This is a genomic window from Photobacterium sp. AWH4_225 (genome assembly GCF_056158405.1).
In genome coordinates, this window is sequence record NZ_JBSWTF010000004.1 from 865,071 (window position 1) to 1,095,756 (window position 230,686).

Consider the following 230,686-nt stretch of genomic DNA (forward strand, 5'->3'; position numbering starts at 1 on the left):
CTCCAGTTCATCAAGATCGCGGTTGAATTTCTCGACTTTGGCATCATCATCGATAAGCTCAGCGCGCAGCCTCAAGCGAGTGATAGGTGTTTTCAAATCGTGAGAAATCGATGAAAACAGATGCTCGCGATCATCAATATAGCGCTGTACCCGCGACTGCATCCGGTTAAATGCCCGGGTCGCCGTCACCAGCTCGCTGGCCCCCTCTTCTTTGAGCGGAGGCTGGTAAATATCAAAGCTCATGGCATTGGCAGCATACGCCAGCCGCTTCAATGGCTTGGTCTGACGACGGATCATCAAGAAAGTGAACACCAACAGCAACGCTGTCATGAACACCATAAACACCAGTTGCTGACCCGTAATGATCTCATCTTCCAAAGTGACATAAGGCGCCGGCAACAAGGCCGCGATATACAACCACTCGTTTTCAGCCAGCTCCAATTGCACAACCAAGATCGGTGGGTTGAACGGTTCAAGGCTCAGGGTATAGTGCGCCCATGAACGAGGCAGATCGCTGAGCAAGATATCATTTTTCAGCACATGTAAGGTTTCAGGACGGGAGAATTCAACCCGGATCACATCAAGCCGCGGCAGCTTTTCGCCTAGTACCTCTTCAAAGGCTCCAACAGCGGTTCTCTTCATCAAAGAGTCAGGGATCGGATCAATAAGAATCTCTTCTTGGTTGAAAGAGACAAAGAAACGGGTTCCCCCCATATTGCGCAGCTGATCAAGCACAATATGACGGTATTCCAACGGCAGAGATTGGAAGAAGGTCACAGTGGAAGCAAACATATTGGCCATGCTGGCCGAAGCTGATTCCAAACCTTCCAAATCACGCTGCTTCGATTGCCCATACCAAATACTGGTCGCAATAACTTGGGCAAGAAATACCGCCAGCAGGGTAAACCATAGCGTGCGGGCCAACAGGGACTTTGGCCACCACTTTCGAATATTCATAGACAGTACCACAAACTGGGCGAGGCGGATTACTCCTCGTAGGTAACCTCGGCATTAAACGAGTAACCGTTACCACGGATTGTCTTGATCAAACGTTGCTGGGTTCCTTTATCTCCCAAACGCTGGCGCAAGCGGCTTAATTGCACATCAATACTACGGGCCGACGGGGTTGCCTCGCGACCACGAGTCGCGAAAGAGATAGTATCGCGATCAAGCACTTCATTCGGGCGGGTCAGGAACAGCATCAACAAAGCAAAATCACTGCCGCTGAGCTCGTAATCTTTTTCTTTGTCTAAATCGTACAGACGCTGGGCCGCTGTATCCAAACGCCAGTTTGCAAACCGTATCGCCTTGGGAGCAGACGGCATCTGCTGGGCTTCGGTGGGTTTGACGCGACGCAATAAGGCTTTGATGCGCGCCATTAACTGGCGAGGACTAAACGGTTTGGCGATGTAATCGTCGGCCCCTAGCTCCAGACCAATGATCTGATCCATTTCATCAGACACCGCGGTCAACATGATAATTGGCACATCAGAAGTTTTTCGGATGTATTGGCACAAGGTAAAACCATCATCCCCAGGCATCATCACATCCAGCAAGATCAAATCAGGTGTGCCCATAGCCAGACGGCGTTTCATCTCCTCCCCTTCGGCAGCGGTAATGACCGTAAATCCCGCTTTGGTGAGGAATTCGTCCAGCAACTCACGAATTTCCTGATCATCATCAACAACAAGAACCTTCTTGCTTGTGCTCATTATCTCTTCCTTCTGCCCTAGCAAGGGGTTACCCAAGCTTGACTACACATTCTTCAGGGCAACATCATGCCAAAAAGCAATATATTAGCGCCAATTACATACCAGTGCGCTAACATATCAAACTGAATCAAAAAAGGCGCGTACCGCGCCTTATAATCATGATCTGAATAGATAAAAATGACAAATCTAGCAAACGCTTGCTATTAGCCCTTCTGGGACTAACGCTTACGCAACGCCCATTTTGATCTTGTACTTCGACACCGCTTGCTCAAAGAACTCACGTTCGTCATCATCACCAATATTGTTGGCTACTTCAGCAAATACCTCGTAACCTTTCTTACCGTTCTTTACCTGCCAAACGGAATAGGCCGCTTGTTTATCCAGTTCTACTCGGTTCTTTTCTGCTTCAGAAAGCAGCGTCAAATTATGCATGGTGTTCATCCTACCCCGATCATTTTGATGGCGATTTTATCCCAATCCCCTGCTATTCCCAAGGTACTCTTAAGGCGTTAGCCATGAAAAAGCCCGCGTTTCCCACAACTTTGGCTAGGGAAAATACGGGCTTGGTCAAACAAACAGCATTAATTGTTAAAAGCCGAGCAACCACTTAAAGGTTATGAAGAACCCGGCGACAACTGCCATCGTTAACGCCACACTGGCTAATGGACTTAATGTAGCGGCACAAGGGTTGCTGATCGCATCGGCCAACGTCGGCTCGTCAAAATCAACCTTCTTCTGGGACTGAATTAGCTCATTAACGTAGTGATCTATCGTATCTATCGACTCTTCAACAGAGTCAATCACCTGAGCCCCCAGCCAACGTTCTTGCTCAATTAACTGACCCGACTCGACATGGCGTAATCCAGAAAAGCGCCCTGTACGTCGATCCACAACGGATACAGCCATATAGCCTTGATCTTCACTCCAGACCCAACAAGGCAGGAAGTTTCCTTCAATATTTACTTGGCTCGGGTAAGGAAACCGGACATTACTGACAATGTCTAACAGCTTATCTTTGACATCACACAGTGCGTGCAGCTGCTGAATACAAGTTTCCAACCAGTACGGGAAATTGTTGCGAAAAGCACTTTGGCGAAGCGGAGCAAGGCGGGCTGCTCCCCTTACCACAAATTCAGTGATCTGCTGACTGACATCACTTTGATTGGGCCAGCACTGCTGTGCAGATGAAGTCGGTAAGGTAAGGCGTTGGCAAATAGTGCCTTTGGGTGAAACAAGCTTAAGTGCCTGTTGGCTGTTTTCCATTGAAGGAAGATATTCTATGTGCCAGGGTTTAGCGACTTTCCGCATGATGGCCCGGTATACCTGTTCAACTGTGGATTGGTAATGCTCATAGTTGCTCATCGGGCACCTCCGGGGGTGGTTTCTGGACTGACCTCATTGTACAAAAAAACGGCCTTCATTATGGTGATCAGAATCTTGTTTTGTAAAAGAGGTGAAATGCACCGCAATGCGGTAAAATCAAACAACTTTTGTTATGTGATTTATCAGTTATGCCAAAATTGCAATTTAAACGCATCCCCGCCGATCTGGCACCAATGGATTTGTTACTGGAAGCCGATCCCAGTACAGAGCAAATTCAGACTTACCTCAAAGGTAGTGATATCTATACGGCTTTGTCCGATGGCAAAACCGTTGGCGTATGCGTATTGACGCCCCGTTCTGAAACCACATTGGAATTGATGAACATCGCTGTTGATCCAACCCAACAAGCCACAGGTATTGGCCGTCGGTTACTGCAATTTGTGATTTCTGAGTCGCGTAAAAAACAGGCCAAAGAGCTGATATTGGGGACAGGAACATTTGGCTACCAGCTGGCGTTTTATCAGCGAGAGGGATTTCGGGTCATCGGCATCGACAGGGATTTCTTCCTCGATAACTACGATGAACCTATTTTCGAGCACGGCATCCAACATAAAGATATGCTGAGGCTACGGCTGATTCTTTAGCGGCCAATTACATAACACCACACTGACCTATCAGGCATGGCCAGTGTGGTAAGTTAAATACCCAGAGAATGAGGTTCTAGCTCGCGATTAAAGGCCTGCGCTAATTCCGAACAAAATGGAATTATTCGTCACATCACCCATATCACGGTATTCATAGTTCAACGAAAGATCGATAAATGGCAGCATGGTAAAGACTACTCCGGCACCTCCGGCAAATCCCCAGCCATCATCACTTTCTGTCGGCACACCCGAGCGGTCGATATCATAGTCGTAATAATTGGTACCGAGCTTGCCGTAAACACTCCCGATCACCAAGGGTAAATCCGCCCGTAGAGTTAATGGAAACGTGGTATAGTCAATGTCGTTCTTTGCATTGCCTCCCCTCGCATCGACATCAGCACTGCCCTGTACCACTCCGGCATTCACGCTGAAAATATCATTAATATGGTATGAGCCATTGATCCCATATTCGACACCGTAATCATCGTTTCCCTGATACTCAACCCTCGCGCCACCTACTGTCGCCCCAACGGAAAACCCCAGCAAATCCGCCGAAGCCGGTGCTGCGCAAAGTAACAATGTTGCCGCTAACCCTATTCTTTTCATCCATCCAGTCCTTAGCAAATAAACCAACCACATCCTTATTATGGGTAGTGCGAAATGCAGCAAATTACCAATTCCATTGTTGTTTTCCGTGCTGCGGTTCAACCCTGCCTATACTCAAAAAACTGGTTTTGTATTTGCCTATCGCCGGAGGGTTACCTCAACTATGCCCATCAGCCTCAAATCTGCTCTCAAGTATTTCCTCATTAATGCTGTCGTTATCATGCTGGCGGCTTGCGACAGTGCCGACGATACACCGGATGCCGATGCTATCTACTTCAATGGCAATATTCTTACCTTATCGGCACATACTGAGAAGGTAACGGCCATTTCCTTTAAAAATGGCCGCGTACAAGCTATAGGAACCCGTATAGGAGTTAAGCGCCACCAAGGCGATCTCACCAAAATGATAGATTTAGACGGCAAAACCATGATCCCGGGCTTTTTTGCCGGAAATAGCCAGTTCTCACAGCGACTCGAACAAACAGGCGACATTGAACAAACACAAAATACTTTTGCCAGCCAAGGAATAACAACTCTGGTGGATATCGGCATCAATAATGAAGCGCTATCTACCTTACAGAGCCATGCCAACGCCAATAAGCTGGTGTTAGATATTATTGCGATCCCTAACGTCACTGAGATGGAAGCCTTGGTTGAAGGTGATGAAGTTAGCTTTGGCCAATACAATAACCGACTCAAAATACCTGGCTTCTATCTTGCCCTCGATGGCACAGCTAGCGAGTATTCTGCCTGGATGGCCTACCCCTACCAAGAAAACCCTACATTACCCGAGCCAAACTGGCGCAGCGAACCGCTGATGCCATTCAGTGCTTTTCAAAACACCTTTCAGCTTGTGGTCGAAAATGAACTCCAGCTGTTTGTCCATGCGATGGGTGATGCCGCTATCGATGCCATCATCCAAGCCGGTTATGATCTCAAGCTAAATGCAGGACAAGACCAACGCCATGTAGTCGTCATGTCCCGATTCATGCGCAATAACCAGCTACAGCAATATGCCAAGCTGGGGTTAATCGGCTGCTTTGATACCAGCAACATGTATCTGGAGGGCGAAGATGATATTGAAAAGCTCGGCCTCAGTCGGGCAAATGGACAAAGCCCTATCAAGCAAGCGTTAGAGGATGATTTACCTGCTAGTAATATTTGTTTCCCCGGCCCGACGCCTCCCGATACCATTTTCACGCTCTGGTCTTCAGTCAACCGGGTTACCAAAGATGAAGAGATCATGGGCAGCGGATTAAGGCTGTCACCACTGCAAGCGTTGGTCGCCATGAGCGAACAAGCCGCATTCCAGTTTTTCGAAGAGAGCAACAAGGGTGAGTTAGTTCCCGGCAAGCAAGCTGACGCGGTCATCCTCTCAGATAACCCTATGTCCATCGCCCCAGGGTTAATAAGGGATATCGAAATTATCGAGACTATCAAAGAGGGCAAGACTATCTATCGCCGCCCGTCTGCTTCGGCCTCGGAGGACGCATCCCCTTAAGCCCAAAAGAGCGGAAAACGCGAAAAATAATCACCCTACGCTTTTCAATTCACCCGACATAAATGGGCGTTATTGAGCCCATTTATGTTTTTTGCTGCAATGAAATCCATTACAACATCACATTTTTACTCACACTGTTTCAGTCTATTTCCATTCGAACTAGCCAAGGGTAAACAACCAACATAATCATTATATTTCATCGCCTTATTTTATTTTACTATCTATTTTTTATGTCTTTTACCTTTCATTTACGCAAACGATACCCCTCTCCCTTTCAACATATTTGGTAATCAAGGAGTTATTTTTGATGAACAGCTCAATAAAATGTGATCAGGATCGCGAGATCCAAAGACACGCTTGCTTACACTTTATCCATCAAAACGACAACGCATATTAAGGCGCCAAACAGAGCTGCCATCCAACGTCGTAATACACAATGAATATAGAGGGTAAACACATGAGTGAGATTCTGCTTGCGACTTTTGCAGGATTAATTGTTGGTCTATTTTTCTCGGCCATTAAACTTCCACTGCCTGCGCCACCAGTACTACCAGGCATTATGGGAATCGTTGGTGTTTACCTTGGCGGCGTTGCCTACCAAAGCATCGTTGAACGTTTTTTCTCTTAAACGCACATTTTCTTAAAACGATACAGCGACAACATAACGTACAAACAACATACCTGGAGTGAATTATGGCTACCCCACATATCAATGCTGAACTTGGTGATTTTGCAGAAACAGTCCTGATGCCAGGCGACCCGCTTCGTGCGAAATTCATTGCTGAAAATTACCTTGAAGACGTTCAACTTGTTTGTGACGTTCGTAATATGTTCGGTTACACCGGCACTTACAAAGGCCAGCGTGTCTCTGTAATGGGCCACGGTATGGGTATTCCATCATGCTCTATCTACGTTCACGAGCTGATCAAAGAGTTCGGTGTGAAGAACATCATCCGCGTAGGTAGCTGTGGTGCGGTACATGACGACGTTAAACTGATGGATGTCATCATCGGTATGGGCGCGTCAACAGATTCGAAAGTTAACCGTATTCGCTTCAACAACCACGACTTCGCCGCTATCGCTGACTTTGGCCTACTAGAGACGGCAGTAAACGAAGCGCGTGCTCAGAATGTACCTGTACGTGTTGGTAATGTTTTCTCTGCTGATCTGTTCTACAGCCCAGAAGCTGATCTGTTCGACAAGATGGAAAAGCTAGGCATGCTAGGCGTAGACATGGAAGCAGCCGGTATCTACGGTGTTGCTGCTGAGTTGGGTGCAAAAGCACTGACCATCCTGACTGTTTCTGACCACATCAAGCGTGGTGAAAAACTAAGCTCAGAAGATCGTCAGAAGTCATTCGCTCAGATGATGAATGTTGCTCTCGAAACAGCTATCAAGCTGTAACGAACCTACCTGTGGCCGGTGTACCCCCGATTCATCGGCCACGCCTTCATGCTCTACCTTGGTATACCATTCATACCAATACCATTTCCTGAGATGGTATCGGTATGACAGACAGCGAGAATTATTAGTCTCTACAGCACAGTTTTGCCTTGCTATCACGCAGCTCAAAATTTTGTAATATGTGGCGTCTTACACAATTTGAATGGTCCTCTATATAGAAGGCCGGCGCAGATATTAAGTCAAAACCCGTTGTAGACACTAATGGTACAGAGCAGGGAAACCTGCTCTGTACCACCCCCTAATAGGGCTCTCCCCCTGCCAACAAATACACATAACGCGCTTGTTGCTTAAGCCCATGGATAAGGTTAGGCTGACATGATGAACACACGCCGCATCGACAATCACGCTTCGTTACTTCCGCAAGCCTGTAACGGTCACCAACTCAATCATTGTAAAACCGTCAGTTGCAGTAATTTCGGTTCAACAGACACCAATAACTATGTGCTTCAGCGGAATAATCCGAACAAACCGATGTTGGTTTGCAAAGAGTGTGGTGCTTTCCCACCTATCATCAATAACCATGATGTAGTAGAAGAAGCCCTGCGTTTAAAGCAACAGCAAAGTAGTGGGATGCCAGCATGCAGTAACCCTGAATGTGAAAACCTCGGACTGCCTGTACTGACCCACCGCCATCTATACCATGCCTTTGGCTTCAGCGGCGATCGCCAGCGCTATCGTTGCAAATGCTGCCAAACCACGTTTGTCGACCGCTGGTCAGGCTTCAACGGCAAGAACCAAATTCAGCAGAAGCTATTAGCCATGCTATTTACTGGCTACCCGGTCAGGGATATCTGTCGCCGACTCAATATGAATCCTAAATCGTTTTACGATCAGCTGTCTCATATTGCCAGCCGCTGCCGCCGACAACTTGCGATGTTCGATGCCCGCTTGGTCAAGCATTCACCCGAGCTTTCCTTGGCTTCTGATATCAGTGAATTACAGCCAAACAGCGAGAACGGTGTACTTTGGGTCGCCAGCTGTGAAGCTGAGTCTGGCTATGTACTGGCGCAGGATATCAATTACCAGCCAGAAGAGCATGAGGAGTCAAGCGAGTGGCACGATCCGTTTAATGACGGTGCCCGGTTTATGGCTGCCCCTCCCGCGCAATTAGTCGAGGCACCAACCTCCGTTCCGCAGGGTTTGCTTGCCCATATCGACGCGGTATATCGACAAATTATGGCTCGCCCTAATTTTGAAGATCCGCTATCAAGCAAGCCTAGATTGAATTATCCATCCAAGGGTTGTTTGATCCGGCCACAATACACGGTCTACGCCCACTATATGCACCTGCAGCAAATGCTGGAGCACAATCAAGAGCTGGCTATTTTTATGCCACAAGAGACTTTGCTGCGCTCTGCCTGCATCTCGATATTTTGCGATCGCATCAAACACAAAACCGTGCATCCCATTTATGTCGAAACCGATCCTCAATGGCAGCATGGCCAGCCTGCAGGTCGTATCGATATCGTATTAATGGGTTGGTGGCGCGACCGCTGGGCATTTACCCGCCATGATGATATCAGCAAAGGGATCTGTCACTTGGGTGGTGAAAAAGAAAATGAAGGCAAATGGCTAGAAACTGCAACGCATAAAGAGATCACCCACTACCAGCAGCGCTTCCAAGATCAGTTCAGCCAGTTCATTAATGAACCGCGCCGAAAGCTGCGTCCTGGAGGCCTATTGCCATTGTTGGATATTTACCGAGCATGGCATAACCTTTGCCATCAGGACAAAGAAGGAGTGACACCTGCCCAACGGATGGGGCTAGTCGCAACCCCGCTCACTCTGGAGCAGCTCCTTAGCTGATTTCTCACTGCTTACTGGCAGATTCACGCCTGCAAACCAAATAATGATGGGGAGATCCAATTTCTCCCCATCCCTTCACTATTGCAGTTGATCATTTCATGGAAGATATATCACACTCTTAACAAAGCGCTCATTAGGATAAGTAGGCCTGTCGAGCGATCAGCTGTAACGGAATGGATTTTCACGGATGATACCCAATAGAATTAAGCCGATTTTACTCGGAAGTATGCTCATTATCGGCATTGTACCGGCCTTTATCTATAACTGGCTCAGCAGCGACAAACTCACCACAGTTGCCACCGAGCAGATTGCCAAAGGGTTAGGCAGCCGTACCGAGCTCGCCGCACACAATCTTGATGATATTCTTGCCCAGCGTCTGTTGAGTGTCCGCAAGTTGGCCAGCTCTCCCGTATTTGAGTTACCCATACTGGAACACAATGAAGGCCACGATCCTCAACAACAAACCTTTATTAGCAACTACCTCAAAGAGTTGTCTGAGGTCGATCCCAGCTTTAGTCAAATTGACCTTATCGAATCACACCAACAAGGCTTAGCCATTGTCGCAAGCTCTACCGAAGCGGTACCGACAGATATCGCGGCTACACTAGAGCAAGCCGGGTTAAAGAATATCAACCAGCAACTGGCAACGCTGACAAGCGGTGAGGCCAACCTACTTATTTCACCGCCGCAATACCAACACGATATCGCTTATCTGTATATCATCAGCACTGTTACCCACCAGCATCATGCTGATGATACCCACGAAATCTATTTGGTGATTCGCTATCAGCTTGATGAACTCAATGCTCAACTGACCTTCCTTGGCGAAAGGATCAGCAACAGTGACTACATCATGCTGATCAACGACAAGGCTGACATCATTCTATCCGGTCGCCACCAAGGCCAAAGCCTGGCGATTTTTGATGATTTCCAAACCTATATCCGCCAGCAATTTAGATCCACGCATCAAGGTATAGAGGCCTATAACCCGAGCGATCTTCATGGTTTTACCAACCGCCAAAACCAAGCGATGGTCACCACACTGGCCCCGCTCGATTTCCAACTACCGGGTCGGCCAAACTGGTACCTCGCTTCAATCACGCCTGAACATACCGTGACAGCCACCATCGATTACCTCCAGCAATACTTCATGCTGGCACTGATGTTGACTGCCGGTATTGTTGTCGTGCTATCGCTAATGCTCACCCGACACATTACCGCCCCAATTGCAGCACTGACCCGTTTTGCCGCCCAATTCAAACTGGGTAACTATAGCCGTAGTGAGAAATTCAAGGGACCTTACGAATTCAAAGTACTGCACGATGCGTTGAATCAGGGGACAGATAAGATTGCCCACGATACCAAGCGGCTAAATCAAGCACTGCATAAAGCCGAGTCTGCAGACAGGGCAAAATCGGCTTTCCTCGCCAATCTGTCTCATGAAATTCGTACCCCGATGAACGGAATGTTGGGTCTGTCACAACTACTGCTAAAAACCGATCTGACCAAAGAGCAAGAACAACATCTGCGTACCTTGCTCGAATCGGGCAAACACATGATGGCCTTGCTGAACGATATTTTGGACTTCTCCAAGATTGAGCAAGGACAATTGAAGCTGGATCCTACCCACTTCTGCTTTACGGATCTTGTCGGGGCGATAGAAAGTACCTACCACTCTCTGGCCAAAGAGAAAGGCATCGAGTTTGATATATATTGTGACTTCGACCGTAGGCAGTGGTTCTATGCCGATAAGGCACGTATACGCCAGATCTTGTTTAACCTGATCAGTAATGCCATTAAATTCACCGAGAAAGGAAAGGTCTCGGTATCCCTATCGCTGACTCAGGGTGAATCGAGTGGCGAGCAATATCTACACATCTTGATATCAGATACTGGGATTGGTATCCCAGCCGATCGAATCGATCTGATCTTTGACCCATTCGCCCAAGCAGAAGCCTCTACCAGCCGTCGCTTTGGTGGAACTGGATTGGGACTGAGTATCGTCAAGCAGCTGGCGCAACTAATGCGAGGAAATATCTCGGTATCCAGCGAGCAAGGTGTTGGGTCTTCCTTTCAGGTCGATGTCGTATTGCAACCTGGCCAATACACTGCCGATGATAGCACTGACATTACATTCGACAGCCAAGCCTTTGCCAACCTCAAAGTATTGATTGTTGAAGATAACCACCTCAACGTGCTGATCATTGAAAGTTTCCTCAAGCAACGCGGCTTTGTCACTTCCATAGCCGAAAATGGCGCTGAAGCATTGAAGGTATTGGAGCACCAAGCGTTTGATCTGATTTTGATGGATAACCACATGCCCGTGATGGATGGCATCGAGGCTACCCAACGAATCCGCAAACTGCCACCGCCCGCTTGTGAAACGCCGATTTTTGCCTGTACTGCAGATGTGTTTGCCGAAACCCAGCGTAATATGCTTAAGGCGGGTGTCGAGTGCATGATCACCAAGCCGCTTGATGAGCGTAAACTGCTAGATGCGCTGCAACGCTTCAAGCACAAAATTACCCGTATGGCCTCCCTTCACAGCCACTACGCAATCGCTGAGGTAGAGAGCAAGGAAAGCAAAACTGAAGAACTCTCACCTACAATTGTTGGTATAGATGCTGACAACGACCAGTTGGGCTCAGTCTCTTCTAGCAATGAGGTAACGGACTCAGACATGGCTGATAACCAGCTAGACCCAGCAAAATTCCAGTTCATAGAGCTCATCCCACTACTGGACATGATGGACAATGATCACGCCATGGCATCTCAGTTTTTGCAGATGTTCGCCGCCGAACATGGCAATGATGTCGAAAAACTAAAACAAGCGATTGAAGACGAAGACTTTGACCAGGCCATCTTAGTCAGCCACTCCCTTAAAGGCGTAGCAGGCAGTGTCAGCGCTATCCAAGTACAGCAAACAGCAATGGCAGTAGAGAAACAGTTGAAGCAACATCATTGGCCAACTGCAGAGGAGATCGGAGCTTTATGCCAAACACTGTCAGCAACCATTGATGAGATACAGCAGCAACTCGGTGATGTCGAAGACATGGATGAATTTTTACTTTAGTTCAAATTTATAAAATCACAGCTACACTTTCTATCTGTCTACCTATCTATGGCCATTCTTATGAATGGCCTTTTTACATCAGAAGGGTAGTAATGCTGAGCAAAATCTCAGCTCAGGACAAATGCTCAATGATGTCGTCACCGATCTCGATTTAGCCGGTGATGTCCGCTACCGACCGCAACTAGGCAGAGATATGAGGATATTGAGCGACACAACACCACCCCGTATTACCATCCATTATCAAGTCATGGATGGTAAGACCCCAATAAAGCAAGGTGAAGAGAAAATAGGCGGTCTCGGCTATCTCAGTAGCGTACTAGGCCCAGCCCGTGATCGCCCACTTGCCTACGAGAAGAAGCTCATCGAGCAATGGGGAAAGAAGAACCTCTAGCCAGCATGGTTTTCCTGGTTATATCGGATAGAAATCTATGTCCCAAACGATGACAAATGATCACACCTCAGATCATATGCTCAATGCATTTGCACATGTAACCACCTGAACAATCCCCAATACGAATTAGAATATCCACTCGAATATACTCAACAGTGAAAAATTTGAGATCAACACACACTTTGCGCGGTTTTTTGATTGACAAAATATGCCAAAACGCTAATTATCGAAGCATCAATTGTTCTTAAGCGATCCATCCGCTCATCAACCATGTTTTTGACCTGATACGGAATGGTTAAGAAGAAGTAATTAATGCTTTGCCAGCAGGATTATTAGCTAGCATTGAAACAAGCCCAACGAGGATAAGGTCGGAAGATATGAGTACTAAACTGGAACAACTGCGCGCGCTAACTACTGTTGTTGCTGATACCGGTGATATTGAAGCTATCAGCAAGTACAAGCCGGAAGATGCGACCACTAACCCATCTCTGATCCTAAAAGCAGCTCAAATTGCCGAATACGCCCCTCTTATCGATCAAGCTATCGCTTACGCCAAAGCACAAAGTGACAACAAAGAACAACAAGTCCAAGACACTTGTGACATGCTGGCTGTAAACATCGGTAAAGAGATCCTGAACGTGGTTCCTGGTCGTATCTCAACTGAAGTTGACGCACGCCTTTCTTACGACACAGAGGGCAGCATTGCCAAAGCGCGTCAGCTGATCAAAATGTACAACAATGCAGGCATCACAAATGACCGTATCCTGATCAAACTGGCTTCTACTTGGGAAGGCATCCGCGCAGCAGAAGTGCTTGAGAAAGAAGGCATCAACTGTAACCTGACACTATTGTTCTCATTTGCTCAGGCGCGTGCTTGTGCCGAAGCGGGTGTTTACCTGATTTCTCCATTCGTTGGCCGCATCATGGACTGGTACAAAGCCAAAGAAGGCCGTGATTTTGAATCAGCAGAAGACCCAGGTGTTATCTCTGTAACTAGCATCTACAACTACTACAAAGAGCACGGCTACAACACAGTAGTGATGGGTGCGAGCTTCCGTAACACAGGTGAAATTCTTGAGCTAGCAGGTTGTGATCGCCTAACAATCAGCCCACAGCTACTTCAGGAGCTTGAAGAAGCACAAGGCGAAGTGGTTCAGAAACTGACTTCTGCAACTGACATCAAAGAGCGTCCAGCGGCGATGACTCACGCTGAATTCCTATGGGATCACAACCAAGATGCAATGGCAGTTGAGAAACTGGCCGAAGGCATCCGCAACTTCGCTATCGATCAGGGCAAACTAGAAGCCATGATTGCAGAGCGTCTGTAATCCTACAGATATAATTTTAGAAAGCGGCCATTTGCCGCTTTCTTCCTTTTTCGATTAAGACAAATTCATAGTGGATACAAATATGGAACGTAAAGTGTTGGCAAATGCAATCCGTGCCCTGAGCATGGACGGTGTACAGCAGGCAAACTCTGGTCACCCGGGTGCACCTATGGGTATGGCTGATATTGCCGAGGTACTGTGGCGCGACCACATGAACCACAACCCACAAAACCCTGAGTGGGCTGACCGCGACCGCTTCGTGCTGTCTAACGGCCACGGTTCAATGCTGATTTACTCGCTGCTTCACCTAACAGGTTACGAGCTATCAATTGACGACCTGAAAAACTTCCGTCAGCTGCACTCAAAAACACCGGGTCACCCTGAGTACGGTTACGCACCGGGCATCGAAACAACAACGGGTCCACTAGGCCAGGGCATCACCAATGCTGTAGGTATGGCAATGGCTGAAAAAGCGATGGCTGCCCAGTTCAACCGTGACGGCCACGACATCGTAGACCACTACACTTACGCTTTCATGGGCGACGGCTGTCTGATGGAAGGCATCTCTCACGAAGCGTGTTCGCTTGCCGGTACCCTAGGTCTAGGCAAACTGATCGCGTTCTGGGATGACAACGGCATCTCTATCGACGGTCACGTTGAAGGCTGGTTCTCAGATGATACGCCTAAGCGTTTCGAAGCTTACGGCTGGCACGTAATCCCAGCAGTAGACGGCCACGATGCAGACGCTATCAATGCTGCAATCGAAGCAGCTAAAGCAGATCCTCGCCCAACGCTTATCTGTACCAAGACGATCATCGGTTTTGGTTCGCCTAACAAGTCTGGCTCACACGACTGTCACGGTGCACCACTAGGCCACGACGAAATCGCAGCGGCACGTGAATTCCTAGGCTGGAACCACGGTCCATTCGAAATCCCTGCAGACGTAGCCGCTGAGTGGGATGCAAAAGAAGCAGGCGCAGCGAAAGAAGCAGCATGGAACGAAAAACTGGCCGCTTATGAAGCTGCCCACCCAGAGCTAGCGGCTGAGTTCAAACGCCGTGTTAACGGTGAGCTACCTGCACAGTGGGAAGAGAAAGCGAACGCTATCATCGCTGATCTGCAAGCTAACCCAGCGAATATCGCCTCTCGTAAGGCTTCTCAGAACGCACTAGAAGCATTCGGCCAGATGCTACCTGAGTTCATGGGCGGCTCTGCTGACCTAGCACCTTCTAACCTGACTATGTGGTCTGGTTCTAAGTCGCTAGAAGCCAACGACTTCTCTGGTAACTACATTCACTACGGTGTACGTGAGTTCGGCATGACAGCTATCATGAACGGTATCGCGCTACACGGTGGTTTCGTACCATACGGTGCAACTTTCCTAATGTTCATGGAATACGCACGTAACGCAATGCGTATGGCGGCACTGATGAAAGTGCAGAACATCCAGGTTTACACTCACGACTCTATCGGTCTGGGTGAAGATGGCCCGACTCACCAGCCGGTTGAGCAAATGGCATCTCTACGCCTGACGCCAAACATGAGCACATGGCGTCCATGTGACCAGGTTGAGTCTGCAGTAGCTTGGAAACTGGCTATCGAGCGCAAAGACGGTCCAACGTCTCTGATCTTCTCGCGCCAGAACCTAGCACAGCAGGATCGCAGCGAAGCGCAAGTTGCTGACATCGCTAAGGGTGCTTACATCCTGAAAGACTGCGAAGGCAAGCCAGAGCTTATCCTTATCGCAACGGGCTCTGAAGTAGAGCTAGCGGTAGAAGCGGCTGCACAGCTAACAGCAGAAGGCAAGAAAGTACGCGTTGTTTCAATGCCATCAACTGATGCATTCGACAAGCAAGATGCGGCTTACCGTGAAGCAGTTCTGCCATCAGATGTAACTGCACGTATCGCTGTTGAAGCAGGTATTGCTGACTTCTGGTACAAGTACGTGGGCTTCGACGGCCGTATCATCGGTATGACATCTTTCGGTGAATCTGCACCAGCAGGTGAGCTATTCAAGATGTTCGGCTTCACGGTTGAAAACGTAGTTGAAACAGCTAAAGAGCTACTTGGCTAAGTTAGCAACCAGAAAGTAAATAAGAGAAGGCGCTAAGTGAATCACTTAGCGCCTTTTTTATTACCCTAATCGTTCACCAATCAAACTGCCCCCAACTTGGCAGTCCCTTGCTGACAGCCATAGCTCTTCTTGTAACTTTCTTTTATCTGAATATTGCTCACCCCAGATATTTTACAGTACAATATACCAATAAAAACTATACTGAATCATTAAGCCATGAGCCCATTACACCTCCCTTGGACAACGCAGGAAACACCATGGCAAAAGTAACCCCAGAAGAAGCATTGAAGACCCGTCAGCGAATTTTGGATGCGGTCATTCTATGCCTGCTAGACCCACAGGTCGGCTACGAGAAAATGACGTATACCCGTCTGCAAACCATGACAGGCATTTCGCGTGGTGGCATTCTCAACCACTTCGGTAAGAAAGAAGCGTTTATCTCTGCGCTTGACGGTAAAATTTTCAATACCGTACTTAATGAGCTCGACTTGTCGAGCAGGGAAGCGTTCAATACCTCATTTGAAGTCGCGATGACCCGCCCCAATTTCCATGCCGTTCTGCAACTGTTGATCAGCAATGCCTCGCACCACGTTGCTATTGGGCACGCCAAGCAAGCATGGCTCGAATTGGAACAATTAATTGAGGAGAAACTTGGCGCAGAGGCTAAAAACGACGACCTACCCCGCTTGCTTGGGCGTAGCTTCTTTCTTTTAACTACTCGCAAGGCGGCTTAGCCAGGATCACTAATCGATTATCCAGCAACTCATCAAAGTAGCTGCAGCCTACCTGAATAACCACGCCCCCTTTTGGTTATTCAGGTTGCCGTTGCGAAAAGCCATGATTTCTACAAGTAAAGCCTCTGATCTTAATTAAATAATGACCTTTTCCCTCTGTCATATACGTCACTGGATAGCTTTTTAGCAACAATCATCCGCTAGCGCACATCAAGATGAACAAAAAAGGACCAATAAAGGCCATTTTTGCACCCAAAACACCCCAATTAGCTTTGATAGCTTTTGGCTATAACAACCTCATTTCTCAAATAGATTTAACCTATCAAATCAATTGGAACGTCCAATTTCACTAATTTCGGTGGTCATTGCATTATATCTCCATCGACGCGGGACAGCGTCAAAATTGAATAAATGAGAAAGAGAGTTAAAGCATGATCAATACAGAAATCAAACCATTCCAGGCGACTGCATTCAAAAACGGCGAGTTCGTAGAAATCACAGAACAGGACGTTAAAGGTAAGTGGGCAGTATTCTTCTTCTACCCAGCAGATTTCACGTTTGTATGTCCAACAGAACTTGTTGACCTTCAGGAAAAGTACGCAGAGCTTCAGTCTCGTGGCGTAGAAGTTTACTCAGTATCAACTGACACGCACTTCTCTCACAAAGCGTGGCACGACACTTCAGACAAGATCGGTACTATCGAGTACTTCATGGTAGGTGACCAGACAGGCACAATCACTAACAACTTCAACGTTATGCGTGAAGGTCAGGGTCTTGCAGACCGTGCAACTTTCCTAATCGACCCAGAAGGTGTTATCCAGGCGATGGAAATCACTGCTGAAGGTATTGGCCGTGACGCTGAAGACCTACTTCGCAAAGTAAAAGCTGCACAGTATGTAGCCGCTAACCCAGGTGAAGTTTGCCCAGCTAAATGGAAAGAAGGTGAAGAGACTCTAGCACCATCTCTAGACCTAGTTGGTAAAATCTAAGATCTACTGAATAGCGGACACTATTCAGTTTGACAGGCACGCTTTGGCTTTCCTCCTAAAGGGCTGAGGCGTGCCGCCCCCAAACAAGCTATCCGCATCCAAATAAACAATCCACCCCACAAAATGTTTGCCGACTTGCGCCCCCTTTTTATTTTCCTTTTAAGCAAGAAGGTATTGGTCGATACCAAAAACAGAATTTAAGAGTAGGCACGATTATGTTAGATCAAGCAATGAAGCAGCAGCTTAAAGCATACCTAGAAAACCTAAAAACAGATGTACAACTTATACTTAGCCTTGATGGCAGCGACACCGCTAACAAGCTTCAGGCTTTGGCAGATGATGTCGCGTCGCTAACCAATAAAATTAAAGTAACACGCGATGACAGTGCCAGCTCGCGCCAGCCAATCATGCAAGTGGTGAACCAAGAAAAAGGCACAGCAATTGGCTTTGCCGGCCTGCCAATGGGCCATGAATTTACCTCTCTGGTACTCGCCCTGCTACATAGCGGTGGTCATCCAATTAAACTTGATGCCGAAACCATTGAGCAAATCAAAGATCTCAGCCAGCCGCTTAACGTTGAAATCTTTATTTCACTATCGTGCCAGAACTGCCCAGAGGTAGTACAAGCCTTCAACATGATGTCAGCTATCAACCCGCTGATTAAAACAACCATGATTGACGGCGCAGCATTCCAGGACGAAGTAAAATCCCGCGACATCATGGCTGTGCCAAGCGTGTTCATCAACGGTGAACTCTTCGGCCAAGGCCGTATGTCACTAACAGAAATCCTGAACAAAGTGGACTCAGGCGCTGCTGAGAAGAAAGCGGCAAGCCTAAGCAAGCAAGAGCCCTTCGATGTTTTAGTTGTCGGTGGTGGCCCAGCGGGTTCTTCAGCAGCTATCTACGCAGCGCGTAAAGGGATTCGCACAGGTGTCGTAGCCGAGCGTTTCGGCGGCCAGGTTATGGATACCATGGCTATCGAAAACTTTATTTCGGTCAAAGCGACAACTGGTCCTAAGCTGGTCGCTAGCCTTGAAGAGCACGTGAAAGAATACGGCGTTGAAGTGATGACTGAGCAGCGAGCAGCCAACATCATCGACGCAGAAGAAACTGCCGATGGTTATATCCATGTTGAACTAGAAAGTGGGGCAGTTTTGAAAGCGCGCACTGTTATCACCAGCACAGGTGCACGCTGGCGTGAGATGAACGTACCGGGTGAACAAGAATACCGCAACAAGGGCGTTGCCTACTGCCCACACTGTGATGGCCCATTGTTCAAAGGCAAAAAGACAGCCGTGATCGGTGGCGGTAACTCAGGTATCGAAGCGGCTATCGACCTAGCAGGGATCGTTGAACATGTTACTGTTCTCGAATTCGCCGATACGCTACGAGCAGACCAAGTTCTGATTGATAAAGCGAACGCAACGCCGAACATCGAAATCATCAAGATGGCACAGACGACACAAGTGCTGGGTGATGGTAACCGTGTAACCGGCCTTGAGTACAAAGACCGTAACACTGATGAGCTGAAGCAAATTGAACTAGCGGGTATTTTCGTCCAAATCGGTCTAATGCCAAACAGCGAATGGTTGAAAGAAACGAAAGTTGCACTATCACCACGCGGTGAAATCGAAATTGACGCACACGGTGCAACATCGATGAAAGGTGTATTTGCAGCAGGTGATGTGACAACCGTACCTTACAAGCAAATCATTATCGCAATGGGCGAAGGTGCTAAAGCGAGCCTAGGGGCTTTCGACCACCTAATCCGCAACCCAGCACCAACTAAGGTTGCTGAGACAGCATAAGGCATTATCCTGCCTTGAATATTTTTAGTCCTTTGTTGTAATTACGACGCCACTTCTGAGAAATCAGAAGTGGCTTTTTTTGTTTTGGCTTCATTGTAGTGGCGGAGCGGACGGACTCGATGGTCCGGCACCCAGGCCCGCAGACAAAAGTGCGCAGCACTTTCGGGAGCATTACATACGAAAAAAGCCTGACGCTTTCGCATCAGGCTTAAATCAGTGGCGGAGGGCTGGGGTCGCACTCGACCGGGACTCATCAGTCCGCAGGACTGACGCCTAAGTTCAACAGATACAAAAAAGGCCCAGTCTTTAGACTGAGCCTTCTATGTAGTGGCGGAGCGGACGGGACTCGAACCCGCGACCCCCGGCGTGACAGGCCGGTATTCTAACCAACTGAACTACCGCTCCAATTCTTTGGAAAGCTCAACCTTGGTCAAACTTTTAGAATGTGGTGGAGACGCTCTGGCTATGGAGGATTTGAACCCTGCTTACCCAGAAGGTCAAATAACCAGTAATACTACTGACTATTGAAATGTGGCGGAGAGATAGGGATTTGAACCCTAGATACGCTATTAACGTATGCCGGTTTTCAAGACCGGTGCTTTCAACCACTCAGCCATCTCTCCGTAAGTGCGGTGAATATTATGGGATATTCTGGCCGCTGTAAACCCTTGGTAAAACCAATTGACCAACTAATCAGCAATCAACACATACCACCGACAAAGCCACCAATAAACAACCACTTGAGTGGTTAATTATCAAACTGCCAATAAGCATAAAATTGCTGAGTTAAAGGGGGAATATAGTCGATTAGAAAAAGTGATCTGACAACGTATTTTTTACTGGAGTGGAACCATCAACATTACCCCTGTTTGGGTGAGGAGAAAAGCAAGTTTTCATAGTTTTTGCACAATTTTGGGATGTGTCACAAACTGGATTTTAACGTCTTAACGTCAGCAAAATCGTTTGATAAAGATAAGTTGATTTCGACGCAGGGGTTCTTCAGGAGGTTAATGTGTCTATCAATTCTATCGATCACAATGAAATGTCTGATGTGTCTTCAAAGTGGGATTTCAAAGACGAAACCGCTTCACACATCTCCCAAAACAAACGCCAGCAGGCAGAAGCGCGCCGCCGTATTGAGATGCTTCGCGACATTCGTGCCAGTGGCTTATCTATCGAGGAAGCTAAGGAACTCGGGCTGATCCACTAAGCCTTTTACTCATTAATGAATAACGTACAACAATTATCGGCGTAAACATTGAGGTAAACTTAACCGATAGATTATTTCTATCAATACAATCTGTTAATCCTGCTTTGCATATACTTGGGTAGTCGTTAAATTAGTAAGAAACAAAACTTACTGGAACCCGATTATGACTACAATGACTACCCGCTGTCCTCACTGCAAGGCAATGAACCGTATTCCTACGGAGCGAGTGAACGACATCGCAAACTGCGGTGCCTGTAAAGATCGCCTGCTTGATGGTATGCCTGTCGAAGGTACGACTGATAACTTCCTTTCCCTTATTCAGGGCGATAACCCTGTCGTAGTAGACTTCTGGGCTCCTTGGTGTAACCCGTGTGTGGGTTTTGCCCCTATCTTTGAAGATGTCGCCAAAGAAAGAAATGGTGATGTTCGCTTTGTCAAAATTGATACCGAAGCCCAGCAAGCACTTGCCGCGCAGTACCGTATCCGCAGCATTCCAACCATTATGGTTTTCAAAAACGGCCAGATGGTCGATACCATCAACGGTGCTTTACCAAAAGGCCAGTTTGATCAATGGCTGAATCAGGCACTAACTAAATAATCTAATCGGATCTCTTCAGGCGGCAAGCAAAGCCGCCTGAGCGCTCAACTCCCATCCTGCTATGCGCTACCTAACTTGCATGTTTTGGATAACCTTCCTAATGCTTCACCTCAGCTGAGACCACAAACTCATCGGGAAAACGAACAATTTGCTCAACAAACTGCTCAGGAAAAAATCGGCTGTAAGGTCGATAAGCCGTTTCCACTACACGGCGATTTTCTTCTTGGGTATAGGGAGTCAGACTCAGGCTTTCTCCATCGCTTGGCAGAGCATGGAACTCGCAACTCATACGATCATGTAATGAGGTAAAATTAAACTCGTCCATCTTTATTTCAAAGCCCTTTTCACTGGCGTTTTGGTGAAACTTCATGGTCTTTTTAGCCGGTGAGAAAAGCACCTGCCAACAGGTTCTAAAACTACCGATATTTCGCAAGGCACTTAACTTCGAGTCAGATTCTAGCGCCTTCCCTGAGATAGCAACTTCATTAAGACCTTGTAAGATGAAAGGTTCTAGCTCCAGCCCTGACTGAAACGACGCACTGTAATCTTGCAACTGAAAAAACCGGGACAGCGAAGCATTTTCCGCAATCTTGATTTCGTCTCCCTGACTAAGCTGACACTTAGCCAAACTATGGTTGGTCAATACCAAACACTGGCCCCTATCATATCGGGTAACTTCAACATTTCCGCCGACAAACTCAATAATAGCGGCCTGTCCAACACTGTCGGCAACCACATAATGAAGAGAGATAAAGTGGGACTGCAGCTTCACATGCTCCAAGCTCGCTACCACGTCCTCGACACTTTGGCTCATATCCAATTGATATTGAATCCATTGCAACTCACTCAACACTTGCTCAGACTCGTCCAGGGGGGGATACACCGCGTCACGTTGTTCAAGCAGATGGATGCTCAGCCCCATCTCATTCATGCCGCCTGAGGGTAGCTCACAGCCAAACTGAACCAATGTCACCGAGCCATATAAGCTCTTCCAAAAAAGTCGTTCACCGAGCGGCAGCTTATCGCATTTATATAAATGGCGAGGATTGAACACCACCATGCCATGGTCAAACTGAAAGTCGTAATTGACCCCAAGCACCGTATTTTCAATATCCATTAGTCCCAGCGCAGAACACATATACAAACCCCTTCCTTGAGGATAACACCCCAAAAACGGTACCAGTTTTATGATGATGTATTCCAATGACGGGAGCTCTCATATGCTATTCATTGCAATTGATGGAATCTACTTCGTTATTTTTCGCAACACTCACAACGGATACCACTTTCAACTGTCTTATCAGTAAGTTGAAAACCCACAATGTGTCCTGATGAAATCCAAAGTTGCATCTTGATGCCCGACGGTAAGGGTAAAGATAAAGCCGATAAAAAAAGCTCCAGCCAGCAGGCTAGAGCTTTAACATTTGGATGTAGTGGGGAAAGGTAATTTACACTTTAAACTGCTTGAGCTGATCACCCAAAGTAGCAGCTGCTTCACTTAACGACTGACTTTCAGAAGCCAAATGCTGGGCGGCCTTGTTGATATCATCAGTAGCGGTATGAATAAGGTTAACCGTATTGTTAACCTCCTCGGTTACCGTTCCCTGCTGCTCAGCGGCCGTTGCCACCTGCATGATCATGTCATTCGCTTCGGTTACCAAGCCTGCAATACGGTTAAGTTCATTTTGAACCTGCTCGGTATGCTCAACGCTGTATTGTGTTTGCTCGGTGCTTTCTGCCATCGATTTAACGGTGTTAAGCGTACTTTCGGTCAGCTTATCAATGGTTTCTTGGATCTCTATGGTGGACTGCTGGGTGCGGCTGGCAAGGTTGCGCACCTCATCAGCAACCACGGCAAAACCACGGCCCTGCTCACCAGCACGGGCGGCTTCGATCGCTGCATTGAGTGCCAACAAGTTCGTTTGCTCTGACACCCCTTGGATAACCTGGGTGACATTACCAATCTCTTCCACGCCATGCTTAAGCTCGCCAACACGGTGATCAGAATTTGCAATACCCTCTGAAACAGAGTGGATTGCAGCCATTGCCTGCACCATTCGCTGATTGCTGGCATCAACCTGAGCATTAATTTCGGCAGTAGAGGTCGACACTGTTTCGGCGTTCTGGGCAACATCGGTAATAGTGGCGCTCATTTCTTCCATCGCAGTCGCCAACTGGGCAAGTTGCTGGTTCTGCTCTGTAATGGACTGGGCACACTGCTCACTGGCCGCTGCAATGGTACCCGCCATACTGACAGACTGCTCAGCATTTTGGCTAGCGGCTTGCAACGTCGTGCGCATCGCTGAAGAAGCCTGATGTAATGCATCGGCGATCTGGCCGATTTCATCCATGCGATCCATAGTGAAATTCTGGGTTAAATCCCCCTGCTCCAGTTTTCGAACCCGCTCTGTCAATTGCTGAAGCGGTTGGCTGATGTCATTGCTGATCCAAACCCCAAGCCCTACCAAGAGTGCGATGAAAGCCAAACTGACACCCAGTTGGAATACAATGCCGTCAAAGAAGCGCTCTTCGATATCCAATAAGTGGACACCAGTACCTACAACCCATCCCCACTTGGCAAAATTCTCGACATAGGAGATTTTCTCGGAAACCTCACCACTCGGTGCAATCCAGGCGTAATCCAAGAAGCCCGCTCCGGAGCGACGGGCGATCGTCGTCATTTCCAGCCAATGCTGTTTGCCAGAGGCATCTGTCACTGCCTGCATCGATTGGCCTTCCTGCTGCTGGCGAAGCGGATGCATAACAAGCGAGTTATCGGTAGCGATCACCCAAAAATAATTATCGCCATCAAAACGCATTGCTGATAGCGCCGACTTGGCTTCCTGCTGGGCCAAGTCCTGATCAAGTGGGTATTTATCCGAATAGTAATGCACCAAGGAAATTGCCGCTTTCACTTGTTCCTGCATCGATTCCTTACGATCTGCAATATCACTCTGATAACTTTGATTAGCCTGAAATACTGTATTGAAAAGCATTAAAATGGCTGCAATAGCGATCAGTGCCAATAATTTGGCTCTTACCCCATAATGCCGTAATAGGTTCATAGCTCCCTCTTTAGTTACATTTTAATTTTCCAGATATTATGAACGACCAAACAATCCCATTTCTTACAAATATTCATAAACTTCATAATCTTATGAGTTGATATTGTAAATAAGTATAAATTTGCAAAGCAGAAATCAGAGGCAGTAACAATTAAATGCTTAATTACTGTGAAACCATCAATAATGCGATGAATGAATTTTGCACCTTCGCAAAACACAATTTGGTAGAATGGCGTTATCTGCGCAAAGAATAACGACACAAGGATGATAACAGTGAACCAATCAGCCAAAAATCTGGCATTAAGCCAAATAAACATTTTCCCCGTTAAATCAATTGCAGGTATTAGCCAATCTCACGCTTGGGTTGAACAACAAGGATTAAGTTTCGACCGTCGTTTCATGGTCGCCCGTCCTGATGGCAGTATGATCACGGCGAGAAAACACCCGCAGCTGGTCAAAGTCTCAGCGGCACTATTATCCAATGGCTTGGTGCTTAGCTACCCGCAGCAGCCATCATTAAAACTGCAGTACAGCGACTTTGCGATGACCGAATCTGAAGCGACAGTCTGGAAAGACACCTTCAATGCTTACCTCACTACCAAAGCCGCCGACGACTGGTTCAGCCAGATCATAGGCGAGCCAGTGCAACTGTTATTTACCGGCGAACAGTCTCAACGCCTGAGAGCCAAGATCAGCCAAAATGTCAGCTTTGCCGATGGCTATCCGATGCTAATCATCAGTGAGGCATCACTGGAAGCTCTCAATGCCCGAAGCCCACAGCACCACACCATGGATCAGTTCCGTACCAATCTTGTTGTTTCAGGTACCGAGCCATTCGCCGAGGATGGTTGGAAGCGCATCCGCATTGGTAAAGTAGAATTCGAAGCCGTGAAGCCTTGCTCCCGCTGTATTCTGACAACGGTTGATCCTGCAACCGGCGAATTCAGTCAATTGAAAGAGCCGCTCAATACGCTGTCTTCATTCCGTTCAGACGGCAGTGGCGAGGTATACTTCGGCCAGAACTTAGTAGCCCTTAACGAAGGTTTGATTAGGACAGGTGACAAAGTTGAAGTGCTCGAGACCAAGCCTAAAGAGATCTACCCTGATAACGGGACTCAATCCCTTACTTTAACTTGTGTTGAGCGCGAAGAGATCGCCCGGGATTTCTGTACGTTCTGGCTGGAGCCAGCCAAACAACAGTCTTTGCCTACTTACCAGCCAGGGCAACACCTGCCGATACAGGTCGAAATCAATGGGGAGTACGTGGCCCGCCGCTATACCCTGTCCTCCAGCCCGTCTCGTCCTGGCCGTTTTGGCATTTCGGTAAAACGGGTTGATGATGGCAGGATATCAAACTGGCTCCATGATCATTTCCAGGTGGGGGACACCTTAGTGGCCGAGAAACCCGATGGTAGTTTTCACTTAGGCCATCACACCGACAAGCTGTTGCTGCTTTCGGCAGGCAGCGGCGTAACACCAATGATTTCGATGCTGCGCTACCTGGCCGACCATAACCAAGTGCGTGATGTCATTTTCTACCACCAATGCCGTAGCCAAGCAGATATTCCTTATCTTGAGGAGTTGGAGCAATTTCAGCAGCAATTCCCGCAGCTAAAGGTGATGATTTCTCTCAGCCGTCCTGATAAAGACTGGAAAGGGTTTTCTGGCCGTCTTGAAGCTAACCACTTAGCCCAAATTCAAGATCTAGCCGAGCGACAAGTGTTCGTTTGCGGCCCACACAACTTCATGGAAAGCGCCAAAGGCCTGTTGCTTAAAGCTGGCCTTGATGCTACCCACTATCACCAAGAAGCCTTTGGCCCAGTCACACGCGAGAGCAATAAAACCCAAGAAGTCACTATCAGTATCAACGGTAATATGTTCAGTGGCGATAACCAAAACACGTTGCTGGAACAGGCTGAAGCCGCTGGCCTCAATGTCTCCAACAGCTGCCGTGCCGGTTTCTGCGGAGCATGCAAAATGACGTTGGAGTCTGGTGAAGTGGATCAGCCCGATGTCCCAGCCTTGCTTCCGGGTGAGAAAGAATCTGGCAAAGTACTCGCCTGTTGCTGCGTGCCGAAATCAGATGTAGAGCTTGTTGATTAGGTTTGAAAAGATCTGGCATTTGCCAGATCTTTTTTCATTACTGGCATGAGTGAAATAATCATCCCATTTCAACCCATTTGTTATTCAGCTATATAGAGTGAATCATACGGTTGGCCAGGAGGGTTCTCTCTGTGGTACATGGTTTTAAGTACCCGCTCAGCATTGGAGTCCCATGCAGCGCCAGTACCAAACCCAGGGAAGTGGTTCCCCATACCAAGGGCATGGCCTAGCTCATGGTAAACAACCTCTTGCGAAGCAATGACGGTACAGCCTTCCTGCGCGTTATCAGGGTCACCATCTATATTTATCCAAGTAAACTGAAGCCCATCCTTATTAAAAATGTCTTTCGCATTCTTTATATAAGCTTGCCCAGAGTCCGCAAGATAAGAGTTTATATTAAATATGTATGGGCCTTGCGAAACGGTACCTGAACCGCAGTTACCCCAAGTCGTACCTTGACTCCAGATAAACCCCCAATCTGTTTCTAGTCCTGAGTAATCAATCGCGATAGGATTTGAAATATCGAGGTCAATAATTCCTTTACGATCGAATAGTTGATAGCCAATGAGATCTTCGACATAGTCCATGGCTTTTGTGAAGCGTACATCATCAGCCCCCAAGACATAGGTAGGGATCAGCCGCCCTTCTCTCCAGCGTAATAACCCAGGTACTTCAGGAGGCTCTGAGCCATCTTCAAAACAGACGATGTGATTACATGTTTCAATGTACGGGTCTAATGTCCCCCACGCCTCTAGCGTGACATTTTGGTCACAAGTGCCACCCAGCCTCAAGGTAGTACATTCAACGACGTCAGCGACTTTTTCATCCGTCCAAAGTGGAGGAGGCGGCGGCTCGGATGAACCTGAAGAACCACTATTACAACCGACTAAAGCTGCTACAGCAGCAAGGCTAAAAGTTATCTTTAATTTATGCATATTACTAAAAAGTCAGGAAAAAAAAGGAAAATTCAAATTAACTGACTAATTAGTAATCACGCTAAATAAACTGTAAAGCGATGTTAAATAAAGATTTTAATCTGATATTCACATCAGGTATTTTTAACCGAAACATCAATTCATAATAACAATAAATACTGTGTGTGTTTCAATACTCATTAGTTAATACATTTCTACAACATACCCGCAGACATCCCAACAAAATGACCATCGATACTTTTTGTTACATTTAGCTTGAATAACTGTTTCTGATTTTGACCATTTCAATAACTTTATACCTAAGCTACTTCATCAGCGATGAAATTAAAAAGGATCCAGCTAAAAGCTAGACCCTTTTCTATCATCAATTACTGATTAGCAGCTCATATTTCATGTTACTGCTTACGCAACACGTAATGGCTTGCTAAGTCACCTTCTACGCGATTACCTTCTTTATCCAAACGGAATAGCTGGTTCTCACCCTCGAAGTATTGGCCTGTTGCTGTGTTCCAATACCGAAAGGTTTCGTAACTGACGATGGCTTCCCTCCCTTTAGAAGGACTTCAACATCTCTTAAAAGCAAGCTTTAGCGAAAACTTGTATAGATAAACACCCTGCTGACTATAAGACATTGATTGCGGCCTCTTTGACCTTCTCCCTCAACCAGACAATCGATGGATCGAGGTTTCTGGGTTTTGACCAATATACACAAGCTTCAACTTTCTGTTTCAGAAACTCATTTTCCAAAATTTTCAAATTAAAAATTTCAGAATTTTCAACCGCCATTTTTCGAGTAAACAAAGCCAAGTTATTACTATCTCTAATGGAAGATAATAGCCCCCAATAGCTTGCTACTTGCCTTTTTATTTTTCTTTTTTTCAATAACTCTAAACTAGAAGGAGAAAAATTTTCAAATACATTGTAATTACTCGATAGACTTGAAACTGTAACGTGTTGATGCTTTAAGAACTCATGCCCAAGTATGGTACTTCCATTAAACTCTGGGTTGTTTCTACTACAAACGACAACCAATTCATCTTCATAAATTTTATGAGAATTGATAGAAGGTTCCGTATTAATGGCTCCTTCAATTGCGAGGTCTATAGTACCTTTCCTCAACATATCCTTCGTCTCTTTTGTACTCTTGTTATCAACTAAAATCGTTACATTAGGAGCTTCTTCCTCCGCTATCTTAAAAAGCTCCGGAATTAAAGAGTGCTCAAATAGACTTATGTTTGATATTTTAAATACACGTTTGCTCGCGCTAGGATCAAATCGAGTTCTTGTTGCTGATAGTGCATCTAATTTTAAAATTGCATCTGCAATATCAGGATATATTTCTAACGCAAATGCTGTAGGCCTAACACCTAATTTTTCCCTAATGAAAAGGGGATCATTATAGATCTCTCGCAGTTTAGAAATACTTTGACTAACTGACGGCTGGGTTATTCCTAACCTCTTCGCCACCCTCGTATATTGTCGCTCCTCTACCACCGCAGCAAAAATCGCCAACAGATGATATTCATTAAACTTCATACTTCCCGTTTAGATATAAAAAATTTTATATCTAATAGTAACATATTTAACTCTTAAGTAAGTAAACTTTTCCAGCCTAATTGATTTGTTACATCTATTTAAATCAAGAGCTAAAAAACGCATATACGAAGGACGTACGAATAATGAAAAAAATCAGCTTGCTAGCTGCGGCAATTTCGATGGCTTTAGTTGGGTGTGGGAGCGATGATTCAAGCTCTCCTAATACCCCATCAATACCAACACCAACACCAACATATATTACTGTCACAGCAATTGATGGTTATTTGCATAAAGCTAACGTTTTTGTTGGTGAAAACTGCAACAGCTATGTTAATCAAACCAATGAGGATGGTCAGCTTGAGCTTGAACTAACGAATGAAACTGTCAATCAGAAAGTCTGTATTGAAGCCGTAGCCGGTAAAACTATAGATATGACTCGTGGTGTCGTTGCTGATAGCTTTACCCTTGCAGCACCTGCTAGGCCAGAGACTGCGGATGAGCCCGTTGTAGTCAGTCCTATGACTAATCTAGTTGTTGAGCAAATGGATTTTGCGAAAACAAATGGAATAGAAATGACACAGGAAGAAGCAGAGCAGGCAGTTGTTGATTCTTTCAATACCCATGATGACGTTGTCTATACATCTGACGACATCTTTGGCGATTACATTGATGCAGCAGAAGGAGAGGGACAAGAGGCTGAAAAAGCAAAATCAATCAACATCATCGGTGAAACATTAGTTGATAACGATGAAGTACTTGAAGTTGAAGACCAACTAAAGGTAATTTCAGACATCTCGGAAGAAACATCTGAAATCATTGCTGATAATAATCAAGAGCTTAGCGATGATTATGCACCCAATGTTATTACAGGCGAAAATGGCTACGAACGTATTGAGCCCAACCATCGTCCAGTAGTCGCTGATGATGCCAATATTGAACCTGAAACCCTCGAGTTAGGTGAGTCAGTCAGTTATGAATTAATGAACCTTTTCGTTGATGCTGATGGTGACCAATTATTTTATACGGTTGACGCACAAGAAGCAGCTGGTGCTGATATTGTGAAAGGCAGCTCAACCTTAACGGTTAACCCCACTCAAGCAGGTGATTACGATGTATTAATCTATGCATCTGATGAAGTTTCTCGCTCCTACCCATTGGTACTGAAAGTCACAGCGAAGACACCAAATACTGCCCCAGTGTTGAATGAGCAAAATACCCTTCAAGCAGATCTTGATGCTCTAAATCTAACTGCAACAGTAAGCACAGATGAACGTGTATCGATTGACAGCCTATTTATCGATGCTGACAACGATCGACTAATTTATGATGTTACAGACGTTGCAGAAAATGGCTTGAGTATTAAAGCGGATAATGACACCGCTGAGCTACACATTATTGGTAAGCCAGAGCAGGAAGGTATCTTTGCATTTACTGTGACAGCTGACGATGGCGCTCACCCAGCAGTGAGCCAAACCTTCACGTTAAATGTTGCAGAAGCACCAAATGCTGCTCCAATCCCAAATCCAACTCAACAGCAGCGTGTAGCGGATGAGCTAACAGCACTTGAGTTACAAGTTGGTGTAGCCGTTCATGATGATATTAATCTTGAGCAGCTGTTTAGTGATGACGATGTGTTAACGCTAACAGTGCAAGATACCATTGCTGGCGTAGATACAACCATAAATGGTGAAACTCTTACCCTATCAGGTACACCAACGGCAGATGGTCATGCTTCTCTAGAAATTACAGCTGCTGATGGTACGAATGCTCCTGTTTTAGCAAAGTTTGACATTAATGTAGCTGAAGAAGAGGCCGTAGACCCTGTCGACCCTGTCGTGCCTGCTCCAACTCCACGTTTTGAAGATAAGCACTTTATTGGTGGCTACTGGCGCATGGGTGAGATTGGCGAAGATGAAGGCGATCTTGAAATGGGCTGGGCCTCACTGCTGAAAGAGCAAGACCAGCACTATTTTTGCTGGAAGAAAAGCATTGATATTGACACTCCAGAACAACTCGAAGAGCTAGAGTTACCAGACAACAAAAAGCTAGTGATAGGCTCAAACAGCGACGATTGTTGGCCAGTCGATATTCAATCTGATGGTACACTATTAGGTGAAGGTGAAGTGTATACACCAGTCTATACATCAGAGAATAATGGCGACTATCAGATTGTATTCAAAGTTGAAGGTGACTTGTTCTGGTTAGATTCTACAGAAAACTTGCCATTCACGGCGATGCTCCCTGTCCCTGAAATGGATCAGACGGTTTATCAGAGTATTGACTGGGAGAACGAATCTGATGTTAAAGTGATCTTACGCAGCGCAAACTTTACGGTAAACGAACAAAACATTTATGCTTCCGAGGTGACAAAGTCAGGAGCCTTTACTGCTCGTGAACTAGAAGGTTATGATGATGTATTACCAATGGTTTGGGCTGGTACTTGGGAAATTTCTAGCTCGGATGATGGCAAAGAACTATTGAGTTACAACTCGGCGACCTCTGCCGACTACGAACAGCGTTATATGCGCCAATTTAATGGTGGTGAGTTACATATTCTCGTAGCGCAGCATGGAGAAGAAATTGGTGAAAAAGTAGATATCGTATTAGAGTCGACCGATGTGGCTTTGTTACGCCGTATCAATGCTGTATGGGATCCACAATCAACGCAACCAAAACCAGCTCCCCTTGATCCTAACTTACTTGCCGGCAAGACGTTCTATTTAACCGAGTATGGTTCATCTGATGGTGAAATAGATTTAGACCATTCCGTTGTATGGTGTGATGCCGTTAAATTTGAAGATGGAAATTATTATTTCAATAAGCGTAACCCGTCGAATAATATCACTTGCCCAACAGATACAGATTTCGTTCAAGAAGGCACATACACCATCGATGAGGATAATTCACGCTTAGTCGTTAAGGCAGGTCTTGATTCAGCCGTCTTCACAGTAATGGGTGATGCGAGTGATGTTTCACAAGGAGCTCTATCGGTTGTCGCTTATGGTGAACGCTATACCTACTTTACGGATAAAAGAGCTGTTGAAGAGCGCTTAAATGCGAAGTCTAGTTCCAATGGTCAAACCGAAAATAGCTTTGGTTTCTACTTACCGACAGAGCAAGAAAGTGTCTCTCAACTAGGACAAATCAGTATCAGTTTGACAAAGTCTAATGCGAATATCGCCTTTTACAAAGCAACTGATGGTGATGATATCACTTGTGAGCTGGTTAATGATTACTTTGAAAACTTTTGGGTAAGTTATGGTGATAATGCTAGTTACTGGTGGGGAGTTAACCAGCACTGTGAAGTCGATGGTCAGGGCAATGCTTTCGTCGAAATCCCTCACAATTTTATAATGATGCCAAATACCGTATATAGCGTCATTGGCAGTTCAGACAATGCTTATCAAGAAGCGGTCAAATACAATATTCGTTGGGATGGTTCTTTAGCCAATTAATATAAGTATATTGTTTTAATAAGTACAAAGCCCTGCATTGCAGGGCTTTGTAGCACTTTTATTATCAGTTACTGCTTGCGCAACACGTAATGGCTTGCCAACTCACCCTCTACGCGATTGCCTTCTTTGTCGAGGCGGAATAATTGGTTTTCGCCAACAAAATACTGCACCGCATCATCACCAGCACCCGGCAAGGCAATGGTATTACCTGCGGTATTCCAGTTAAACGAGCCTTCGTATTCAAAGGTATTGTCTTCCTTGCCCAAGTACACCTCGGTCAGGATAAACGTGCCATCCTTTTTTACCACTAGCTCGGTTTTGATCCCTTCGCAATCAGCACAAGGCAGGATACCGGTATAAGTACCATTCCAGTCAAGTGCATTGCGTGCGCTGTGGGCCGAGTCGGCTACTGGCTGTGCCACTTCAGGCAACTGCGCTGGAACCGCTTCTGTTTGTTCAACCTCTGGCAAAGTCACCGGTGTCTCTGTTGTTGATGCGCCACCAGCTTGGGTTGGGTTTTCAACAACCACAGCAGCTTCAGTCTCTGTTTGAGATGGGGATTCCGGTGTGGCTTTTTGATCACATCCCGCCAGTACGAAGCCAGCCACAACCAGTGCAAGTAAGGTCTTTTTCATTTTGATATCCTTAATGAGCATTCTCATAAAACTTGGTCTTTATTTTAATGCTCGGATTGTGGGCGCAGCGTCATCGCTAGGTTAGAGATACGTCAAAACCACCGTAAGCCGATGGCTCACGGTGGTTATCTCACCGATATGGCGCTTTAATCACTGCAAATGTTAGTCCGACACCGGCTTCAGCTTGGCGGTAAAGTGGCGCAGAACCGGTGGCTCGTATTCGAACTCTAAGCCACGTATTTCACTTGCCCGTTGGTTTACTGCGATCAAGGCATCAGCCACATAGTCCATATGATCATTGGTATAAACCCGACGGGGGATGGTCAGCCTCATCAGTTCCAGCGCGGTATCTTTCTGCTTGCCGGTTTGCGGATCCCGCCCCATCAGCAACGAACCAATCTCCACTGCCCGCACGCCAGATTCCAAATAAAGCTCATTGCACAGGGCATGGGCCGGAAACTGGTGAGGAGGGATATGGGGCAGCATTTTCTTGGCATCGACAAACACGGCATGCCCGCCGGTAGGGTATTGGATCGGTACCCCGCCCTCGCGCAGTCGCTCACCCAAGTATTTCACCTGGCTAATACGGTAGTGCAGGAAGTCTTCATCCGCCGCTTCATAGAGCCCGCGAGCCAAGGCTTCCATATCCCGACCCGCCATACCGCCATAGGTGACAAAACCTTCCATCGGTACACAACGGGTTCTTACGGCTTGGAACAAGTCCTGATGATCTTTAATACAGCAAAGCCCCCCGATATTAACCATGGGGTCTTTTTTCGCCGACATCGTCAGGATATCGCCGTACTGGTACATTTCGCGGATGATCTCCAGAATCGATTTATCGGCATAACCCGCTTCGCGCTGCTTAATAAAGTACGCATTTTCACAATACCGGGCAGAATCAATCACCACTGGAATATCATTCTTCTGCGCCAGTTCATACACTGCCCGCATGTTTTCCATCGCGACCGGCTGCCCCCCCGAGCTATTGCAGGTCACTGTGGTAATGATGGCAGCAATGTTTGTCGAGCCGTATTTATCAATCGCCGCTTCGAGCTTCTCGAGGTCAAAGTTACCTTTCCAGTCATCGTAGGTAGAGGTATGGAAAGCACTTTCGGTCAGCAGGTTGATGGCCTTGCCACCGCTCATTTCAATATGGCCGGCGGTGGTATCAAAGTGGAAGTTGGAAAGGAATATCGCTTCATTCCCTCCCCTGACACTGCGCATCCGCTCTACCAAGCATGGAAACAGAATTTGCTCAGCTCCCCGCCCCTGATGGGCAGGCACAGTTAGCTTGTAGCGGAAGAAATGTTCAACTGCCTGGCAGAGATTGTAGTAGTTGCGGCTGCCTGCGTACGCCTCATCCCCCATCATCAAGCCAGCCCACTGGTTGTCACTCATCGCCCCGGTGCCCGAGTCAGTCAGCAGGTCGATATAGACATCTTCGCTGCGTAACATGAATGGGTTGTAGCCCGCTTCGATTAAGGCCTGGCGACGGTCTTCTTCATCCGTCATCCGAATACGCTCTACCATCTTGATACGGAATGGTTCTGGGATCCTTTTCATCTCTTAACTCCAATAGTGCCACTCACAGTCGTCTGCCAGCGGCGAAATACAAATAACTCAACGGTGTGAAAGCCACACTGATGTCATCGGTTAATATGGAATAAATGGCCCGGTAAGCCCGAGCAAAGAGACTACACAGGGAAGTCGTTAGAGAGGCGGAAGTCTTGGTTAAACCATGCCGACATCATTAAGGTGATGTCAGGCGTCACCACAGCAGATTGGCAGGTCATATTTGCTTTCCTTCACAAATAAACAGGGGTAAGTATTGCCTATAACTTCACTTGATTATAGACAATACTCAGCATACCCAAACTCCTGCTAGTGAAGCTGTGACAAGCGTAATAATTAAGGAGGAAATTACTGAAAAGCAAAACCTACCTATCAGTCAGCTATAACTTATCTGCCTCAATCAGTTTGATATTGGTCCAGTTGCTATCGGCACTGGCAATGTATCCTGCGGTATCTTCCAGCCAGCGTTTCTGCACCGATTTATCCAGATTGAGATACAGCTTGTTATCCACCACTTTCCAGGCTTCAGGGTCGGTATCAAACTTCTTGTTCATTGCCACACCGAAAGCACAATAGCCGCCATACTGAGGCACATACTCGGTAGGGTTAGCCTCGAAGCGCTCCTTGTTTTCTTTACTCGCAAAGTGATAAGTCGCCCCTTTGTAAGTGGCACTATAGGCACTAATGCCGAGTTTTGCTTGCTGGTCGGTAAAGTAAGCAACAGGATCGTAGCCTTTGATTGCCAGATCTTTCTCATCGGCATTGATATCAATATCGGCCGCCAACACCGTCATCGACAAACCAAGCAGTGAAACAGCGGATAGATTTCGTATTGTTGCAGTGAAAGTAGCCATGATGACTCTCCGTTTAACTTAATGACGTAGAGTAAATTTAGCCGGCTCCTGCGACCTATAGGGATACATCAGTCCTATACTTGATACCGATAGTACGAAATAGCACGAAGCAATATTGAATAGCACGAAACTGGTGAATGAGCTTAACGAAGCATAAGGAATACTATGGCCATGGATCAAGATCACCTCTCCCAGCTGATGCAGCACTTCTCGGTAAAAGCCGGGGTGTTCTACACCGGCACCCTCTGCGGTATTTCCCACTTTGATGATCCTGCTATCTCTTCTGGCCACCTCCACCTATTAAAACGTGGAGGGCTAACAGTAATCGACAACTGCAATACCCATCACCAGTTCGATAAACCCAGCCTGATCTTTATTCCTCGACCTTCTGCACACTCTCTTCATCCGCAGAATATTCCTGCTGTCTCCCAAGATGAAGTCAGTCCCGACATGGCTAGCAGCACTGAGCTCGTGTGTGCCACCGTAGATTACGGCGCAGGAACAGATAACCTCTTTACCACCGCCCTGCCACCATTAATGGCAGTCCCACTGGATCAAACCAGCCCCCTATCAGCGATTGTCGAACAGCTTTTTGCTGAAGCCTTTTCCCAGAACCCTGGTAAAAAGCTCATTATCGATAGGTTGTGTGAGATCTTGCTGGTATTGCTAATACGTCAAAGTATCGAGCAGCGCACCCTTGATGAAGGTATGCTCGCTGGCTTATCCCACCCCAAACTGGCCCGAGTGCTTGAAATGCTCCACAACGAGCCTGACAAGACATACTCAATGGAACAGCTTGCTAGTGAGGCTGCGATGTCACGTACAGTTTTCATGGAGTCCTTTAAGTCCGTAGTGGGCACCACGCCAGGGGACTACCAAATGCGATGGCGGATAGAATTGGCACAGAGCCTGCTCAAAAAAGGCAAAGCACTGGCCTATGTGGCTGATGCAGTGGGCTATAGTAACCGTTCAGGGTTTGCCCGCGCTTTTCGCAAGGTAACAGGCATGTCGCCTTCCCATTGGCTTGCCGAGCGTTAACACCTATCCCCCCTGGGTTTTAGAATTGATATCACTAACTTCAACACGGTCGCCTACACTGTTGAAAGTAAAAGATAACGCTCCCTTTCAGTTGTGACGATTTGTCATCTATTAACTTAGCGAGGATATATGGATATTGAAGGTATTCGGCTATTTGTCCTCGCGGCCGATATGCTCAATATCAGTGCTGCTGGTCGCCAGCTAGGATTAGCCCCGGCTGTCGCATCGGCAAAGTTAGCCAAACTCGAACATCAAATAGGAGCCGATCTGTTGCACCGCTCTACCCGCAAAGTCGCCCTTTCAGCAGAAGGGACGAAGTTTCTGCCTTTTGCTCGGGAAATCATCGCTCAGGAAGATGCTGCCCGAGCCATTTTGAGCAACAGCAGCAAGGAGATATCTGGTACATTGCGCTTTGCTGCCACCAGTACCTTCAGCCAACTCTATGTCGCCCCCATACTGCCCGAATTTTTAGCACGTTATCCCAAAATAAATCTCGAACTGAGAATGTCAGATACCAAGGTGAACCTAATCGAAGGAGGGTTCGATCTCGCCCTTCGCAACTACGCTATCGAAGACAGCAACCTCAAGGCTCGAAAGTTGGCTGACGACAGGCGGATACTGTGCGCTTCACCGGACTACCTCACCCAATTTGGCAACCCTCAGACTCCTGAAGAACTTGCGGATCATCAACTGCTGGTTTTCATGCGTGACAGTGCCAGAGAGCTAACCTTTCAGAAACCACCGACCATTACCGAGCAGCCTTCTTGTTCATTCCCCCCCAAACATGCCAAAAGCCGGGTGATATGCGATGACGGCTCGACCATGCGGGTCGCCACCATGGCTGGGGTGGGAATATCCATGAACGCTTACTGGAGTATTCACCAAGAATTGAAAAGCGGTGCCTTGGTCCATGTCTTGCCCGACTATGAAATTACTGACCAATCGGCTATTTGGTTGGTTTATCCAAAATCGAATGTGCTGCCTGCAAAAGTGCGGGTCTTTATTGACTATATTCTAGAAAAAATAGGCGATCCGCCTATTTGGGAAAGGTAGCTATGTTTTAGAGAGAGCTTAGTTTGATAAAGAGAACTAGGTTTTAGAAAGAGAACCTAGTTTTTAGGAAGAGAGCTAAGTCGGTTATATCGCCGTTTTTACACAATACTGACTGTCTATGATAGTGCAGCATTATTGTATTACATATCAATAAATTATATGCTTTTTAGCCATTCTGAGACATCTTCGACACTATTTTTCCCCGTCTCGAACTATGCTGGGATTATATCAAGCAGGAGGGCGTGGTGATGAAATACAAACATATTTTAGTTGCACTTGAACTATCAGAAGAAACCAATGTGCTAATTGATAGGGCTGTTTTTCTAGCCAAGCTACTCAATGCAGAGGTCTCTTTTGTCCATATTGACGGCACGCATGGGGAGATCTATCCCGAGCTGATTGATATAAAGCAATCCCCAAACGAAACGCCTTTGGGTGAACCTAAAATGGAACAACTCAGGGTCTTTGAAACTAATACCGATTATCCCATCAAGCACTTCTTGATTGGTACCGGTGACTTGAGCAGTAAGTTACAAGATATTATCCCGGAAAGTGGTGTGGATCTGATCATCTGCGGTCATCACCATGATTTTTGGAGTAAAATTATTTCCTACTCCAAGCACCTGATCAACAAATCGCCAGTTGATATCCTCGTTGTCCCTATCGAATAAATACAACGTAACTCGTCATCTTAAGAAAGGTGACCTATTGCCGGATTAGCACTCCCCTGCTGGTTCGGCTTTTTCATACCTTGACAGATTAAGGCTACCGTCTCTGACACGAGGTACAGCCTCGGCAGGCAGAGCGAGTGTGCGGATCCAACCGGCCACGCTGCACTTTGCAATAGGCATTTTTCAGTGCCCGGCGGGCAGAGAACCAATCATCCGGTTTGGAAATCAATACATAACCGTTAAAGCGCTTAACCAATTGGGTTCGGTATTCATTGATAAATTTACTGTCAAAGTCGATTTCGAAATACTCGAGCGCCTGCTCAATCGACGTAAAGCTGGCAATTTTTTGCAAGATATCGTTTTGGCTCATCAATTTTCAGGGTTAAGGCAATACAAAAATGAAAGAAGGGTAGTGTACGGTATGGCAGGCCGCCATTTATTGATGCGACACGGTATTTACCTTGCTTTTGCTCTGTTCAACCCTTAGCGATTATATGGAAAATCCATATTCTCTTTTCCATTATCTCTAATTTACCGACAGTCTCTCCTCTCCTAGTTTTTAAGGTGTGCAGAACACTTCTTCAACAAAATTGGCTGCACAATTCTGATATTCATTCAATTCATATACTTACTGCTTCAACAATGGATACAAAGATGAGGAGTAACAAGATGGAATATAAGAATTTCACGACGTTTACGGTAAAGGTCGAGGAAGGTATCGCTTGGGTGACCATTGACTATCCCCCAGTCAATGTACAGGGGCAAGAAATGCTCGCCGATCTCAACAGCTTGGCATTGCGGCTTGAGCGTGACCGCGAAGTTAAAGTCGTCGTGTTCCAATCTGCCCACCCGGAAATCTGGGTATGCCATTACGATACCAACCTGCTGCGCGATATGTCCAAAGACGCTGTCGCCCGTAACGAAGCCAAACTCCTCGATCTGCAAGCTGTTTTAGAACGCATCAGCAAACTGCCACAAGCAACCATCGCCAAACTTGAAGGCTACGCCCGTGGTGGCGGTCATGAGTTTGCTCTTGCCTGTGACATGCGCTTTGCAGCACGCGGAAAATACAACTTCATGCAGATGGAAGTGGCAATGGGGATCTTACCTTGCGGTGGCGGCGCTTCGCGTATGGCACGCCAGGCAGGATTAGGTCGAGCACTGGAGATCATCCTCAGTGCCCGAGATTTTGATGCCGATGAAGCCGAAGCCTATGGCACCATCAACAAGGCGCTTGAACCCGATGAAATCGGTGAGTATGTCGAAACACTCGCCAAACGCATCGCCAAGTTCCCAGCCGAATCCATCAACGCCTGCAAGCAGACAGTCTATGAGTCTATCGACAGGCCAATCGATGATGCTCTTAAAGCCGAAGCCTATTGGCTATACCAAGCCACCAGCAAAACCTCTGCAATTACCCGGTTTACATGGGCTGATGAACAAGGTGCTCAGTTCGATTTAGAAAACCAGAGAAACTGGGAACAGCTTGTCATCAATATTCAAGATATCAACGAGGATTAAGCCTCAATTCCCAAGTTACCTAAACTCAGATGGCTGCCAGCACTTGATTTAACGCTGCGTAGCCATCGGTTGATCTGAGCACTAGCCAGGCCTACAACAAGCAATACCCAAATATGAATTTCTCTTAACCATGGTGAATCAGCTTTATTTTCCATACACTCCTCCTTAAACAGCCAACACCCCAAATAACCTCAATGAAAAATAAAACCGCAATATGGGTTTAATATCTCAGGTTCATAATTTCGCCCCAATATTATTGGGGATAATGAAGGAGTATCGACATGGTCAAGTTGCATTTAATCTTTGAGTCTCTTTTCTGGGCCTTGCTTATTATTACCATTTTCCGAGTCGACCTAAGTAGCTACCTATTAAATTTCCTCATTTCTTTCTAGCCTTTCTCAACCCACACTATCAACGCCAACCTCAAAGCCAAACTCAATACCTGCAAGAACGGCAAGGACTGCCACCGCACATAAACACCCAACCACCTCAGTTATTAAACCACCACAGTTATTAAGCCAATACGAAAACCAACAACCCATTGTTTATAAAGAATTTACATATCAAAAGCATGCTCTGCCAAAAATGAATATCTCTTAAACGTAGTGTAATCACAGGCCACTCTTTACCATTAGCCCCATCAAAACAGTCGTATTTCAGACGCAACGGCTTAAAGCAAAAAACACACAATACAAATACAGTTTATTTCGGAGACAGCAGCAATGAAGTTAACACTTCCAACCTTGCCCAATTACAAATTATTGAAAGTCGCGATTAGCCTAACGCTATCCGTCGTCATTTTAACAGGTTGTAACGCAGAGCCAGAATCAGAAATAAAAGCTGTTGTTGTCCGTCCGGCTATGACGGAAATTGTCACCTTTTCCAATAACTCAGCATTGAGCCTAAGCGGTACTGTTCAAGCTGCACAGCGTGCCGATCTTTCTTTTCGCTCATCAGGCCGCTTGGTCGAGATATTGGTTAAGGAGGGCGATGAAGTGAAGAAAGGCGATCTGCTGGCTAAACTGGACCCCAAAGACGCTGAAACCAACCTAAACTCAGCTCGCGTTGAAATGCGTAACACCCAAACCGAATACCAGCGTGCCAAGTCCATCTTTGAATCTAGCCAAGCCATCTCAAAGAGCCAACTGGAAGAAATAGAAGTTCGTTTCCGTTTAGCCAACCACCGCTTGGATGAGGCCAAGCGCCGGTTGGAAGAAACCCGCCTGCTAGCACCGTTCGACGGCATGATCAGCCGCAAACACCGCAACACCCATGTGCTGGTTCAGGCCAATGAAGCGGTTTTGTCTCTCCATAACCTCTCCGATATGGAGGTAGTTATCGATGTCCCAGAAAGGCTGATGCTTAAAGAAGAGCAACAACAGCCAACAGTGATGGCACAAATTCCAGCCTTATCGGGCAAGCAGTTTGAACTGGCGTTGAGAACCTACTCAACCAAGCCTGATCCAGTTACCCAAACCTACGAGGTGACAATGGGTTTTGTTGACCTCAACAACACAACAGTTTTGCCGGGCATGACTGTTCGGGTTATCCCGGGTGAAGACAATCAAACCGTATCGTCTTCTATGTCGGTGCCATTGTCGGCAGTGATCCCCGATAACCAAGGCCAGCAATACTTATGGTTAGTAAACAGTAGTAACCAGCTAGAAAAGCGCTTCATTACAACAGGTACGCTGAAAGGAAGCCGAGTAGAAGTCACAGCCAACTTAGACGTTGGCGAGCAAATCGTAGTGGCAGGCACTGCAAATCTCTCTGAAAACATGACGGTAAGACCCACTCTGATGGAGGCTAAATAATGAATATCGCTCGCTACACATTAGCCAAACGCACCAGTGTTTGGGTCTTGATAGCCCTGACCTTGATCGGGGGCTACCTCAGCTACCTCAAGCTTGGCCGCTTTGAAGACCCAGAGTTTGTGATCCGCCAAGCCGTCATCGTGACGCCATATGCAGGTGCCACTGCACAAGAAGTCGCAGATGAGGTCACTGATGTTATCGAGGGAGCGGTACAGTCATTACAGGAATTGGATGAAGTCACATCGGTCTCAAAGCAAGGTATGTCCGAGGTCACTGTTGAGATTAAACGCAGCTTTTCTAACACCGATGCCGAGCTGCAGCAGGTTTGGGATAAACTGCGCAGGAAAATTAATGATGCCCAGCGTATGCTGCCGCCGGGAGCAGGACCATCCATCGTCAACGACGACTTTGCCGATGTTTTTGCCCAGTTCTATGCGGTAACCGGTGAAGGCTACACTGACAAGCAACTGCAGGACTATGTTGATGAGCTAAGGCGAGAACTGGTACTGGTACCAGGGGTTTCAAAGACCACCACCATGGCAGAAAAGCAGGAAGCAATTTTTGTCGAGATTGCCAGTGCTCGCCTGGAGCAGTTTGGCCTCTCTGCTGAGCAAGTCTACCAAGTACTGCAAAAACAAAATATGGTCACCGTGGCAGGTACACTGGAAACCGAGTCCATGCGTGTTGCCGTGGTGCCGACCTCAAGCGTGCGCACTTTTGATGACCTAAAAAACCTGCAGATCGGTATCGGTGAAAACAACACCATTATGCGCCTTGGTGATATCGCAACGGTTACCCGAGGCTACCAGGAGCCGACATCCGTACTGATGCGCTACAACGGTATGCGTGCGATTGGCCTTGGGATCTCGAATGTTGCTGGCGGTAATGTGGTCGAGATGGGTGATGCGGTCACTGCCCGTATTGCCGAGCTTGAAAGCCAGCGGCCTGTGGGTATTGAATTGCACGATGTGTCGATTCAGTCTGAATCGGTAAAAGCGTCAGTCGCTGATTTCATCAATAACTTGATTGCCGCGGTTGTCATTGTTTTTGTGGTCTTGCTGCTCTTTATGGGTGTGCGCACCGGTATCATCATCGGCTTCGTCCTAGTGTTAACTGTGGCTGGCACCTTGATAGTCATGCTTATAGATAACATTGCCATGCAGCGTATCTCGCTGGGTGCTCTGATCATTGCCTTGGGGATGTTGGTTGATAACGCCATCGTCGTGACTGACGGAATTCTGACCCGGTTACAGAAAAACCCGCAAGCGAATCGCGAAGAAATTTCTGCTGAAATCGTCGATGAGACCAAGTGGCCGCTGCTGGGTGGCACAATCGTCGGGATCTGTGCCTTCAGTGCTATCGGCTTGTCACCATCAAACATGGGAGAATATGCTGGCTCACTGTTCTGGGTGATCCTCTACTCGATGTTCTTGAGCTGGGTATTAGCGATTACCGTTACCCCGTTACTGTGCCATGACTTTATTAAAATCAATGCGAAAAAGGCTAATGCCAAGCCAGGGCGAGTCAGCAAGCTTTACCACAAGGTATTAGTTAAAGTACTCAACAACCAAAAAACCAGCATCATGGTGGTCATTGCAGTTTTCGTTATGGGTGTCAAAGCATTCGGCTATGTGCCTCCAGGCTTTATGCCAGAGTCACAGCGGGCACAATTTGCGATTGATGTGTTTCTGCCGCAAGGCTCAGATATCTCGCGCACTGAAAGCATCATGCTAGACATTGAAAAAGACGTAAGTGCCAAAGACGGTGTCACCAATACCATCAGCTTTATCGGCTCTGGCGGACTGCGCTTTATGCTAACGTACTCAGCCGAGCCTCAGAACCCGAGTTATGGCCAACTATTGGTTGATGTCGATGACCACAACATTATCGAAGCGCTGGTAGCCGAGCTACAGGTTGAACTGGGCGAGCGCTACCAAGATGCTTCGATCAATGTGTGGAAGTTCATGTTAGGGCCAGGTGGCGGTAAGAAAATTGAAGCGGCATTCAAAGGCCCAGACAGTGAGGTGCTTCGCCAGCTAGCAGAGCAGGCAAAAACCTTAATGAATGACAACCCGAACCTGATTGCTGTTCAAGATGACTGGCGACAGCAGGTGCCAGTGCTAAGCCCAGTATTTTCGGCAGAAAAAACGCAGCAGTTCGGCTTGACGACCCAAGAGCTAAACAGCGCAATCGAACAAACCTTGTCGGGCAGGCAGGTCGGTGTTTACCGCGAAGGCAACGACTTAGTACCCATTGTTGTACGTGCGCCACAGGATGAGCGTAACCATGAGCATGCGATTGAAAACACTCAGGTGTTTAGCTCAAAAGCGGGTAGCTTCATCCAATTAAACCAGCTGATCGAATCCAACGATTTGGTATGGCAAGATGCAATGCTAAGGCGCGTAGACCGTATTCCAACCATTATGGCGCAGGCTGATCCTGCCCCGGGAGTACTGACGTCAACAGCCTTCGAGTCAATCAAGGCGGAGATTGAAAACATGCCATTGCCTGTTGGCTACCAGCTTGAGTGGCACGGTGAATACAAAGATGCCAAAGAGGCAGATGAAGGCCTAATGCTATCAGCACCTTACGGTTTCACAGCGATGGTGTTGGCAGTGGTATTCATGTTCAATGGTATCCGCCAAGCGCTGGTTATCTGGTTGACAGTCCCACTTGCGGTTGTTGGTGTCGCCGTTGGCTTGATCATCTTCCAGACGCCGTTTGAATTCATGGCGACATTGGGCTTCCTGAGCTTGATCGGGATGATGGTGAAAAATGCGATAGTACTGGTTGATCAGGCAGACAACGAGGTACGATCGGGTAAAGCGCCATACTATGCCATCATTGATGCAGCGATGAGCCGAGCCAGGCCGGTGATCTTGGGTGCGACCACCACCATTCTTGGTGTTGCGCCATTGCTAATTGACCCGTTCTTCAAGAGTATGGCGGTGACCATCATGTTTGGCCTGCTATTTGCGACAGTGCTGACCTTGGTCGTTATTCCGTTGAACTATGCACTGTTCTTCAAGATTAAGCCAATGACAGCAGAATAAGCGCTCTGAAAAGGAACTAAATAATAAGCCTGGGCACTGCTCAGGCTTTTTTATTTATCGAAGGTAAACTTCAACTCGATAAATATAATCGTTATAAAGTGAATATCTGATAGTCATTCACTTAATTCACCCTCTCTATAAAATACTAAGCAAAGTAACCCCAAAAATATAAAACACCTTGAATCAGGGGTTAAAAAGGCAATGGATATGTCCCCACAAAATAAATAATGAGTGTTAATTCCAATTAGCACTCGGTTCACTTATACGAGTGCCAATAATGAAATATCACTATTTATTACCTCTTTTAGCCACCTCTATTGCCGTTAGCAATGCCGTTGCCGATACTTATCCTCACTCAGAAAAGGAAAGCTGGGGTGTCGGGATTGGCATGCGCAGCACGAACATCATTTTTGATACCAGCGACAATGTGGTGCACGATGTCATGCCGCTGCTATTTTACCAAGGCGACCACTTCTACCTCGATGGCGCCTCAGGTGGGTATCATTTTTACCAAAGCGATAATGTCTCTGTCGGTGCCCTCGGCAGGATCCGTTTTTTTGATATCCCAAAGCGCTACCAGAATGAAGTACAAGGCACCCAGTTTGATCTTGGAGGCAATCTCACCTGGCACTATTCGCCACAGCTTGATATCAGCGCAGAGTTACTTAGCGATAAAGATGGTCGGGTCTATTCTAACCTGACCGGTGAATACACCATTGACCACCCAGCTTGGCGTATCAGCCCTTATGTCACCGCAACGGGGAAATCCTCGAGGTTCAATAATACCTACTACGCCTTAAATACCGAGGAAATTGGTTACGGGTTTAGCTACAGCGCCGGTGTCAAAGGCCGCTACCAGCTCTATGAAAATCTCTATGCGGTCGGCCAAACCAGTGCCACCTTGCTCGATAACAAAACTTATCAAAGTGACATCGTTGACTCTAGGGCACAATGGGAGACCTACTTGGGCTTGGCATTATTCAATACCCCAGGGCAAAGGACGCACTCACAGCTCCCGACCAATTCATACCTGCGAATTGCCAGTGGTGTCGCGACGACCTCCGGCGTGTCTGACCTATTGATGCTCGACAATAATACCGACCCGTACCGGAATACTATGACCTCGGTGTTTTATGGTCACCCAATCGCTGACACTGTGTTTGGCTGGCCACTGTACTTCTACCTCACCCCGGGTTTTGTCCAACACCACAAGTCAGACGTACAAGGTAGTTTTGGCGAATATGTCATGGCCATAAAGGCTTACTATACCTTTAATTGGCCAACGACCTGGCGCTTCGGCTTTGCTGAGGGGATATCCTACAGTACCCAAATAAGCCATATCGAGAAGGAGCGGCTCGGGGAGAAAGGCTACAAGCCCAGCAAGCTGATGAACTACTTGGACTTTTCTTTTGATGTCAACATGGGGGACATGCTCAACAACAAATCGCTATCGAACATGTGGCTCGGCTACAGCTTGCATCACCGTTCGGGGATCTTTACCCAGACTTCGGCTTTCGGCAGGATCAAAGGGGGGAGTGATTACAATAGCCTCTATATTCAATGGGACTTTTAATGCCCACTAAGTTCGATCCAGCTTGATAAGGGCTCGATTTGCCAATTGTTCATCCATGGTGTTTAGTCTTAAAGGGGCTCGTTAAACTCAGTAGAAGGTTATCACCGATGAAGAATATAAAGATATTGTTCGTAACTAGTCTGCTTTTACTGACGGCTTTATGGATATTGGCCGATACATTTACCCCTTCACCTTTCACTTACTTTAGCTTTCGCTCTGTTTTCCTTCAGTATTCTGGCATTATTGGTATTGCAGCAATGAGTTTATCAATGTTGCTCGCAATCAGGGTGAAATGGTTAGAACGTCCACTGAATGGGCTAGATAAGGTGTATCGTCTCCATAAATGGTTAGGTATTACCGGGCTGGTATTTTCAATTCTTCACTGGTGGTGGGCTCAGGGCACCAAATGGATGGTTGGCTGGGGATGGTTAAACCGACCAGAAAAACAGGGACCAAACGCCGAAATAATGACAGCATTCCAGCAATGGTTACTCGACCAACGCAGTTTGGCTGAATCAATTGGTGAATGGGCATTTTATCTCGCGGTGATCTTGATTATTTTGGCACTGATAAAATCATTTCCTTACCACCTATTCATAAAAACCCATCAATGGCTGGCTATTGTCTATTTGCTTTTAGCATATCATTCGGTCGTATTGGTTAAGTATGATTATTGGTCTCAGCCCGTCGGTTGGCTGATGATGATATTGCTGCTAGCCGGATCAACATCTGCCTCGGTGGTACTAACAGGACAAATTGGCCGCAGCCGTAAGATCCAAGGGGAAATCGTTTCACTGACTTCCTACCCTGGCGTTCGAGTGATTGCCAGTACAATTAAGCTCGACTCGGGCTGGTCTGGACACCGACCCGGACAATTTGCCTTTGTCAGATCCAAAAAATCCGAAGGTGCTCACCCATATACAATCGCATCAGCTTGGAGTGAAGAGGAGTCCAAAGTCACCTTTGTGGTCAAAGAGCTTGGCGACTGGACAGGGCAACTGAGCCAATGGCTTAAAGTGGGTATGCCGGTTGCTGTTGAAGGACCTTACGGTTGTTTCGATTTTGAAGAAAAGAAAACACGACAAATCTGGATTGGGGCTGGCATTGGTGTGACACCTTTCATCGCAAAAATGCAGCACTTGTCGAATGAACGTGGCAACCGTGAAGTGGATTTCTTCCATGTCACAGCAGATTATGATAAAGCGGCCATTAATAAACTCAAAGAAACGGCTGATAAAGCCAAAATCAGATTACATATTACCGTTACTCCGAGAGATGGACGTTTAACACCAGAACAAATCCGCGGGGTTGTTCCGGACTGGCAAAGCGCCAGCTTTTGGTTTTGTGGTCCTTCAGAATTTGGTATCGCACTGCGCAAAGATTTAGTCGAGCATGGGCTGGCACCTTCTGACTATCACCAAGAACTGTTTTCCATGCGTTAAAGGTTAAACCACAATGCAATTAAACTAGGAGATGCTCTCGGTATCACCTGGTTTCTCTATTACATACTGGTTAATTCAACAAAGCCTTACAGCTCTTGCATCAACTGGATGTAGTTACCGCAAGTATCGTCTAGCACCGCTATCATGACAGGCCCCGCCTCTCTGGGAGCGATAGAGAATTGAACCCCTAGCTTTGTCAGCCGTTCGTATTCTTTATTAATGTCATCAACAGCGAATGATGTCCAAGGGATCCCGGCCTCTTTCAATGAGCTTTGGTATTGCCTCGCTGGCTCAAAGGCCATGGGCTCTAGCAATAACTCAACGCCCGACTGCTCTTGCGGATAGACAACGGTTAACCACTAGTGCTCGCCTAGAGAGACTTCTGCTTTCTTGATAAACCCTAAAATATTGATTAATAAATTCAATGCTTTATCTTGATCTTCAACCGGAACGCTGGTTAAGCCGATTCTACTTACTTATGTATACCTTTGCAGTTTTTGGAACTCCCTTGGAGAATACCCCATACACTTTTTTAATACAGAAGAGAACGTCGTTAAGCTTTCATAACCGACTTCAAAGCAAGTTTGGGTTATCGGCTCTCCTTGCCTAAGAAGCGCTTTGGCTTTTGAAATGCGCATATCCCGTAGATAGTTTCTCGGTGTAATCCCATACATCTGCTTGAAGATTCACACATAGTGAAAACGAGACATAAAAGCCACTTCAGCTAAATCGTTTAGCTCAATCCTATCATAAGCTTAGAAGCAAAAAGGGCAGCTTATTTAACCGCTGCCTTTAATAATGCTTAGATAGTATTTATTCTACAGTTACGGTGACAGGCTCAATAGACTGCAAGCCCGCAGCGATTGGGTAAACGATAGCGGTTCCTTTACCCACCGCAGTAATAGCCTGATTATCAGGTGTCGCACGAACAATACTCGAGTTATCAATCACCCAGCCATCAATTTCATTAATATCGACAAGACTACCTGAGTTGTGCATACCGCGAATTGAAGGGGTAAACTGAGAGCCGACGGCCATAGTGGTACGACTAGGGAAAGGCATTACCCACTCGAATTCAGACTGGCCTTCACTCACATCGATGCGGATTTCTTGTGAACGAACACCGTCAGCACGGGCAATAAGCAAACCGTAGCCTTCTTCATGAGCAGTCACTAACCCGTCTTCCGAAACAGTTAGCTCTTTTGAAGAAGTAACGACTTGCCACTGAACAGCGCTGGTGACATCTTGTTGCGAGCCGTCAGAGTACGTCGCTTGTGCCTGTGCTTGCTGTGATTCACCAACAGCCATATTTCGGTGAGGGAATTCTACCGTAATTTCATCGATAACAGCCTCCCCCACTTTAACGGTTGCAGGCTGACTCGAATTGACCCCTTTGTAAGTTGCAGAGATCAGCGTCAAACCACTCTTCACACCAAAAACAACGCCATTTTCTGAAATAGGGGATACTTCAGGGTTGCTGCTGTGCCAAGTCACCCCTTGTGGATACATCTCGTAGCCATCATTGTAAAGAACGCGCACTGTCATTGGCTTTGAAACACCTGAATCAATGGTTACATTGTAAGGTGAGACGAAAACCTCAAGCACCTCTCGCTCTTCTGCAATACCCGGGGTGCTCAATGCACCAAAAATGCTGACTAAGAAAAGATTCTTCAACTTCCACATGACGAATAAAACTCCACTGAAAAAAGCGGCTACCTCGACTAAAAACGGGTAGCACTAAAAATAATGAGTAAACGCTCAAACACAGCGTTGGTCATTTAAAACGACATGGAGAAGAAATAACTAATTTAAATAACCTTGAGTTAAATATGACTTAAGAAATTTAAATTTTTCATTTTTATATTATTAGAACCATTCTAAGTAACAAGCACTTTACATAAAGATGTATTTACAGCCGTATAGTAAAAACTACCTGAATCAACATCTCGATTTTTTGGTTACGGTTACATTGTGGATAAGAGCCCCTTATCAAAGCATTACGATTAATCAATTAATGAGATAACGAACATGGCATCAACATCACGATTTAAATGTCTTTGACATTAAAACATCATTAGGAAGCCATTAATAATCAGCACATTGGCAATATCAATAAAGAAGCCGCACACCAACGGGACAATGACGAAAGCCTTATGCGCCGCACCATATTGTTGGGTTACTGCGGTCATATTCACTATCGCCGTAGCCGTTGAGCCTAGGGTGATCCCGCCAAAGCCGGAGCTGATAACAGCGGCTTCGTAATCCTTACCCATCGCCCGGAATACCACCAATAGGGTGAACCCAACAGATAGAGCCACCTGGCAAAATATCACAACACTCAAGAACAATAACGAGCTCTGCAATTGCCATAACTGAAGCCCCATCAATGCCATAGTCAAAAACATCCCTAGGCATATGTCAGAGATAAGGGTTTGACCCAGCTGGGCGTTGCGGCTGGTCTTTTGCTTTAGCACTACTGATTTGAAATTACCAATAATAATCCCCGCCAATAGGCAAGCTACAAACATAGGTAACTGAAGGCCGAGCGATGCAAGCGCAATATCGACAAAGTAGCCGAGCATTAGGCTCAAGTTGAGCATCAACCATGCATAAAGGTAACCAAAATGATCCAGCTTGACGGTTTCATTATGGCAAACACCGATATCCAGTCGGTGATCGGTATTGGCTTCCAAGCGATAACTTTTAATCAGGTAGTTAGCGATTGGTCCACCGACCAAACAAGCAGAGATAAGCCCTAGGGTATTGCTGGCAATACCGATTTCAGCGGCGCTTTCTAAGCCCATCTCTGCAAAGGTTGGCGACCAAGCCATGGTTGTCCCTACCCCACCAATCAAGGAAATAGAACCCGCCATTAAACCCAATAATGGTTCGAAGCCAAATAAGGACGCGATGCTCACACCGACAATATTCTGCAAAGCGATATACACCACCGCCAGCAGTGTCAGTATCAAAAGCGGCTTACCACCAGATAAGAGTGTTCTAATATTGGCACTTAATCCAATACCAGCAAAGAAATACAGTAATAAGGTATCCCTTGCCTCAAGTTTAAATTCAATTGTGGTATTAAAGAAGTAATAAATAATAGCAACGAAGATGGCACAAAAAAAGCCACCAATAACCGGCTCAGGAATACTGTATTTTCTTAGCAACTCAAAACGCATAGTGGCAAACTTGCCAATAAACAACAGGCAAATTGCGAGCGTAAAAGAAACAAAACCGTCAATCACAACAGTCTGCATAGCTTATCTACCTTAAATAAATTTTTAACCTAAATTATTAAGCGGAAGATTTAATGCCCCGCTCAAGTTAATATTCACTAACACATTGAATACTAATCTTTTAAATCAATCAGCATGTGCTATGTTAGTAACAGATTGATATTGGAAAATGGCATGGAGTAGACAGCGCAGATGAAAACCAACCTTGAGGATCTTGACCTTAATCTCCTAAAACTACTGCGTGTGGTGGTAGAAACTCGCAATACGTCGACTGCCGCAGAAAAGCTCGGTATTTCTCAAACCAGTGTCAGCCGAGGGTTGGCAAAGCTGCGCGAAACATTTGGCGACCAGTTATTTATCCGCAAAGCCCATGGCGTCGAACCTTCAGAGCTGGCCGAGAGACTCGCAGAAGCGGCTGAAAACATGCTGACTCCTTTTGCCAATGTACTCGACTCATACCAGAGCTTTAACCCACTCGAATATAGCGGCAAAGTTGTTATCGCCCTCGAGTTAAGCCTTCTTGAAACGTTTGGCCAAGGTATATACCAGGCACTCAATGACGCACTCCCCAATGCTTGCCTCGAGCTCGTTTATTGGCAAGAAGGCTCGTTGCAAGACATTCTCGATCGTAAAATCGATTATATGATCCACTTTTCACCTTACCCGCTGCCTCAAGACCTTTATGCTCACCATCTCAGCAGCCTAAAAGTAAGCTTGGTTGCAAGGAAAGACCATCCAGTTCTAAGTCAAACCAGCGAACTGGAGTCTATCGCTCACCTTCCGGTAGTGAAGCTCGTTTCCGATGCGATAAACTTAAAACATGACCCCTTTGATGAACTCTATTTAAACAAAGGTTTCACGCCCCAAATTGCACTCAAAACACACAGTATTCCCGTTGCTATTACAAAGCTAGAAAACTCCGATGCCATCAAGTTCAGTAGCAGTTACCTCATGAACCTGAGCGATAAATTGGCCTGTTACCCTTTGCCTAAGATGCCAGCATATTTAACAGAGTTCAGTATTTCTGGAAGCTACCTTCAGTCCAAACGGGGCTACCCGCTCAACCAGCATCTGCACCAAACCATGCAAACCTTCTTCGATAGCGTAGTTCAACCCCAAATAACCCAGTAACTAGTCATTTCAGGATAACCAGCGATAGTGACTGGTTACCTGAACTGTTGTCAGAATCTATGTTTTCAGAGCTCCTGTTATCAGAGCCACTTTGATTAAAACTGATAGCTCATACCTACTGTCATCAAATATTCTTCACTCTCATAAAAGTCAATATTTGAGGTGTTAAAATTTGCCCCTGCCAATGACACTAAACTCCAGTTTTCCCAGCCAGCAAAATCGGCATACTCATAGGCTAAAAAGACTTTGTAACGGTTATCCGTGCGCTCTTTGTTGAAAATTGGGTTGTTGCCATCATAGTCTCGGTACGCGTAGCCGCCCGTCAGCGCCAAGCTGTGTGCATCGACAGACGTAAAATACGTCACCTCTGCTTTATATTGATCGAACGTTTCAGCTTTACCTTTCGCATCGTGATGAGTATACGACACGGAAGATACCAAGCCAGAACGCGCGCTCAGCATCGCATTGTGCGAGCCCTTAATATAGTAAGTCTCATGGTCACGGTGCAATGCCTGATCTGTGACTTGCTCATTATCTATTTCCGCAGTGGCATAAGCCATATCCAGTGACATACCAGAGTTATTGATGTTATTGAGCTTTATACGGAACGCATGGCCTTCAACATCCGTTTTTTGTCGGTTGCTGCCTGTTTGATAAGGATTAGCCCACACTTCACCAGAAACTACCGTTGGCAAAAAGGCTGCGTCCAACTGGGTGCCGTTGGCAAAATCGTATTGGTAACCTATTTCAAATGCCAGATCACCTACCGCAAGGTCATCCCTTGAAGTACCCAGATAGACGCGTTGATTACGATCTTCGCCAAGTTCGTAGCTAATACTACCTAACGGAGCGGCAATAAAATCATTGGTATGGGAACCTTTACTCGTTATGTCTTTTAAACGTGCATCGCCATTGGTACTCAAGTTTGAATTCGTAGACATATACCCCGAGGTCACTATGATTTCACCACTCAACCGAGAAGGCTCATTGGCAAAACTCATTGTCGAAAAACCGGTAAGAAAAGCTGCTGTATATAAAAGGTAATTCTTCATCGTCATCTCTGTCTGAATTAATATTGGCTTTCAAAAAAGGGCTGAACTTAAGTGAATGCAATATTAAGGTGTGAGTATAAAATTACTACGCATAACAGAAATTCATTTCTGGGCACTAGACAAAATATTCATATGTGCAATGCCATTAACATCGAAAACAATTTTGAATTTCTCTTATTCATGGCAGAAGAGTAAAAGTGATGTTAGCTTTATTTCAATAACATATAGTCAGTAGAGAATAAAAAATGTCATTTTATGGTTCACTAGAAAAAGATAACAGCATTAATATTTATATTAATGACCGACCTTACAAGATTGATGATAAAGGCCAAGGTGAGTGTGAAATAATATTAATAGATGCTTCACATGAGCATTTAGATATTTGCAATAAAAACATCCAATCTAAAAGATCAATTACAATAGATATAACACCAGCATGGAATGATAATATTAATAATTTATCAATCGCTAGTTTATTCGAATTAGCCAAGGATATACACCTACTCGCTGATATCTACTGGATCGAATCACTCACAATCATCGACTTAAGCAATAATACCCAGCTTGGCGAGATATTGAAGTCAACATTCCGCTCAAGACTACAAAACGAACTGGCGCTTGGGTATTACTAGTTTTATTGAGGGTATAATCAGGAAGCTAAGTCGTTCCACCCAGAGCCTTACCAATGGGCACCATTCATGAAAAACCTCGAAATAACCAGCCTATCTCGAGGTTCTTTGCCTTCAGCTAGGCTGCACTATATCCCACCTTACACAACACGCTGCCACTGCCATTTCTCTCATTTGCAGTTAATGAGAGAAAATGTAAAAAATTTTTTTCAAAGTTCGATATAATGAATCCGATAATCTTGTAGAGATTTGGATAGTACGTTAATGAACCAAACCCAGCAGTTGCTAGATGTTAGTACCAATGCTTTATTGCTCCTCGAATTTCAGAAACTGGACAAGCACCTTTCCTTAGCTGAAAGAAATAATATTTTAGTTAAGTACTTCAAACGTATAGCTAAATCCAACAGATACCGGGCAATCAAAAAAACAGCCAAGCAGTGGATTAATGTTGGCCGTCACCCTGAAGGTGATTTGGAAACCACACTGAGTAATGAAGTCGAGCAACTCACACAGACTTGCTCCACCGATTTATACCGCTTTGTCGGGCTGGTTGACGACATTGAGTCTGAGCTGAAAACCAAAGTGCAGTATTCCCAAGCGCACAAAATTGACCTCAATGCCCGCTACGGCAAGGTTTTGGTCTGCGTGGTGGATGAAGATTTGAAAGCCAGCTTCGACGAAGAAGGCTTAATGACCAAGTCGACCCAAATCTTGTTCATCGGTGCTACAGATGACAAAGACACCTTCTCGGCAGTGATCGATAAGTGTGATGATTTCCAATCGGTTATCGCTTACGAAGATGAAAATCACCTTCGCGTTGAGTTATTCAGGCTCTAGCTAATACGAAAAAAGGAGGCATTGCTGCCTCCTCGTTTATTGCCAAATCATCGCCAATGCGGTTAATCAATCAGAGTTAGCGAATCGAGGATCCCCTTACCACTAAGGATCCCCCCTTCGTTTTCACTGGCTGGCTTACTGCGGATCAAATACCCTGCATAGCCATCAAGCTGTGTGACAGGCTCACCTTTGAAATAAGCCGTAAACAAGCCAATCTCGCTGACTAAATCCGCGACGAATGTCTGCTCGGCATCACGAACTGCAACAGTCGGTGTTTCTCGCTCGTGCGGATACAAACGTTGCATCAACGCCCAGGCATCATACTCTTTCGGAGTTATCTCTCTGAGTTTCGCGGTGATATCTTCTCCAAACACGCAGTGACCACCGCCTTCACCTTGGTTTTTCAGCACCCACTCATGTTTAGCCGCTTGGGTATTGAACCATTCAATCGTAGCGCTATTGACTGGCTTCATCTCGGCCAGCACACTTTTGACTAGCTGTGCTTCTTCAAGGCTCAGCCCCCAGCGCGCATAGTCTTCCGCTGGCATCATGGTCAGCAGCATCTGCATCGATTTACTGGTCGCCAACTGTTGGCTGATTGTGGCATTAACCGCGACATGATGCTGTTCGATGAACAAACGAGTCTGGCTCAAAGTATGGCAGCAGATAGACTCGTTAAGCTCTGGTGCCCAGTAGTCTGAATACTGGTATCCTGCCCGTAGGTAAACCACATCAATGGCACCAATCCCTTCCAGTATCAAACGCTGGCCATCGCCAGTCGAAAGCTGAGATCTCAGCTGTTCGAACGTACGGCGAACAGTGCGCAAGCCCAGTTTCTGCAATGCAACCTCAAGCAAATGCTGGTCATAAACGTTGTCTTCTTTCTTCTGCACCACCATCAAAAAAGTGGGTTTCCCTCCACCACTGAAATCGGCCTGGATTTTTTTCGCTGAGGTGGCAATCGCATAGGCCAACTGCTCAAGGCCCTGGTTCGGAGCCGCAACCGCATTGCTGTCTTCAACCCAGTGCTGATAAGCCTCCGGCCACTGGTTTTGCATATAAGCATGGAACTCTGTTGCGCGCTGACCAAATGGCCCCATGCCTGCGGCAATACCATTGAACTCAATTACCTTGGCGCCATGCTGGCGATCATCCATAAAATCAGTACGCATCAACAATAGCGGCTGACGAGCGGGATTACGCCTTTCATTGATATCGCCATGTACCTGCTGATGAAGCGACATCAAGCGGCCGAAGAATGGATCGGCTTTCGCCATATCACCCAACGACGCCTGTAAGAAATCATGATCTTCAGAAACTTGGCTGATCAGTTTGGTGATCAGCGGTGTGACCTTCAACAAATGCTCATAGACTTCACGCTCCATCGTCATTGGCGCAATGCTGAATGGGCAGTGCCTTGCCGTATTGTCAGCCTGTCTGAATGCTACGCCATGCATGATCGCCCACTCACAGGCATCTTCGATGATTTGCTGCGACAGCAAGCTGTCCTTTACGAGATTTGTTTTTGCAGGAATAGGCTTTACGTTCGTCATACTTTTTCAACTCTTACACTCAGCGATTGAGACACCGTCTTGGCCTAGCTGATGCTCATAGCTACCAGCCAACTGCTGGATAAACACATGCGCTTTAACTTACTTGCCTGCAACACCACAATGACAATCAAGTATTGGCGGGCAAACACTTTCATGTAGCGCAATAATTTCCAATTATCCAGAAATATCGATCTAAAACAAATTTTGCGTGCTGGGCGCAGCCACAAAACCAAATGCAACCATAGCCAAATGAACCCATAGCCAAATGCACCTATAGAAAGTCGAATGAGGGAGGAAAAAGACGAAATAAAATGAAGAAAAAGTGGGGCCGTACTATGTCAGATTGGTAATCAACATGAAAAACAGTGGGATATAAGTGATTTTACGCTAGCTCAGTTACGCTAGCTAATAACACAAGCCTTCTCAGCCAACAGACGATCAAGCTCTGTACTGGCATGCCAGTCATTAGCTTGAATTGCTCCGTGTTTCACGGTATGTAAGTCGGTATTGGGAAAGACATAAACATTATGGTGAACACCAGGTTTTACTGTAATCACTTCACTCTCTGTCACCTCTTTAATACGAGCTTTGCCATCCAGGAGCTCAGCGAAGAGGATTTTGCCCGATTGAACAATGTACGTCTCGTAAGTCGAGTTATGATAATGACTGTTCTGCCATGCACCTTCAGCATTAGGGTAACGAGTACGGATATAACCGGAGCCATCGCTGGCTTTCATTCTATGGCGCGTTTCACCATTGGCCATCACTTCGCTGTTGGTTTGTAGCGCATCGGATACTGAATACGAAGAATGATTTTTCATCTGGAATGTATGAAGTTTTATGTACCGCGGTTAGAGAACCGCGGTACGGAAAAAGTAAGTAGTGAGAATAATGTTTGATTGGGGCTAGATGTCTAGCCAGTCATTGAAGTCGACCCAAGATAAATCTCGGCTTTTCATCTGCTCGACGTAAAGTTCATACTCGGCACATTGCGCATCACGCTCGGTATTGCGCCAGTTGTTGTCTTCTTTCAAACTCATAAATCCATCCTTGAATCCAAATGAAGGTTGAAACACCTACGGTCAATTCACCCTATCACTAAAAAACAAGGTTGCAAACAAAAAACGTTTATTGCCCAAAAAACTGGATAATTCACCGCAAATCAACTACTCAGCACATAACTGCTAAATTTTGCCGTTTCGCCGAATTCAGTATTGACCTGTCTACAGCTTTACAGTTTATGCTGCTGCCATCAGTTTTGAGGAGAGATTAAAATGTATTACGGCATCTATGAGAAAAGCCAATCCGAAACCATAATCGAGTTATTTACCCAAACGTTCTCAGATTCAGAAGGCCAAAATGAAGGCAAAGTGATTGGTCAGCTCGTCAGCGAGTTAATGGAATCGACAAAAAGCGCAGACATATTCACCTTTGTCGCCAAGGACGAAAACGAGATCGTTGGCAGTATTCTGTTTACCCGCCTGACATTCGAATCAGACAAGACCGCTTTCTTGCTGGCACCTGTTGCCGTTAGCACACAAAGCCAAGGCAAAGGTATTGGCCAGGCGATAATCAAAGCTGGCTTGGACGCACTCAAGCAACATGGCGTGGATCTTGTATTTACCTACGGTGACCCAAGCTTCTACACCAAAATTGGCTTTGAGCGTATTACCGAACAAGAGTTTCAGGCACCACTGCCATTGTCATACCCGCACGGTTGGATGGCGCAATCACTGACCGAGCAGCCACTTGAAGCTATAGCGGGTAGTTCATCCTGTGTTGAGGCGTTTGACAAGCCGGAGCTTTGGTAACAAGTACTCACTTAGCAAGCGTTTTGGCTCATCCATTGAGCCAAAACACCTACATTTACTGATTACTTTACCTATAAAAACCAACACAACCCATCAAAGATCACATTATTTTGCAAATTAATGTATTTACTTCTGCATCGTTTAGCGTTAGTTTGATCTGGTCTGCTACTCAGACCGAAAATGATTTTCGAAGTCGACACCTCACTTCTCGCCAAAGTTAGATGCACCCCTAGAAGATTATTCCTATTACTATGCCACTGCGTGCTAAGTTGCGAGCACTCTGCAGTGATGAGTCAGTGAGCTAGGTGACCTCCTGACGAATACACCAATAGAAAGGTCAATGAGTAAACCGGAACAGCACTTGCTGGTATCCGGCAGGACAAGCGCTGTCTTCAGCATTTGTACTCAATTTGATAGCCACAATCTCAATGCAAGTTCCCTCTTATAGGTTATAGGCAAACACGAAAACGCCTGCCGGGACAGAATGCAGAGTTTGGGCACAAGGAAAAATTATGAATTCACATACCGGAATTATCCGCAGCTACAACCCAACCAACCGCACCGGCCTTATCACTTGCGATCTTGGTGGTGACATTCGCTTCTGTGGCGCCAACATTACTAGCCAAGGCCAACCGGCATCAGGTAGCTTGGTCGAGTTTGTCATGGACGATTCAAGCAAAAACCTACAAGCTGTAAAAATTAAGTTTATTTAATTTTGGCTACAGAACAGACGGCGCTCATTTAAGGGCGCTGTTTTCTTAACCAATCCCCGCCAACCAACCCGCTCATCCTTTAACCAGTTGTAAACCACTCTTTCCGCTGTTTTTCTTTCTCCCGAATGCATTGCGATGCATCATTAGCCACAAATATAAAACCAAGCGCATACGCTCTGTCAGAGCAATGTTAAGAGTCACTTTTTTCTGCTTTCATCAAATCGAGCTAATCTAAGCCGTAAAAAATCAAACATACTTCACAAAACGAATATCTTTTACGCAAGAAAACTGATTTTTTTGGGATCGCGGAACCTTTTTAACACACGCATTGTCTCTTTATGGCAGACTAGCGCTTCTTTAGGGATGCATATTTATAGTCATTCAAAAAATATTCATGGTTATGGGCCACAGCAAAAGGCGACATAACCCGAGATAAAGAACCTTTATCAAGAAAAATCAGCAAAAAAACGACGAGTTCTTTTACCATGTCTACGCAAAACTCGACGCTTTCTCGAAAGTGGATGTCGACCAAATTACTGGGGATCGCTGGCTTCTCGCTACTGACGATTGCAGCGCTCCTGACACAAACCAGCACCAATCACCGCACGGTTCCGCTAAACCTTGCGATCTCATCAACCCCTTGGTCTCCAAGCGATCAAGCCGAACAGCCAGTCTATGAGCCGCCTCGCTACGCTTATACCATCCAAAAAGGTGATACGCTTAGCCAGATTTTCTCCCGACTAAATATTCCTTTGCGGTCGATTCAAGAGCTTCAAGAAGCCGATCTCAACCATTTGAAGATTGATACACTGCAACCGGGCAATACTTTGCGATTTTGGGTCAATTCGGCCGAAGGTAAGCTCAACCGTCTGGAATTAGAATTTAACGTTGCTCAAAAAGTCGCCTATCAGCGATTAGAAGATAACAGCTTTGAAGTCGAGGAAATTGCCATTCCTGGTAACTGGGATGACGTGGTTGCCAGCGGTGAGATCCACGGCAGTTTCTCAGTATCGGCTCAGAAAGCAGGGCTGAACTCTACCGAAATCTATGAGATCACCAGCCTGTTGCGTGAAAAACTAAATTTCTCTCGTGACCTACGCGCTGGCGATAAGTTCGAAGTGGTTGTTTCCCGCCAGTCGGTCGACGGCGAAATTACCGGCCAGCATGAACTGCGAGCCATCCGTATTCACAGTAGAGGCAGAGCAACCACGGCTTACCTACATAGTGATGGTAACTTCTACGATTCCAAAGGTGAGAGCCTACAACGCGCATTCTTGCGCTACCCATACGAGCGTAATCGTACATACCGCGTTAGCTCCAACTTCAACCCTCGTCGACTACACCCAGTTACGGGTCGTGTATCCCCGCATAACGGGGTAGATTTTGCCACACCAACCGGAACACCTGTCATTTCAACCGGTGACGGCGTTGTTACCCAGGTAGTTAATCACCCGTACGCCGGTAGATATGTCGTTATCCAGCACGGTACCAACTACCGTACCCGCTATCTGCATAACAGCAAGATCCTTGTTCGCAAAGGCCAGAAAGTATCACGTGGTCAACGCATTGCCCTTGCTGGTGCAACAGGTCGGGTAACCGGTCCGCATATCCACTATGAATTCCATATTCGTAACCGCCCAGTGAACCCAATGACCGCCAATATCCCAATGGCTTCATCGGTTCCAAGCAAAGAGAAGGGACAATTCAAGGAAACTGTGGCGCTGTATGACGAAATGATGGATAACCCGAACCGCTCGATGTTCAGTATGGCTGATACCGAACAAGAGCCGAAAGCATAAGCGGGTATAAACAATAAAGGGGGAAGCATGCTTCCCCCTTTAATTTAATAACCATTGGTAGTCAGTACCTACTATCAGTAGATAGCTTCCACTTCATAGAACACCACCTTACCGCCAATATGCACTTCGGCCTCTTCGCCAAGCACCAACCCTAGCAAGGCTTCGCCCAATGGCGATGTCGGAGTGACCACAACTATCTCGTGATTTTCAAGCTTCAGCTTGATGCCTCCTGCTGCAGGTCCAAAGAATATCCACTTTTCATTGTCGTCTTCATCAAGAAGATGGACCAGACATCCCAGCACGACTTCATCCAATGCTTTCGGCAGTGACGTTTTCAATTGATCGTAAGCATTGATATCCGCCAAGCACTCGGCAACGCGCTGTGACTGCCCATGTGCCAAGTAGGCCGCTTCAATCGCCAAAGTATCATATTGGGTTTCTGCAACACTCTGATCATCCGTTGCCGCACTGTGCGCCTGATCAGCGGCATGCATCGCCCCTTGGTAGGCTTGTCGTAAATCGTCGAGGATAAGATCAATGATCTGAAGTTTATGGCTGGAATTCATGGTGTCGGTGTTTTCATTGAAACGAGATAGAGGTGAAAGTGTACCGTGGATTGCCTTATATCCCCAAGCTACTTAATCATATGAAGCAGGCTGGCAGAGATCATTTCGGAATGCCTTGGAAATCCAGAGTACTATCATGCTGAGCCAGCTTATTACTCTTGCGGCTAAGTTTGCGAAACTCCGTAGGCGTCATTTTCATATAGCGCTGGAAGGTTTCATAAAAGCGGCTGTTGGAATTGAAACCCACCGTCAGCGCAATATCGAGAATCGTTCGGTTAGTATCTGCTAACAATGCACGGGCATGGTTAATGCGCATGGAAGTGACATATTCCTTTATGGTCATCTTCATCACACTTTGAAACAAGTTCATCGCATAGTTGGTATGCAAGCCAACATGCTCAGCGATACTTTTCACTGTCAAAGGAGAGTCATGATGACAAGCAATATATTCCAAGATTTTCTGCACATGGAACTGCGAGTGCTTGGAAAGCCCTTTCATGCTGCCTTTGCTTTCCATGGTATGGGTCAGCTTCTCCCAACCAGTCAAACATACTCGTTTGAGCATCAAAGACATTTCATCGGCAGCCAACTGGCGAAAGCCAATATCATTGCTTTTGCTCTCTTCCATCCAGAACGCAATCTGCTGCTCTGTGACCAGATTTGGCAACGCAGACTGAACAACCGTGCCATGGGTGATCTGATTGAGCAGGTTTTCGTCCAGCGGCCAAGCCAGGAAATAATGAATGGGTATATTCAAGATCCCCATATTACTCGACTTACCGGGCTCGATAAGTTGATGTGGCGTGGTAGCCCAGAAGATCCCTATATGCCCGTTATTGATTGTAAAAGGGTGGTCGTTGATAACATAGTCAACGTCATCACCAAAAGGGATGTTCACTTCAATCTGACCATGCCAATGGTAGCAGGGCATATGGTGCGGCTTACGTAGCTCAATATGGATGGATTCATACGAAGAGAAGAGGCTCAGCGGCCCAATCGCATCGGCATCAGAGCTATCTTGCGGATTCTCATTCTGGGCAATTTGCTTAGCCATTGTTCCTCTGTATGCCGGTCGGAAAAACAGAAGCGAATATACGATACTCGAGACATGCCTGCCGAGAATTATTCCATAAATTGTGAGGTCCAGCCCAAAGCCTACTTTCACACAATAGAGGCAAGCCCTAACTCACAATAAAAAAAGGCCATCAGAAGGTGTGATGGCCAAAAGTGCTAAAAAGATACGATTTACCCAATTTACCTAGCGTGGTTGGGTGGGTTTACCCAAGTGATTGGGTATAACTGTCTTTGGAAGAACGCAGCAATTTATACCCTTGAACTACCACTAGGTAAAACAAGCTTTTTTTATCGTTTATATCTTATTTTTCATCGATGTAAGTACCAGTCGTCAACAGCCTTAAAACGATATTCACATTATCGCTTAATTGTTCATCCACTCGACCGGGGAATAGTTCTTCCAGCTTATCTAAACGATCAAGTTCGGTGTGCCAGATTTTACCCCATTTCGATTCAGTATCACGGTCACACGCTGTTTTATTCTCAGTATCATAGCAGTCCCAAGCATCAGGATTCGTTGTCTGAGAGTAACCGTCATAACCCCATTTACCGTTGATATTGAAATTGGTCGCTTCGACATAAGCGATAGGAATACCGGCACAGGCAAAGCCCGCGTGATCTGACCATGAACCAGTTTCACCCTCAGGATATCCCGGGAACTCTGGGTGTACTGTGTATTTGCCATCCTCACCTTTGACATCAATAGATGCTTGTAACATGGCATCTCGTACATGGGTTTGGGAGTTATAATCTGATTCGGTTAATCCCAACTTCTCACAGGTAGATTGATACTCGGCATAATCAGAGTGAGCGGCGTGAACATAAACGTAATCACCACCTCCGACAGTATCGTAATTAATCATGGCAATGACGTTATCCAATTGATTATTGTCCAACGCCTGACGTACATAGTGCAGAGAGCCATTCAAACCATTTTCTTCTGCCCCAGGGAAGAGGATACGCACTGTATATGGTAGCGATTCTTGCATCAGGTTTTCCGCTATCGCCACGGCAGCCGCAACACCAGCACCGTTATCCGTTGCTCCTAATGAGCCGTGATCAGAGCCTGTTGAATCATAATGTGCAGCAAGAACGATAGTTTTCTCACTCGCCCCCTGTTTTTCAATAATGTAGTTTTTCGAAGATAAAAGCTTATCACCTTTTTGATAAGTAAAAGGCTGAACCTCCACGTCGTAACCAAAACCAGTCAATTTGTCGTATAGCCAATTGCCCATGGCAGCTTCTTCAGGCGTACTTGCTTCTCGTGCACCGATACCCTCAATTTCATCAGCAATGTCTACGAGGTAGCCGGTCGCCTTCTTACCATAATCAATAGTGTCAGAATCGCTGTTACAACCGCTGAGGCCAATTAAGACAGAAAGGGAAAGTAAACTGATAATTCCATTTTTCATGATCGCACCATTATCTAATTTCAATTATTTGTTGTTATTCGAAATTAGTATCTGAAATGGAAATATAAAAACCGTGATTAATATCGCGCACGTATAATTCACAAGCAGAAAAATGCAACTTTGAGAGCTAGGTCAACTCGGCATAAATAAAGATAAAAAGTGCGTACTATTACGCACTCAAATTTAATCACCACCTTTCTCCGCGGCCAAAACGATAGACTAACTGACCCGAAAATAGATCATCGTTGGTTGATAGTTTCCCACTGTAGAAATGTACCCAATCGGCCTGCAGCGCCCAGTTACTGTTTAGTTTATAGTGCAGGCCTAGCCCGCCGTTCACTTGAAAAGTGGTGGTGTCCCGGTCTTTTTCCAGTAATGTTTCGCCGATCCCGGCATTGATATAAGGACGCAGATCATCGTCACCAAAGAAATAGTATTGGAAATCGAAGCTGTAATTTTCATAGGTGATGCTTTCACCCGTAGTCTTGCTGTCGGTATCTATACGGGTATATTGCAGGCGGGATGATAAAGAAGGAGTATAATACACACCCAGAGTGATCATCGGCGCCCAGCTATTTTCGATCCCCCACTCGTCATCCAAATCCAGATAACGACCACCAACTGAAATACCGACAATGCCGTAGTCCACGGGATCATGGGTTGTGACATTGCGAACCCGGGTATAGCTGCGGCGCATCGCAGGGCTGGTATCACCCTCACCGAACTGGAAGTTCATATTTATATTGAACTGGCTATCTGTCTGGCCGTTGGGAAGAGCGACATCTTGAAAGCCGATATATCCGGTACCGGCTTTCACCACATCACGCCCCATCAGGTGGTTTACCCCGCGGCCGAGGGTATCAACGGGATCAAGCAGGAACAGCGCCGTGTTACCCATCCACTCTGAATCCCAAACTTTACCCCCACCCTGAATGATTTCACGTTCTTTCTGGAAGGCCCATTCACCGTAGACCCAGCCAAGTACCGGGGTAACAACCAAGTCCTGTACAGCAGGAACTTCAGCAAACGCCTCGACACCATACTCCCAATAGAAAGTAGACATCATGAAGGAATAGACAAACGCATCCCACTGGCGGTACCCCGACTTACGCGCAATTTGGTAATACACCCCACCAAAATAAGGATGGCCAATGTAGTTGATGTACCAAACATCCCTATCCCATACCGGACCATCCCTAACATTATCCCACCACTTTTCCAGCAGGCGATCATCACTGGTATCCCAGTTGGAGATATCCTCCGGCAACAAGGCAATAAAACCCGCCACACCGACGCCATACCAGAAAATAGACTTAGTTTGTGACCAAAGGCGATCGATATCTTCGCCATTTTCTCCGGAGAACAAGGCAACGTTATATGGCGAGTCATAAACCGATACATTACGCGGCACCTGCTCCCAAGTGGTATTAGTATAGGGAGATTTCGAGTATTTGGATGTATAGGTTGGTTGCTCTAGGGAGCTATCTGAGAGAAAAAGAGGCTGCTGCGACTCAACTTGAGCTTGCCCAACATCATCATTCACACCTTCAGCCGTAGCTATTGATGATGCCAACGCTAACCCCACTGCCATTGCTAACCGCATTTCAACCTCCTTTCAAAACGACTCTTGGCGTAAACATCGAAAACTAAGCCTTTACATTGGCTATTAATTTCAGACACTTAAAAACCATACCCTTGAGTATAGTTAACGCAAATAAAAGAAAAGAAGTGCTTGGAGTAGAATATCAATTCTCAGATCTGTCGCACAATTTTACAGCTATTGCCGCTTAATCCTCTCTCCCCTCTCCCCCCCAAAAAAAACCCCGGCACTCGTCGCCAATTTTCAATGCTATTTTTCATTTCCTGCTAGCCTTTAACATGGAGTTTTCTCTACAAAATGGAAGGAATGAATATGAACCTGATCGCCAAATCGGCTGTAGTCATTATTTCAGCCATTACTTTAGCCTCCCCTTCAGTCATTGCGGCACAGCTCTCTGATGCCGATTTACAGGCCGCGATGGAAGCCAAATTAACTGAACAATTAAAAGACGAGAAAGTGGCGGCTCACACCGCGGAGTTCATCATGAACAATTTGCTCACCTGGCAGGGAGAACCGCTTCCGCTCGATCAAGCCGATAGCATCATTGCCTATGCCTTCGGTAACCGAATTGCCGAAAACGGCAACCAATCACCGGGGCCGATGAACAAAGCACTGGCAGATACTGTGGTAGAAATCTACGAAGAAACCGGTAAACCCATCTATGCCCAATGGGAGATTGCCCAAGAGATTGGCGATCGCGTGGAAGCTAAAGATCTCACTGCGATATATCCAAAAGTCGGCTCTGACGGCACCATCATTTACTTAAGTACCATTGGCGTTGCCGAAGAGATAGTGAAACTGGCAGGTGGAGCCGATAAGCTCGGTAAAGCCGTTGTGGTCGGCTTCTATGAACACAGCCTGCGTACGATCAACACAACCAAAGATGCAGGCATCGAAGCTTACGCACCGGAAGGTATCGAGCTTCCCCATGACTATGATGAGGATTCAGGCCAGCCATGGACACGCGATGCGCTGATTTTTGTGATGCATGAAATCCGCAACCGGGGAACCAACGAACGCACCCGGCTGATTGAACAGGCAAACAAAGAAAATTAAGCAATAGATTGTTTATTTAAATAGGACTCGGTGTGGCTATTTTCTGCCGCATCGAGTGTGTACCAATAAGATTATAACGACTCTTGCACCACTGACTGATCCAAATAACGAAGAAGCTCGGTAGGAGAACATTGACGTAAAGCAATACGGCGCAAAATATCAGCACTTACCTCATCGCCACCCAAGCAGCGTTGAATCGAGGCGTTCACATGATGCAATTCAACACCATCATGACACAGCGACTCTATCCACTGGTATTCGACGGAGTCTAAATCTAAGATGGTATCTCGCCCTATTGACAACTTAACCATTTGTTTCACCAAATATATTCAGCAATAACACACTCCATTCTATGCACAAATATGCTGCTTGCCTACGATCCATATCACACTGGTATGATGAGTTTTATTTTTATACGCCTCTTTTAAATGCCTCATTGCTCGGCAAGCAGGGTGTGTTGACGGCCCTCGAAAAACAGTGATAGGTTAATGGCATGCAAATGATTAATTCCAAGCCTTCTATCAACCTTTCTTGGTGGCACTCTCTTCATTAAAGAGCGGTGCTGAATAGTCATATTTGTTCAAAGCCGCCGGATGGCAGGCTACGAACAAATTACCTCTCTTGTCTCCGGCGTTGATTTATCAACTCACGATATTACGGAGACATACAATGCGAAATACCCCAACCGCGTCAACTACAACAGCGGCTAAAGCCACAACGACAACAAGTGACAGCAAGGACGTCAGAATCCAAAAGATCCTGACAGGTGATCGCGCCACGGGCCAGCTTCATCTCGGCCATTTTGTCGGTTCATTGAAACAACGGGTTGAGCTGCAATATCACAACCAACAAACCATACTTGTGGCCGATATGCAGGGGCTCACCGATAATGGCAACACTCCCAGCAAGGTCGCCGACAACATCCTCAATGTAGTGGCAGACTATCTTGCCGTCGGTATCGACCCGGCTAAAACCACTATTTGCTTACAGTCCGGCATTCCAGCCCTTGCCGAGCTGACCATGTATTACGCCAACCTGGTTTCTATTGCCCGCCTAGAGCGCAACCCGACGGTAAAAAGTGAAATTAAAGGAAAGAATTTTGGCCGTGCTATTCCGGCGGGTTTTCTTACCTACCCGATCAGTCAGGCCGCGGATATAACAGCTTTTCAAGCCCAGTTAGTCCCAATTGGTGACGATCAGCTGCCTATGTTGGAGCAGACCAATGAAATCGTCAGGAAGGTCAACGCCCTTGCGAGCCGCGAAGTCCTAAGAGAATGCCAACCATTACTGAGCAATATCAGCCGGTTGCCTAGTGCTGACGGCAAAAGCAAAATGTCTAAATCTATGGGTAATGTGATCACGCTGGACGCATCCGACAAAACCATTAGCCAAGCAGTGAAGCCATGTATACCGACCCGAACCACCTCACTATCGACCAACCGGGGAAAGTCGAAGGCAATGTCGTATTCACATACCTGGATGCCTTCCACCCCGATACTGAATATGTCGCTCAATTAAAAGAACATTATCAACGTGGCGGATTAGGTGACGGCAAGACCAAGCAAATCCTTACCGACTGTCTGCAAACGCTTATCGCGCCAATTCGTGCTCACCGTCAGGCATTAATTGCGGATAAAGGATATCTGATTGAGGTATTAAAGAAGGGAACCGAACAAGCGAAACAAGAATCTCAACAGACACTTGATAACGTAAAAGCGGCATTCGGGCTAAATCTACTATGAAATAAATAGCCATACTCTGAACATTCAGAGTATGGCTAAAAAAGTTACTGCGCTATATCCAGCATATTGTTTTTAACACCGTTGGTTCGGAACCAGCCCGCAATACTAAAGCGCTCCATATTGGTAGGCAGTACTTCATGAGGGAATTGCTCAGACAAAAACACGAACAAACGACCGGACTTGGGCGCAAGCTTCATCAGCTCCTTATCTTCCAAATCGTAAACCACCAGCTCGCCAGCATCTTGCTCTTCCCAGCTGTCATTCATGTAGAAAACTGTAGTCAAACGGCGGTTTTCATTGCCTCTGAAGCAGTCGAGATGCTTTTGATAAAAGTCCCCTTTTTCGTATTTAGCAAAATGGGCTTCATACTCAAATAAGCCGAGGAAGAAATGTTGGTTCACTTCACGGCGGATAACTTCCATTCGCTCTAAAAAGTCTTGCACTGCGATGCCTTGATCCGCTGCCAGCCAATGGATTTTGTCGCTACGAATAGATGACTCTCTTGCCACTTCATCGTTGCGGCCAATTCGCGCCTTGGTCCACTTCTCTGGCAAACAAGTTTTTAGTTCATCTACCTGCTCAGGAGAGAGGAAGTCATCCCACACAAAATAGCCCTGGGTTGCCAGCGCATCGATCAACTTCTGCATCACGTTTTCACATTATTAGAAAAGGATGCGGGTTATATCGCTGATAATGGCTAGCGGCAATTCGGGTTCTTCATGGTGACGATAAGGAAATTTTCAGGTCACTTTTAGGGGTATTTCCACCCCGTTATTTCCAACCCATAAGCCAGCGGCTGCTATCTTTGAGCTCTCGCCAATCGAGCTCATACATCCGGTGGTTAATCACCGCTTGAATCAGGCAGAAAACCACCTTTTGGTTTTCATCGTACTCAACGTCAATCACCATAAAATGCTTCTCACGCCCTTCGACTTCCACTTTGGTCCACTTGCTACCATATAGCGACTTAGGGTGTACCCGGTTCATGGCAATCTCCTATAAAACGCTTTTACCTCAATACATAATCTAAGGGAGTGCAGATTAATCATCAAGATTCTTGTTCCTGATCCTAGTTCCTAGAGACAGGAGGGGAGAAAGGAACTTCTTTTCCCAGGAACTAGGATCCGCTCTTCCCAGGATCTGCTTTTTTCCTTTGTGAGAAATTTGTGAGAATTTTTGGAGAGTCCTGCAAGATTTGCCCGCCATAGTGAAGGTAACTCACCAACACAGGGAAAGAACAATGAACAAGACACTTACGGCCCTCTCTCTAGCAGCAGTCTTCATGAGCGCAGGCCAAGCCCAAGCAGCAGAAATTGATGTCACTATTACCAATGCGACCAAAAACATTTACTTCACCCCTTTATTGGTCGCGGCACACAGCAGTGACATCTTCTTGTTCCGCAGCGGCCAAGCTGCAGGTTCGGAAATCGAGCTGATGGCCGAAGGCGGAGATATCGGCCCATTGTCATCCCTTGCCAGTAATGCCGGAGCCGTGGTGGTTTCCAACCCCGCTGAAGGATTCCTTAACCCCGGCGATTCAGCCACAACCAGCATGGATACCGGCGATGCCGACAGCTTGACCATTACCGCAATGCTATTGCCAACCAATGACGCATTTGTTGGCTTGGATAGCTGGCCTATTCCATCAACGCCGGGGACTTATACCGTTCGCCTCAATGGTTATGATGCCGGTACCGAAGCCAACGATGAACTTGTCGGCAGCATGCCAACCCCACCATTTATCAACTTCGGCACTGGTGGTACCGGGGTAGAAACCACCGTCACTAATGACACCGTCCATATCCACCCGGGTAACCTTGGGGATAACGACCCTGCCGGTGGCCTCAGTGATATCAGCAGCACAGCCTACCGCTGGCTCAACCCGGTTGCTGTTGTTACCGTCACCGTGAAGTAAGGAGGCAGCATGAAGAATTATCGCTTACTCTTGCTCGCGGCCAGTGTTGCGTTTTTGGTCGGTTGCCCGACTGATTCGGACGACGATGATCCAGCGCCACCGGAAGAGACATTCGCGACATTCAATGTCGAGGTTAAAAACACCTCAGCCAACCAACCGCTGTCGCCACTAGCAGTGATCGGCCACAGTAGTGACTATCAATTATTCACTATTGGCGAGCCCGCATCGGAAGCGTTGGAGATGCTGGCTGAAAGCGGTGACAACAGTGCGCTGCTGAGCGAACAGGCTGATAGTATATCGGTACAAATGGCTGGTAGTGGTGTGATCCCGCCATCAGGGAATGACACCGTCACTGTGACTATGGATACCACAGCTTCGCCATACCTCTCAGTTGCCAGCATGCTGGTGAATACCAATGATGCCTTTGTGGCTGAAACGGCGATGGACTTGGCTTCATTGGCTGTGGGTGAAAGCGTGCGCATCGCGATGCCTGCATGGGATTCAGGCACCGAAGCCAATGATGAAGCAGCAGAGACCATCCCAGGGCCAGCGGCTGGCGGAGAGGGTTTCAATAGTTCACGGGACGATAACGACCGAGTCTCGTTCCACGCTGGTGTGATCAGCAAAGATGACGGGTTGGACACCTCTGTACTCGATGCCACCCATCGTTTCCAGAATCCAGCCGCCCAGTTGATCATCACTCGTACCGAGTAACAGCAGGTAAACCTGCCCTTCTCATTATTGAGTGAAAGATATTTTCCAAAGCCCGGTCATCTGAGGGAGCCAGCTCCTTCAGATGATTGGGTATGACAATGACCTTAGCCGAAAAACAGGTACCAGCCGCTATGATCCTCATCGTTGAAGATGACAACGACCTTGCCGATCTGATCAATATGCATTTGTCTTTTCAAGGGCATGATGTGGTTCGGGTCACTAGCCTAGAGCAGGCCAGGCAGGCGTTGGCCAAACAGTCTTTTGACCTTCTTGTGCTTGACCGAGGGCTGGAAGATGGCGATGGCTTGAGCCTATGTCAAGGGATCCGCCAGCAGCAGGTGGGCAGCCAACCTTGGCTTCCCGTACTGGTACTTACCGCCAAAGATGCGGAAAAAGATAAAGTCGAAGGCTTGGAATCAGGCGCAGATGACTATCTGACCAAGCCTTTTAGCGTGCTGGAATTTCAGGCAAGGGTCAGGGCAATGCTGCGCCGTCAGCACTTCAGCAATGCAGCGGTTAATGATCCAGTTATTGCCCCAGATATCGCGGAAGACAACCCAGACAATGTGCTGAGTTTTGGTGATTTAATCATCAACCCCGTGACCCATCAGGTTGAATTCAAACATAACGCAATTTCACTCACCGCCACAGAATTTACCTTGCTGCACTTCTTGGCTAAGCGACCAGGTCGAGTATACAGCAAAGATGAATTGCTCGATGCGGTCTGGCAAACCCAATTTTCTGGCTACCACCATACCGTGTGTAGCACTATCAATCGTTTAAGAACCAAGCTCAACGCCAATAACGACGATCACAAATACATCCACACCGTTTGGGGCGTGGGGTATAAATTCGAAGCATAACAACCGACAAGCAAACGGCCAAATGTCAGGAACTAGAGCATAAATACATGGGTTAGGAGAAAGCAATGAATTACAAGATCAGACTTGTGCTGCTCACCGGTTGTTGGTTCATCCTGTCTATTCTGGTCATTGGCAGCTTGTTCAACGTCCAGCAGGCTTATGTCGAGCAGCGCACCCAGCAAAACCTACACCGTGAACTTGCCGCGCACATGCGAGACGATAGCCCCTTGATGGAAGGCAGCGACTACAACCCCAAGGCGCTCAAGTCTATTTTCCACACCTTGATGCTACTTGGTCCTGACTTTGAAATTTACTTTCTCGATAACGACGGCAATATCAAAAGCCATGCCGCCCCCGAAGGTAAAGTGCTCACCCAACAGGTCAGCCTCGCTCCGATTAACGCCTTCCTCTCCGGCAAGCCTTTCCCTATCCTGGGCGATAACCCGCGTAATACCTCGCACCAGAAAGTCTTCTCGGTCGCACCGATTATGGAAGGTGATACCACCCTAGGTTATCTCTATGTGGTCATTGGCAGCGAACAGCGTGCCTTGGCGGCGCAATTTAGTGATTTCGATGCTTTGCTTCACTCACCCGTTGCCTGGGTCGCTGCCGCAGCACTGTTACTTGTGCTCGGCTTTAGCCTGAGTGTCTATCAGCTAACCAAATCGACCTTGCTCAACCCAATCAGGCAAGTCACCCAAGATCTGAACAAACAGGCCGAAAACGGCTACCGGTTAAAGCCCGAAGCCATGCTCAACGTGACTGAACTCAAACCCATCGCCAAACAGATGTACCTCATGGCACGAACGATTTCCCAGCAATTTCTTCAACTTGAGCATCAAGAACAAAAACGCCGAGAACTGCTGGTACAACTGAGCCATGATCTCAAAACGCCACTCGCCAGCGTGTTGGGTTATTTGGAAACATGGCAAATACAGGCCGAAAAACCAGACTCACTGATAAATACCGCCCAACGTAATGCGCAAAAGCTATCAGAAATGCTCGCGCAGCAAATTGATGTCGCCCGTAAGCAATCCGTGCTGACCGAGCCGAAATTTGAGGCCTTGAAACTCAGCAATATTCTTCAAGACGTTATCGATACTATGCAGCCGGTAGCTAACAAGAAGCAGGTTGAACTAACGCTAAATATCCCCAAGCAGGATGCCGTTTTTGGGGACAAACAATTATTACAACGGCTATTTACCAACTTGTTCGATAACGCCATCCGCCATGCTCCGGTATCAAGTAAGGTAAGGCTCACTATCAATCCTGAGCCTATTGGGATGGGAATTTCTCTAGAAAATGACATCGACTCTCAAGCGCCGCATGGCAGCATGGGGCTGGGCACCAAAATCATTCAATCCATCCTGATGCTGCACCAGAGCCAGTTGAGTACCCGACAGGAAGAACAGCATTTCGAGCAATCCTTCAGCCTTCCTCTTCCCACCTAGTCACCACTTCTCCTGAAGCGGAATGAGGAAGGCGCTTTTTATCTCAAGCTTTCGCTATGGCTTGAATGCTATGGTGAAAGCCTTTCACCCATTTCTCGGGCCATGGCATCATCAACCACGGGTTGCACCGTAATATCCATCTCACCGTTCCACTTCAATGCGTAGGCAGTAACCGCCTCTGCACTGTCGGACTCAACAATACAAACTCCCGTTCCGCTGACCAGATCATGCCAACGGCCTATCATCTTTATATCTGGCCCCATTAGAGCCTTATCTTGCTCTTCGGTAATTTTGGCGAAGTGGGCAAGAATAGGATGTAACCGGCCTTGATATACCTGCCAAGTGATCAGGAAAGTCATGGAATACCTCTTCAATCACGCATCAAACGTGTTGAGAGTATAGTCACAGATACCCACCCTATATCAGTTAGAATGGATATCTGTTTGAGTGGGGATCTGTTTTTGCAAAATAGGAATCAATTTAGGAGGAACTGCTGGGCTAGAAGAAAATAAAAGCAACATTTATATAAAAACAAAGCATTGGATATATTGGAAGAAGCGCGTACGTTTCATGCTGCGCACTTTGTCTAACGCCTCATCTTTTTTGAGCTGCTGGCTATCGCACATCGCATCGATATAAGAACGATCTGTCGAGCTCAGGCGGTAAATTTCACGCTCAATAATCGTCAGGCACTCTGACTTGGTATAGCCAAGGGCTTGAAGCTCGTGTACGGCTGGCATATCAATACTGGACAGTTTCATGGTGCTTCTCCTTAACAGAGAATGTTGGAATACACGATTAAAGACCAGCATAACGTGTGCCATAAATTGCCCCTGCGTTACCAACCTCTCATCCCCGCCTACGTCTGACAATCCAATGACAAAACATGCAGTGTGATTCTGTATTGTCAGCGAAAATTTTTGCCAGGGCTTACAATGAAAAGCAGCAATTTACTTTTACCTGTTGTGTTGAGCACCGCACTCGTTGGCTGTGGCTCAGACAGCAGTGACAGCAACACACCAAGCGAGGCAAAGCTTAACTTCGGCGTCATTAATCAAATTGACTCCCCAGAGAGTGCGAGCAAAAGCCTCGAGGTAGCGAGTGATTACAGTGATTCAACGTGTAATCATGACAAATGCCTGAGTGACGTCGACGAAGCGGTTATCGCTTTCAATTATGTCTACCTGAAAAAAGTGGGCGGCAATGGCAACGACGCCACCTGCGACCAAACCGGTGAATGTGAGGCGTACCACATCACCTTCGAACAAGAAGCCAATGAGCTTCGCATGATTGATGTCATGAACGCTAACGGTGACAGCGCCTACCCGCTTTTCGAAGACTTAACCATGTCGCCAGGCGATTACCAGATGTGCCTGTACATCAATGGTAAATATGAAAAAGGAACACAAGTCGACACCGACTACGACTCTTATGTGCGTGACATCGACGGTAGCTACCTGTACCTGACCTCACCAAGCCAAGGCTCCTGTGCCGGTGCCAAACCACCGCAAAACGCCCGCCCTACAGGCCGCTTGGTCAGCCAACCTTTTACGGTAGAAGCAGGAGAAAACAACCTCGCTTTCTGGTTTAACTTGGAAGACACCCTGCAATACAATAAAAACCACGACTGGCGCTTTTTGAGCAGCAAAGATTTCGAGATCGTACATGTGGATGATATTGCGCCGCGACTCGGCCACATCCGTGGTACCGTTGACATCGATACAATCCAAAGTGTATGTCATGAGAACAATGCCGGTGCTGTGGATGCCGTTTATCTATACCGCAACGCAACCACTCAAGAGCAGATGCTGGGCTTCCATAGCTTGCGACAAGGCATCGAGGGTGAAAAACGCCCTAAAGAGTCAGCACCGCTTGCCGTTCCTCTGATTACCGAACCATCAGGCATGGAAGCAGTATTTAGCTTTAGTGACATTTATGCCGGCGAGTATGCGGTTGGCTACACCTGTACCGCACAACATGACGTTGAGGAAACCAATGGTTCTGGTTTTGAGATTTACGACTCTCGCAACAACATCATCGTTGAGCCAGGCCGCACAACGGGTGTCACCTTCTCACTTTAATTAGTAGCGTTAAACCAGAAACTAAAAAGGCCGCAATTGCGGCCTTTGTTCGTTGTGCTCAGGGCACCTTCTGGTCACCCAATATTGATTTCGCCATTTCTGACTTTTTTGCAAAACTGCGAGTAATCGTGGCTGTAGGCACAAAACGCCTGCGGTAGGGTCGAGCCCGTCAAGAATTCATCAAATGCCTGCCGGGTACCTTCTGGCAGAGCCGTGGGATCAACAACCTTGAAAGGCGTATCCGGTATCGAGAACTCTCTGAGGTTAGGAAGCAAGGAGTCAAAATCTGTAGCCATAGAATCATCACCCTTAACAATTGTGTTCATGACGCCTTCTGATTATAGCCAATCCCGCTAAAATCAAACTTTCTGTTTGCCCCTGTGTATCTGCTCTAGCAGGTAATCAATAAACACCCGCACCTTGGGTGAAACCATCTCCCGCTTCAAATAAATCGCATAGGTCGCAGTTGGCGTCGCTTGCGGACTGAAATGATAGTCAGGCAATACCTGTTGTAACCGTCCATCTTGGAGTTCATTGGCAACCGCCCAATATGGAATAAGCGCAATACCGCAATGGCTGAGCAGCAGCTGCTTTTGTCCGTTGACGGTATTCACTTCCAGCCCATTGCCGATGGCTAATTTTTCGAGTGACTCCCCCATCAAGTACCAATGCTGCCAACCTGCATACCCATATCGAATACACTGGTGCTCTGCCAATGCATCAGGAGATAAAAGAACAGAAGCAGTATCCAAGTACTCAGGGCTTGCACACAGTATAAAGTCGTTATCTTGTAGCTTGCGGGCAACCAAAGATGAATCTGCCAGTTCTCCGCTTCTGATCGCCACATCAATATTGTCCTCGATCAGATCCTTCACTCTTTCACTAAGCTCCAAGCTGATATCAACCTCGGGATAACGCTGACGAAACTCGTTAATCAGCGGCAAGATAACAGCCTCACCGTAACCTACTGTCGAACTGACTATGAGTTTTCCTTTAGGAATGTCCTGAAGATCGTTAATCGTTCTGCGCGCCTCATCAAGGCTAGCCACAATATGCCGTGAGTAGCTGTAGAAAGTCTGCCCGGCTTCGGTAAGCGATACCGTTCGGGTATTTCGGTTAATCAGCCTCACACCAAGCTCTTCTTCCAACGCCGCCAATTGACGCGACACCGATGATGGCTGGACATCGAATACTCGGCTTGTCTCGGAAATACTGCCAGTTTCCACCACAGCGTTGAAATATTGCAGTCGCTTAATCATCACTTACCTCTCAATACGAAGCGGTATTCTACCAAACCGACCTTTGCTTAAAAGGCAAAATACACTTGCCTTTGAGCGCATGGATTGCAATTGGCGCAATTATTATTATGGCCTCGCTTTAGTAAACGAGGGTAAAACAATGAAAGCGATGATTATTAACTCACTGGGCGATGCCAGCGTATTCCAACAGGTAGAGCGTGATAAGCCACAGGCTAAAAAAGGCCATTTGGTAGTCGAAGTAAAGGCAACCAGTGTTAACCCGCTAGATACCATGCTCCGCTCAGCAGAAACCCCATGGTCAGCCAACTTGCCGGAGATCTTGCATGGTGATGTTGCTGGGGTAATCGTCGAGGTTGGTGAAGGCGTGGAACAATTCAATGTCGGTGATGAAGTCTACGGTTGTGCTGGCGGTATTGCCGGTACTGACGGTGCACTTGCCGAGTACATGCTGGTTGATGCCGATTTGATGGCCCACAAGCCTACATCACTTTCCATGCGCGAAGCAGCAGCACTGCCATTGGTCTCCATCACAGCCTGGGAAGCCCTGGTTAGCAAAATGCATATCAAGCCTGGTGACAATGTATTGATCCACGGTGCAACCGGCGGTGTCGGGCACATCGCTGTACAATTGGCAAAAGTGCTGGGCGCAACCGTTGCTACTACATCGCTTGAGAGAAGCCTCGAGACGGCAAACACATTGGGTGCTGACCACGTGATCAACGCCGAGCAGCAATCAGTGGAAGAATACACCCAGCAGTTAACTGGCGGGCAGGGCTTCGATGCCATCTTCGACACCATTGCCGGAGATCATATCCAGAACAGCTTCAAGGCTGCCCGTTACAACGGTAAAGTCGCAACAATTTTGCCAATCAGCGATCCGCTGCAAGTTGCTTTAAAAGGGCTGAGCTTCCACAGTGTGTTGATGCCGATCCCATTAGTCTATGGCATCAACCGTAAAGCACACGGTGAAATCCTTACCCATATCGCCAAGATGGTCGATGAGGGGCAGATCAAACCACTTCTTGATGAAAGCCATTACAGTATTTGGGAAGTAACAAAAGGCCACCAGCGCTTGGAGTCAAAACAAGCTATCGGTAAGGTTGTTCTAACTGCCTAATTAGATTTGCCTCCCCTCACTGCTCCTGTCAGTCGAGGGGATTTTTTTGCCTCGAGCTTGGCCCCACCACCGGGAACTCAACAGGTCTGCGATTTCACTTTCAGTTTTGGCCAATGCTGTAACCAGTTCTTGCCATTGACCCGCTCGTTGAACAGTGAAAGTGGCCGCTTAGGATTAGGGGTGAGTTTCAACGCAAACAAGGATTCAAAACCAAAGGCAGCAATGAACTCATACTCACCTTGGCTGTTAAGTCGGACACCCACAGCAGTTTCTTTCTCTGGCCAATAACTCATGGCATCCAAAGTACCACAATAAGGGCTGTCACCATTGCGAAGGTGCATCAAGGCTTGATTGCGCACCTGCCAGTTGAATAGCGGTAGCATTTGCGTCAGTTGCCGCTCATAAACCTGGTATTGGTTGGGTTCGTTTTCAACTGGATCGAAGTAGACCACATCCACATCATTGAGCGGCGTTGGCTCGCTGTAGCCATGAAGGTGATCCCAGACGAGATTGCGGACAAATCCTGCCGCCAAATAGCATTGTGGTAGGTTCAATTGGCGCGCGCATTGCAGCGCCCTAAACCGAAGCATGTCCTTTTCAATCAGCTGAACAATGGAATCCAAAATAGGCTCTTCTTTTAATGGCTAAGAAAAAGAGAATGGCTTTTTCTCTGCAAAATGACTTGAAAAACACAAACAACGTTGCACATGCAATAGATGTAACATAGTCAACATTTGTTAATTGAGATCACAGTTCCAAAAATTTCTTAATCGAAGCTGAATAGCATTAAAACACAAGCACTTAACAGCTACATCAACATTTTATCCGGATTAATAAGCGAAGTAATCGATATCATCAGTATAACTACCAGCAACACTTAACCAGCATCAATATTTCTTATCACAATTTTTCGTGCATGTTTTTTTTTGCTTCCCTTAACCCTTTGTTATTGAAATAAATTATTCACCTCACCTCCTCTTCCAACTTATCTGGTTTCATATACACTCCCACAAAAATATTTAATAAAAACAGTGATATGCAAAATATCGCTTGCAGCAAATAACTCTATATCATTCAAAAGGGAATAATGTGAAAAAGTTAAGTCTATTAGCCGCATCAATGGCCGTTATTTTGGCAGGTTGTAATTCAAGTAGCTCATCAAATGGTGGTGGTGGCGGTGGTGAAACTGACATTTCCGGCCGTTTTATTGATGCCGCTGTGGAAGGCATGTACTACACAACAAGTTCAGGTAAAAGTGGCCTAACAGGTGTAGATGGTGAGTTTGATGCCACATCTACTGATACCATCACTTTCTACATTGGCGGTAAAAACGGCCTGAAAGTGGGTGCAGCATCAGCAAGAGATGTTCTAACGCCTTTCGAAGCTGCTGGTAAATACAACCGTGCACTTAACCTGGCAATTTTGCTGCAGTCAATCGACAACCACTTTGGTACGTCGGGTAACGACTTAATCTCTATCCCTGATGTACTGAAATCACCAGATGCAGCAACACTCGAAGAGATCGGTTTTATCAACTTGGATTCTCGTACAACTGTCTTGGACTTCCTTGATTTCTTAGGCTTGGACGAAAGTGACATTGCCGATGAAGAAGAAGCATTAGCTCACATGGAAGATGCATTCGGTTCAATGGATCGCGGTTCTAACGATAAAAACCCGTTTAGCGAGAAAAACGGCAAGTTTGTTCGCAATATCAGCGTCACCCAGTACGAAACAAGAAATAATTACACCTACGTCCACGCAGACAAGATGCTTGAAAACGAGTTGTTCCACCAAACTCGCGGCATGTCATTCATGGACTTGCAGCTAACACAAGCAAACCTAGTCATCCTCGAAGGCTCTAATGACACCACTTTCTCTAATAATGCTGCTTCAGAGTATTTAACATGTATCTCCGAAGGTGGAGATTTTGAATACGATAGAGACGGCAACACATGTAGCGATCAACCAGCCCATACCGACGATAAATTCCGACTTACCAGCAGGTTTGCATACAACCTGCTCAATCCTTATGAAGCGGATGAAAAAGATTCCGACATGCCATGGGCTGAAATCGAAGGCCGCACACTAATGCCACTTACAGCTTCAACCATCAAAGAGCTGAACCACTACAGCGCTGAGAAATTAGTTAATGACGCTGATGAGGAAGATAGAGATGAAGGCAACGAATTCTGGCAATTTGAGACTGCATCTGGCTCTTATGACCCAGTGACTGGCGTGTATACCGAGATCATGAAGAAAACCCAGCTTGACGGTGAAGGCTGTGACCAAGATATGACCTCCTGTCATCCATATCGCCAAACAGAGAGCGTATCTTTCTGGTATGAAGTCGATAAAGCAGGTGAAGAGCGCTACGTTGATTTCAAAGGCACTTGGGAAGATAAGCAAACCTGTGACAATGGCGAAGTCGCTACAATGAAGCTTGTATTCGGTGAAACTGGCGCACTGCTTTCTGGAACCGAATGTGAAGACGGTGTGGCAGAAGATATTGGCGAAGAGCCACACACTTATGCTGAACTGGCAGATATCGACTACTGGTGGTTCAACCAAGCAGGTCGTGAGTCTCAGGCCACATTAACTGAACTAAACACCGTTGTGCGCTTCTGTGATGTAGATGATTACAACCCGGGTGATGCTTGTAACATCAACGACCAATTCTTCGTGAAGTGGGAATACCAACCTGCCGGCACAGATTGGGATGAGGGCTTGTTGATCCGCACCAAGATGACAACATCAGGCAATATCGCCTCGACCAGCACAATGCAGAAAATCAGCAAGTAACACTGATTTGAAACCAACAAAGCCTCGTCAATGACGAGGCTTTGTTTTATCTATTTTGCAGAAGCTCTTTTCTGAACAACGCTACTAAACGATCTTCACCCCAGCAGGCATCGCGCGTTCAGGGGTCAGCAATACACTTTCCGACTCGTCATCAGTTTCAGCACAAAGCAGCATACACTCAGACGTTTCACCACGCATCTTGGCTTTGGCCAGATTGCACAATACCACCACCTGCTTACCCATCAACTCTTCTTCTGTGTAGTAAGGCACCAAACTGGTCACGGTCTGAAGAGTACGTTCACCCACATCGATTTGGACAATATACAGCTTGTCGGCATTTTGGTGACGAGCGACTTCAATGATCTTACCAGTACGGATCTCTAGCTTTGCGAAATCTGAATAAGCGATGGTTTCCATTGTGCATTTCCTTTCGAGGTAAAATTTACTAAAACTCATTTAACTTACCAGAAGCGAAGAAGATGGCAAGTGGCCATGTTGTTTTTGTGAGCGATACGTGCAGAGTCACATCAAGCCAACCGTATGCGGAGACGGTTTATTCGAAATGATTTTAGTAAAACGTAGAACTTCATAGTAGAGTTTGATTACAATAACACGATTGATAGACCGCTCACGGTGAGTGAGCCTTGCCAATGGATACAAGTAAATGGCGACACTGAAAGATATCGCGACTGAAGCGGGCGTATCTCTGGCGACGGTTTCAAGAGTTCTCAACGACGACCCGACACTAAGCGTCAAAGAAGAAACCAAACATCGAATTCTCGAAATCGCTGAAAAGCTGGAATACAAAACCAGCAACACCAAAGCGTTGGCGACCAGCAAAAAGCAACAACAGCACTTCATGGCTGTGTACAACTACAAGCAGGAAGCCGAAGTTAACGACCCTTACTACCTCTCTATACGCTATGGCATCGAGACCCAGTGTAGTAAGCTAGGCATAGAACTAACCAACTGTTATAACGGTGAAATTGCTGATAAAAACAGTAAAGTTAGCGGCATCATTCTAGTCGGTCGCAACAGCTCGAATGTCCTTGATAAAGTAAAAAGCCTTTCAGACAACATTTGCTTTGTTGATTTCAGTGATACCCACTCGTCATATGATTCTGTTGATATTGACTTGGCAAGGGTCAGCAAGGAAATCACCGACTTCTTCATTGCTCAGGGCTACCAACGCATTGGTTTTATCGGCGGCCAGGATTTACCGGAAGTCGCTGATATTCGCGAAGAAGCTTTTACGGAATACGGCCAACTTAAAGGGGTGGTATCCAGCAAAGATATCTACCGCGGCGAGTTCACCAGCTCATCAGGCTATAAGCTAGCTAAAGAAATGCTGGCGACCGGCGATTACCCATCAGCCTTGTTTGTTGCGTCTGACTCTATTGCCATTGGCGTATTGCGTGCGATCCACGAACATGGCCTGAAAATCCCTGAAGATCTCGCCCTAATCAGTGTTAATGATATTCCAACTGCCAAGTTTACCTTTCCGTCATTGTCTACGGTTCGTATTCACTCAGAAATGATGGGCATTCAAGGGGTTAACTTGCTGGTTGAGAAAATACGCGACGGCAGAACGCTACCGCTGCAAGTCTATGTACCCAGCCAGCTCAAGCTGCGGGATACCACGAAGTAACACAAGGCTTTCGCTTAACTGTCGATTGCAATATAAGGCGCTGATATACAGCGCTTTTTTATTACCTGCTATCAGAACCAACGCTCAAATCCCACCAATAAGCACAGGCCACCACCTCGCCTCTTGACTCAGTAAAATTCCCTCTCCCTGAAATTCTTAATCACCATCACATTATTGAGCAGATCAATAGTAAAAATCGTGATCGAGTTAAAGCATCCAAATTTTACCGATTTCATTTAGTAAAACTTTTACTAAACTGATTTGCAAGTTACCTGACCAACGTTCTGGTCATGGCAGAAAAATACATCGGTATTGAACCGGAGGCATTTCGTGAACAATTGGGAAAACTTCCTTCACCTACATGAGAACCGTCTTGCACCTCGTGCATACTTCTTCTCGTACCACTCCTTAACCAGCGCACAGACTTTCCAGCGTGAGCTTAGCAGCAACTTCATGTTGCTCAGCGGTCAGTGGCAGTTCCAATACTTCAACCATCCACTCTTGGTTCCTGAAGAGTTTTACTCGCAGCCAATGGCTGACTGGGACCATATCACTGTCCCTAACATGTGGCAGATGGAAGGCCATGGCGATCTGCAATACACCGACGAGGGCTTCCCTTTCCCTATCGATGTCCCGTTCGTTCCAACAGATAACCCAACCGGTGCCTACCAGCGTACCTTCACGCTTGGTTCCAACTGGCAAGACAAGCAGACCATCATCAAGTTCGATGGTGTTGAGACTTACTTCGAGGTCTATGTCAACGGCGAGTACGTCGGCTTTAGCAAAGGCAGCCGCCTGACGGCTGAGTTCGATATCAGCCAGTATGTCCAGCAAGGCGACAACCTGCTTTCTGTCCGTGTGATGCAGTGGGCAGACTCCACCTACATTGAAGATCAGGATATGTGGTGGACCGCCGGTATCTTCCGCGATGTTTACCTTGTCGGTAAAGAGCAAGTTCACGTCCAGGACTTCACGGTTCGCACCGATTTTGCAGATAACTACCAGCAAGCAACACTCTCTTGCGCTGTCGATCTAGAAAACCTGTCTGACACTCAGGCATCTGGTTTTGCCTTGGAATACGCGCTTTATGACAAGGGCCAGATCATTGCAGATGGTGCATGCACGCACCTGACTATCGATGCCAATTCACAGGAACAGTCACAAACCCAGTTTACTATTGAGCTGGATAGCCCTACCCACTGGACAGCGGAAAACCCTTACCTGTACCAGCTAGTCCTAACGCTTAAAGATAACCTGGGCAACACCCTGGAAATCATTCCACAGCGTGTCGGCTTCCGTGATATCAAAGTGCGCGACGGCCTGTTCTACATCAATAACCAATACGTTATGCTGCACGGCGTCAACCGCCACGACAACGACCACCTCAAAGGCCGTGCCGTAGGTATGGATCGGATCGAAAAAGATCTGATCCTGATGAAACAGCACAACATCAACTCGGTTCGTACCGCGCACTACCCTAACGATCCGCGCTTCTACGAACTGTGTGATATCTACGGCCTGTTCGTTATGGCTGAGACCGATGTTGAAACCCACGGCTTTGCCAATGTTGGCGACCTGAGCCGCATCACCGACGATGCTGAATGGGAAACCGTTTTTGTTGACCGCGCAGTGCGCCATGTTCACGCTCAGAAGAACCACCCTTCTATCATCATGTGGTCACTGGGTAACGAGTCCGGCTACGGCTGCAATATCCGCTCTATGTATGACGCCACCAAAGCGATTGATGACACCCGCTTGGTGCACTACGAAGAAGACCGCGATGCAGAAGTGGTCGATGTAATTTCGACGATGTACTCCCGTGCCCAGCTAATGAATTACTTCGGCGAGCATCCACACGAGAAGCCACGCATCATCTGTGAGTATGCCCACGCCATGGGTAACGGTCCGGGCGGCCTGACCGAGTACCAGAACGTGTTCTACCAGCACGATCACATCCAAGGGCATTACGTCTGGGAATGGTGCGACCACGGCATTTTGGCCCGTGATGAAAACGGCACCGAGTTCTACAAGTACGGCGGTGACTACGGCGATTACCCAAACAACTACAACTTCTGTATGGACGGCCTGATCTACCCAGATCAAACCCCAGGCCCTGGCCTTAAAGAGTACAAGCAAGTCATTGCGCCAGTGAAGATCCGTGCCATCGACGAGCAGGCTGGCAAATTCCTTATCGAGAACAAACTGTGGTTCTCTGATCTAAACGACTACACCATCACTGCAGATGTCCGTGCCGAAGGTGAGACCCTGCGCACCGTGCAGTTCAAGGTTGACGATCTTGCTGCCAACTCTGGCCGTGAAGTCACGATTGCCCTCCCTGAACTGGACGAGCGTGAGGTGTTCATCAACTTCACAGTACGCAAAGACAGCCGCACCCTATACAGCGCGGCCAACCACGAAATTGCGGTTTACCAGTACCAGATTAAAGAAAGCACGGTGAACGAGGTGCGCTTCGTCAATCACAATGCCACGCCGCTGATGGTGGAAGAAAGCCGCCTAAGCACAGTGATCACCGGCAATAACTTTGCGCTGAACTTCTCGAAAATCAACGGCAAGTTGACCTCGTGGGTTGTCAACGGCGAGGAGCTCATCAAGTCAGAGCCTAAGCTGAATTTCTTCAAGCCAATGATCGACAACCACAAGCAAGAGCACGAAGGACTATGGGAGCCAGCCCACCTGCAAATTATGCAGGAACACTTCCGCACTATCGACGTGGTTAGCAGCAGCAACTCTGTTGAAATCACGACCACCAGCATCATTGCACCGCCAGTGTTTGATTTCGGTATGCGCTGTGAGTACCGCTACCAAATCAACGCGGAAGGGCAGCTCAACATTGAACTGAGCGGCGAGCGTTACGGTGATTACCCGCATGTGATTCCGGTTATCGGCTTGGACTTGGGGATCAACGGCGACTTCGACCAAGTGAAATACTACGGCCGCGGCCCGGAAGAGAACTACCAGGACAGCAAACAGGCCAACCTGATTGATATCTACCAGAGCACTGTTGACGACATGTTCGAGAACTACCCGTTCCCGCAAAACAACGGTAACCGCCAGCACGTTCGCTGGGCAGCACTGACTAACCGTCACGGTGCTGGCCTGCTGGTGAAACCACAGCAGGAAATCAACTTCAGTGCGTGGTTCTACACCAACCAGAACCTGCACCAAGCCCAGCACACTATTGAACTGGCTAAGAGTGGCTTCATCACCCTGAACCTTGACCACAAAGTGATGGGCCTCGGCTCCAACTCTTGGGGTAGTGAAGTCCTCGATTCTTACCGGGTCTACATGGATGAGTTCCGCTACGGCCTCACCTTGATGCCATTACAAGCGGGAGACTGCAGCGCACAAGCCATGGCTAGCCATGACTTCGGCAACCGCTTCTTCACCGCTACCTCAAACACAGACTCAAACAACCAGTAAACGAGGCGACAATCATGATCGTGCTAGAGAGCCTAGAGCAATTCAAAGTGGTGTACCGCGATGGCCGTAAATGGAACCGCTGCGTAGAGGCGATTGAGAATATCGCCCATATCAAAGATGGCGTGATGCACTCCATCGGTGATTCGCTGGTTTACATGGTTGAAGACGGTATTGCCCGCAACACCGAGACCTTCGAAGGCAACCGCCGTTACTTCGACGTGCATTACTACCTGGAAGGCCGTGAAACCGTCGAGTTCGCCGATAAAGCGGCACTTGAGGTAGTGGAAGCCTACCGCGACGAAACCGACCGCGAATACCTGCAAGGCGAAGGTGAGACCCGCGAGTTGTACGAAGGCCAAGTGGCCATTTTCGACAACAGCAAAGCCTACCGCTTCCGCGGTGACAACCGGGTGCGCAAGGTCGTACTGAAAGTAACCATCGAAGATGGCTACTTCCTCAATAAGTAAATAGATAACGACAAGAGGGTTTGGTGTACCCAAACCCTCATATAACAACACGCTTGATAACGATTAACTCTATACTTGACGTGATTCAACGGAGGACACAATGTCTGAATCCTTACGCGGCACAATTGGCAAGTTTGCTTTGCTATCAATGACGTTTGCTGCCGTCTTTAACGTACGCAACATCGTGAACAACAACATCGAGCTGGGCTTAAGCTCCGCTCCAATATTCCTGCTAGCAACCGTGGTCTACTTTATCCCTTTCGTGTTCATTATTGCCGAATTTGTCTCGGCCAATAAGAACTCCGAATCAGGCATGTACGACTGGCTGAAACAACCACTAGGCACCAAAGCAGCTTACCTTGGCTCTTTCCTTTACTGGTTCGTTAACCTGTTCTGGTTCGTCTCGCTACTACCGAACGTTATCGCCTATGCGTCCTACGCGATGTTGGGGTACGAATACACCTTCTCACCAATGGTCACCTCGCTGATCTCTATCGTTTTATTTGCAGCTGCGACCCACATCTCGACCAAAGGGGCAACTTGGTTGGGTAAGATCTCTGAAATCGTTGCTTATGGTGTGTTTGCCCTATTCGGGATCTATGTCCTTGGTGCATTGATGGCGCTAAATGGCGGTGACTACACCCCTGCCCAACCGATCACTATGGAAGCGATGACCCCAACCATCAACTGGGCAACCTTGGGTATCATGTGTTGGATCTTCCAGGCAGCCGGTGGTGCTGAAACAGCGGCAGCTTACCTGAAAGATGTGAAAGGCGGCCAAAAAGCCTTTATTAAAGTCATTATTGCCGCTGGTATTCTGATTGGTGCAATGTACGCTGTCGGATCACTGCTGGTTAACGTCTTCGTCGCCCGCGAAGATTTGACTTATGCCGGTGGTATGGTTGAAATCTTTACCGGTATGGCGAACTACTTCGAGATCTCACAAGCACTGGTTGGCCGCTTTGTCGGTATTATCCTGTTTATCGCAATGTTTGGATCAATGATGATGTGGACAGCCGCCCCGGTGAAAATCCACTTCTCTGAAATTCCAAAAGGCGTTTACGGTGAAAAAACCACAGAGCTTAACGAGCACGGTGTACCGGTTCGCGCAGCTTGGTGGCAGTTCGCTTTCGTTGTTGTAATGCTAGTCGTTAACGGTTTTGGCTCTGAGTCGGTACAGGACATGATGAACCAAGCTATTAACCTAACAGCTGGTACCGCAATGCTACCGCCGATCTTCATCATGGCCGCCTACTTCGTGTTCCGCTGGAAGTACGATGACACCCCACGTGATTTCCGTATGGGCTCGCGCAATGTTGGTATGGCGATTGTATCGGTACTTATCGTTATCTTCGTGGTGAGCATGACGGCATCGGCCTTCCCAACAGGCGTTAACCTTGTCCGCGCATTCTTCATCAACGTGTTCATGACTGCGGTATTCTCAGCCATTGCATGGTGGTGGATCTCGCGCTTCGAAAAGAAGCAGGCAGGTAAAAGCGTTGAGGCTAAACAAGAAGTTGTGACGCAATAAAGAGTCGCTACACAACCCAAGAACAGTGACATGATAATCAAAACCCGCCTGACGGCGGGTTTTGTTATTTAGATACCGATGATAGTTTCTGGCTCCAGCCAAAGAGTACAATAACGAGGGCAAAGGTTGCTGTCATCAACCCGGTGATTGGTATGACCCCAGCCCCCTCGTAAACCGCGAACCCCGCACCGACAGATAAGACAGCCCCACCTCCAGTCATAATTGCCGCGCCGAGACCAGAGGCCGAACCCACCAGCTCTGGCTTGACCATTAGCATCCCCACCGTAGCATTAGGAAGGATTAAACCATTCCCTAGGCCAACCAACGCCATAAGGCCAAAGAAAATGACTTCTGTACTTAATTGGAGAAAACCAAGTACCAAAATAGCTATCAGGCCAACTAGCGATAAAGCGATACCGGCAGCAATCATTTTTTGCATCCCTAAGCGTTTTGAAAAACGACCCGATAGGTAATTACCCACCAGATAACCTAATGGTGTAATGGCAAAGTAGAGCCCAAATTCCGACGGGGACAGACCAAATACGACAGAGCCAACCAATGGACCGCCGGAGAGGAAAATGAAAAAACTGCCGTTAGCAAACATGGTGATCAGGCAATAAGCCCAAAACCGGGAGTCCTGCAAAATACTTGGATAGTTTTTGATTTGTGCGGCCAAAGAGCTATGGCTCTGTGGTGCGGTCTCCCCCATATCCCAGAAAGCCAGCGCTGTTATCGCTAGGCCTGCAACCAGCATTAACACAAAGCTAGATTGCCAGCCTAGCCATTCGCCCCAAAAACCTCCCACGGTTGGAGCTACCATGGGAACCATCGACATGCCCATCATGATATAGCCAATCATGCTGGCTGACTCATGCTCATCGGCAATATCACGGACAACTGCACGGGCGATGACACCTGCACTGACGATGACAGCCTGAACCGTACGGTAGAAAAGGAACAAATAAGCATTCAAGGTCAGCAGGCAACCCAAGGTCGCGAGCAAAAACACCGCACATGACCACAGCATCATAGTGCGCCGTCCGAACCTATCGGACAAAGGCCCGATGAAGAACTGCACCACGGCATTCATAGCTATGTAACCGGACACCGCAAACTGCATCACACTGTATTCCACATTGAAATACTCCGCCATCTGCGGCAGCGAGGGCAAGAAAATACTGATCGACATGGCCGATAGTCCAGTCAGCATCATCAAGGTAAACATACTGGGAGGCGACAGCGGTAGCGCTACTGAGCGGCTATTTACATTCAAAGGGAAACCTATTTCGTTATACCAAGTAAAGCTACGCATTGTTGGTAAGTAGCAGCAAAATGCATAGGTCATTTCACGTCAGATAAGCTGACTGGACCGACAAACCTATATTTAACGCATAATGACAAAAGCTTGATTCCGCCACCATGGCTAGCAAGCTTTTTGTTACAAAATAGGGGGTTAGGTAATGGGGGTTCGGGGTTCGGGGTTCGGGGTTCGGGGTTCGGGGTTCGGGGTTCGGGGTTCGGGGTTCGGGGTTCGGGGTTCGGGGTTCGGGGTTCGGGGTTCGGGGTTCGGGGTTCGGGGTTCGGGGTTCGGGGTTCGGGGTTCGGCAAGTATGCTCTAAAATCATACAGCTTATTCAAGCTCTTTTCCTAGGTCCTAGAACCCTTTCTTCCCAGGACCCAGCGTTTTCCGAAGGCTAAAACGCGAAAAGGGCTCGCATTTCTGCGAGCCCTTCGAATGTGGCGGAGAGATAGGGATTTGAACCCTAGATACGCTACAAACGTATGCCGGTTTTCAAGACCGGTGCTTTCAACCACTCAGCCATCTCTCCGTAAGTGCGACGTATATTAATCGGTACTATTGACCTTGTAAACCCACCAAAGATTCAAGTGCTTATATATCCACCAACAACAAAGAAACCTGATAAAAAAACGGCAATTTACCGCTTTTTTAACTGCGGTCTCTCATCGCTCTATTCATTATCCCGGTGGCCGACTGGATTTTCATACGCCAACTGGACTTTTAATACCTTTGTTCATCCAATATTCCTGCCCCTGAAGCCATTTAGTGATCTCCTTCACTATAAGGCTGAGAGCTAAATCACATCTCATTTCGCAGGATACAAAAGTCCAGCTAATGGCCTATTTATCCAATAGTTTCGTACCGCAGCCCGTCCCATAATTACAGCCATCCAGACAGTTCTCTGTCTTAGAACATAGCTCAACCCTATTTCGTTGACCGCAGAGTCAACTGAAAAAATAAACCATAAAAACATGGAGTAATTCGAAATGAAAAGCCAACTGTCGGTGTTAAAAAGACACTTATTGACGGGTACCAGCCACATGCTCCCCTTTGTTGTTGCTGGCGGGGTATTACTTGCCTTGTCTGTCATGCTCGGAGGTAAAGGCGCGGTACCGGAAGGCGTATTCCTAGAAGGCTTGTGGGATATGGGTATCGCAGGTTTCACCCTGTTCGTTCCTGTACTTGGTGGCTACATTGCCTACTCAATAGCCGATCGTCCGGCGCTGGCCCCGGGTATGATTGGGGCCTACCTTGCCAATCAGGTACAGGCAGGTTTCCTTGGTGCAATCGTGGTTGGCTTCATTGCTGGCTATGTTGTTCTACAACTCAAACGTATTCCGTTATCTAATAAGCTAAAAGCCATTTCGACTTACTTCATCTTGCCTATTGGCGGTACCTTTATTGTCTCGGGCTTGGTGATCTGGGTGATCGGTACACCTATTGCGATGGCAATGGAAAGCATGAACCTGTGGCTACAGGGCATGGCCGGTGCATCTAAAGCCTTCTTGGGCATGGTACTTGGTGGCATGACGGCCTTCGATATGGGTGGCCCTATCAACAAAGTAGCAACCTTGTTCGCCCAAACCCAGGTCGGCACCCAGCCATGGTTGATGGGCGGCGTCGGTATCGCTATCTGTGTCCCACCTTTGGGTATGTTCCTAGCTACCTTGCTTTCACCAAAACGCTACACCGACGAAGAACGTGAAGCCGGTAAAGCCGCTGGTATCATGGGCTGTATCGGTATCACTGAAGGGGCTATCCCATTTGCAGCTGCTGACCCAATGCGCGTCCTTCCTTCTATCGTCGTTGGCGGTATGGTCGGTAACGTTGTCGGCTTCATGTTCAACGTCCTCAACCACGCCCCATGGGGTGGCCTGATTGTCCTGCCTGTTGTAGACGGACGCCTGTTCTACATCGTCGGGATAGCAGCCGGTGCCCTCACCACCGCCCTAATGGTCAACGCATTGAAAAAACCTATTGAACAACGTCAGAACGCCAAGCAGGAAGACGAGGCGGAAGACACCCTTGAATTAGAATTCGATTAATAACTTTCGGGAGAAAATAACATGAAACTACTAGGCGTAACCTCTTGCCCATCAGGCGTTGCCCATACCTACATGGCAGCCGAAGCCTTGGAAACAGCAGCTAAAGCCAAAGGCTGGGAAGTCAAAATCGAAACTCAGGGCTCTATCGGGATTGAAAATGAAATCCTGTCAGCCGAAGTGGAAAATGCCGATATTGTCATCCTGACCAAAGATATCGCAATCAAAAACGAAGAGCGCTTCAAGGGTAAGAAAATCGTTCGTGTCGGCGTGGCTGATGCAGTGAAGAAAGCCCCTCAAATCATGGATAAAATCGAAGCGCACCTTGCTTCTGCTTAAATCATCATTGCAATGCCTTGGCCTTATACTGCCAAGGCATTGGCATATTATTACTCTGAAAAATGATACTTACTCAACAGTTTACAGAATATCATTTCGAAGTAGTGGATATTAGAGTGGTATCATATAAATGGTTAGCCTTCAGTAACTTATACGTCTTCAGATAATGCGTATTCAGAGCTAGCCTTTCTTTTTGATAACACTGCGCTAGTAGCGAGTGATTTGGTAGATGTAATGACATGAAGCAAACCTTCTCTGATCTTCTTGAAAATGTTATTTCAGACAGTACCGCTTTCCAAACTATCTGGTTTGCTGGTGATGATGTTCCACCGCCAGAAGCCAGTTACCAAGTTAACTTTCCCCGTCTTGAGCTGGTATTTAATGGCCAGTACGAAAACTTACTAGAAAGTCCGCAACAGCAAATTGAAAATATCATTCTTGGCCCTGGCGATGCCTTATTTATTCCAGCCAATGCCTGGAACAAGCCGAGTTGGGACCAAGAGTGTTCAGTACTCAGCCTGCTCTTTGGCAAAAGCCAATTGGGGTTTAGCTTAGTCAGCAAGCATGAGAATGAAGATGGCTTCTACGATGTGGTCAAATACAGTGTCCCGCAGCGAACAGGTCGAGCTATCGATCATATCCTCACCGCACTCTCGACTCTGGCTTATGAGAAACAAAAACAACCCGCCGACAAATTCCTGTTACTGGCACTGCTAAGCTACTGCAAGGACATGCTTGGTCAGCCTACGACAGATGCAAGCCGTCGTAGCGAGGACATGTTCAAGGGTATCTGTATTTACGTGCAGGAAAACTTCCACCGAAACATTAATCGCAATACCGTCGCGGCCCGCTTCAATATCTCACCGAACCATTTGTCTCGGTTGTTTCGTCAGGAAGGGCATATGCGCTTTGCCGATTACATCTCTTGGGTGAGACTGGAGCGCGCTAAGTTCATGCTAAAACGCTACAACTTCCGGCTTGAGGAAGTGGCCCAGCGTTGCGGGTATCACGATCCCAATTACTTCTGCCGGGTGTTCAAGCGGAAAACGGGAAAAACTCCGACCGAGTATCGCTGCCACTAAACAACACAAATGAGGTAGCAGGTTTCAGCCTAACCCTCTTTAGCCTGAACTGTTATTGTGAACAGTGTTTTTTCTAGGCTGAGTCAATTTCACTCGGGACAAATGTGCAGTAGCACGCCTTAAAAATGCTAATCAAGGTACCTCCCCGCTCCCGCCCTCCCCCAAAAAATCGACTGAGAGTGCTGTGGCTACCGGCTTCAGACCAGTATTTACCTTGCCGCTAGAAAAGTGGGACTTTTATCACGCTTGGATATGGCCGCTACAAATGTCCAGTAAAGGGTTGTTTTGTCTTCTACCGCCCTCTCACCACTCTCCTTATAGTGCTTACATAAGAATCTGAAACGATTGGAGAGAAAAGATGAGAGTGGTCGCTATCACCGCTTGCCCAACCGGCATTGCGCATACCTATATGGCTGCCGACAAATTGATTGATACCGCCAAGAAGCTCGGCATTACCATCAAAGTCGAAACACAGGGTGCCATGGGTATCGAAAACCGCCTTAGCGAGCGAGATATCGAACGTGCCGACGTCGTCGTGCTCGCGGCCGATATCAACATCGAGCACAGCGATCGCTTCAAGAACCAACCTTGTCTCGAAGTCACTATTCAAGATGCCCTTCAGCGTCCACGCCGGGTGTTCTCTCAATGTCAGCAACTGTTAGCGCATTAATTTAAGGCAGTAGTATCATGAAACACCAATTTGCTTTCTGTTGTGAACTTCCTAACGGTATTCACGCTCGTCCGGCCACTCATCTGGAAAAGGCCTGTGGTCAGTTTGATTGCTCCATAACTCTGATCAACCACCGTAACAACAACCAGGGCGATGCCAAGAGCGTACTGTCTTTGGTTGGTACAGATACCTTACTCAATGACTCATGCAGTCTGATCTTCGACGGCCATGACAGCGAACAAGCATGTCATGCACTGGAAATTTTTATCACCAAAGAATTCCCCCATTGCGATGAAGCACTGGAGCCCGCCATCAGCTTGACTGATTTTCCTTTGCCGCAGTCATTGATGCGCCACCAGCCTAACTTATTGCACGGACACCGACTTGCAACGGGACTAGGTCATGGCAAACTCGTGCAATATGGCCAAACAGATCTTCAGTTATTTGCTACCGATACTTGCCATGACGAAACCAAGCGATTCCAGACAGCCCATCAGCAAGTTGCAGACCATTTAAATAAGTCGATGGCGACGGCTGAGCATCATGAAAAAGATATCCTTGCGGCTCACTTGGCGATATTGAATGACGCAAGTTTCATCGAAAACATCACCGCCCTGCTTGGCACTCACTCAGCCGCCAATGCTATTCTGGCAACCATCGACAAATTGAGCGCCCAGCTCCAGCAATCAGCAAGTGCTTACTTACGCGATCGAGCTATCGATATCAAAGATGTCTCGACCCAGTTGTTGATGGCAGCCTACCCTGAGGTAAAATGTCAGCGGAAGTTCAACCTGACGGAGCCAGCCATTGTCCTCGCCAATGAACTCACCCCTAGCCAGTTTATTGGATTGGAAAAACAATACTTGCAGGGTTTGGTCTTAACCCAAGCCGGTAGCACCTCGCACACCGTTATCTTGGCTCGTGCTTTTGGCATTCCGACGCTATCAGGCATTGATACCAATCAGTGTAGCTCTGCGATGAATTCACCGGCTTATCTCGATGGCCAACTCGGTGTTCTCGCTGTTGAGTGCAGTAAACCTGTCCAACACTATTTCGAGAGAGCGCTTAAGCTGCGCCAGCAAGAAAGACAACAGCAAGAGAAATTTGCTCACCAGCCAGCCGCCACCATTGATGGTCATCAGGTAGAAGTGGCCGCGAACATTGCCTGCTCTATGGAGGCTCCAGTGGCATTCCGTGATGGCGCCGAAGGTGTCGGCTTGTTCAGGACAGAAATGCTGTTTATGGATCGACAGAGCGCGCCAAGTGAAGATGAACAGTTCAGACACTATCGCGATGTGCTTGAAGCCGCGAATGGCAAGCCAGTGATCATCCGCACTATGGACATCGGCGGTGACAAACCGATTGATTACCTCAAGCTACCAAAAGAAACTAACCCGTTTCTCGGTTACCGTGCAGTCAGGATCTACCCACAATTCGAATCGCTTTTCCGTACCCAACTCCGTGCAATCTTGCGTGCTTCTGTCCACGGCAAGACCAGAATCATGATCCCGATGATCCAAAGCATCGAGGAGATCCGCTGGGTCAAGCAGCAACTTGGTCGTGTAAAAGCGGAGCTGGGAGCAGAAAGTATTGCCTATTCTGCAGAGATACAACTGGGGATCATGGTCGAGGTGCCATCGGTGGTCTTTATCATCGACCAATTCTGCCAAGAGGTGGACTTCTTCAGCATAGGTTCAAACGATATGACCCAGTACCTGCTGGCTGTTGACCGTGACAACGAACTCGTCTCTCACCTCTATAACAGCCTGGCTCCGGCATTTCTGCGTATGCTTGGGCAAGTGGTGAAAACCGCTCACCAGCACGGCCGTTGGGTGGGTCTATGCGGTGAACTAGGTGCCGACAATACAGTTTTACCCCTGCTCGTAGGCGCAGGCTTAGATGAAATCAGTATGAGTGCGCCCAAAATAGCAGCAACTAAAGCTGCCATGAGCAACTTGTCCTTTTCTCATTGCCAGTCTCTTTTTGAACAGGCCTGCCAGTGTCCGACCATCCAGGATGTCACGGCGCTGTTGGAGAATGCATCAACAGCGAGCTATGAAAAACCACTGCTGGGTATCGAATGTGTGTTCAAACAGGCTGAATTTGCCAACAAGGAAGAGGCCATTCAAGCGCTTGTTGGCAACCTTGCAGTCCAAGGCCGCACCGATAACGCCTATGCACTGGAAGATGATATCTGGGCCCGAGAAGCCGTATTCTCGACCGGTCTCGGACACGGATTTGCCATCCCGCATACTAAATCTGACAACATCCGCCACTCCAGCATCAGCATTGCCCAACTCAGCGCACCGATTGACTGGCAATCAGATTCAGGCGATGTCGATTTCATCATCATGCTAACGCTCAACAAACAACAAGGTGAACAGCATATGCGGATCTTCTCCGGCTTGGCCCGCAAACTGATCCACCAAGACTTCCGAGACCGACTAAAAAGCTGTGCCGATGAAGCCGCAATGATCCAACTGCTTGAACAAGAACTCTCTTTATAAATAACCTTTCCCCCAGGAAAGTCCCAAGGTTCCCCCTGATCCATTCGGACGGTCAGGGGGCTTTTTATGCGTTAATACCCACAAGAATAACAAGGCTAAACTATTGACGCATTTACATTATTTACAATTAGGGAAAATTAAATTCCAATAAACGATATATAAAACGATAAGTATTATCATTAGCATGGCGATTCATATTTCTAGCACATAATAATTACCAATGAATAAGCCACTTCAATTGAGAACCTTGCTCACCTCTTCCATCATGCTTGTTTCTGCATGTATATCTTCTGCTGCATTCGCCGATACCTTTCCTGTCACCGTTACCGATGTTGCAGGCCGAACCGTGACCATTGAACAGCAACCCCAGCATGTTGCGCTCTCCACAGGCCGTGTATTTCCTTTGCTGGAAATCATCTATCAGGAAGATGCAGCCGATCATCTCGTCGCTTGGCGTGATGACATGCGCCTGTCTGCACCAAGCATGTATGCCAGCTACATCAAGGATTACCCGGAGCTGGCCGACGTGATGAAAATCGGCAAAATCAAATCAGGGGAATTTGATGCCGAGCGCTTTATCAATATGGAGAACAAGCCAGATGTGTTCGTGGTTGATATCTCCAACATTGCCCTTGCCAGAGAAAAAGGACTGCTCGACAAACTTGAAACAGCAGGCATCAAAGTCATTGCCATCGATTTTCGAGAAGATCCTATCAACAACACCGTCAAATCAGTTACCAGCTTGGCAAAAGCCCTAGGCAGAGACGCCCAAGGTGCAGCCTTTGCTGGTTATTACCAACAGCACGTTCAAGCTCTAGAGCAGGCCGTTGCCAACTTGCCTGATAGCGAAGCCAACAAAACGGTGTTTATCGAACGTGCCGCCGGATATGACGGTTCATGCTGCCAGACATTTGCAACCGGCAACATGGGGGCCTATGTCCCTTTCTTGAAAGCGACCAATATTGCTGATAAGCCATTGAAAGGGGCTATAACAGGTAAAATGTCACCGGAGAGCGTCATTGCCGCGCGCCCTGATGTCTACATCATGCAAACGACGGGATGGATTGACAAGAAAGGAAACCCAACTGCGGGTATCCCACTAGGCTATGCCCCTATCAATCGCACTGCCATCAGTCAGGCCACAGAAACCCTGATGGCACGCTCATGGTTGAAGGCGGTGAATGGTTACCAGAACAAAGATGTGTATTCCATCTATATGCCGTTTTACAACTCACCCTATAACCTCGTCGCTATGGAATACTTCGCCAAATGGATCCACCCTGAGCAATTTGCCTCGCTTGATCCCGAGAAAACCTTTGAAGAGATGAATCTGCGTTTTGCCAACCGCCATGCCAGTGGCACCTTTGGCCAAAACAACTTTGAGGCTATTTCACAGGGAGCTGCAAATTCAAAAGGAGAGGCTAAGTGAGTGACGTAGCCTTTTCGCAAGCTACGTCCGTTGCACATACAGGCAGCCAGATTAAGGCTGCTTTGTACCAGCATCGGGCACGCAACCGAAAGAAAAAAATCGCGCTGGCCTGCTTTTTCATTCTCAGCCTTGCGTGTGTGGTTGCCGACATTTTGATCGGCTCACAGGGCCTAACACTGACGCAGGTACTAGCCGGAATCTTCCACCCTGCTGCCAGTGATATTGCCAGCCGAGTCATCATTTGGGATATCCGGATGCCGATGTCTCTGATGGCACCGCTTGTCGGCGGTGCATTGGCATTGGCCGGTGCACAGATGCAGACAACCCTGAGCAACCCACTTGCCGACCCTTATACCTTTGGGGTGTCTGCAGCAGCAGGCTTTGGCGCTTCATTGGTGATCACCAATATTATTGCTATCCCCTTTATCCCAGTTGAGTATCAAGTTGCTGTCATGGCCTTTGTCATGTGCCTGCTTACCACCTTTATGATCGCAGGGATCTCATCCGTCAAGCGAGTCTCTATCGAAGGGGTCATGTTGTTTGGTGTCGCCATCATGTTTGCTTACGACAGCATGCTGACCATGATGCAGTACATTGCTACCGAAACCCAACTCCAGACGCTGGTCTTCTGGCAAATGGGCTCCCTCGACCGTGGAAGCTGGGAGAAAATCACCATCTTGGCAATCGTGTTACCTGTTGTACTCGGCATCATGATGAAAGATGCATGGCAGTTGTCGTCACTGAAAATTGGCCAAGAACGGGCCGAATCAATGGGCATCAACGTCAATCGCCTTCGTATCAAAACCTTGCTGCTTGTCTCGCTAATCACTTCCCTTTCCGTCTCGTTTGTCGGTGCCGTAGGTTTTGTCGGATTGGTGGCTCCACATATAGCCCGTATGGTTCTGGGCGAAGATCAGCGCTTCTTCCTGCCAGCCTCCTTTTTGCTGGGATCTGTGTTGCTAGGCTTGGCTTCGATCGCCAGCAAAACCATCATGCCGGGTATTATCCTGCCACTTACCGTGGTGATGTCGATGGTGGGTATTCCGTTCTTTATCTTTTTGATAATCAAAAAAGGCGGTAAGTTCTGATGGCTCTCAACATCAATAATCTATCAGTCTCCTATGGCCAGCATAGTGTCTTGGATGACTTGACGTTTCCCACTATTGAACCCGGCGAAATGGTCTCTTTGATCGGTAAGAACGGGGCGGGGAAATCAACCGTACTCAAACAGATGACCAAGCTCATCAAACGCGAGCCGAATGTGTTCTCTTGGCAGGGAAAGCCCCTCGCCTTGGATGACATCGGGTACCTGCCACAGGATCATAGGATCAACGCCTGCATTACTGTGGTTGAGCTGCTCATCACTACCATGCATGTCGGAGTCAGTTCGTTGTTTACCCGTACCAACAGTGCTGAAAAGGCACTGGCTTTACTAGATAGCATTGGTATTTTGCATCTTGCCAATAAAGTCTGTACCGAGCTATCGGGTGGTGAGAGCCAGATGGTTGGCTTGGCGCAAGCGGTGATCAATCAGCCCAAGGTGCTTATCCTCGATGAGCCAACCGCTGCCTTGGATATGAATAACCAGTTGAAATTATTGGAATATGTCAAGGGTTACACCCGCCGTCATGCTGCATGCGCCTTGATGGTAGTACACGATCTGAATCTGGCTATTCAATATTCCGATAAAGTGGCGGCGCTGCATCAAGGCAAACTTTTCACCTTTGGCGACCCACAGCAGATTATCGACCAACAGCTGATCCGCGATGTGTTTGATGTTAACTCCGCCATCATTGAACTCAATGATACCCCGGTGGTTGTGGTACAGCCTTAAACATACATCACTCTTCAACCTGAGCCATTGGTAATAGTACTTACCACTCCCCGTTAACAATCCCCGGTTGTGTTCACTCCAAGGTGAAGATAAACCGGGGAATTTTGCCCCATTACTTATAACCTTACCGAGTTTTCACTCACTAACACACTCACCACAGCGGCATAAAATAGCTCACAAAAACACAACAAAAAAACATCATTTCATGGTAATTGAATAATTTAACCTCATAATAAGAGTAGATTTTTCATTCAATTCGCTGACACCTAAACCAAAAGGTAGCAACTATGACGTGGCAAGTTTCTGAACTAATCCCACTTCTCAGTGAGCACGAAGGCTGGGAAGTAGATCAAAATGACCAAACGCTGGTCGTTCGTAACGAAGATAATATTGACGCCTTCCTGGCCATTTCTGGCGAGCAAATTCTGGTAGAGGTGCTGCTGTTCCCGGCAGAGCAAGTTAATGACATAGCTTCGCTAAACAATGACATTCTTCGAACTCATAAAATGTTCCCACTTTCGACCATTGGCATCAATGAGATTACCGGCAATGACTACTACGTTGCCTTTGGTTCGCTGTCTTCCCAGTCCAAAGCGGAAAGCATTGTAATTGAAGTGGCGACCCTGTTCCGCAATGTCGAAGCCTTCATCGAGCTATACCAAGATCACCTCAAGGAGGTTGCGTAATGAGCGTCTGGAAAAAACTGTTCACCGCGATCAAAGGCGGTGTGAATGAAACCGCCGAAGCGGTCGCCGACAACCAAGCACTGCGTATCCTCGATCAGGAAATCCGTGAAGCCAAGCAAGAGCTACGCCGCTCTGACGAAGCCTTGGTCAGCATTGTTGCCAAGCGCAAGATGTCGCAACAGAAAGTCGATGGTTTTCAGCAGGGCATCGAAGAGTACGAGGGCCATGCCCGAGGAGCGATGGAAAAAGGCCAGCAAGATCTTGCCCTTGAATGTGCTCAAAAGGTCGCCGAGCTTCGCAACGAGCAACAGGCAGAGCAAACCTACCTTGATCAGTTCGTCGCCTCAGAACAGAAGATGCGTACCAACATCAGTCAGGCAAAAGACAAGCTACGCCAGCTTGAGCAGCAAGTAGATGTGGTCAAAGCCAACGAAGCAGTGCAAAAAGCCCAGTCGGCTGTGTCAGCAACCAATGTCGGTGCCAACGCCAAAATGCACACCGCGGTAGAATCGCTCGAGCGCATCAAGCAACGTCAGGCCGAAAAATCCGCCCAACTCGAAGCCGCAGCAGAAATGGCCGAAGAGCAATCAGGCAGTAGCCTAGACAAGAAATTGGCCGATGCCGGGATCACTTCAGGTAAGCAGTCCTCAGCGGAAGATGAGCTGAAACGTATCTTGGGTCAATAATCGCAGTTTGATAAGGAGGTTGTATGTCATTGTGGCTTTTATTCCGGCGCTGGGCAGCCCAGAACTTCCATGCGCTAAGTGGCAGAAACCTCCTCCTACTGGTGATTGGCTATACCATCGCCAGTTATATCTTGCTCTTTGCAGTAGGCGAATCCGCACTCATTCAGAGCCCGACTGACTTCCTGTATTACTTGGTGGTCAGTGCCTCTACCGTTGGCTATGGCGACATGTCGCCAACAACCGTAGCAGGAAAATGGGTTGTGATGCTGTTTGTGATCCCCGGTGGATTGGGGCTATTTGCCTTGGCGGTTGGGCGAGTCGCCAGTGTATTTATTGATTACTGGAAACAGGGGCTGTTAGGCCGGAGGAAAGTATCGGTGGAAAACCACATTCTGGTGCTGGGGTGGAACGAGCAGCGCACCCTTCACTTGGTCAAAATGCTGCAATATGAAGAGAAAGGTCACCGCGACATCGTGCTGTGTGTTCGCCCGGATATCGAAAACCCGCTCCCCGGTGAAATTGAGTTCGTCCGCACCCCGAGCTTTACCGACAGCCAGTCAATGGCGAGGGCTGGCGTTGAAACCGCAAGCTGTATTGTGATCGACAACAGTGAAGATGACGTGACGCTGTCTGCGGCCTTGTTCTGTGCCAACCAGAACCCCAACGCCCATATCTTGGCTTATTTCAACGACGAATCACTGAGCGACCTACTGAAGCACCACTGCCCTAACGTGGAGTGTATTCCATCTGTAGCTGTCGAGATGTTGGCCAAAGCCGCGATTGACCCAGGCTCGAGCGAACTGCATCACGAACTGCTCAGCACCCATAAGGGGATGACCCAGTACGCAGTACAATATCCAACGGATGCCACACCAAGCTCGATTGCCCCATTGTTCAATGGTTTCAAACAACAATATGAAGCTATCCTTATTGCCATCGATACTGGCAAAGGCGTTGAGTTAAACCCACCGCTAGAGCGAAACGTCCCGCCAGGTGCCAAGCTGTTTTATATTGCTGACGAACGAGTAGAGCAGATCGATTGGTCAAAGTGCACTTAGCGAGCAGCACAGCATCAACTCATCACACCAGACAACACGGGAGTGTTTATGTTTGACTGGTTCAAGAAGAAACAACCACAGGTCACGACTCCGAGCTGCCCAGAGATCTTAGGCTTAAGGTTGGGTGGCGCTTTCGAGCTCGATGATCTGAAACTGCGGTTAATAGAGCCTGATCTGATCATAGAGGGGGCCTCACGCACCCAACTGATAAAAGCGGTCGGTGAAGTTCATCTCGACGAGCAAACCCGATTACTGCGCTATTACACCGATGATGATGGATTTATCCAGGTATTGACCCACGGCAATACCGAAGCCGATGTCAGCGAAGTAAAACTCTATTATTTCTACGAATCGCGCCCTATTGATAGCCAGAGCCAGTGGCAGCATTTGCTTGATAATGAAATCGTCAAATCGAACTGGGAGCTGGAAGGCTTTCAGTTCGACAAAGTGTGGGACAACTCCCGTCCAGTCGCCATGACCGAAAAGACCTGGCTCGAAAACGGCACCATCAGTGAAACAGACCAGTTCGTGATGATTTACGAGCGAGATACAGGCAATGGACAATTCGAGTCCCTGCTTGTCGCTGGCGAAGAAAAAATCTACCGCAACCAAGCCGAACGATGTTTGGCTCTCAGTACTGGTTTCGATTTATCGCCGACCGACTTCAAATTAATAGGCTAACATTCAATTGTTTAGATAAAGAATAGGATTAACATGGAAGTATTTACCAACTCACTTGCCGGCCTCGGCGCGTTTCTGCTCTACTTTGCCCTGTCACTGGCTTTCTTGCTGGTATTCAAGTTTGTCTACGTTCGCTTTACCCCGCATGATGAGTGGAAGCTGGTAAAGGAAGATCAGAATATCGCGGCGGCAATCGGCCTATCTGGCTCTATCATTGGCTATTGCCTCGCAATCGCTGGTGCCGCCAGTAATTCAGTCAATCTCATCGACTTCGCTATTTGGGGCATAGTCGCCCTGTTTGCCCAGCTGATCGCCTTTGCGATTTTACGCTTTGGCTTTATGCCCAAAATCGTCGAGCGAATCGAAGCGGGTGAAATACCGGCCGGTATCGTCATGGCGGCTACCTCGGTGTCCGTTGGCCTACTCAATGCCGCCTGTATGACGTACTAAGGGGGACGCCATGAAACGCAGTAAACATGTCGTTCTCGCCAGTATGAAGAAGAACTGGCGTCCGATATCAATCGGAACCATGACCGCGCCCATGACCGCCGTACTAGCAACTGCCGTGCTAACAGGCTGTAGTGACAACTCTGATGATGCCGTTATCTATGAATCGCTCAATGATTGCGTGGATGACAACCCTAACTACGCCGAAGAATGTAAGGCTGCATACCAATTTGCCTTGCAGGAAGCGTCCCGTACCGCGCCGAAGTACAACTCCCGTTACGATTGTGAAGCAGAGTTTGGTACCAACGCCTGCATGCAGCCACAAGGTAATAATTGGTTTATGCCTGCTATGGCTGGATTCATGTTTGCCCGTATGCTCGATAGGGATCGCGGCGGTTATTATTCACAACCAATGTTCCGCTCTTACTACCCCGGCAGTATTTTTTATGATCGCTGGACCACCGCCGATGGCTATGACTATGGCCGCAGCAGCTACAAGAAAACCAAAGTACGGGTCAGTAAAGATCATATGAAGCCAAAGCCTACCGTCAGTCGCACAATTTCTCGCGGCGGGTTTGGCTCAACGGTGTCAGCTAAATCCGGTTGGAGCAGCAGCCGCTCTTCGGGAGGAAGCAAGGGGTGGGGAGGCTAAGCAGCCTATCTCTCATCACAACATCACTTTTTGAAAAGAAGCCAATCAATTCTCATCAAAAAGTAAAATACGATCTGATCGACCAGCTCGCCTCCCGCGTAGTTAACAATGACAAGTTCATATCTCGTCAATTTGTTCCTTTCATAACAACCTGCACATCCTTGTTGCAGGTTTTTTTTGCCTAAAACGTTGTCCTCTTTTATCTATGGTGCAGACTGTTCACCATCATCAGTCGTCGCCTCAGCGGCTTTGTCCTCTGCAGCCTGCAACTGTCCTTCTACCGTATTAGGAAAGAATGGATCGTGAAAAATAGGATTCTTGAGAAATGCCTCATCCGTCAACGCTTCCATAAAGGCCACCAAAGCTTCTTTCTGCTCTTGGCTCAGGTTCATCCGGATAGGACGTCCTCCTACTTGCCCTGTCGTAGTTAAATCTGGGCTCAAGTTGCGATGACGCTCAATACCACTGTTGTAGAACTCCACCACATCCATCAAGGTTTCAAAACGGCCATCGTGCATGTAAGGCGCACCAACGCCAATATTTCGCAGAGAAGGCGACTTGAAGAAACCATTACCAGCGCCTTGATCACTACTGGTATCCGCATCCAATCCATTCACATGGGCCTGATCCATAGAATGCGCACTGGTTTGGTGACAGGCAATACAACCGAGTGAATCCCTCTCAGTTCCAGGGAACCCAGAGAATAACCTCAAGCCTAACATTTCCTTCTCGTTGAACACTGCCTCAAAATCTGGCTCATCCCATTCACCTGCAGTAAAAGCCTGATCATATTTCGACTCATAAGAAACCATGGTACGAATGAACTGGGCTAGCGCCCTGGAGATCCTATCGCTGGTGATCGCCTCATCGCCAAACGCCTCGTTAAACAGATCGGCGTAGAAGCTCGTTGCAGCCATTTTTACTTCAAGATCGAATAAGTTCATCCCCATCTCAATGGGATCCTGGATCGGCATCAACACTTGATCTTCAAGGGTATCCGCTCGTTCATCCCAAAAGAACTTACCATTGCGATAGTAAGTGGCATTGCTCAAACTCATCGAATGACGACCTGTTTTGCCGCCAGCGAAGCCATCACTAAAGGCTTTGGGATCGGTAAAACCATGCTCTTGGATATGGCAAGATGCACAAGACACCGAATTGTTTGCCGATAGACGGACATCATAGAAAATTACCCGCCCCAAGTTCGCTCCCGCATTGGAAACCTTGTTATCGAATGGGGTATTGTTTTGCGAATCAACATTACCAAACGGCGAAGTAATTCGGGTGTAGTACTTTGGCTGCGCCATTAAATAAGCTTCGTAATCATGGCTCGCTGACAATTCAGGCAACGGCAAACCATCGATGTCCAATTTAGCTTCCGGAGGGGGTGGCGGTGGCTCATTACCCTGCCCATCATCCCCGCCAGACGGTGGATTAACAGGGTTTTCACCCCCCACAGGTCCTTCTGGTGTATCACCAGAAGGCTGGGTATCTGACGGTTCTTGGACAACTTCTGTTTCTTCTGAGCCAACAGAACTCGATCCTAACGATTCTGAGTCATCCGAATCTTCACGACATGCCGAGACTGTCGCAATTAATGCAACAGCCAATAAGTAACGGGAGGTATTCATACAACGCTCCAAACCTAGCCAAAATGATTTTATTTTTTTAAGGACAGTTTATTTTTTTATTTTGACTGCCATTGTTTGTGAAAATGGATATTCCATTCACAGCAATTAACTAAAAGCCTAATAGCCTTAACAGTTCTTGTTTCTAACACGTGAGAAAAAACCAACGACAGCAACAAGTTAGTGACACCATTAACCACTAAGCGATCAAATAATCGCCATAAATAAGTGCCGTAGTAAGCAAATAAATACAATCGGGGCAAACTGCTTTATTTGCTTAAATAAGGAGTTAAATGGAAGTGTATGCAAAGTCAGGCAAACAAAATTGCATTGATATTATTTTGTGAAATAGCAGAAATTTTTAACTCATAAACAGTTATCATTAGACCTCAATCTGAATTAAATCAAGTATGAGACTCCTTGCATTCAATCTTTTGAATCCAGATCTTTTTTTGCCTCATAAATTATTCATCCCACCCTGTGCATGCATTAAGTTACACCTATAACTACAAAACAAGACAAACAGACAAATCCAATATGAATCAAAGGAGTGAACATGAAACCATTACCACTGACCCTCCTCACATCCGCTTTGCTGATGGGGAGTGCAACTGTATCTATCTCGGCACAAGCCAATGAAATGGTGGTCCAAACAGGAAATGTTGTGGTTGGCTACTGGCATAACTGGTGTGACGGTGCAGGCTATCGTGGCGGTAATGCCCCCTGTGTAGACTTAACGGAAGTACACCCCGATTACAACGTGGTCAATGTATCTTTCATGAAAGTGTATGATCTCAATGCCGGCCGCATCCCAACCTTCGAACTAGACCCTAATATTGGCCTGACCGAGTCCGCTTTCATTGACCAAATCAACACCCTGAACAGCCAAGGCCGAAGTGTACTTTTGGCTCTCGGTGGTGCTGATGCGCACGTCGAACTCAAGGCCGGTGATGAGCAAGCCTTTGCAGATGAAGTCATTCGCCTAACTGATAAATACGGTTTCGACGGGCTGGATATCGACCTGGAGCAAAATGCCATTACCGCCGCGGATAACCAAACCGTTATTCCCGCCGCCCTTCGCATGGTAAAAGATCACTACCGTGCCCAAGGCAAAAATTTCATGATCACCATGGCACCGGAGTTCCCTTACCTCACCACTGCTAATGGTAAATACCTGCCTTATCTTCAGGGGCTGGCTGGCGACTATGACTTCATCAACCCACAATTCTACAACCAAGGTGGTGATGGTGTTTACGTCGAAGGTGTCGGCTGGTTATCGCAAAATGATGCAAGAAAAGAAGAGTTCATCTACTACATCTCTGACTCTTTGATTAACGGCACACGGGGCTATACCACCATCACCAATGACAAACTAGTATTTGGTATTCCCGCCAACATCGATGGGGCAAACAACGGTTTTGTTGAAGATCCCAATGCCTTGTATGCTGCATTCGATCGCTTGAAGGCACAAGGCCAACCTTTGCGCGGTGTAATGACTTGGTCGGTCAACTGGGACATGGGCACCAACAGTGCCGGGCAGGCCTACAATGAAAAATTCATTAAAGACTACGGCAACTACATCCATAATCAGCAGCCGCCGGAGCCAGACAAATCACCAGTATTTACCGGTATCGCAGATACGCAAGTTGTTCGTGGTACAGCGTTTGACCCAATGGCGGGTATCACTGCAGCCGACTACAACGGCAATGATATCTCAGCCGGTATCCAAGTCACCGGTAATGTAGACACTAACATAGTTGGTAATTACGCCCTTACCTACTCGGTTAGCGACAATGCAGGTAACAGCGCCAACCAAGCGCGGAAAGTCACCGTTTACGACCTTGTTCCTGTGTTCGATGGCGTCAATGATACCCGGGTATTGCTCAACAGTAGTTTCGACCCAATGGCCGGTGTCACCGTCACCCACCCTGTTGATGGCGATATTACGGCTCAAACTTCAGTTTCAGGCAGTGTGGATACCAGCAAAGTTGGCTTCTATACCCTGACTTACACCGCTACTTACGGCAATAATGATACGCACAGCGTCCAGCGCAGTGTCGAAGTCTATGATGATAACCAACCTGTTTGTCCAAATGCTTGGGACAGTGCAGCAACGTATGTAGCCAATGACGAAGTCACCCACAATGGCAAACTATGGCGTGCCAAGTGGTGGACTAAGGGTGAAGAACCTGGAACGACTGGCCAATGGGGAGTGTGGGAAGAAAAAGGTCCAGCATCCTGCCAATAATCACTGATGTCTAATCAGCAAAGTAAACCGTATTGTGCCAGTCAGCCTGCCCTGCTGGCACAATATGGTAAGTCCACGCCTTTCAACTTCTGTAAGCTTCGCGCTCAATTTTAACAATAAGTATTAGAGCGCTTCGTGATTATCCAATATACATCAGCTTCAGCCATCGCAGGACTTATCTTATTAGCCAGCCTGAATACCGAGCAGCAAGAGCCTAATACCATTTCTACCCACACCCTTTGTTATGATGTGGGGTTCAAGACACCCACTGAGCTCAGTGATAGTTATGACGGTGGATTTGATGCAATATCCCTCGAGCTTGCCCAGCGACAACTTAATCATAACGAACTAATTGAATGTACCAAGGTAACCCATGGCGCCTTGCAAGATAGACAAACCTTAAAAGAAGGGCGCGAGGTCTAAGCCTCGTTCCCTTTCAACCCCTCACCACTCCATCAAGCCTTACAAGAAACAACACTACAGTCCCCACTCTTATTTCCTCGAAAAGGAATATCATCGAACATTCACCGTCTCCGCTAGGCTATAGATATGGCTTCTTGCACGCCTGTTTCAAGGTTTGGCTAAGTGGCTGATTCTATTTATCAGCTCATCAATAATAGTTAACCTGATCACTTTTTAAACCACTTGGTATTGTTTTGGTATTACTTTAGTAATAGATTTGGTCTTGCCCTACTACTAAAGGAAAAAAGCGATGACAAAAACAAATACAAAACTGTCATTCATGATGTTCATTGAATGGTTCATCTGGGGGGCGTGGTTCGTCCCTTTATGGCAGTTTCTTAACACCAATGGATTTACCCCGACTGAGATCGCCTGGTCTTATGCCTGTACCGCTATCGCCGCGATCATTTCGCCGATCTTAGTTGGTTCTATTACCGACCGTTTCTTCCCTGCCCAAAAAGTTTTATCTGTCATGTTGTTAGCAGGGGCAGGACTGATGTACTTAGCCGCGCAGCAAACCACATTCGCCGGGTTCTTCCCGCTACTGCTGGTTTACTCGCTCACTTATATGCCTACTATTGCCCTGACCAACAGTATCGCGTTCTCGAATGTCGATGATGTTGAGCGTGACTTCCCGCGTATCCGCGTACTGGGCACGATTGGTTGGATCGCTTCTGGTATTGTTTGTGGCTTCCTACCGGGTTGGTTGGGCTACGGCGATATCTCGGCAACTAATATCCCGCTACTGGTTACCGCTGCAAGTTCAGCCCTACTGGGTGTCTTTGCCCTGTCGCTACCGAATACGCCACCAAAAAGTACCGGCAAACTAAACCTGAAAGTCATGCTGGGTCTCGATGCTTTGGTACTGCTTCGTGACAAGAACTTCCTGGCTTTCTTTGTCTGCTCATTCATGTTCAGCATGCCGCTAGCCTTCTATTACATCTTTGCCAACGGCTATTTAACCGAAGTAGGCATGAGCAATGCCACCGGCTGGATGACCCTGGGCCAATTCTCTGAAATCTTCTTCATGTTGGCGCTTCCTTTCTTTACCAAACGTTATGGTATTAAAAAGGTATTACTACTTGGGCTATTCACGGCAGCCGTCCGCTATGGCTTCTTCGTCTACGGCAGCGCCGAGCAATGGTATCTGTACTCGCTACTGTTCGCCGGGATCCTGCTGCACGGTGTGAGCTACGACTTTTACTTCGTCACCGCTTACATCTATGTCGACAAGAAAGCGCCGAAACACATGCGTACCGCCGCGCAAGGTTTAATCACCCTATGTTGCCAGGGCTTGGGTAGCCTTCTGGGATACCGCATCGGTGGCGTAATGATGGAGAAGATGTTCGCTTACCCTGAGCCACAAAATGGTTTGACCTTCAACTGGTCTGGAATGTGGGGCTTCGGAGCCATCATGATTGCCGTCATCCTGATCGCCTTCATGTTCTTCTTCCGCGAGTCCGACGGTGAAATCAAAGAAATCACCATCAAGGATGAAAACCCGGCCGACAGTAAACCGGCCAACGCATAATTTACTTTTTCGCCCGCCATGCTTGCGGCGGGCGTGACTCAATATTTTTATAAGGTGTAGTCAATGAATAACAATACAGAAAGTCGCATTCTTGGAGCGTTTTACGGTCAAGCACTGGGTGATGCAATGGGGATGCCTTCTGAACTATGGCCGCGCAGCCGAGTTAAAGCCCATTTCGGTTGGATTGACCGCTTTCTTCCAGGCCCGGCAGAAAACAATGCCGCTTGCTATTTCGATGCCTGCCACTTTACCGATGACACCTCAATGGCACTAGCGCTTGCTGACGCCTTGATTGAGTGCGATGGCGAAATCAACCCAGACCTTATTGCCCGCAACGTAATGACTTGGGCAGAAGGTTTCGATGCCTTCAACAAGAATGTCTTTGGCCCGTCATCAAAAGCCGCAATGACCGCCATCAAAGCAGGCACACCAATCAGCGAACTGGAAAACAACGGCGTGACCAACGGCGCGGCGATGCGTGTTTCACCGCTGGGCTGCCTACTACCAACCCACAACCTAGATAGCTTTATCGATCAGGTCTGGCTGGCTTCAAGCCCAACCCACAAATCTGATGTTGCCATTGCCGGTGCAACAACCATTGCTTGGGCAGTATCCAAAGCGATCGACGGTGACAGCTGGACAACCATCAGTGATCAGCTGCCTGCCATTGCTAGAGCGGCCCAAGAGAAAAATACCACCACCTTCAGCGCTTCGATGGGAGCACGTATTGAGTTAGCTCTGTCTATCGCCCGCAGCAACCTAGGTGTTGAGAGCGCGATGCAGCAAATCTATGATTTAGTCGGTGCCGGCACCAGCACGATTGAATCTGTACCAGCTGCGATTGCCATGGTTGAACTGGCTGGTACTGATCCAAACCGCTGTGCGATCCTCTGTGCCAACCTAGGCGGTGATACCGATACCATCGGTGCGATGGCAACCGCCATCTGTGGTGCATTATCTGGCATCGAAGGCATTGACCCAGAGCTGAAACGTCAGCTAGATGAAGCCAACCAGCTTGACTTCACCCGCTACAGCGCAGCCTTCACTAAAATGCGGATAAACAAGGAGAAAACCTATGCCGCATAATGCCCTGACAACCCTACTGCCGAGCCTGCACAACCAACGTCAGTTGTGCCTAATTGGTGCGGCGGTGATTGATATCGTCACCGAGGCGGCGGCCTTGCCTGTGCGCGGCGGCGACTTGGAAGTGACAGAGAAAGGGCTGCATATTGGCGGCTGCGCCCTCAACATTGCAATCACCCTAAAGCGCCTAGAGATAGACTCGCTCAACGCCCTGCCGATAGGCCAGGGCAACTGGGCTAGCCTTATCAGCCGAAGCCTGGAGCAAAACGGCATTACCAGCGAGATCCAAACCGACAAAGGCGACAACGGCTGGTGCATGGCATTGGTTGAACCGGACGGCGAGCGAACCTTTATCTCAGTCAGCGGGGTAGAAAACCATTGGGATGAAGATATCCTCAATAGCCTTCAACTGGCTGATGATGCCTTGATTTACTTGTCGGGCTATCAGCTGGCCTCGCCAAGTGGCGAACAGTTGGTGGCTTGGTTGGAGTCGCTACCAGATACGGTTGATGCTTTCGTCGATTTCGGCCCACGCATTGCCGATATTCCAGATACGCTGTTCCAGCGCCTGTTAGCTTTGAAGCCGATTGTTTCGCTTAACCGCCAAGAAGCAGAAGTATTGGGTATGGGCTGTGCCGAGACCTTTACTCGCCAGTGGTTCGAACAAAACCAGTGCCCGCTCATATTACGTATTGACAGTGACGGTGCCTTGTTCGCCGATGCCAATCAGACCGGTAATGTCTCACCATTCCCAGCAACCGTTGTCGATACCATCGGGGCTGGTGACTCACATGCTGGCGGGGTACTCGCCGGGCTCGCATCGGGCTGGGAATTACCTGATGCGGTATTGCTAGGCAACGCGGTGGCTTCTTTTGTGGTCAGCCATCGTGGCGGAGACTGCGCGCCAGATCGCGAGGCACTTTCAGACTACCTATCTCGCTACTGATCGAATCAATCAATATTCAGCCAATCCTAAACGGATAAATACATAAAACAGCCATCCACCAGCCAAAGGAGCCTATGCGCCTTTGGCTGGCGACCTATATCTGCAAAACAGCATTGAATAAAAAGAAAACACGCCCATGAATAATACAAAAGCAACCCGAGTGCTTGCCGCCTGCTGCGGTATCAACTTGTGTATCGGTATCCTTTACGCTTGGAGTGTGTTTAAAAACGCCTTCATCGTGGAGCTTGGCTGGAGCAACACCCAAGCCTCGCTCCCCTATACCTTGTCCATCGGGGTATTGGCACTTGCTGTGCTCGCCGCAGGTATCATCCAGGACAAAATCGGCCCGCGCAAAGTACTTATTGCTGGTACCTTCCTTGCTGGTATTGGCTTGTTGCTGTCGGGGCTGCATCTAACACCTATGATGCTTACACTGACCTTTGGTCTATTGACGGGATGCGGAATAGGATTTGGCTATGCCTGCCTCAATCCCGTTGCCATGAAGTGGTTTCACCCGTCCCGCAAAGGCTGGGTTAATGGACTTATCGCCACCGCTTTTGGTATTGCGTCGGTTTATTTGGCCCCGTTGGTGAGCTTCATGATTGCCCAATACGGTATCAGCACCAGTTTTTACCTTCTTGGCTCTGCCCTGCTGCTAATCGCCCTGCCGCTGGCTTGTACCATCGATAATCCACCGTCAGGCTATCTTCCACCAGCACCAACAGCCCAAACAGCCCCATCGGCGAAAATTCCATCGAGATCAGTAACGCCCCAAGGCAATACCGCATCCGCTAACAACGTCACACCAAACCAAGATACGCCTTGGCGGGCAATGGTTCGCCAGCCTCGTTTCTACATGCTATGGCTGATGTATGCCTTTTCCTCGACAGCTGGCCTGATGGTCATTGCCAACATCACATCCATTGCAGCTATTCAAGCTGATATCCATGACGCTGCTTATTTAGTTGTCGCTCTGGCCCTTTTCAACTCCGGTGGTAGGTTGGCAACGGGCATGCTGTCCGATCGCATAGGCGCTTTACCGACATTGACGCTGGCCTTCGTGTTACAGGGTCTCAATATGCTGTTGTTCTCATACTACCAAAACGGCACGTTGATGATCGTCGGTGCCGCTTTGGCAGGGGTAGGCTACGGCGCTTTGTTGGCTGTCTTTCCTTCTCTGATGGCCCAGTTCTACGGACTGAAATACTACGGCACCAACTACGGTATTCTCTATACCGCCTGGGGTATGGGCGGTTTTATCGGCCCTATGCTTGCCGCCCTGGTTGTCGACAGCACCGGAAGCTACCAAATAGCCTACCAGGTTTGTGCCGTGTTGATGGCCGTCACAGTTGGACTGGCGTTATGGCTACAACCTATCGGCTTGGGTATAATCAAACCAGTACTCAAGGCAAAGCATGAATAAATGAATAATTACAATAGCTTGATCAGTCTCATCAAAGAGCGTATCGAACAAAAGGACAAGTCACCGCTTTACGTGAAAGTCGCTGAAACCGTCAAACAAGCCATCCAGCAAAAACTGTTGGTTGGCGGTGACTACCTGCCCACCGAGCGGGAACTGAGCGAGCTGTTGGGCATTTCGCGCATTACGGTGCGCAAAGCACTGGATGTGCTGGACAAAGAAAACGTCATTGTCCGCTCTCGCGGCTCGGGTACCATGATTAGCGACACCCTGGAGTACTCACTCAAAGAGCCCAAGGGCTTTTCCCAGCAGGTGGTACTGAAAGGCAAACGCCCCGATACTTTGTGGATTAAAAAAGAAGTCGTGCCCTGCAACGGTGATGTTGCTAAGCAGCTCAGCTTGGCCGAAGGCGAGGATGTCTTCCTGCTCAAGCGGATCCGCTACATCGATGACAAGCCGGTATCGGTAGAAGAATCTTATGTTCCTGTCGGCCTGATCACCGATGCCGACGAAATCCAGCTCTCACTCTACGATTACTTTCGTAGCCAGAATATCACCCTGACCGGCACCAAAAGCTGGGTCAGTGCCCAGTTGCCTACCGATGAATTCCTCGGCCACCTCAGCCTCGACGAAGCTGTTCCGGTATTGCTGATCAAGCAAATCGCCCATGATGCCAAGGGCAAGGTCATCGAGTACAGCGTCAACCACTGTCGCGGTGACATGTACGTCTTTGTCGCAGAAGACTGAGTTGACGATCCGTCCTTACGGCTGAAATCATCTCCACAGACAAAACAAGGGGCGATCCTAGCCTCTTGTCGCCTTCCATTATTAATCCTTTAATTCCAATCTCTTAAGCATATATTCGCCAGCAAGATAGTTTCACCTTAAAAATTATTTCGATAAAATTAGAAATAACTAATTGACACCAATCTGCTTCGAGCCTATATTTCGACATATATCGAAATATACGAGCAAATGAGGCCGTAACCATGAGTCCTGAATTCGTTAACATGTTTAAAGAAGCTGCCGGTATGTTCCTATTCCTTGCAGCTGAACTCACCGTTCTATTTTTAGTGATTAGCTACCTAGTCGGTGTCCTGCAGGAGTTCCTGACACCGGAGAAGATCCAGTCGATCTTGAGCTCGCGCAACGGCAAAGGCTACTTTATTGCTGCGCTACTTGGTTCTATCACACCATTTTGTTCGTGCTCGACCATTCCTTTCCTAAAAGGTCTGCTTCGTGCCCGTGCCGGCTTTGGCCCGATGATGGTGTTCTTGTTTGCCAGCCCACTGCTTAACCCTGTGATCATTGGTTTGTTTGTGGTGACCTTCGGCGTTCAAGTGGCGGTGTTCTACTTCGTGGTGGCGCTAGCAGTATCGGTAATTGCTGGATACGTGCTCGAGAAACTTGGTTTCGAACGCTATGTCCGTGAAGAGGCTTATCAAGTTGCTGATAGTGGTTCTAGCTGTGGTACTTCTTGTGGTGACTCATCACCTAAAACAGCGCCAAAAGCTGCATCATCGTGTGGTACTCCAGCAGCACCAGCGACATCATGCTGCACAGCAACACCGGAACCAGCACCTGTTGCCAGCTCATGCTGTGGCAGCAAAGAAGAGGTAGAAGTAGAAATCAGCGGTTGTGGTGAAGCCGTACTGACTGTGAAAGAAGAAAGCCGCTGGGTACGTATCTGGCACGCAACCTGGAAAGACTTTAAGCAAGTACTTCCTTACCTGATGCTAGGTATTTTAATTGGCTCTTTCATCTACGGTTTCATCCCGACTGATTTGATTGCCAAGTATGCAGGCGAAGGGATGTGGTATGCGATCCCAGTGGCAGCAGTGATTGGTATTCCGCTCTACATCCGTGCTGAAGCGGTGATCCCATTGAGCGCAGCCCTGGTGAAAAAAGGCATGGCGATGGGTTCAGTAATGGCCTTGATCATCGGTAGTGCAGGTGCAAGCTTGACTGAAGTTATCCTGCTCAAGTCTATCTTCAAGAACCAGATGATTGCCGCCTTCCTAACCGTCATCCTAGGCATGGCGATTGGCGCAGGCTACATGTACACCTACTTGTTTGGTTAATCCTATCTGTTTGGTAATCCAAGCAGCAGGCAAAAAAAAGCCGACCTCAAAAGGGCCGGCTTTTTCTCATTCAACGGCTGCTAAGACAAATCAACATCTTTCGAGCCAAACATCCAGGTCAGGATAAATCCAGCAAGATAAGAAACTGCTAGGCCCGCAGCATATACCGCCATCCCGGCAAAAATCCCCACATTTGACGTCATCAGTGGCAATGCAACCACTCCCGAAGGACCAAACACGGTATTCAGACCTACTGGCAGGCCAAGGTAAGCAACCAGTCCGACAAAGAAGCCACCGACAGCCCCACCTAAACAAGCGGTCACAAATGGTTTAACACGTGGCAAGGTGACACCGTAAATTAATGGCTCACCGATACCCAGTATGCCCGGAACGATGGAGCCCTTAACCTGAGTGCGCAACATAGAGTCTTTCTTGGCGCGCATGTATAGGGCAAAAGCCGCACCGACTTGGCCACCACCAGCCATGGCAAGGATAGGGAACAATGAGTTAAAGCCTTGGACATCCATCAGGGCAAAGTAAACCGGTACAAAACCCTGGTGAATTCCAAACATCACTGACAGCAGGAACAAACCAGCCAAAATAGCACTGCCGATCGGGTTACCGTTGAGGTTGACAAACAACCACGACATACCATTAAACAACACGCCACCGAGCGGCATGATAATAACGAAGGTCACCGCACCCATAATCAGCAGGGTCACTGCGGAAGTCAGGATCATATCGAGGTTATCCGGCATGAATTTTCGTACCTGACGCTCAACGCTGGCCCCTAAGATAGCCGCAATCAACACCCCGATAATGTTACCGCGAGGGTCAATCGGCATGCCGAAAAAGTTATCCATACCGGAGTAAATGCCGGCGGCTGCCTCCGGATCATAACCAAGCACGAACAGTGAGGCGATAATCGCACCGTTTACCCCCGAACCACCAAATGCCTGCTGGGCATTGTAACCAATCAAGATACTCAAAAAGGCAAACATGCCCTTACTGAACACCTTCATATAACTGGTAAATTCGACAAGGTGGGTATTTGGCGCTTCGTTACCCAGGATAAAGACTTGCTCGAGCAGAGTAGCAAAGCCCAGCAATAGACCCACGGCAATAAAGCCGGGGATCAAGGGAGTGAAGATGGTGGCAAACTTTGACAGAAAACGCTGGATTGCGCTGGTCTGTTTTTCTTTCATCTGCTTTTTGTTGGCCGAAGCGATGTCTTTGAGCGACCCAGCATCAGCGCTGGCCGCAGAAACACTTCCCAGCATAGCATTCATCATCTCAGCCGCTGTTTGCGCCTTACCGGGACCTAGGATAATTTGCAGTTGGCTGTCGCTTTCAACCACGCCCATTACACCAGCGATACGTTTGATTTGATCGTGGTCGGCCAGCATCTCATCATGCAAAGCCAGGCGAAGACGGGTCATACAGTTGCCACACCGGGCAACATTATTTTGACCACCGATTGCCGACAGGATGCTATCTATCATCCCAGAGGTAATTTTTGCCATCATTCGTTCCTTGTCATTACTGTGCGTTATTATTCGTTATTGTGCGTTGTGAATTGCTCTTCGGGTGAATCCATTGTTAGCGCCAAGAAGTTCATGAGCCTCCAGTGCCGAAACGCCAGCGAGGATCATGACAATAGCCGTTTTACAATGGCCTCCTGCCTCGTCCAATGCCTCAACAGCCTCTTCGCGGCTGCACTCTGTCGCTTCCATCACAATCTTTTTCTGGCGTTCTACCAATTTGGCATTGGTCGCTTCTACATCGACCATCAAGTTGCCATAGACTTTACCGGTGCGGATCATTGCCCCAGTCGTCAGCATGTTCAAAACCAGTTTCTGTGCCGTGCCTGCTTTCATTCGCGATGAGCCGGTGACAACTTCCGGTCCAACAATTGGTGTGATGGCAACATCGGCCTCTTCAACCATTGGGGCATTGGGGTTGCAACAAATACAACCCACTGTCGCCCCGACCGATTTAGCGTACTTCATTGCCCCCATGACATATGGCGTGCGACCGCTAGCGGCGATACCCACCAGCACATCCTTTGGGCCAAAGTTCAAATCAACCAGATCCTGCTGGCCAAGCTCGACATTATCTTCAGCATTCTCGACCGCTTTCAAAATCGCTTTGTGACCGCCGGCAATCAGGCCAACAACCTGCTCGGCAGGAGTTCCATAAGTTGGCGGGCACTCACTTGCATCCAGAATCCCTAAACGACCCGATGTCCCTGCCCCGGTGTAAATCAAGCGACCGCCCTGCTCAAACGCCAAGACAATGGCATCTACCAGTTTGGCAACCTGCGGCAGGGTCTCTTCCACCGCTATCGCGACTTTTTTATCTTCCCCGTTGATCACTTCCAGCATGTCGAAGGTGCTCAGCTCATCAATACTGGCACTGGCTGGGTTACGGCTTTCCGTAATTAGGGTGTTTAAGTTAATAGTCATGGTGTTCTCCCAAAATCAATGCGGAGATAATATTGAATAAAGTATTCTTAATTTGTTACCAACATCACAGAATAATCTATTCCAAACACTGGTAGAAATGAGAATAAGCCAACAAACCAGAATCAACACAACACTGCATGATATTGATAAATAAAAACTAAAATTAGAAAAACCTAGGAATAGACAGGTTGAATTTGGAATAATAATTAAGTAGCTAAAGTGGAATACTTTATTCCAATGAGAGAAAATACATCGAGCAGAAGAAGAACAGCTCATCAAAACGACTGGCTAAGGAACAACGATGGCGATAATTGCAAAAATCTCTAACCAATTTGACCGCTTGTCCAACAATGAACAGAAGATTGCCCAGATGATCCTTGACGCGCCAGAGAGCGTCGTCGGCTTATCATCCTCGGCATTTGCCGAGCAAGCCGGAGTCAGCCAGTCCAGTATTATTAAACTGGCTCAGAAATTAGGATTCAAAGGGTTTCCGGCTCTCAAACAAGCCCTAAATGAAGAGTTAACCCGCAAAAAGGTACTCGATGTATCAGGTACCCTGCACGGTGATATCCAGCAAAATGACACCGCTAAGGTGATGGCGCAGAAACTCTCGCAAAGTAAGCTATCTGCCATAGTAGAAACTACCAATGCCCTGGACTACGAAAATCTGGATAAGGCAGTCACCGTGCTCAATAATGCCAACAAGGTGCACCTTGTCGGGCTGGGTGGATCAGCCATCGTAATGAAAGATCTGTCCTACAAACTCATGAAGATCGGCATTACGGCACTGTGTGAATTGGACAGCCATGTTCAAATCACCATTGCACAAACACTCAATGCCAATGATGCCATGGTGGTGTGCTCGTTTACCGGTAACCGGAAAGAGGTTGTCATTGCCGCAGAGATAGCCAAACAGCGGGGCGCAACACTTATTGCCATAACAGGGCTCAATGACAGTCCAATCCGGCGTATGGCTGATATCCAGCTCGATACTATTGCTGATGAAACACAGGCACGAACCTCGGCGATATACTCCCGGACAGCGCAAAACTGCATTACTGATCTGTTATTTATGGCATTAATCCAAACCCGCAATGAGGAAGCCATTGAGCTTATTGACTCCGCCAGTAATGCGATTGGCCAGCTTTGAACTAGAGCAAAGCAACACGGCTTAATATTTACTTATGTCGCTAATGGAAATACCTGTTGTCAAAATGGCAACTCGTTAGCTAACCGGATCCCCACTACACTCCCCTCGACACAACAACGAGGTATTTATGATCCGGTTTCTTCTGTGCAGTTTTGCACTCGTTCTGCTCTATCCAACCGCTATCGACCTGTATCTGGTCGGTTTACCACAAATTGCCAGTGACCTAGGTGCAACCGAGTCACAGCTCCACATCGCCTTTTCGATTTACCTTGCAGGCATGGCGACCACCATGTTCTTCGCGGGTAAGCTTTCTGATTCCATTGGCCGTAAGCCTGTTGCCATTACTGGCACCATCATCTTTATTTTTGCCTCACTGCTAGGTGGCCAGGCTGAAAGCAGCACCACTTTCTTGATTGCCCGCTTTGCCCAGGGGATTGGCGCAGGCTCTTGCTATGTGGTTGCCTTTGCTATTTTGCGCGATACCCTCGATGACCAGCGCCGGGCCAAGGTGCTATCGATGCTCAATGGCATTACCTGCATTGTCCCTGTGATAGCACCGGTGATCGGCCACCTGATCATGCTCAAGTTCCCATGGCCAAGCCTGTTCACCACAATGGCGGGCATGGGTATCGTTGTATGCCTCTTATCGGTCTTTGTGCTCAAAGAAAGCAATGCGAACCGTCGCAGTCAAAAAAGTACAGAAAGCTCTGACTCACCGCAGTCCGGTGATTCCACGCTTGATGCCACTGAACCTTTTCTCGAGCGCTATTTCATCAGCCGTGTTGTCATCACCTCAATCGGTGTAACCACTATTCTGACCTATGTGAATGTCTCGCCTATGCTGGTCATGGACGTGATGGGTTTTGATCGTGGCGGGTACTCGACTACCATGGCCTTAACCGCACTGGTTAGCATGCTCGCCTCATTTTCCGCCCCTTTCCTACTAGGAATATTCAAGCAGCGCAGCTTAATGCTGTTCTCGCAAGGGCTATTTGCCACAGCAGCAATCGTTCTTATGACTTCTGGACTCGATATATTAGATCAGATGGCTAACCTGATCGGCTTTGGCCTTATCTGTGCAGGTTTCTCGATTGGCTTTGGCATCACCATGAGCCAAGCACTGAGCCCTTATTCGCTACGTGCAGGTATGGCGAGCTCTATCCTCGGCATTGCCCAGGTGTGTGCATCGGCTTTTTATATCTGGTTGATGGGCCTGCTGGGTGTCTCGGCGCTCAATATGCTGATTATCATTTTGGCGGTGGGTGGTGTTATTTCAGCGGCTCTAATATTATTGGTAGCACTGCCTTCGATGCCAACCTGTTGTAAAGCCAATGAAGAAATCACTAGCACGCCTTGACCTCAACTTGCTCTTCACCCTGCAGCTGTTGCTGCAGGAGCAGAGCGTCACCAAGGCGGCCAAGAAGCTGAATGTGACCCCGCCAACGGTCAGTAAGTCCCTCAGCAAACTCAGGGAGTGGTTTGACGATCCCTTGTTCGTCAAGACACCTCAGGGGCTAAAGCCGACACCGCTGGCACTCGGCATGGCGCACGATCTCTCCGACTGGCTGCAAATCGGCAGCCAGTTATTGGCTAAACGCGGTGATGAAACGCCCAAGGGTGTGCACTTCAATCTCACCATGGAATCACCGCTACTGCTGATCATGTTCAATGAGCTGTCGCAGCAAATCTACCAGCGCTACCCGGATGCCAAGGTGAAAGTGAGCAACTGGGATTACGACTCATTGGAAGCGATAACCCGTGGTGAAGCCGATATCGGCTTTACCGGCAGGGAGAGCCATCCCCGCTCAAAAGAGTCGTTGGATCTTCTGCCCTACTTCATCGACTACGAGGTGTTATTTGCAGATTTGCCGCAAGTCTATCTGCGTAAAGATCACCCAGCTCTGCAACATGAGTGGAATATGGAGGCCTTCCTCAAGTACTCACATATCAATATCGTGTGGGAGAAAAGCGAAAGCTGGGCGCTGGATGAAGTCCTCGCTGAGCAAGGACTCACCCGCCATGTAGCCCTTACCATGGCAAGTTTCGAACAGTCCCTGTTCATAGCCGCCCAACCGGGCCACCAGATGATCACCACCGCGCCGCAATACTGCCAACGCTATTGCCAGCAGATGCATCCCGATTTAACGGCATTACCAATCCCGATGGAGAAACAGCAACTAGATACCTTGCTGATCCCATTTACGATGATTTGGCACAAACGCAACAGCCAAAATCCCAAAATATCTTGGCTCAAAGAGACGATTAAGGCCTTGTATAGCAATCAGAAAACCTAGTGATAATGACTTGGTAAGCTATAAAACTGAGTTTGTTGACACTATCAACAAATAGCGGTAGCGTGAATAAATATTCAAGCATAAGGAAATGCCCAATGTCTGAGTCACCGACCGCTATCAGCAATATACGCAGTGAGCTGCGCTATCTCATCAGGGAACTGGGACTGCTCGACAAAAACTGCCTGAACTCCAACCTGTCACTGTCGCAGGCTCACATCCTGACCTATGTGCATCGCAACGGCAGTACCTCTTTTCATGAGTTGGCCATCCAGCTCAATGTCCAAAAGGCGTCACTGAGCCGGACATTGACGACATTAATCGATAAAGAATATCTCTCCGTTCAGTTTGATCCTGCTGACAAGCGGCAGAAAATCTATCAGCTCCTGCCAGATGGCCAAGCAGCCCTGCAGCATGCCAACCAATCCGCTGATACCGCTTTCGCGGCTTTCCTTGAAGGACTGGAAACTGACCAGCTCAATAGCATAGAAAATGGCCTGCGGACGCTCCGATTAAACGCATTCAAGAGCAATTTCCAACCCAACAATTTCCGGGTCAAAGTAGAAAGGCTAAACCCCAATTACCAGCACGAAGTCGATACCCTTATAAAGCATGTCTTCAACGGCGAACAAGGTATTCCCGAGGAGCTAATCCCTCTTGATCCTAACCAGCCTTATGTATGGTGGGTCGCCCGCTGCGGCGAATATGTCATCGGCGCTGTAGCCTGCTGGGAAATTGATGGTGAATGGCACTGGGGGCGTTATTTTATCGACGCCAACTTTCGCGGTTATGGCATTGGTAAAAAGCTGGCAACCGAGTCACTGAGTGATATCTTCACCAATATCACAGACTCCATCGTCATCGATGCCAGAGACACCACAGTAGCCATACTTAATCGGTTCGGAGCGGAAGTAACAGGCGAAACCATCGATTTTTATGGCTCGCCAGTAACACCAATGAAGCTAACGAAACAAGACTTTCTCGCCGTTAGTTAATATTCTGCGGCAAACCATCATCAAGGCTCTTCCTGGCGATCACCAAGCCATGGTTGCTGGCACCTAACAAGCTTGGTTCATCACAGGACTTAAGGTGATAAGCTAACCATGCGTCATATTGATCAGGGCTGAAGTGGTTTATCCCACTTGCCAAATAGCGGCCAAAACCATCGGTGGCAATATGACGCTCAATAGCAAAACCATGCGTATCGACAAGTTGCTCCATCTCTTTCGGCGTCGCGAAATAGCCCACATTGAAAAACTGTGCGGCTTCAGGTGATGACACCAAACCTTCTCTTTGCAACTGGTCAAGAACTTGGGGAGTGATCAAGTGCGGAAAGTGTTGGGCAAATAAACCTGCAACAAAAAAGCGCGAAATATAAGCGACCGCCATCACCCCACCCGGTTTGAGGATCCGCATCGCCTCTTCCATCACCTCCTTACGCGCTTGCTCCATTTGCAAATGGTAAAGCGGCCCAAGGATCACACACAGATCTTGCGAGTTGTCGGCGATAAAAGGGACCTCGCAGGCAGAGCCTTGGTGGATATCTATATCAATATCAGACTCCGTAGCTTTCTCCCTTAAGATCCTAACCTGATCCGGTACCAGTTCAACCGCTGTGACCTTGCAACCCATCTGGGCGAACGTCAGCGAATATCGTCCAGTCGCAGCACCGAGTTCAGTGACTCTGGCCCCCGGTGTTAGCCAACCATGCAAGGCATGCATGGTGGTATCAAATTCCATCCGGGTAATATACTGGCGAGTTAGGCGAGTATCCTCGTCAGCATTGGTGTATTGTTCAATCAGCGCTTCCATCCTTGGCCTCATAAAATTCAATAGAATTATGAATTTAAAATATCACCACACACATTAATCATCCACCTTCAAATCAAATGAACATTATCCATTGACCCGTCTACCGGTGTAGGCTTTAACCTTCGCCCCCTGTCACAAAACAGAGGTCAAAGTGTATGTCTGTCAACTCTCATCGTCTTTCGGTTTCACAATATCTGCAACATACCTCAGCCGGACTCTCTCCCACACTCAAAGGGGTATTACTTGCCTTGGTATCGACCGCCTTATTTACCCTGGTCGGCGTCCTGGTTAGGGTACTGAGTGATGATATTGGGGTTTTCCAAATCCTCTTTTTCCGCCAATTAGTGTTCGTTACTTTGCTGATGCCCGCTATTGTTAAAAATATCGATTTGTTACTCAAACCCAAGCACCTGAAATTACATACATTCCGTATCTTGGGGGCTTTTACTGCGTTATCTCTCGGCTTTGTCACCGTCAGTAATATTCCGCTGGCTGATGCCACAGCGTTGGGCTTTACCCAAGTACTGTTTGTGGCGGCTGTATCCTACCTCTTCCTTGCTGAAAAGGTCAGTGCTTCACGCTTGTTTACCATCATTACTGGCTTCATCGGTGTGATGATGGTGGTCCAGCCAAGTTTCGAGCAAACCTCACTGACCTATACATTACTGGGGCTGGCGGGGGCGTTCGGCGCAGCAGTAGCGGTGATTTGTGTTCGCAAAGTTGCCCAAGTCGAGTCCAAAATCACTTTACTGGCATATCAGGCTATCTTTGTCGGATTAATGGCATTGGTACCCAGCTTGCTGAACTGGACATGGCCAAATGGCGAACAACTATTGCTACTCATCTGTGTCGGGATTCTCTCATCCATCGCCCAGTGGATCGGTGTTACCGCTTATAAGTATGGCGAGGCAAACGTGATAGCCAATGTCGAATACGTTAAGATTATTTACTCTATGGCTATTGGTTACTGGCTGTTTGCTGAAACGCCAAACGGACTGGCAATCACAGGAACCTTGGTGATTATACTGAGCGCAATGCTACCTATGCTTTATAAAAAGAAAATAAGCCAACCACTTGTTGAAAACCGCTAAGAGGGAATGTACCGCATGCTAACCGTGACGCAGCTGGCCAAGGCCTGCAATATATCTCGCACTACCGTACTCTACTACGAGCGTGTGGGCCTGCTGCATCCGGCAAGCCGCTCAGATAACGGTTACCGCTGGTACGGCGACAAGGAACTGGCTAGGCTAAAGAGTATTCTGTCATACCGCTCGTTTGGCCTTCCGGTACAAGAGATTGGTCCGATGCTTGAGCGCAATAAAACCGTCAAGCAAGAACAAACCCTACGCAATCAATTCAACGCATTGGAGCAAGAAATCCAGACCTTGCGCCAGCAGCAAAAAGCCATCTTAATGCTTTTGGAAGAACCTGAATTACTTGAAAAAGACCAACTAACCAAAGCGCGTTGGGTCGAGATCATGCGCAGTGCCGGGTTCAATGAAGAGGAGATGATGAACTGGCATAAGCAGTTTGAAAAAATGGAGCCTGATGCCCATCAGGAGTTCTTGGAATCACTCAATATCGACGCCGAAGAAATTGCAGCGATTCGCTTACAGTCCCAATAGGTGCACTTCAAACTAATTGAAAAAGCCGCGAAATTCTCACCTCCTGACAATAGATCTTCTAGCTATTCGGCTCCTCATGATATGCTTACCGCCTCTTTAGAATAACAGCAATAAGGCGCTGTTATTATTGACTTTTTAGGTATCCCTTGATGTATGAGTCGACAGTCATTTTTGCTGCCACCCTTATCTTTCTTGGCTCTTTTGTTCAAACAGCTATCGGCTTTGGGTTAGCGATAGTCGCGGCCCCATTACTGTTTCAACTGTCACCACAATATGTACCAGCCCCTATCTGTTTGGTTGCACTGGTTATTTCCTTGATCAATGCATTCAAGCTACGGAGCAGTGTGTCCATTGGCGGCTTGAAATCAGCCATTATTGGCCGAGTGCCGGGTTCATTACTCGGTGGTTTTCTATTAACTGTGGTATCCGGTGCAACGCTTTCGTTATGGCTGGGTGCCATGGTGCTCATTGCCGTAGGTATCAGCGCCCTGCCATACCGTTTGAAGCCCACGCCGAACAGGATGCTAGTTGCCGGGTTTATGTCTGGCGTGATGGGAACCAGCTCTTCCATCGGCGGACCGCCTATGGCCCTTTTGATGCAACACGAAGAAGCCGCCAAGCTTCGTGGCAACCTGTCGGCATTCTTTGTGATCACTTCGATAATGTCTCTGGTTGTACTGTCGTTTTACGGCCACTTCAACATAGATCACATTCAGATCACCCTGCCACTGCTGCCAGCGGCTATCTTGGGCTATTGGTTGGCGAACAAGGTTGTCGGCAACCTATCGCAAGGCGTAGTGAGAAAATTTGCCTTGCTGCTTTGCCTAGCCAGCGGTTTGACAGCCATCTATCAAGGTATTTCTGGGTTTTAACATTCAAATCCCTTCTTCAATCGCCCCAATAGAATACAGCACTAACTCGGCGGGGTTCTGATCCTCGCCGAATGTTTGAATATCCTCTCCCTCGATTTTCAGCTCGGCAATAATAGCCAACGCTGTATCCCGGTTCACATTGATGATGGTCTCCATCTCCAGTGCAGACACACCAAACCGGGTTGCGACCAGCAGATCTTTTACTTTCTGTTTCTCGTCCATTAGCTATTCACCGCTCTGTTGAAATACAACGTTCTTTTAAAAAATAAATCTCCAAGATGAGCATAGATGGCTTTCAGCACAATGAAAAAGCGAAACGGTAAACACATCCAATCCCTTGATAGCACTGGGTTGCTAGGGATTAGTTCAGAGAAAAACCTTTACACAAAAATCATTTAGCAGGTGGTCATTATGGTGGTAATCTAGCGCCGATTTTAGGTTTCACCAGCGGGCTATTTGAAAGCGACATGAGAAAAACACTATTGGCAGGTTTGTTCAGCCTGGTTCTATTTGGCTGTGCCACTCCCAGTGAAGAGCTGATTTCGCAAGCCGACCAAGTCCGAGTGCTTACCACCAGCCTACCCAGCCTCGACCAATGCAACTGGGTCGGTGAAGTCACCGGCAACGAAGGCCACTGGTATTCCTACCTGTTCTACAGCAATGACGCCCTCATCCAAGGCGCGGTCAATGAACTGAAAAACAACGCCTTCCGTATGGGTGCCGATACTGTGGTCACCATGAGCCCTCACAACTTTACTACTTCGGTCTCTTTGCTTGGCACTGCTTACGACTGCCGATAAAGACTGCAAAAAAAGAGCCTGCTAATGCAGGCTCTGTCATAAATTGATTCCGTCAAGTGAAAGATTACGCTGTCGGTAATTGGCTCAAGAACGACTGGAAGCCAGCACTTCTTACATGCCCCAACACCTTGCGCATATCGGCAATCAAACTGCTATCAGACCAATCAACCCGAATATCAACCGGAGCTTGAGTCTGGCTTTCAACACGCAGCGAGGCCGAATAAGTCCCCCTCTTATCACCACCACTTGCGAGCGCCGCTTCCAAAGAGCTAATCAATACTTCGGGTAATAATTGCTCATAATCTTCGCAATAGCTTGGCACCGCATTATGCTGCAATACCTGTTCAGGGTTGGTACATACCGCATGAATAAAGCTTTCTGCAAAACCATGCAGTACGCTCTCGTTCTCCAACATATTGCCAGCGACCGCAATATGCGGAAACGCAACTGAACCAATAACCGGAATATTCTCGTTGCCGTGAATAAATGCCGTCGAGCCCTGTCTATCCATTACCATACACTGACGCTGCTCAAACCCAGCATCTTCACTTTTCAACCGTGCTATAACCTCACTGCTATCAAAGCCTTCAAGCAATAGTTGTTTCGCTTTCTCGGCATACCAAGGATTAGTGAATAACCCTTGAGTGGCGCAGCCTCCTAGACCACGCCAGCTATGGTTCACATAGCCACCGACGGACACACCACCGGTTGCTGTAATCGATGCGGAGGTCCCTATCTCGGGGTTAAAGTGAATAAGTGAAATCGTCATAACATCTCAGTGAAAAATTAGTAGCCAACCAATTGGCCAATAAACAACGCCACCCAACACAGTGCGTAGACCAGCACCATGAATGGCAGAATGGCTTTCAACCACTGCTCATAAGACACACGGCCCAGTGCCAGCATAGCCAGCGTACCGCCAGACGTTGGAACAATTAGGTTTGTCAGGCCATCACCGACTTGGAATGCGGTGATCATCAGCTGACGGCTCATACCGACCAAGTCAGCAACAGGCACGAGAATTGGCATAGTAACCATCGCCTGGCCCGAGCCTGACGGAACAAACAAGTTAATGACACCTTGAACCACACTGGCAACAATAGCGGATACCGCGATAGGCATATCCTGGATCAGTGAGCTCAAAGCATTCACAATGGTGTCGATGATCTGTGCTTGGTCCAAAATCACCTGAATAGAGGCAGCAACACCTATCACCAAGGCACCAGCCGTCACGCCAGAAGCGCCTTCCATCATCTGCTTGACGATACCGTTAGCCCCCAAGCCATTAACCATGCCGATAGCAATCGCCATCAATAGGAAAAGGCCTGCGATTTCATTGATGTACCAGCCATTAGCAAATACACCGTATAGCATGATGCCAAGGCCAGCCAAAAAGACGCCCAGCGTCGCTTTGTCTTTACCGCCTAGTTGGTACTCGGAAAGATCTTTCTTCAGCCCTTCAACACCTTCCGGCTCTTTAAAGTCCATTTTTGTTACTTTGGCGCAAATGAAGTACGCCAAGGCAGCCAGGGATGTCAAAACCATCAAGGTACGCAGCCACGCCCCAGAGAACGTAGGCAACTCAGCAATGCCCTGAGCCACCCCCACGGTATAAGGGTTGATTGGCGACAGTGCAAAACCAATACCGATGCCACCAACAGCCATCACTGTTCCCACCAGCGATGAGTAACCAACCGCTGCTGAAATCAACACCGCTACTGGCACTAGGGCAATATTGTTTTCAAATCCAACTGCGACACCAAAGAAACCATAAATGAAGGTACCAACAGTGATGATAACGTTACGGTTTTTAACGCCAACTTTATTCACTGCAACACCAATGGCGTTTTCAAGTGCACCCGTCTTTTGCAAAATGTGGAATAAGCCGCCTGCGATAAACACGATAAACAGGTAAGGCGCTGCACTGATCAGGCCCTTTGGAATGGCGACAAAAATATCAAAGAAGTGAACCGCTGGAGTATCGGTTAAATAAGCAAAAGACTCCGGTACTACTGTAGTTCGGCCATTGGCGACCACACGCTCAAACTCACCGGCTGGAACAATAAATGTCAGTACATATGTCGCAACCAGTATCATGAAAATCAGCACCATCGGGTCTGGCATATTCCTATACCAAGGACGCTTTGCCTCTGAAGCCATCTTCTCTGTCATATCCATATCTTTTTCTCCGTCGTACCTAATAATCAGCCAGCTATCATTGGTATTTCGCACATTTCAATTGCGCCAATGAAGCCGGCCTTGTCCTAAACTCTGTAGGCAATCCTAGCTACAGGTGCTATCGCCTCTAAGCAATAGACAAAACTGCTGAAGCACCTTAAGCGACGACAATAAGTCTGCTTGGGTGATCGCTTCATCAGGGTGATGGCTCACGCCATTCTTACAGCGCATAAACAACATGGCAATATCGGTTAAGTGCGTAACCGCCAAACCATCATGCCCAGCGCCACTAAACAAATACTTAGACTCAATGCCTGCCGCTGACGTGGCCTGTGCCAGCATCGACGACAAACTTTCTGAGCATGTCACCGCAGACTGCTCGTAACTCAGCTTGTGCTCATAACCCAGGTTATATTTCTCCATCTGCATCTCAATATCCGCCAGCAGTGCATGCCGAGCGGCTAGTCGAGAACTGTCATTCGGTGAACGCAACTCGATAGTGATATCTGTTTGCTGCGGGATCACATTAACGCCATTAGGGTAGTTTTCGATTTTCCCTACCACGCCAACCAGATCCTCTTTGCTTTTACACAGCTGGTCGAAATTATGGATAACCTGCGCTGCGCCAACCAAGGCATCTTGGCGCATGTTCATCGGTACCGTACCGGCATGCCCTGCCTTGCCCTTTATCGACAAGGTATGGCGCTCGATACCGGTAATGGCACTGACAATGCCGACCGGTAAGCCCGCCCTTTCAAGTTGTGGCCCTTGCTCGATATGAAGCTCGACAAACCCCAACACCTCATCAGGTTGGTAAGCATCGTTGCCGATAAGCTCAGGACGACAACCAAACTGTGCTAGCGCATCGCGCATTGTCATTCCCTGCGCATCCGTGGCCTCAAGCATCAGTGGATCAAAGGTGCCCGAAATAGCCTTTGAACCAAGCAAGGTTGACTGGAAGCGCGTACCTTCCTCGTCGCTAAACGCAATCACGTCAATGTGGAAAGGCAACTCGGTATTGTTGCTGTTGAAATAATGAACTAGAGCCAAAGGCGCAATAACGCCGAGGATCCCATCGTACTTACCGCCATTGGGTACCGTATCTTGGTGCGATCCGAAGATCAGCGTTTTGGCATTTGGCACTTTACTTTGATAACGCCCAATCAAGTTGGCGGCATTATCCAATCTGACTTGCATACCGGCAGCCAGCATCCATTGGCGTAATTTATCATTCGCTTGGCGATGCTCCTGCGAAGCACACAACCGAGTCACCCCCTCAATATCGGGGTTCGATGTTTGCGAACAATCTGCTACTTCTTCCAACCATTCCCAAGTCAGGCTGGCGCATTCCTTTAGTCCAGTCATGTATCAATCGGTCTTTTTTTGCTCATGATTGGCTGTAATTTATCATGATAAATATCAAAATAAAGCTATTTATCATGATAAATAATGAACTTTTGCCGAGAATAATCCTTTATAGGCATACTTTTTAATCGTCTTTCCGATGAGAAAAAATGATGACAAGAGATAAAATATTGGTAAGAATCAACCGCTAACAGCAAGTCAAATCAACAGCAACACAGCACTTCGAGGTAATTGTGGCAGGCAGTACGAAAGGCAGACGAACCCAACAACTTGCTGAGTCAATCAAGTCATGGATTGTCGAACAGAATTTACAGCCTGGTGATCGACTTCCCAACGAGTTACAGGTTATGGAGCTTTTCGATGCATCGAAAAGCACCGTCCGTGAGAGTATGCGTATTTTGGAAGCACAAGGGATCTTGGCGACCAAAACTGGCCCCAAAGGCGGCGCTTTTGTCGCAGAGATGGGTGAAAGCAAAGCACAATCACTACTGAGCAATTACCTGTTCTTTAAAGATCTTTCTATTTCCGATCTCTACCAAGTCCGCCAATCACTAGAACCAGATGTCGCCGCCTCTCTGGCCGGTAAATTATCAGAACAGCAGCTACAGCGGCTAGAGGCGCAAATAGATAAATACAGCACCCCGCCAACCGATATCTTCCAGGAGCGAGAGCACCATATTGCCGCCATTGAGTTCCACAGCCTGCTCGCCAGCTACTCAAGCAACGAGCTTTTGAAATTCATTGTGCGCTTCACCGCGCAGATGCTCACCGATCTCACTATCTACAAAAAGCTCTATGAGCCTGAAAATCATGAGTTGTGGCAAACAGGCATACAAAGCCAGAAGCAACTGGTTGAAGCCCTTCGTGCCGGAGACGCACCGCTGGCGAAAAGCATCATGCAGCAACACATGCAAACCGCCCACCAGCTGATGAAAGAGCAAGAAGTCGAAGTGGCACAGAAGTTTTTGCAAGAATAATCAGCTAGCCAACTTCTCGACCAGATAATCAATAAACACCCGCACCCGCTTGGCCTTCTGTGTGTTCTGATGGAAATACACATAAAGGCCAGAATAGGGGTACCAGTATGGTTCCAAAACGGGCACGAGCTGTTTATCCGCCAGCAAGTCATCAATCATCGGTTCAATCACCCGGCCAATGCCCAGGCCATTCACCGCCGCATCGACCATGACATCGGTATCGTTGACGATGAGCCCCAGCGGCATGTCCACCGTAATATCTTGTCCGTTGTTGTCCAACCTGAGCGGCGCCAATTGATTAGACGCGATAAAACGGTACTGGATCAGCTTGTGCTGCTTGAGATCATCCGGTGAGCTCGGCATACCATGCTTATCAATATATTCCGGCGAGGCAAACAACGCTTCTTTGGTCGGCGGCGTGAGCTGGCGCGCCACCATGCCCTCTTCAACCCGATCACCAAAACGGAGCCCCATATCAAAACCGTCACTGATGATATTGACCGCCGCGTCATTGATAGAGATTTCCAGCTGGATATTGGGATAGCGCTGGCAGAACTCGACATAAATCGGCTTGAGCAGGTACTGGTAGGCAAAACGAGGAGTGGTGATCCGCACCTTACCGGAGGGATCTTCACTTAAATCCTTGACGCTCTCGACCGCAAAGCTGAGATCCGACATCGCCCCTTGGGTACGCTCAAACAGAAGATGCCCGGCCTCGGTCAACTCTATACGCCGGGTAGTCCGGGTAAACAGCGGCAGCCCCATTTGTTGCTCAAGGGTTTTCAGCGCCTGGCTGACCGACGGCGGGGCGATCTCGAGCTTGCGTGCTGCACTGGAAATACTGCCCTCGTTAACAATGGTGTGGAACATCATCAACTGGTTATAGGTTGCACCGTTCAAACTAACCTCACAGGTTTTTCGATTTAATGAACATTATTAGCTTAATCCTAATAATTAATTAGGAAAACATCATCTAAAAATTATCAATCTAGCTAGATACACTTACCCCATCAAATCGAGAGCGATACGAGCGGGAGCAAGACAATGAGCAACGTACTGGTAATTTCAGGCCACCCAAACCTAGACGAGTCATACACCAACACAGTGATCCTAGAATCACTACAACAAGGATTAGACAGCGTTGAAGTGCGCCGCCTAGACAGCCTATACCCGGACTACCAAATTGATGTAGAGGCAGAGCAACAAGCACTGCTAAAAGCCGATGTTGTCGTGCTGCAGTTCCCGTTTTACTGGTACTCGATGCCAGCCCTGCTGAAGAAATATCTCGACGACGTTTTCTCTTACAACTTTGCCTACGGCTCAAAAGGCGACAAGCTAAAAGGCAAAGATCTCATCCTGTCTTTCACCATTGGCGGGCCGGAAGAGTCTTATGATCCTCTGGGCTACAACCACTTTACGGTTGAGCAATTTATGTACCCGCTGCAGCAGACTGCGTACCTTGCAGGTATGGTGTACCACAAGCCGGTTTACAGCCACCGCATGGTCTATATTCCTGGTGTGTACAACACCCAAGAAGAAGTAGAAGGCCGCGCCCGCGCCCATGCAGACAAGCTAATGGCGCAAATTGAAACTATCACCGGCTCTGCTGATAACAAAATCCAGAAGTTTGTCGCCAACTGGTTCGCCGAGTTCGACAAGCTGCCAGAAGAGAATACTTTCTTCACTGAGTTCCTGGCCGATGATGTGAACATCACCATGCCAGAGGGCACCTTTATCGGCCACGAAGGTTTCCGTGACTGGTATGCCATTGCCCGCGCTACCTTCAAACCGGGCTGTGACCACCAGGTGGAGCAAGTTGAAATCAAACCACAAGATGACACTCAAGGTAACTTGTACCAGGTAGAGCTACGTATCCGACTGCTAGCGGAGAGCTTTGAAGAGTCAGTGCTCAAGGGTGAGAGCATCAACCTGCTGGTCAACGAGACTTGGTCGGTAAGCTTGGATGAAGCAGGGAAAGTCACTATCCATGGCTACCTTGTCGAGCCAGTGAAAAACGACTGAGAATAGACAGCCTCAGATAATAAACAGCGCCGCTTTCTTATCGAAGACGGCGCTGTTTCTTCACTTTCTACAAGCAATATAGATATATCAGATATCACCAAGCGCAGACCAAATCAGTCTCAGCGCAAGAATCGTCAGCATAATACGCAACGCCACCTGGAACCTGTCATTCGAGACTCGCTCAAGCAACGCCTTCCCTGCCATGGTGCCGAAGAAGCCGGTCAGTATCATCAGCACGATAACCCCGGCCCAATCGGCAAAGGCAAAACCCAGCCCGCCGAACACGACAGCCTTTATCAAATGCTGTGCCGACATCAAGGCGGCCATAGTACCGACCAACTTTTGTTTATCAGCAATAACATGCCTCATAGAAGCAATCACAAACGGGCCAGTTGCCCCGACAAACATAGTCAAAAAGGAGGTCAGCCCGCCTAATACCGTCAGGCTTTTTTTGCCGTTCAATGCCGCTGTAATGGGTACCCAGCAGCTGAGTAAAATGAAGCCACCTAAGATCAACTGGATATAGGCAGGTTCGAGCGATACCGCAATATTGCCACCAATCAACGCGCCTATCACAGTGCCAACAACAAACCACATTACCAATGGCTTGAGCACAAACCTGCGCATCAACAGCAACCGTCCGCCATTGCTGCCAAGTTGCACCACCGCATGAACCGGAATAATCGCTGCCGCAGGCATAAAGCTCGCCATAACGGCAATCAGTAATGCGCCTCCGCCGGCTCCCATCAATGCCGTCACCGCAGACGTGACAAAACTCAGCGAGACCAAAATAGAAAATTGCATGTCTGTCAGCACAGCGGGCTTAAACCATTCAAAAATCTGATCCATCAGCCAGTCATTACTCCTTTGATTTGATGACTTATTTTAAGACTTTGGATTATTCATATAAAAACCCCCACATCACAAAAACAAAACCTACTCATGAATACATACCGGGCTTTTTTGTTCTGCGCATAGCGACTCCGTCGATTTTAAGACCTTGCCCTAACCTACTAACACTATGATTTTGAATCACTTAATTTTTGGTATACAGTAGCAGGCATACAAGCACTTAACTGTCCGAAGGACTGCTTTCGCTTTCTTCGACTTGCCCCTTGGTAACGAGCAGCCTATGCCTTCAACTTCCCAGCGCCGAACAGAAATCCTTGAATTTATCCAGCAGCATGGCAAGGGAGAAGTAGCCTATTTCACCGAGCGCTACGAAGTGTCTGCCGTTACCATCCGCAATGATCTCAATTACCTCGAGAAGAAAGGTTGTGTGACCCGCTGCTACGGTGGTGCGACCCTAAACAACCAGTTCACCTTCGACCGGCCGCTCAATGACAAGAAGCAGCTTAACCGCGAAATCAAATCGCTATTAGGAAAAAGGGCTGCGCAGCTTATCGAAGACGGCGATACCATCATCATTGATTCCGGCTCGACCACTGAACAGGTAGCCCTCAACCTCCAGGGCAAAAAGAACCTGATCGTGATGACAAATGGCATCAACGTCGCTTATCAGCTAGCGAACCAACCCGATGTTGAGGTGATGGTCACCGGTGGCCAGATGCGAGAGAACTCCTATTCCCTGCATGGCGGCTGTGGCGAGAGCCTGCTGAACCATTACCGCTTCAGCAAATTGTTCCTTGGTGTTGACGGGTTCGATAAGCATGCGGGGATCACCACCCCGCATTCAGGTGAAGCCGCCATCAATCGCAACATGATCAAAGTTGCCCAGCAAGTTATCGCCGTGACCGACTCCTCCAAATTCGACAGGCAAAGCTATTGCCTGATTGCCAAAGCAGATGAAATTGATGTGCTGGTGACCGACAGCGGCATCCCAGATGACTATGTCGAACAACTCACCCAGCTTGGGGTAGAGATCATTATTGTTGATTAATCCGGCCGCCCTCCTTTCTATTAGCGATACCTCACCTGCATACCTTTGAGTTCATGTTTTTGATATGAATATCAATTTTGTGATCTCAAGCAGGCTTAACTCCGAAATGCCATCACTCGTCTGCATATTCATCCAGCTTTCATTCCACCACTGAATAACCCGTAAGAATAAAGGGTTTTGTTGTCTACATTCCCACCAAACCGAAAAACTCAACCTTTCGTTTCAGGCAAAACGAAAGGGTTTTGACTAAAAAATCCTTCGCTTTGCCACTGTGATCTCCCTTCGCTTTTTTCTTTCTAACCAGTGCTTGAATAAGAACCAAAAGGAAATGAAACATTTTCTACTGAAAAACGAAAAAGAATGAAAGGATGTTGAGGGTGTTATGACAAGTGCCGAACGCAGACAAAAAATCATGATGCAAATCCGCCAAAACGGCGCGGGCAAAGTGGATGATTTCGTTGAAACATTCAACGTCTCTGCTGTCACAATCCGTCACGATCTCAACCTGTTGGAGAAAGAAGGCTGCGTGTTCCGCTGTTACGGCGGCGCAACGTTGAACCCCAACTTTGCGTTCGACCAACCCCTGCACCGCAAAGGCCAGATCAACCGCGATCAAAAAGACTGCATCGCCAAAGTGGCCGCTGCTTTGGTCAAAGATGGCGAGGCCATTATTCTCGACTCCGGCACCACCATCGCCAAAATGCCGCAGTACCTCACCCAGCAGCAACAACTGGTAGTGATGACCAATGCGCTCAACACCGCCTACCAGCTGAGCGGGTACGACAACATTGACCTGCATGTGGTTGGTGGCAACCTGCGCCGCTCCTCCTGCTCGCTGACCGGTCACCAAGGCGAAACCCAGGTGCGTGCCTACCTGTTCGACAAACTCTTTCTCGGTGTCGACGGCTTCGACTTGGAAGCCGGGATCACCACGCCAGACCAACACGAAGCGCAAATCAACCGGGCGATGTGCGACGTGTCGCGCCAAATCATTGCGGTTACCGATTCCAGCAAATTTGGCCGAAAGAGCTTTTGCATGATCCGCGCCGCCTCGCAGATAGACACCCTGATCACCGACAGCGAGATCCCCGAAGAGACGCTATCCGCCCTCAAGGCACTCGGTGTTGACGTCATTATTGCTGATAAAACAGATTGCTAGGACTCAAGATGAAACCATTACTCGACATTATCTCAGCACACAAACAAGGACAGGCCGTCGGGGTTTACTCCGTGTGCTCAGCCCATCCACTGGTGCTTGAGGCAGCCCTGTGCCAAGCCAAGCAAGACAACCAGCTGGTGCTGATTGAGGCGACGTCTAACCAGGTCAACCAATATGGTGGCTATACCGGAATGACCCCGAGTGATTTTGCCGAGCGAGTCTTTGAGTTAGCCGACAGCATAAATTTTCCCCGCGACAGTATTGTGCTTGGGGGTGATCACCTTGGCCCGAACTGCTGGCAATCATTAGCCGCTGATGAGGCGATGGCACGCTCAGAAGTGTTGATCGCCGAGTACGTCAAAGCCGGTTTCAAGAAGATCCATCTCGATTGCTCGATGCCTTGTGCCGATGACAGCTTGCCGCTCAGTGAACTGACTATGGCTAAACGTGCCGCCAAACTGTGCGAAGTTGCAGAGAAAAACTGGAAAGAGTGCGGTGGAGAGGCGCCAGTTTACGTCATTGGAACCGAAGTCCCGACACCGGGCGGTGCACTGGAATCGTTGGAAGGCTTGGCCGTTACCCAACCAGAGCAAGCACTGGAAACCCTCAACGCCCACCATCAGGCGTTTTCCGATATCGGCTTGGGCTATGTGTGGCCTCGGGTGATCGGCTTGGTGGTACAGCCGGGCGTCGAGTTTGACCATCATTCGGTTCACCACTACCAGCGCGAGCTAGCCAAGCCACTGAGCAAAATGATCGAAAGCCAGCCGCATTTGGTATTCGAAGCCCACTCGACCGATTACCAGACACCGGATACCTTCGCCCAGCTGGTAGAAGATCACTTTGCCATCCTCAAGGTAGGCCCGGCCCTGACCTTTGCCCTGCGCGAAGCCTTGTTTGCCCTCGACCGTGCCGAGCAAGAATGGCTGGGCCCGCAACAAGCCGCTCATTTGCGAAGCACCATCGAGCAAGTGATGCACGAAGAACCCGATTACTGGCGCCAGCATTACCATAGCCGCGGCCACCAGCAGTATCTCGACTGTACCTACAGCTTGAGTGACCGCATCCGCTACTACTGGAGCCACGCCGACGTACAACAGGCACAGCAGAAACTGTTTGAGAATCTGACCCAAAACCCAATCCCCCTGACGATTCTCAGCCAGTACTTGCCGAACCAAGCAAAAGCTATTTCACAACATCTCCTGAGCAATTCGCCAAGGGATATAGCGATTCACAAGGTGATGGAAGTCACCGATATCTATGCGCGTGCCTGTTTCCCCAATTCCGCTTTAATTAAGGAGCACATCTAATGACTACGTTCTTGGGCTACAGCGACCAATGGCTGACCGAGCGCAACGGCATTCACACTGCCAAAGAAATCAGCCACCAGCCTGCGCTATGGCGTAACCTGGCCAAGCTCCTCGATAACCAACTCGATGACCAGCTAGACAGCCAAAATGCTAACTTGCGGGCGTTCCTCGACTTGCTGCTGGTTGAACCCAAACTGCGTATTATCCTAACCGGAGCAGGAACATCAGCTTTTGTCGGTGACGCAGCAGCCCCATTTATCCAGGCCAACAACCGATTTAACGTTGCCTCAATTCCAACCACGGATTTGGTCTCGAACCCAACCGAATACCTCGACCCAGAGAGCCCGACCCTGCTGGTGTCATTTGCCCGCTCCGGCAACAGCCCAGAGAGTGTTGCTGCTGTCGAGCTGGTCGATCAATTGGTTGAAAACAGCTACCACCTATTTCTGACCTGCAACCCAGAAGGCCAGCTGTCGCGCCACGCCAACAGCCATGACAACGCCTTCTGCCTGCACATGCCAGACGGCTCGAATGACCAGAGCTTTGCCATGACCTCCAGCTTCAGCTGCATGCTGATGGCGGCTATCTCTATCTTCGGCAGTGAAAGCCAAGCGCAGCGCAATGCCCATATCGCCCAAGTCGCTACCCTGTGCGAAGGCAAAATCAACGAGTGGCAAGACACCGTCAAAACACTGGCCGCCCAGCCTTACCAGCGCCTGATCACCCTTGGCAGCGGCGGCTTGGCAGGCGTAGCCCGCGAAGCCTCGCTCAAATCTTTGGAGCTAAGCGCAGGCAAAGTCATGACCGCCTTCGACTCGTCGCTGGGCTTCCGCCATGGGCCGAAATTCACCATTAGCGATCAGGCTGTGGTGATCCAATACCTATCGAATAACCCGTATACCCGCCAATACGATCTGGATCTCTACAACGAAATCGACAACGACAACCAAGTTGGGATCCACATTGCCCTGAGCGGCAGCCGCTTAGATGGCGAACTTGTATTTGAACTTGAGCAACCTGAACTTCCTGACAGCTGGCTTTGCTTCCCCTACATCCTGTTTAGCCAGATGTTGGCCTTTGAAAAGTCTCTCCAGCTTGGTCTTGGGCCAGATAACCCATGCCCGACCGGAGAGGTAAACCGAGTCGTACAGGGCGTCACCATTCACCCGTACTCACTGTAATCCAATAGCGATAAACAAAAATAAAAAGGAATGAATTATGCCGAATATCGTACTAAGCCGAATTGATGAGCGTCTTGTCCATGGCCAGGTTGGAGTGCAATGGGTGGGATTTGCTGACGCCAATATCATAGTGGTGGTTAACGATGAAGTCGCTACCGACACCATCCAGCAGAACCTGATGGAAATGGTGCTGGCCGATGGTATCGCCATCCGCTTCTGGACCGTGCAAAAGACCATCGACACCATCCACAAAGCCGCAGACCGCCAGCGCATCCTGCTGGTCTGCAAGACCCCCAAAGAATTCCGCATGCTGGTTGAAGGCGGTGTACCCGTGAAAAACATCAACGTCGGCAACATGCATTACGTGGAAGGAAAGAACCACATTGCCAAGACTGTCTCGGTTGATGCCGACGACATCGAGGAATTCAACAAACTAAAAGCACTGGGCGTGACCTGCACCGTACAGGGAGTGCCCACCGAAAGTGCAACAGACCTCTTTACCCTACTCTAATTCATAAGGACAACCGTTATGGAAATAGGATTTTTACAAGCATTGATGCTTGGCATCCTTGCCTTTCTAGCCGGGTTAGACTTGTTCAATGGTCTTACCCACTTCCACCGCCCGGTGGTACTCGGCCCGCTGGTCGGCCTGATCCTCGGGGATCTGCAAACCGGTATTCTGGTCGGTGGTACGCTGGAACTGATTTGGATGGGCCTTGCCCCTCTTGCTGGCGCACAGCCACCTAACGTCATCATCGGCACCATTGTCGGTACGGCGTTTGCCATTACCACCCGGGTCGAGCCAAACGTCGCGGTAGGGGTCGCAGTACCTTTTGCTGTCGCGGTTCAGATGGGTATCACCTTGCTGTTCTCGGCAATGTCAGCCGTGATGTCGAAGTGTGATGAGTATGCCCAGAATGCAGACACCGACGGTATCGAGCGCGTTAACTACTTTGCCCTTGCGGTACTGGGCACCTTCTACTTCCTCTGCGCCTTCCTACCGGTTTTCCTTGGAGCAGAGCACGCCGGGAACATCGTCGAAGCCTTGCCTAAAACCCTGATTGACGGGCTGGGCGTCGCCGGGGGCATCATGCCTGCGATTGGTTTCGCCGTGCTGATGAAAATCATGATGAAGAACGCCTATATCCCTTACTTCATCCTTGGCTTTGTTGCTGCCGCATGGATTGAGCTGCCCATTCTGGCAATCGCCAGTGCCGCAACCGCGATGGCAATCATCGACTACATGCGCAAGTCAGAACCCACACCTGTGACCACCGCACCGACAGCAGAGGACTACGAAGATGGCATCTAATGTAAGCGACGAAATGAACGTACGTCCTACCAACACCGACGTGCAACCGGCTCCGGGAGTCGCCCCGGATGAGTATGAAAACAAGGAAGTGGGTGCAGAGCTGACCAAAGCGGACATCAACCGCATGGCATGGCGCTCACTGTTACTGCAAGCCTCGTTCAACTTCGAGCGTATGCAGGCATCTGGCTGGTTGTATGGCCTACTGCCCGCGCTGAAAAAGATCCACACCAACAAGGCTGACCTTTCCAAAGCGATGCAGGGGCATATGGGCTTCTTCAATACCCACCCGTTCCTGGTGACCTTCGTGATGGGGATCATCCTGGCGATGGAGCGCTCCAAGCAGAACATCAGCAGTATCCAGAGTACCAAGATCGCGGTCGGTGCGCCGATGGGCGGGATTGGCGATGCCATGTTCTGGCTCACCCTGCTGCCTATCTGTGGCGGTATCGGTGCTGACCTTGCGCTGCAAGGCTCCATCATGGGTGCGATCTTCTTCATGGTGATGTTCAACGCTGTCCACTTTGGCTTGCGCTTCGGCTTGGCCCACTACGCCTACAAGATGGGTGTCGCGGCTATCCCGATGATCAAGGCCAACACCAAGAAGGTCGGCCACGCCGCCTCCATGGTCGGTATGACGGTAATCGGTGCCTTGGTCGCAACCTATGTCCGCCTCTCTACCACCGCTGAAATCACCGCTGGTGATGCCGTGGTCAAGTTGCAGGCTGATGTGATCGACAAGCTGATGCCCGCCTTCCTGCCACTGCTTTACACCTTGGCGATGTACACCTTGGTGAAACGTGGCTGGAGCCCGCTACGCCTTATCGGCATCACCGTTATCGTCGGTGTCGCAGGCCGCATGCTGGGCATCCTATAAGGCTGTTAGCAACAGAACCAAAACAGAAACAACAACAGCAAGACAAAACTGAAACAAACCTAAAGGGCCGGAACTGGCCGGCCCTTCACGCAGGAACAACAACATGATCGCAGTCATTCTTTCAGGCCACGGTGGTTTTGCCTCTGGCATCGAGCAAGCCATTGAACAAATCATTGGTCAGCAAACCCAATTTCGGGCCATTGATTTCCCGGTGGAATGCACCACTGCCCAGCTCGACAAAGCCATGCGCGAAGCCGTGCAAGAGCTCGATTCCGGCGAAGGCATTGTCTTTCTGACCGACCTTCTGGGTGGCACACCGTTCCGCTCCGCCTCGCTGATCAGCCAAGAGCGCGACGATGTCCAAGTGGTCACTGGCACCAACTTGCAGATGGCCGCGGAAATGCTGCTAGAACGTGACGAGCTAACCCTTATCGAATTTCGTGATCAAGCCTTGGCCTGTGGCCACCGCGGGATCACCAGCCTTGCCGCTGAAATGACAAGCAAGGAACAACAGCAACAGGAAGCCATTGAAGATGGGATCTGATCTCCGCCATTACCGCGCCGCCCGAGTCCTTGCTGGCACACAGTGGCTAGAAGACGGAGTAGTCAGTGTCGACAGCCAAGGGGTTATCGTCGCCATTGCGCCCTTCTCCTCTTTGGCCTATGAATTTCAGCGCGACGTGACCGATTTAGGCGAGCAGTATCTGCTACCCGGCCTTATCGACAGCCATGTCCATGGCGCGGTGGGCTGCGATGTGATGGATGCCCGCCATGAAAGCCTCAATACCATGTCGGTCTTTTTCGCCAGCCTAGGCGTAACCGGCTTTGTCGCCACCACGGTTACCGGCCCGGTGAAGGCGATCCAGGCAGCACTGGCCCAAGTGGGCAAAAGCCGCCAGCAAGGTGTCGATGGTGCCGAACTGCTAGGCGCCTATTTAGAAGGCCCCTATTTCACCGAGAAAAACCGCGGTGCCCACCCAACCGAGTGGTTCCGCGAGTTGGATGTCGACGAGCTGGACAGCTGGATTTCCTATGCCGACAACCAACTGCTGGCAGTCGCCCTTGCGCCGGAAAAAGCCGGGGCCATCAAGGCGATCAAATACCTGCATTCACAAGGTATCAAGGTGATGCTCGGCCATAGCGATGCCAGCTTTGATCAGGTACAGCAAGCCTTGGATGCTGGGGCCAACGGCATTGTCCATTGCTACAACGGCATGCGCGGCTTGCACCACCGGGATCCCGGCGTTGTCGGCGCTGGGCTTTGCCATCCGCACAGCTATGTCGAGATGATCGCCGATGGCCACCATGTTCACCCAACCGCGATTGATATCGCCCATCGCTGCTGTGGCGAGCGCCTGACGCTCATTACCGATGCGATGCGCGCCACCAACATGCCAGACGGCCAGTACCAATTGGGCGAGTATCTGGTCAATGTCAAAGACGGTATTGCTACCACAGACAGCGGTGGCTTGGCAGGCAGCACCCTGACCCTGCCCAACGCGGTGTTCAACCTTATGCAATGGCTAAACCTGCCACTGGAGCAGGCTTGGCTGCGGGCTTCTCTCACCCCCGCAAAATCTCTCGGTCTCGATAGCCGCTGCGGCAGCCTAGAGATCGGCAAGCAGGCCTCTATGGTCGCGCTGCACCCTAACCACAATATTTCTAAAACCTGGGTTAACGGCAACCTTGTATTTGACGCTGACCATGTTTGTAGCCAGGAGGCTGTATGTATCTAATTTCTTCTCGTGAAATGCTCAAGCGCGCACAAGTCGGTGGCTATGCTGTTCCTGCATTTAATATCCATAACCTAGAAACGGTTCAGGTTATCGTAGAAACCGCCTCGGAAATGGGCTCCCCGGTAATTCTGGCGGGTACACCGGGCACCTACCAATACGCAGGCACCGATTACTTGGTCAGCATCTGCAAAGAAGCCGCCCATAAGCATCAGATCCCATTGGTATTGCACCTCGACCACCACGAAGAGTTGGCTGATATTCGCACCAAGGTTGAACACGGCATTCGCTCGGTAATGATTGATGGCTCTCACTATGCCTTCGACAAGAATATCGACATCGTGCGCAGTGTTGTTCAGCACTGTAACCGCTTCGATGCCAGTGTCGAAGCCGAGCTCGGTCGCCTTGGCGGACAGGAAGATGACTTGATTGTCGACAGTGCCGATGCCCTGCTCACCGACCCATCTTCCGCCGCTGAATTTGTTCGCAGCACAGGTATCGACTCACTGGCCGTTGCCATTGGTACCGCCCATGGCATGTACAAATCCGAACCGCGGCTAGACTTCGAGCGCTTGGCCCAGATCCGCGAAGTGGTCGATATCCCATTGGTACTGCACGGCGCATCTGGCGTGCCGGATGAAATGGTGCGCCGCTGTATCGAACTTGGAGTATGCAAAGTCAACGTAGCAACTGAGCTCAAAATCGCCTTTGCTGATGCGGTGAAGAAGCACTTCGCCGAGCACCCAGATGCCAACGACCCACGTAAATATATCGTCCCAGGCAAAGAAGCGATGAAGCAAGTGGTCATCGACAAGATCCGCATGTGTGGCAGTGAGGGCAGGATTTAAGGTTTACCTCTATCATCCACTAAAAGTGCCAGCCTTGTGCTGGCATTTTTGTATCGGTACTTCAATAGAACCTGATTTTGAGAGACATAGCAGCAAAACCAGCCCGATCAAACTTCACTTTGTTTGACCTAAATCGCCTTCTGAACAAGTCACTAACTTTCAAGCCTCATGAGTATGGTTTTGCCAACACTCATATGCAAAAATAAGAGAATTAATATGTTATGTGAATGAGTGGCTTGAAAAAGCAAGCTAAGTCAGGCGCTTGGCATAACAACTATTTAGCGCACTATGTTTTTTACCAAAAGGTAGATTTGGACATTTTCTGCTAAATATATTCTTATATGTTTGTTGGTGTTAGAAGTGAACAAAGCAAAGAAAATCAATCAAATTCATAAAATCATAAATGAAAAACAAGACGCACTATCTGATGCGCTTGATAGCGAAGACTATGATTTGGTTGTTAATAGTTTTAGGGAGTATTTGAGTGAGTTTGTTAAGATTGGAAACTATAATAAAACTACTTGGGCAGTAACATGGACAAGACAATGTTGGAAGTTTTTTGATATTTTAGCTAAATATGAATTTTCGACTAGTTTAGTTACCATAATTGATGAAAGATTAGAAAATGCTCCTTTAGCCTCTCTTGAAGCTTTAGAGTTTATCCGAATTGAATTGCTTTGGAATATCACAAGAAACCCGAAACTAGTTAAATGTGATGCCGAAAGATTAATTGAGCTATACCCATATAATATTGAATTTGTCCATACAGTAGCTCATATACTAATAGACCAAAAAGGTGATGATCAGTTTAAAGCTATTCGATACTATCGAAAGTGTATAGATGAATGGGGTGGAAGCTATAACGACATTATCAAAGATACATACAATTATGAAATTAGAATATTTAAAAAAACCTTAGAGGATGGGGATTATTTTCACGCTGAAAAACAAATAGATTTCATACAATCCTTTCCTGCATATAAAAAGAATCCTTTCTTTAACAATAGTTCTCTATTGTTCAGAGAGAGACTTAACGACCGTAAACATACAGAAGCATTGGCTTCAAAAATTGAAAGAGAAGTTAAGCAGTCAGTTAAGGAAGAGTACGAGAATCAAAGTAAGAAAAATATTGAAAACCTTGGTGTTTTCAGCGCAGTGATCACATTTATAATCACTGCTGCCGCTTCATCTTTTAATTCTGACAAGGCAAACACTCCGCTAATACTTATTTCTATAGGTATGATTTTAATTTTGTTTATTTCAACTATCTCCCTTTTCAATGATAAACCAAAAAAAATATTTAGAGATTTTAGATTTTATATACTTATAATTTTCTCAATACTTACTTTTTACTCTATCTCTACATTTAAAAATATATCGAACATTGTTGATATAGTTACTACTGACACTACTGTTAATAAAAGCAATCAACCAGAGCAACAACCAGAGCAACAACCAGAGCAACAACCAGAGCAACAACCAGAGCAGCAGTAGATATAGCGCCCCGTCTAGTAATACGGGGAAAAAGTTTAAGGGGGCGTCATGCCCTACAGCGCGGTACGGTGCCGAGGTTCCCACATGAATAAGCCCCTTAGTCGGGGCTTTTAAAATTTTCGGTTAGCCCTGTTAGAATTTTGCTATCGTTGTACTGCTATTAACAAACATCAGTTGCTCAACGACTCTAAACTCTGCAACTTCGTAATTGACCGAGTCTTCGAAAGCAGTGTGTATTTCCTTAAATTCTGGTTCTGATGCTACTCGTCCACATAAGTCTAAGTATTCACAGTACAAATCTACTTTTTCAATAATGTACTTGTGAGACTTGCCAAGAATGAAATAGCACACCCTGCTGTCCCAAATCGCATAAACACTTGGGTTTACGAAATGTAGAAGTTTTGAAGCGCCAACAAGAGAGTTGTTTACCAATGACTTTAAAGCAAGGATTTCATCACTTGAAATTCGTTCAGGCAACTTTGCCTTGTTTAGTATATTCAGCGACTCTTCAAAGTTATTCGATTTGAAGTTCATGATTGTTGGCATCCACCCATAAGTGAAATTTGCACCAATAACCAAGTCTTGCTCTGTAAGAGTATCCTTGTCACTGAAATACTTTACGAAATGGCGATAAGAACGGTGATATGTGTGCTCGGGGTCTTCACTCTTCAAAGAGTCAGCGAACCTCAAGATATCTTTAATTTCAATATTCTTCATAGTTTCCTAAAAATTCTAACAGCTTCATATATTGGAATTTTCAACATATCACGTTCAACTGTATCAATAGCCTTTATTGTGGTGACGAACTGAGGACAAATTTATCTTAAAGTTAGTTTCTCAACATCCTAGCTGTTCTGATGATAGCGGCCTTCATCTCCCTATCGCTCTCGACATGAATAGAGCTTCATTAGTCGTCTGCACTTCGGTGGTATATTCAGACAACGTATTAATCAACTACCTAATTCAAATTAACCATCTCAGCCCCCAAGCCGAATCAATCAAAACCGCCAAGCGTTGCAAGTATGTACCTCAATCATTTTATATATTGTGCATGCTAATTCGTTGAATTCACCTGCTTACCAAGCATTTGATCTACAACTGGTGTCATCTTCGTCTCCACACTATCGAACTTAGTAAGCGCTAAACCACCTTTTCCATTAAGATGAAACTCACCGTAGCTGATCTGCTTATATCCTTTATAGAGTCTCAACTCTGCATGTGATAAATATGGTGTGAAATCCCAAGATCTTAATGCTGTATAGGTCAACCTGTATTCACAAGAAGGTAACGTGGCATCAACTACCTGAGTGGTAATGCCATGATATTGAAACCTATCTTCGACCACAGGTAAAAACTCACTAACCTGTACTTTAGGGTTCCTTTCTATACAAACATGAGAAAGGTTGTACTCACTCGATACTGGATCCACTTTTATCGACGTACAACCTGATAATGCCACCAAAGAAACTACTATTATTGTATTAAATTTCATAATCTTATCCCTAGATATTCTTGAACAGGAATAATTTTAGTCAAAACCATAGCCGTATGAAATAAGATTAATAACAATACCCAATATATGTCATATTATGACCGCAAGATAACAGCCTCATCTGTTGAGCTAATCTTGAAATCACAACCTTCTAGAACATTTGAGCTTTTAGAGGGTTTCAAATGAAGGGAGCAATGGTTTCCTTTTAAGTAATTGTTTCAAAATCCTAGCCGTTCTAATGATGGCGGCTTTTTCATTCTTCATTGCTACATTTAATGTGCCGTGCAGTGAAAATAGGAACGCTTGAATGAAGTCCCTTCTAACTATCAGCCTGATTTTTCTTTGTTTGTCCCCATTTGCTTTTGCCGCAGATCCGTCCCCAGCCGCGAGCGAGATTGTTCAAAATGCTAAAGAAGAATGCGCTCGTTTTGAGAACGGTGAATTCCACGCAACAGAACAGGCTATCTCATTGCATGACTTAACCGGTGACGGCCAACCAGAAGAAATCGTGGACGCATCGCAGTTTGCCTGCTCAACGTCGTCTTCAATGTGGGGCGGTTCTGGTGGCACGTTCTTATGGGTAGTTGTGGATGGAAAACCCTATGAATTTCTGGCTAATAAATGGGAAGTTGTCGATTTTGAAGGGCAGCCAGTACTCTTACTTGCGGTACATTCTTCTGAATGCAGCGATACTATTGGCCCCTGTTATCGGGCGCTAGTGTGGAGCGATGGTTTCAGGACGACACGCTGAGTCACATCACTAAGCCATATCGCTAAGCCATATAGCTAAACAGCCAAAGCTCTAATCGCATCACTGATAGACAAGAACTGAATCTTGGTTAGGCAGACTTCCGCTTTTGAAAACTCGTGTGCCTGAATCAGCTCGGTAACCTCCGAGACAGAAAGCGGGTTGCCGCAAGGCTCATAGGCAAAAACGCCCGCTTGAGCCTCACGCACCTTATAGCCTTGCCCCTGGCTATCGATTAGATAGTCATCATCGCTCCAGATAAGTGACTCAAACTCAGCGATGAGGCTCGCTTCTGAGGCGAGGTAAAGCAGCTCATCATCACCGTCGAGTTTGAATATACAAGGCCATTGGATCATAGGTTTTCTCTTTTATGCTGAGGTTTCTGAATGCCACACCATGATTGTCGTTTCTATGTCATGGTGTTTCGCTTGATGCAGCGCGGTAAAGCCGTGCTTTTCATACAAGCCAACATTGAAGCTTTCACATTGTAGGTACAGCTCTTGGATGCCTAACTCAGGCGCTAAACCTTTTGCGTGCTCTAACAGTGTGCTTGCAATCCCCTGCCCTCGGTTCGCCGGGTTGGTGAATACCCCACCAATCCAATTTTCATATTCGAGGTAGTTCTTATTTTCACGTAGCTTCAGTTCGATAACGCCCACTAAGTCATTGTCTATATGGGCAACGAAAGCCATTGGTACCTTGTCACGATTTACCGCTTTCTCTAGAACCTTCTCGAGTAACGCAGCTTCAGTAATATTAGGTGCAATATGAGACCACTCGTCAAAGTACCATTTTGCTATCTTTGGCGCCTCATCTGGGTGATCCGCTAATAATGAAATGTCCATATTCCCTCTTTGCCACAAAACCGCTTGATATGTTGAGTTCCTCAAGATATCACGCCATCCCCCTACCCACTATTGTCCAGCTAAGTTATTATTTTCTTTTTGAAAGGGACATTTCATGAAGCACTTACTCTTGGTGGTTTTCGCGCTGTTTCTATATCTCGGCCTATATTGGCCTGATGTTGATAAGCAGCTGATGTCCCTGCTCCATCACCGCTCTATCCTCACCCACAGTGTGCTATTACCTCTTATTATGATGGTATTGCTGCGCTCCAATTACAGTAAGCCTATTGCCGCCGGGTTGAGTGCGGGTATCAGTATTCATCTAGCGGCTAGTATGATTACCCCAATGAGCGGATACTCTCAGGTTTACCTTCCAGCACCACTGAGCAATTCAATCGGTGCAACTGAGTCATTAATATGGCTAGGTTTGAATACCATTGCTGGGTACTTTCTGGCATTGAGCTCCCTCAAGGCGCACAGTAAAACCATACCCTTTATCTACCTGCTGGCAGCAGCAGGATATAGCATCTACGTTAAAGATGATGTGCGACCTTGGTTGGTCTGTTTCGCGATTTTCCTTATCCCATTCATGTTCGATAAGGCCAAGAGTAAATTAAGGCGAGTCACTTAATCTGGTAGTTAACGCGACTATTATGATGATGCCATTACCTTGATACCAAATAAGGTAAATAGCCCGCCAGTAACATAATCCATCACACCTGAAATGCGCGCATAAACACTTTTCGCTGATTGATGTGAGAAGGCCACGGCGAGAAAAGCGTGCCAGCAAAGTGTAATAGCTGACATAGTTAGCATGGTAGCCAAAATCATAGAAATGGTCATAGCACCTGGAATAGACACACTAAACAGGCTGACCACAAAGAAACCTGTTTTTGGGTTTAGGATACTGGTAAAGAATGCGGTGATGAATACCTTTCGGTTCGATGGAGAATTCAGTGATTGGCCCTGCGGCAACTCACCTAACCTTTTCGTTTTTCGGGTTTGGTAAATCTGACGAAGCCCCAAATACAATAGGTAACTACCGCCTACCACTTTCATCACGCTAAACAGTTCTGGGAAAGTCGTCAGCAAGATAACCAAACCTGAGCCACCGAAAAATGCCCAAAGCAAGATGGCAGTACTGACCCCTAAGGCAGAAAACATCGCCAAGGTTCGGTTGTGTTGCAGCGCGGTATTAATGGTTAAAAGTACATTGGCTCCCGGTGTCGCCACAGCAAGAATCCAAATCAAGGCTACATGAGCAAGAACCAACAGAATTTCCATTTCCAACCATCCCAATAAAGCAAAGTAAGAGCCGACTATCCTGCCAGTATCACTATATTGTTTATAAAGGCAATATATTGATCTGCAAAGCCGTATTCCGATCATAAGTCTTCACGACTTTCGCCAAATACCCTCCCCCGATTATTGGTATATAAGAAAAAGCGCTGGCAGGACATTATCCTCACCAGCGCTCTCTAATATTTAGCTTGTCTGATCCATGATCACCCGCGGATCAGCACTGCTCCACGTGGAATTTTCTTTCCGAGCTTTTTACAGCTACCCACTTTCGGCTGTTTGTGGGCGGGCCTGCTGGTATACCACAAACGGCATTTACCTTTAGGTGGCATGTACTGCTTGGCTACACGGTGGGGAGGGTGCTTGTGACCATTGCCTGGCTTAACAATAACAGTAGGTTTTGCATAACTGGCAAAACTGGTTAATAGCGCAAATGATGCGACAAGTAGATATTTTTTCATTGATTGCTTTGATTTATATATAGAGCTTATTGATAAGCCAACCATATCACTGCTAACAAATCTGTCTGTTATATAACTGTCAAATCACATTTAATATCAACATCTTATCATAATAACAATGTATTGCTTTAGGCATTAAAAACCCCGCATTAATTAATAACAAAATAATGCGGGGTTATTGTTCATTTATATTAGCGAGAAGGCGTTACTGAGTAATAGCAAGCTCACCGTTTAGGTATTTGGCCGCCAGACGCATATAAGCTGGGGCTTTAGTTTCACCATAGCCCGAGTGGTAAGGGCTGGTTGAAACCACAATCGCGGCAAAGTCACGCTCAGGATCCATGTAGATCATCTGGTTCATGTTACCGCTTTTGGCAATTGCCCCGTCATCGTAGATGAAGTCAAACTGGTAACCGTTGCCTTGTGCTTTATCTTGGAAAGAAGATACCGAAGAAGCTTCTTTTGCTGTTCCTACGTATCGCTCTGAATCGGCTTCGCCACGGATCAGATCAATTAGTTCAGGCGTTACCACTTGCTCAGAAGCAACCGCTTTCCAGCTAGGGGTAAACAACGTAGCGAAACGAACCATGTCTTCCGGTGTGGTTTGCATCAAACCCAATGCCAGAGCATGGCCGTTAGGCGCTAGACCGAATACCGCAGGTTCACGTGCATACATTTTCGACCATACTTTCTCTTCGAAAATCTTCGCCCACGTTTTGCCTTCTACGTTCTCGATAATCTGGGTCAGGATACTGGTGTTGATGGAAGCATAGCGGAATACCTCTCCCTGCTTTTCGCCTTCCAGTTTTTCCTGATCAACCGCAACATCGGTTAGCCAATCTTCAAACTCGCCTGTCGACGCCCTTGGTGAACCTGTAATAGCAGCAAAGTAGCGCACTACCGGAGAGTCTGGGTTTAGAATTGACTGGAGGGTCTCTTCGTTATCCAACCCTGTCGCCATGTTCAGTACACTCTTAACGGTGATCTCGTCCCACGTTGTGCCTTTTAGTTCAGGAATATATTCCGGTACGACCTTGTTCACGTCGACCTTGCCCGCCTGAACCAACTTAGCCATCACCAAGCCCACGGTTGTTTTGGCTGATGAGTACCAAATATGGCGATCATTTTTGTTCATCCCCGGATAGGCTTCATACACTACTTGGCCTTTGTGAACCATGATCATCGCCTGAGTACGGAACATCGGGTTTTCCATGTACTCGTCGAGCGACAATGTGCCCTGGCCAGTTTGAGCTTTCAAATCGCCAATACGGTTGTTGATATTGCGCGCAAGCGGCTTGTAATCTTCGCTCGGACGAGACAGTGCCGAGTTCATAACTTCAGTCATGTGACCGTTGTAGTACACCGCATGGTCACCTCCCATCTGCAGGTGGAAGTTATTGAAGGCTTGCTGGGCTTCAGTCGCAAATTGCGGGCTGAATGGCTGCTTGGCACGCTCAACATCAAAGGTCACATCGGCACCGGGTACTTTCAGTGCCTCTTTCATTGGGGCAGGAATATCGGCAGAAGCATAGGTTGAAGTCGCTAGCGCTAACAACAGTGCAATATTTTTCAGCTTCATAAAGGGCTCCTTATTGGATTATTGATACAAGAAATAAGGATGGATACGTACAATCACGCGCTACTTGAACTCGTAGCGATAATTCAAATTCAGACGCTGATCACTGCCGTAAAGCGAGCTATCAACCGCAATACCCACCACGTTGATCGATTGAGATGGGGTTAGCTGATGGCTGAGCCCCGCACCTCCCCAATAGGACGAGTAGTTGTTTTGGCCCTGGGTGGTACCGAGGACAGCGATACCGGTCCATTTTTCGTTAAATGGCTTAATCGCAAACATGCCGAGATAACCGGCGTGGCTGCGAACCTTCTCTTTCACGCCATCTTCCATGGTTTCACCATCGTTGTAGCTGTAGCCGAAGGTAACAAACGGCATCCAACCCCATGGGTGACTCTCAAGCGGTAGGTAAGTACCCGCGCTATACGAGGTATTAATGTTGCCATCGCCAAAGTCCGACTTGCGCACATCGACATTTAAGATGCCGATATCGAACAGCCAAGATCCGCCAACACTCCACTCATCACCGTCGTCGGTAATGGAGACATTGATCATTCTCGCTTCATCAAGGCCGAGCGAACCGTTAAATCGAATGCCGGAATTGGTCCAGCCAGCACCTGCTCGGGTGATGATCTTGGTTGGGTCTTCAGCATTCTTTTCTTCTCCGCTGGTCACATCGGCGTGAGCAGTGGCAGTAGCTGCAATAGTGGCCGCAGCTAGCAATATTTTTTTCATTCAAGGTTCCAGAGGTAAAAACACCCATATCTAAATGCTTACTTCCAATAACGGACCTCATAGATTCATCTCAATACCAACGCTGATACCTAAAGTAATAACGAAGACAAAAAAGAGGCTACCCCGCAGGGCAGCTAAGATGGTCAAAAGATCCAGCCCTTGGAGGTGCTGGAAAAACACACATTTGAATTTCTGCGCAAATATTACCCACACTGCATCAGCACAAATAGGTCATTTCGCGACATAACATCGTGGCGAGGAAATAGATCATCTGTCGCCAATTGACCTATTGATAAAACGGAAGAATGGACACCCTGAGGTTAGATTTTGTGAAAGCCCATAGGCAGCGATATCGTGATATCGCTGCTTAGCAATAACCAAGGATGTTGAGCGTGAAATTAAACAGCAAGTTAGAAAATGATCAGGCGTCGTATGTCACCCCGATATACACCATTGATTGCGCATTGGGTTCAAACCCTTTCGGCGCACCGCATATTTCGCCAGATCAAATGCTTGAGATCCTCGATGAAATCAACGAGTACTACAGCTTCAGCAATCTCGCACAGCTGAGCCATTTAGTCGGGCGTTACCTTGGGGTAAGCAGTGATGATCTCACCTTTACGACTGGGTCATTGGGCGGACTGGAGCTGATATTCAATAAGCTGATCGACCACCAGCATAGAACTATGATTGGTATCGGGCCACAGTTTGTCGAAGGGGTCTCTGAGTTCAAATTGGTGGGCGGTAGTTACCAAGCCCTGAACATGTTTGATTTCAACAGCGACAATGACTTGTTTGGTGCGCTGGAGAATAAGATCCTGCGCGAGCAGCCAACCTTGGTGTACATCGATAACCCGAACAACCCCACTGGCAGGATTTACGACAAAGCGCATTTACTGTCGCTATGCCAGGTGTGCGAGCAAGCTGGCAGCTTACTGATCATCGACGAGGCCTACGGCGAGTTCCTAACCCAAGAGCAATCAATGGTGAATGAGTGCGAACACTACAGCCACCTTGTGGTACTCAGAACCTTCTCCAAAGGACTTGGCTTGGCAGGGTTGCGTCTTGGCTACATTGTTTCGTCGCCAACGCTTACCCCCTACCTTCAAGCTGCGGTCACGGTTTTTACCCCATCGTTGCCCGCGCTTAAGATCGCCTGCCATATTTTGCCAAAAGCCAATGCCTTTGTTACTGACAACCAAGCAAAGACCATCGCTTTCAAGCGTGCCGTGATGGATATTCTCCACACCCATGGCTTCAATATCGTGCCGACATCAGAGCAAACCCCAATCATGCTGGTTCATAAACCTGGGGTTAAAATGGCAGAAGCACTTAAGCAGATAGGCATTCTGTCATGCTGTGGCAAGCACTTTGACATTACCAGCCCAACCATGGACAAAGAATATGCTCGGTTACGTATTGTGGGGAATGACAGGGATCTGCACCAGTTAAGAGTTAGGCTTCAGAGCACCCAGTAATTTTTCTCGATACGATCAAAATTACGCTATACCAACTAATTACGGCTTGATGTAACATCTTGCCCTAAAAGCAAAAAAGAGCAGATAACAATGAGCTTCAACGTTCGACTCGCAAGTATTGATGATGCCGAGGGCATGACCCATGTCCTCAACCCCATTGTGGAAGAAGGTTTATACACCGTATTGGACACCACCTTCACTCCAGAGGAAGAACAAGAGTTTATCCGCAACTTCCCAGAGCGAGGCATCCTAACTGTCGCCCAACATGACGAAAGCCATCAGATTGCTGGTTTCCAGGCTGTCGAGCCTTTTGCCGACTATACGCGTGTGTTTGACCATGTCGGCATTATCGGTACGTTTGTCGACGCCAGCTTCCGCCGCCAAGGGGTTGCCAAGCGTTTGTTCGAGACAACCTTCGAGATTGCGAAGACCAAAGGTTACGAGAAGCTATTTGCCTACGTGCGCAGCGATAATGAAAGAGCGCTGGCTACCTACTTGAACCAAGGCTTCGAGGTAATTGGCACGGCGAAAAAACATGCCAAGGTTCGTGGCGAGTATGTTGACGAAGTGCTGATTGAGAAGTTTTTGTAATGGGTATTTAGCATCTATCCAGCTCACTTAGTGATATATTAATCCTCATGAAATGGGCGATTACAGGATAGACGCTTTGCCATCATCATTCTTCAACCCAAAACCCTATAAATTCGGCCTCACCCTTTCCGGGGGTGGCGCTAAATGCATGGCGCAAATCGGCATGCTGCAATACCTTGATGAACAAGGCGTAAAGCCGGATATCATTTCTGGTGCCAGCGGTGGCGCACTAGTCGGTGCGCTATACGCATCTGGTCATAGCCCGGAAAATATCCTTTCATTCTTTGTTGAAAGCCAGATTTTCAAAGCCAGCAGCTTCTCTTTCAACAAGCTAGGATTAATCAACGCTGAAAAGCTCAATCGCCATTTCCATGGTTGGATCAAGCGTGACAACTTCGATACCCTTGAGATCCCGCTCTATATCGCCGCTACCGACCTCAACACCGCGCAACAAGTGGTGTTCCATGAAGGTGAACTCATTCAGCCGCTACTGGCCTCGGCGGCCTACCCTGGTATGTTCACCCCGGTAAAAATCGGTGATAAGCTGTTTGCCGACGGAGGCATCACCAATAACTACCCGACGGACCTTATTCACGACAAGTGCCGTGCCCATTTAGGTATGTACCTCAGCCCGCTGGAGCACAAAGCCAACCATGAGTTCTCCGATGCTTTCGATGTACTCGACCGAGTATTTGAGATCTATAGCTCCGCCCACCTGCTAAAAAGCATCAAGCTACCCGATATCAGCCTTGCGCCGGAAGGTATCGACCAATGGGGTGCATTCAACGTCAACAATGACAGCCTGAATACTATGTATACCTTGGGCTACGAAACAACCCGTGATTACTTCGAAGGTGAAGGCGCTGAGTGGCTAGAAGAGCTCAAAAAATCCCTTAGCAAGAAGTCTTTCTTGGAAAACCTGACAGGTTGATACCCGGAATCCCCCAAAATACAAAAAAGGGCCAGATGTCATCATCTGGCCCTTTGTTTTTTCATTTGTGAACCGCGGGCAAGAAACTAATTAAAGCACCTGCTCACATGCAGCAGCTACCCAATCAGGGCTACCTTGCTGTTCACCACCAGCGGCTAAAATCATCGGATAAACATGATCCCACGCCTTATGGGCGGCTTGATAGGCCGGGCGAGACTGCAATGCCTCCATCCAGCGGGCCACATGGGGATACTGAGTAATGATGGTGCTGTATTGCGGGTCTATTTTCAGGGCAACCACATCCGACACATAAAGAATATCGGCTGCAGTAATTTGCTCGCCACATAGGAAAGGCCCTTCTTCCAGCAGACTATCGAGCTGTTTGAACATGCCATCCATCGCTTCGCGCTTTTGCGTGATTTCCGCATCCGATGGCTTTGGAAAACCCAGGTACACCGGCATCAGCAATACAGGAAGGAAATAATCCAGGGTTAGGAGACGCCTTAAATTGGTGTGATACCAAGACAGGTGCTTGTTGATTTGCGCCTTGGTTTTGATATCGCCACCAAACCACTTATCACTACAACCGTTGATGTCAGTTAGGTAGTTCATCATCGCCGTTGCTTCCGACAAGCAGAAATCATCATGCTGCAACGCAGGGACTTGATGGAAAGGGTTTACCTGCAAGAACTCAGGCGAGACATGCTGCCCTCGTGTTAACCAGGTCAGACGAATATCGACGGGAAGATCAGCCTCAAGACACAGCCAGTGAACCGCACGGCTAGGCTCAGATGTTGGATCGTGGAAAAAAACAGGCTTGTTCATTTTTACCTTTTCTCTTTTCTAAGTGAGAACTGCTGGCGCAGTTAGTGCGGTAAAATTAACGCAGCATTATAGAATCACAGTATATACAAACAGAGTCAATAAATAACGCTCAGTTATGGTTCGAAGCCTTTTAGAGTGGTCAAAACTCAGTAAATTTCACACACACCGTTACTAAATTACAGGTGATATTCTCCTCGCTGAACCTTAGCTAAACAGCATATGAAAGCCGTTGAAAGCTTCTAAAACCCGCAAAAAAACAAATCGACCTACCTCATACTTTTAACCTACGCAATCGGCAAAAATAGACATTAATCACATTAAGTAAAATAAATTAAATTTCCATTAATTTGATCAACTTCTAATTTTACCTATTGATTTGTAACTTAGAAAAACAATGAAATTAAATTACTTGGTTAATTTGAGAACCAACAAACAAAAGACCGTTTGACACCCAAATTAACTAGACCTAGCTCACAAAAATCAGCCGTTTGCTTCTTTAATCCGCTTGTATTGATAATAACCCCAACAACGAACAACAGGGTTAAAGACATGCTATACGAGTTAATTGATCACGAATTAGTGGATGTCATCAATGACGGAACATACCAATGGCAAGAAGCTGTAAGAAAAACAACTGACTACCTTGAGCAACGTGGCTACGTATCAAATCAGTATGCCGATGCCATTATCCAATCAACAAAAGAAAATGGTCCTTACTACGTATTATGCCCTGGCCTGGCAATGCCTCATGCAAGACCTGAAACAGGGGTATTGAAAACCGGCCTAGGTATTCATGTTTTCCCATCCCCTGTTGATTTTGGCTCTGACCTCGGTCCTGCCAATGTCCTTATCACTTTAGCAGCAAAAGACTCTGATACCCACATTGAAGTGATTCAAGCCTTGAGCGAGATGTTTGTGGATGAAGAGAACATTGAAAAACTAGCCCAAGCATCTTCTAAAGAACAAGTGCTAGAGATAATAAAAGCATACTAAGAAGGAATATAACGTGAAAGCAAACATGCGAGCAAATGTGCAAGCCTTTGGGGGTCACTTGACCGCCATGGTGCTGCCGAACATCGGGGCCTTTATTGCCTGGGGTTTTATTACCGCCCTCTTTATCCCAACAGGCTGGATGCCTAACGAAGCCTTTGGTGAGCTTGTTGGCCCAATGATCACCTACTTGCTACCCCTATTAATTGGTTACACCGGTGGCCAGATTATCGGTGACAAACGCGGTGCGGTGGCCGGTGCCATCGGTACCATGGGTGTCATCGTTGGTGCGGATATCCCAATGTTTGTCGGTGCGATGATCATGGGTCCACTGAGCGCATGGGTGGTGGTGCAGATGGATAAGCGTATCCAGCACCGCATTCCTTCGGGCTTCGAGATGGTGGTAAACAACTTCTCGCTCGGTATCGTCGGCATGATCCTGTGCTTGTTCGCCTACGAGATTGTTGGCCCTGCCGTCACCGCCGCTAACCTGTTTGTTAAGTCAGGCATCGAAGCGCTAGTGGCTACCGGCTTCCTACCGCTTCTGGCGATTATCAACGAACCTGCCAAGGTACTGTTCCTGAACAACGCTATCGACCAAGGGATCTACTACCCACTGGGTCTCCAGGCTGCAGCAGAAACTGGCAAATCTATCTTCTTCATGGTGGCATCTAACCCAGGTCCAGGTCTTGGTATGCTGCTGGCTTACGCTAAATTCGGCCAAGGCCTGAGCAAGCGCTCTGCACCAAGTGCCATCATCATCCACTTCTTCGGTGGTATCCACGAGCTTTACTTCCCATACGTACTGATGAAGCCAATCATGATTGTGGCAATGATTGCAGGTGCGGCAACCGGTATCGCAACCTTCAACCTACTAGATGCAGGTCTGGTAGCGGGTCCTAGCCCAGGCTCTATCTTCTCTTACTTGGCACTAACACCAAAAGGCAGCTTCATCGCAACCATCGCCGGTGTGGTCTCAGCAACAGTTGTATCCTTCCTAGTCGCCAGTGCGATTCTGAAGATGAGCAAGTCAGAGGATAAAGAAACCGAATTCGAGCAATCTGTCTCTGACATGAAAGACATGAAAGCAGAAGGTGCAGTAAAACCAGCAACAACAGCGGCAACTACTGAAGCAGGAACAGATTCTAAACCAATTCAATTTGTCGCCTTCGCTTGTGATGCGGGAATGGGCTCTAGCGCAATGGGTGCCTCAACCTTCAAGCGCAAGCTCACCAAGGCCGGGATTGATATTGAAGTGAAGAACTTCGCTATCGAAAAAGTACCGAGTGACGCCGACATCGTGGTGACCCACGAGAGCCTAGAGAACCGAGCGGTCAACGCGACAGGACTCCCGGTCATCACTATCAAAAACTTCCTGAACGACCCTGCTCTTGATGAGCTGATGGTAACTATCGAACAACAAGCTTAACAATTGCATTATAGGGCGGTCCGCCGCCCTACTTTGGAGAGAAATCATGGTACAAACAACGGCAGCGGTTATCTGTGGCGAAAAAGATGTTCAACTAAGAACGTTCGAACTGCCAACCATTTCACCAGACGAGCTACTGGTAAAGAACATTTCTAACAGCATCTGTCTATCGACTTACAAAGCGGCTCTACTCGGTACTAAGCACAAGCGTGTACCAGAGAATATCGCTGAAGTACCCGTGATGACTGGCCACGAATACGCGGGCATCATTGTTGAAGTGGGTGAGAACCTGAAAGACAAGTTTACTGCAGGTGATTCCTTTGTTCTGCAACCTGCAATGGGCCTGCCATCTGGCTACTCTGCCGGTTACAGCTACGAAACCTTCGGCGGCAATGCCACCTACTCTATCATTCCAAAAATCGCTATCGACCTAGGCTGTGTGCTGCCATACAAAGGCGAGTACTTTGCCGATGCTTCACTAGCTGAGCCTATGTCTTGCATCATCGGTGCTTACCATGCCAGCTACCACACCACGCCGTATGTTTACGAGCACGAGATGGGTATCAAAGAAGGCGGCTCATTGGCTCTACTAGCCTGTGCCGGCCCTATGGGTATCGGTGCGATTGATTACGCCATCAATGGCCCGGTTAAACCACGCATCATAGTCGTGACCGACATTGACCAAGCCCGTCTTGACCGCGCTGAAAGCCTGATCCCAGTGAGCACTGCGCAAGAAAAAGGCATCGCACTGCACTATGTGAATACCGCGAAAGTGGACTCTCCGGTTGAGTATCTGAAATCGCTCAACGACGGTCAGGGCTACGATGATGTGATGGTCTACGCCGCCGTTTCGCAGGTACTGGAGCAAGCCGATGAACTGCTAGGCAACGATGGCTGCCTGAACTTCTTTGCAGGCCCGACTGACAAGAACTTCAAAGTGCCGTTCAACTTCTACAACGTGCACTACGAAGCAACCCATATTGTGGGTACCTCGGGCGGCTCGACAGGCGATATGATTGAATCACTCGACTTGTCGTCAGATCATCTGATCAACCCATCCTATATGATCACCCATGTGGGTGGCCTACAGGCGGCACCGCATACAATTTTGAACCAACTGGAGATCCCAGGCGGCAAGAAGCTTATTTACCCGCACATTGATCTTCCTCTGACTGCTATTGATGACTTTATGTCACTTGCTGATCAAGACCCGTTCTTCGCTGAATTGGACGCTATTCTAAAAGCCAACAACTATGTGTGGAACGTACACGCAGAAAAAGCGTTACTAGAGTTTTATGACGTGAGCTTAGCGGTTTAGTTACAACGAAATTGTGTGGTAGCCTTTGCGCTGCCACATAATGAAGAGGTCACAAACGTTGTCACGTGAACATGAATTACTGAAGAAACTGGAAGAGTGCGAGAACGCCACTTCGTTTCTTCAGATTTCGAACAAAATAATAAACCTCAAGTTAAAAGCATTACTCCCTAAAGTCTTCGTCCAGGACGAATTAGTGATGGAGTATGCTGTGGAGCCATTACTACGGGAAGACGGCCCGTTGGTAACCACTGATGTCGTATCTAAACTGATGTTTGCCATGGGTAAAATCTCGTTGGAAACCTATGCTGATATTGGTTTGTATAACCAAACCCTAGAGTATTCCTCGTCTGTTTCAGACAAAATCTCTTACGGTGATGATGTTATTTACGACTTCATAAAAAGCCAATCGGTGATCTCGACACAGCAAGACGGCTTTTACCTTGAGTCCATTAACAAATTAAAGTTTTCTTCTTTCGAAGCCTTTTCGCAGATGAGATATGAATCTCTGATCAAAACAGTGCTTAACCTTTCTTGTGAGCTGTTAATTGAAAATATCGAAAGAGAGATAATACAGTGAGGCCTCACAGTGAAAGTAAATTTAAACATCAGTGGATTCGATACCGAAGCCGTATTTCCCGATAAAGACATCGAAACCATCCACCAGCCACTGGTTGAAAAGTTCACCCGCCTTTATAAAGAAACGCAACAACGCGTGGTTATTTTTCTCAGTGCGCCTCCAGGAAGTGGAAAATCAACACTTGCCGCCTTTTGGGAATATTTATCAGAACAGGATGAACACCTAGAACCCTTGCAAGTGCTGCCCTTTGATGGCTTCCATTACCCTAACGAGATTCTCGACAGCAACACTACTGAACGAAATGGCGAAACCATTTCCTTACGAAGTATTAAAGGCTCATACGAAACCTTCAATTTGACCGAGCTTATCGGAAAGCTAAAACAGCTCAAAGTCAACGATCCCAAGTGGCCATACTACGACAGAAACCTGCATGATCCGGTTGATGATGCCATTGACGTCAAACGTAATATCGTAGTTGTAGAAGGCAACTGGCTGCTGCTCGATGAGCCCGTTTGGCAAGGGCTGCACAAACTCGCTGACTTCTCCGTCTTCCTCGACACCGAGGCAGAGTTCCTACAAGAGCGCTTGGTCAATAGGAAAATCCGAGGCGGCAGCTCGCCTGAAGACGCTTTGGCGTTTTACCACCAGTCAGATGCGGTCAATGTCGACAAAGTGCTCAACCACTCCATTAAGGCTGATTTGAATTTGTTTATGCACCGCGACGGATCATTTGAAATCCAATAAGCTGTCCACCGTTGAAGGACCTGAATTAGGAGATCACTATGGATATCGTGATTGATAGCCACACTCATACAATCGCCAGTGGACATGCTTACAGCACCATTATCGAAAATGCCCAAGCCGCGAAAAGCAAAAAACTGAAGCTGCTTTGCACCACTGACCATGCCCCGGAAATGCCAGGAGCACCCCACTATTGGCATTTCAATAACCAACGGATTTTGCCTCGTTTCTTGCACGATGTCGGCATCTTGCGGGGTGTTGAAGCCAATATCCTCAACGTCAAAGGTGAAATCGACCTGCCACCTTCGACAGACCAACACCTTGACTGGGTTATTGCTAGCTTTCATGAACCCGTATTCAAACCCGCGACAGAAGCCGAGCATACGGCAGCCCTAGTCAATGTCATCAAAAGTGGCCGGGTCGATGTCCTAGGGCACTTGGGCAACCCCAACTACCCATTCGACATTGAGCAGGTACTAAGTTGTGCCAAGGAGCACAACGTAGCCGTTGAGGTCAACAACACCTCGCTAACTGGCAAAAGCCGCAAAGGAAGCGACGTTCGTTGCAGCAATATTGTCGAGATCGGCAAAAAGATTGGCGTGTATTTCACCACTGGATCTGATGCCCACTTCAGCGAAGAAATTGCCCGGCTCGATCTCGCCATTGCTTTGCTGGAAAAGCACGATGTCAGTGAAGAGCAAATCCTGACCACATCGACTAGCCGATTCCTCAGCTTCCTACTGCTTCGCGGCAAACCAGAAATCACAGAATTCGCAGCTTTATACTAATTTAGATTGATCGATTGAGACCTAGAAATGAATAACACAAACAAACGTCTGGCTAATGCAATCCGTGCCCTGAGCATGGACGGTGTTCAACAAGCTAACTCTGGCCACCCGGGTGCGCCTATGGGTATGGCTGATATTGCCGAAGTACTGTGGCGTGGCCACATGAACCACAACCCACAAAACCCTGAGTGGGCTGACCGCGACCGTTTCATCCTGTCGAACGGCCATGGTTCAATGCTGATTTACTCTCTGCTTCACCTGACTGGCTACGATCTGTCTATCGACGATCTGAAAAACTTCCGCCAGCTACACTCAAAAACACCGGGTCACCCAGAATACGGTTACGCGCCGGGTATCGAAACAACCACAGGCCCTCTCGGTCAGGGCATCACCAATGCGGTAGGTATGGCTATGGCTGAAAAAGCCCTTGCCGCCCAGTTCAACCGTGACGGCCACGACATCGTTGACCACCACACTTACGTGTTCATGGGCGACGGCTGCCTGATGGAAGGTATCTCTCACGAGGCGTGCTCTCTAGCCGGTACCCTAGGCCTAGGCAAGCTAATCGCGTTCTGGGATGACAACGGCATTTCTATCGACGGTGAAGTAGAAGGCTGGTTCTCTGACGATACGCCTAAGCGTTTCGAGTCATACGGCTGGCACGTAATCCCAGCAGTAGACGGCCACGATGCTGACGCTATCAACGCGGCTATCGAAGCGGCTAAAGCGGATCCGCGTCCAACGCTGATCTGTACCAAAACTATCATCGGTTTCGGTTCACCAAACAAAGCGGGTTCGCACGACTGTCACGGTGCACCACTAGGCCATGATGAAATAGCAGCGGCACGTGAGTTCCTAGGCTGGAATCACGGTCCATTCGAGATCCCATCTGATGTGTATGCCCAGTGGGATGCCAAAGAAGCAGGCGCAGCCAAAGAAACAGCTTGGAACGAGAAGTTCGACGCATACGCAGCGGCTTACCCTGAGCTAGCGGCTGAGTACAAGCGTCGTGTAAACGGTGAGCTACCAGCGCAGTGGGAAGAGAAAGCAAACGCAATCATTGCTGATCTGCAAGCTAACCCAGCGAACATCGCTTCTCGTCAAGCTTCTCAGAACGCACTAGAAGCGTTCGGCCAGATGCTACCTGAGTTCATGGGAGGCTCTGCTGACCTAGCACCTTCTAACCTGACTATGTGGTCTGGTTCTAAGTCGCTAGAAGCGAACGACTTTTCTGGTAACTACATCCACTACGGTGTGCGTGAGTTCGGCATGACTGCAATCATGAACGGTATCGCGCTACACGGTGGTTTCGTACCATACGGTGCAACCTTCCTCATGTTCATGGAATACGCGCGTAACGCAATGCGTATGGCGGCACTGATGAAAGTGCAGAACATCCAGGTTTACACTCACGACTCTATCGGTCTGGGTGAAGATGGCCCGACTCACCAGCCGGTTGAGCAGATGGCATCGCTACGCCTGACACCGAACATGAGCACGTGGCGTCCATGTGACCAGGTTGAATCTGCCGTAGCATGGAAACTGGCTATCGAGCGCAAAGACGGCCCAACCTCGTTGATCTTCTCGCGTCAGAACCTTGCCCAACAAGAGCGCGACGCAGAACAACTCGCGAATATCGCTAAGGGGGGTTACATCCTAAAAGACTGTGAAGGCAAGCCAGAGCTTATCCTTATCGCAACCGGTTCTGAAGTTGAGCTAGCGGTAGAAGCGGCGGCACAGCTAACGGCTGAAGGTAAGAAAGTACGTGTAGTTTCAATGCCATCTACTGATGCATTTGATAAACAAGATGCTGCTTACCGTGAAGCGGTACTGCCGTCTGACGTAACTGCACGCGTTGCTATCGAAGCAGGTATTGCTGACTTCTGGTACAAGTACGTAGGTTTCAACGGCCGTATCATCGGTATGACGACCTTCGGCGAATCAGCACCTGCTGGCGAGCTGTTCAAGATGTTCGGCTTCACTACCGAGAATGTAGTGAATACAGCAAAAGAATTGCTGGCTTAATCCTTAACCAATAAGCTCAAGCCTAGAGACTAAAAATGCCGACTTCACGTCGGCATTTTTGTTTAGCCTTACCATAACGATATAGACAAGAAATTAATGTCTATCAAAGAGGTGAGTTAACCCTGGCAACCTTCCCTTCCGAAGTCACTCGGATGCCTTTCCCTTTTGCCGATACAAAGACCGACTGACCTTTCAAAATTGTTAATTCATCGCCCGACAAATCGCTAAAACTAACCTTGTCATCAATTGCGAACCAGATTTCACAACTTTCGGAGTCAATTAAATGTCCATCCGGCTTGTCGAGGATAGAGAAGCTAAAATCATCAACGGGTACCGGATATAGAGTCTCAACGCCCTGTTGCTGAGGCTGTATTAGCAACTTCTCATCCTGCAGAGCCTCGAACCGGCAGCAAGCAAGCAGCTCGTCAACATCAATATGTTTAGGTGTCAGCCCCGCTCGCAAAACATTATCTGAATTGGCCATCACCTCTAACCCTGTTCCCTGAATATAGGCATGTGGGATTCCAGCATCAAGGAACATTGCCTCGCCCTGAACTAGCTCTACCACATTGAGCATCAAGGGTGCCAACAAGCCAATATCACCAGGGTATTGCCCTGACAACATTATAACGAGTTCTGCAAGTGGGCTCTGTTCGTTATGGGCCCAAGTGTTAAGGCTGGCAAGCAAGGCTTGCTTTTGCTCACCGTCAAAGGATAGAACCCTTTCAAATAGCTGGCGTAAGCCGCTGCCGTCTTGGGCTTTGGCAAAAGACTGTAATGGTGCGTCTAGCAAAGGGCTTTGCAAAGCTGATAGCAAGTTAAGGATATCATTGTGAGATCGAAAACCGTTCATAGCCAAAAAAGGAGTAAGTGCACAGATAATTTCTGGTTTGTGGTTACTATCTTTGTACTGGCGATTGGCTGCCGCTACAGGAATACCCTTTGCGTTTTCACGAGCGAACCCAGCTTCAGCTTGGTTCTTGGATGGGTGAACCTGGATAGAAAGTGCTTTTCCTGCCGACAGCACTTTGAACAAATAAGGGAGTTCGCCAAAACGATGGTATGTTTGCTCGCCAATCACTTCTTCCTTATATGTATCAATATAAGCGTGTAGCGATACCTGTTGCCCCTCAACCATAATAGCTGAACTTGCTTTAGGGTGAGCTCCCATCCATATTTCCGCCATAGGTTTATTATCCGGATTAGATAAACCGAATAAATTCACCATTGCCGTTTTACTGCCCCACTCATAATCCTGAATGGTATTATCCATAAGAAAAACATTTTCAATCATGATACTTCCCATTAAATGACGAGTCATTAAAAAATAAAATATCCAGCAACAATAGAAGAGGCCAAATAAAAAATAGGCCAAATAGATATTATCAATGTCGTAAACATAATCGTGCTTAATATTCAATATGCCAATGTCAGGGATAACGCCACCGTTATCACCATGAGCGTAAGAGTATATAATTGCGTCTCGGAAAACTTTTTGACTAAACGAATAGCTACTGGCACACCAACAAATGCGCCCACTGTCATAATAACCGCAGTTGATAATTCACTTTGCCCGCCACGGCTGTAATTCAAAGCAGTGATCCCCGACAAAGCCAATGCCATCACAACCGATGAGCCAATGGATTTTTTCAAATCAATCCCTAACAACGAATTGAATGTCGGCAATAGCATGACCCCACCTCCAACTCCGGTAGAACCTAGCACTGCTCCACAAACCCCTCCCGCGCACATAGCAACGTGTTTGCCTTTTGGGGTCACCGACTCCTGTTGCACAGACGCGGCTTTCTTTCTTTTTTGATATAAAGAAAATAATGACAGTAGCATAATGCCGACAATCGCGAACTCAACAGTCTGGGTCAGTAAAGGTGCATAAGAATCATGACTATTCAAATAAATCACCAGCTCAGTAATTAATACCGTACTCGGGATTGCGCCGAGCAGCATAAACCCCAACGCTTTCCATTCAACATTACCGGCACGAATATGGGACAGGCCCGCATTCACTTTTACAAAGGTTGAGATCAAGCTGGCTGTACCCACCGCCATTACCGTCCCCATCCCAAAGAAAAACTGTAAAATGGGGATGATAAGCACCCCGCCACCGACTCCGGTTAAACCTAGACACAAACCAATTAGACCACCCAATAATAATTTCAATGCGACATCATAGGTCAGTAATGACGCAACTAATTCAATAGTCATCATTGTTTACTCACAGGGGTTGGATAATGCAGTTGTAAAAACGACATAATTTCAGAGGGCGCTTTTTGCATTTTCAGCAAATCACGCATTATTTTCATATAAGGTTCGGTATGGCGGTAATATTGCTGATACCCCGTACACAAATAATTATGATGGGGATACCCTTGTTCGGAAGTCGCAAAACGGTGTTTGGGACAACCGCCATGGCAAGTAAAGCGATAGGTGCACTGTTGGCAGGCAGTATTCAAACTCGCCTGCTTATTTTGACCAAATGCTATCGCTTCCTTACTGCTGTTGAGCTGGCGGATTGTCTGTTGGTGTATATTGCCCAATTTATATTCTGGGTAAACAAAATGATCACATTGGAATAAATCACCATTAGCCTCAAGCGCAAAGGCATGGCCGCATTGCGGAGAATGGACACATATTCCGCTTGGTTGCCCGCACCAACTAGCCAGCGTCGCATCAAAAGCTTGGACAAAAACGTCGCCAACATCCCGCCTGACCCAAATATCAAACACATCACACAGGAACTGGCCAAACTGTTTTGCGCCAATACTGAATGGTGCCAGCTCTCCAACTGGTTCGCCTGGCGCACATAAACTCAGCCCGGATTGATCACTCGCCACTCGCTCCACAATCGGGATGAATTGAATGTACTTTATCCCAAGCTCTCGAAAGTGTTTATATACATCTGCCCCAGACTCAGCGTTGTGACTACCAACAACCGTTAACACATTGAATCTGACACCATCTTCTTTGAGTAATGAAAGAGCGTTCATCACCTGCTGGTAGCTCCCTCTCCCCGAGCGGGAAACCCGGTAGGTATCGTGTATCGCTTGCGGCCCATCAATAGAAAGACCCACCAGCACGTCATTTTTTGCCAAGAAGCGGGCCCATTCACTATCAAGCCCTATACCGTTGGTCTGGAAGGAGTGGTGGATTTGTTTACCGTCAGCATATTGCTTAGAAAGCGCGATCGCTTTTTTGAAAAAGTCCAACCCCCGCATAGAAGGCTCTCCGCCCTGCCAGGTAAATTCCACCAAGTGGCCTTGCTGGGCCGCAATATGCTGCTTCACATAAAGCTCAAGCGTCTCTTCGCTCATCTGCCAACCTCTGTTGTTTTCTGAACGCAAAGGCGCTTTATCGAGGTAAAAGCAATATTCACAATTCAGATTACAGATATTACTTGCCGGCTTTGCCATGACATGGCAAGCAGATATAGAGGTCATAATTATTACTCGTGGCCACCCTGAAAAACAGGGTGGCTTTGGAAGGTATTGAGGGAGTTAATCCGCAGTGAAACTATTGGTCTGGGCGAGTGATTTGAACCACTGACCGTGGCGCTTAGGGATGCGCTGGCCGGTTTCAAGATCTAAACGGAAGAAGCCATAACGGCGCTTGAAAGAGTTAGTCCATGACCAGTTATCGATGAAGGTCCACTGATGGACACCGAAGCAGTTCGCCCCGTCTTCAATCGCACGGTGCAGTTGAACAAGGTGCTCTTTCATCAATGAAGTGCGGAAGCTGTCATCAATCAGGCCGTCTTCCTGTGCCGTGCCTTCTGAAGCCTCATCCATGGCAATACCAATTTCAGCCAAGAACCAAGGCAGGTTACCGTAATTATCCTTGATATTCTTGGCGATATCGTAGATTGCCGTCGGCAAAATCTCATTATTGTCGCGATAAGGGTTGAAGCGACCCGTTGGGTTTATGTAGTTCTCGAAGTAATACTCCGGTGTGAAATAAGACAGGTCATACTCGGCTTCACGTGCTTTTACACGACGAGGGACATAGTAATTCACACCCAAGAAATCGACTTTGGCCGATTCAATCGCTGCCATTTCCTCAGCAGAGACTTCCGGCATCAGATCATGATGCTTGAGGATCTGACACAGTTCCTCTGGGTAGTAGTTCAATACCATTGGGTCCAGGAAAGTACGGTTGAATAGCAAGTCAGCATAATGCGCAGCCTGCTTATCTTCCTCGCGGTCATCTCGGGTATAACTTGGCGTCAGGTTAAGTACAGTACCAATCTGCCCTTCACATGCCATTTCACGGAAAGCTAAAACTGCCTTAGCATGGGCAACCGTAATGTTAAAGCCGACCTGAACAGCCAGTTTACCGTCTTTTTTACACGGGTAGTGGAAGTCATACAGGTACCCGCCTTCTACCGGCACAATTGGCTCATTAAAAGTGATCCAGTGTTTGATTAAATGACCAAAGCATTTAAACGCCGTCTCAGCATACTTCACAAACAAGGCAACAACATGCTTGGACTCAAAACCACCGTACTGCTCTTGCAGCACTGCAGGCATATCAAAATGGTAAAGGTTCACCATCGGTGTTATGCCGTTGGCTATCATTTCTTCAAAGTAAGCGGTGTAGAAAGCAACAGCATCCTGGCAAGGTTCGCCGCTTTCCAGATCCTTAATCAGTCGCGACCATTGGATAGAGGTACGGAAAGAATTGAAGCCGACCTGCTTCATTAGCTGGACATCTTCCTGATAGCGTTCATAAGTTTCACACACTTTGGCTGGGCCAATTTCCTTAAAAAATCGCTCAGGATTATCGCGGTGCCAGGTATCCCAAATTGAATCATGGATTTTATTCTTAGTGCCTTCGGTCTGAATACCCGAAGCCGCAGCTCCCCACAGGAAGCCTTGAGGAAAAGTATAGGTTGTCATAGTGACCTCAAAAAAGATCTATCACGCTGCTTCTGGACAGCGAGATAAAAAGTGATAGAGAGCGCCGATAAGATTGGCATCATTGCCCGCCGAGCATACCTTCAAGCGGGGCCGAATTTTACAAACCGGCTGTTGCTGCAAAATGGCGTCGATATGCTGATTGAGATGGTCAATCAGATCAGGCCGTGTGCTGATAGCCCCGCCGAGCAGGATCAGCTCAGGATCAAGGCAGTACTGAATGTTAAAAAGCCCTGTAGCAAGGTGCTGGTACCATTGATGAATAACCGCGCTGATCGCTTCGCTACCTTGATCGGCCATCTCAAATACCGCCAAGCCATTGAGGCTCCCTGCCGGTTGGTTGATAGCTTTAGCGGCCGATTCAATCAATCCCCGAGTTGATGCCACATCACTGAAAGTCAGGGCAGCACCGTTGTCGTAACCGGCGATCATGTAACCAAACTCTCCCCGGTGCAGTTGGTAACCATGGGTGACAGCTCGGTCGATCACAACCGCCCCGCCAATCCCGGAACCAATCACCACCAAACAGCAGTCATTGGCCTCGGCGGCTTCACCCAACCATAACTCACCCAATGCAGCACAATTGGCATCATTTTCAATCTCACACGGCAAACCAAACCGCTCAACGAAGTTCTGTTTGATATTTGGCCCATGTAGATACGGCAAGGCACTGGAACCAAAGATAACACCGGAGTCGCAATCCACGGCACCACACGAGCTCACCGCGATACCCTTTAACGGGAATTGCCCAAGTTGCTGTTTTATATACGGGGTAATAGCTTGAAAAAAATCTTCAATGTCGGTTTTGGGACTTGGAACCGATTGGCGGTCAGCAATAGTGCCATTGGCATCCATTACCGCCAATTTTATGGCCGAACCACCAATATCGATACTCAGGAACATAGGCTAGCCTCTTCACATCCCGGGGCTAACCATGCTGCTCCCCGCACACCACTGGCATCGCCGAATACGGCTTGCCTGACATCAACAACGGCTTGCGGCGAAAACAGATATTTAGGCGTTTCTTGCTTCACATCTGCAATCAGCCCTGGCACATTCGACATACCACCACCAATCACAAAAGTGTCTGGGTCTATGATATTGATGATACTAGCGACACTTCGTGCAATTTGATCAACAAGCATCCGGTAGGCATGGCGTGCTTTCTCATCGCCCCGCTGCGACAGCTCAATCAATTGCGGGGCACTGTAGTCAGTACCGTGTTGCTGATTAAAGCCTCGGCTAAATCCGGTGCCAGAAATGAAGCTCTCAATGCAATTTTTTTGCCCGCAGTAACAAGTGCGAGCAGGCCCATCGACCTCGGGCGAGTAATTAGGCAAAGGATTGTGACCCCATTCACCCGCTATCGCATTGCAACCTGTGATAAGTTGCTGGTTAATCACCAATCCCCCACCACATCCAGTTCCCAGCACTGCGCCGAAGACAACCTTCTTGCCCTTGCCCGCACCGTCTACGGCTTCGGACAGAACAAAACAGTTGGCATCATTTTCGATATAAACAGGTCGGCCCAATTTACTTTCCAGATCAGCTTTTAGATCGTGACCATTGAGGAAGGTGCAGTTGGCATTTTTCATCCGCCCGGTATGTGGGCAGACAGCGCCGGGCAAACCAATACCGACCGAACACCGCACGCCAACCGCTTTTTCAGCCGCCTGAACCGATTCTAAAATCACCTCGACAAAAGGCTCGTAGCTTTTTGGGGTAGCCACCCGGTTGCGAAAGACTTCTTCACCGTTCAGATCAAGAACACATGTCTCTATTTTAGTGCCACCAATATCAAAACCGATTCTCATTGCTTTATCCCAAGCGCTTGTAAAGCTGAATCATTTCTTCAACCAACTCACGGCAGAGCATCGAGGTCATCAAGTGATCCTGCGCATGCACCAAAACCAGAGTCATTTGAACTTTACCTTCGCCTTGGTCATGTTCAATCAATTGGGTCTGCACGGCATGGGCTTCATTGGCAGCGTTGCGGGCTTGATCCAATTGCTCTTGTGCCTTGTCAAACTCGCCTTTTTTGGCCAGTTGCAGGGCTTCAAAGCTCAGGCTGCGAGCCATACCGGCATTGACGATAATACCCATCACCAATTCTTCAAGATCGAACTTATCCATTTCCAGCTCCTTTAGATCAGCGAGATCGCCCAGTTCAACACTTTTTCGCCATTTTGCATGCCGTAATCAATCGGGTTGATCACTTCAACAGGCTTACCATCAGCGCGGGAAGTCAGGGAATCTTTCATGTATCCCACCTGAGGGCCAAGCAGGATCACATCGTATTCACCCTGCTGCTGATCAAACTGATCAGCGCCGTGGGCCGCGATGGTCGCTTCAATGTTATTGTTCGCCGCAGCTTGTTCCATTTTTCGTACCAGCATACTGGTGGACATTCCGGCAGAGCAGCAAAGCATGATCTTGTACATAATTAGTTTCCTTTAACTTGACCTGTTGTTTCATTGGTTTCATGATAATGAAAACAAATGGAAACTATGAACATTTTTGCCATGTTTTGAGAGGTGACGCACACTATTTATGTTCCTCGCTAATGCAAAAATGATGCTTCCAACTGCATATATCAAACATAAGCTGATGATTTTATAGTTTATTTTATTTAACCCATGTTTTTCTTTTTTTGATATACTAATGAAAAAATCTAACGGCGTTCATGAAATCAAGCAGACAAAGAGTGGAGACCGTGAGCCAGTTAGGCAGCAACGGGACAAAGAAAGGAAAAGTATGACCACTATTACTGATGTATCGGCAATGGCCAATGTCTCGAAGGCGACGGTTTCGCGGGTATTCAGCGGCAATGCGAAAGTCAAAGAAGAAACAAGGCAAGCTGTACTCAAAGCAGCCCGCACTTTGGGTTATAACCCAGAGCAGACCAACGCATTGCTTTCTGAACGGGTCAGTGCCGCCAGTACGACAATGACCAAGCAGGGGACGCTGGGCATTATTGTTTCACAGATGTCTTCATCAAGCTTTGGTCAGTTCTATAATACTGCCCAGCAGTATGCCCACTCGCAAGGGCTCCAGTTGCAGCTATTCAACAGTTGCAATAATACCTTCCAGGAAAAATCTTACCTTGCAATGCTAGTTGGCAGTGGCTGTGAAACTATTGTATTGATTGAGCCTAGCCTCAAAACCAGCGATATAGAAGAATTTTCTCTAAATAACAGCAACTTAGTTACATTCAGTGCGAAAGAGAAATTAAGCCAGTTTTCATTTGGTTACGATCATGCGGGAGCTTGTACTTCAGCCTGTAACTTCTTGATGGCCCACAAACACTCAGACATTGCCATCATCCCAGGTACGGGTTCCAAGGCCATCCCTTACATTGAAGGATTCAAGCATGGTCACGAAAGGCGCTCTCTGCCGTTCAATGCCCAACTGATTATCGACAATATTGAAGACGGAGCTGCCGCAGCTACAGAATTGTGTAGTTTCTTAGGCGATTTCAGTGCTGTCATTACTGCCACAGACCAAATGGCCGCTGAAGTAATGGCGACACTCCGCCAGTTTGGCTATGAAATCCCGAAAGATATTTCGGTGATCAGCCTTGAGGGCTCAGAGCTTGCCCAGTACACCTTTCCCCGGTTGACGGCTGTCGAGATGCCTTTGTCATCAATGGCCGAAGAAATGATTGATATCTGTATCGAGCAAACCAAATCTGGTAATGATTGGAACCCGGCAGAGCTGAAAAGGCTAACCGGCAAGTTAGTTGTCAGGGAGTCCGTTGCCAAATTCCGCCCGAGCAGTGACTGGGATATCGATACCCTGCCAAAAACTTTGCACGGAAAAAACTAGCGTTTCATTTTATGAAACTCAAATATTTACCCTCCACCTTCGCCGTAGTTGACGGCGAAGGCTTACCAGCCAAGCAATAAAGCGCCTCCCCCCTGTAAATACGCCTTCCCTGAGCGGTGGGAAATTTTCCCGAGAATTCCAGTAACTTTTAGTACTCGATCACAAACAATGAAACTCTATGAAAAAATAGTTTCATTGTTTCATTTGACTGTATTAGCATGCTCCACATTGGCTAAATCATAAAAATCAGCGTGAAGTGAAATCATGAAAATTCTCGAAAACTTATTTAACAAGCATGGCGCAAAGATCAACGCCTTTGCGAACAACAAGTATGTGTCATCCGTCCGGGATACCTTTATCAGCACCCTGCCGCTTATTATGCCGGCATCTTTCTTTATCCTATTTACCCAATTGGCGCTCAACAACCTGTTTGGCCTACCAGTGTTCCTAGGTGAAGAGCATGGCTTAGTGACCTACCTTACCGATGTCTCACAGGTATTGGTGGACGGCACACTCAATATGTTTGCGCTGTTTGCCTGTTTCAAACTGGCATCCTTGATTGCCATGAAGGAAGGCCGTGATCCAGTCGCGACAGGTTTGGTTGCCTTGGCCGCTTTCTTTATCATGACGCCTGACTTCTCCATTGCCTACGCTAGTTCTCGCGGACTGTTTTCGGCAGTACTTATCGCGATCATGGCTACTCGTCTGTTCCATGCGCTAACAGCCAGTGACAGACTAAAGATCAAAATGCCTGATCAAGTTCCACCAGCCGTGGCCAAATCCTTTGCCGAACTACTTCCAGCGACTCTTACCCTTTCACTGTTCGCGGCTTTCTCTGGTGTTTTTGCTATCTACAACACCTCAATGCCAGATATGATCACCTTACTGATCCAAGCGCCGCTATCTAATGTTGCCGGTAATGTTTGGGGGATCCTAACGCTGGATGTTATCCAGAACATGCTTTGGATCTTCGGTATCCACGGTGGTGCAGTACTTGGTGGTGTACGTTCACTCCTGTTTGGTCCAATGCAGGATGATAACCTACGTGCCGTCGCTGAAGGCTCTGCAATGTGGGATCTTCCACATGATGTAACTTGGTTGTCTTATGACCTGTACGCAAACATCGGTGGTGCTGGAGCCTCGCTAGCCCTAGTAATTGCTATCTTGATGGTATCGCGCCGTGCCCACTACCGCACCGTTGCCAAAATTGCCATCGTCCCATGTATTTTCAACATCTGTGAAACAGCCGTTTTCGGTCTACCTATTATCCTTAACCCATTGTTTGCTATCCCATTTGTAGTTGCACCAACTCTAATGCTGGGCTTTGCAAGTTTCATGACCTATATCGGTTTCGTTCCACCACTGGGCATTCTAGTTCCTTGGACTACCCCAGTTGGTTTCGGTGCCTTCCTCGCATCAGGTGGGGCATGGCAGGCTTTCGTAGTCGCCATTGGCTGTCTGGCTATCGGCATCATGGTTTACCTTCCATTTGTTCGCTACGCCAACAAGGTGGCTGAGCCGGGTGAACTGGTTGATGCAAAAGAAAAAGAACCAGAACTCAACGCCAACATTGCCGCTTCTGAAACCAAAGCCTAAGGGATAAGGACGATGATCAAACGACCAAACATCTTGCTTGTCTTTACCGATCAGCAACGCAAGGACTCTCTGGGCTGTTACGGTAATGAGATTGCCGTAACCCCGAATATCGACTGGCTTGGCAACAACGGGGCGAAATTTGAAAAGTTTTTCACCCAAAGCCCTATCTGTGGCCCAAGTCGAGTTTCACTGCTGACGGGGCGCTACTGCAGCTCTCACGGTATTGGCACTAACGGCCCGGTTGTACCTGAGGATCTGTTAACTATCCAACACCGCCTGAAGCCTTATGGATATAAAACGGCGAATTTTGGCAAGTTGCACTTCTTGCCACACTCGTTCCGTGACCACCGTGAGCATCACCCAGATTATGGGTTTGACGAGCGTGTGATTTCCGATGAGCCAGGCTGTTATGACGACCCGTACACCAAATGGGTCGAACAAGTCGCTCCCGAAAGCCTTGAAACAGTGCGTACCGGCCTCCCTTCTCAGGCCAAACGCTTTGGCAAACCCGAGTACAGTGATCGCAAGCGTGATCCTGAAACACCTTTTGTGTTCGAAGCCGAAGAGCACCTAACGCATTCAGGTTTCGTCACCGAGTTGACCAAGGACTTTTTCGAGCGTCACCAGAATGACAACAATCCGTTTTTCTGTATTGCTGGATACTACGCCCCTCATGCGCCAGTCAATCCGCCGCGCCGCTTCCTTGATCTTTACAAGGCTGAAGACATGCCGGTGCCGGTGATCGGTAATGAAGAGCAGGTAATGGAAAAGCTCAAGGGGATCAGTAATGAGGAATGGCAAGAGATCCGACGCTATTACATGGCTCTTGTCAGCCATGTCGATGACTGCGTGGGCCAGCTGACAGATAAACTCAAGGAAACCGGACAATACGACGACACTATTATTGTCTTTGTCAGCGATCACGGTGAGTACATCGGCGATCATGGCCGTGTGCAAAAAGGCATGCCGGGTGAGGATGTCATAACCAACGTGCCATTTATCATCCACTACCCGAAAAAGTTAAAAGCGCAGTCTTTCTCGCAATTAGTGGAAAGTGTTGACTGGTTACCGACCATGCTGGATTTGGCAGGCATTCCTATTCCAAGGGAGATTCAAGGGCAGTCACTGCTGCCTTTGATAGAGGGTCAGACCGACCAGCATAAGTCACTCATTTTGACTGAGCAGTTTGAACCTAACGGTTTACGCCAAGTGTCCATCCGGGACGAAAGCCACAGATATTACTGTGACAGCGATGGCCAAGAGTTACTTTTCGACCTCAACCAAGATCCAGATGAAGTTAACAATCTAATTAACGACGCCAGTTATCAGACTATTCTGTCGACCATGCGTTTCAAAATGATCGTTAAAATCCAACAAGCTGCTTACCCGAACGTCGAAAAAATCTTCGCGTACTAACAACACCCCTTAAATTATAGAGTGGTGGTTTACACCACTCTACTTTTAAAGCCCTGATGCGAATCTCTCGTAGGAATTCGCACGCCTATAAAAACGTAAATAAATAATATTGAGAAAACAATGAATATATCTAAATTAAATGTTTGCTCTGCCCTTGTTTTATTTTCTCTATCCAATAGTACCCTTGCAGAAAGTGCTATCGAAGTGGGTGATTTTAATTTCCACGGCTATGTCAAAAGTGGCACCTTATGGAATGACCAAGGTATGGGTAGCGACAGTTTCCGCCTGACGGATATGGGCCGTTACCGACTGGGTAACGAGAATGAAACCAAGGTCGATCTGTCTCCGGATCTGATGTTTAACCACAGCAGTGGCGCATGGGCACGGACTAAAGTGCGTTTCCAGAGTGAAACCCGAAATACCTCTGACTGGGCTGTTGATTCCAGCACCTTTGTTACCCGTGAAGCCTTTGCAGAAATCGGCGGACTGCCCCAACTCCCTGACACTATGCTTTTCTGGGCAGGTAAACGCTATATGAAAAATCGCTCATCACACATTCTTGATTGGGACTACCATCAGGCCAACGGTACCGGGGGCGGTATTTGGGGGATCCCGCTTACCAACAGCATATTGATGGACTTGGATCTGGTTTCGTGGGGTAAAGAGGGCTATACCAAGGATCCGATTGAAGGGGTTGGCTACGCCGATACCCTTATCTTCAAACCAAGGTTGGAGTTTATCCTCAGCGATAGGGATTCACTTAAAGTCGAAGCTTTCTGGATGAACCTGGAGCACAACCCGGTCAAGGAGTGCGACGAAGGCTTCACCTGCAGCCCTGATGTGGCTGACGATGGCTTTGCCGTTACAGTTGCCTATGACAGGGCCGGTGGTTTCATGGGATTTGGTGATACCGGTTATACCGAGTTTGTTGTCCAGTACGGAACAGGAATGGGCGCGGGTACCAATATGAGTAAGTTTGGTTGGGGCGAGGCAAACTACAAAGACCAATCATCATACCGCTTTACCCTATCGGGCATCTCGGAATTTGATAACTGGGCAATCCAGCCTGTTGCGATCTACCACAATGATGATGACTTCACCCAAGCCGGTGGTGAAAGGGTTTGGTGGACAGTCGGTGCTAGGCCTTCTTATCACTTCAACGAATTTTTCTCGCTGCAGTTTGAAGCGGGTTATGAACACCTCAAGCAAAACAATACCACTCAGGAAACCAACAACGGTGCCAATGGCGGTATGACGAAGCTGACCATTGCCCCAACCCTTCACCTAGAGAAAGGCTACTGGGCACGTCCTCAGCTTCGTGTATTTGCAACCTATGCAAAATGGGATGAATCACTAAAGAATATCAACACCGGCAAGCACGGTTATTCCAACTACGAGCCTAACCAAGGGTTTGGCCCAGGTGGTGCTTCCTATGCAGGCAAGACCGAAGGATTCAACTTTGGTATCCAGGCTGAAGTTTGGTTCTAAACATAAACTAAAAATGCCGACTTCACGTCGGCATTTTGTTTTGGAAGAGAGCAATTACAAGGCTAGGTTAGTAATCACCAACAACCATTCCCTGCTCTGTAAATACATTTCGCAACCTCGCAGCGTATCTATCTAGCTCTGCCACCCGTTGCTCTTGGCTCATGCGTGCAGGGCCGAATACCGAGAAAGGTTCCAGCACCTCAAAACCATTGAATTCCAGAATACCGCGATGGATCGGACGGAGGATGCCTTCCAAATCACCGTTCCAGCCGCCTTTGACGTAAATCTCTTCACCGCCACCCATGGTCAGGCTCAGCATGGCTTTCTTGCCCTTAAACACCCCGTTGTCATAAAAGCGGCCGCCGCCATATGTTCGCCCCATGGCAAACACACGCTCTACCCAGCCCTTCATCACTGCCGGCATACTAAACCACCACAGCGGGAATTGGAAAATCAGCAAATCACACCACTCAACTTTCTGCATTTCGCTTTCAAGCTCAGGAGCAAAACTGCTCTGGTCACTAGCATGCATCTCTTCCAGTTGTTGCTTGAAGAAATCAGGATCATTGACTGTTTGGAAGTTATGCCGCCCCGAAACCGGGTTAAAGTCCATGGCATGAAGATCGGAGGTTTTGACCTCATGACCAGCCGCTTCTAGCGCTGACACCGCTTGGTTGAACATTGCACCGTTAAAACTTTTTGGCTCTGGGTGCCAGTAAACGACTAGGACTTTCATGCTTTTTTCTCCAACATCTCAACAATCAATGAATACTGATATTCTCTTGCCAACTCGAGCGGTGTTTTTCCGTCAAAGCCGGTTAAATCTGTTCTTGCGCCAAATGCAATGAGCTTCGCTGCCGCGCCAGTATGGCCGTGCCAAATTGCATCATGCAGCGGGGTATAACCGTTGTTCGGCCCTTGTGCGTCCAGAGTTTCTTTGAAGCCCGGATAGTTCGACAACAGTTCAATCACATCAGCCCTGCCGTTATAGGCGGCTTTGTGCAGCGGAATTGCCTTCATGTAATGATCCGGCACCGTCTGATCGCCACCTTGCTCCATCAACACCTTGAGGCTTTCGACCAAACCGTCTCGGGCAGCTACCATCACTGCAGTATGCTCATCATTACCCGAGCTGGTAATAGCCGAAGGAATGTTAAGCATGGCGTTATCCGTTATTCCCTGGAAATGAGCCTTGAGCTGGCGAGCCTTTTCCCCATCATCCAAGCTGTTATCCGTCACTAGCTGGTAGGCACTTAGCTGAGCTTGTGAACGAGATAGCTGTTCGCGGTAGGCATCAAATAGCTGGCGAAGCTTATCTGCCTGTTGCAAGCCAAAAACATCTTGCTCCGAAGCACCAAAGTCCACCAGCTGCTCGGCTTTCAGGCCAAAGGTAGAGACAATCTCGACATTCACCTCTGGCTGCTTCAACAGAGCCTCGACCACGGCTGGTTTACGATGCCACACCGCGACCATCAGCGGGGTCACGCCATGCTTGGGCGTTTGCAGGTTGATAAATGCCCCGGCAGCTAGCAACGCCTCAACCCAACTTGCAGTGTCTTGCTGCGCGGCAATGTGCATCGGTGAGTTGCCCATCACCGGGTCAAGCTGGTTCACATCTGCCTTCATCTCGATAGCTTGACGAAAGCCTTCAATATCACCGTTTATAATCAGTTGATGTAGGGTTGGCATGGTCATAATCTGTCTCGCTCATCTCTGTTGTTGTGTTTAACTTCGTTGCGATTCGTTGCGTTGGATATAGTATTGAACAAAACATTATTAACCTGTAGTGTGCATTGAGTTATTAGCAAGGTAACCATTAGTTAATGAAAGCATTACCGACCCAGCTTCCCATTTTTATCCAGGTTGCCAAAACCGGTAGCTTTGCCAAGGCAGCAAGGGCACTGGGGATCTCCGCACCAGCAGTCAGCAAAGCCATTGGGAAACTGGAAGAAGAGTGGCAGGTTAAGCTGTTTCACCGCTCATCTCACTCATTAAGTCTGACTCAAATGGGCGAGCAGTTGTTTGATAGCCTCACGCCTTCTGTCGAATCTATCCAGCACACCATCGAGCGGATCACCGATGACTCGCAAAGCCTCAGCGGCACACTCAAGATCAACCTGCCCGCAAGCTCCATCGGGCAAGAACATATCCTGCCGTTGATCTTGGACTTCATGGAAGCCTACCCGGAGATCACCTGTGATCTTCATTTTGATGATCGCGTGGTGGATCTGGTTGAGCACGGTTTTGATCTAGGTATCGGCACTGCGATTAACCAAGACTCGCGCCTGATCGCGCGGCGACTGTTTGAGGTTGGTATCGGGGTTTTTGCGACTCCCGAGTATTTGGCTCGCCATGGAAAGCCCACCACCATCAAGGCGCTGGATGAGCACAAATGTATTCCTGTGCGCTCTATTACATCAGGCCGGTTCCACGGATGGCGGTTAAATGATGGTGAAGGCAACAAGCTCTACGAGCCCAAGGGCAAGCTTATCGTCAACCATTTCCGGGCTGCCAAGCAAGCCACCTTGGCCAGTGCCGGTATCAGCTGTTTGGGTACTTGGATGTTCAAGCAAGAGCTGGAACAAAACCAAGTGGTGCCGCTGCTAGAAAGCTACTGGGGAGAACCGATTCAAGTTTGGGTCTATTACTCTTCGAGGGAATACCTCCCAACTAGGGTCAGGACACTGATCGACTATCTAGTCAGCAATATTGATAAAGTGTTGTAGTTGAGGATCCATTTTGGCCAAAGAAGCTAAAACTAACAAAACCCAAGAAACCAAAACAAAAGAGCGCAATACCAAAGAGCCTAAAACGATCCAGTCCATTGAGCGCGGCTTTGCCATGCTTGAGCTACTCTCGCACGCAGACAAACCGCTATCCCTGCAGGCAATCAGCCAGGCTTTATCCCTAAGCAAGAGTACTGTGCACGGCATCCTTGCGACAATGAGCAACCTTGGCTATGTCAACCGCAGCAAACAAGGATATGCCCTTGGCCTACGTTTGAGGGAGCTATCCAAACCATTAGAGCAACATGACGAGTCTATCCGCCAACACTTTTCCCCTTTGCTCAAGCATATGGCGCAGCTGACCGACAATACCGCTTACCTCGCCGTTCAAAGCGGCAGCCAAGAATACCTATATATTGATGCGATTGAACGAGCTAACCCTCTGACTATCCGCAGCCCACGAGGCAAACGAGAGGGCCTGGCAACATCAGCGATTGGCAAGGTATTTCTAGCTTTTGATGAGGAGTTGAAACGCTCTCTGCGTTTGGGCGGTCAAATCACCCCAACCTTAGAACAAGAGCTAGACCAAGTGAAAGAGCAAGGCTACGCCTTGGATTTAGAACAGGCAGAGCCCAACCTCAATTGCTTAGCTATTCCCCTGTACCTCGATGGAAAGCTAACGGCGGTGGCTGGGGTCAGCGGGGCGGCCAATGAGCTCAACCAAGCCCGCTTAGTGCATTTTGCCAGGGTGTTTTTGAAGCATTAATCCAAATAAAAAAATACCGGCACTTCCTGCCTAATGAAATAGTCAGGGTGCCGGCTAATTGCTAATGACAAAAGCTGAAAAAGTGAATGTTTTATACCAACCTAAATAAGTATTTGCTCAATCTTGCTTGTTAAAATTGCTGTTCTCTGTGTTAGAGATTTTGAAATTAGACCCGCTAGTTCCAGCAATCTCTGCCTTGATAACAACAATTTTTCCTGCGCAATATATAGCCCAATTACTTATCCAGATTGGTATTAATGAACTTACAAGGAGTAAAAAGTTCAAGGTTTACAAGGTTTACAAGGTTTACAAGGTTTACAAGGTTTACAAGGTTAAAAAAACACTAGTCTCTGCGCCGTGCACGAATAAATGCACTGGCAACTAAAATTTGGCAAAAATGGGCAACATCGCTGTAGCTACGCAATGAATAAACACCGCGGCCGTATTTGCCACCACTGCCGTCCTCACCACATTCCCACTGGTGGACCTGGATATATCCCGATGAATTATTGGCAACAATTTTATATGCCACAGCGTGGTGGTTATCGGTGAACAGCTCGAAAGTCCGTTCACCTTCACCGACCTCATAGCCTTGCTCGAGGCCGACTAACTTAATTTGTTCAACTGCAAAATCAAAATCCATATATACCCTTCAATTTGACTCTCACATCCCTCCCCCCACAAGGTAATAAGCATGGCGTGAGAGTTAAATTACCCTCTATCCCACTATGTCCTTTGACAGATGCAATATAGACTCTGGAACAATGCAAGAGTCAACGCACTTTTTTAAATATTCCGATTTATTGACTTACAGATAAACTCAGCTGGCGATCAAATTGAATGGCCTCAGCAAAGTCTCGGTCATGGCTCACCAAAATAAAAGCCCCTCTATATTGGTTAAGAGCCTTCTCTAATTGCAACTTGGCATCGATATCCAAATGGTTGTCAGGCTCGTCGAGCAGCAGTAAAGGCTGCTCGGGAAGATGGCTGACCATCAATATCGCCAACTTCATTTTTTCCCCGCCACTTAAGTGTCTGACCTGGCGGTAGACACTGTCTCGGCGAAAGCCAATACCGGCCAGCAAGGTTCTGGCATCACTCTCACTAAGCCCATCGCAGTAGTCCATCAGGCACTCCAACATGGTGAACTCTGCACTGAGCAAGCTAAAGTGCTGGTCGAGATACTCCGTTTCCACATTGACTGTCATCACACTTGATGGAAGCGAACTTGAAGAAGATGGGCCAGCAGGCATTTCCGCTTGATGGTGAATCGCCTTGAGCAGGGTCGATTTACCGCAGCCATTGCCACCACGCAAATAACAGCGTTCAGACTGAGCGAGTGTTAAGTCAACAGGTTCCTTGGTGCCATAAGGCAACACATATCCTTCAAGCCTCAGCACGGTGTTTTTCTTGTGCTGGCCGAACTCCGCTAAATGCAAATGGCGGGGCTTTATCGCTTCCTGCAGCTGTTGCAGTTCGGAAAGCTTTTGCTGATTACGCCTAAGCTGGTTCTGTTGGTTGATTGCTGCCGCAGATTGGCTTTGCTCCGCTTTGTTTTTCATCGCATCAAGTAAGATTTTAGGTTGGCTGCCTGACTTTCTCAGCCGAACGCCTTGTGCCTGGCGCTGCTGGGCTTTTTCCTTGCTCGCTTGCTGTTGCCGCTCAATTTTCTTCCGCTCTGATTTGAGCTGGGTGATCTGCCTATCGAGTGCATTTTCCTTGAGACTATGCTGGCTATAAAAGCTATCGTAGTTACCCTGGTAATACTGCATGCCCAAGCTGGTTAGGTGGTAAATCCCCTCAACATGGCGCAGCAAGGCCCGGTCATGGCTGACCACTAACACTTTGCCATTAAACTGCTTCAATTGGCCAATGAGCCACTGCCGACCTCTCGCATCAAGGTGGTTGGAGGGTTCATCAAGCAGCAAGATATCAGCATGCGATTGAAACAGTTGATGTAACTGCAACAGAGCCAGTTGCCCGCCACTCAGATCACGGCACAGAGTCTCTGGTGAAGCCGGCAGCCCGAGTTCTACCAGCAACTGCTGGGTACGCGTAGCGGCCTCCCAGTCTTCAGCAATAATGTCGAAAATATGGTCATCACACTGGCCTTGCTCAACAGCCTTGATTGCGTCCAGCTTATTGCTGACACCTAGAAAATCAGCGACTGTCTGTGTACCTGTCAGTAATTTTGAAGGTTGCTGAGAATAATGGCCGACCTGTCCCTTACAAGACACATCACCTTTGGTCGGCGTTACTTTGCCAAGCAGTAATGATAACAACACCGACTTGCCCACGCCGTTGCGGCCGACCAAGCCGGTCAGTTTGTCATTCAAGCTGATGTTGAGGTTGTTAAAAAGCCACTCCCCAGTGTCTAACTGAAAAGCTAATTGATGGGCGATTAATGCAGGCATAAATACCTCCCTTTAAAACGAATAAAGGGGTTACGTCTTTCTACGCCAATAGAATGACCAGGCAGTTACTTTGATCCCACTGTGCGCTCGAACAAACATTCAGATGCCGGCAAAAAGCCTTAGAAACAAGCGCAAATAGATATTGTTGATAGAGAAGATATGACGAAGTAACGCCCACTAACCCCGAGAGTCCAAGATGATAAAAACTGGCTGTCAGGAAGTTAGTTGTTCATGTCGGCGTTAGCTCCTAAAGAAATGTTGAGGGAATTTTATACACAGTAGCTGGCGCTTAGCAAGCAAATCACAGACCAAGCGCCGAAAGTGTCGTATCAGTCCAATTTGGTAAATGACTACTAAGAGGCCAAATTATTCTGCTCGGCGTAGCCTGACAGCTCAGCAACACCACCTTTTACCAACAGGGGGATCGCCTGCTCAATGTGTTCGATAGGCCAGTCCCACCAGGCAAGTGTCTCAAGCTTGGCAGCCTCCTCAGCAGAGTAACGCTGGCGGATCACTTTGGCAGGGTTGCCTCCCACAATGGCATAGGCCGGTACGTCTTTGGTGACAACCGCTTTCGAACCGATGATCGCGCCGTTGCCAATGGTCACGCCGGGCATCACGGTGACTTCGTTACCGAACCAGACATCATTGCCTACCCGGATATCTTTATACTGCTTGAACGGGTAATCACCCAGTGGCATTGCCTCGGCCCACTTCCCACCAAACACCGCAAACGGGAAGGTGGTCACCCCAGACGTCGCATGGTTAGCATCAGCCATGATGAACTTAGTACCGTGGGCTGTAGCGCAAAACTTGCCAATATGCAACGAGGTACCAGAAAAGCCAAAGTTGTACAGCACATTCTCAGCAAAGAACTTGCTTGGGTCGTCAAAATCACTGTAATAGGTGTAATCGCCAACCGTAATGTTGTCTATCTCACTCTGCGCCAGTAACGGTTTGAGAAGCAGTGTGTTGGTAAAACCTTCAATGGGGTACAGCTTTTCTGGATTCATATTTGCTCGCAATCAACTTAAGTCACTCGATTTTATACCAAAACAGTCATGTTGCTTTCGCGGATTTGTCACATAAAGTAGGCATGATTATTCCCGCATTCGGAAAATCATAACCACTTAAGATCCGTTTATCGTTCTATTTTTTAGCTCGTAACACTATGGTGTTGCGAGCTTTTTTTCATCACCTATAAATTGGCCCACAAGGCGACTAGCAAAACCTTTATGTCTTTGGCATTCTATGATGCTGCGCTCATTTTACCGCAGTGGCTGCACCAGCAGTTTCAATAAATTAAATAGGTAAAATATGAAGTTTCCACAAACACTTCCAAGCACTCATCAGCAGCTTCTAGAAAAAATCATTGCGACGTTCTCGCAGGATCCTCGCATTCTCGGCATTGGGGCCAGCGGCTCGTTCACTTCTGATTCCATGGACAAATACAGCGATCTCGACCTAGTTATCGCGATTGAGCCCACTGAGTTCGACGCCATCATGAAAGAGCGTTTTGAGCTCATTGACCGCATTGGGGGCAAACTCGCTGCCTTTACGGGTGAACACGTCGGTGAACCTCGTCTGGTTATTGCCCTATTCGAGCCAAATACTGTGCATGTCGACTTCAAATTCGTTGCCCTGCCAGATGCTGCTACCCGTGTTGATGAGACAAAAGTGGTGTGGGAACGGGAAAGTTACCTCTCGGATATCTTCCAACACTCCCTGCATCATTTCCCGCAGCCGGATCCACAATGGATCGAGGATCGTTTTTGGATCTGGACCCACTATGCAGCGACCAAAATTGCCCGTGGTGAGTATTTTGAAACCCTAGAGTTTATTTCCTTTATCCGCCAGGTTGTGTTGTCGCCATTGGCCCTGATGCAAGGCGGCTTTACCCCATTCGGTGTGCGCAAGGTTGAAAAATACCTGCCGGATTTTGCCAAGCAGCTTGAAGAAACGGTTGCGAAACCTGAACCGGCCTCTTTGACCAAAGCAGTGAAAAAATGTGTCGAGCTCTACCTTGAGCTGCGCGAGAAGGAAACGGTGAACACCAATGCCGAAGCCCAAGCCGTTGCGGTGGCCTACCTCAACAAAGAGTGTGGCGAGTAACCGCTCCTATTAATTCCAATCAATAAAATTAGAGCCTCATACGAGGCTCTAATTAGTATCTTTGCACATTAAACTCACCGCTAATGTCTGGGCCAGATAGACCGAGCAACTCAGCGAGCGGAAGCCTAAATTATCCCCTTCCTGCACCTCGAAGCAGACATCCATCTTGTTGCCCTGCTCCATCATCTGGTTATCAGTAATGGCAATAATCGGCACATTCATTTTGTGTGCCAGGTCGATAACATCGGTGGTTTCCGGTGCATAAGGGCTGAAGGTGAAAGTCACCAAGACATCTTTCTCGCTCATCAGGCGGGTCATTGGCGATAGCATGCCACCGTTGTCATCAACCAGCACAACGTCGTTGTTTGATTTCATCAAGGCATACCAGAGATAGAAAGCAACGGGATAAGCACGGCGCATCCCTTGGATATAAATCGTCTCTGCCCCTTCAAGCAAAGCCACAGCCCTATCCAGCTTTTGCGGTGATACCGTAATTTGCAGCTGCTCTAAAGCCTCTATGTTTGCCGCGCCGAAATCATGGAAAATAGCCGCAGCGGAATCAGGGCCAAATTCAGCCTCGTTTCTCGCCTTGCGCACCCGCTCTTTATAATCCCGTGGGCGGTTGAAGTAGTGATCGCGGAAGACAGCTTGCATCGAACTGAACCCAGAGAAACCCATCGCATTAGAAAAGCGGCTTAGGGTAGACAGCGGCACATTGGCCTGCTCGGCAATGGTCACCATGGTTTCAACAGCTACCAGCATTGGCTGGGCCATGGCAAAGTCAGCCACCTGCTGCAGGCGCGGACTTAGATCGTCGTAGCGACGGACAATATGATCTTTGAGGGTGTCTAAATCGGTGGGGACAAGCTCGGCTACTTCCATATATTGATGATCTCCTGCGAAAAAAATGCCCTGTATTAACAGGGCAAATGGTCACGACATTTATTACGACAGCAGTTTGAAATTACGAATCGCTTCTTCTTTCACCGCCGGCATTGCCTTCTTCATGAAGTAAATACGGTCAAATTTCTCAGGCTCTTCATTCATGAAATCACGTAAGCCATGGCCTAGCGCTTGGCGCAGGCAAGTACCGATGTTGAACTTCGATACACGAGTACGTTTAAGCACTTCCATGTCTTCGTTACGGATCCCACTCGTACCATGGATAACCAACGGGACATCTACCATGCTGGCGATCTTGTCCAGACGGCCAAAATCGATAGTACAAGTCGGCTCGGTCAGACGGTGTACATTACCTACAGAGACAGCCACACAGTCAGCACCACTTTCTTTGGCAAAACGGGCCGCTTCTTCTGCTTCGGTATAAATAGATTTGATGTGGTCACGGCCTTCGTCATAAGGCACAGAGCCAATCTCGCCTTCAACTGAAGCGCCCATTGCGTGGGCAACTTCTGCCACCGCGCGGGTACGGGCAATGTTTTCTTCCAGTGAAAGCTGAGAGCCATCGAACATCACTGAGCTGAAACCCGCCTTCAGGGCACGGTAAACGATCTCTTCCTCGTAGGTATGATCTAGGTGCAAGCATACTGGCACCGTGCTGTTTTTCGCCAAGGTCAGGAACATCGCCGCTGCGGTCTCAACACCGTAGAAATCAGCCACATCTTTGTTGCAAGCGAGGATCACTGGCTTGTTCACTTCTTCTGCCGCTTCTACCACGGCACGGGCATCTTCGTAGCCGAATACGTTGAAGCAAGGTACGGCATAGTCGGAGGCTGCAGCCTCAGGCAAAAGATCTTTTAGGTTAACGAGCATATTAGTAAGCCTCCGTGTTATTTGAACTTGGCGATCATGTCCTTGATGCCAGGGATCGTCTCTACTTGGTATTCGTGGTGCGGGTCAAAGTGCTGGATCAGCGACTTTTCTGTTTTGCCCACGATGATGGTGAAGTAATACATTTCGTAGCCAGGTGCCGCCACGCTTGGGTGGTAGCCTTTGTCGATAGCAATCACAGAGCCTGTGCGCACGTGGTACACCGGACCGAAATCGTCTTCGTGCTCGTACAGGAACTGGGCACCGAATCCGAAATCTGGGTTGAAACGGAACTGGTACACTTCTTCGTACAAGGTTTCTTTGCTGCCGTCAGGCTTAACGCGGTCTTCATCATGCTTGTGAGGAGGGAAACCAGACCAACCACCGGCACCGACTGTGAACAACTCGCTCACCAATAGGCGGCCACGGTTGTCAGAGTTTGACTGACCCAGTACGTGTTTGATCTTACGGTGGGTTTTGGTGTCATCAGAGCCGTACTGAACGATATCGACATTCTCTTCGCGGATGCAGAAAGGTTCCAGAGACTGCTCGAACTTACCGCCCGCAATCATCACATCAGCGGTGTCGCTAACACAATCAACGGTTGCGCTATAGCCAAGCGGGACATATACCGCTTCAGGATTACCATCCCACACCGATTTACGCTTACCGATGTTGTCGTATACTTCGGTCTTCTCGCCATTGGTCACTGTGATTGAACAGGTACCGCCAGCCAAGACGATGACAGATTCATAGCCCTCGACAACATGCTGGTGTTGTTCGCCCTGCGCTAGGCGAACTTGGTTGAAGTAACATAGAGGTGTCACTTCATCGTTAACGTCGATGATAGGTTGGTTCTTGTTATCAAACGGCGGGATATGCTTACCCATGGCTCTCTCCTCACTGCCTGACTTATTATTTTGATTCGCCAGTGCAGCCTTTAATTATCTGATTCTGTTAATTAACGCCTATCGCTATAGGCTTGGGGGAATAAAAAAGCCGGACCTCGATGGTTGTACCGATGGAAGACTGATAAGCCATGCGATACTGGCCCGGCGGACCAAAATGACCCTTCCTTAACGCTGCGCGCTAGTTAAAGGCTTTGCTCTCTGGTCTCAATAAAGTCGAATAGCTGCTCTTTGGTTGGCATCGCTTCGGTACAGCTGTTGCCGCTAACGTTAATCGCTGCTGCCGCTGAACCATGCTTGACGCCATCTTCCAATTCACCGCCATTTACCAGTGTCCAAATCAGGCCGCCAGCGAATGAGTCGCCCGAGCCAAATGGCTTCTGAACCTCAACGCGGAAGATACCTTGCTGGAACTTGTGGCCGTCGCGGCAGTAAACTTTAGAGCCAAACTCACCGGCTTTGATCACCACAACCTGGGTATTAGCTCGCAGGAAGCGCTCTGCCGTTGCATCGTCATCCTTGTTACCCGGTGCCAGCACGGTTTCCATCATGTCGAATTCTTCGCGGTTGCCGATAACGATATCGGACAAGCCAGCTGCGATGCCGTAGTAGATAGACGCGTCAACATCGGTGCGCCAAGAATACGGGCGGTAGTCAACGTCAAGTACAACCAGTGTGTTGCTGCGGCGCGCATGTTCCATCGCAATCAATGTTGCTTCACGGCTTGGGCTTTCAGAAAGCGCCGTTCCGGTTACCACCAACACTTTAGAGTTGGCGATGTACTCTGGGTCTACCTGCTCTGGCTTGATGGTCAAGTCAGAAGCGTTGTTACGGTAAATCAAAACCGTACAATCACTTGGCTTCATCTCGGTAAAGGCAACAGAAGTGCGCGAGCCCGAGTTGTCTGTCATCATGCCGTCTAGGTTGATGCCCTGGCCTGACATGTACTGCTTCACATAGCCGCCGAAGGCATCATCCGCAACACAGCCGATAAAGCCGACCTTGCCACCCAATTTGCTCACTGCGACTGCGATATTGGCAGCAGAGCCACCGACGAATTTTTCAAAACCTGAAATATCAGCCATGTCCGTGTTTGATTCACGGGCGTAAAGATCTACGCCCGCACGTCCCAACACGATGGCATCCAGCTTACGGTCTTGCTGAAGTGCAATCTTTGTCATGGTCCGTTCCTATTACTCGTAATCAACCCAAGCTGCGTTTTGGTCTGCTGACTCAACGCACTTCTCACATAGGCGTACGCCTTCGATACCGGCATCGATACCTGGGAACCAGATATCCGCAAGCGCTGCCTGGTCGTCGCGGTCTGCCGCGTCGAATGCCAGTGCAAAGCGGTGGTATAGGTTTGCCCAAGACTCGAAGTAACCTTCAGCATGGCCACCGCCAACACGGTTAGCGGCAACACCCGGTGCATCCTGGTGTAGGTAGCCCATGCCACGCTCTAGAATGCGTGGTGGCTCGCCCTGAACTTCGTAACGAAGTTGGTTTGGCTGCTCGTCCCACCACTCGATAGACGCTTTAGAGCCCACGATGCGGATCTTCTGTTGGTGCATAGAGCCAGAGTTAACCGCTGATGCCCATAGCGTACCAACTGCACCGCCTTTGAATTCCATCATCACGTGGGCGTTATCTTCTAGCGGCGTACGAGACTTGATGAAGCTCTGGCGCATACAAGATAGACGGTCAACCTCAAGGCCAGTCATCACTTCACATAGGTAGAAGGCGTGAGTACCGATATCACCCAGCACGTAAGTTGGGCCAGAAACCTCTGGGCTTACACGCCACTTCAGGCCTGGATCGTTTAGCTCGTACTCTTCGTTGTGGAAGCCGTGGGCGAACTGCATGTTGATCACGCGAACTTCACCTAGGTCGCCACGCTGAACCATTTCACGCGCCTGCTGTACCATTGGGAAACCGCTGTAGCCATACATCACGCCGATAACACGGTTGTTCTGTGCAGCGATTGTTTTTAGCTCTTCCGCTTCTTCCGTAGTGAAAGTGATTGGCTTTTCACACACCACATGAAGGTTGGCTTCTAGCGCTGCCTTACAGATTTCGTAGTGAGTAGAGTTTGGCGTTGCGATAGATACGGCTTGGATGCCGTCTTCGCGCTGGGCTTCTTGCTCGAACATCTCTTTGTAATTGGCGTAGCAACGGTCGCCGTCAAGGCCTAGGTTTTCACCGAAATCACGGCAACGTGCTGGGTCTAGGTCGAATGCACCGGCAACCAACTTGAACAGACCATCGCGCTGTGCGGCATTACGGTGCGAGTAACCGATCTGGCTACCACGACCGCCGCCTACCATTGCCCAGCGGATTGGTTGGTCAAAATGACGTTCTTCATTAAACATGGTTCACTCCTTGGCAGGTATCACAACCAGCTCATGCTTTATGTAGCCAGCTGTGATACCTGCGGGTAAATTATTGGAAATATTAAAATTTAAATGTTCGGAATTCGTTATTTACCAAGCTCTAAGGGCTTAGACACCGCGTCTCTGGGTCGCTCGGCCTTCTTCCCAATCCGCGACTTTCTTCGCGGTGTGCTCGTTGCGAGTCACTTCAGGCAGACCTACTTCCCACCAGCAGTCACACTTAGACCATGCCGCTGGTGATACTGGGTCGATATCAACCACAATCACGTAAGTGCGGTCAGCTTCTTTAGCGCGGGCGAATGCTGCATCGAACTCGTCGACAGAGGTCAGCTTCTCGGAAATCGCACCTTGTGCTTCGGCGTGCTTGGCGAAATCGACGCGGGCCAACTCGCCATCTGGGCGGCGGCAGTCTTCAAGCAGGTTGTTGAAAGACTCGTTACCAGTGTTGTTCTGTAGTTTGTTGATAACCGCGAAACCGCCGTTGTCACACACCACCACAATCATCTTGTGGCCAGTCAGTACTGATGAGTAGATATCAGAGTTCTGGATAAGGTATGAACCGTCACCAACCAGTACCACAACGTCGTTGTCTGGGTTGGCAATTTTCGCACCCCAGCCACCGGCAATCTCATAACCCATACATGAGTAACCGAAGTCGATATCGAACTTACCGATCTGGTAGTTCTGCCAGTTCATTGACAGCTCAGCTGGCAGGCCGCCCGCAGCAGTCAACACGGTGTCGCCTTTTTCCATTGACTTGTTTAGCTTGCCGATCACTTCCGCGTAAGAAGACATGCCCGGTAGCAGATCACCCTCTTGCGGGTGAGTACGGCGGTGAACCAGTTCTTTCCACTCGTCCGCTTCTGCTTTGGCTTTTGCCGACCACTCGTCACCTGAGCGCCAGTCGCCAAGTAGCGTAGACAGCTTGGTCATCGATGTTTTTGCATCGCCCAATACTGGGTAAGACATGTGTTTGATGGCATCGAATTTCGCCACGTTGATGCTGACCAGCTTCATCTCTGGGTTCTTGAACACAGTCCAAGAGCCAGTTGTGAAGTCTTGCAGGCGAGTACCGATAGCCAGTACCACATCCGCTTCGTTAGCCATGTGGTTAGCAGAATCAGAACCGGTAACACCGATTGGGCCTGCGTTCAGTGGGTTGTCTTGTAGCATAGTGGCACGACCGGCAATGGTCTCGACTACAGGGATATTATGTTTGCCAGCAAAATCCGCCAGCTCGTCAGTCGCCAGTGAGTAGTGCACACCGCCACCAGAGATGATCAGCGGCTTCTTCGCTTGCATCAGGATTTCTTTCGCTTCTTCCAGAACAACCATTTCAGGCTCTGGACGGCGGATGCGGTGTACTTTCTCGGCGAAGAACACTTCAGGGAAATCGTAAGCGACACCCTGGATATCTTGTGGCAGGCCAAGGAATACTGGGCCACAAGTGGCTGGGTCTAGCATGGTATCAAGCGCTTGCGGCAGTGTGTGCATTAGCTGAGATGGCGATAGCACGCGGTCCCAGTAGCGCGTTAGCGGCTTGAAGGCATCGTTTGAAGTTACAGACGGATCTTCGAAGTTCTCCGGCTGCTGCAAAACTGGATCAGGTAGACGGCTAACATACGCGTCACCAGCAATAAGTAGAAGAGGCAGACGGTTAGTGTGCGCGATACCGGCAGCGGTAACCATGTTGGTTGCGCCCGGGCCGATAGAGCTAGTTGCAATACCGATACGGCGACGTTGGTTAGCCTTAGCATATGCAATGGCCGCTGTTGCCATCGACTGTTCGTTCTGACCGCGCCAGGTTGGGATCTTATCTTCAATATTCTTTAGCTGCTGGCCAAAACACGTCACGTTACCGTGACCGAAAATCGCAAAGGCCGTACCGAAAAGTTGTTCTTTCTTTCCATCAATTTCAATCATTTGTGCTGCAAGGTACTTAGCAAGCGCTTCAGCAACAGTCAGGCGTACAGTATTCATTGTCTTCCTCGATAATCAGTACCCGATGGGGTATCCCTACCCCGGCCCACCTCCCAAATGGCGTTGCCGGGGATACTTTAGGGGGCTATCACCCCCAGGGGTTCTTTGTTACAGGCCGTACTTGTTCGCGTAGCCAGTGATGTTCTCGTAAGCTGTTTTAGCGAACGTCAGTGGGTGTGCTTTAGCAGGGTCTTGCTCTGCTTCAACCAGTAGCCAGCCTTTGTAGTCGCGCTCTTTCAGTGCAGCGAAAACGTCGTCGTAGTCAACGTCGCCAGTACCAGGAACGGTGAAAACACCATCAAGTACTGCGTTAAGGAATGATTTGTCTGCATCGCGAGCGGCGTTCATCACTTCTAGACGTAGGTCTTTAAAGTGCATGTGGCCGATGCGGTGGCCCCAGCGCTTGATCATAGTGACAGGATTACCGCCACCGTATGTGATGTGGCCTGTATCCAGTGTTAGGTGAACAGCATCGCCAGTCAGCTCCATCATGATGTTGATGTCATCTTCTGTTTCACAGATGGTGCCAACGTGGTGGTGGAAAGACAGCTTGATGTCGTGCTCGTTAAGTAGGTACTCAGCAACTGTTGTTAGCTTTTCACAGTACGCTTTCCACTCATCCATAGTCAGGATAACGCGCTTAGAAAGTGGCGTGTTGATATCGCCGTGAACCGTGTTGCTCACTTCACCAAATACCATTGCTTTACAGCCAGCCGCTTTAAGCAGTTTGATGTGCTCTTGCATCGCTGCGATTTCTTCTTCAGCGGTTAGCGTCATCAAGTTACCGCTGTACCAGCCTGAAGCCAGAACTAGGCCGTGCTTTTCTAGAAGAGGGATAAGAACTTCTGGCTCACGTGGGTATTTAGTACCTAGCTCAGTACCAGTGAAGCCCGCTTCAGCCATTTCACTCAAACATGTTTCCAATGGGATCTCGCCGCCCAGTTCAGGCATATCATCGTTAGTCCAAGTTAGTGGGCTGATTCCGTATTGCACATTGCTCATGTTTGTTCTCCAACAATAACTTAATAAAAAAATTTAACGTGATGAGATAACTTTATTGTTCTTCGGGTTATGTCTTTCTCACATAAGGTAAAGAACTTCGCTCTCTTCACCAGTTCGCTTAACTTGGAAATTACTATAACCAAAAAAATCAAAATGAAAAATATTTTTCGAACACTGAAAAGGATTTCATTTTTTTGGAAAAATCGGAAAAAGCCCAGTCGCCACGCGGCCTGAGATGATTTTTTGAGCAAGATCACAAACAAGCAAAAGGTAATAAAAACAATAATTTATATAGAATATTAATTTTGAAAAATATTTTTCTTAATTTGATCAAGATATCATTTACGAATAAAAACCCACTTTGGGTATGGTCGAATCAAGATCAACTCCATATGATAAAACCATCACCTTATGAAAAAATATTTTCAAAGCAACATATAACTACTACAGATAAAAGGGTGAATTAAACAGCCGATACCTATGCCCTACAGTAATGAGCGTATCGGACCGCTACCCAGCTCATGCTTATTCGATGGTTGAGTGAGAGAAGGGGAATAAATCAAGGAGCAACACATGTCACCCACAACCGCGGCAGAAGCCCGAAAACATAATTTTGCTTACATTATTCGAATTTGTTGTATCGCAGCCCTAGGGGGAATTTTATTAGGTTACGATACCGCTGTTATTTCAGGCGCTATTGGTCCTATCAGAGAGCACTTTGGCTTAACCCCAGCACAAACCGGTTGGGCTGTATCAAGTGTTGTTCTAGGTAGTATTATCGGTGCCGTCAGCGCCGGTTGGTCCGCACTAAAATACGGACGTCGTAAAACCCTCTTCATTGCCGCCATCCTCTTCATGATCTCCGCCATCGGTTCTGCGCTGGCAACCACTTTTACTTTCTACGTTATGCTGCGCATCGTCGGTGGTGTAGCCGTGGGCTTGGCCTGTGTGGTTTCACCAATGTACATGTCGGAAGTAGCACCGAAAGACTTCCGTGGCCGTGCCGTGAGTATGTTCCAGCAATCTGCCGTTGTCGGTCAAACCGGTGTTTTCTACGTTAACTATCTGATTGCAAAAGGCATGAGTGAAGCATGGCTGGTTGATATGGGCTGGCGTTGGATGCTGGGTTCTGAAATTATTCCTGCTGCGCTGTTTGCCGGTCTATTGTTCCTTATCCCTGAATCACCACGTTGGTTGGTACTAAAAGGCAAACTTTCTGAAGCCAAAGATACCCTATCGCGCATCTCTAACCCGAAACATGCTGACCAGCTGATCGGCGAAATTCAGGATTCACTGGCTGACTCCAATCAACCAGGCAAAAAACAAGTTAGCCTGCGCTCACCGCTTCTGTTCGCTATCTTGGTGATCGGTACCTTCGTTGCCGCAGCCCAGCAGCTGACCGGTATCAACGTCATCATGTACTACACACCGGAAATCCTACGCCCAATCACAGGCAGCACAGAGAATGCGCTGTTCCAGACCACATTCGTCGGCATCGTGTTCATCCTGGGTAATGCGCTGGGTATGTACCTGATTGATAAAGTTGGCCGTCTACCACTGATGAAATACGGTACGTTCGGCTGTGCCGTTGGTATGACAGTAGTTGGTTTCGTCCTCTACACCGGCACTGAAGGCTACGCTGCCCTATTCGCTCTGTGTCTATACGTTGTATCGTACGCAACCTCTTGGGGCTGTGCATGTTGGACTATGATTTCTGAAATCTTCCCGAACAGCATCCGCTCCCGTGCGATGGCTATCGCGGTAGGTGCGCAGTGGTTCACCGGCTTCCTAGTGACCCAGTCGTTCCCAATGCTGAACGAAAATGCCTTCCTGAAAGAGAACTTCAACGGCGCATTCAGCTTCTGGTTGTTCGCTGCCCTGTCGCTAATCTGTATGTTTGTGGTCGTGAAATATGTACCAGAAACCAAAGGCGTCAGCTTGGAGAAAATGGAAGAAGCTATGGCGAAGAAACTTGGCAAGAAAGTACCGGCAGCTGCTACTGAAGCTGAGGCTAGCGCTTAATCCATTCACTCTATCGAATTCCAATTGCTCCACATTTGGATGACAAACAGGCTTACCGAAAGGTAAGCCTGTTTTTTATTGCGGGGAGCTTCCGCTTGCTGGGTCAGCTTTTTGCAAGGATTTATCTTTGCAAGTATTCAGCTTTGCAGCATCAACTGGATATCTGGCGCTCTGTTGAGGCACGCTTTGACCAGCTCTGACAGCTGCGGCGCAAGGCCTTCGCGTTTGTAATACATGTAAAGCGGTAAGACCAAGTTCACTTCATCAATTGGCACACAGACACAGTTATCTTGGGCTATGAATTTGATGCACTTGGGAGCAATGGAGATCCCCAGCCCCGAAGAGACAGACGTCACCAGGTGGCGCATGTTATCCGGGTGGCAGGTGATATTGGGCGAGAAGCCATTTTCCTGACAAAGCAGTAAGATATGCTCATACATCTCTGTCCACTCATTAGGCTTGAACAAGATAAATCGCTCATTACGAAGCTCGCTAAGGGCCAGCGCCTTGCGCTCGGCCAGCGGGTGGTTCAGCGGCAAAATCGCCATTAGCCGGTCGGAGTAGATTTTCTCGACCATAAACTGATTACCATCCAGCTTTGGCTGGCGGCGGGAAAAGGCGATATCAATCTTGTTCTCGGTTAATGCCTGGTACTGCTCGTCAGCCGCCATTTCGAAAAGGTTGGCCTGGGTGTTGAGGTTGGTAGCCATGAAATTGCTCAGCAGCGTCGGCAAGAAGAACGAGCAGGCCGTCGCCAAATACCCAATATTGATTTGGCACTCCCCTTGCTCGGTGGTTTGCCCCACCAGCGATTTTACCCGTTGGTCATTGGCAATGATATTCAGCGCCTCAGGCAGCAGGACTTCTCCTGCCTGCGTGAGTTCAACCTGATGGGTTGTTCGTTGGAACAGCTTCACACCCAGTTCATTTTCCAGCTCGGACACATGGCGCGACACCGTTGGCTGCACCGTATGCAGCTCCCTCGCTGCAGCTGAAAAGTTCTTTAATTTTGCCACGGTTATGAAAGTTCTGAGTGTTTTTATGTCCATCCAACTGCCCATTCGCCATTTGTATTATTGTTATACATTAATATCATTTCCACGGATTAGTAAGGATCTCTATAGTGAAACGTGTATCAGGTCTCATGCTTTTTACCCGCATGGTTACTTGCACAAAACAACTACAAAAGGGATGAGACATCTCAACGTTGCCTTATAACACCTTTGCCCTATCACAATAGGAACCTACAAATATGGATATCGATATTCTTGTCGTACTCGTTTACTTCGTCTTTTTGATGAGCCTCGGCTGGGTCTTCCGCTCCGCTGCCGCCAATACTAGTGAATACTTCCGCGGGGGCGGCCGGATGCTATGGTGGATGGTGGGCTCCAGTGCGTTCATGATGGCACTGAGCGCCATGACCTTTACCGGCCTAATGGGTAAAGCGCTAACTAGCGGCATGTCAGTGGGCGTGGTCTTTATTGCCAATGCCCTCGGCTATTTCTGCAACTACCTCTTCTTTGCCGCCAAAGCGCGCCAGATGCGTGTGATAAGCCCACTCCAAGGTGTCAGACTGCGTCTGGGTAAAGTAAACGAGCAAGTCTTCACCTGGGCCAACGTGCCACTCAGCGTGCTTCAGGCTGCTATCTGGCTAAACGGCTTGGCGGTATTCACCAGTGCCGTTGTCGGTGTACCGCTTGAGCAAACCATTATCGGTGCCGGCCTGGTCGTGCTGTTCATGTCACTGGTCGGTGGTAGCTGGGCGGTTATCGCATCAGATTTCATGCAGATGATCATCATTACCGTGATGACCTTCGTGGCAGCCATGGTTGCAATTTGGAAATCTGGCGGTGTGGGTAACCTAATGGAAGTTGGCCTGCCAGCCCAGCAGCTTATCGGTGACGGCTACAGCTACACCCACCTATTTGTTGGCTGGTTTATCTGTATCTTCATCAAGCAGTTCTTCAGTACCAACAACATGGTTGACTCTTACCGCTTCATTGCCTCGAAAGATACCAAGAACGCCCGTAAGGCTGCGCTTCTAGCTTGTTCGCTGATGATCCTCGGCCCAATGATCTGGTTCTTGCCAGCCTGGTTTGTTGCCGGTAACTACCCAGACGTAGCAACTTGGGGCTTGGAAGGACTGGGCGACAAAGTAGCCGATGCGACCTACTACATCTTCGTTAGCCGTGAAATGCCTGTCGGTATGGTTGGCCTAATGCTAGCGGCAATGTTTGCGGCCACTATGTCTTCAATGGACTCAGCCCTGAACCGTAACGCTGGTATCATCCTGAAAAGTGTTTACGAACCTTACTTCTGTAAAGACTTCTCTGAAAAACACCTGATGATGGCTAGTAAAGTCCTCACTGCGGTATTCGGTGTGGTGATCATCGTAACAGGTCTGTTCCTCACCTCGCTAAAAGAATTCGGCCTGTTTGACCTGATGATGCTGGTCGGTACGCTGGTTGGCTTCCCGGTACTGATTCCTTCCATCATGTGTTTCTTCATCCGTAAAACACCTGACTGGGCTGGATGGGGCACAATCCTTGTCGGTATGGGCGTATCAGCCATCATCGCCTTCGGTATCACCCCGCAAACCATTGAAGCTGTCCTGGGCCTAGATGCACCAATCAGTGCCCGTGAATTTGCTGAGATGAAGTCTGTCACCCTGGGGGTTATTGGCCATATGTCTATTACCCTGCCGTTCTTTGTCCTATCGCGCTTCTTCTACAAAGAGCCATCGCCAGAGCGTGCAGCGGAAATCAACAAGTTCTTCAACAACATCGACACTGAAGTGGTGGTTGAAGATACGGAAGCGAGCATCCGCATGGATAACAAACAGCACGACATGCTGGGCAAGATGCTGCTGACAGCATCGGTATTCTTGGCTTCACTGGCCCTTGTGCCAAACCCATTGTGGGGCCGTGCACTGTTTATTGTGGTTGCCTCGATTGTCGGCTTTATTGGCTTCCTGCTGCTGCGCTCCAAGCGCAAGCTGGCCGGAGCGACCAATTCTGAGTTGGCAACCAACTAAGCGATTTACCAAACTCTTTTAGAAAACCAGTACTTTGAACAACCAATTATTTTGAACTACCAGAGATAGGTGCGCCATGCTCCTATCTCTTTTCGGGAGACAACCATGTCAGTACAAAAACGTTTTGGGGGCGAGCTCAGCGAAGAAGAATTCAAAAAATTCACGCTCTACACTACCCAAAGCAACAACTTCGAGGATGACAATACCCGCGCCCAGATCCTCGGCTTCCAAAACGAAGGGGTGCGTATTGCCCCGGGCGCTATCGTCCGCATCGGCGACAACCAAATTGCCAAAAACAGTTATGTCGGCCTGTATAGCTACATCAACGGCGACGTCTCCATCGGTGAGAATGTGTTGATTGGCCCACACGTTTCTATCGTGGCATCCAACCACCTTTTTGATCCGACAACGGGCCACTTCAGCGCTCGTACCTGCCTTGAAAAAGGCAAAGTCGTCATTGAAGACGGTGTTTGGCTGACATCAGGAGTCGTGATCACCCCTGGGGTCACCGTTGGCAAATCGGCCTTGGTGTGCGCCAACGCGGTCGTTACCCGTGATGTCGCTCCCCATGCGATTGTGGCTGGATCCCCTGCCAAGCAGATCGGGGAAATCAATCCGCAAAGCGGCGATTATATTTGGTACAACAAGGAGGTGTAATATGTTGTCTCTACGCCGAACCCATGACTTTCAAAAATTTGTGACCCCGGAACAAAACAAGCCTGCCCGGGTTAACCCGCCAAGTTTCAACTGGCCACAGTCAGACTACCAAGCCACCTACAGCATCGAACTGGAGCATGTCGAAAAGCAACTGCAATGGCGCTGGGAGAATGTCAGCTCGCCATTTCGCCTGCCATTTCTACTTTCTTCAGGACAATACCGCTGGCGGGTACAAGACACCGACAACAACACCTCGCAGTGGATGACGTTTGCCATTGACAGCCAAACTGAGAAATACCTGCCGCCAAGCGCCAAGGAGCTGTTCGAGCTGTGCAGCGAACACCAACAGTTCTTGATGTATTTTGACCTGGATATCCCGAGCGTTCGTGATTTTTCAACACAGTCTTATCAGAAGTTCAAAAACACGGCGAAGCTAGTTGATATTGATGCCATCAGCTACCCGACGCATTACCGCCGCGGCCAGGAAGAAGGCAAGCGCACCGCCATTGCCAACGTGCGCAACTGGATTGACCGCGATTTGATGGCCCTGACCCTGCTCTACAAAATCTGGGGCGAGGAAGAAAGCGGCGAGTTGGCCGTACAACTGATGCTACGACTGGTAGAGTGGAGTCCGGAAGGCCCGGCTTCACTATTGCGCCCTTGCACCTGGGGCGACGAGGTCGGCCTGTCCCTGGCTCGCAACCTGTATCTTGCCTACCACTGGCTGGCACCGCTGCTGACCGACAGCGAAAAAGACTTTATCAGGCCAATGCTGGTTCGTATTGCCTATCAAATGGAGCAGCGCCTAGAGCAAGATCAGTTCAAGCAGTTCCCGGGCCATTCACACACTTCCCGTTTGCCTGCTTACCTGGGTGTCGCGGCACTGGCTCTGCATAAAGAATATGATGAGCAGGTGTGCGAACGCTGGCTCAACTACGCCCTGATGATCTACCAGAGTGTATTGCCATTTTATGGCGGCGAAGACGGCAGCTGGGCGGAAGGGCCTTTCTACTCATCCTCTTACAGCAAGTGGCACCACCCTTTCTTCCTTTCGGTTGAACGGCTAAGCGGGTTCTCTTTCTATGACCACCCGTTTTACAAAAACTACTGCCAGTTTGCGATGGACTTTGTGGCACCCGAGCAAGACATCCACCCGTTCGGCGATGGCTTCTGGTGCAAGCGCGATGGCCGCGAGTGGCCGGGCTTTTTTGCCCAGAACCCGCTCAGGATCTACGCCGAGCGTTTCGGTGACAAGCACGCCCGTGAAACCTGCAAGCTACTAGAAACGAAAATCGAAGTGTTCCACCTGCATTTGCTGGATGTCGTCCCTACGGTTAAGCAGCTAGCCTTTGCAGAGGAAAATACGTCCCAAGTAAAGGGCATAGATAAAGCAGACTTAGACAACGAAAATACGCAATATAGCCAATACTATGCCTTTGCCGGGCTAGGCAAAATACAGGCAAATGAGCTGGCGCTTTACTACCGGGCCAGCCAATTTGGCAACAGCTCTCACCGCCATGCCGACCAGGGGAATATTGCCTTATTTGATAATGGTGAAAGCATCCTAACCCCAAGCGGTAGCTACGGTTACCGATTTGGCAGCGGTCACCACAGCCAGTGGACCCGCACCACCCAAGCCCACAATTTGCCACTCTTTGGCCGTAAGGGTATGGGTGAAGGCCAAATCCTTGATAACGAGGCTGCGACTGCCAAGGTACTGCGCCAAGAACAAGGCATGGGTTGGAGCCTGGTTCAGCTCGAGCTGGCACTTGCCTATGAAGATGCCCGTCGTTACACCCGTACCCTTGTCATGGTGGACGGCAAGGGAATGCTGATCTGCGATCAAATTTCGCTGCGCGAGGCAAAACCAGTCCATTGGCGGCTGCATTCCCCACTTGATGTCTTCGCTGATGGCCAGCACGTTAACCTCGCTGGGCAAGGCTGTAATTATCAGGTTAGCTTGCCAAGCCATGACCAAATCAGCCCAAAGCTATCCTTTGGCTATGACAATGATACCTCCCACGATGAAGAGGTGATCTCCGATGCCAGCGAGCACATGTACCACCTCGAGTGGACGCTGCCAGAGCAACTAGATCACCTGGTTATCTCTTGTTGTGAGAAACAGCCTATCGCCCACCAATTAGGTGGCGACCAAACATTGGCAATCTATACCGGCGAAGACACCTTAATCATCGACTTCAATATCGACAGTGTAGATATCCAACAAGCTGAGGAGAAAATCGCGGTTGGCTAAGCGTTGATTATCCCCCAACTAACCAATAACCCCGCCTGATTTTCATCAAGTGGGGTTATTGCTATATTGCCAGTCCGGTTTTCTTACTTTCTGAATCTCATGCGGCCTGCTATCTCATCGAAACTCCCCTTGCACAACCTTGGGAAATCCTTTGGCGTAAGCCTTGCGGTATTGCTCCTTTCCGGCTGTGAAATGAGAAACCAGTTTGAACTGGACGCCGAGGCCGATCCGCAAAAGCTCATTGCCATTACCCACTACGGCACCACAACGACGAACCAACAGGGGGAAACCGGTTTTCGGGTTTACCTGCGCAACAGTTCGCCGAGGGAGATCCAGTCGATGACTTTCCATGTCAGCGCCTATGACCAGCAAGGGGCGTTAGTCGAAGGCCGCAAACAAGATAGTGCACCAAGTGAGGAACGAGGTGGTACTCAAGGTGGCAAGAATAGCGGTTTGAAACCCCTTCACTTCAACCAAACGTTGAAACCGGGAGGGGGGACACATCCATTGTGGAACCACATCTGGACACAAGGGGTTTCTAGCTCGACAAGTATCGCCTGCGCCACCATCGATTCGGTAGAGATAACCTACACCGACGGCACGATGGCGATCATTCCCAGGCAGGCACTGGATACCATGACCTACAACCCAAAGTGCCTGAGCTTGGATGGCGCTGAATTCGACTTCGGCGCGTACTAGCAAGGAGGCAAAGGGAGGTTTTCCTTTTTTAAAACGGTCATTTATAACAAGAGTTGTTATCACAACGGGAGCGACGGACAAACAGCCTAGAAATTTTCTGCCGGTGTTTGGCAAAGAACAGATAAGCCCTGTCGGCAAAAGGTTTGACCCACCACCAGCGCAGAAACGCGACTCGCCATGCTTTACCGACCAGGCTCCAAGCGTAATACGTCACATCCAGCCCAAACAATGGCTTGCCGTCCAGATCCCCATGGAGGATCTTCATCGCCGTGTCAGGATCAACACCAGGAAAGCGCTCAGCAAAATCGTCCTGATGGATATCTTCAAGCTGAATAGCGTTGTTCGAGTCATAGCGTTTAAGGGCATCCATCTCTTGCGCGCACAACGGGCAAGCACCATCGTAAAAAATAATCAGCATCAACTCTTCTCCATTTCAATACACAATCTACGCAGCCCAGAGCGAAAAGGATTAACGACAGAGTACCCCAGTACCTTTTCCGTGAAGTCGATGCGAACACCGCCAAGCAAACGATTGCCAAGCGGAATAATGATACCTACAATGCATGCGCCTTCTCTTAATAGTCCGCTGAGCACAATGAAAACTAAAATTTCCATCATCACAACCGCTTTGCTACTTGCAGGTTGTTCTACCACTTTCCAACCTCAAGCCGAATCTCAATACAATGCCAGCCTGATCATTACCAATGGCCAGGTGCTCACCATCAACGATGAAAAAGATGTAATAGAAAATGGTGTGATCGTCATCGAAAACGACACCATTGTGGCAGTAGGTGATGAAAGCCTGCTTAACCTCTATCAGGCCCCCAAAGTCATTGATGCCGAAGATGGCATTGTTATGCCGGGCATGATTAATACTCATAACCATCTGCCGATGATCGCGTTCCGCGGCTTAGGTGAAGAAGGAATTGAGAACCGTCTGTTTGCCTACTTCTTCCCGCTGGAAAAAGAAAAACTCAGCCGTGATTTGATTTACCAGGCAACGAAACTAGGTGCTGTTGATTTAGCCCAAAGCGGTGTCACCACCTATGCCGACATGTACTACCACGTTGATGATATGGCCCGAGCCACCAAGGAAGTCGGCCTGCGTGCGGTACTCGGTGAAACTGTGATTAAATTCCCGGTGGTTGATGCGCCGGAACCATACGGTGGTATTGAGTATGCCACCCAGTTTATCGAGCAGTACCAGAACGATCCTCTGATCACCCCAGCATTCGCGCCGCACGCGGTATATACCGTATCGAAAGAGAAACTGCAGGAAATCAACCGCCTGTCAGCCAAGCTGGACGCACCTGTGCTGATCCACGTTGCTGAGTTTGGCAATGAAGCCGAGCGTATCGAAGGCAATGACCAGAAGCTTAGCCCAGTGGCCTGGCTGAAGGAAATAGGCGTACTTGATAACCGCATGGTACTAGCCCACGGTATCCACCTTGACCAGAATGACATAGATCTGATCAAAGAAGCAGATGCCAGCGTGGCGCACAACCCGATGGCCAACGCCAAAGGAGCGACCGGTATTGCCCCAGCATGGGAAATGTACCGTCAAGGACTGCGTTTGGGGCTAGGCACCGACGGGCCAATGAGCTCAAACCAAGTCGACCTATGGCGTACTTTGAGCTACACCGCCAATATGCAGCGCCTCAAGCATAACGACCGCACCATTATGATTCCAGAACAAGTGATTGAGCTATCCACCATCGGTGGGGCAAGGGCTCTTCACATGGAAGATCAGATCGGCTCGCTAGAAGTGGGCAAAAAGGCCGATATCATCATTGTCGAAACCCAATCGCCGAACATGATGCCCAATTACAACCCGTACGCGACTTTGGTATACCAGGCCAACCCTAGCAATGTCAGCACAACGATCGTCAATGGCGATATCGTGATGGAGCAACGGGAGATCAAAAACATTGATATGGATGAGATGCAGCAGGCAGTACGGACCATTGAAGCCGATATTACCGAGTTCGCCAAAGAGCTGTCGAAAAAGGCAATCAAATCTAAGAGTTTGATGCAGTAATAATTGCTGCACGAATTCTTACAAAGCAGCTTCATAAAAAAAACAACTTCATACAAAAACAACATCAAGCAGGGTGAGGCATGCTTTCCCTGCTTATTAACATTCAATTTCACAAGAAAGGTTTAGTTCTCTGTCCCTGTATTAATAACACCCTTGCTCTGCCTAGTTGCCAAGGACATTATCACCAAGCCTAACAGGCTTGCTACCAAGGCCGCCAACACAATACCCAGTTTATAATGGCCGCTTTCCAAACCTGACAACTCACCAATAAACAGTGACAGCGTTAAGCCAATACTACAAAAAACCGACATAGCAAAAACCATCAGCATATTCGTCGCTTCCGGCAGTTCAAATAGCTTGAATTTAACCCCCAGCCACACCGTGCCAAATACCCCCAAAGGCTTGCCGACCAGCATCGCAATTGCCACATAAGCCGCAATGGGCTCGATAAATCCGGAAGAACTAAACGCATCAGACAGTGATACCCCGGCGTTTGAAATAGCAAATAAAGGCAGCACCAGCAAGGTGACGGCCCACTGCAAGATAGACTCTGTCTTGTGGTCAATTGCACACCCACTCTGGCTAAGGGCTATCCCAATAACCACGCCCGCAAGCACCGGGTGGATACCAGCTTGCAGTAGTGCAAACCACAAGCCAGCACCAAGCACCACATATAAGAGTGCACTTTTGACCTGACGGTAGGACAACACGAATATCAAAGTGGTCATCAACAAAGACAACCCTACATAAGCCATTTCTACGGTGGCGGTATAAAACAAAGCAATCGTGATAATCGCCAGCACATCGTCAAAGATAGCTACAGCAAGCAAGAACATTTTGAGGCTGACAGGTACTCGGCTGCACAATGACAGCAGCCCCAGAGCCAGTGCTATGTCAGTTGCGGTGACGATAGCCCAGCCATTAGCGAGCGGTGAGGCAACACCACCGACTAAGAACAGGTAAATCACCGCAGGGCAAAGAAAACCCATGCATGCAGAGGCAAATGGCAGCAATATAGCTCTAAGTGTCCTGAATGCCCCACTCTTTGCCTCGTTACTTAACTCAAGGCCAACCATTAAGAAGAAGAGCACCATCAGAGCGTCATTGACAAAAAGCTGCCATGAAACACTCTCTGTAAGGGGGAAATGTTTAAATGCCGTATAAGACGGTAAGTGAAGCGTTGCCCAAGCAAAGGCCAGTAGGCAGCATGTGATCAAGAGCAGGCCGCCAAACCGCTCCTTAGAAATGGCAAAAGGTAATTTTACGCCCAAAGATTGAACCATAGCCCGCCCTCCTTAAGGCTAAACCCACAAGGCGAAGAAACAGATCTTACCTATCCAACTTAGCCCAACCCGAACGGTGAAACAGCGTCATCGATCAGATTTTACCAATCATGCTGAGAAAACATTTATTTATTAGTGTGATAGAGCAAAAAACTGACCCTACTCCCTATTCGCATATAAAAAAAAATATATGTACAAATTATTCAACTCAGATAGATTATTCGGCAGAAAATTGAGAGTTATCGCTAGGAGCACAAGCACATGGAACCTAAATGGATGAAAGCCGTTGTTACTGTTGGACAAGGCGGCTACGAGCAGCTGGTTTATAAAGATGTGCCGCTACCTACTCCAGACCACGACGAGGTACTGGTAAAAGTCCATGCCGCTGGCATGAACAACACTGAAATCAATACCCGCTTGGGCTGGTATTCATCTTCAGTTACCGATTCAACCAACGAAACGTCAGATGACGCCTCTTCCAGCCAAGAGCAAAAAAGCGATGGCGGCTGGAATGAATCCACGCCCTTCCCGCTGATCCAGGGCACCGACTGCTGTGGCACCGTGGTGACAGCGTCTAATAACAGCCAGGATATGATCGGCAAACGCGTGATTCTTCGCCCTTGCCAGAGGGGAGAAGGCTTTGACAATGTCTGGCTAGGGTCGGACTTCGACGGCGCTTTTGCCCAATATATCAAAGTAAAAGCGGAGCACGCCTTCGCTATTGATTGCGAGTGGAGTGATGCCGAGCTGGCGACTATTCCCTGCGCCTACGGCACGGCAGAGAACATGCTCCACCGCGCGAAATTGTCGGCAGGTGAAACCGTGCTTATCGCCGGTGCATCAGGCGGGGTAGGCTCTGCAGCTGTTCAGCTCGCTAAACGACGTGGTGCGAAAGTCATTGCCATTGCCAGCCGCGACAAGCACCCGCAACTTAAGGGGCTAGGCGTCAATAAACTGCTAGACCGCAATGATGATCTGATCGGTCTGCTGGGCGAAAACAGTATCGACTTGGTGGTCGACAATGTCGCTGGCAAGCAATTCCCGACTATGCTCAAGCTGCTCAAGCGTGGTGGTCGCCTGGTGTCATCCGGCGCAATTGCAGGTCCTGTGGTCGACTTGGATATGCGGGATATGTACCTCAAGGACATCACCCTTATCGGCACGACTGCCTGGGATGCCCCGGTATTCCCGAACCTAGTCGGTTACATCGAAAGAGGCGAAATCCAACCGCTTCTGGCCAAGACCTTCCCACTCGAAGAGATTGCCACCGCCCAGCAAGCGTTTCTCGAGAAGAAACATGTCGGTAATTTTGTGTTGATCCCTGCGCAAGATTAACTCAAACAAAATAAAGGCCAGTTACATCATAAACCGGCCTTCTTTTTTAATTGTTCAATATCTTCAGTTTGAACATTTACGACTGTTCTTCAAACACTTCCTTGGCGATATTCATACCATCGATAGCGGCAGGAAAACCGGCGTAGACCGACATCTGCAAGATGATTTCGGTGATCTCTTTCTGTGTGCAGCCAATATTGAGCGCGCCTTTGATATGCCCTTTTAGCTGAGGCTGGCAATTGCCCATCGCGGTCAACGCAGCAATGGTCGCTAACTCCCGTGTTTTGAAATCTAGCCCTTCCCGCTGGAGCACATCACCAAACGGGTATTCGATGGTATATCTGGCGAGATCCGGGCAGATATCCGCGAACTGTTCAGTCATTGCTTCTAGCGCATTGGGATCAAGCTCATTGAGCTTGTCCTTCCCCTTTGCATATCGATCACTCATTTTCTCTTCACCACGTAGCTGTTTGTTTTTTAATAATATTGATAAGGCGAAGGAGCTTACTTGAGAGAGACGGGCAACTCAATTGCAGTATTTCGCATGCAAAAACCACGATTATTATTCATCGCCTCTCTATTAATTGAAATAAACCGCCACTAAACGCCAGATTTAGCTATTAAAATTAGTGTAAAATATCGTGATCTGTGAGCAAGGGCGAATCATTGATGAATAATCTATTAAAAATGATGTTTCCACTTCATCACCCGTGGTACTGATAAGTCATGTTTTGAAGTTATTTAGACTTATGAGCCTGAAGGGAGAAACGTATGGGATTTGTTATTTTTTCACTCGCAACTCTTATCTCTGGAGCCGCTTGCTTCATCCACTACAACTTTGGCAACGAGAACCTATAGAATCTGGTTGCACCTGACTAAATCTTGATGGTCGATATCCATCAACCTATTTTAGGACGAGACAGACAGGTCAATGAATACAGAAAAGCCCCTGCTATAATATTGCTGGGGCTTTTTACTTAGGGTTTGTTGTCAAAACCTACTTCATTAGACAAAGATATTCGCCAGCACAAAACCAAATGGTACCGCTGCTGCGATGCCCAACATACCCGGTAAGAAGAACGGGTGATTGACGATGTAGCAACCATTCCAGCGGCGGCTCAAGAAGGAACCTGTATCATCGGTGGCAATCGCAAATGCTGTTGTTGGGTAGATATTAGTCATGTACAGCGCACTCACTGCGACAAAGCTTGCCAAAATAGTGGCAGGATCCACATTGAGCGATGCCGCGATTGGGATAAGCAGCGCACTGGTCGCCCCTTGGCTAAACAGCAGCGCTGAAGTCCCGAAGAAGACCACAGCCAACAGGGCTGGATATTGCTCAAGCACGCCACCAGCAACCGCTTCAATCGATGGGATATGCACGCCGATAATCGTTGCACTAAGCCATACAATACCCAAGATAACCACAAGGCTTTCAGCACCATCGGCAAAGATAGGGGCCTTCTTGATAGAGGTTAGCGGTACCTTACACACCATTGCCGTCACAAAGCTCACCAGCAGCATCACAATAACAATGATATCGCGCGAGCCTAAATCGTGGCCTAGCAATGGCTTGAACAGAAGCAGGGTGACAATGAACACTACGCCAGCTAAGAACAACCACACCGAGCGTTTTGCCTCTTCAGAAGGTTCCTGATGCTTCTGCTGCTCAGGGGTAAAGTTAACCAATCCTTTTTCAACGCGCTCTTGGAAGATCGGATCATCCTTGAGCTCACAGCCTTGGCGACTTGCAATGAAAGACGCGACGATAACCCCAAACAAGGCCGCGGGCATAATCACACTCAACGCCGTACCAAAGCCCACTCCCATTTGCTCAACCACAACGTACATTGCTGCCGTTGCTGCTGAGATAGGAGAAGCTGTAATCGCTATCTGGGAAGCCACTACCGCCGAGCTCAGCGGCTGGCTTGGGCGTACACCGTTTTCCTTGGCAACTTGCTGGATAACGTTAAGCACTGACATAGCGGTATAACCAGTACCGGCCAAGGTAGTCAGGATGAAAGTGGTGGCAGGGGCCAGGATATTAATATGGCGCGGGTGGTTGCGCAGCATACGTTCGGCGACATTGACCATGTAGCTCATACCACCAGCCTGCTGCATGACAGACAAGGCAAGGATCACCGACATAATGATCAGGATGACCGAGACCGGAATATCTCCCGGCGGCAAGCCAAGGCCAAAGACAGCAATCGCCATCCCTAGTCCCCCTGCTAAACCTACCCCGATCCCGCCGAGGCGGGCGGCAAGAACAATCGCACCTAGTAGCAAACACGCATGGATAATAATCATTGGATACCTCCGCTCCTGTTATTGTTTCAGGAGTTCATTAATTTCGGCACTGCTGGCCGATTCGAATTGAGCCAGTAACGCCAGCCACTGACGGCTTTTTCCCTCGCCGGCTTGGGGCACTACACAGGCGGTGAATTTCTTCTCGATATCTTGGGTGGAAAGCGGCTTTTCCGGGTTGCCCTTGGCAAGGTCATTGGCAATGCAAATCGTTTCCCCTGAGGTCAGGGTTAACCGGATCTTCACCGGCGCGGTGCCAATGAAACCCAGTTTTTCCAATTCGGGATCAACCCGCATCTGGATCCTTGCCATTAATGCCTGGATGCGCTCATCCTGCACTTTGCCATCAACAAACTCTGCCACGCCTACCGCACCGAAAATCAAGCGGGCAGCCAATGCGTATTGCATAGAGAATTTGGCTTCGATGGCATTTTGCGGATTTGAGCAAACCAGTTCCCTTGGGCCGAGTAAGCTGGCACCCACTTGGATAAATTCAATGTCTTCCGGAGTAAGGTGGCGCTCTTTAAGCAGCTCATCCCAACAATCAATAGCTGGGTGACTGCCACTGCAGCATGGGTATTGCTTGAATACCAAGCCGTTTTCCAGCAAGTCCCAGTATTCACCCAAGGTAATGGAGGCTTGAGTAAAGTCTGTTCGCTGCGCAAAGCACTGGCCAAAGCCGTCTGCCGCCTCGATGACATTGGGTTGCCCGGTTACACCGATTTGTGCCAATTCAGCGGCATTGACGCCATTAAAAGCGGCAAGGCCGGCATGCATAGCCTTGGCCTGGCTGCCGAAGTTACCCCGAACGCCGGATGCCGACGAAGCCGCAATAGCCAAGGCATGGGTCAAGGTCTCTTCGTCAAGATCCATCAGCAATCCAGCCGCTACCGCCGCACCGAACACGCCTATGGTTGGCGTGGTGTGCCATCCCTGCTCTGACAAGGCTGGCATCAGCCAGCGGGCGATCTGGTGCTGGGCTTCAACACCAGCAATATAAGCCAGCAATATAGCTTCACCACCTAGCTGGCGCTCCTGAGCCAGAGCAAATGCAGCAGGCGCGACCGTCACGGTCGGGTGACCAATTGTCGCCCAGCTAACATCGTCAAAATCCAAAGCATGGGACGCAGCTCCGTTGGCATAACTGGCATACGCTGCCGAGCTCATCTGTTCGGTCCCAAACAGATTGCACAAGCCCGAAGGCGCTCTTGTCGCAGCCAGCTTCTGGATATTTTGCGCAACCGGCATCTCGCTGCCTGCAATCGTCACGGCGACATAATCCGTTAGCGCAGTGCGTGCAACCTCAACCACTGGCCGCGGAATATCCTGCCATTTGAGGTTGACGCACCAGTGGGCGATCTGAGCCAATAACGGCGTATTCATCATGCTGTTTCCTCTGCCGGAACAGCCAAGGGATCAGCAGCAGCCTTTATCTCCGACTGGTAACGCGTCACCGCTGCTGCACTGGCTTTCGGATTAGTCATTACCATTGGGTCCAGCAGGTAATCGGCCTGCTCTGGGGTCAGCAGTTTCTCATCCAGTACAACCTCTCTGACTGTACGGTTTTCCTCAAATGCCCTTACCGCCACCTTGCTGCCCACCTTGTAGCCAAACAGAGTGGCAATGACAGTAGCCAGAGCCGTACTTTTCTCGGCGTATTCGCGGCATACCGCTTCGTTAGGTAGCAAGTCTTTGAGGCATTTCTCGACAAACAGCGGGATAGCATTGGTTAGTAAAGTGCATGACTCAAACAGCGATTTGATAATCACCGGCTCCCAAACGTTGAGATCCAGCTCCCCTCCCTCAACAGCCATGGTAATCGCGACATCATTGCCGATAACCTGATAGGCAATTTGGTTGATGAGCTCAGGCATAACAGGGTTGATCTTGCCCGGCATGATACTCGAACCAGGCTGTACCGCAGGGATCAACAGTTCATTGAAGCCGGCGCGAGGACCACTGCCCTGAATACGGAAATCTGTTGCCATTTTTGATAAAAATGCCGCCAATTTCTTCAATTGCGCCGCAACTTCTAAGTAGGCATCACCATTTTGCAAGCCGTCGAAGAAGTTTTCCTCAGCAACAAAAGGCTCATTGGTGATCGCCTGCAATTCGACATATACCTGCTCTAGGTAGCCCTCATGGGTCGACAAACCAGTACCGACAGCCGTTGCCCCGAGCGGCAAATCCAGAGTCTGCTGGTTGGCAGCAATCAAAGCTTGGTGCAGGCGGCGGGTCTGGTGAAGGTAGCCACTGAACTGTTGGCCTAGGGTGATGGGTACGGCATCCTGTAGGCAGGTACGGGCCAGTTTAACCACATGGTCGAATGCCTCGGTCTTCTCTTCCAGCATGGCTTCAAGCCCTGCGACTTCAGCAATTAAGGCATGCAGATTCATCCGGCAGGTCATCTTCATTGCCGCTGGAATAACGTCGTTGGTTGACTGGCCCATATTGACATGGGTGTTCGGGTGAACAGCCTCTGAGCCCTTGTTACCCGTTAAGATTTCATTGGCACGGTTTGCGATGACCTCATTGGCATTCATGTTAGTCGAGGTGCCGCCGCCGCCTTGGAACACATCGATTGGGAACTGGTCATCAAACCTATTATCCATCACTTCCTGAGAAGCCTGGACGATGGCATCAGCAATGGTTTTGTCCAATGCACCAATATGGCAGTTTGCCTTGGCCGCCGCCTGCTTGAGCGCAGCTACCGACCAAATATAGTGGGGAACTTCTGCAGCTGTACGGCCTGAAACTGCAAAGTTCTCGACTGCCCTTTGGGTTTGGATGCCAAAATACGCCTCATCCGGCAGCATCATTTCACCTAATACATCGACTTCTTTTCTCATTGCTCAATTCCACTGATTTGTTTAACTGATGCAATTGTATTTCAGCTAAAGCAATGAAAGTTTGAAGTAGATCGGTACTTGATTAGCATTGGGTAATATAATGAATACTATTAGCTCAACTTATACTAAGAGCGCATTATGGATAATATTGCTTTTGATCTCCGCCAGTTACGCACATTTGTTTGCGTGGTTGAGTCCGGCTCGTTCAGCCAAGCTGCCAAACAACTCAACCAGACCCAGTCTGCTGTATCCCAGCTTATCCAGAGCCTCGAGCAAGCGATGGACAGCAAGCTGCTCGACCGCAGCAAACGCCCTATCCAGCTAACGATTTCCGGCCGTGAGCTCTATGAGCAAGGCAGCAAGCTCCTAATTGAATCGCGCAAGTTACAAGATTGGATGCATTCTATTGAAACAGGAAAGCTACCGCGGTTACGGCTAGGTATGGTGGACTCCGTCACCCAGCTCGCGGGCATCGAGATCCTCAGATACCTGCAGCCAAAGGTGGCCCATATTCACCAGGTGACAGGTACGGCACCAGAACTTTTGGCTTCGCTGCAAGCCGGCAAGAGTGACATCATCATTACTATGTCTAACCAAGATGTACCGCAAAGCTTGGCAATGGTTCCTTTACTGAACGAGCAATATGTCATCGTTACCCCCAAAGGCTGGCCTCAGCAGGGCATCAAGATGCTGGCCAACAACCAGCCTTATATCGGTTATGAAAACTGGACCCCGACAGGTACACAGACTAATAACTGGTTGAAGTGGCGTAATATCAATGTCAGCAGCCAATACTCGCTGGACAGGGCCGACAATGTATTGGGAATGGTCGCCGAGGGGTTAGGCTGGTCGCTGACAACACCCACCTTTCTCGCTCGACAGCTCAACTTACTCGATCACCTCGATTGCCAACCCCTTCCACCACCAAGTATGACCCGTCAACTGGTGGTGATATCCCGCAAAGGCGAATCTGATACCTTACTGCAGCAATTTGTCACCGACGTGCGCGATATCATCCTCAACCAAAAAGTCTTCGAGGTACAACGCCGGTGGGAGTGGATGTCTGTCGGAGTGGAGACGAACCCAGCCCACTGAATCAAGAACCCAAACAAAACGGCACTCTGCATATTTAGCAGAATTGGCGGAATCTGCCGTTTTGGCCTTCCCTTTCCCGCTAGTAGAAGAGAATGTATCCGAACTATCTTTTCTGCAGGATAAACACCTGATAGCCAAACTGCTCGAAGCCCTGGTGGTAGAAATCCAGTTCCGTCTGGATATCTTCAATCGCCTGCGACCCAGCCATTGCCTCTTTCAGCTCGTTGACCCGTTGCTGGAGCGGTAAGAAATACGCCTGCCATGCCTCATCGCTCAGGGTAAAATGCTTGAGCACTTCATAGCCAGAAGCCTGCGCTTGTTTGATTCGCTCGTCGACAGTTGTCATATCTGGGTATTCCTTGTTCCAGAATGCTTTCCTTTCCGCGCTTGGGTTGTCGGTATGCCAGACAAGATCGCTCAGTACCAGCACACCACCGTCTTTCAGCAACCGCCGCCATTGATTGAAGGCATTATTTACCCCCATGATATAGGCGCAGCCCTCGGCCCAAATCGTATCGAAGCTACCGTCGCTAAATGGCAGGTCGGTCATGCTAGCGCACTGGGTAACTACTTTCCCTTCGACACCAGCCTCGGCAGCCCGCTGTTGCAACCTACTGAGGGCATCTTCATGGTTGTCGACGGCAGTGATCACCGCGTCGGACTGATCAGCCAACACTGTGGTCGCAATGCCCTGGCCACAGCCAATTTCCAAAATACTCTCAGGCTTTGATGGCAACATACCGAAAGCCTTGATGGTCTCGGCTTCCAAACCCGGTCCCCAGCGATCTAGGCTTTGAAAAATCCGGTTGAAGTCCGCCATATATTGTTCGTGTGTATTCATGTCTTTTGATAACCACTTCAGTCTCAGGGCCTGCTTCTCATCAAAGCCCTGTTTCATTAACCAATCCAAATGTGCATCTGGGGCTGTTTGTTCCAACGACTGGTGCCATGCCGTCATATCCGACTCCCCCAGCATCGCGGCGAGCAAATCCCGTGATTGCTGTTTGTGGGCAATCTCTTGGTCAAGCTGATGCATCCGGTTTAGCAATAGATCACGGTCAACCTTGGCCTCGAGGCAGGCCTGGCATTCCTTGAGGGTCAGACCGCCGGCCTGCAGCTGCTGCAACAAGCGTAAGCGCTGGAGATCCCGCTCGCTATAGATGCGGTAACCGTTATCAAGTCGCTTACCGGCAATCAAGCCGAGCTTCTCGTAATACAGCAAGGTAGAGCGCGATAGCCCCACTTGCTCTGCTAATTCTGAAATCCGATACATGGCCAAGCCCTATGCAATGAAGCCGTAACCTTAAACTATGAAGCTATAGACAGGTCAAGAATACTCATTATCAAATCATTATTTTGTCCCGCCATTAACATAGCAGCCACTTAAAAATGGTAAATTATTCATTCTTCAACAAAAGGATAGTTTGGCAGCCATGAAAGAAATCACCACCCTCGATAGAAAAGTCGTATACCAGAATAAATGGATGACGGTCTGGGAAGATAAGATACAGCGCCAAAGCGGAAACAGCGGGATCTACAGTGTTGTCGAGAAGGCAGATTTTGTTATCGTCCTGCCTATCGAAGATGAGCATATCTACCTGGTCGAGCAATACCGCTACCCGCTGGAAAAACGTTGCCTGGAATTACCGCAAGGTTCATGGGAAGAAGAGCCGAATGCCGATCCCGCAGAACTGGCCGCAGGTGAACTGCGCGAGGAAACAGGATTGGTTGCCAAGCAGCTCACTTATGTTGGCTTCCAGCACCTGGCAACAGGCTACTCCAGCCAGGGCTACCACATTTTCCTAGCGACCGGGCTAGAGCATACCGAGACCGATTTGGACGACGAAGAAGAAGGCTTGATCAGCCAAAAGGTCAGCCTGAGGGAGTTCGAGGCAATGATCATTGACGGCACCGTCACCGATGCCAGCAGTGTGAATGCCTATGGGTTAGCCAAGTTGAAGCAGCTGATCTGACACTAAGGCTCAAATTACACCCAGCATCACCAGCACGTAGCTGATTGCCGAGAGCGCGACGGCGGTGGAGAAAAACAGATTCATACCGACACTGCGCAGATTAAGCAAGGGAAGGGAATAGCGATAATCCACACGCCGAAGTTCAACCAGAATCAGTAGAGCGAACGAGATCACTGCCAACATCCCAGCGGTCACAAAAAGCACTGGGGAGTCTTTGCTCCAACCGATTTTCACCAATACGGCCGTGTGAAGGAACAACACCAAGATTGTCCTCGACCACGACAAGAACGTACGCTCCGGTTGGAGTCCGATATCACGGTTACGCTCAATCGGTTCTGGCGAGGACGGCTCAAAATGGTGGGCTATCTGTTTTTCAGCCATCAGAACAGCTTCATGATCAAGACGACTATGGTCAGCACCAGCCCCATCATAATGACGCTCATCACCTTGAGGTGCCGGGTATAGGGCAACGGCTTACTGCGGCGCATTGCCATCTCATTACGTCGCCAACGACGATAAGCCAGAATAGAGAGGTACGCCGATACCAAGGCAAAGGATACCGAGAGGAATAACCTGACTTCAGGATTGGCAAATTCCGGAGTGAGCTGGTCTAGGGCAATCGCGGCCGCGAGAAAGGCCAGTGCGGTTCTGATCCAGGCCAGGAACGTCCGCTCATTGGCTAGGGTAAAGCGGTAGTCCGGCTCTTCCCCTTCTTTGCTCCACTTCATCTATCCCCTCCCCTGATGCATTTGCTGCTTGATCTGTTGTGCAGTATTTTTCATAAAATCAGTGGTGTGGGCAAATAGTTTTTTATAAGAAGGGCATAGGTAGTTGTGCCTGTATGCCTCTCCAGCATCGATAATTCTTTGTTTTGGGCAACCGCCATGACACAGGGGTCTGAACTCACAAGACAAGCATGTAGACGGTAAAGTCTCGGATTTTGCCAGACCAAAATCACGTTGCTGGGGTGAGTCCACCATGACGGCAAGTTCCAGCTCATCAAGGTTACCCAACTTGTATTCGGGATAGACAAAGTGATCGCAAGAGTAAATGTCCCCATTCGCTTCGGCGACTAGGGCATTGCCGCAATTTTCGCTGAAAATACACAACCCAGGGGAATAACCGAGCCAAGTTGCCAGGACACTTTCTAGCAATTGGATATGGATCTGCCCAACATCTTGCTTGCGCCATTCATCAAAGACTTCAACCATAAACTGGCCATATCCTTCACGCGGCACAGAAAAAGGCTGGATGGCAGGTGTACCCTGAAGCGAATGTAACTGGCTAGGCTCTGTTTCAGCTTCAACTATCGGGATAAACTGCATATGCTGGGAGCCGAGGGATTTCAGCAACTGGTAGGTCGCCTTGCCATGCTGCCAGTTTTTGTCATTCACCACTGTCATGGTATTGAACTCGACCCGATACTTTTTCAGGAACCCAATCGCTGATTTGACACGCTCGAAAGTGGGTTTGCCATTGACCGAAATTCGATAGGCATCATGCAGTGGCGCATCACCATCGATGGAAATCCCGATCAGAAAACGGTGTTCGGCGAAAAACCTAGCCCATTCATCGTCAATACCAACCCCATTAGTTTGAAAGCTATTAGTGATCGTTTTGCCATTGGCATATTGGCACTGCAGCTCGACCGCACGCCGGAAAAAAGCCAACCCAGCCATCATGGGTTCTCCCCCTTGCCAGGCAAAATGGACAATATCATCGGGCTGAGCGGCAATATAACTGGCAACATATTGCTCCAACGCCTGTTCGTCCATCTTACTCTTGCTATCACCGTAATAGGTTTCTTTCTCGAGGTAGAAGCAGTAATCACATTTGAGGTTGCATTTGTAGCTGGCTGGCTTTGCCATCAAGTGGAAGCGCTGCTGGGCCGGTTTCGTCATAGTCGTTTCCCACAAAATGGAAGCTCCCCCCTGCACTGGCTGGTGGATGCAAGGAGGAACTATATTTCGTTATTCTGCTGTTTCCAGCGATTTTGAATTCAGGTTCTTGGCATTAAATTCAAGCCCGATACCCTCTTGCTTCAACCACTCTTTCATCCGAGTCGAGGCATAATCAGACACCTGCTCGTATCCTGGCTGGTTAAATACGTTCTTGGTCTCGTTAGGGTCCTTTTCAAGATCAATCAGGATTTGGTAATCCTCACCGTAAACATGGCTTTCGACATATTTGTACTGCTTGAAGCGGAACATTCTGGCAAAGTAACTTTCACAGAATGTTTCCTCGTGAGTCATGGCATTGTCTGTCATGCTGTTCTTGAAACTACTGCCATCGATCCCCTCAGGAACATCCAAGCCACACATATCAAGCAGTGTCGGCATGATATCGACAGTGGAAACAATATTGTTGTCGTCGACTTTGCCAGGATTCACCGCTGACGGGTAACGGATGATCATCGGGGTTTTTACTGATTCTTCGTAGAATACCGTCTTGGCGATCAGGCGGTGGCTACCCATCATCTCACCGTGATCGGCGGTAAACAGGACAATAGTGTCCTCTTCAAGTCCCTGTGCTTTGAGGGTTTCAAGCACCAACTCGATAAACCAGTCGGTATTTTCAATCAACAAGCCGTAGGTCGAAATAAACTGCTGCCAGTAGTTTTCATCCAGCTCCTCGAGCTCTTTGTACATGTAATCTTCATGCTTGATCATGCCCGAGATAAACCGGTCGGTGAAATTGTCCGGTAATGGCTTACGATCTTGGCCTCGTAGGTATTTCTCATCGTCGTCGCGGCAGAAGAAAATCGCATCGGAGATATTCTTGCCACCGACCGGACCACCCAACGTTTTACAGATATCGTGAGGGTTGATAAAAGACAACGTCATGTAGAACGGGTTATCACGGTCACGTTTGATAAAGTCCAGTGCATCTTTGGTGAAAATCGGATCAAACACTGAGCCCTCAGCCAGATAGCCGCCTCGGGAGCATGTCATGCTGCCGAAGTCTTCAATCCCTTTCCAACCGTAACCGGCAGCGTGTTCCTTACCAAAAAAGCCTGTGTCATAACCTGCTTTTTCGAACACCTCACCCATGGTTTCTGTTTGGGCCAGGAAATTCTCCGTGGTCGGAAACTCACCGGTAACATGCTCAATGATCTCTTCGTTATCAATCAAGCCATGGTTATGTGGCATCAAACCAGTAAACAAACTTGCCCGAGCCGGGCAGCAAAGAGGGTATGAGCTGTAACTTTGCTCATAACGAATACCTTCTTCGGCCAAACGGTCGATACCAGGGGTATTTAACTTACCCTCATCACCAGAGCCATCCGCCATCTTGGTTGACCACTGATCAGCGATAATCACAATCACATTGGGCTTTTTCTGCAAAGTAGTGCTCATACTATCCATGCCTTATATTGAAATTCACACTTAGACGTTCACGTTGTACTACTATTTATGAGTATTGTATTGAATTCATCACAGATGTCTATCAGCAGCTAGATGACCAGGATCACAAAACACGTAAAATTGTTGCTAGGAAAAATAGCAAGTTTCACTTATAAAAATCATTAGAGGTTGGCACTCTTTTAATTTGAATAAATCAATATTGTGACTAACATGAAAAAAAGAAGAATTAACTAATATATAAGTCACGATTTCAATTTTCATTAAGGGTTAATAACTATAATTAAATTAACCCCCGGTATGATAGAGGATAATATAATGAAAAGATTGTTCACCACATTAAGCATAGTTGTACTATCTGCCTGTTCTTCAACAAAAAAAACCTACTCAAACATTGATAACTGGGATGAACACGGCTACCGAACCGGTTTATCTGGAGAGGTTGTAAAGCAAGAATCAAAATTCTCATATGCAGACAAAGATAATTACAGCGAATATTTAAATGGATATAAAAGGGGTCAACAAGCGTACTGTGAACAGGACGCCTATTTGTTAGGGTTGACGTCCCAGCCATATAAAGGCGTTTGCGATGAAATAGATAACTCTTTTGCTTTCGACTACCAATTAGGATTAAGTCAAATAAGAGATTACGGCTCTAATTTAAGGGATAATATTAACCGCAGTGTTAATTCAACCCGTTAGCCGCATCACACTGAAACCAAACTAGGCAAAGGAGTGACCCCACTCCTTTGCCATTATGATTTTATGCGACTTTTGACGCCGAACGTCGGGCTTCGGTGATCAATTGGGTCAAAGACAGTACGTCTTGGCGTTTCATCATATCTTCGATGCAACAATTTAACTTGCGCCGCCAGTTAGGGTACTCATCGACTGTGCCCGGTATATTGACAGGCAGATCCATCTCAAGCCAATCTTCAAGCTGCAGACTTAGCAGTGACGACGATCCGGCAGCCAAGTGGCATTGCATACTGTGGCTAAGGACGCGATCCATCTCGAGGTAGCGGGCATCACGGCTGAGGCCAGGCGGCAACATACCATGCCCGTCCATGCTGTTGATGATCTGCTGCTTGTCGTGAAGACGGCTGTCATAAAGTGTCTGAAGTTGCGCCTCATCCGGATACAGGCCAAGCTCTTTGCCCATTTTTAAGTCCTCACAATGCCAGAAACCACGTAGGGTTGGCATATCGTGGGTACACAGTGTCGCCATAGACTGGACCGGATAGTGGGCTGGCGAATAGAAACCACCGTCTTCAGCAGCCTCAAAGAAGAATACCTTGTAGGAGTGTACGCCGGCCTCTTGCAGCAAGCCCACAATTTCATCCGGTACCGTACCGAGATCTTCACCGATGACCGCACATTGGTGACGGTGACTCTCAAGCGACAGTAAACCAAGCAGTTGTTCTACCGGATAATTGACGTAAACACCATTGCTTGCCCCTTCACCTTTGGGGATCAACCAAAGCCTCAATAAACCCAGCACATGGTCAATGCGCAAAGCACCGCAGTGACGCATGTTTGCCCTTAGCAGTTCGATAAACGGACGGTAAGCCTGTTGCTTCAGCATCGAAGGGTTCAACGGCAGCAAGCCCCAATTCTGTCCCTGTGGACCCAAGACATCCGGTGGCGCGCCAATGCTGAGATCTAGGGTCAATTCACCCTCGCTGGCCCAAGCATCGACACCACCCTCACTCACGCCGACAGCCAAGTCACGGTAAAGGCCAATCATCATGCCTTTTTCATGCGCCAGTTGCTGTGCCTCCTGGAGTTGGATTTCCGCATTCCATTGCAAATACATGTAGAAGCGAACCAGTTCCTGGTTATCAGCAATAAAGCTCTGTACTGCGCGTTTTGAGAAGTGGCGATATTGTTGCGGGAATACCGGCCATCCCCACACTGCCTCGTCCTCTTTCTTGAGCTCGGCATGGAGCGCATCAAAGGCAGCTTGTTTCAGCAACGAATCGCCCCCCTCCTCGACAAAAGCCTCAAACGCTTTGGCGTAGTCAGTTTGATTCGCTTCATGACGGGTACAAAATTCCTGGTATAACATCGCCAATACTTCAAGCTTGGCTTCCGTCACACCGGAATAATCTATCCACTCGTTATCCCGCATGGCTTTTAGGCGGCTTTGAAAAGCCAGATCACCCACCTTCTCCTGGGCGCCAGCACAGAAAGCAAACTCCGGAATGGAAGGAACATCCAAATATATGATGTTGAGCCAACGACGAGATGACGGGCTATACGGACTTGCTGCATCCGGCTGGGCCGGGTAAAGGGAGTGAATCGGGTTCAAGCCGACAAAGTCGCCCCCCTGCTCGGCGATTTTGGCGATCAGCAATTTCAAATCACCAAAATCACCCACCCCCCAGTTGTGATGAGATTTCAAACAGTACAGCTGGACACTGGTTCCCCAACTCTTGTGCCCTGCCAACATGGCAGGTTGCTTGTAACAAGATTTCGGTGTGACAATCAGATCCGCTTGATAAGGGACTTTCTTGCGTTTGCGATGCAGGAAAAAGCGGTGATATCCCATTTCCATGGTATATGGCAATGAGACAGTCAGAGGTCCGTCTGTATCCCTTTGATCGGAGATAACATGCTGCTTGATCTCACCACGGATAGTCTGGCCTGATTCGCTGATAATCTCCCAGTTGAAATCAGCAGGGCGAATGCTACGTCCAATATAGAGGTCGACATGGATCGGGTGGTTTTCTTTGGCAAAGATCACCGGCTCGATCAACCCCTTGCAACTATGCACCTCTGCTGCCGACGCCTTCAATTCCTCATCGGTCGTGGTTTGATAACCTAATCCCTGCAACACTCGGGTAACGATAGTTTCTTGCGCTTTCTCTTGCTCACCCCAGGCGTTGGTATAGCTATCAGCGATACCGGCTTGAGCAGCAACCTGGTTTAGTACTGTTTTTTCAATCATCACTGGCTCCAATAGCGGCCTCCCGGCCGCTACCTATTTCCTTATTGACGGTGGGCTGGGGTCAGCCCCCAAATGTTATTGGCATAATCACGAATACTGCGATCCGAGCTGAACTTGCTCATTAGTGCGGTATTCAAAATAGCTTTGCGGGCCCAAGTTTTCTGGTCGCGGTATTGGGCATCGATTTTCTCTTGCGTCTTCACGTAATCGGCAAAGTCAGCCAGCACTAGGTATGGGTCGCCCCCTTCTAGCAGGTTGTGGCGAATTGCCGCCAACTGGCCAGGGCTACCTGGTGTGAATTCATCGGTATTCAACAGATCCAACGCTGCACGTAACAGGCTATCAGCATGGTAGTAGCGGTAAGGGTCGTAACCCTCTTGCTTGAGTTTTTGTACTTCATCAACCAATAAGCCGAAGATGAAGATGTTCTCGTCGCCCACTTCTTCGCGCATCTCAACGTTTGCGCCGTCCATCGTACCTATGGTCAATGCACCGTTCATGGCGAACTTCATGTTGCCCGTGCCAGATGCTTCTTTACCGGCCGTCGAGATCTGCTCAGACACATCCGCTGCCGGGAAGAGGATTTCTGCTAAGCTGACACGGTAATCAGGAATGAATACCACTTTCAACTTGCCGCCAAGACGCGGGTCGTTGTTTACTTTCTCTGCCACCTTGTTGATGGCAAAGATAATGTCTTTCGCCAGTGCGTAACCCGGCGCTGCTTTCGCGCCAAAGAAGAATACGCGTGGGTGCATATCAAACGTTGGGTCGTTTAATAGGCGGTGGTATAGCGCCAGGATGTTCAGCAGGTTTAGGTGCTGGCGCTTGTATTCGTGCAGTCGCTTGATTTGGATATCGAAAATAGCATCAGTATCAAGCTCGATACCCATGTTTTCTTCAACCCAATCAGCCAAATGCTGCTTGTTTTCTTTCTTCACTGCCATGTAGCGCTTCTGGAAGGCTGCATCGTCAGCGAACTTCTCTAGGCCAGCAATTTTCTCAAGGTTGGCCGGCCAGTCATCGCCCACTTTTTCGCTAATGAGAGCAGATAGACCAGGATTACAGTATTTGATCCAACGACGTGGAGTGACACCGTTTGTTACGTTGGTCAAGCGGCCAGGGAATAGCTCGTTGAATTCAGGGAATAGATCGCGCTTAACCAGCTCTGAGTGCAGGGCTGCAACACCGTTTACGGCGTATGTGCTGACAACACACAGATTCGCCATGCGAACCATACGCTGTGGACCTTCCTGGATGATAGAAAGCTTGCGCTTCACTTCGTTGTTACCCGGCCAAGTTTGCTCAACCAGCTTCATGAAACGGTGGTTGATTTCGAAGATGATCTCCATGTGACGCGGTAGCATCTGCTGGATCAAAGCTTCGCTCCACGTTTCCAGTGCTTCTGGAAGTAGTGTGTGGTTGGTGTATGCAAAGGTCTTCGAAGAGATTTCCCACGCTTTGTCCCAGCCTAGTTTGTACTCATCTAGAAGGATGCGCATCAGCTCTGGGATAGCAATGGTTGGGTGAGTATCGTTAAGCTGAATGGTCTCAAGCTCAGATAGCGACTCGATTGAGTTCCCTGCAGCTTCGTGGCGGCGTAAGATATCAGCAACCGAACATGCACAGTGGAAGTACTGCTGCATTAGACGTAGAGCTTTACCTTGGTCGTGGTTATCGTTCGGGTAAAGCACCTTGGTCACGTTGCCCGCTTCCAGTGAAGAGTACTGGGCACCAACATAGTCACCGTCGTTAAAGCGCGCTAGGCTAAACGGCGCGTTTGAGCGACATTCCCATAGACGTAGCGGGTAAACACTCTTGTTGTCGTAACCAACGATAGGTAGGTCCCAAGCAACACCTTCAACGGTCATTGCTGGTACCCAGCGGCGGCACTCAACACCATTTTCATCAGTGTAAGCTTCAACATGGCCATACAGGCTAACTTCTTGGTTCAGTTCTGGGCGAAGAACTTCCCATGGGTAACCTTCAAGGCCACGCCATGCATCCGGCGCTTCAACCTGACGGCCATCAACGAAAGACTGACGGAACAGACCGTACTCATAGTGCAGGCCGTAACCCACTGCAGGGTATTCCTGTGCTGCTAGTGAGTCCATGAAACACGCTGCTAGGCGACCTAGACCACCGTTACCCAATGCTGGGTCACGCTCTTCTTCCAGAAGGTCAGTCAGGTTCTGGCCCATTTCTTCCATTGCGTCAGCAACATTTTGGTAAAGGCCCATGCTGATCAGGTTGTTGCCGGTTAGGCGGCCAATCAAAAATTCCAGTGAAAGGTAGTTAACACTGCGGGCTTTCTGCTCGGCAAGATTCTTTTCGGTAGCTAACAAATTACCGGTACTGATCTCGGCTAGCGCTTTGCCCATAGCTAAATACCACTGGCGAGCAGAAGCTGTCTCAGGAGTGGCTGCATAGTGAGATGAAAGAAACATTGCTACACGTTGTTTGAAGGTGTTTTTATCAAACTGTTGTTTTGTCATAGACATAATTAACGCCATAAAAGTAATGAATTGTTGTTCTGCAAAGCTATTGCCTTGAACTTTTGAAGCTGTCATGTAGCAAGAAGATTCAAGCTGGGAATTTGCCCCTTCAGCAAAGTTCCTACCAGTATCAAAGCACTTTCCGTGACCATTAACGCTACCCACAACATCGCCAACCTCATCCTGGTTGGTTTGCCCTCTCGTTCCGCTGCCGACCACCTTGGCTATAGGGATTAAGTGGCAGCAAATGGGCTATGTAGCATGTCTTACTTCGATAAAGCCTTTTCAAACAGATATCTATCCGATAAATACCCACTTAGGCCCAACCGTTAAATTGTAGTCGTACATGACGTACTACCAAGTTAATCAGTTCATACTTTGGACTAAATACCCTCACCGATGAATTGTGATGGAATTCACAATCGGTGGGCGTAGAATTTGAACGAAATCACATTTCGTATAGCTCTAATTCCCAGCAGGAAAGTACTCAGAAATGAAATAAAAAACGGCATATTGCCAAATAGACAATATGCCGTTTCATCCAGAGGCCGATCCGTTCTAAGGACTGATTTTTAGGGTCACTATCTCGAAGGGTGAAAGGGTTATGACTTTATTTTGGGTCGGCGCACTCTGATAAGAAAGCGGCCTCTCCATCAAATCGACTTCCTGCACCCGACTGCCCAAGCGGCTATCCCACCACAAGGATGTCCCTGTTCGGCAGCCAAAGGTTTCAAACAAACGCACGATAATGCCACTGCCGTCTTCTGCCGGTTTTACCGTCTCTACAACGACACCGGGGTCGCTTGAGCTAACCAGAGCCATCGAATCGGGATAGGACATTGCTGCAGACGATTCCTTATCTTGTGCCTTAACCTGAAGCAATGGCTCAAGGGACTTGACCCGCAATGGGTTGTTCAGTGCATAACCTTGCTGGACCACTCCCCCAGACTGGTAGTCACCCTCGTGGGTATAAATGGAGTAGGTAAAGAAATGTTCGCCTATATCCCCAAAGTTATCTGCGGTATACCCTGCCTCTCCCTCATGACCAAACTCCGATCCGGGCTTTTTCTGCGAACGCAGCAACGTCACCTCAAGCGACTGATCTTTAACCCTATAACCGTATTTCGAATCCGACATAATGGCTACGCCACATTCACCATCTGATATATCAACCCATTTATGGGCAGGGATCTCATCTTTCGCTGCGGCATGCGTGTCATCGCTATGGGTCGGGCGGTTGATAACCCCAAACTGGATATTACACTGCGCCTCATGGGCCACCACCGATACAGGGAAACGAGCCTTCAGGGATACATCCTGCTCATGCCAATCAATATAAGTCTGGAAATCAACGCGGTGGCTACCTGCGAGCAGTACAATTTCCTGCACCACAACAGATTGGTTGTAGCGATAGTATTGTTTCACCACCGCTCGCGGCCCATCGACAACAGCCTCGGCACGCTCAAAACACAGCACTGATGATTGTCCCTCTCGGTATCCATCGGCAAAGTCCCACGCCGCATACTGGCTGGCGCGCTCATGGTAAGCCCTCAGTTCATTTCCGATAGTGCCTGTGCTGCTGTCCGGTGCAATAAACTCCTTGGCCAATTGCTTGTCGAACATAGAGCGGATCCCACCATCAGGGGCAAATTCCACCCTCATGCAATCACTTTCCAGATAATACGGCGTGGCCTGCATCAACACTTCAGACTGTTGTTCAACCTGTTCATTCACCGCATAACCCAGCGGGCCAACTGCCACTTCTTGCCATCGCCCATCAATATTGACCCACTCATTGCGAGCGAATGGCGCTGTGTTGTAGGCAATAAATGGCTTGTTGAAGCCACCCAGGCTGAGATTTGTCTCTATCCTTGCTTCTAAAACGGCCAACAGCTCCCTGGCTTGCTCGAGCATACGCCGGTAGTCGCTTTCTGCTTCCCGGTAGACCCTAACAATCGACGAGCCCGGCAGAATATCGTGGAACTGCAAGGTAAGCGTTTCTCGCCACAGTTGGCTGACAGCTTCACGCTCCTCGCGACTACACGGAGTGACAGACATCATCATCTCGAGATCATGGAGGATATGTTCCATGTCACGATTGCCCCGCTTGGTTCGGGACTCGGTAGTAAAACACCCCTGGTGTGCTTCGAAATACAATTCCCCCTTGAGCGAAGGTAACTGCTCCCGCTTACTTTCGGCTCTAGAGAAAAAATCATCTACCCGGCCATTGTGGGCTTTGGGCAAGCCCTCGAGATCCTTAATCCGCTGGAATCGTTCGATATGCTCTTCAGCGGGGCCACCGCCGCCATCACCTACCCCATATACCATCAAGGCTTCATTGAAAATGGCCTTCTCCTTGTAATTAGCCTCCAGCCGCAAAGAGGATGTGGCACGTGCACGGCTATCATAGGTATCTTCGGGGAAGTTGTGCATAATCACCTCCGAGCCATCTAATCCCTGCCAGCGGAACAGGTGGTGCGGGAATGGATTGATTTTGTTCTGTGACAGCTTTTGCGATGCAATGTAGTTGACGCCCGACTTCACCAGTATCTGCGGTAATGCAGCCGTGAAACCAAACACATCCGGCTCCCACAGGTAATTGACCTCCTGACCGAAGTGTTCAAGAGTAAACTGGCGGCCAAACATAATTTGGCGGATCAAAGACTCTCCGCTCACCAGATTAAGATCTGACTCTACCCAGAGGCAGCCTTGCAATTCAAACCGCCCTTCAACGACATGGTGCTTGATACGTTCGAATAATTGCGGGTAGTCATCTTTGATCCAATCAAACAACTGGTACTGGCTCGCCCCAAACAAGTAATCTGGGTACTTATCCAAGTTGGCAACTGCTGTAGTAAATGTCCTCATCGCCTTGCGCTTACCCTCCCGCAGGGGCCACATCCAAGCCAAATCCAAATGGGCATGACCGGTAGCGGTGATATCAACGCTTCCCCCAGTTGATGGCTGGTCGTAAATATCGGCAAGCAACTGCCGGCATAGGGCAATTTCCTGATCAGTAAAGTGCACCAGCGCCTGATCAACGCGATCTAAAACTTGATGAAAGCGAGCAAAGCGGGCCTCGTTAGAAATCAACTCAGGCTTATCTTTGGTCGACACTCCTTTCGGTTGGTGGGAAACTTGCCCGCTATCCCCCTTGAGCCAGTCGACCAGCACCTCAACATCGTAATACAGAGCTTTTAGCTCTGAATGACAAGTACCCAAATGTGCATCAGTGATTACCCCGCCATTTTGGACATAACCAAATAAGTCGTTACACCCGGCATCCACCCAAAACTCGACGGACTCTCCGGGTGCCCCTTCACTCAATTCCACCAGCCACTTGCCTGGTTTATCCGGTGGGATCCCGTAAGAGGACATTTTGTTGGTAATGCCGCGGATAGGGTTGCCTGCTGCATCGTGCACCAAGCCTTCCCCACCAATATCGACCATCAACACCAAATCCAATCCTTCGTCGATAGCAGGTATTTGGCCAGATAATTTCATCCAAGCACAATCAAATAACCCTCCCCACGAATCTCCAATTCTAAGCTGGCAATGCTCTCCCTTTCGCTTATCAGCAAAAGAGAGCGGCTCCTTTGATAACCAGCCTTCTATTTTCATTTCTGACAATGGGATATATACCTTCCTACCAATTCTTTCGAGCAGGTTCGAAGCATTTTCTATTTTGTTTGGGTTCATAAGAAAAGCCTATCAATGAAATTATTTATAGGTGGAGAAAAATATTTTAATCAGCAAGAATCAATATGACTTAAATGATGAATCATTAATAAGTCATAATGGTGATTTTGATATATTAAATTAATGGCCATCGAATAAGACGACCAGTCAATATAGATTTAAATAGCGTTAATTATTTAAAAAATAAATTAAGCATATCAGGAAAGCGCTTGGCCCATGCAGATTCAGTATGCCTTGCACCTTCATCCACCGCATAATGCAATCTGAGGTGAGGTTTGGTTTTCAGCACAGCACTCATAGTATTGGCACCCTCTAAATAAATTTGCTCAAAGTTAACCCCCCGACTGCTGCTCTCTTCGGTTCCTATATCCATATAGACGAGTACATCTTGGTCAAGTTGGCGATGGTTGAGGTAGTTAAGCATTTCAGGTTGGTTAAACCAAAAAGCAGGAGAGAACACGCCGGCTTTGGCAAAAACATCAGGCCGCTCCATCACACCATACAAACTAATGAAGCCACCCATCGAGCTGCCTGCAATCGATGTATCGAGGCGGCCGGGAAGCGTGCGGTAGTGAGTATCAATGTAAGGTTTGAGGGTATCAGCGATAAATGCTATGTAATCACTTCCCTGGCCTCCGCTCTGGTAAACGCTGGTATCCCAGTCTGGAAGATCAAAACTTTGGTCCATCTTCCATGGCGAATATTCATACATGCGACAAAGGCCACCATACTCAGCACCATTATCAATCCCGACCACAATGACGCCTTCTTCACCGGCAAAGAACTGATCGACATTTTGCGGTATTTGCCAGGTCTCACCACCATAGCTAATTGCAGGATCGAAAAGGTTTTGACCGTCATGCATATAAATAACTGGGTAATCACGCCCTGACTGGTGATAATCTTTTGGTAGCAACACCCGGACGGTTCTCTCACGCCCTAATTGAGGCATGGTGAAATTATTTATAATGTGATAACGGTCAGTGCTAAGCATAATTAACCTTAATCCTTAGGTAAATTTAATTGGTCTTGAACCATTTCATTGGTTTGCTCATGAATGGTTCTAATACGAACAGGTTGAATATCCGATGACTTTTCAAATTCAGTCAAATAGATATCATTGTGAAAATGCTCTGCTGTCATTTTCACCATCAAGCGGTTATTGGTATAAAGCCCTTCACTTTCCTCACGGTGAGAAAAAATAAGTGCTTGTGACATATCGACAACCATCATGAAGCGGTGAGATGGATATAAATCTTCGTCTTTGTCAAAGCGGGAATAAAGCTCCACCTTTTCGTGCGGCGTTTCAATGCGGTTAAACGAGAAGCAAATGATCCGAACACCACGCTCGATAGCCTGACAAATTTCATCGCCGAAAATACCCAGCCTGAAATCTGAGTTGAGATAGATCTCCACTTTTGCCTGACTGATCATCTCCCTAGCTCTCTGCACCAGGTTGTCATAGCCCGTCAGGTTGTAGATAAACTCCTTCTCTTCCTGCAGCATCATCTTGGAAAGTTCTTTTTTCAGGATGCTGATATTTTCAACCGTCTTTTTCTCGATTTGGCTGAAGATAAGGTCAGGAGACTTCGCCTCATACTCCTTGGTATCACCTTCCGACATGAAGATGTAACCATTGTTGTAAAGGTTATCGATAGATGAATATACCGATGAACGGGAAAGTGAAATTTCTTTAGCAATTTTATAACCACTTGCCCGGCCATTTTTCAGCAAGTTGATGTACACGAGTGCATCCGTTTTAGTAAACCCGAAGTCCATCAGTTTAGTCACGAGATCTGGCACAATTTGTCCTTTAAAGCTATTCACAATCAGCCCTTTAGAATATCACTAAGTCACAGAGGCGTCCAAGCCGTACCACTAATTGTTCGTGCCCAATCACATTCAGTGATTTAACTCGATAGCAATAGGCACCCAGCGAAAATGCCGATTGATATCAAGTCGGGGGGATAATTCCCCCCAACACGGTTAAAGCCCTAGAATTTGATAGCCGTAAGGTTCAAGTTCTACTTGCTGTAGGCCGATTTGGACTGCCTTTGCGCTGTCTGAGTTATTCAGGACAAACGTCAAACGGCCACGCTGGTATGCAATACACTGCTCATCAGCCGCATCGACCCAAGAAATGGAAGGGTCATTCAATTCAGGATGGCTCAAACGTAACTGGATCATCTGCTGGATAAACTGACGGAACTCCAGATCCTGCTTGTTTTCATCCCAAACCATACAGCGGCGGTTTTTGTCGTAACTCATACCGCGGTCACCGTCCATTCCCACTTCGCCACCGTAGTAGATACAAGGCGATCCGACTTGGGTAAACATGAACAGGTAAGCCAATTTGGCTTTGGCCTTGTCACCGCCGCAAAGGGAAATGATCCGTGAAGTATCATGGCTATCAAGCAGGTTGAACATAGCCTTGTTCACATTGCGCGGGTAAGACATGTAAGAGCGGCTGACATCATTGATAAAGCCTTGCTTGTCCGACAGGTTGTGGGCAAAGAAGTCGGTGATAGCTTGGGTCATCGGGTAATTCATCAATGAATCATATTGTTCACCCCGCAGCCATGCCATGCCTTCATGCCAGATTTCACCCAGGATGTAACAATCAGGCTTGACCCCTTTGACGACCTTGCGGAAGTCACGCCAGAACTCGTGATCCACCTCATTGGCAACATCCAAGCGCCAGCCATCAATATCAAATTCTTCAACCCAGTGGCGGGCAACATCCAACAGGTACGCGCGGCACTCTTCGTTTTCGGTATTTAGCTTTGGCATCTCCAGTACATTGGCAAAGGTTTCATAATTGAAGTTCCAAAAATCCCATTGATCTTTTGGCGTATCTGGATATACCGGGAATTCATTGATCCAGAACCAATCGGCATATTTGGAATCTTGACCTTTTTCTACCACATCCAGCCAAAGTGGTGACTTGTCACCAATATGATTGAAGACCGCATCCAGCATAATTTTCATACCACGGCGGTGGGCTTCCTTCACCAATGCCTTAAACGCTTCATTGCCTCCGAAGTGCGGATCAACGTTGTAGTAATCGACGGTATCGTACTTGTGGTTGCAATTAGCCGTAAAGATTGGGCAGAAATACAAACCATTGACGCCAAGATCCTGCAGGTAATCCAACTTGTCGATAACACCCCATAGATCGCCGCCCATGAAGTTGTGCTCGGTCGGCTCGGTCCCCCACGGTTGGACACCGGCAGGGGAAATCTCAGGGCGACCGTTAGCAAAGCGCTCCGGGAAAATCTGGTACCAGATGGTATTTTCAACCCATTGCGGTGTCTCCAGCACATCACGGGGATTGATATAAGGAAAACAGAAGAAGTTACTGATATTACTCATCTCGACTTCTTCAACCGCCGGATCAGAGATATCGACGATACGCTTTTCACCATATACAAGCTTCTCACCCGTCTTGCCATGCAAAATAAAACCGTAGCGCGAGCGGCGTTTGGGTGGCGTAAACTCAGCAAACCAATGGTCATGGTGCTCTGTCTGCCCTTCCAGCGACATCTTCACTTCATTGCCACCGACCCAGCCATGGGCTTCACTGCCACCGAGGTTACCGCCGTCCAAGCCGCCTTCGGCCCAGTGGTATGGGTCACCGATCCACAGAGTTACTTTTTCGACTTCATTTATTGCCGTGCGCAATCTCAGGTGTAATGTCTCTTTATTAAAGGCGTAAGCATCCGCACTCTTTGGCGTATGCACAATAGAGCTTTTCGTTATCATCATTTTTTCCTAATTTTTTACTGGCATACCTGATTAATTGGTATGCCTTTGAATTATTCTTTTACAGCGCCACTCACAAGGCCTTTGGCAATATGTTTTTGGGTAGCAACAAACAATAGAGTAATAGGGACGGCAACCAATAAGGCACCTGCGGTAAATAAGGTAAAGTTTTCCGCCGTACCCGTTCTTATCCAGCTGAAAATACCAATTGCCAATGTCATTTTTTCTTCGCTACGTAAGATCAATGTCGGCAAAATAAAGTCCATCCAAGGCGCTGTGAACGACATTAATGCGACGAAGACTAAAATAGGTTTGGCCAGCGGTAATATAATCTCGAAAAATATCGTAAAGTGACCGGCACCATCTATTTTTGCCGCTTCGTCTAGCGATGTCGGTATCGCATCGAAATACCCTTTTACCAACCATGACAGGAAAGGTAGGCTCCCCGTTACATAGACCAGCAACAGCCCCCAGTAACTATCAATCAGATTTAGCTTGGATAACAACACATAGATTGCTGTCATCGAAAGGAACGCTGGGAACATCTGCAACACAAGGATGCTTAGCATGACGTTACGCTTGCCCTTGAAACGATAGCGCGAAAACGTAAATGCCGTGATGGTCACCAGTACCAAGCAAATAAGCATATTTGCAATGGCCAACCAGAAGGTATTTTTATACCACTGGATATAAGGCGTATCATTTAGCAGAGTCCGGTAATGTTCCAAAGTAAAATCGAAACCGGAAAAGCTTGTCGAAAATAAATTCGTACCTGGTTTGAATGATGCCATTACGGTCCAGATAACAGGGGCAAGCACTGCCAGGGCATTTAACGTCAAGAATATATAGACAAATACCGTACTTGTTTTTAAGGGTTTATTACTTGCCATAATTACATACCTACATCTTCTTTGAATGATTTCATTCTTCTGAACTGCCAGATAGCTATCGTTGACAAGAAGAGGAAAATCACAATCGAAACGACCGCTGCAATATGATACTGCTGGAAGTCAAGAGTCAGCTTATATATCCAAGTGATCAAGATATCGGTATGACCCGCAAACCTGTAATCTGGATTAATCGGCCCGCCCTCGGTAAGCAGGTAAATAGCACCGAAATTATTAAAGTTATGGGCGAACGTCATTACCAGTGATGGTGCCAATTGGCTTAGAACCATAGGTAAGGTTATTTCCCAGAACTGCTGTAATTTACTGGCACCGTCAACCTCAGCCGCCTCATAAAGATCTGCTGGGATATTGGTCATAGCGCTAGATATCATCAGCATGAAGTAGGGTGCGCTCGCCCAGACACTGACCAAGATTACCGTAATTTTGGCAATAAACGGGTCGGATAGGAAAGCGATAGAATCAAACCCCATGCCGTTAAGCAAGTTGTTGACCGGCCCCACCCCGTTAAGCAATAACCTAAATACCAATAGCGA

The 230,686-nt window shown here is 48.1% G+C and carries 207 protein-coding genes, 3 tRNA genes and 3 pseudogenes (2 of these 213 only partly in view); 115 read left to right on the plus strand and 98 right to left on the minus strand.

Annotated features, from left to right (window positions below; genetic code table 11):
- The 4 genes from ACXAD4_RS21140 to ACXAD4_RS21155 form a co-directional block, all read right to left on the minus strand.
- Positions 1–957 carry the 5' portion of an ATP-binding protein gene (locus ACXAD4_RS21140; protein ID WP_475243916.1) on the minus strand. Its footprint begins 489 nt before the window's first position, so only the first 957 of its 1,446 coding nucleotides appear in the window; its start codon is at positions 955–957; its stop codon lies beyond the left edge, outside the window.
- Between the two features lie 29 nt (positions 958–986).
- Positions 987–1,712, minus strand: a complete 726-nt coding sequence (locus tag ACXAD4_RS21145; RefSeq protein WP_317522336.1) for a response regulator — start codon at positions 1,710–1,712, stop codon at positions 987–989.
- A 225-nt stretch (positions 1,713–1,937) separates the two neighbouring features.
- On the minus strand, positions 1,938–2,144 hold the full coding sequence (locus ACXAD4_RS21150; protein ID WP_317522337.1) for a DUF3283 family protein: 207 nt from the start codon (positions 2,142–2,144) through the stop codon (positions 1,938–1,940).
- Between the two features lie 156 nt (positions 2,145–2,300).
- A complete protein-coding gene (locus ACXAD4_RS21155; RefSeq protein ID WP_475243918.1) occupies positions 2,301–3,074 on the minus strand; it encodes a hypothetical protein in 774 nt (257 codons plus the stop codon).
- A 149-nt stretch (positions 3,075–3,223) separates the two neighbouring features.
- Between ACXAD4_RS21155 and ACXAD4_RS21160 the strand changes: the two genes are divergently transcribed.
- Positions 3,224–3,679, plus strand: a complete 456-nt coding sequence (locus ACXAD4_RS21160) for a GNAT family N-acetyltransferase (RefSeq protein WP_475243920.1) — start codon at positions 3,224–3,226, stop codon at positions 3,677–3,679.
- Positions 3,680–3,766: 87 nt separating this feature from the next.
- On the opposite strand, the gene ACXAD4_RS21165 is transcribed toward ACXAD4_RS21160, so the two are convergent.
- Positions 3,767–4,285, minus strand: coding sequence for a porin family protein (locus ACXAD4_RS21165; protein WP_475243921.1), 519 nt, complete (start codon positions 4,283–4,285; stop codon positions 3,767–3,769).
- A 163-nt stretch (positions 4,286–4,448) separates the two neighbouring features.
- Here ACXAD4_RS21165 and ACXAD4_RS21170 point away from each other — a divergent pair, with 163 nt between their 5' ends.
- The 11 genes from ACXAD4_RS21170 to ahpF all read left to right on the plus strand — a co-directional run bounded on the left by ACXAD4_RS21170 (position 4,449) and on the right by ahpF (position 19,453).
- Positions 4,449–5,786 (plus strand): amidohydrolase family protein, encoded by a 1,338-nt coding sequence (locus ACXAD4_RS21170; protein ID WP_475243922.1) that lies wholly within the window; start codon positions 4,449–4,451, stop codon positions 5,784–5,786.
- A 457-nt stretch (positions 5,787–6,243) separates the two neighbouring features.
- Positions 6,244–6,414, plus strand: coding sequence for a XapX domain-containing protein (locus ACXAD4_RS21175; RefSeq protein WP_107300564.1), 171 nt, complete (start codon positions 6,244–6,246; stop codon positions 6,412–6,414).
- A gap of 65 nt (positions 6,415–6,479) precedes the next feature.
- Positions 6,480–7,190: a purine-nucleoside phosphorylase gene (deoD, locus tag ACXAD4_RS21180; protein WP_317522342.1), complete on the plus strand. Its 711-nt coding sequence runs from the start codon at positions 6,480–6,482 to the stop codon at positions 7,188–7,190.
- Between the two features lie 375 nt (positions 7,191–7,565).
- Complete coding sequence (locus ACXAD4_RS21185; protein WP_475243923.1) at positions 7,566–9,056, plus strand: transposase; 1,491 nt, start codon at positions 7,566–7,568, stop codon at positions 9,054–9,056.
- A 187-nt stretch (positions 9,057–9,243) separates the two neighbouring features.
- The gene (locus tag ACXAD4_RS21190) at positions 9,244–12,129 is read left to right on the plus strand and encodes a hybrid sensor histidine kinase/response regulator (RefSeq protein WP_475243924.1); all 2,886 of its coding nucleotides are present in this window, start codon (positions 9,244–9,246) and stop codon (positions 12,127–12,129) included.
- A 64-nt stretch (positions 12,130–12,193) separates the two neighbouring features.
- A complete protein-coding gene (locus tag ACXAD4_RS21195) occupies positions 12,194–12,520 on the plus strand; it encodes a DUF3016 domain-containing protein (RefSeq protein WP_475243925.1) in 327 nt (108 codons plus the stop codon).
- A 377-nt stretch (positions 12,521–12,897) separates the two neighbouring features.
- On the plus strand, positions 12,898–13,848 hold the full coding sequence (gene tal / locus ACXAD4_RS21200; protein ID WP_475243926.1) for a transaldolase: 951 nt from the start codon (positions 12,898–12,900) through the stop codon (positions 13,846–13,848).
- A gap of 82 nt (positions 13,849–13,930) precedes the next feature.
- The gene (gene tkt / locus ACXAD4_RS21205) at positions 13,931–15,922 is read left to right on the plus strand and encodes a transketolase (protein ID WP_475243927.1); all 1,992 of its coding nucleotides are present in this window, start codon (positions 13,931–13,933) and stop codon (positions 15,920–15,922) included.
- A gap of 257 nt (positions 15,923–16,179) precedes the next feature.
- Positions 16,180–16,656: a TetR/AcrR family transcriptional regulator gene (locus ACXAD4_RS21210; protein WP_475243928.1), complete on the plus strand. Its 477-nt coding sequence runs from the start codon at positions 16,180–16,182 to the stop codon at positions 16,654–16,656.
- Positions 16,657–17,087: 431 nt separating this feature from the next.
- A complete protein-coding gene (ahpC, locus tag ACXAD4_RS21215; protein WP_317522350.1) occupies positions 17,088–17,645 on the plus strand; it encodes an alkyl hydroperoxide reductase subunit C in 558 nt (185 codons plus the stop codon).
- A gap of 215 nt (positions 17,646–17,860) precedes the next feature.
- Positions 17,861–19,453: an alkyl hydroperoxide reductase subunit F gene (ahpF, locus tag ACXAD4_RS21220; protein WP_475243929.1), complete on the plus strand. Its 1,593-nt coding sequence runs from the start codon at positions 17,861–17,863 to the stop codon at positions 19,451–19,453.
- A 328-nt stretch (positions 19,454–19,781) separates the two neighbouring features.
- Here the strand turns inward: ahpF and ACXAD4_RS21225 are convergent.
- Both ACXAD4_RS21225 and ACXAD4_RS21230 read right to left on the minus strand, forming a co-directional pair.
- Positions 19,782–19,858: transfer RNA gene (locus ACXAD4_RS21225), tRNA-Asp, on the minus strand.
- Positions 19,859–19,985: 127 nt separating this feature from the next.
- A tRNA-Ser gene (locus ACXAD4_RS21230) sits at positions 19,986–20,076 on the minus strand.
- Positions 20,077–20,465: 389 nt separating this feature from the next.
- On the opposite strand from ACXAD4_RS21230, the gene ACXAD4_RS21235 reads away from it, so the two are divergent.
- Both ACXAD4_RS21235 and trxC read left to right on the plus strand, forming a co-directional pair.
- On the plus strand, positions 20,466–20,663 hold the full coding sequence (locus tag ACXAD4_RS21235) for a hypothetical protein (RefSeq protein ID WP_317522354.1): 198 nt from the start codon (positions 20,466–20,468) through the stop codon (positions 20,661–20,663).
- A gap of 163 nt (positions 20,664–20,826) precedes the next feature.
- Positions 20,827–21,261 carry a thioredoxin TrxC gene (gene trxC / locus ACXAD4_RS21240; protein WP_475243931.1) on the plus strand — a complete coding sequence of 145 codons (435 nt, stop codon included), beginning with the start codon at positions 20,827–20,829 and terminating at the stop codon, positions 21,259–21,261.
- 97 nt (positions 21,262–21,358) lie between these two features.
- Here trxC and ACXAD4_RS21245 read toward each other — a convergent pair whose 3' ends face one another.
- Together ACXAD4_RS21245 and ACXAD4_RS21250 are read right to left on the minus strand one after the other, a co-directional pair.
- Positions 21,359–22,399: a linear amide C-N hydrolase gene (locus ACXAD4_RS21245; RefSeq protein WP_475243932.1), complete on the minus strand. Its 1,041-nt coding sequence runs from the start codon at positions 22,397–22,399 to the stop codon at positions 21,359–21,361.
- A gap of 310 nt (positions 22,400–22,709) precedes the next feature.
- On the minus strand, positions 22,710–24,326 hold the full coding sequence (locus ACXAD4_RS21250) for a methyl-accepting chemotaxis protein (protein ID WP_475243933.1): 1,617 nt from the start codon (positions 24,324–24,326) through the stop codon (positions 22,710–22,712).
- 264 nt (positions 24,327–24,590) lie between these two features.
- Between ACXAD4_RS21250 and ACXAD4_RS21255 the strand changes: the two genes are divergently transcribed.
- The gene (locus tag ACXAD4_RS21255; protein WP_475243935.1) at positions 24,591–26,429 is read left to right on the plus strand and encodes an MOSC N-terminal beta barrel domain-containing protein; all 1,839 of its coding nucleotides are present in this window, start codon (positions 24,591–24,593) and stop codon (positions 26,427–26,429) included.
- An 80-nt stretch (positions 26,430–26,509) separates the two neighbouring features.
- On the opposite strand, the gene ACXAD4_RS21260 is transcribed toward ACXAD4_RS21255, so the two are convergent.
- Together ACXAD4_RS21260 and ACXAD4_RS21265 are read right to left on the minus strand one after the other, a co-directional pair.
- Positions 26,510–27,364 carry a hypothetical protein gene (locus ACXAD4_RS21260; RefSeq protein ID WP_475243936.1) on the minus strand — a complete coding sequence of 285 codons (855 nt, stop codon included), beginning with the start codon at positions 27,362–27,364 and terminating at the stop codon, positions 26,510–26,512.
- Positions 27,365–27,985: 621 nt separating this feature from the next.
- Positions 27,986–28,900, minus strand: a complete 915-nt coding sequence (locus ACXAD4_RS21265; protein WP_475243937.1) for a LysR family transcriptional regulator — start codon at positions 28,898–28,900, stop codon at positions 27,986–27,988.
- Between the two features lie 143 nt (positions 28,901–29,043).
- On the opposite strand from ACXAD4_RS21265, the gene ACXAD4_RS21270 reads away from it, so the two are divergent.
- Complete coding sequence (locus tag ACXAD4_RS21270; RefSeq protein WP_475243938.1) at positions 29,044–32,355, plus strand: hypothetical protein; 3,312 nt, start codon at positions 29,044–29,046, stop codon at positions 32,353–32,355.
- 68 nt (positions 32,356–32,423) lie between these two features.
- On the opposite strand, the gene ACXAD4_RS21275 is transcribed toward ACXAD4_RS21270, so the two are convergent.
- From ACXAD4_RS21275 to ACXAD4_RS21285, 3 genes are all read right to left on the minus strand, one after another.
- Positions 32,424–32,990 (minus strand): copper resistance protein NlpE, encoded by a 567-nt coding sequence (locus ACXAD4_RS21275; protein ID WP_475243940.1) that lies wholly within the window; start codon positions 32,988–32,990, stop codon positions 32,424–32,426.
- Positions 32,991–33,152: 162 nt separating this feature from the next.
- On the minus strand, positions 33,153–34,556 hold the full coding sequence (locus ACXAD4_RS21280) for a tryptophanase (protein ID WP_475243941.1): 1,404 nt from the start codon (positions 34,554–34,556) through the stop codon (positions 33,153–33,155).
- A gap of 389 nt (positions 34,557–34,945) precedes the next feature.
- On the minus strand, positions 34,946–35,419 hold the full coding sequence (locus ACXAD4_RS21285) for a YHS domain-containing (seleno)protein (protein WP_475243942.1): 474 nt from the start codon (positions 35,417–35,419) through the stop codon (positions 34,946–34,948).
- 171 nt (positions 35,420–35,590) lie between these two features.
- On the opposite strand from ACXAD4_RS21285, the gene ACXAD4_RS21290 reads away from it, so the two are divergent.
- From ACXAD4_RS21290 to ACXAD4_RS21300, 3 genes are all read left to right on the plus strand, one after another.
- Positions 35,591–36,457, plus strand: a complete 867-nt coding sequence (locus tag ACXAD4_RS21290) for an AraC family transcriptional regulator (protein WP_475243944.1) — start codon at positions 35,591–35,593, stop codon at positions 36,455–36,457.
- Positions 36,458–36,586: 129 nt separating this feature from the next.
- A complete protein-coding gene (locus ACXAD4_RS21295; RefSeq protein WP_475243945.1) occupies positions 36,587–37,510 on the plus strand; it encodes a LysR family transcriptional regulator in 924 nt (307 codons plus the stop codon).
- Positions 37,511–37,758: 248 nt separating this feature from the next.
- Positions 37,759–38,181, plus strand: a complete 423-nt coding sequence (locus tag ACXAD4_RS21300) for a universal stress protein (RefSeq protein ID WP_475243946.1) — start codon at positions 37,759–37,761, stop codon at positions 38,179–38,181.
- A gap of 94 nt (positions 38,182–38,275) precedes the next feature.
- Here ACXAD4_RS21300 and ACXAD4_RS21305 read toward each other — a convergent pair whose 3' ends face one another.
- Positions 38,276–38,551: a nitrogenase-stabilizing/protective protein NifW gene (locus ACXAD4_RS21305; RefSeq protein WP_475243947.1), complete on the minus strand. Its 276-nt coding sequence runs from the start codon at positions 38,549–38,551 to the stop codon at positions 38,276–38,278.
- A gap of 299 nt (positions 38,552–38,850) precedes the next feature.
- Here ACXAD4_RS21305 and ACXAD4_RS21310 point away from each other — a divergent pair, with 299 nt between their 5' ends.
- Positions 38,851–39,702, plus strand: coding sequence for an enoyl-CoA hydratase/isomerase family protein (locus ACXAD4_RS21310; protein WP_475243948.1), 852 nt, complete (start codon positions 38,851–38,853; stop codon positions 39,700–39,702).
- Here the strand turns inward: ACXAD4_RS21310 and ACXAD4_RS21315 are convergent.
- The gene (locus tag ACXAD4_RS21315) at positions 39,699–39,857 is read right to left on the minus strand and encodes a hypothetical protein (RefSeq protein ID WP_475243949.1); all 159 of its coding nucleotides are present in this window, start codon (positions 39,855–39,857) and stop codon (positions 39,699–39,701) included. The two genes, ACXAD4_RS21310 and ACXAD4_RS21315, sit on opposite strands and share 4 nt — an antisense overlap.
- Positions 39,858–40,424: 567 nt before the next feature.
- Between ACXAD4_RS21315 and ACXAD4_RS21320 the strand changes: the two genes are divergently transcribed.
- The 4 genes from ACXAD4_RS21320 (at position 40,425) to ACXAD4_RS21335 (ending at position 47,584) form a co-directional block, all read left to right on the plus strand.
- The gene (locus ACXAD4_RS21320; RefSeq protein WP_475243950.1) at positions 40,425–41,516 is read left to right on the plus strand and encodes an efflux RND transporter periplasmic adaptor subunit; all 1,092 of its coding nucleotides are present in this window, start codon (positions 40,425–40,427) and stop codon (positions 41,514–41,516) included.
- Positions 41,516–44,569 carry an efflux RND transporter permease subunit gene (locus ACXAD4_RS21325; RefSeq protein WP_475243951.1) on the plus strand — a complete coding sequence of 1,018 codons (3,054 nt, stop codon included), beginning with the start codon at positions 41,516–41,518 and terminating at the stop codon, positions 44,567–44,569. Before ACXAD4_RS21320 ends, ACXAD4_RS21325 begins: the two co-directional genes overlap by 1 nt.
- 277 nt (positions 44,570–44,846) lie before the next feature.
- Entirely contained in the window at positions 44,847–46,142 is a 1,296-nt protein-coding gene (locus ACXAD4_RS21330; RefSeq protein ID WP_475243952.1) for a MipA/OmpV family protein, read from the plus strand.
- 38 nt (positions 46,143–46,180) lie between these two features.
- Positions 46,181–47,584 carry a ferredoxin reductase family protein gene (locus ACXAD4_RS21335; protein ID WP_475243954.1) on the plus strand — a complete coding sequence of 468 codons (1,404 nt, stop codon included), beginning with the start codon at positions 46,181–46,183 and terminating at the stop codon, positions 47,582–47,584.
- Positions 47,585–47,670: 86 nt separating this feature from the next.
- Here the strand turns inward: ACXAD4_RS21335 and ACXAD4_RS21340 are convergent.
- The 4 genes and pseudogenes from ACXAD4_RS21340 to gltS all read right to left on the minus strand — a co-directional run bounded on the left by ACXAD4_RS21340 (position 47,671) and on the right by gltS (position 50,844).
- Positions 47,671–48,051 (minus strand): annotated as a pseudogene (locus tag ACXAD4_RS21340) (VOC family protein).
- Positions 48,052–48,060: 9 nt separating this feature from the next.
- Positions 48,061–48,258 carry a helix-turn-helix domain-containing protein gene (locus ACXAD4_RS21345; protein ID WP_475243956.1) on the minus strand — a complete coding sequence of 66 codons (198 nt, stop codon included), beginning with the start codon at positions 48,256–48,258 and terminating at the stop codon, positions 48,061–48,063.
- 139 nt (positions 48,259–48,397) lie between these two features.
- Positions 48,398–49,267, minus strand: a complete 870-nt coding sequence (locus tag ACXAD4_RS21350; protein WP_475243957.1) for an Ig-like domain-containing protein — start codon at positions 49,265–49,267, stop codon at positions 48,398–48,400.
- Between the two features lie 380 nt (positions 49,268–49,647).
- A complete protein-coding gene (gene gltS / locus ACXAD4_RS21355) occupies positions 49,648–50,844 on the minus strand; it encodes a sodium/glutamate symporter (RefSeq protein ID WP_475243958.1) in 1,197 nt (398 codons plus the stop codon).
- Between the two features lie 171 nt (positions 50,845–51,015).
- On the opposite strand from gltS, the gene ACXAD4_RS21360 reads away from it, so the two are divergent.
- Positions 51,016–51,954 carry a LysR family transcriptional regulator gene (locus ACXAD4_RS21360; protein WP_475243959.1) on the plus strand — a complete coding sequence of 313 codons (939 nt, stop codon included), beginning with the start codon at positions 51,016–51,018 and terminating at the stop codon, positions 51,952–51,954.
- A 95-nt stretch (positions 51,955–52,049) separates the two neighbouring features.
- On the opposite strand, the gene ACXAD4_RS21365 is transcribed toward ACXAD4_RS21360, so the two are convergent.
- Positions 52,050–53,006, minus strand: a complete 957-nt coding sequence (locus ACXAD4_RS21365; RefSeq protein WP_475243960.1) for a DUF2860 domain-containing protein — start codon at positions 53,004–53,006, stop codon at positions 52,050–52,052.
- A gap of 245 nt (positions 53,007–53,251) precedes the next feature.
- On the opposite strand from ACXAD4_RS21365, the gene ACXAD4_RS21370 reads away from it, so the two are divergent.
- The gene (locus tag ACXAD4_RS21370) at positions 53,252–53,638 is read left to right on the plus strand and encodes a hypothetical protein (RefSeq protein ID WP_475243961.1); all 387 of its coding nucleotides are present in this window, start codon (positions 53,252–53,254) and stop codon (positions 53,636–53,638) included.
- A 261-nt stretch (positions 53,639–53,899) separates the two neighbouring features.
- The gene (locus tag ACXAD4_RS21375; RefSeq protein WP_475243962.1) at positions 53,900–54,472 is read left to right on the plus strand and encodes a DUF2913 family protein; all 573 of its coding nucleotides are present in this window, start codon (positions 53,900–53,902) and stop codon (positions 54,470–54,472) included.
- Positions 54,473–54,534: 62 nt separating this feature from the next.
- Here ACXAD4_RS21375 and ACXAD4_RS21380 read toward each other — a convergent pair whose 3' ends face one another.
- From ACXAD4_RS21380 to ACXAD4_RS21390, 3 genes are all read right to left on the minus strand, one after another.
- Positions 54,535–56,025, minus strand: a complete 1,491-nt coding sequence (locus tag ACXAD4_RS21380; protein ID WP_475243963.1) for a glutathione synthase — start codon at positions 56,023–56,025, stop codon at positions 54,535–54,537.
- 401 nt (positions 56,026–56,426) lie between these two features.
- Positions 56,427–56,846 (minus strand): hypothetical protein, encoded by a 420-nt coding sequence (locus ACXAD4_RS21385; RefSeq protein WP_475243964.1) that lies wholly within the window; start codon positions 56,844–56,846, stop codon positions 56,427–56,429.
- A gap of 84 nt (positions 56,847–56,930) precedes the next feature.
- Positions 56,931–57,065: a hypothetical protein gene (locus ACXAD4_RS21390; protein WP_475243965.1), complete on the minus strand. Its 135-nt coding sequence runs from the start codon at positions 57,063–57,065 to the stop codon at positions 56,931–56,933.
- A gap of 234 nt (positions 57,066–57,299) precedes the next feature.
- Between ACXAD4_RS21390 and ACXAD4_RS21395 the strand changes: the two genes are divergently transcribed.
- The 3 genes from ACXAD4_RS21395 (at position 57,300) to ACXAD4_RS21405 (ending at position 60,348) form a co-directional block, all read left to right on the plus strand.
- Positions 57,300–57,836: a GNAT family N-acetyltransferase gene (locus ACXAD4_RS21395; protein ID WP_475243966.1), complete on the plus strand. Its 537-nt coding sequence runs from the start codon at positions 57,300–57,302 to the stop codon at positions 57,834–57,836.
- 512 nt (positions 57,837–58,348) lie between these two features.
- Positions 58,349–58,549: a hypothetical protein gene (locus ACXAD4_RS21400; protein ID WP_475243967.1), complete on the plus strand. Its 201-nt coding sequence runs from the start codon at positions 58,349–58,351 to the stop codon at positions 58,547–58,549.
- A gap of 485 nt (positions 58,550–59,034) precedes the next feature.
- A complete protein-coding gene (locus ACXAD4_RS21405; RefSeq protein WP_475243968.1) occupies positions 59,035–60,348 on the plus strand; it encodes a peptidoglycan DD-metalloendopeptidase family protein in 1,314 nt (437 codons plus the stop codon).
- A gap of 74 nt (positions 60,349–60,422) precedes the next feature.
- Here the strand turns inward: ACXAD4_RS21405 and ACXAD4_RS21410 are convergent, their stop codons facing one another.
- The 4 genes from ACXAD4_RS21410 to ACXAD4_RS21425 all read right to left on the minus strand — a co-directional run bounded on the left by ACXAD4_RS21410 (position 60,423) and on the right by ACXAD4_RS21425 (position 65,003).
- A complete protein-coding gene (locus ACXAD4_RS21410; RefSeq protein WP_475243969.1) occupies positions 60,423–60,914 on the minus strand; it encodes a GreA/GreB family elongation factor in 492 nt (163 codons plus the stop codon).
- Positions 60,915–61,014: 100 nt separating this feature from the next.
- Positions 61,015–61,968, minus strand: a complete 954-nt coding sequence (gene melR / locus ACXAD4_RS21415; protein WP_475243971.1) for a transcriptional regulator MelR — start codon at positions 61,966–61,968, stop codon at positions 61,015–61,017.
- 322 nt (positions 61,969–62,290) lie between these two features.
- On the minus strand, positions 62,291–63,400 hold the full coding sequence (locus tag ACXAD4_RS21420; RefSeq protein ID WP_475243972.1) for a M28 family metallopeptidase: 1,110 nt from the start codon (positions 63,398–63,400) through the stop codon (positions 62,291–62,293).
- Positions 63,401–63,587: 187 nt separating this feature from the next.
- Positions 63,588–65,003: a DUF3943 domain-containing protein gene (locus ACXAD4_RS21425; RefSeq protein WP_475243974.1), complete on the minus strand. Its 1,416-nt coding sequence runs from the start codon at positions 65,001–65,003 to the stop codon at positions 63,588–63,590.
- A gap of 309 nt (positions 65,004–65,312) precedes the next feature.
- On the opposite strand from ACXAD4_RS21425, the gene ACXAD4_RS21430 reads away from it, so the two are divergent.
- Entirely contained in the window at positions 65,313–66,056 is a 744-nt protein-coding gene (locus tag ACXAD4_RS21430) for a hypothetical protein (RefSeq protein ID WP_475243976.1), read from the plus strand.
- Between the two features lie 71 nt (positions 66,057–66,127).
- On the opposite strand, the gene ACXAD4_RS21435 is transcribed toward ACXAD4_RS21430, so the two are convergent.
- Complete coding sequence (locus tag ACXAD4_RS21435) at positions 66,128–66,367, minus strand: hypothetical protein (protein WP_475243978.1); 240 nt, start codon at positions 66,365–66,367, stop codon at positions 66,128–66,130.
- A gap of 358 nt (positions 66,368–66,725) precedes the next feature.
- On the opposite strand from ACXAD4_RS21435, the pseudogene trpS reads away from it, so the two are divergent.
- Positions 66,726–67,798 (plus strand): annotated as a pseudogene (gene trpS, locus ACXAD4_RS21440) (tryptophan--tRNA ligase).
- 44 nt (positions 67,799–67,842) lie between these two features.
- Here the strand turns inward: trpS and ACXAD4_RS21445 are convergent.
- Positions 67,843–68,445 (minus strand): 2OG-Fe(II) oxygenase, encoded by a 603-nt coding sequence (locus tag ACXAD4_RS21445; RefSeq protein ID WP_475243979.1) that lies wholly within the window; start codon positions 68,443–68,445, stop codon positions 67,843–67,845.
- Between the two features lie 124 nt (positions 68,446–68,569).
- Positions 68,570–68,785 (minus strand): TIGR02450 family Trp-rich protein, encoded by a 216-nt coding sequence (locus ACXAD4_RS21450; protein ID WP_475243980.1) that lies wholly within the window; start codon positions 68,783–68,785, stop codon positions 68,570–68,572.
- A 253-nt stretch (positions 68,786–69,038) separates the two neighbouring features.
- On the opposite strand from ACXAD4_RS21450, the gene ACXAD4_RS21455 reads away from it, so the two are divergent.
- From ACXAD4_RS21455 to ACXAD4_RS21470, 4 genes are all read left to right on the plus strand, one after another.
- Positions 69,039–69,713 (plus strand): spondin domain-containing protein, encoded by a 675-nt coding sequence (locus ACXAD4_RS21455; RefSeq protein ID WP_475243982.1) that lies wholly within the window; start codon positions 69,039–69,041, stop codon positions 69,711–69,713.
- Between the two features lie 9 nt (positions 69,714–69,722).
- Positions 69,723–70,427, plus strand: coding sequence for a spondin domain-containing protein (locus ACXAD4_RS21460; protein ID WP_475243983.1), 705 nt, complete (start codon positions 69,723–69,725; stop codon positions 70,425–70,427).
- A 92-nt stretch (positions 70,428–70,519) separates the two neighbouring features.
- Positions 70,520–71,290 carry a response regulator transcription factor gene (locus tag ACXAD4_RS21465; RefSeq protein WP_475243985.1) on the plus strand — a complete coding sequence of 257 codons (771 nt, stop codon included), beginning with the start codon at positions 70,520–70,522 and terminating at the stop codon, positions 71,288–71,290.
- A gap of 65 nt (positions 71,291–71,355) precedes the next feature.
- Positions 71,356–72,741: a sensor histidine kinase gene (locus ACXAD4_RS21470; RefSeq protein WP_475243986.1), complete on the plus strand. Its 1,386-nt coding sequence runs from the start codon at positions 71,356–71,358 to the stop codon at positions 72,739–72,741.
- A gap of 68 nt (positions 72,742–72,809) precedes the next feature.
- Here ACXAD4_RS21470 and ACXAD4_RS21475 read toward each other — a convergent pair whose 3' ends face one another.
- Positions 72,810–73,100 (minus strand): DUF3303 domain-containing protein, encoded by a 291-nt coding sequence (locus ACXAD4_RS21475; RefSeq protein ID WP_475243988.1) that lies wholly within the window; start codon positions 73,098–73,100, stop codon positions 72,810–72,812.
- A 162-nt stretch (positions 73,101–73,262) separates the two neighbouring features.
- Positions 73,263–73,502, minus strand: coding sequence for a hypothetical protein (locus ACXAD4_RS21480; protein ID WP_475243990.1), 240 nt, complete (start codon positions 73,500–73,502; stop codon positions 73,263–73,265).
- Between the two features lie 174 nt (positions 73,503–73,676).
- On the opposite strand from ACXAD4_RS21480, the gene ACXAD4_RS21485 reads away from it, so the two are divergent.
- Positions 73,677–74,822: a hypothetical protein gene (locus tag ACXAD4_RS21485; protein ID WP_475243991.1), complete on the plus strand. Its 1,146-nt coding sequence runs from the start codon at positions 73,677–73,679 to the stop codon at positions 74,820–74,822.
- 74 nt (positions 74,823–74,896) lie between these two features.
- On the opposite strand, the gene ACXAD4_RS21490 is transcribed toward ACXAD4_RS21485, so the two are convergent.
- On the minus strand, positions 74,897–75,148 hold the full coding sequence (locus tag ACXAD4_RS21490; protein WP_475243993.1) for a hypothetical protein: 252 nt from the start codon (positions 75,146–75,148) through the stop codon (positions 74,897–74,899).
- 33 nt (positions 75,149–75,181) lie between these two features.
- Positions 75,182–76,081: a LysR family transcriptional regulator gene (locus ACXAD4_RS21495; protein ID WP_475243995.1), complete on the minus strand. Its 900-nt coding sequence runs from the start codon at positions 76,079–76,081 to the stop codon at positions 75,182–75,184.
- Between the two features lie 139 nt (positions 76,082–76,220).
- Here ACXAD4_RS21495 and ACXAD4_RS21500 point away from each other — a divergent pair, with 139 nt between their 5' ends.
- Entirely contained in the window at positions 76,221–77,198 is a 978-nt protein-coding gene (locus ACXAD4_RS21500) for a zinc-dependent alcohol dehydrogenase family protein (protein WP_475243996.1), read from the plus strand.
- A 77-nt stretch (positions 77,199–77,275) separates the two neighbouring features.
- Here ACXAD4_RS21500 and ACXAD4_RS21505 read toward each other — a convergent pair whose 3' ends face one another.
- Complete coding sequence (locus tag ACXAD4_RS21505) at positions 77,276–77,821, minus strand: nucleotidyltransferase family protein (protein WP_475243997.1); 546 nt, start codon at positions 77,819–77,821, stop codon at positions 77,276–77,278.
- Positions 77,822–78,287: 466 nt separating this feature from the next.
- Here ACXAD4_RS21505 and ACXAD4_RS21510 point away from each other — a divergent pair, with 466 nt between their 5' ends.
- Positions 78,288–79,997, plus strand: coding sequence for a hypothetical protein (locus ACXAD4_RS21510; RefSeq protein ID WP_475243998.1), 1,710 nt, complete (start codon positions 78,288–78,290; stop codon positions 79,995–79,997).
- Positions 79,998–80,081: 84 nt separating this feature from the next.
- Here ACXAD4_RS21510 and ACXAD4_RS21515 read toward each other — a convergent pair whose 3' ends face one another.
- Complete coding sequence (locus ACXAD4_RS21515) at positions 80,082–80,414, minus strand: tRNA-binding protein (protein ID WP_044620558.1); 333 nt, start codon at positions 80,412–80,414, stop codon at positions 80,082–80,084.
- Between the two features lie 247 nt (positions 80,415–80,661).
- On the opposite strand from ACXAD4_RS21515, the gene ebgR reads away from it, so the two are divergent.
- The 4 genes from ebgR (at position 80,662) to ACXAD4_RS21535 (ending at position 87,084) form a co-directional block, all read left to right on the plus strand.
- Positions 80,662–81,645: a transcriptional regulator EbgR gene (gene ebgR / locus ACXAD4_RS21520; protein ID WP_475244000.1), complete on the plus strand. Its 984-nt coding sequence runs from the start codon at positions 80,662–80,664 to the stop codon at positions 81,643–81,645.
- Positions 81,646–81,975: 330 nt separating this feature from the next.
- The gene (ebgA, locus tag ACXAD4_RS21525; RefSeq protein ID WP_475244002.1) at positions 81,976–85,086 is read left to right on the plus strand and encodes a beta-galactosidase subunit alpha; all 3,111 of its coding nucleotides are present in this window, start codon (positions 81,976–81,978) and stop codon (positions 85,084–85,086) included.
- A gap of 14 nt (positions 85,087–85,100) precedes the next feature.
- Positions 85,101–85,553, plus strand: a complete 453-nt coding sequence (locus ACXAD4_RS21530; RefSeq protein WP_475244003.1) for a beta-galactosidase subunit beta — start codon at positions 85,101–85,103, stop codon at positions 85,551–85,553.
- A gap of 100 nt (positions 85,554–85,653) precedes the next feature.
- The gene (locus ACXAD4_RS21535) at positions 85,654–87,084 is read left to right on the plus strand and encodes an amino acid permease (protein ID WP_475244004.1); all 1,431 of its coding nucleotides are present in this window, start codon (positions 85,654–85,656) and stop codon (positions 87,082–87,084) included.
- A 64-nt stretch (positions 87,085–87,148) separates the two neighbouring features.
- Here the strand turns inward: ACXAD4_RS21535 and ACXAD4_RS21540 are convergent, their stop codons facing one another.
- Together ACXAD4_RS21540 and ACXAD4_RS21545 are read right to left on the minus strand one after the other, a co-directional pair.
- A complete protein-coding gene (locus ACXAD4_RS21540; RefSeq protein ID WP_475244005.1) occupies positions 87,149–88,429 on the minus strand; it encodes a multidrug effflux MFS transporter in 1,281 nt (426 codons plus the stop codon).
- 393 nt (positions 88,430–88,822) lie between these two features.
- Positions 88,823–88,913 (minus strand) — tRNA-Ser (locus ACXAD4_RS21545).
- A gap of 457 nt (positions 88,914–89,370) precedes the next feature.
- On the opposite strand from ACXAD4_RS21545, the gene ACXAD4_RS21550 reads away from it, so the two are divergent.
- The 14 genes from ACXAD4_RS21550 to ACXAD4_RS21615 all read left to right on the plus strand — a co-directional run bounded on the left by ACXAD4_RS21550 (position 89,371) and on the right by ACXAD4_RS21615 (position 102,497).
- Positions 89,371–90,429, plus strand: coding sequence for a PTS fructose transporter subunit EIIC (locus ACXAD4_RS21550; protein ID WP_475244006.1), 1,059 nt, complete (start codon positions 89,371–89,373; stop codon positions 90,427–90,429).
- 21 nt (positions 90,430–90,450) lie between these two features.
- A complete protein-coding gene (locus ACXAD4_RS21555; RefSeq protein WP_044620522.1) occupies positions 90,451–90,765 on the plus strand; it encodes a PTS fructose-like transporter subunit IIB in 315 nt (104 codons plus the stop codon).
- A 239-nt stretch (positions 90,766–91,004) separates the two neighbouring features.
- Entirely contained in the window at positions 91,005–91,847 is an 843-nt protein-coding gene (locus ACXAD4_RS21560) for a helix-turn-helix transcriptional regulator (RefSeq protein WP_475244007.1), read from the plus strand.
- A gap of 358 nt (positions 91,848–92,205) precedes the next feature.
- On the plus strand, positions 92,206–92,517 hold the full coding sequence (locus ACXAD4_RS21565; protein ID WP_475244008.1) for a PTS fructose transporter subunit IIB: 312 nt from the start codon (positions 92,206–92,208) through the stop codon (positions 92,515–92,517).
- 17 nt (positions 92,518–92,534) lie between these two features.
- Positions 92,535–95,024 (plus strand): phosphoenolpyruvate--protein phosphotransferase, encoded by a 2,490-nt coding sequence (gene ptsP, locus ACXAD4_RS21570; protein WP_475244010.1) that lies wholly within the window; start codon positions 92,535–92,537, stop codon positions 95,022–95,024.
- 220 nt (positions 95,025–95,244) lie between these two features.
- Complete coding sequence (locus ACXAD4_RS21575; protein WP_475244011.1) at positions 95,245–96,453, plus strand: TroA family protein; 1,209 nt, start codon at positions 95,245–95,247, stop codon at positions 96,451–96,453.
- Positions 96,450–97,541, plus strand: a complete 1,092-nt coding sequence (locus tag ACXAD4_RS21580) for a FecCD family ABC transporter permease (protein ID WP_475244012.1) — start codon at positions 96,450–96,452, stop codon at positions 97,539–97,541. The genes ACXAD4_RS21575 and ACXAD4_RS21580 overlap by 4 nt, the downstream gene beginning before the upstream one ends.
- Positions 97,541–98,287 carry an ABC transporter ATP-binding protein gene (locus ACXAD4_RS21585; protein WP_475244013.1) on the plus strand — a complete coding sequence of 249 codons (747 nt, stop codon included), beginning with the start codon at positions 97,541–97,543 and terminating at the stop codon, positions 98,285–98,287. Before ACXAD4_RS21580 ends, ACXAD4_RS21585 begins: the two co-directional genes overlap by 1 nt.
- A gap of 287 nt (positions 98,288–98,574) precedes the next feature.
- Positions 98,575–98,973: a DUF2170 family protein gene (locus tag ACXAD4_RS21590; protein WP_475244015.1), complete on the plus strand. Its 399-nt coding sequence runs from the start codon at positions 98,575–98,577 to the stop codon at positions 98,971–98,973.
- Positions 98,973–99,659 carry a PspA/IM30 family protein gene (locus ACXAD4_RS21595; RefSeq protein WP_475244017.1) on the plus strand — a complete coding sequence of 229 codons (687 nt, stop codon included), beginning with the start codon at positions 98,973–98,975 and terminating at the stop codon, positions 99,657–99,659. The genes ACXAD4_RS21590 and ACXAD4_RS21595 overlap by 1 nt, the downstream gene beginning before the upstream one ends.
- 23 nt (positions 99,660–99,682) lie before the next feature.
- On the plus strand, positions 99,683–100,717 hold the full coding sequence (locus ACXAD4_RS21600; RefSeq protein WP_475244018.1) for a potassium channel family protein: 1,035 nt from the start codon (positions 99,683–99,685) through the stop codon (positions 100,715–100,717).
- 48 nt (positions 100,718–100,765) lie between these two features.
- Entirely contained in the window at positions 100,766–101,398 is a 633-nt protein-coding gene (locus tag ACXAD4_RS21605; protein WP_475244019.1) for a YjfK family protein, read from the plus strand.
- 33 nt (positions 101,399–101,431) lie between these two features.
- The gene (locus tag ACXAD4_RS21610) at positions 101,432–101,848 is read left to right on the plus strand and encodes a DUF350 domain-containing protein (RefSeq protein ID WP_475244020.1); all 417 of its coding nucleotides are present in this window, start codon (positions 101,432–101,434) and stop codon (positions 101,846–101,848) included.
- Positions 101,849–101,858: 10 nt separating this feature from the next.
- The gene (locus tag ACXAD4_RS21615; RefSeq protein ID WP_475244021.1) at positions 101,859–102,497 is read left to right on the plus strand and encodes a DUF1190 family protein; all 639 of its coding nucleotides are present in this window, start codon (positions 101,859–101,861) and stop codon (positions 102,495–102,497) included.
- 203 nt (positions 102,498–102,700) lie between these two features.
- On the opposite strand, the gene ACXAD4_RS21620 is transcribed toward ACXAD4_RS21615, so the two are convergent.
- Positions 102,701–104,128, minus strand: a complete 1,428-nt coding sequence (locus ACXAD4_RS21620) for a cytochrome-c peroxidase (protein WP_475244023.1) — start codon at positions 104,126–104,128, stop codon at positions 102,701–102,703.
- 553 nt (positions 104,129–104,681) lie between these two features.
- Between ACXAD4_RS21620 and ACXAD4_RS21625 the strand changes: the two are divergent.
- The 8 genes and pseudogenes from ACXAD4_RS21625 to ACXAD4_RS21660 form a co-directional block, all read left to right on the plus strand.
- Positions 104,682–106,367 (plus strand): annotated as a pseudogene (locus tag ACXAD4_RS21625) (immunoglobulin-like domain-containing protein); the annotation flags it as partial.
- Positions 106,368–106,508: 141 nt separating this feature from the next.
- Positions 106,509–106,796 carry a hypothetical protein gene (locus ACXAD4_RS21630; protein ID WP_475244024.1) on the plus strand — a complete coding sequence of 96 codons (288 nt, stop codon included), beginning with the start codon at positions 106,509–106,511 and terminating at the stop codon, positions 106,794–106,796.
- Between the two features lie 289 nt (positions 106,797–107,085).
- Positions 107,086–108,366 carry a nucleoside permease gene (locus ACXAD4_RS21635; protein ID WP_475244025.1) on the plus strand — a complete coding sequence of 427 codons (1,281 nt, stop codon included), beginning with the start codon at positions 107,086–107,088 and terminating at the stop codon, positions 108,364–108,366.
- A 63-nt stretch (positions 108,367–108,429) separates the two neighbouring features.
- Positions 108,430–109,452 carry an ADP-ribosylglycohydrolase family protein gene (locus ACXAD4_RS21640; RefSeq protein ID WP_475244027.1) on the plus strand — a complete coding sequence of 341 codons (1,023 nt, stop codon included), beginning with the start codon at positions 108,430–108,432 and terminating at the stop codon, positions 109,450–109,452.
- On the plus strand, positions 109,442–110,395 hold the full coding sequence (locus ACXAD4_RS21645; protein ID WP_475244029.1) for a PfkB family carbohydrate kinase: 954 nt from the start codon (positions 109,442–109,444) through the stop codon (positions 110,393–110,395). Before ACXAD4_RS21640 ends, ACXAD4_RS21645 begins: the two co-directional genes overlap by 11 nt.
- Positions 110,396–110,531: 136 nt before the next feature.
- On the plus strand, positions 110,532–111,818 hold the full coding sequence (locus tag ACXAD4_RS21650) for an L-lactate MFS transporter (protein ID WP_475244030.1): 1,287 nt from the start codon (positions 110,532–110,534) through the stop codon (positions 111,816–111,818).
- Positions 111,819–112,562 (plus strand): GntR family transcriptional regulator, encoded by a 744-nt coding sequence (locus ACXAD4_RS21655; protein WP_475244031.1) that lies wholly within the window; start codon positions 111,819–111,821, stop codon positions 112,560–112,562. It begins immediately after the preceding gene.
- A gap of 242 nt (positions 112,563–112,804) precedes the next feature.
- A complete protein-coding gene (locus ACXAD4_RS21660) occupies positions 112,805–113,896 on the plus strand; it encodes a permease (RefSeq protein WP_475244033.1) in 1,092 nt (363 codons plus the stop codon).
- A gap of 80 nt (positions 113,897–113,976) precedes the next feature.
- On the opposite strand, the gene murP is transcribed toward ACXAD4_RS21660, so the two are convergent.
- The gene (murP, locus tag ACXAD4_RS21665) at positions 113,977–115,419 is read right to left on the minus strand and encodes a PTS N-acetylmuramic acid transporter subunit IIBC (protein ID WP_475244034.1); all 1,443 of its coding nucleotides are present in this window, start codon (positions 115,417–115,419) and stop codon (positions 113,977–113,979) included.
- 36 nt (positions 115,420–115,455) lie between these two features.
- A complete protein-coding gene (gene murQ / locus ACXAD4_RS21670) occupies positions 115,456–116,361 on the minus strand; it encodes an N-acetylmuramic acid 6-phosphate etherase (RefSeq protein ID WP_475244035.1) in 906 nt (301 codons plus the stop codon).
- Between the two features lie 301 nt (positions 116,362–116,662).
- Here murQ and ACXAD4_RS21675 point away from each other — a divergent pair, with 301 nt between their 5' ends.
- From ACXAD4_RS21675 to ACXAD4_RS21690, 4 genes are all read left to right on the plus strand, one after another.
- Positions 116,663–117,511, plus strand: coding sequence for an SIS domain-containing protein (locus ACXAD4_RS21675; RefSeq protein ID WP_475244037.1), 849 nt, complete (start codon positions 116,663–116,665; stop codon positions 117,509–117,511).
- Between the two features lie 127 nt (positions 117,512–117,638).
- Positions 117,639–118,868 carry an MdtL family multidrug efflux MFS transporter gene (locus ACXAD4_RS21680; protein ID WP_475244038.1) on the plus strand — a complete coding sequence of 410 codons (1,230 nt, stop codon included), beginning with the start codon at positions 117,639–117,641 and terminating at the stop codon, positions 118,866–118,868.
- Positions 118,843–119,805 (plus strand): HTH-type transcriptional regulator YidZ, encoded by a 963-nt coding sequence (yidZ, locus tag ACXAD4_RS21685; RefSeq protein ID WP_475244039.1) that lies wholly within the window; start codon positions 118,843–118,845, stop codon positions 119,803–119,805. The genes ACXAD4_RS21680 and yidZ overlap by 26 nt, the downstream gene beginning before the upstream one ends.
- Before the next feature lie 95 nt (positions 119,806–119,900).
- Positions 119,901–120,797 (plus strand): GNAT family N-acetyltransferase, encoded by an 897-nt coding sequence (locus tag ACXAD4_RS21690; protein ID WP_475244040.1) that lies wholly within the window; start codon positions 119,901–119,903, stop codon positions 120,795–120,797.
- On the opposite strand, the gene ACXAD4_RS21695 is transcribed toward ACXAD4_RS21690, so the two are convergent.
- Complete coding sequence (locus tag ACXAD4_RS21695; RefSeq protein ID WP_475244041.1) at positions 120,790–121,614, minus strand: class I SAM-dependent methyltransferase; 825 nt, start codon at positions 121,612–121,614, stop codon at positions 120,790–120,792. The genes ACXAD4_RS21690 and ACXAD4_RS21695 overlap by 8 nt on opposite strands.
- Before the next feature lie 155 nt (positions 121,615–121,769).
- Here ACXAD4_RS21695 and ACXAD4_RS21700 point away from each other — a divergent pair, with 155 nt between their 5' ends.
- From ACXAD4_RS21700 to ACXAD4_RS21710, 3 genes are all read left to right on the plus strand, one after another.
- Positions 121,770–122,705: a DMT family transporter gene (locus ACXAD4_RS21700; protein WP_475244042.1), complete on the plus strand. Its 936-nt coding sequence runs from the start codon at positions 121,770–121,772 to the stop codon at positions 122,703–122,705.
- Between the two features lie 15 nt (positions 122,706–122,720).
- Complete coding sequence (locus tag ACXAD4_RS21705) at positions 122,721–123,239, plus strand: MerR family transcriptional regulator (RefSeq protein ID WP_475244043.1); 519 nt, start codon at positions 122,721–122,723, stop codon at positions 123,237–123,239.
- Between the two features lie 149 nt (positions 123,240–123,388).
- Complete coding sequence (locus ACXAD4_RS21710; protein WP_475244044.1) at positions 123,389–124,111, plus strand: sulfite exporter TauE/SafE family protein; 723 nt, start codon at positions 123,389–123,391, stop codon at positions 124,109–124,111.
- A gap of 3 nt (positions 124,112–124,114) precedes the next feature.
- On the opposite strand, the gene ACXAD4_RS21715 is transcribed toward ACXAD4_RS21710, so the two are convergent.
- Entirely contained in the window at positions 124,115–124,333 is a 219-nt protein-coding gene (locus ACXAD4_RS21715) for a hypothetical protein (RefSeq protein WP_475244045.1), read from the minus strand.
- Between the two features lie 245 nt (positions 124,334–124,578).
- Between ACXAD4_RS21715 and ACXAD4_RS21720 the strand changes: the two genes are divergently transcribed.
- Positions 124,579–124,911: a DUF4156 domain-containing protein gene (locus ACXAD4_RS21720; RefSeq protein ID WP_475244046.1), complete on the plus strand. Its 333-nt coding sequence runs from the start codon at positions 124,579–124,581 to the stop codon at positions 124,909–124,911.
- A 64-nt stretch (positions 124,912–124,975) separates the two neighbouring features.
- Here the strand turns inward: ACXAD4_RS21720 and ACXAD4_RS21725 are convergent, their stop codons facing one another.
- The 3 genes from ACXAD4_RS21725 to ACXAD4_RS21735 form a co-directional block, all read right to left on the minus strand.
- Complete coding sequence (locus tag ACXAD4_RS21725; protein ID WP_475244047.1) at positions 124,976–125,680, minus strand: DUF1028 domain-containing protein; 705 nt, start codon at positions 125,678–125,680, stop codon at positions 124,976–124,978.
- Between the two features lie 17 nt (positions 125,681–125,697).
- The gene (locus ACXAD4_RS21730; protein WP_475244049.1) at positions 125,698–127,089 is read right to left on the minus strand and encodes a YfcC family protein; all 1,392 of its coding nucleotides are present in this window, start codon (positions 127,087–127,089) and stop codon (positions 125,698–125,700) included.
- Positions 127,090–127,194: 105 nt separating this feature from the next.
- Positions 127,195–128,454 (minus strand): M20 family metallo-hydrolase, encoded by a 1,260-nt coding sequence (locus ACXAD4_RS21735; protein ID WP_475244051.1) that lies wholly within the window; start codon positions 128,452–128,454, stop codon positions 127,195–127,197.
- Between the two features lie 233 nt (positions 128,455–128,687).
- Here ACXAD4_RS21735 and ACXAD4_RS21740 point away from each other — a divergent pair, with 233 nt between their 5' ends.
- Positions 128,688–129,431, plus strand: coding sequence for a FadR/GntR family transcriptional regulator (locus ACXAD4_RS21740; protein ID WP_475244052.1), 744 nt, complete (start codon positions 128,688–128,690; stop codon positions 129,429–129,431).
- On the opposite strand, the gene ACXAD4_RS21745 is transcribed toward ACXAD4_RS21740, so the two are convergent.
- The gene (locus ACXAD4_RS21745) at positions 129,432–130,331 is read right to left on the minus strand and encodes a LysR substrate-binding domain-containing protein (protein ID WP_475244053.1); all 900 of its coding nucleotides are present in this window, start codon (positions 130,329–130,331) and stop codon (positions 129,432–129,434) included.
- Positions 130,332–130,475: 144 nt separating this feature from the next.
- On the opposite strand from ACXAD4_RS21745, the gene ACXAD4_RS21750 reads away from it, so the two are divergent.
- Positions 130,476–131,453, plus strand: coding sequence for an NAD(P)H-dependent oxidoreductase (locus tag ACXAD4_RS21750; protein WP_475244055.1), 978 nt, complete (start codon positions 130,476–130,478; stop codon positions 131,451–131,453).
- A gap of 87 nt (positions 131,454–131,540) precedes the next feature.
- Here ACXAD4_RS21750 and ACXAD4_RS21755 read toward each other — a convergent pair whose 3' ends face one another.
- Positions 131,541–132,302, minus strand: coding sequence for a sulfite exporter TauE/SafE family protein (locus ACXAD4_RS21755; RefSeq protein WP_475244056.1), 762 nt, complete (start codon positions 132,300–132,302; stop codon positions 131,541–131,543).
- Positions 132,303–132,585: 283 nt separating this feature from the next.
- On the opposite strand from ACXAD4_RS21755, the gene agaR (ACXAD4_RS21760) reads away from it, so the two are divergent.
- The 11 genes from agaR (ACXAD4_RS21760) to ACXAD4_RS21810 all read left to right on the plus strand — a co-directional run bounded on the left by agaR (ACXAD4_RS21760) (position 132,586) and on the right by ACXAD4_RS21810 (position 143,264).
- Positions 132,586–133,353: a transcriptional repressor AgaR gene (gene agaR / locus ACXAD4_RS21760; protein WP_475244058.1), complete on the plus strand. Its 768-nt coding sequence runs from the start codon at positions 132,586–132,588 to the stop codon at positions 133,351–133,353.
- A 382-nt stretch (positions 133,354–133,735) separates the two neighbouring features.
- Entirely contained in the window at positions 133,736–134,512 is a 777-nt protein-coding gene (gene agaR, locus ACXAD4_RS21765; RefSeq protein WP_475244059.1) for a transcriptional repressor AgaR, read from the plus strand.
- 8 nt (positions 134,513–134,520) lie between these two features.
- Positions 134,521–135,822, plus strand: a complete 1,302-nt coding sequence (locus ACXAD4_RS21770) for a D-tagatose-bisphosphate aldolase, class II, non-catalytic subunit (RefSeq protein WP_475244060.1) — start codon at positions 134,521–134,523, stop codon at positions 135,820–135,822.
- On the plus strand, positions 135,822–137,003 hold the full coding sequence (locus ACXAD4_RS21775; RefSeq protein ID WP_475244061.1) for an SIS domain-containing protein: 1,182 nt from the start codon (positions 135,822–135,824) through the stop codon (positions 137,001–137,003). Before ACXAD4_RS21770 ends, ACXAD4_RS21775 begins: the two co-directional genes overlap by 1 nt.
- 37 nt (positions 137,004–137,040) lie before the next feature.
- Entirely contained in the window at positions 137,041–137,514 is a 474-nt protein-coding gene (gene agaV / locus ACXAD4_RS21780) for a PTS N-acetylgalactosamine transporter subunit IIB (protein ID WP_475244062.1), read from the plus strand.
- Between the two features lie 18 nt (positions 137,515–137,532).
- On the plus strand, positions 137,533–138,315 hold the full coding sequence (gene agaW / locus ACXAD4_RS21785) for a PTS N-acetylgalactosamine transporter subunit IIC (protein ID WP_475244064.1): 783 nt from the start codon (positions 137,533–137,535) through the stop codon (positions 138,313–138,315).
- Positions 138,305–139,189 carry a PTS N-acetylgalactosamine transporter subunit IID gene (gene agaE / locus ACXAD4_RS21790; RefSeq protein ID WP_475244065.1) on the plus strand — a complete coding sequence of 295 codons (885 nt, stop codon included), beginning with the start codon at positions 138,305–138,307 and terminating at the stop codon, positions 139,187–139,189. Before agaW ends, agaE begins: the two co-directional genes overlap by 11 nt.
- A gap of 103 nt (positions 139,190–139,292) precedes the next feature.
- Positions 139,293–139,733: a PTS galactosamine/N-acetylgalactosamine transporter subunit IIA gene (gene agaF / locus ACXAD4_RS21795; RefSeq protein WP_475244067.1), complete on the plus strand. Its 441-nt coding sequence runs from the start codon at positions 139,293–139,295 to the stop codon at positions 139,731–139,733.
- On the plus strand, positions 139,723–140,925 hold the full coding sequence (gene nagA / locus ACXAD4_RS21800; protein ID WP_475244068.1) for an N-acetylglucosamine-6-phosphate deacetylase: 1,203 nt from the start codon (positions 139,723–139,725) through the stop codon (positions 140,923–140,925). The genes agaF and nagA overlap by 11 nt, the downstream gene beginning before the upstream one ends.
- Positions 140,916–141,770: a tagatose bisphosphate family class II aldolase gene (locus ACXAD4_RS21805; RefSeq protein WP_475244069.1), complete on the plus strand. Its 855-nt coding sequence runs from the start codon at positions 140,916–140,918 to the stop codon at positions 141,768–141,770. Before nagA ends, ACXAD4_RS21805 begins: the two co-directional genes overlap by 10 nt.
- Before the next feature lie 360 nt (positions 141,771–142,130).
- Complete coding sequence (locus tag ACXAD4_RS21810; RefSeq protein WP_475244070.1) at positions 142,131–143,264, plus strand: hypothetical protein; 1,134 nt, start codon at positions 142,131–142,133, stop codon at positions 143,262–143,264.
- A gap of 132 nt (positions 143,265–143,396) precedes the next feature.
- Here the strand turns inward: ACXAD4_RS21810 and ACXAD4_RS21815 are convergent, their stop codons facing one another.
- Entirely contained in the window at positions 143,397–143,981 is a 585-nt protein-coding gene (locus tag ACXAD4_RS21815; RefSeq protein WP_475244071.1) for a hypothetical protein, read from the minus strand.
- 337 nt (positions 143,982–144,318) lie between these two features.
- Positions 144,319–144,756 carry an Sbal_3080 family lipoprotein gene (locus ACXAD4_RS21820; protein ID WP_475244073.1) on the minus strand — a complete coding sequence of 146 codons (438 nt, stop codon included), beginning with the start codon at positions 144,754–144,756 and terminating at the stop codon, positions 144,319–144,321.
- Between the two features lie 307 nt (positions 144,757–145,063).
- Between ACXAD4_RS21820 and ACXAD4_RS21825 the strand changes: the two genes are divergently transcribed.
- Positions 145,064–145,507 carry a hypothetical protein gene (locus ACXAD4_RS21825; protein WP_475244074.1) on the plus strand — a complete coding sequence of 148 codons (444 nt, stop codon included), beginning with the start codon at positions 145,064–145,066 and terminating at the stop codon, positions 145,505–145,507.
- Positions 145,508–145,542: 35 nt separating this feature from the next.
- Here the strand turns inward: ACXAD4_RS21825 and ACXAD4_RS21830 are convergent, their stop codons facing one another.
- Entirely contained in the window at positions 145,543–145,860 is a 318-nt protein-coding gene (locus ACXAD4_RS21830) for a DUF4144 family protein (protein ID WP_475244075.1), read from the minus strand.
- Positions 145,861–145,872: 12 nt separating this feature from the next.
- Complete coding sequence (locus ACXAD4_RS21835) at positions 145,873–146,349, minus strand: GNAT family N-acetyltransferase (RefSeq protein WP_475244076.1); 477 nt, start codon at positions 146,347–146,349, stop codon at positions 145,873–145,875.
- Positions 146,350–146,464: 115 nt separating this feature from the next.
- Between ACXAD4_RS21835 and ACXAD4_RS21840 the strand changes: the two genes are divergently transcribed.
- Positions 146,465–146,980, plus strand: coding sequence for a hypothetical protein (locus tag ACXAD4_RS21840; RefSeq protein WP_475244077.1), 516 nt, complete (start codon positions 146,465–146,467; stop codon positions 146,978–146,980).
- Between the two features lie 20 nt (positions 146,981–147,000).
- On the opposite strand, the gene ACXAD4_RS21845 is transcribed toward ACXAD4_RS21840, so the two are convergent.
- From ACXAD4_RS21845 to ACXAD4_RS21860, 4 genes are all read right to left on the minus strand, one after another.
- Entirely contained in the window at positions 147,001–147,633 is a 633-nt protein-coding gene (locus tag ACXAD4_RS21845) for a LysE family translocator (protein WP_475244078.1), read from the minus strand.
- Between the two features lie 221 nt (positions 147,634–147,854).
- Entirely contained in the window at positions 147,855–148,109 is a 255-nt protein-coding gene (locus ACXAD4_RS21850; RefSeq protein ID WP_475244079.1) for a hypothetical protein, read from the minus strand.
- A 205-nt stretch (positions 148,110–148,314) separates the two neighbouring features.
- Positions 148,315–149,688, minus strand: a complete 1,374-nt coding sequence (locus ACXAD4_RS21855) for a serine hydrolase domain-containing protein (protein ID WP_475244080.1) — start codon at positions 149,686–149,688, stop codon at positions 148,315–148,317.
- A gap of 60 nt (positions 149,689–149,748) precedes the next feature.
- Entirely contained in the window at positions 149,749–150,420 is a 672-nt protein-coding gene (locus tag ACXAD4_RS21860; protein ID WP_475244082.1) for a hypothetical protein, read from the minus strand.
- Between the two features lie 392 nt (positions 150,421–150,812).
- Between ACXAD4_RS21860 and ACXAD4_RS21865 the strand changes: the two genes are divergently transcribed.
- From ACXAD4_RS21865 to ACXAD4_RS21875, 3 genes are all read left to right on the plus strand, one after another.
- Entirely contained in the window at positions 150,813–151,898 is a 1,086-nt protein-coding gene (locus tag ACXAD4_RS21865) for an aminotransferase class I/II-fold pyridoxal phosphate-dependent enzyme (protein ID WP_475244083.1), read from the plus strand.
- 90 nt (positions 151,899–151,988) lie between these two features.
- Positions 151,989–152,489, plus strand: coding sequence for an N-acetyltransferase family protein (locus ACXAD4_RS21870; RefSeq protein ID WP_475244084.1), 501 nt, complete (start codon positions 151,989–151,991; stop codon positions 152,487–152,489).
- A 76-nt stretch (positions 152,490–152,565) separates the two neighbouring features.
- Complete coding sequence (locus tag ACXAD4_RS21875; protein ID WP_475244085.1) at positions 152,566–153,420, plus strand: patatin-like phospholipase family protein; 855 nt, start codon at positions 152,566–152,568, stop codon at positions 153,418–153,420.
- Between the two features lie 90 nt (positions 153,421–153,510).
- On the opposite strand, the gene ACXAD4_RS21880 is transcribed toward ACXAD4_RS21875, so the two are convergent.
- Positions 153,511–154,245: a glutathione S-transferase family protein gene (locus ACXAD4_RS21880; RefSeq protein ID WP_475244086.1), complete on the minus strand. Its 735-nt coding sequence runs from the start codon at positions 154,243–154,245 to the stop codon at positions 153,511–153,513.
- Positions 154,246–154,794: 549 nt separating this feature from the next.
- Here ACXAD4_RS21880 and ACXAD4_RS21885 point away from each other — a divergent pair.
- The 7 genes from ACXAD4_RS21885 to tkt (ACXAD4_RS21915) are packed head-to-tail and all read left to right on the plus strand — an operon-like array spanning position 154,795 to position 162,113.
- On the plus strand, positions 154,795–155,238 hold the full coding sequence (locus tag ACXAD4_RS21885; protein WP_475244087.1) for a PTS sugar transporter subunit IIA: 444 nt from the start codon (positions 154,795–154,797) through the stop codon (positions 155,236–155,238).
- A gap of 13 nt (positions 155,239–155,251) precedes the next feature.
- Positions 155,252–156,664 (plus strand): PTS mannitol transporter subunit IIBC, encoded by a 1,413-nt coding sequence (locus tag ACXAD4_RS21890; RefSeq protein WP_475244088.1) that lies wholly within the window; start codon positions 155,252–155,254, stop codon positions 156,662–156,664.
- Between the two features lie 46 nt (positions 156,665–156,710).
- Positions 156,711–157,982 carry a zinc-binding dehydrogenase gene (locus tag ACXAD4_RS21895; RefSeq protein ID WP_475244090.1) on the plus strand — a complete coding sequence of 424 codons (1,272 nt, stop codon included), beginning with the start codon at positions 156,711–156,713 and terminating at the stop codon, positions 157,980–157,982.
- Between the two features lie 58 nt (positions 157,983–158,040).
- Positions 158,041–158,559, plus strand: a complete 519-nt coding sequence (locus ACXAD4_RS21900; RefSeq protein WP_475245611.1) for an MltR family transcriptional regulator — start codon at positions 158,041–158,043, stop codon at positions 158,557–158,559.
- Between the two features lie 9 nt (positions 158,560–158,568).
- Positions 158,569–159,303, plus strand: coding sequence for a nucleoside/nucleotide kinase family protein (locus ACXAD4_RS21905; RefSeq protein WP_475244092.1), 735 nt, complete (start codon positions 158,569–158,571; stop codon positions 159,301–159,303).
- A 38-nt stretch (positions 159,304–159,341) separates the two neighbouring features.
- Positions 159,342–160,088 (plus strand): PHP domain-containing protein, encoded by a 747-nt coding sequence (locus tag ACXAD4_RS21910; RefSeq protein WP_475244093.1) that lies wholly within the window; start codon positions 159,342–159,344, stop codon positions 160,086–160,088.
- Between the two features lie 27 nt (positions 160,089–160,115).
- Positions 160,116–162,113 (plus strand): transketolase, encoded by a 1,998-nt coding sequence (gene tkt, locus ACXAD4_RS21915; RefSeq protein ID WP_475244094.1) that lies wholly within the window; start codon positions 160,116–160,118, stop codon positions 162,111–162,113.
- Between the two features lie 103 nt (positions 162,114–162,216).
- Here the strand turns inward: tkt (ACXAD4_RS21915) and manA are convergent, their stop codons facing one another.
- Genes manA through ACXAD4_RS21955 form a run of 8 tightly spaced genes read right to left on the minus strand, consistent with a single transcriptional unit; the run spans position 162,217 to position 169,482 of the window.
- Positions 162,217–163,533: a mannose-6-phosphate isomerase, class I gene (gene manA, locus ACXAD4_RS21920; RefSeq protein ID WP_475244095.1), complete on the minus strand. Its 1,317-nt coding sequence runs from the start codon at positions 163,531–163,533 to the stop codon at positions 162,217–162,219.
- Complete coding sequence (locus ACXAD4_RS21925) at positions 163,530–164,339, minus strand: sulfite exporter TauE/SafE family protein (RefSeq protein ID WP_475244096.1); 810 nt, start codon at positions 164,337–164,339, stop codon at positions 163,530–163,532. Before ACXAD4_RS21925 ends, manA begins: the two co-directional genes overlap by 4 nt.
- Positions 164,336–165,568, minus strand: a complete 1,233-nt coding sequence (locus tag ACXAD4_RS21930) for an anaerobic sulfatase maturase (protein ID WP_475244097.1) — start codon at positions 165,566–165,568, stop codon at positions 164,336–164,338. The genes ACXAD4_RS21925 and ACXAD4_RS21930 overlap by 4 nt, the downstream gene beginning before the upstream one ends.
- A gap of 57 nt (positions 165,569–165,625) precedes the next feature.
- Positions 165,626–167,023: a glycoside hydrolase family 1 protein gene (locus tag ACXAD4_RS21935; RefSeq protein WP_475244099.1), complete on the minus strand. Its 1,398-nt coding sequence runs from the start codon at positions 167,021–167,023 to the stop codon at positions 165,626–165,628.
- 21 nt (positions 167,024–167,044) lie between these two features.
- Positions 167,045–167,944 carry an ROK family protein gene (locus ACXAD4_RS21940; protein WP_475244101.1) on the minus strand — a complete coding sequence of 300 codons (900 nt, stop codon included), beginning with the start codon at positions 167,942–167,944 and terminating at the stop codon, positions 167,045–167,047.
- Complete coding sequence (locus tag ACXAD4_RS21945; RefSeq protein ID WP_475244102.1) at positions 167,935–168,855, minus strand: ROK family protein; 921 nt, start codon at positions 168,853–168,855, stop codon at positions 167,935–167,937. The genes ACXAD4_RS21940 and ACXAD4_RS21945 overlap by 10 nt, the downstream gene beginning before the upstream one ends.
- Positions 168,856–168,859: 4 nt before the next feature.
- Entirely contained in the window at positions 168,860–169,174 is a 315-nt protein-coding gene (locus ACXAD4_RS21950) for a PTS lactose/cellobiose transporter subunit IIA (protein ID WP_222549579.1), read from the minus strand.
- An 11-nt stretch (positions 169,175–169,185) separates the two neighbouring features.
- Positions 169,186–169,482, minus strand: a complete 297-nt coding sequence (locus ACXAD4_RS21955) for a PTS sugar transporter subunit IIB (protein WP_475244103.1) — start codon at positions 169,480–169,482, stop codon at positions 169,186–169,188.
- Between the two features lie 220 nt (positions 169,483–169,702).
- Here ACXAD4_RS21955 and ACXAD4_RS21960 point away from each other — a divergent pair, with 220 nt between their 5' ends.
- The 4 genes from ACXAD4_RS21960 to ACXAD4_RS21975 all read left to right on the plus strand — a co-directional run bounded on the left by ACXAD4_RS21960 (position 169,703) and on the right by ACXAD4_RS21975 (position 175,366).
- Complete coding sequence (locus tag ACXAD4_RS21960) at positions 169,703–170,866, plus strand: LacI family DNA-binding transcriptional regulator (RefSeq protein ID WP_475244105.1); 1,164 nt, start codon at positions 169,703–169,705, stop codon at positions 170,864–170,866.
- A gap of 264 nt (positions 170,867–171,130) precedes the next feature.
- Entirely contained in the window at positions 171,131–172,462 is a 1,332-nt protein-coding gene (locus ACXAD4_RS21965; protein ID WP_475244106.1) for a PTS sugar transporter subunit IIC, read from the plus strand.
- A gap of 12 nt (positions 172,463–172,474) precedes the next feature.
- Entirely contained in the window at positions 172,475–173,878 is a 1,404-nt protein-coding gene (locus ACXAD4_RS21970; protein WP_475244107.1) for a sulfatase family protein, read from the plus strand.
- Between the two features lie 120 nt (positions 173,879–173,998).
- Entirely contained in the window at positions 173,999–175,366 is a 1,368-nt protein-coding gene (locus tag ACXAD4_RS21975) for a carbohydrate porin (protein WP_475244109.1), read from the plus strand.
- Positions 175,367–175,433: 67 nt separating this feature from the next.
- On the opposite strand, the gene ACXAD4_RS21980 is transcribed toward ACXAD4_RS21975, so the two are convergent.
- Positions 175,434–176,102: an NAD(P)H-dependent oxidoreductase gene (locus ACXAD4_RS21980; RefSeq protein ID WP_475244111.1), complete on the minus strand. Its 669-nt coding sequence runs from the start codon at positions 176,100–176,102 to the stop codon at positions 175,434–175,436.
- Positions 176,099–177,061 carry an ankyrin repeat domain-containing protein gene (locus tag ACXAD4_RS21985; protein WP_475244112.1) on the minus strand — a complete coding sequence of 321 codons (963 nt, stop codon included), beginning with the start codon at positions 177,059–177,061 and terminating at the stop codon, positions 176,099–176,101. Before ACXAD4_RS21985 ends, ACXAD4_RS21980 begins: the two co-directional genes overlap by 4 nt.
- 128 nt (positions 177,062–177,189) lie before the next feature.
- On the opposite strand from ACXAD4_RS21985, the gene ACXAD4_RS21990 reads away from it, so the two are divergent.
- Positions 177,190–178,092: a LysR family transcriptional regulator gene (locus ACXAD4_RS21990; RefSeq protein WP_475244113.1), complete on the plus strand. Its 903-nt coding sequence runs from the start codon at positions 177,190–177,192 to the stop codon at positions 178,090–178,092.
- 13 nt (positions 178,093–178,105) lie between these two features.
- On the plus strand, positions 178,106–178,858 hold the full coding sequence (locus ACXAD4_RS21995) for an IclR family transcriptional regulator (RefSeq protein ID WP_475244114.1): 753 nt from the start codon (positions 178,106–178,108) through the stop codon (positions 178,856–178,858).
- 343 nt (positions 178,859–179,201) lie between these two features.
- Here the strand turns inward: ACXAD4_RS21995 and ACXAD4_RS22000 are convergent, their stop codons facing one another.
- The 3 genes from ACXAD4_RS22000 to ACXAD4_RS22010 all read right to left on the minus strand — a co-directional run bounded on the left by ACXAD4_RS22000 (position 179,202) and on the right by ACXAD4_RS22010 (position 182,285).
- The gene (locus ACXAD4_RS22000; RefSeq protein ID WP_475244115.1) at positions 179,202–179,501 is read right to left on the minus strand and encodes a hypothetical protein; all 300 of its coding nucleotides are present in this window, start codon (positions 179,499–179,501) and stop codon (positions 179,202–179,204) included.
- A gap of 157 nt (positions 179,502–179,658) precedes the next feature.
- Positions 179,659–181,272, minus strand: coding sequence for an ATP-binding cassette domain-containing protein (locus tag ACXAD4_RS22005; RefSeq protein WP_475244116.1), 1,614 nt, complete (start codon positions 181,270–181,272; stop codon positions 179,659–179,661).
- Between the two features lie 353 nt (positions 181,273–181,625).
- On the minus strand, positions 181,626–182,285 hold the full coding sequence (locus ACXAD4_RS22010; RefSeq protein WP_475244117.1) for a CatB-related O-acetyltransferase: 660 nt from the start codon (positions 182,283–182,285) through the stop codon (positions 181,626–181,628).
- Between the two features lie 304 nt (positions 182,286–182,589).
- On the opposite strand from ACXAD4_RS22010, the gene ACXAD4_RS22015 reads away from it, so the two are divergent.
- On the plus strand, positions 182,590–183,384 hold the full coding sequence (locus ACXAD4_RS22015; RefSeq protein WP_475244119.1) for an aminoglycoside 6-adenylyltransferase: 795 nt from the start codon (positions 182,590–182,592) through the stop codon (positions 183,382–183,384).
- 48 nt (positions 183,385–183,432) lie between these two features.
- On the opposite strand, the gene ACXAD4_RS22020 is transcribed toward ACXAD4_RS22015, so the two are convergent.
- The 7 genes from ACXAD4_RS22020 to iolE form a co-directional block, all read right to left on the minus strand.
- Positions 183,433–184,266, minus strand: coding sequence for a MurR/RpiR family transcriptional regulator (locus ACXAD4_RS22020; RefSeq protein WP_475244120.1), 834 nt, complete (start codon positions 184,264–184,266; stop codon positions 183,433–183,435).
- Between the two features lie 63 nt (positions 184,267–184,329).
- Positions 184,330–185,157, minus strand: a complete 828-nt coding sequence (locus ACXAD4_RS22025) for a class II fructose-bisphosphate aldolase (protein WP_044620484.1) — start codon at positions 185,155–185,157, stop codon at positions 184,330–184,332.
- 17 nt (positions 185,158–185,174) lie between these two features.
- Positions 185,175–186,044: a 5-deoxy-glucuronate isomerase gene (locus ACXAD4_RS22030; RefSeq protein WP_475244121.1), complete on the minus strand. Its 870-nt coding sequence runs from the start codon at positions 186,042–186,044 to the stop codon at positions 185,175–185,177.
- Between the two features lie 203 nt (positions 186,045–186,247).
- Entirely contained in the window at positions 186,248–187,243 is a 996-nt protein-coding gene (gene iolC / locus ACXAD4_RS22035; RefSeq protein ID WP_475244123.1) for a 5-dehydro-2-deoxygluconokinase, read from the minus strand.
- Positions 187,244–187,255: 12 nt separating this feature from the next.
- Positions 187,256–188,431, minus strand: a complete 1,176-nt coding sequence (locus ACXAD4_RS22040) for a Gfo/Idh/MocA family protein (RefSeq protein ID WP_475244124.1) — start codon at positions 188,429–188,431, stop codon at positions 187,256–187,258.
- A 129-nt stretch (positions 188,432–188,560) separates the two neighbouring features.
- The gene (gene iolD, locus ACXAD4_RS22045; RefSeq protein ID WP_475244125.1) at positions 188,561–190,432 is read right to left on the minus strand and encodes a 3D-(3,5/4)-trihydroxycyclohexane-1,2-dione acylhydrolase (decyclizing); all 1,872 of its coding nucleotides are present in this window, start codon (positions 190,430–190,432) and stop codon (positions 188,561–188,563) included.
- Positions 190,433–190,540: 108 nt separating this feature from the next.
- Positions 190,541–191,434, minus strand: coding sequence for a myo-inosose-2 dehydratase (gene iolE / locus ACXAD4_RS22050; protein WP_475244126.1), 894 nt, complete (start codon positions 191,432–191,434; stop codon positions 190,541–190,543).
- Between the two features lie 573 nt (positions 191,435–192,007).
- On the opposite strand from iolE, the gene ACXAD4_RS22055 reads away from it, so the two are divergent.
- Positions 192,008–193,456 (plus strand): sugar porter family MFS transporter, encoded by a 1,449-nt coding sequence (locus ACXAD4_RS22055; RefSeq protein WP_475244127.1) that lies wholly within the window; start codon positions 192,008–192,010, stop codon positions 193,454–193,456.
- Between the two features lie 137 nt (positions 193,457–193,593).
- Here ACXAD4_RS22055 and ACXAD4_RS22060 read toward each other — a convergent pair whose 3' ends face one another.
- A complete protein-coding gene (locus ACXAD4_RS22060; RefSeq protein WP_475244128.1) occupies positions 193,594–194,517 on the minus strand; it encodes a LysR family transcriptional regulator in 924 nt (307 codons plus the stop codon).
- A gap of 191 nt (positions 194,518–194,708) precedes the next feature.
- On the opposite strand from ACXAD4_RS22060, the gene ACXAD4_RS22065 reads away from it, so the two are divergent.
- The 4 genes from ACXAD4_RS22065 (at position 194,709) to ACXAD4_RS22080 (ending at position 200,100) form a co-directional block, all read left to right on the plus strand.
- The gene (locus ACXAD4_RS22065; RefSeq protein WP_475244129.1) at positions 194,709–196,490 is read left to right on the plus strand and encodes a sodium:solute symporter family transporter; all 1,782 of its coding nucleotides are present in this window, start codon (positions 194,709–194,711) and stop codon (positions 196,488–196,490) included.
- Positions 196,491–196,595: 105 nt separating this feature from the next.
- Positions 196,596–197,147, plus strand: coding sequence for an acyltransferase (locus ACXAD4_RS22070; protein ID WP_475244131.1), 552 nt, complete (start codon positions 196,596–196,598; stop codon positions 197,145–197,147).
- Position 197,148: 1 nt separating this feature from the next.
- Positions 197,149–199,401 carry a heparinase II/III domain-containing protein gene (locus ACXAD4_RS22075; protein ID WP_475244132.1) on the plus strand — a complete coding sequence of 751 codons (2,253 nt, stop codon included), beginning with the start codon at positions 197,149–197,151 and terminating at the stop codon, positions 199,399–199,401.
- Between the two features lie 99 nt (positions 199,402–199,500).
- A complete protein-coding gene (locus ACXAD4_RS22080; protein WP_475244134.1) occupies positions 199,501–200,100 on the plus strand; it encodes a hypothetical protein in 600 nt (199 codons plus the stop codon).
- A gap of 37 nt (positions 200,101–200,137) precedes the next feature.
- Here the strand turns inward: ACXAD4_RS22080 and ACXAD4_RS22085 are convergent, their stop codons facing one another.
- Positions 200,138–200,518: a thiol-disulfide oxidoreductase DCC family protein gene (locus tag ACXAD4_RS22085; RefSeq protein ID WP_475244135.1), complete on the minus strand. Its 381-nt coding sequence runs from the start codon at positions 200,516–200,518 to the stop codon at positions 200,138–200,140.
- 177 nt (positions 200,519–200,695) lie between these two features.
- On the opposite strand from ACXAD4_RS22085, the gene ACXAD4_RS22090 reads away from it, so the two are divergent.
- Positions 200,696–202,138 carry an amidohydrolase gene (locus ACXAD4_RS22090; protein WP_475244136.1) on the plus strand — a complete coding sequence of 481 codons (1,443 nt, stop codon included), beginning with the start codon at positions 200,696–200,698 and terminating at the stop codon, positions 202,136–202,138.
- A 122-nt stretch (positions 202,139–202,260) separates the two neighbouring features.
- Here ACXAD4_RS22090 and ACXAD4_RS22095 read toward each other — a convergent pair whose 3' ends face one another.
- Positions 202,261–203,421: a Na+/H+ antiporter NhaA gene (locus ACXAD4_RS22095; protein ID WP_475244137.1), complete on the minus strand. Its 1,161-nt coding sequence runs from the start codon at positions 203,419–203,421 to the stop codon at positions 202,261–202,263.
- Positions 203,422–203,682: 261 nt separating this feature from the next.
- Between ACXAD4_RS22095 and ACXAD4_RS22100 the strand changes: the two genes are divergently transcribed.
- Complete coding sequence (locus tag ACXAD4_RS22100; protein ID WP_475244138.1) at positions 203,683–204,756, plus strand: alcohol dehydrogenase family protein; 1,074 nt, start codon at positions 203,683–203,685, stop codon at positions 204,754–204,756.
- A gap of 76 nt (positions 204,757–204,832) precedes the next feature.
- On the opposite strand, the gene ACXAD4_RS22105 is transcribed toward ACXAD4_RS22100, so the two are convergent.
- The 4 genes from ACXAD4_RS22105 to ACXAD4_RS22120 all read right to left on the minus strand — a co-directional run bounded on the left by ACXAD4_RS22105 (position 204,833) and on the right by ACXAD4_RS22120 (position 209,912).
- Positions 204,833–205,204 carry a carboxymuconolactone decarboxylase family protein gene (locus ACXAD4_RS22105; RefSeq protein WP_475244139.1) on the minus strand — a complete coding sequence of 124 codons (372 nt, stop codon included), beginning with the start codon at positions 205,202–205,204 and terminating at the stop codon, positions 204,833–204,835.
- A 557-nt stretch (positions 205,205–205,761) separates the two neighbouring features.
- Complete coding sequence (locus ACXAD4_RS22110) at positions 205,762–207,066, minus strand: anaerobic C4-dicarboxylate transporter (protein WP_475244140.1); 1,305 nt, start codon at positions 207,064–207,066, stop codon at positions 205,762–205,764.
- A gap of 18 nt (positions 207,067–207,084) precedes the next feature.
- Positions 207,085–208,449 (minus strand): MmgE/PrpD family protein, encoded by a 1,365-nt coding sequence (locus ACXAD4_RS22115; protein ID WP_475244141.1) that lies wholly within the window; start codon positions 208,447–208,449, stop codon positions 207,085–207,087.
- Entirely contained in the window at positions 208,446–209,912 is a 1,467-nt protein-coding gene (locus ACXAD4_RS22120; RefSeq protein ID WP_475244142.1) for an aspartate ammonia-lyase, read from the minus strand. The genes ACXAD4_RS22115 and ACXAD4_RS22120 overlap by 4 nt, the downstream gene beginning before the upstream one ends.
- A gap of 138 nt (positions 209,913–210,050) precedes the next feature.
- Between ACXAD4_RS22120 and ACXAD4_RS22125 the strand changes: the two genes are divergently transcribed.
- Entirely contained in the window at positions 210,051–211,007 is a 957-nt protein-coding gene (locus tag ACXAD4_RS22125; protein ID WP_475244143.1) for a LysR family transcriptional regulator, read from the plus strand.
- Positions 211,008–211,110: 103 nt separating this feature from the next.
- Here the strand turns inward: ACXAD4_RS22125 and ACXAD4_RS22130 are convergent, their stop codons facing one another.
- Positions 211,111–212,280: a methyltransferase domain-containing protein gene (locus ACXAD4_RS22130; RefSeq protein WP_475244144.1), complete on the minus strand. Its 1,170-nt coding sequence runs from the start codon at positions 212,278–212,280 to the stop codon at positions 211,111–211,113.
- Between the two features lie 160 nt (positions 212,281–212,440).
- Between ACXAD4_RS22130 and ACXAD4_RS22135 the strand changes: the two genes are divergently transcribed.
- A complete protein-coding gene (locus tag ACXAD4_RS22135) occupies positions 212,441–212,980 on the plus strand; it encodes an NUDIX domain-containing protein (RefSeq protein ID WP_475244146.1) in 540 nt (179 codons plus the stop codon).
- Between the two features lie 9 nt (positions 212,981–212,989).
- On the opposite strand, the gene ACXAD4_RS22140 is transcribed toward ACXAD4_RS22135, so the two are convergent.
- The 4 genes from ACXAD4_RS22140 to ACXAD4_RS22155 all read right to left on the minus strand — a co-directional run bounded on the left by ACXAD4_RS22140 (position 212,990) and on the right by ACXAD4_RS22155 (position 216,336).
- Positions 212,990–213,361 (minus strand): DUF202 domain-containing protein, encoded by a 372-nt coding sequence (locus tag ACXAD4_RS22140; RefSeq protein WP_187463501.1) that lies wholly within the window; start codon positions 213,359–213,361, stop codon positions 212,990–212,992.
- Positions 213,361–213,708, minus strand: coding sequence for a YidH family protein (locus ACXAD4_RS22145; RefSeq protein ID WP_187463502.1), 348 nt, complete (start codon positions 213,706–213,708; stop codon positions 213,361–213,363). Before ACXAD4_RS22145 ends, ACXAD4_RS22140 begins: the two co-directional genes overlap by 1 nt.
- Entirely contained in the window at positions 213,709–214,881 is a 1,173-nt protein-coding gene (locus ACXAD4_RS22150; RefSeq protein WP_475244147.1) for an anaerobic sulfatase maturase, read from the minus strand.
- A gap of 69 nt (positions 214,882–214,950) precedes the next feature.
- The gene (locus ACXAD4_RS22155; RefSeq protein ID WP_475244149.1) at positions 214,951–216,336 is read right to left on the minus strand and encodes a sulfatase family protein; all 1,386 of its coding nucleotides are present in this window, start codon (positions 216,334–216,336) and stop codon (positions 214,951–214,953) included.
- Positions 216,337–216,660: 324 nt separating this feature from the next.
- On the opposite strand from ACXAD4_RS22155, the gene ACXAD4_RS22160 reads away from it, so the two are divergent.
- Positions 216,661–217,044, plus strand: a complete 384-nt coding sequence (locus ACXAD4_RS22160) for a DUF2799 domain-containing protein (protein ID WP_475244150.1) — start codon at positions 216,661–216,663, stop codon at positions 217,042–217,044.
- A 61-nt stretch (positions 217,045–217,105) separates the two neighbouring features.
- Here the strand turns inward: ACXAD4_RS22160 and malQ are convergent, their stop codons facing one another.
- The 8 genes from malQ to ACXAD4_RS22200 form a co-directional block, all read right to left on the minus strand.
- Positions 217,106–219,292 carry a 4-alpha-glucanotransferase gene (gene malQ / locus ACXAD4_RS22165; protein ID WP_475244152.1) on the minus strand — a complete coding sequence of 729 codons (2,187 nt, stop codon included), beginning with the start codon at positions 219,290–219,292 and terminating at the stop codon, positions 217,106–217,108.
- Positions 219,293–219,333: 41 nt separating this feature from the next.
- On the minus strand, positions 219,334–221,790 hold the full coding sequence (locus ACXAD4_RS22170) for a glycogen/starch/alpha-glucan phosphorylase (protein ID WP_475244154.1): 2,457 nt from the start codon (positions 221,788–221,790) through the stop codon (positions 219,334–219,336).
- Positions 221,791–222,342: 552 nt separating this feature from the next.
- Positions 222,343–225,483 (minus strand): alpha-mannosidase, encoded by a 3,141-nt coding sequence (locus ACXAD4_RS22175; protein ID WP_475244155.1) that lies wholly within the window; start codon positions 225,481–225,483, stop codon positions 222,343–222,345.
- Positions 225,484–225,655: 172 nt separating this feature from the next.
- A complete protein-coding gene (locus ACXAD4_RS22180; protein ID WP_475244157.1) occupies positions 225,656–226,477 on the minus strand; it encodes an alpha/beta hydrolase in 822 nt (273 codons plus the stop codon).
- An 8-nt stretch (positions 226,478–226,485) separates the two neighbouring features.
- On the minus strand, positions 226,486–227,286 hold the full coding sequence (locus ACXAD4_RS22185) for a TrmB family transcriptional regulator (RefSeq protein WP_107298755.1): 801 nt from the start codon (positions 227,284–227,286) through the stop codon (positions 226,486–226,488).
- Between the two features lie 183 nt (positions 227,287–227,469).
- Positions 227,470–229,245, minus strand: a complete 1,776-nt coding sequence (locus ACXAD4_RS22190; RefSeq protein WP_475244158.1) for a glycoside hydrolase family 13 protein — start codon at positions 229,243–229,245, stop codon at positions 227,470–227,472.
- Between the two features lie 53 nt (positions 229,246–229,298).
- The gene (locus tag ACXAD4_RS22195) at positions 229,299–230,135 is read right to left on the minus strand and encodes a sugar ABC transporter permease (RefSeq protein ID WP_107298757.1); all 837 of its coding nucleotides are present in this window, start codon (positions 230,133–230,135) and stop codon (positions 229,299–229,301) included.
- Between the two features lie 2 nt (positions 230,136–230,137).
- On the minus strand, positions 230,138–230,686 hold the 3' end of the coding sequence (locus ACXAD4_RS22200; protein ID WP_475244160.1) for a carbohydrate ABC transporter permease. It continues 735 nt past the right edge of the window; 549 of the gene's 1,284 nt are visible here — the last part of the coding sequence; the start codon falls outside the window, past its right edge — the gene reads right to left on this strand; it ends in the stop codon at positions 230,138–230,140.

Bases quoted from the DNA above. Each gene is read 5' to 3' on its own strand.
- ACXAD4_RS21145 (WP_317522336.1), bottom strand. From the start codon at position 1,712: ATGAGCACAAGCAAGAAGGTTCTTGTTGTTGATGATGATCAGGAAATT.
- ACXAD4_RS21150 (WP_317522337.1), bottom strand. From the start codon at position 2,144: ATGCATAATTTGACGCTGCTTTCTGAAGCAGAAAAGAACCGAGTAGAA.
- ACXAD4_RS21155 (WP_475243918.1), bottom strand. From the start codon at position 3,074: ATGAGCAACTATGAGCATTACCAATCCACAGTTGAACAGGTATACCGG.
- ACXAD4_RS21160 (WP_475243920.1), top strand. From the start codon at position 3,224: ATGCCAAAATTGCAATTTAAACGCATCCCCGCCGATCTGGCACCAATG.
- ACXAD4_RS21165 (WP_475243921.1), bottom strand. From the start codon at position 4,285: ATGAAAAGAATAGGGTTAGCGGCAACATTGTTACTTTGCGCAGCACCG.
- ACXAD4_RS21170 (WP_475243922.1), top strand. From the start codon at position 4,449: ATGCCCATCAGCCTCAAATCTGCTCTCAAGTATTTCCTCATTAATGCT.
- ACXAD4_RS21175 (WP_107300564.1), top strand. From the start codon at position 6,244: ATGAGTGAGATTCTGCTTGCGACTTTTGCAGGATTAATTGTTGGTCTA.
- deoD (WP_317522342.1), top strand. From the start codon at position 6,480: ATGGCTACCCCACATATCAATGCTGAACTTGGTGATTTTGCAGAAACA.
- ACXAD4_RS21185 (WP_475243923.1), top strand. From the start codon at position 7,566: ATGATGAACACACGCCGCATCGACAATCACGCTTCGTTACTTCCGCAA.
- ACXAD4_RS21190 (WP_475243924.1), top strand. From the start codon at position 9,244: ATGATACCCAATAGAATTAAGCCGATTTTACTCGGAAGTATGCTCATT.
- ACXAD4_RS21195 (WP_475243925.1), top strand. From the start codon at position 12,194: ATGGCCTTTTTACATCAGAAGGGTAGTAATGCTGAGCAAAATCTCAGC.
- tal (WP_475243926.1), top strand. From the start codon at position 12,898: ATGAGTACTAAACTGGAACAACTGCGCGCGCTAACTACTGTTGTTGCT.
- tkt (WP_475243927.1), top strand. From the start codon at position 13,931: ATGGAACGTAAAGTGTTGGCAAATGCAATCCGTGCCCTGAGCATGGAC.
- ACXAD4_RS21210 (WP_475243928.1), top strand. From the start codon at position 16,180: ATGGCAAAAGTAACCCCAGAAGAAGCATTGAAGACCCGTCAGCGAATT.
- ahpC (WP_317522350.1), top strand. From the start codon at position 17,088: ATGATCAATACAGAAATCAAACCATTCCAGGCGACTGCATTCAAAAAC.
- ahpF (WP_475243929.1), top strand. From the start codon at position 17,861: ATGTTAGATCAAGCAATGAAGCAGCAGCTTAAAGCATACCTAGAAAAC.
- trxC (WP_475243931.1), top strand. From the start codon at position 20,827: ATGACTACAATGACTACCCGCTGTCCTCACTGCAAGGCAATGAACCGT.
- ACXAD4_RS21245 (WP_475243932.1), bottom strand. From the start codon at position 22,399: ATGTGTTCTGCGCTGGGACTAATGGATATTGAAAATACGGTGCTTGGG.
- ACXAD4_RS21250 (WP_475243933.1), bottom strand. From the start codon at position 24,326: ATGAACCTATTACGGCATTATGGGGTAAGAGCCAAATTATTGGCACTG.
- ACXAD4_RS21255 (WP_475243935.1), top strand. From the start codon at position 24,591: ATGATAACAGTGAACCAATCAGCCAAAAATCTGGCATTAAGCCAAATA.
- ACXAD4_RS21260 (WP_475243936.1), bottom strand. From the start codon at position 27,364: ATGCATAAATTAAAGATAACTTTTAGCCTTGCTGCTGTAGCAGCTTTA.
- ACXAD4_RS21265 (WP_475243937.1), bottom strand. From the start codon at position 28,900: ATGAAGTTTAATGAATATCATCTGTTGGCGATTTTTGCTGCGGTGGTA.
- ACXAD4_RS21270 (WP_475243938.1), top strand. From the start codon at position 29,044: ATGAAAAAAATCAGCTTGCTAGCTGCGGCAATTTCGATGGCTTTAGTT.
- ACXAD4_RS21275 (WP_475243940.1), bottom strand. From the start codon at position 32,990: ATGAAAAAGACCTTACTTGCACTGGTTGTGGCTGGCTTCGTACTGGCG.
- ACXAD4_RS21280 (WP_475243941.1), bottom strand. From the start codon at position 34,556: ATGAAAAGGATCCCAGAACCATTCCGTATCAAGATGGTAGAGCGTATT.
- ACXAD4_RS21285 (WP_475243942.1), bottom strand. From the start codon at position 35,419: ATGGCTACTTTCACTGCAACAATACGAAATCTATCCGCTGTTTCACTG.
- ACXAD4_RS21290 (WP_475243944.1), top strand. From the start codon at position 35,591: ATGGATCAAGATCACCTCTCCCAGCTGATGCAGCACTTCTCGGTAAAA.
- ACXAD4_RS21295 (WP_475243945.1), top strand. From the start codon at position 36,587: ATGGATATTGAAGGTATTCGGCTATTTGTCCTCGCGGCCGATATGCTC.
- ACXAD4_RS21300 (WP_475243946.1), top strand. From the start codon at position 37,759: ATGAAATACAAACATATTTTAGTTGCACTTGAACTATCAGAAGAAACC.
- ACXAD4_RS21305 (WP_475243947.1), bottom strand. From the start codon at position 38,551: ATGAGCCAAAACGATATCTTGCAAAAAATTGCCAGCTTTACGTCGATT.
- ACXAD4_RS21310 (WP_475243948.1), top strand. From the start codon at position 38,851: ATGGAATATAAGAATTTCACGACGTTTACGGTAAAGGTCGAGGAAGGT.
- ACXAD4_RS21315 (WP_475243949.1), bottom strand. From the start codon at position 39,857: ATGGAAAATAAAGCTGATTCACCATGGTTAAGAGAAATTCATATTTGG.
- ACXAD4_RS21320 (WP_475243950.1), top strand. From the start codon at position 40,425: ATGAAGTTAACACTTCCAACCTTGCCCAATTACAAATTATTGAAAGTC.
- ACXAD4_RS21325 (WP_475243951.1), top strand. From the start codon at position 41,516: ATGAATATCGCTCGCTACACATTAGCCAAACGCACCAGTGTTTGGGTC.
- ACXAD4_RS21330 (WP_475243952.1), top strand. From the start codon at position 44,847: ATGAAATATCACTATTTATTACCTCTTTTAGCCACCTCTATTGCCGTT.
- ACXAD4_RS21345 (WP_475243956.1), bottom strand. From the start codon at position 48,258: ATGTATGGGATTACACCGAGAAACTATCTACGGGATATGCGCATTTCA.
- ACXAD4_RS21350 (WP_475243957.1), bottom strand. From the start codon at position 49,267: ATGTGGAAGTTGAAGAATCTTTTCTTAGTCAGCATTTTTGGTGCATTG.
- gltS (WP_475243958.1), bottom strand. From the start codon at position 50,844: ATGCAGACTGTTGTGATTGACGGTTTTGTTTCTTTTACGCTCGCAATT.
- ACXAD4_RS21360 (WP_475243959.1), top strand. From the start codon at position 51,016: ATGAAAACCAACCTTGAGGATCTTGACCTTAATCTCCTAAAACTACTG.
- ACXAD4_RS21365 (WP_475243960.1), bottom strand. From the start codon at position 53,006: ATGAAGAATTACCTTTTATATACAGCAGCTTTTCTTACCGGTTTTTCG.
- ACXAD4_RS21370 (WP_475243961.1), top strand. From the start codon at position 53,252: ATGTCATTTTATGGTTCACTAGAAAAAGATAACAGCATTAATATTTAT.
- ACXAD4_RS21375 (WP_475243962.1), top strand. From the start codon at position 53,900: ATGAACCAAACCCAGCAGTTGCTAGATGTTAGTACCAATGCTTTATTG.
- ACXAD4_RS21380 (WP_475243963.1), bottom strand. From the start codon at position 56,025: ATGACGAACGTAAAGCCTATTCCTGCAAAAACAAATCTCGTAAAGGAC.
- ACXAD4_RS21385 (WP_475243964.1), bottom strand. From the start codon at position 56,846: ATGAAAAATCATTCTTCGTATTCAGTATCCGATGCGCTACAAACCAAC.
- ACXAD4_RS21390 (WP_475243965.1), bottom strand. From the start codon at position 57,065: ATGAGTTTGAAAGAAGACAACAACTGGCGCAATACCGAGCGTGATGCG.
- ACXAD4_RS21395 (WP_475243966.1), top strand. From the start codon at position 57,300: ATGTATTACGGCATCTATGAGAAAAGCCAATCCGAAACCATAATCGAG.
- ACXAD4_RS21400 (WP_475243967.1), top strand. From the start codon at position 58,349: ATGAATTCACATACCGGAATTATCCGCAGCTACAACCCAACCAACCGC.
- ACXAD4_RS21405 (WP_475243968.1), top strand. From the start codon at position 59,035: ATGTCTACGCAAAACTCGACGCTTTCTCGAAAGTGGATGTCGACCAAA.
- ACXAD4_RS21410 (WP_475243969.1), bottom strand. From the start codon at position 60,914: ATGAATTCCAGCCATAAACTTCAGATCATTGATCTTATCCTCGACGAT.
- melR (WP_475243971.1), bottom strand. From the start codon at position 61,968: ATGGCTAAGCAAATTGCCCAGAATGAGAATCCGCAAGATAGCTCTGAT.
- ACXAD4_RS21420 (WP_475243972.1), bottom strand. From the start codon at position 63,400: ATGAAAAATGGAATTATCAGTTTACTTTCCCTTTCTGTCTTAATTGGC.
- ACXAD4_RS21425 (WP_475243974.1), bottom strand. From the start codon at position 65,003: ATGCGGTTAGCAATGGCAGTGGGGTTAGCGTTGGCATCATCAATAGCT.
- ACXAD4_RS21430 (WP_475243976.1), top strand. From the start codon at position 65,313: ATGAACCTGATCGCCAAATCGGCTGTAGTCATTATTTCAGCCATTACT.
- ACXAD4_RS21435 (WP_475243978.1), bottom strand. From the start codon at position 66,367: ATGGTTAAGTTGTCAATAGGGCGAGATACCATCTTAGATTTAGACTCC.
- ACXAD4_RS21445 (WP_475243979.1), bottom strand. From the start codon at position 68,445: ATGCAGAAGTTGATCGATGCGCTGGCAACCCAGGGCTATTTTGTGTGG.
- ACXAD4_RS21450 (WP_475243980.1), bottom strand. From the start codon at position 68,785: ATGAACCGGGTACACCCTAAGTCGCTATATGGTAGCAAGTGGACCAAA.
- ACXAD4_RS21455 (WP_475243982.1), top strand. From the start codon at position 69,039: ATGAACAAGACACTTACGGCCCTCTCTCTAGCAGCAGTCTTCATGAGC.
- ACXAD4_RS21460 (WP_475243983.1), top strand. From the start codon at position 69,723: ATGAAGAATTATCGCTTACTCTTGCTCGCGGCCAGTGTTGCGTTTTTG.
- ACXAD4_RS21465 (WP_475243985.1), top strand. From the start codon at position 70,520: ATGACAATGACCTTAGCCGAAAAACAGGTACCAGCCGCTATGATCCTC.
- ACXAD4_RS21470 (WP_475243986.1), top strand. From the start codon at position 71,356: ATGAATTACAAGATCAGACTTGTGCTGCTCACCGGTTGTTGGTTCATC.
- ACXAD4_RS21475 (WP_475243988.1), bottom strand. From the start codon at position 73,100: ATGACTTTCCTGATCACTTGGCAGGTATATCAAGGCCGGTTACATCCT.
- ACXAD4_RS21480 (WP_475243990.1), bottom strand. From the start codon at position 73,502: ATGAAACTGTCCAGTATTGATATGCCAGCCGTACACGAGCTTCAAGCC.
- ACXAD4_RS21485 (WP_475243991.1), top strand. From the start codon at position 73,677: ATGAAAAGCAGCAATTTACTTTTACCTGTTGTGTTGAGCACCGCACTC.
- ACXAD4_RS21490 (WP_475243993.1), bottom strand. From the start codon at position 75,148: ATGAACACAATTGTTAAGGGTGATGATTCTATGGCTACAGATTTTGAC.
- ACXAD4_RS21495 (WP_475243995.1), bottom strand. From the start codon at position 76,081: ATGATTAAGCGACTGCAATATTTCAACGCTGTGGTGGAAACTGGCAGT.
- ACXAD4_RS21500 (WP_475243996.1), top strand. From the start codon at position 76,221: ATGAAAGCGATGATTATTAACTCACTGGGCGATGCCAGCGTATTCCAA.
- ACXAD4_RS21515 (WP_044620558.1), bottom strand. From the start codon at position 80,414: ATGGAAACCATCGCTTATTCAGATTTCGCAAAGCTAGAGATCCGTACT.
- ebgR (WP_475244000.1), top strand. From the start codon at position 80,662: ATGGCGACACTGAAAGATATCGCGACTGAAGCGGGCGTATCTCTGGCG.
- ACXAD4_RS21530 (WP_475244003.1), top strand. From the start codon at position 85,101: ATGATCGTGCTAGAGAGCCTAGAGCAATTCAAAGTGGTGTACCGCGAT.
- ACXAD4_RS21535 (WP_475244004.1), top strand. From the start codon at position 85,654: ATGTCTGAATCCTTACGCGGCACAATTGGCAAGTTTGCTTTGCTATCA.
- ACXAD4_RS21540 (WP_475244005.1), bottom strand. From the start codon at position 88,429: ATGACCTATGCATTTTGCTGCTACTTACCAACAATGCGTAGCTTTACT.
- ACXAD4_RS21550 (WP_475244006.1), top strand. From the start codon at position 89,371: ATGAAAAGCCAACTGTCGGTGTTAAAAAGACACTTATTGACGGGTACC.
- ACXAD4_RS21555 (WP_044620522.1), top strand. From the start codon at position 90,451: ATGAAACTACTAGGCGTAACCTCTTGCCCATCAGGCGTTGCCCATACC.
- ACXAD4_RS21560 (WP_475244007.1), top strand. From the start codon at position 91,005: ATGAAGCAAACCTTCTCTGATCTTCTTGAAAATGTTATTTCAGACAGT.
- ACXAD4_RS21565 (WP_475244008.1), top strand. From the start codon at position 92,206: ATGAGAGTGGTCGCTATCACCGCTTGCCCAACCGGCATTGCGCATACC.
- ptsP (WP_475244010.1), top strand. From the start codon at position 92,535: ATGAAACACCAATTTGCTTTCTGTTGTGAACTTCCTAACGGTATTCAC.
- ACXAD4_RS21575 (WP_475244011.1), top strand. From the start codon at position 95,245: ATGAATAAGCCACTTCAATTGAGAACCTTGCTCACCTCTTCCATCATG.
- ACXAD4_RS21585 (WP_475244013.1), top strand. From the start codon at position 97,541: ATGGCTCTCAACATCAATAATCTATCAGTCTCCTATGGCCAGCATAGT.
- ACXAD4_RS21590 (WP_475244015.1), top strand. From the start codon at position 98,575: ATGACGTGGCAAGTTTCTGAACTAATCCCACTTCTCAGTGAGCACGAA.
- ACXAD4_RS21595 (WP_475244017.1), top strand. From the start codon at position 98,973: ATGAGCGTCTGGAAAAAACTGTTCACCGCGATCAAAGGCGGTGTGAAT.
- ACXAD4_RS21600 (WP_475244018.1), top strand. From the start codon at position 99,683: ATGTCATTGTGGCTTTTATTCCGGCGCTGGGCAGCCCAGAACTTCCAT.
- ACXAD4_RS21605 (WP_475244019.1), top strand. From the start codon at position 100,766: ATGTTTGACTGGTTCAAGAAGAAACAACCACAGGTCACGACTCCGAGC.
- ACXAD4_RS21610 (WP_475244020.1), top strand. From the start codon at position 101,432: ATGGAAGTATTTACCAACTCACTTGCCGGCCTCGGCGCGTTTCTGCTC.
- ACXAD4_RS21615 (WP_475244021.1), top strand. From the start codon at position 101,859: ATGAAACGCAGTAAACATGTCGTTCTCGCCAGTATGAAGAAGAACTGG.
- ACXAD4_RS21620 (WP_475244023.1), bottom strand. From the start codon at position 104,128: ATGAATACCTCCCGTTACTTATTGGCTGTTGCATTAATTGCGACAGTC.
- ACXAD4_RS21635 (WP_475244025.1), top strand. From the start codon at position 107,086: ATGACAAAAACAAATACAAAACTGTCATTCATGATGTTCATTGAATGG.
- ACXAD4_RS21640 (WP_475244027.1), top strand. From the start codon at position 108,430: ATGAATAACAATACAGAAAGTCGCATTCTTGGAGCGTTTTACGGTCAA.
- ACXAD4_RS21645 (WP_475244029.1), top strand. From the start codon at position 109,442: ATGCCGCATAATGCCCTGACAACCCTACTGCCGAGCCTGCACAACCAA.
- ACXAD4_RS21650 (WP_475244030.1), top strand. From the start codon at position 110,532: ATGAATAATACAAAAGCAACCCGAGTGCTTGCCGCCTGCTGCGGTATC.
- ACXAD4_RS21655 (WP_475244031.1), top strand. From the start codon at position 111,819: ATGAATAATTACAATAGCTTGATCAGTCTCATCAAAGAGCGTATCGAA.
- ACXAD4_RS21660 (WP_475244033.1), top strand. From the start codon at position 112,805: ATGAGTCCTGAATTCGTTAACATGTTTAAAGAAGCTGCCGGTATGTTC.
- murP (WP_475244034.1), bottom strand. From the start codon at position 115,419: ATGGCAAAAATTACCTCTGGGATGATAGATAGCATCCTGTCGGCAATC.
- murQ (WP_475244035.1), bottom strand. From the start codon at position 116,361: ATGACTATTAACTTAAACACCCTAATTACGGAAAGCCGTAACCCAGCC.
- ACXAD4_RS21675 (WP_475244037.1), top strand. From the start codon at position 116,663: ATGGCGATAATTGCAAAAATCTCTAACCAATTTGACCGCTTGTCCAAC.
- ACXAD4_RS21680 (WP_475244038.1), top strand. From the start codon at position 117,639: ATGATCCGGTTTCTTCTGTGCAGTTTTGCACTCGTTCTGCTCTATCCA.
- yidZ (WP_475244039.1), top strand. From the start codon at position 118,843: ATGAAGAAATCACTAGCACGCCTTGACCTCAACTTGCTCTTCACCCTG.
- ACXAD4_RS21690 (WP_475244040.1), top strand. From the start codon at position 119,901: ATGTCTGAGTCACCGACCGCTATCAGCAATATACGCAGTGAGCTGCGC.
- ACXAD4_RS21695 (WP_475244041.1), bottom strand. From the start codon at position 121,614: ATGGAAGCGCTGATTGAACAATACACCAATGCTGACGAGGATACTCGC.
- ACXAD4_RS21700 (WP_475244042.1), top strand. From the start codon at position 121,770: ATGTCTGTCAACTCTCATCGTCTTTCGGTTTCACAATATCTGCAACAT.
- ACXAD4_RS21705 (WP_475244043.1), top strand. From the start codon at position 122,721: ATGCTAACCGTGACGCAGCTGGCCAAGGCCTGCAATATATCTCGCACT.
- ACXAD4_RS21710 (WP_475244044.1), top strand. From the start codon at position 123,389: ATGTATGAGTCGACAGTCATTTTTGCTGCCACCCTTATCTTTCTTGGC.
- ACXAD4_RS21715 (WP_475244045.1), bottom strand. From the start codon at position 124,333: ATGGACGAGAAACAGAAAGTAAAAGATCTGCTGGTCGCAACCCGGTTT.
- ACXAD4_RS21720 (WP_475244046.1), top strand. From the start codon at position 124,579: ATGAGAAAAACACTATTGGCAGGTTTGTTCAGCCTGGTTCTATTTGGC.
- ACXAD4_RS21725 (WP_475244047.1), bottom strand. From the start codon at position 125,680: ATGACGATTTCACTTATTCACTTTAACCCCGAGATAGGGACCTCCGCA.
- ACXAD4_RS21730 (WP_475244049.1), bottom strand. From the start codon at position 127,089: ATGGATATGACAGAGAAGATGGCTTCAGAGGCAAAGCGTCCTTGGTAT.
- ACXAD4_RS21735 (WP_475244051.1), bottom strand. From the start codon at position 128,454: ATGACTGGACTAAAGGAATGCGCCAGCCTGACTTGGGAATGGTTGGAA.
- ACXAD4_RS21750 (WP_475244055.1), top strand. From the start codon at position 130,476: ATGAGCAACGTACTGGTAATTTCAGGCCACCCAAACCTAGACGAGTCA.
- ACXAD4_RS21755 (WP_475244056.1), bottom strand. From the start codon at position 132,302: ATGGATCAGATTTTTGAATGGTTTAAGCCCGCTGTGCTGACAGACATG.
- agaR (WP_475244058.1), top strand. From the start codon at position 132,586: ATGCCTTCAACTTCCCAGCGCCGAACAGAAATCCTTGAATTTATCCAG.
- agaR (WP_475244059.1), top strand. From the start codon at position 133,736: ATGACAAGTGCCGAACGCAGACAAAAAATCATGATGCAAATCCGCCAA.
- ACXAD4_RS21770 (WP_475244060.1), top strand. From the start codon at position 134,521: ATGAAACCATTACTCGACATTATCTCAGCACACAAACAAGGACAGGCC.
- ACXAD4_RS21775 (WP_475244061.1), top strand. From the start codon at position 135,822: ATGACTACGTTCTTGGGCTACAGCGACCAATGGCTGACCGAGCGCAAC.
- agaV (WP_475244062.1), top strand. From the start codon at position 137,041: ATGCCGAATATCGTACTAAGCCGAATTGATGAGCGTCTTGTCCATGGC.
- agaW (WP_475244064.1), top strand. From the start codon at position 137,533: ATGGAAATAGGATTTTTACAAGCATTGATGCTTGGCATCCTTGCCTTT.
- agaE (WP_475244065.1), top strand. From the start codon at position 138,305: ATGGCATCTAATGTAAGCGACGAAATGAACGTACGTCCTACCAACACC.
- agaF (WP_475244067.1), top strand. From the start codon at position 139,293: ATGATCGCAGTCATTCTTTCAGGCCACGGTGGTTTTGCCTCTGGCATC.
- nagA (WP_475244068.1), top strand. From the start codon at position 139,723: ATGGGATCTGATCTCCGCCATTACCGCGCCGCCCGAGTCCTTGCTGGC.
- ACXAD4_RS21805 (WP_475244069.1), top strand. From the start codon at position 140,916: ATGTATCTAATTTCTTCTCGTGAAATGCTCAAGCGCGCACAAGTCGGT.
- ACXAD4_RS21815 (WP_475244071.1), bottom strand. From the start codon at position 143,981: ATGAAGAATATTGAAATTAAAGATATCTTGAGGTTCGCTGACTCTTTG.
- ACXAD4_RS21820 (WP_475244073.1), bottom strand. From the start codon at position 144,756: ATGAAATTTAATACAATAATAGTAGTTTCTTTGGTGGCATTATCAGGT.
- ACXAD4_RS21825 (WP_475244074.1), top strand. From the start codon at position 145,064: ATGAAGTCCCTTCTAACTATCAGCCTGATTTTTCTTTGTTTGTCCCCA.
- ACXAD4_RS21830 (WP_475244075.1), bottom strand. From the start codon at position 145,860: ATGATCCAATGGCCTTGTATATTCAAACTCGACGGTGATGATGAGCTG.
- ACXAD4_RS21835 (WP_475244076.1), bottom strand. From the start codon at position 146,349: ATGGACATTTCATTATTAGCGGATCACCCAGATGAGGCGCCAAAGATA.
- ACXAD4_RS21840 (WP_475244077.1), top strand. From the start codon at position 146,465: ATGAAGCACTTACTCTTGGTGGTTTTCGCGCTGTTTCTATATCTCGGC.
- ACXAD4_RS21845 (WP_475244078.1), bottom strand. From the start codon at position 147,633: ATGGAAATTCTGTTGGTTCTTGCTCATGTAGCCTTGATTTGGATTCTT.
- ACXAD4_RS21850 (WP_475244079.1), bottom strand. From the start codon at position 148,109: ATGAAAAAATATCTACTTGTCGCATCATTTGCGCTATTAACCAGTTTT.
- ACXAD4_RS21855 (WP_475244080.1), bottom strand. From the start codon at position 149,688: ATGAAGCTGAAAAATATTGCACTGTTGTTAGCGCTAGCGACTTCAACC.
- ACXAD4_RS21860 (WP_475244082.1), bottom strand. From the start codon at position 150,420: ATGAAAAAAATATTGCTAGCTGCGGCCACTATTGCAGCTACTGCCACT.
- ACXAD4_RS21870 (WP_475244084.1), top strand. From the start codon at position 151,989: ATGAGCTTCAACGTTCGACTCGCAAGTATTGATGATGCCGAGGGCATG.
- ACXAD4_RS21880 (WP_475244086.1), bottom strand. From the start codon at position 154,245: ATGAACAAGCCTGTTTTTTTCCACGATCCAACATCTGAGCCTAGCCGT.
- ACXAD4_RS21885 (WP_475244087.1), top strand. From the start codon at position 154,795: ATGCTATACGAGTTAATTGATCACGAATTAGTGGATGTCATCAATGAC.
- ACXAD4_RS21895 (WP_475244090.1), top strand. From the start codon at position 156,711: ATGGTACAAACAACGGCAGCGGTTATCTGTGGCGAAAAAGATGTTCAA.
- ACXAD4_RS21910 (WP_475244093.1), top strand. From the start codon at position 159,342: ATGGATATCGTGATTGATAGCCACACTCATACAATCGCCAGTGGACAT.
- tkt (WP_475244094.1), top strand. From the start codon at position 160,116: ATGAATAACACAAACAAACGTCTGGCTAATGCAATCCGTGCCCTGAGC.
- ACXAD4_RS21925 (WP_475244096.1), bottom strand. From the start codon at position 164,339: ATGATGACTATTGAATTAGTTGCGTCATTACTGACCTATGATGTCGCA.
- ACXAD4_RS21930 (WP_475244097.1), bottom strand. From the start codon at position 165,568: ATGACCTCTATATCTGCTTGCCATGTCATGGCAAAGCCGGCAAGTAAT.
- ACXAD4_RS21935 (WP_475244099.1), bottom strand. From the start codon at position 167,023: ATGACAACCTATACTTTTCCTCAAGGCTTCCTGTGGGGAGCTGCGGCT.
- ACXAD4_RS21940 (WP_475244101.1), bottom strand. From the start codon at position 167,944: ATGTTCCTGAGTATCGATATTGGTGGTTCGGCCATAAAATTGGCGGTA.
- ACXAD4_RS21945 (WP_475244102.1), bottom strand. From the start codon at position 168,855: ATGAGAATCGGTTTTGATATTGGTGGCACTAAAATAGAGACATGTGTT.
- ACXAD4_RS21950 (WP_222549579.1), bottom strand. From the start codon at position 169,174: ATGGATAAGTTCGATCTTGAAGAATTGGTGATGGGTATTATCGTCAAT.
- ACXAD4_RS21955 (WP_475244103.1), bottom strand. From the start codon at position 169,482: ATGTACAAGATCATGCTTTGCTGCTCTGCCGGAATGTCCACCAGTATG.
- ACXAD4_RS21960 (WP_475244105.1), top strand. From the start codon at position 169,703: ATGAAAAAATCTAACGGCGTTCATGAAATCAAGCAGACAAAGAGTGGA.
- ACXAD4_RS21965 (WP_475244106.1), top strand. From the start codon at position 171,131: ATGAAAATTCTCGAAAACTTATTTAACAAGCATGGCGCAAAGATCAAC.
- ACXAD4_RS21970 (WP_475244107.1), top strand. From the start codon at position 172,475: ATGATCAAACGACCAAACATCTTGCTTGTCTTTACCGATCAGCAACGC.
- ACXAD4_RS21975 (WP_475244109.1), top strand. From the start codon at position 173,999: ATGAATATATCTAAATTAAATGTTTGCTCTGCCCTTGTTTTATTTTCT.
- ACXAD4_RS21980 (WP_475244111.1), bottom strand. From the start codon at position 176,102: ATGAAAGTCCTAGTCGTTTACTGGCACCCAGAGCCAAAAAGTTTTAAC.
- ACXAD4_RS21985 (WP_475244112.1), bottom strand. From the start codon at position 177,061: ATGACCATGCCAACCCTACATCAACTGATTATAAACGGTGATATTGAA.
- ACXAD4_RS21990 (WP_475244113.1), top strand. From the start codon at position 177,190: ATGAAAGCATTACCGACCCAGCTTCCCATTTTTATCCAGGTTGCCAAA.
- ACXAD4_RS22000 (WP_475244115.1), bottom strand. From the start codon at position 179,501: ATGGATTTTGATTTTGCAGTTGAACAAATTAAGTTAGTCGGCCTCGAG.
- ACXAD4_RS22005 (WP_475244116.1), bottom strand. From the start codon at position 181,272: ATGCCTGCATTAATCGCCCATCAATTAGCTTTTCAGTTAGACACTGGG.
- ACXAD4_RS22010 (WP_475244117.1), bottom strand. From the start codon at position 182,285: ATGAATCCAGAAAAGCTGTACCCCATTGAAGGTTTTACCAACACACTG.
- ACXAD4_RS22015 (WP_475244119.1), top strand. From the start codon at position 182,590: ATGAAGTTTCCACAAACACTTCCAAGCACTCATCAGCAGCTTCTAGAA.
- ACXAD4_RS22020 (WP_475244120.1), bottom strand. From the start codon at position 184,266: ATGGAAGTAGCCGAGCTTGTCCCCACCGATTTAGACACCCTCAAAGAT.
- ACXAD4_RS22025 (WP_044620484.1), bottom strand. From the start codon at position 185,157: ATGCTCGTTAACCTAAAAGATCTTTTGCCTGAGGCTGCAGCCTCCGAC.
- ACXAD4_RS22030 (WP_475244121.1), bottom strand. From the start codon at position 186,044: ATGGGTAAGCATATCCCGCCGTTTGATAACAAGAACCAACCTATCATC.
- iolC (WP_475244123.1), bottom strand. From the start codon at position 187,243: ATGACAAAGATTGCACTTCAGCAAGACCGTAAGCTGGATGCCATCGTG.
- ACXAD4_RS22040 (WP_475244124.1), bottom strand. From the start codon at position 188,431: ATGTTTAATGAAGAACGTCATTTTGACCAACCAATCCGCTGGGCAATG.
- iolD (WP_475244125.1), bottom strand. From the start codon at position 190,432: ATGAATACTGTACGCCTGACTGTTGCTGAAGCGCTTGCTAAGTACCTT.
- iolE (WP_475244126.1), bottom strand. From the start codon at position 191,434: ATGAGCAATGTGCAATACGGAATCAGCCCACTAACTTGGACTAACGAT.
- ACXAD4_RS22055 (WP_475244127.1), top strand. From the start codon at position 192,008: ATGTCACCCACAACCGCGGCAGAAGCCCGAAAACATAATTTTGCTTAC.
- ACXAD4_RS22060 (WP_475244128.1), bottom strand. From the start codon at position 194,517: ATGGGCAGTTGGATGGACATAAAAACACTCAGAACTTTCATAACCGTG.
- ACXAD4_RS22065 (WP_475244129.1), top strand. From the start codon at position 194,709: ATGGATATCGATATTCTTGTCGTACTCGTTTACTTCGTCTTTTTGATG.
- ACXAD4_RS22070 (WP_475244131.1), top strand. From the start codon at position 196,596: ATGTCAGTACAAAAACGTTTTGGGGGCGAGCTCAGCGAAGAAGAATTC.
- ACXAD4_RS22075 (WP_475244132.1), top strand. From the start codon at position 197,149: ATGTTGTCTCTACGCCGAACCCATGACTTTCAAAAATTTGTGACCCCG.
- ACXAD4_RS22080 (WP_475244134.1), top strand. From the start codon at position 199,501: ATGCGGCCTGCTATCTCATCGAAACTCCCCTTGCACAACCTTGGGAAA.
- ACXAD4_RS22085 (WP_475244135.1), bottom strand. From the start codon at position 200,518: ATGCTGATTATTTTTTACGATGGTGCTTGCCCGTTGTGCGCGCAAGAG.
- ACXAD4_RS22090 (WP_475244136.1), top strand. From the start codon at position 200,696: ATGAAAACTAAAATTTCCATCATCACAACCGCTTTGCTACTTGCAGGT.
- ACXAD4_RS22095 (WP_475244137.1), bottom strand. From the start codon at position 203,421: ATGGTTCAATCTTTGGGCGTAAAATTACCTTTTGCCATTTCTAAGGAG.
- ACXAD4_RS22100 (WP_475244138.1), top strand. From the start codon at position 203,683: ATGGAACCTAAATGGATGAAAGCCGTTGTTACTGTTGGACAAGGCGGC.
- ACXAD4_RS22105 (WP_475244139.1), bottom strand. From the start codon at position 205,204: ATGAGTGATCGATATGCAAAGGGGAAGGACAAGCTCAATGAGCTTGAT.
- ACXAD4_RS22110 (WP_475244140.1), bottom strand. From the start codon at position 207,066: ATGATTATTATCCATGCGTGTTTGCTACTAGGTGCGATTGTTCTTGCC.
- ACXAD4_RS22115 (WP_475244141.1), bottom strand. From the start codon at position 208,449: ATGATGAATACGCCGTTATTGGCTCAGATCGCCCACTGGTGCGTCAAC.
- ACXAD4_RS22120 (WP_475244142.1), bottom strand. From the start codon at position 209,912: ATGAGAAAAGAAGTCGATGTATTAGGTGAAATGATGCTGCCGGATGAG.
- ACXAD4_RS22125 (WP_475244143.1), top strand. From the start codon at position 210,051: ATGGATAATATTGCTTTTGATCTCCGCCAGTTACGCACATTTGTTTGC.
- ACXAD4_RS22130 (WP_475244144.1), bottom strand. From the start codon at position 212,280: ATGTATCGGATTTCAGAATTAGCAGAGCAAGTGGGGCTATCGCGCTCT.
- ACXAD4_RS22135 (WP_475244146.1), top strand. From the start codon at position 212,441: ATGAAAGAAATCACCACCCTCGATAGAAAAGTCGTATACCAGAATAAA.
- ACXAD4_RS22140 (WP_187463501.1), bottom strand. From the start codon at position 213,361: ATGGCTGAAAAACAGATAGCCCACCATTTTGAGCCGTCCTCGCCAGAA.
- ACXAD4_RS22145 (WP_187463502.1), bottom strand. From the start codon at position 213,708: ATGAAGTGGAGCAAAGAAGGGGAAGAGCCGGACTACCGCTTTACCCTA.
- ACXAD4_RS22150 (WP_475244147.1), bottom strand. From the start codon at position 214,881: ATGACGAAACCGGCCCAGCAGCGCTTCCACTTGATGGCAAAGCCAGCC.
- ACXAD4_RS22155 (WP_475244149.1), bottom strand. From the start codon at position 216,336: ATGAGCACTACTTTGCAGAAAAAGCCCAATGTGATTGTGATTATCGCT.
- ACXAD4_RS22160 (WP_475244150.1), top strand. From the start codon at position 216,661: ATGAAAAGATTGTTCACCACATTAAGCATAGTTGTACTATCTGCCTGT.
- malQ (WP_475244152.1), bottom strand. From the start codon at position 219,292: ATGATTGAAAAAACAGTACTAAACCAGGTTGCTGCTCAAGCCGGTATC.
- ACXAD4_RS22170 (WP_475244154.1), bottom strand. From the start codon at position 221,790: ATGTCTATGACAAAACAACAGTTTGATAAAAACACCTTCAAACAACGT.
- ACXAD4_RS22175 (WP_475244155.1), bottom strand. From the start codon at position 225,483: ATGAACCCAAACAAAATAGAAAATGCTTCGAACCTGCTCGAAAGAATT.
- ACXAD4_RS22180 (WP_475244157.1), bottom strand. From the start codon at position 226,477: ATGCTTAGCACTGACCGTTATCACATTATAAATAATTTCACCATGCCT.
- ACXAD4_RS22190 (WP_475244158.1), bottom strand. From the start codon at position 229,245: ATGATAACGAAAAGCTCTATTGTGCATACGCCAAAGAGTGCGGATGCT.
- ACXAD4_RS22195 (WP_107298757.1), bottom strand. From the start codon at position 230,135: ATGGCAAGTAATAAACCCTTAAAAACAAGTACGGTATTTGTCTATATA.